The organism is Kribbella sp. NPDC023855 (assembly GCF_040639475.1).
GTDB lineage: Bacteria > Actinomycetota > Actinomycetes > Propionibacteriales > Kribbellaceae > Kribbella.
Genome location: NZ_JBFAAA010000005.1, coordinates 112,714 through 342,538, shown reverse-complemented (window position 1 = coordinate 342,538; position 229,825 = coordinate 112,714). Strand labels below are relative to the sequence as shown.

At 67.7% G+C, this 229,825-nt stretch carries 201 protein-coding genes, 3 tRNA genes and 2 pseudogenes (2 of these 206 running past the window's edge); 73 read left to right on the top strand and 133 right to left on the bottom strand.

Annotated features, from left to right (window positions below; genetic code table 11):
• Positions 1-127 carry the final stretch of an RNA polymerase sigma factor SigJ gene (gene sigJ / locus AB0F51_RS20610; RefSeq protein WP_360282145.1) on the top strand. The gene continues 773 nt to the left of window position 1, outside the view, so the window shows 127 of its 900 coding nt (coding positions 774-900); its start codon lies beyond the left edge, outside the window; its stop codon occupies positions 125-127.
• A 236-nt stretch (positions 128-363) separates the two neighbouring features.
• Here the strand turns inward: sigJ and AB0F51_RS20605 are convergent, their stop codons facing one another.
• Positions 364-933, bottom strand: coding sequence for a helix-turn-helix domain-containing protein (locus AB0F51_RS20605; RefSeq protein ID WP_360282143.1), 570 nt, complete (start codon positions 931-933; stop codon positions 364-366).
• Between the two features lie 148 nt (positions 934-1,081).
• Between AB0F51_RS20605 and AB0F51_RS20600 the strand changes: the two genes are divergently transcribed.
• A complete protein-coding gene (locus tag AB0F51_RS20600; protein WP_360282141.1) occupies positions 1,082-2,293 on the top strand; it encodes a cytochrome P450 in 1,212 nt (403 codons plus the stop codon).
• Entirely contained in the window at positions 2,290-2,508 is a 219-nt protein-coding gene (locus tag AB0F51_RS20595) for a ferredoxin (RefSeq protein ID WP_360282139.1), read from the top strand. Before AB0F51_RS20600 ends, AB0F51_RS20595 begins: the two co-directional genes overlap by 4 nt.
• Here AB0F51_RS20595 and AB0F51_RS20590 read toward each other — a convergent pair.
• The 6 genes from AB0F51_RS20590 to AB0F51_RS20565 all read right to left on the bottom strand — a co-directional run bounded on the left by AB0F51_RS20590 (position 2,486) and on the right by AB0F51_RS20565 (position 9,132).
• The gene (locus tag AB0F51_RS20590) at positions 2,486-3,079 is read right to left on the bottom strand and encodes a hypothetical protein (protein WP_360282137.1); all 594 of its coding nucleotides are present in this window, start codon (positions 3,077-3,079) and stop codon (positions 2,486-2,488) included. The genes AB0F51_RS20595 and AB0F51_RS20590 overlap by 23 nt on opposite strands.
• Entirely contained in the window at positions 3,069-3,638 is a 570-nt protein-coding gene (locus AB0F51_RS20585) for a TetR/AcrR family transcriptional regulator (protein WP_360282135.1), read from the bottom strand. Before AB0F51_RS20585 ends, AB0F51_RS20590 begins: the two co-directional genes overlap by 11 nt.
• Positions 3,595-4,869 (bottom strand): MFS transporter, encoded by a 1,275-nt coding sequence (locus AB0F51_RS20580; protein WP_360282133.1) that lies wholly within the window; start codon positions 4,867-4,869, stop codon positions 3,595-3,597. The genes AB0F51_RS20585 and AB0F51_RS20580 overlap by 44 nt, the downstream gene beginning before the upstream one ends.
• The gene (locus AB0F51_RS20575) at positions 4,853-6,598 is read right to left on the bottom strand and encodes an ABC transporter ATP-binding protein (RefSeq protein WP_360282131.1); all 1,746 of its coding nucleotides are present in this window, start codon (positions 6,596-6,598) and stop codon (positions 4,853-4,855) included. Before AB0F51_RS20575 ends, AB0F51_RS20580 begins: the two co-directional genes overlap by 17 nt.
• A complete protein-coding gene (locus AB0F51_RS20570) occupies positions 6,595-8,376 on the bottom strand; it encodes an ABC transporter ATP-binding protein (RefSeq protein WP_360282129.1) in 1,782 nt (593 codons plus the stop codon). Before AB0F51_RS20570 ends, AB0F51_RS20575 begins: the two co-directional genes overlap by 4 nt.
• A 108-nt stretch (positions 8,377-8,484) precedes the next feature.
• Positions 8,485-9,132: a TetR/AcrR family transcriptional regulator gene (locus AB0F51_RS20565; RefSeq protein ID WP_360282127.1), complete on the bottom strand. Its 648-nt coding sequence runs from the start codon at positions 9,130-9,132 to the stop codon at positions 8,485-8,487.
• 144 nt (positions 9,133-9,276) lie between these two features.
• On the opposite strand from AB0F51_RS20565, the gene AB0F51_RS20560 reads away from it, so the two are divergent.
• On the top strand, positions 9,277-10,287 hold the full coding sequence (locus AB0F51_RS20560) for an aldo/keto reductase (protein ID WP_360282125.1): 1,011 nt from the start codon (positions 9,277-9,279) through the stop codon (positions 10,285-10,287).
• Between the two features lie 58 nt (positions 10,288-10,345).
• Positions 10,346-11,815, top strand: a complete 1,470-nt coding sequence (locus AB0F51_RS20555; RefSeq protein ID WP_360282123.1) for an alpha/beta hydrolase — start codon at positions 10,346-10,348, stop codon at positions 11,813-11,815.
• Positions 11,816-11,825: 10 nt separating this feature from the next.
• Here the strand turns inward: AB0F51_RS20555 and AB0F51_RS20550 are convergent, their stop codons facing one another.
• Both AB0F51_RS20550 and AB0F51_RS20545 read right to left on the bottom strand, forming a co-directional pair.
• A complete protein-coding gene (locus AB0F51_RS20550) occupies positions 11,826-13,871 on the bottom strand; it encodes a cellulase family glycosylhydrolase (protein WP_360282121.1) in 2,046 nt (681 codons plus the stop codon).
• A gap of 33 nt (positions 13,872-13,904) precedes the next feature.
• Positions 13,905-15,254: a glycoside hydrolase family 6 protein gene (locus tag AB0F51_RS20545; protein WP_360282119.1), complete on the bottom strand. Its 1,350-nt coding sequence runs from the start codon at positions 15,252-15,254 to the stop codon at positions 13,905-13,907.
• Positions 15,255-15,585: 331 nt separating this feature from the next.
• Between AB0F51_RS20545 and AB0F51_RS20540 the strand changes: the two genes are divergently transcribed.
• Entirely contained in the window at positions 15,586-18,222 is a 2,637-nt protein-coding gene (locus AB0F51_RS20540) for a glycoside hydrolase family 9 protein (RefSeq protein WP_360282117.1), read from the top strand.
• Positions 18,223-18,378: 156 nt separating this feature from the next.
• Positions 18,379-21,243 carry a glycoside hydrolase family 48 protein gene (locus AB0F51_RS20535; protein ID WP_360282115.1) on the top strand — a complete coding sequence of 955 codons (2,865 nt, stop codon included), beginning with the start codon at positions 18,379-18,381 and terminating at the stop codon, positions 21,241-21,243.
• Between the two features lie 52 nt (positions 21,244-21,295).
• Here AB0F51_RS20535 and AB0F51_RS20530 read toward each other — a convergent pair whose 3' ends face one another.
• The 3 genes from AB0F51_RS20530 to AB0F51_RS20520 all read right to left on the bottom strand — a co-directional run bounded on the left by AB0F51_RS20530 (position 21,296) and on the right by AB0F51_RS20520 (position 26,155).
• Positions 21,296-23,053, bottom strand: a complete 1,758-nt coding sequence (locus AB0F51_RS20530; protein WP_360282113.1) for a Dyp-type peroxidase — start codon at positions 23,051-23,053, stop codon at positions 21,296-21,298.
• Entirely contained in the window at positions 23,050-23,997 is a 948-nt protein-coding gene (locus AB0F51_RS20525; RefSeq protein ID WP_360282112.1) for a hypothetical protein, read from the bottom strand. Before AB0F51_RS20525 ends, AB0F51_RS20530 begins: the two co-directional genes overlap by 4 nt.
• Before the next feature lie 322 nt (positions 23,998-24,319).
• Positions 24,320-26,155, bottom strand: coding sequence for a long-chain fatty acid--CoA ligase (locus tag AB0F51_RS20520; protein WP_360282111.1), 1,836 nt, complete (start codon positions 26,153-26,155; stop codon positions 24,320-24,322).
• Positions 26,156-26,261: 106 nt separating this feature from the next.
• Between AB0F51_RS20520 and AB0F51_RS20515 the strand changes: the two genes are divergently transcribed.
• The gene (locus AB0F51_RS20515; protein ID WP_360282109.1) at positions 26,262-27,887 is read left to right on the top strand and encodes a peptide-N4-asparagine amidase; all 1,626 of its coding nucleotides are present in this window, start codon (positions 26,262-26,264) and stop codon (positions 27,885-27,887) included.
• Positions 27,888-28,008: 121 nt separating this feature from the next.
• Here AB0F51_RS20515 and AB0F51_RS20510 read toward each other — a convergent pair whose 3' ends face one another.
• The 3 genes from AB0F51_RS20510 to AB0F51_RS20500 all read right to left on the bottom strand — a co-directional run bounded on the left by AB0F51_RS20510 (position 28,009) and on the right by AB0F51_RS20500 (position 30,884).
• Positions 28,009-29,037: an aspartate-semialdehyde dehydrogenase gene (locus AB0F51_RS20510; RefSeq protein WP_360282107.1), complete on the bottom strand. Its 1,029-nt coding sequence runs from the start codon at positions 29,035-29,037 to the stop codon at positions 28,009-28,011.
• Between the two features lie 80 nt (positions 29,038-29,117).
• A complete protein-coding gene (locus AB0F51_RS20505) occupies positions 29,118-29,303 on the bottom strand; it encodes a tautomerase family protein (RefSeq protein WP_145808799.1) in 186 nt (61 codons plus the stop codon).
• A 66-nt stretch (positions 29,304-29,369) separates the two neighbouring features.
• Complete coding sequence (locus AB0F51_RS20500) at positions 29,370-30,884, bottom strand: sodium:solute symporter family protein (protein ID WP_360282105.1); 1,515 nt, start codon at positions 30,882-30,884, stop codon at positions 29,370-29,372.
• Positions 30,885-30,987: 103 nt separating this feature from the next.
• Here AB0F51_RS20500 and kduI point away from each other — a divergent pair, with 103 nt between their 5' ends.
• Genes kduI through AB0F51_RS20485 form a run of 3 tightly spaced genes read left to right on the top strand, consistent with a single transcriptional unit; the run spans position 30,988 to position 33,391 of the window.
• Entirely contained in the window at positions 30,988-31,818 is an 831-nt protein-coding gene (kduI, locus tag AB0F51_RS20495; RefSeq protein ID WP_360282103.1) for a 5-dehydro-4-deoxy-D-glucuronate isomerase, read from the top strand.
• Positions 31,815-32,615, top strand: coding sequence for an SDR family oxidoreductase (locus tag AB0F51_RS20490; protein WP_360282101.1), 801 nt, complete (start codon positions 31,815-31,817; stop codon positions 32,613-32,615). Before kduI ends, AB0F51_RS20490 begins: the two co-directional genes overlap by 4 nt.
• An 11-nt stretch (positions 32,616-32,626) precedes the next feature.
• On the top strand, positions 32,627-33,391 hold the full coding sequence (locus tag AB0F51_RS20485; RefSeq protein ID WP_360282099.1) for an IclR family transcriptional regulator: 765 nt from the start codon (positions 32,627-32,629) through the stop codon (positions 33,389-33,391).
• Between the two features lie 40 nt (positions 33,392-33,431).
• Here AB0F51_RS20485 and AB0F51_RS20480 read toward each other — a convergent pair whose 3' ends face one another.
• On the bottom strand, positions 33,432-34,058 hold the full coding sequence (locus AB0F51_RS20480; RefSeq protein WP_360282097.1) for an MOSC domain-containing protein: 627 nt from the start codon (positions 34,056-34,058) through the stop codon (positions 33,432-33,434).
• Positions 34,009-35,307 (bottom strand): MFS transporter, encoded by a 1,299-nt coding sequence (locus AB0F51_RS20475; protein WP_360282095.1) that lies wholly within the window; start codon positions 35,305-35,307, stop codon positions 34,009-34,011. Before AB0F51_RS20475 ends, AB0F51_RS20480 begins: the two co-directional genes overlap by 50 nt.
• 29 nt (positions 35,308-35,336) lie before the next feature.
• Here AB0F51_RS20475 and AB0F51_RS20470 point away from each other — a divergent pair, with 29 nt between their 5' ends.
• The gene (locus AB0F51_RS20470) at positions 35,337-36,161 is read left to right on the top strand and encodes an AraC family transcriptional regulator (protein WP_360282093.1); all 825 of its coding nucleotides are present in this window, start codon (positions 35,337-35,339) and stop codon (positions 36,159-36,161) included.
• Positions 36,162-36,237: 76 nt separating this feature from the next.
• Here the strand turns inward: AB0F51_RS20470 and AB0F51_RS20465 are convergent, their stop codons facing one another.
• Together AB0F51_RS20465 and lepA are read right to left on the bottom strand one after the other, a co-directional pair.
• Positions 36,238-37,149 carry an aminoglycoside phosphotransferase family protein gene (locus AB0F51_RS20465; protein ID WP_360282091.1) on the bottom strand — a complete coding sequence of 304 codons (912 nt, stop codon included), beginning with the start codon at positions 37,147-37,149 and terminating at the stop codon, positions 36,238-36,240.
• Between the two features lie 5 nt (positions 37,150-37,154).
• Positions 37,155-39,044, bottom strand: a complete 1,890-nt coding sequence (gene lepA / locus AB0F51_RS20460; RefSeq protein WP_360282089.1) for a translation elongation factor 4 — start codon at positions 39,042-39,044, stop codon at positions 37,155-37,157.
• Between the two features lie 208 nt (positions 39,045-39,252).
• On the opposite strand from lepA, the gene AB0F51_RS20455 reads away from it, so the two are divergent.
• Genes AB0F51_RS20455 through AB0F51_RS20445 form a run of 3 tightly spaced genes read left to right on the top strand, consistent with a single transcriptional unit; the run spans position 39,253 to position 41,984 of the window.
• Positions 39,253-39,792, top strand: a complete 540-nt coding sequence (locus tag AB0F51_RS20455; protein WP_360282087.1) for a SigE family RNA polymerase sigma factor — start codon at positions 39,253-39,255, stop codon at positions 39,790-39,792.
• A complete protein-coding gene (locus AB0F51_RS20450; protein ID WP_360282085.1) occupies positions 39,789-41,033 on the top strand; it encodes a hypothetical protein in 1,245 nt (414 codons plus the stop codon). Before AB0F51_RS20455 ends, AB0F51_RS20450 begins: the two co-directional genes overlap by 4 nt.
• A 42-nt stretch (positions 41,034-41,075) precedes the next feature.
• Positions 41,076-41,984 carry a hypothetical protein gene (locus tag AB0F51_RS20445; RefSeq protein WP_360282083.1) on the top strand — a complete coding sequence of 303 codons (909 nt, stop codon included), beginning with the start codon at positions 41,076-41,078 and terminating at the stop codon, positions 41,982-41,984.
• Positions 41,985-42,006: 22 nt separating this feature from the next.
• Here AB0F51_RS20445 and AB0F51_RS20440 read toward each other — a convergent pair whose 3' ends face one another.
• Complete coding sequence (locus tag AB0F51_RS20440; RefSeq protein WP_360282081.1) at positions 42,007-45,030, bottom strand: S8 family serine peptidase; 3,024 nt, start codon at positions 45,028-45,030, stop codon at positions 42,007-42,009.
• Between the two features lie 170 nt (positions 45,031-45,200).
• On the opposite strand from AB0F51_RS20440, the gene AB0F51_RS20435 reads away from it, so the two are divergent.
• Together AB0F51_RS20435 and rpsT are read left to right on the top strand one after the other, a co-directional pair.
• Positions 45,201-45,653, top strand: coding sequence for an SRPBCC family protein (locus tag AB0F51_RS20435; RefSeq protein WP_360282079.1), 453 nt, complete (start codon positions 45,201-45,203; stop codon positions 45,651-45,653).
• 132 nt (positions 45,654-45,785) lie between these two features.
• The gene (gene rpsT / locus AB0F51_RS20430; protein ID WP_360282077.1) at positions 45,786-46,046 is read left to right on the top strand and encodes a 30S ribosomal protein S20; all 261 of its coding nucleotides are present in this window, start codon (positions 45,786-45,788) and stop codon (positions 46,044-46,046) included.
• Positions 46,047-46,195: 149 nt separating this feature from the next.
• On the opposite strand, the gene ngcE is transcribed toward rpsT, so the two are convergent.
• The 3 genes from ngcE to AB0F51_RS20415 all read right to left on the bottom strand — a co-directional run bounded on the left by ngcE (position 46,196) and on the right by AB0F51_RS20415 (position 50,118).
• Entirely contained in the window at positions 46,196-47,620 is a 1,425-nt protein-coding gene (ngcE, locus tag AB0F51_RS20425) for an N-acetylglucosamine/diacetylchitobiose ABC transporter substrate-binding protein (RefSeq protein WP_360282075.1), read from the bottom strand.
• Between the two features lie 543 nt (positions 47,621-48,163).
• Entirely contained in the window at positions 48,164-49,108 is a 945-nt protein-coding gene (holA, locus tag AB0F51_RS20420) for a DNA polymerase III subunit delta (protein ID WP_360282073.1), read from the bottom strand.
• A gap of 434 nt (positions 49,109-49,542) precedes the next feature.
• Complete coding sequence (locus AB0F51_RS20415) at positions 49,543-50,118, bottom strand: hypothetical protein (RefSeq protein ID WP_360282071.1); 576 nt, start codon at positions 50,116-50,118, stop codon at positions 49,543-49,545.
• Between the two features lie 176 nt (positions 50,119-50,294).
• Between AB0F51_RS20415 and AB0F51_RS20410 the strand changes: the two genes are divergently transcribed.
• Entirely contained in the window at positions 50,295-50,810 is a 516-nt protein-coding gene (locus tag AB0F51_RS20410; RefSeq protein WP_360282069.1) for a hypothetical protein, read from the top strand.
• Positions 50,811-50,992: 182 nt separating this feature from the next.
• Here AB0F51_RS20410 and AB0F51_RS20405 read toward each other — a convergent pair whose 3' ends face one another.
• On the bottom strand, positions 50,993-52,273 hold the full coding sequence (locus tag AB0F51_RS20405; RefSeq protein ID WP_360282067.1) for an MFS transporter: 1,281 nt from the start codon (positions 52,271-52,273) through the stop codon (positions 50,993-50,995).
• Positions 52,274-52,359: 86 nt separating this feature from the next.
• Between AB0F51_RS20405 and AB0F51_RS20400 the strand changes: the two genes are divergently transcribed.
• A complete protein-coding gene (locus AB0F51_RS20400) occupies positions 52,360-53,229 on the top strand; it encodes a winged helix-turn-helix transcriptional regulator (protein ID WP_360282065.1) in 870 nt (289 codons plus the stop codon).
• Positions 53,230-53,358: 129 nt separating this feature from the next.
• Here the strand turns inward: AB0F51_RS20400 and AB0F51_RS20395 are convergent, their stop codons facing one another.
• From AB0F51_RS20395 to AB0F51_RS20385, 3 genes are all read right to left on the bottom strand, one after another.
• The gene (locus AB0F51_RS20395; protein ID WP_360282063.1) at positions 53,359-55,809 is read right to left on the bottom strand and encodes a ComEC/Rec2 family competence protein; all 2,451 of its coding nucleotides are present in this window, start codon (positions 55,807-55,809) and stop codon (positions 53,359-53,361) included.
• A complete protein-coding gene (locus tag AB0F51_RS20390; RefSeq protein WP_360282061.1) occupies positions 55,796-56,155 on the bottom strand; it encodes a helix-hairpin-helix domain-containing protein in 360 nt (119 codons plus the stop codon). Before AB0F51_RS20390 ends, AB0F51_RS20395 begins: the two co-directional genes overlap by 14 nt.
• Positions 56,156-56,390: 235 nt before the next feature.
• Positions 56,391-56,792: a hypothetical protein gene (locus AB0F51_RS20385; protein WP_360282059.1), complete on the bottom strand. Its 402-nt coding sequence runs from the start codon at positions 56,790-56,792 to the stop codon at positions 56,391-56,393.
• Positions 56,793-56,957: 165 nt separating this feature from the next.
• On the opposite strand from AB0F51_RS20385, the gene AB0F51_RS20380 reads away from it, so the two are divergent.
• A complete protein-coding gene (locus tag AB0F51_RS20380; RefSeq protein WP_360282057.1) occupies positions 56,958-58,070 on the top strand; it encodes an SMI1/KNR4 family protein in 1,113 nt (370 codons plus the stop codon).
• Positions 58,071-58,580: 510 nt separating this feature from the next.
• On the opposite strand, the gene AB0F51_RS20375 is transcribed toward AB0F51_RS20380, so the two are convergent.
• The 5 genes from AB0F51_RS20375 to AB0F51_RS20355 all read right to left on the bottom strand — a co-directional run bounded on the left by AB0F51_RS20375 (position 58,581) and on the right by AB0F51_RS20355 (position 71,210).
• Complete coding sequence (locus AB0F51_RS20375) at positions 58,581-58,964, bottom strand: hypothetical protein (protein ID WP_360282055.1); 384 nt, start codon at positions 58,962-58,964, stop codon at positions 58,581-58,583.
• Between the two features lie 152 nt (positions 58,965-59,116).
• Entirely contained in the window at positions 59,117-67,783 is an 8,667-nt protein-coding gene (locus AB0F51_RS20370) for a DNRLRE domain-containing protein (RefSeq protein WP_360282053.1), read from the bottom strand.
• A 373-nt stretch (positions 67,784-68,156) separates the two neighbouring features.
• Positions 68,157-68,369, bottom strand: a complete 213-nt coding sequence (locus tag AB0F51_RS20365) for a hypothetical protein (protein WP_360282051.1) — start codon at positions 68,367-68,369, stop codon at positions 68,157-68,159.
• 833 nt (positions 68,370-69,202) lie between these two features.
• Entirely contained in the window at positions 69,203-69,856 is a 654-nt protein-coding gene (locus AB0F51_RS20360) for a ComEA family DNA-binding protein (protein ID WP_360282049.1), read from the bottom strand.
• Between the two features lie 511 nt (positions 69,857-70,367).
• Positions 70,368-71,210 (bottom strand): DegV family protein, encoded by an 843-nt coding sequence (locus AB0F51_RS20355; protein WP_360282047.1) that lies wholly within the window; start codon positions 71,208-71,210, stop codon positions 70,368-70,370.
• A gap of 52 nt (positions 71,211-71,262) precedes the next feature.
• On the opposite strand from AB0F51_RS20355, the gene AB0F51_RS20350 reads away from it, so the two are divergent.
• Positions 71,263-71,775 (top strand): pyridoxamine 5'-phosphate oxidase family protein, encoded by a 513-nt coding sequence (locus AB0F51_RS20350; protein ID WP_360282045.1) that lies wholly within the window; start codon positions 71,263-71,265, stop codon positions 71,773-71,775.
• An 828-nt stretch (positions 71,776-72,603) separates the two neighbouring features.
• Here AB0F51_RS20350 and AB0F51_RS20345 read toward each other — a convergent pair.
• From AB0F51_RS20345 to AB0F51_RS20305, 9 genes are all read right to left on the bottom strand, one after another.
• On the bottom strand, positions 72,604-75,114 hold the full coding sequence (locus AB0F51_RS20345) for a helix-turn-helix domain-containing protein (protein ID WP_360282043.1): 2,511 nt from the start codon (positions 75,112-75,114) through the stop codon (positions 72,604-72,606).
• 175 nt (positions 75,115-75,289) lie between these two features.
• The gene (locus tag AB0F51_RS20340) at positions 75,290-75,496 is read right to left on the bottom strand and encodes a hypothetical protein (RefSeq protein ID WP_360282041.1); all 207 of its coding nucleotides are present in this window, start codon (positions 75,494-75,496) and stop codon (positions 75,290-75,292) included.
• 96 nt (positions 75,497-75,592) lie between these two features.
• Positions 75,593-76,012 carry a YjbQ family protein gene (locus AB0F51_RS20335; RefSeq protein WP_360282039.1) on the bottom strand — a complete coding sequence of 140 codons (420 nt, stop codon included), beginning with the start codon at positions 76,010-76,012 and terminating at the stop codon, positions 75,593-75,595.
• 12 nt (positions 76,013-76,024) lie between these two features.
• Entirely contained in the window at positions 76,025-78,514 is a 2,490-nt protein-coding gene (gene leuS / locus AB0F51_RS20330; protein WP_360282037.1) for a leucine--tRNA ligase, read from the bottom strand.
• Positions 78,515-78,744: 230 nt separating this feature from the next.
• Positions 78,745-79,602: a trypsin-like serine protease gene (locus AB0F51_RS20325; RefSeq protein WP_360282035.1), complete on the bottom strand. Its 858-nt coding sequence runs from the start codon at positions 79,600-79,602 to the stop codon at positions 78,745-78,747.
• Between the two features lie 84 nt (positions 79,603-79,686).
• Entirely contained in the window at positions 79,687-80,595 is a 909-nt protein-coding gene (locus AB0F51_RS20320) for an AraC family transcriptional regulator (RefSeq protein ID WP_360282033.1), read from the bottom strand.
• Positions 80,592-81,365 carry a phytanoyl-CoA dioxygenase family protein gene (locus AB0F51_RS20315; protein ID WP_360282031.1) on the bottom strand — a complete coding sequence of 258 codons (774 nt, stop codon included), beginning with the start codon at positions 81,363-81,365 and terminating at the stop codon, positions 80,592-80,594. Before AB0F51_RS20315 ends, AB0F51_RS20320 begins: the two co-directional genes overlap by 4 nt.
• A 98-nt stretch (positions 81,366-81,463) precedes the next feature.
• A complete protein-coding gene (locus AB0F51_RS20310) occupies positions 81,464-81,709 on the bottom strand; it encodes a hypothetical protein (protein ID WP_360282029.1) in 246 nt (81 codons plus the stop codon).
• 25 nt (positions 81,710-81,734) lie between these two features.
• Positions 81,735-83,417, bottom strand: a complete 1,683-nt coding sequence (locus AB0F51_RS20305; protein ID WP_360282027.1) for a sodium:solute symporter family protein — start codon at positions 83,415-83,417, stop codon at positions 81,735-81,737.
• A gap of 176 nt (positions 83,418-83,593) precedes the next feature.
• Between AB0F51_RS20305 and AB0F51_RS20300 the strand changes: the two genes are divergently transcribed.
• Together AB0F51_RS20300 and AB0F51_RS20295 are read left to right on the top strand one after the other, a co-directional pair.
• Complete coding sequence (locus AB0F51_RS20300) at positions 83,594-84,709, top strand: histidine kinase (RefSeq protein ID WP_360282025.1); 1,116 nt, start codon at positions 83,594-83,596, stop codon at positions 84,707-84,709.
• Positions 84,702-85,346: a response regulator transcription factor gene (locus tag AB0F51_RS20295; protein ID WP_360282023.1), complete on the top strand. Its 645-nt coding sequence runs from the start codon at positions 84,702-84,704 to the stop codon at positions 85,344-85,346. The genes AB0F51_RS20300 and AB0F51_RS20295 overlap by 8 nt, the downstream gene beginning before the upstream one ends.
• 65 nt (positions 85,347-85,411) lie before the next feature.
• On the opposite strand, the gene AB0F51_RS20290 is transcribed toward AB0F51_RS20295, so the two are convergent.
• The gene (locus AB0F51_RS20290) at positions 85,412-86,014 is read right to left on the bottom strand and encodes a hypothetical protein (RefSeq protein WP_360282021.1); all 603 of its coding nucleotides are present in this window, start codon (positions 86,012-86,014) and stop codon (positions 85,412-85,414) included.
• Positions 86,015-86,259: 245 nt separating this feature from the next.
• Positions 86,260-87,273: an endonuclease/exonuclease/phosphatase family protein gene (locus AB0F51_RS20285; protein ID WP_360282019.1), complete on the bottom strand. Its 1,014-nt coding sequence runs from the start codon at positions 87,271-87,273 to the stop codon at positions 86,260-86,262.
• Between the two features lie 309 nt (positions 87,274-87,582).
• Between AB0F51_RS20285 and AB0F51_RS20280 the strand changes: the two genes are divergently transcribed.
• Positions 87,583-88,023, top strand: coding sequence for a carboxymuconolactone decarboxylase family protein (locus AB0F51_RS20280; RefSeq protein ID WP_360282017.1), 441 nt, complete (start codon positions 87,583-87,585; stop codon positions 88,021-88,023).
• 4 nt (positions 88,024-88,027) lie between these two features.
• Here the strand turns inward: AB0F51_RS20280 and AB0F51_RS20275 are convergent, their stop codons facing one another.
• Positions 88,028-89,077: an iron-siderophore ABC transporter substrate-binding protein gene (locus tag AB0F51_RS20275; RefSeq protein ID WP_360282015.1), complete on the bottom strand. Its 1,050-nt coding sequence runs from the start codon at positions 89,075-89,077 to the stop codon at positions 88,028-88,030.
• Positions 89,078-89,180: 103 nt separating this feature from the next.
• Here AB0F51_RS20275 and AB0F51_RS20270 point away from each other — a divergent pair, with 103 nt between their 5' ends.
• Complete coding sequence (locus AB0F51_RS20270) at positions 89,181-89,576, top strand: MerR family transcriptional regulator (protein WP_360282013.1); 396 nt, start codon at positions 89,181-89,183, stop codon at positions 89,574-89,576.
• Between the two features lie 864 nt (positions 89,577-90,440).
• Here AB0F51_RS20270 and AB0F51_RS20265 read toward each other — a convergent pair.
• The 5 genes from AB0F51_RS20265 to AB0F51_RS20245 all read right to left on the bottom strand — a co-directional run bounded on the left by AB0F51_RS20265 (position 90,441) and on the right by AB0F51_RS20245 (position 97,412).
• On the bottom strand, positions 90,441-92,723 hold the full coding sequence (locus tag AB0F51_RS20265; RefSeq protein WP_360282011.1) for a glycoside hydrolase family 95 protein: 2,283 nt from the start codon (positions 92,721-92,723) through the stop codon (positions 90,441-90,443).
• Between the two features lie 79 nt (positions 92,724-92,802).
• Entirely contained in the window at positions 92,803-94,470 is a 1,668-nt protein-coding gene (locus tag AB0F51_RS20260) for an ABC transporter substrate-binding protein (protein WP_360282009.1), read from the bottom strand.
• A gap of 34 nt (positions 94,471-94,504) precedes the next feature.
• Entirely contained in the window at positions 94,505-95,404 is a 900-nt protein-coding gene (locus AB0F51_RS20255; RefSeq protein WP_360282007.1) for a carbohydrate ABC transporter permease, read from the bottom strand.
• Positions 95,401-96,399: an ABC transporter permease subunit gene (locus AB0F51_RS20250; protein ID WP_360282005.1), complete on the bottom strand. Its 999-nt coding sequence runs from the start codon at positions 96,397-96,399 to the stop codon at positions 95,401-95,403. Before AB0F51_RS20250 ends, AB0F51_RS20255 begins: the two co-directional genes overlap by 4 nt.
• A 380-nt stretch (positions 96,400-96,779) precedes the next feature.
• Entirely contained in the window at positions 96,780-97,412 is a 633-nt protein-coding gene (locus AB0F51_RS20245; protein ID WP_360282003.1) for a GNAT family N-acetyltransferase, read from the bottom strand.
• Positions 97,413-97,465: 53 nt separating this feature from the next.
• Here AB0F51_RS20245 and AB0F51_RS20240 point away from each other — a divergent pair, with 53 nt between their 5' ends.
• The gene (locus tag AB0F51_RS20240; protein ID WP_360282001.1) at positions 97,466-98,155 is read left to right on the top strand and encodes a GNAT family N-acetyltransferase; all 690 of its coding nucleotides are present in this window, start codon (positions 97,466-97,468) and stop codon (positions 98,153-98,155) included.
• Between the two features lie 277 nt (positions 98,156-98,432).
• Here AB0F51_RS20240 and AB0F51_RS20235 read toward each other — a convergent pair whose 3' ends face one another.
• A complete protein-coding gene (locus tag AB0F51_RS20235; protein WP_360281999.1) occupies positions 98,433-98,975 on the bottom strand; it encodes a hypothetical protein in 543 nt (180 codons plus the stop codon).
• Between the two features lie 515 nt (positions 98,976-99,490).
• Here AB0F51_RS20235 and AB0F51_RS20230 point away from each other — a divergent pair.
• The 4 genes from AB0F51_RS20230 (at position 99,491) to AB0F51_RS20215 (ending at position 103,674) form a co-directional block, all read left to right on the top strand.
• Positions 99,491-99,724 (top strand): DUF6458 family protein, encoded by a 234-nt coding sequence (locus AB0F51_RS20230; protein ID WP_360281997.1) that lies wholly within the window; start codon positions 99,491-99,493, stop codon positions 99,722-99,724.
• A 48-nt stretch (positions 99,725-99,772) separates the two neighbouring features.
• Positions 99,773-100,795, top strand: a complete 1,023-nt coding sequence (locus tag AB0F51_RS20225; protein ID WP_360281995.1) for an NADPH:quinone reductase — start codon at positions 99,773-99,775, stop codon at positions 100,793-100,795.
• Between the two features lie 144 nt (positions 100,796-100,939).
• Positions 100,940-103,003: a PQQ-dependent sugar dehydrogenase gene (locus AB0F51_RS20220; protein WP_360281993.1), complete on the top strand. Its 2,064-nt coding sequence runs from the start codon at positions 100,940-100,942 to the stop codon at positions 103,001-103,003.
• A 44-nt stretch (positions 103,004-103,047) separates the two neighbouring features.
• Complete coding sequence (locus AB0F51_RS20215) at positions 103,048-103,674, top strand: SUMF1/EgtB/PvdO family nonheme iron enzyme (protein ID WP_360281991.1); 627 nt, start codon at positions 103,048-103,050, stop codon at positions 103,672-103,674.
• Position 103,675: 1 nt separating this feature from the next.
• On the opposite strand, the gene AB0F51_RS20210 is transcribed toward AB0F51_RS20215, so the two are convergent.
• The 6 genes from AB0F51_RS20210 to AB0F51_RS20185 form a co-directional block, all read right to left on the bottom strand.
• Complete coding sequence (locus AB0F51_RS20210) at positions 103,676-105,112, bottom strand: GuaB1 family IMP dehydrogenase-related protein (RefSeq protein WP_360281989.1); 1,437 nt, start codon at positions 105,110-105,112, stop codon at positions 103,676-103,678.
• A 119-nt stretch (positions 105,113-105,231) separates the two neighbouring features.
• Positions 105,232-105,675, bottom strand: coding sequence for an SRPBCC domain-containing protein (locus AB0F51_RS20205; RefSeq protein ID WP_360281987.1), 444 nt, complete (start codon positions 105,673-105,675; stop codon positions 105,232-105,234).
• Positions 105,672-105,803 (bottom strand): hypothetical protein, encoded by a 132-nt coding sequence (locus AB0F51_RS20200; RefSeq protein ID WP_360281986.1) that lies wholly within the window; start codon positions 105,801-105,803, stop codon positions 105,672-105,674. The genes AB0F51_RS20205 and AB0F51_RS20200 overlap by 4 nt, the downstream gene beginning before the upstream one ends.
• A 91-nt stretch (positions 105,804-105,894) precedes the next feature.
• Positions 105,895-106,809, bottom strand: a complete 915-nt coding sequence (locus AB0F51_RS20195; protein ID WP_360281984.1) for a PmoA family protein — start codon at positions 106,807-106,809, stop codon at positions 105,895-105,897.
• A complete protein-coding gene (locus tag AB0F51_RS20190) occupies positions 106,806-107,936 on the bottom strand; it encodes a Gfo/Idh/MocA family oxidoreductase (RefSeq protein WP_360281982.1) in 1,131 nt (376 codons plus the stop codon). Before AB0F51_RS20190 ends, AB0F51_RS20195 begins: the two co-directional genes overlap by 4 nt.
• Positions 107,937-107,962: 26 nt before the next feature.
• Positions 107,963-109,264: an extracellular solute-binding protein gene (locus tag AB0F51_RS20185; RefSeq protein WP_360281980.1), complete on the bottom strand. Its 1,302-nt coding sequence runs from the start codon at positions 109,262-109,264 to the stop codon at positions 107,963-107,965.
• Between the two features lie 174 nt (positions 109,265-109,438).
• Here AB0F51_RS20185 and AB0F51_RS20180 point away from each other — a divergent pair, with 174 nt between their 5' ends.
• Positions 109,439-110,443: a LacI family DNA-binding transcriptional regulator gene (locus AB0F51_RS20180; protein ID WP_360281978.1), complete on the top strand. Its 1,005-nt coding sequence runs from the start codon at positions 109,439-109,441 to the stop codon at positions 110,441-110,443.
• On the opposite strand, the gene AB0F51_RS20175 is transcribed toward AB0F51_RS20180, so the two are convergent.
• Positions 110,440-110,751, bottom strand: coding sequence for a hypothetical protein (locus AB0F51_RS20175; RefSeq protein ID WP_360281976.1), 312 nt, complete (start codon positions 110,749-110,751; stop codon positions 110,440-110,442). The two genes, AB0F51_RS20180 and AB0F51_RS20175, sit on opposite strands and share 4 nt — an antisense overlap.
• A gap of 21 nt (positions 110,752-110,772) precedes the next feature.
• Complete coding sequence (locus AB0F51_RS20170) at positions 110,773-111,396, bottom strand: NAD(P)H-binding protein (RefSeq protein ID WP_360281974.1); 624 nt, start codon at positions 111,394-111,396, stop codon at positions 110,773-110,775.
• Between the two features lie 101 nt (positions 111,397-111,497).
• Between AB0F51_RS20170 and AB0F51_RS20165 the strand changes: the two genes are divergently transcribed.
• On the top strand, positions 111,498-111,899 hold the full coding sequence (locus AB0F51_RS20165; protein ID WP_360281972.1) for a helix-turn-helix domain-containing protein: 402 nt from the start codon (positions 111,498-111,500) through the stop codon (positions 111,897-111,899).
• Here the strand turns inward: AB0F51_RS20165 and AB0F51_RS20160 are convergent.
• Genes AB0F51_RS20160 through AB0F51_RS20150 form a run of 3 tightly spaced genes read right to left on the bottom strand, consistent with a single transcriptional unit; the run spans position 111,873 to position 113,770 of the window.
• A complete protein-coding gene (locus AB0F51_RS20160; RefSeq protein ID WP_360281970.1) occupies positions 111,873-112,790 on the bottom strand; it encodes an alpha/beta hydrolase in 918 nt (305 codons plus the stop codon). The two genes, AB0F51_RS20165 and AB0F51_RS20160, sit on opposite strands and share 27 nt — an antisense overlap.
• Before the next feature lie 20 nt (positions 112,791-112,810).
• Positions 112,811-113,416, bottom strand: a complete 606-nt coding sequence (locus AB0F51_RS20155) for a DinB family protein (protein ID WP_360281968.1) — start codon at positions 113,414-113,416, stop codon at positions 112,811-112,813.
• 30 nt (positions 113,417-113,446) lie between these two features.
• On the bottom strand, positions 113,447-113,770 hold the full coding sequence (locus tag AB0F51_RS20150) for a hypothetical protein (RefSeq protein ID WP_360281966.1): 324 nt from the start codon (positions 113,768-113,770) through the stop codon (positions 113,447-113,449).
• Positions 113,771-113,965: 195 nt separating this feature from the next.
• Here AB0F51_RS20150 and AB0F51_RS20145 point away from each other — a divergent pair, with 195 nt between their 5' ends.
• Positions 113,966-115,345: a cytochrome b N-terminal domain-containing protein gene (locus AB0F51_RS20145; protein ID WP_360281964.1), complete on the top strand. Its 1,380-nt coding sequence runs from the start codon at positions 113,966-113,968 to the stop codon at positions 115,343-115,345.
• Between the two features lie 12 nt (positions 115,346-115,357).
• Here AB0F51_RS20145 and AB0F51_RS20140 read toward each other — a convergent pair whose 3' ends face one another.
• Together AB0F51_RS20140 and AB0F51_RS20135 are read right to left on the bottom strand one after the other, a co-directional pair.
• Positions 115,358-116,053, bottom strand: a complete 696-nt coding sequence (locus AB0F51_RS20140; RefSeq protein WP_360281962.1) for a cyclase family protein — start codon at positions 116,051-116,053, stop codon at positions 115,358-115,360.
• A 277-nt stretch (positions 116,054-116,330) separates the two neighbouring features.
• A pseudogene (locus AB0F51_RS20135) lies at positions 116,331-116,546 on the bottom strand (inositol monophosphatase family protein); the annotation flags it as partial.
• A 75-nt stretch (positions 116,547-116,621) separates the two neighbouring features.
• Here AB0F51_RS20135 and AB0F51_RS20130 point away from each other — a divergent pair.
• A complete protein-coding gene (locus tag AB0F51_RS20130) occupies positions 116,622-117,074 on the top strand; it encodes a hypothetical protein (protein ID WP_360281960.1) in 453 nt (150 codons plus the stop codon).
• Between the two features lie 609 nt (positions 117,075-117,683).
• Complete coding sequence (locus tag AB0F51_RS20125; RefSeq protein ID WP_360281958.1) at positions 117,684-118,052, top strand: hypothetical protein; 369 nt, start codon at positions 117,684-117,686, stop codon at positions 118,050-118,052.
• A 176-nt stretch (positions 118,053-118,228) separates the two neighbouring features.
• Here the strand turns inward: AB0F51_RS20125 and AB0F51_RS20120 are convergent.
• The 6 genes from AB0F51_RS20120 to AB0F51_RS20095 all read right to left on the bottom strand — a co-directional run bounded on the left by AB0F51_RS20120 (position 118,229) and on the right by AB0F51_RS20095 (position 120,848).
• Positions 118,229-118,301, bottom strand: a tRNA-Ala gene (locus AB0F51_RS20120).
• Between the two features lie 377 nt (positions 118,302-118,678).
• Positions 118,679-119,323, bottom strand: coding sequence for a histidine phosphatase family protein (locus AB0F51_RS20115; protein WP_360281956.1), 645 nt, complete (start codon positions 119,321-119,323; stop codon positions 118,679-118,681).
• The gene (gene rsfS, locus AB0F51_RS20110) at positions 119,320-119,814 is read right to left on the bottom strand and encodes a ribosome silencing factor (protein WP_360281954.1); all 495 of its coding nucleotides are present in this window, start codon (positions 119,812-119,814) and stop codon (positions 119,320-119,322) included. Before rsfS ends, AB0F51_RS20115 begins: the two co-directional genes overlap by 4 nt.
• 28 nt (positions 119,815-119,842) lie before the next feature.
• A complete protein-coding gene (nadD, locus tag AB0F51_RS20105; RefSeq protein WP_360281952.1) occupies positions 119,843-120,463 on the bottom strand; it encodes a nicotinate-nucleotide adenylyltransferase in 621 nt (206 codons plus the stop codon).
• A gap of 18 nt (positions 120,464-120,481) precedes the next feature.
• Complete coding sequence (locus AB0F51_RS20100) at positions 120,482-120,640, bottom strand: hypothetical protein (protein WP_360281950.1); 159 nt, start codon at positions 120,638-120,640, stop codon at positions 120,482-120,484.
• A 79-nt stretch (positions 120,641-120,719) separates the two neighbouring features.
• Positions 120,720-120,848 carry a hypothetical protein gene (locus AB0F51_RS20095; RefSeq protein WP_360281948.1) on the bottom strand — a complete coding sequence of 43 codons (129 nt, stop codon included), beginning with the start codon at positions 120,846-120,848 and terminating at the stop codon, positions 120,720-120,722.
• Positions 120,849-120,989: 141 nt separating this feature from the next.
• Here AB0F51_RS20095 and AB0F51_RS20090 point away from each other — a divergent pair, with 141 nt between their 5' ends.
• The gene (locus AB0F51_RS20090; RefSeq protein ID WP_360281946.1) at positions 120,990-121,439 is read left to right on the top strand and encodes an Lrp/AsnC family transcriptional regulator; all 450 of its coding nucleotides are present in this window, start codon (positions 120,990-120,992) and stop codon (positions 121,437-121,439) included.
• A 9-nt stretch (positions 121,440-121,448) separates the two neighbouring features.
• Here the strand turns inward: AB0F51_RS20090 and AB0F51_RS20085 are convergent, their stop codons facing one another.
• The gene (locus tag AB0F51_RS20085; RefSeq protein WP_360281944.1) at positions 121,449-122,681 is read right to left on the bottom strand and encodes an MFS transporter; all 1,233 of its coding nucleotides are present in this window, start codon (positions 122,679-122,681) and stop codon (positions 121,449-121,451) included.
• A gap of 64 nt (positions 122,682-122,745) precedes the next feature.
• On the opposite strand from AB0F51_RS20085, the gene AB0F51_RS20080 reads away from it, so the two are divergent.
• Positions 122,746-123,618, top strand: a complete 873-nt coding sequence (locus tag AB0F51_RS20080; protein WP_360281942.1) for a winged helix-turn-helix transcriptional regulator — start codon at positions 122,746-122,748, stop codon at positions 123,616-123,618.
• Positions 123,615-124,304, top strand: a complete 690-nt coding sequence (locus AB0F51_RS20075) for a 4'-phosphopantetheinyl transferase superfamily protein (RefSeq protein ID WP_360281940.1) — start codon at positions 123,615-123,617, stop codon at positions 124,302-124,304. Before AB0F51_RS20080 ends, AB0F51_RS20075 begins: the two co-directional genes overlap by 4 nt.
• On the opposite strand, the gene AB0F51_RS20070 is transcribed toward AB0F51_RS20075, so the two are convergent.
• The 6 genes from AB0F51_RS20070 to AB0F51_RS20045 are packed head-to-tail and all read right to left on the bottom strand — an operon-like array spanning position 124,294 to position 129,228.
• Complete coding sequence (locus AB0F51_RS20070) at positions 124,294-125,559, bottom strand: glutamate-5-semialdehyde dehydrogenase (protein WP_360281938.1); 1,266 nt, start codon at positions 125,557-125,559, stop codon at positions 124,294-124,296. The two genes, AB0F51_RS20075 and AB0F51_RS20070, sit on opposite strands and share 11 nt — an antisense overlap.
• Complete coding sequence (locus AB0F51_RS20065) at positions 125,556-126,086, bottom strand: HXXEE domain-containing protein (RefSeq protein WP_360281936.1); 531 nt, start codon at positions 126,084-126,086, stop codon at positions 125,556-125,558. The genes AB0F51_RS20070 and AB0F51_RS20065 overlap by 4 nt, the downstream gene beginning before the upstream one ends.
• Positions 126,087-126,096: 10 nt before the next feature.
• A complete protein-coding gene (locus AB0F51_RS20060) occupies positions 126,097-127,464 on the bottom strand; it encodes an aldehyde dehydrogenase family protein (RefSeq protein ID WP_360281934.1) in 1,368 nt (455 codons plus the stop codon).
• Positions 127,461-127,871, bottom strand: coding sequence for a cupin domain-containing protein (locus AB0F51_RS20055; protein ID WP_360281932.1), 411 nt, complete (start codon positions 127,869-127,871; stop codon positions 127,461-127,463). Before AB0F51_RS20055 ends, AB0F51_RS20060 begins: the two co-directional genes overlap by 4 nt.
• The gene (locus AB0F51_RS20050; protein ID WP_360281930.1) at positions 127,868-128,188 is read right to left on the bottom strand and encodes a putative quinol monooxygenase; all 321 of its coding nucleotides are present in this window, start codon (positions 128,186-128,188) and stop codon (positions 127,868-127,870) included. The genes AB0F51_RS20055 and AB0F51_RS20050 overlap by 4 nt, the downstream gene beginning before the upstream one ends.
• Entirely contained in the window at positions 128,185-129,228 is a 1,044-nt protein-coding gene (locus AB0F51_RS20045; RefSeq protein ID WP_360281928.1) for an Ldh family oxidoreductase, read from the bottom strand. Before AB0F51_RS20045 ends, AB0F51_RS20050 begins: the two co-directional genes overlap by 4 nt.
• Before the next feature lie 75 nt (positions 129,229-129,303).
• Here AB0F51_RS20045 and AB0F51_RS20040 point away from each other — a divergent pair, with 75 nt between their 5' ends.
• A complete protein-coding gene (locus tag AB0F51_RS20040) occupies positions 129,304-129,960 on the top strand; it encodes a GntR family transcriptional regulator (RefSeq protein ID WP_360281926.1) in 657 nt (218 codons plus the stop codon).
• 11 nt (positions 129,961-129,971) lie between these two features.
• Here the strand turns inward: AB0F51_RS20040 and AB0F51_RS20035 are convergent, their stop codons facing one another.
• Together AB0F51_RS20035 and AB0F51_RS20030 are read right to left on the bottom strand one after the other, a co-directional pair.
• The gene (locus AB0F51_RS20035; protein ID WP_360281924.1) at positions 129,972-130,649 is read right to left on the bottom strand and encodes a response regulator; all 678 of its coding nucleotides are present in this window, start codon (positions 130,647-130,649) and stop codon (positions 129,972-129,974) included.
• Complete coding sequence (locus AB0F51_RS20030) at positions 130,646-132,253, bottom strand: sensor histidine kinase (RefSeq protein ID WP_360281922.1); 1,608 nt, start codon at positions 132,251-132,253, stop codon at positions 130,646-130,648. Before AB0F51_RS20030 ends, AB0F51_RS20035 begins: the two co-directional genes overlap by 4 nt.
• A 148-nt stretch (positions 132,254-132,401) precedes the next feature.
• On the opposite strand from AB0F51_RS20030, the gene AB0F51_RS20025 reads away from it, so the two are divergent.
• From AB0F51_RS20025 to AB0F51_RS20010, 4 genes are read left to right on the top strand one after another with little or no spacing between them, the layout of a single operon-like run.
• Positions 132,402-133,406 carry a tripartite tricarboxylate transporter substrate binding protein gene (locus AB0F51_RS20025; RefSeq protein WP_360281920.1) on the top strand — a complete coding sequence of 335 codons (1,005 nt, stop codon included), beginning with the start codon at positions 132,402-132,404 and terminating at the stop codon, positions 133,404-133,406.
• Complete coding sequence (locus AB0F51_RS20020; protein WP_360281918.1) at positions 133,406-133,900, top strand: tripartite tricarboxylate transporter TctB family protein; 495 nt, start codon at positions 133,406-133,408, stop codon at positions 133,898-133,900. The genes AB0F51_RS20025 and AB0F51_RS20020 overlap by 1 nt, the downstream gene beginning before the upstream one ends.
• The gene (locus AB0F51_RS20015; RefSeq protein ID WP_360281916.1) at positions 133,900-135,411 is read left to right on the top strand and encodes a tripartite tricarboxylate transporter permease; all 1,512 of its coding nucleotides are present in this window, start codon (positions 133,900-133,902) and stop codon (positions 135,409-135,411) included. The genes AB0F51_RS20020 and AB0F51_RS20015 overlap by 1 nt, the downstream gene beginning before the upstream one ends.
• A gap of 1 nt (position 135,412) precedes the next feature.
• A complete protein-coding gene (locus AB0F51_RS20010) occupies positions 135,413-135,811 on the top strand; it encodes a universal stress protein (RefSeq protein WP_360281914.1) in 399 nt (132 codons plus the stop codon).
• A 2-nt stretch (positions 135,812-135,813) separates the two neighbouring features.
• Here the strand turns inward: AB0F51_RS20010 and proB are convergent, their stop codons facing one another.
• The 7 genes and pseudogenes from proB to AB0F51_RS19975 form a co-directional block, all read right to left on the bottom strand.
• On the bottom strand, positions 135,814-136,935 hold the full coding sequence (gene proB, locus AB0F51_RS20005; RefSeq protein ID WP_360281912.1) for a glutamate 5-kinase: 1,122 nt from the start codon (positions 136,933-136,935) through the stop codon (positions 135,814-135,816).
• Between the two features lie 55 nt (positions 136,936-136,990).
• Entirely contained in the window at positions 136,991-138,634 is a 1,644-nt protein-coding gene (obgE, locus tag AB0F51_RS20000; protein WP_360281910.1) for a GTPase ObgE, read from the bottom strand.
• Positions 138,635-138,785: 151 nt separating this feature from the next.
• Positions 138,786-139,046 carry a 50S ribosomal protein L27 gene (gene rpmA, locus AB0F51_RS19995; protein WP_360281908.1) on the bottom strand — a complete coding sequence of 87 codons (261 nt, stop codon included), beginning with the start codon at positions 139,044-139,046 and terminating at the stop codon, positions 138,786-138,788.
• A 12-nt stretch (positions 139,047-139,058) separates the two neighbouring features.
• On the bottom strand, positions 139,059-139,376 hold the full coding sequence (rplU, locus tag AB0F51_RS19990) for a 50S ribosomal protein L21 (RefSeq protein WP_360282548.1): 318 nt from the start codon (positions 139,374-139,376) through the stop codon (positions 139,059-139,061).
• A gap of 963 nt (positions 139,377-140,339) precedes the next feature.
• Positions 140,340-143,042, bottom strand: a pseudogene (locus AB0F51_RS19985) (Rne/Rng family ribonuclease); the annotation flags it as partial.
• A 144-nt stretch (positions 143,043-143,186) separates the two neighbouring features.
• Positions 143,187-144,014, bottom strand: a complete 828-nt coding sequence (locus tag AB0F51_RS19980) for a TIGR03936 family radical SAM-associated protein (RefSeq protein ID WP_360281906.1) — start codon at positions 144,012-144,014, stop codon at positions 143,187-143,189.
• A gap of 64 nt (positions 144,015-144,078) precedes the next feature.
• Positions 144,079-144,399 (bottom strand): helix-turn-helix domain-containing protein, encoded by a 321-nt coding sequence (locus AB0F51_RS19975; protein ID WP_360281904.1) that lies wholly within the window; start codon positions 144,397-144,399, stop codon positions 144,079-144,081.
• A gap of 71 nt (positions 144,400-144,470) precedes the next feature.
• Between AB0F51_RS19975 and AB0F51_RS19970 the strand changes: the two genes are divergently transcribed.
• A complete protein-coding gene (locus tag AB0F51_RS19970; protein ID WP_360281902.1) occupies positions 144,471-145,454 on the top strand; it encodes a zinc-binding alcohol dehydrogenase family protein in 984 nt (327 codons plus the stop codon).
• Here AB0F51_RS19970 and AB0F51_RS19965 read toward each other — a convergent pair.
• Together AB0F51_RS19965 and AB0F51_RS19960 are read right to left on the bottom strand one after the other, a co-directional pair.
• A complete protein-coding gene (locus AB0F51_RS19965; RefSeq protein ID WP_360281900.1) occupies positions 145,451-145,942 on the bottom strand; it encodes an anthrone oxygenase family protein in 492 nt (163 codons plus the stop codon). The genes AB0F51_RS19970 and AB0F51_RS19965 overlap by 4 nt on opposite strands.
• A 36-nt stretch (positions 145,943-145,978) precedes the next feature.
• The gene (locus AB0F51_RS19960; RefSeq protein ID WP_360281898.1) at positions 145,979-148,417 is read right to left on the bottom strand and encodes a M64 family metallopeptidase; all 2,439 of its coding nucleotides are present in this window, start codon (positions 148,415-148,417) and stop codon (positions 145,979-145,981) included.
• Between the two features lie 185 nt (positions 148,418-148,602).
• On the opposite strand from AB0F51_RS19960, the gene AB0F51_RS19955 reads away from it, so the two are divergent.
• Positions 148,603-149,406, top strand: a complete 804-nt coding sequence (locus AB0F51_RS19955) for a lysophospholipid acyltransferase family protein (protein ID WP_360281896.1) — start codon at positions 148,603-148,605, stop codon at positions 149,404-149,406.
• A gap of 39 nt (positions 149,407-149,445) precedes the next feature.
• On the top strand, positions 149,446-150,324 hold the full coding sequence (locus AB0F51_RS19950) for a prephenate dehydratase (protein ID WP_360281894.1): 879 nt from the start codon (positions 149,446-149,448) through the stop codon (positions 150,322-150,324).
• Between the two features lie 45 nt (positions 150,325-150,369).
• On the opposite strand, the gene AB0F51_RS19945 is transcribed toward AB0F51_RS19950, so the two are convergent.
• Positions 150,370-153,528 (bottom strand): S8 family serine peptidase, encoded by a 3,159-nt coding sequence (locus tag AB0F51_RS19945; protein ID WP_360281892.1) that lies wholly within the window; start codon positions 153,526-153,528, stop codon positions 150,370-150,372.
• Between the two features lie 50 nt (positions 153,529-153,578).
• Between AB0F51_RS19945 and AB0F51_RS19940 the strand changes: the two genes are divergently transcribed.
• Positions 153,579-154,562 (top strand): GNAT family N-acetyltransferase, encoded by a 984-nt coding sequence (locus AB0F51_RS19940; RefSeq protein WP_360281890.1) that lies wholly within the window; start codon positions 153,579-153,581, stop codon positions 154,560-154,562.
• Here the strand turns inward: AB0F51_RS19940 and AB0F51_RS19935 are convergent.
• Positions 154,559-155,104 carry a hypothetical protein gene (locus AB0F51_RS19935; protein ID WP_360281888.1) on the bottom strand — a complete coding sequence of 182 codons (546 nt, stop codon included), beginning with the start codon at positions 155,102-155,104 and terminating at the stop codon, positions 154,559-154,561. The genes AB0F51_RS19940 and AB0F51_RS19935 overlap by 4 nt on opposite strands.
• 256 nt (positions 155,105-155,360) lie before the next feature.
• On the opposite strand from AB0F51_RS19935, the gene AB0F51_RS19930 reads away from it, so the two are divergent.
• The 5 genes from AB0F51_RS19930 to AB0F51_RS19910 all read left to right on the top strand — a co-directional run bounded on the left by AB0F51_RS19930 (position 155,361) and on the right by AB0F51_RS19910 (position 161,110).
• A complete protein-coding gene (locus AB0F51_RS19930) occupies positions 155,361-157,586 on the top strand; it encodes a M43 family zinc metalloprotease (RefSeq protein WP_360281886.1) in 2,226 nt (741 codons plus the stop codon).
• 53 nt (positions 157,587-157,639) lie between these two features.
• The gene (locus tag AB0F51_RS19925; RefSeq protein ID WP_360281884.1) at positions 157,640-157,873 is read left to right on the top strand and encodes a hypothetical protein; all 234 of its coding nucleotides are present in this window, start codon (positions 157,640-157,642) and stop codon (positions 157,871-157,873) included.
• A gap of 1 nt (position 157,874) precedes the next feature.
• Positions 157,875-159,194 (top strand): M20/M25/M40 family metallo-hydrolase, encoded by a 1,320-nt coding sequence (locus AB0F51_RS19920; protein WP_360281882.1) that lies wholly within the window; start codon positions 157,875-157,877, stop codon positions 159,192-159,194.
• A 5-nt stretch (positions 159,195-159,199) separates the two neighbouring features.
• On the top strand, positions 159,200-160,582 hold the full coding sequence (locus AB0F51_RS19915; protein ID WP_360281880.1) for an HAD-IA family hydrolase: 1,383 nt from the start codon (positions 159,200-159,202) through the stop codon (positions 160,580-160,582).
• 81 nt (positions 160,583-160,663) lie between these two features.
• Complete coding sequence (locus AB0F51_RS19910; RefSeq protein WP_360281878.1) at positions 160,664-161,110, top strand: hypothetical protein; 447 nt, start codon at positions 160,664-160,666, stop codon at positions 161,108-161,110.
• 1 nt (position 161,111) lies between these two features.
• On the opposite strand, the gene AB0F51_RS19905 is transcribed toward AB0F51_RS19910, so the two are convergent.
• The 5 genes from AB0F51_RS19905 to AB0F51_RS19885 form a co-directional block, all read right to left on the bottom strand.
• Positions 161,112-163,043, bottom strand: a complete 1,932-nt coding sequence (locus AB0F51_RS19905; protein WP_360281876.1) for a TIGR03960 family B12-binding radical SAM protein — start codon at positions 163,041-163,043, stop codon at positions 161,112-161,114.
• Between the two features lie 103 nt (positions 163,044-163,146).
• Positions 163,147-164,772, bottom strand: coding sequence for a P-loop NTPase fold protein (locus AB0F51_RS19900; RefSeq protein ID WP_360281874.1), 1,626 nt, complete (start codon positions 164,770-164,772; stop codon positions 163,147-163,149).
• Between the two features lie 79 nt (positions 164,773-164,851).
• Complete coding sequence (locus tag AB0F51_RS19895; RefSeq protein WP_360281872.1) at positions 164,852-165,451, bottom strand: hypothetical protein; 600 nt, start codon at positions 165,449-165,451, stop codon at positions 164,852-164,854.
• Positions 165,452-165,485: 34 nt separating this feature from the next.
• Positions 165,486-166,244: a 3-oxoadipate enol-lactonase gene (pcaD, locus tag AB0F51_RS19890; protein WP_360281870.1), complete on the bottom strand. Its 759-nt coding sequence runs from the start codon at positions 166,242-166,244 to the stop codon at positions 165,486-165,488.
• Positions 166,245-166,253: 9 nt separating this feature from the next.
• Positions 166,254-166,664, bottom strand: coding sequence for a tautomerase family protein (locus AB0F51_RS19885; RefSeq protein WP_360281868.1), 411 nt, complete (start codon positions 166,662-166,664; stop codon positions 166,254-166,256).
• A 76-nt stretch (positions 166,665-166,740) separates the two neighbouring features.
• On the opposite strand from AB0F51_RS19885, the gene AB0F51_RS19880 reads away from it, so the two are divergent.
• Together AB0F51_RS19880 and AB0F51_RS19875 are read left to right on the top strand one after the other, a co-directional pair.
• Positions 166,741-167,706 carry an asparaginase gene (locus tag AB0F51_RS19880; protein WP_360281866.1) on the top strand — a complete coding sequence of 322 codons (966 nt, stop codon included), beginning with the start codon at positions 166,741-166,743 and terminating at the stop codon, positions 167,704-167,706.
• 156 nt (positions 167,707-167,862) lie between these two features.
• A complete protein-coding gene (locus AB0F51_RS19875; protein WP_360281864.1) occupies positions 167,863-169,077 on the top strand; it encodes a lytic polysaccharide monooxygenase in 1,215 nt (404 codons plus the stop codon).
• 96 nt (positions 169,078-169,173) lie between these two features.
• Here the strand turns inward: AB0F51_RS19875 and AB0F51_RS19870 are convergent, their stop codons facing one another.
• Positions 169,174-169,584, bottom strand: coding sequence for a DUF2000 domain-containing protein (locus tag AB0F51_RS19870; RefSeq protein WP_360281862.1), 411 nt, complete (start codon positions 169,582-169,584; stop codon positions 169,174-169,176).
• 79 nt (positions 169,585-169,663) lie between these two features.
• On the opposite strand from AB0F51_RS19870, the gene AB0F51_RS19865 reads away from it, so the two are divergent.
• Positions 169,664-170,122: an Lrp/AsnC family transcriptional regulator gene (locus tag AB0F51_RS19865; RefSeq protein WP_360281860.1), complete on the top strand. Its 459-nt coding sequence runs from the start codon at positions 169,664-169,666 to the stop codon at positions 170,120-170,122.
• 50 nt (positions 170,123-170,172) lie between these two features.
• On the opposite strand, the gene AB0F51_RS19860 is transcribed toward AB0F51_RS19865, so the two are convergent.
• The 9 genes from AB0F51_RS19860 to AB0F51_RS19820 form a co-directional block, all read right to left on the bottom strand.
• Positions 170,173-170,913, bottom strand: coding sequence for a hypothetical protein (locus tag AB0F51_RS19860; protein WP_360281858.1), 741 nt, complete (start codon positions 170,911-170,913; stop codon positions 170,173-170,175).
• Positions 170,914-170,961: 48 nt separating this feature from the next.
• Entirely contained in the window at positions 170,962-172,128 is a 1,167-nt protein-coding gene (gene rodA, locus AB0F51_RS19855; RefSeq protein ID WP_360281856.1) for a rod shape-determining protein RodA, read from the bottom strand.
• On the bottom strand, positions 172,125-174,182 hold the full coding sequence (gene mrdA, locus AB0F51_RS19850; protein WP_360281854.1) for a penicillin-binding protein 2: 2,058 nt from the start codon (positions 174,180-174,182) through the stop codon (positions 172,125-172,127). The genes rodA and mrdA overlap by 4 nt, the downstream gene beginning before the upstream one ends.
• A complete protein-coding gene (gene mreD / locus AB0F51_RS19845; protein ID WP_360281852.1) occupies positions 174,179-174,712 on the bottom strand; it encodes a rod shape-determining protein MreD in 534 nt (177 codons plus the stop codon). The genes mrdA and mreD overlap by 4 nt, the downstream gene beginning before the upstream one ends.
• Before the next feature lie 135 nt (positions 174,713-174,847).
• Positions 174,848-175,774: a rod shape-determining protein MreC gene (mreC, locus tag AB0F51_RS19840; RefSeq protein ID WP_360281850.1), complete on the bottom strand. Its 927-nt coding sequence runs from the start codon at positions 175,772-175,774 to the stop codon at positions 174,848-174,850.
• A 4-nt stretch (positions 175,775-175,778) separates the two neighbouring features.
• Positions 175,779-176,804, bottom strand: a complete 1,026-nt coding sequence (locus AB0F51_RS19835) for a rod shape-determining protein (RefSeq protein WP_360281848.1) — start codon at positions 176,802-176,804, stop codon at positions 175,779-175,781.
• Positions 176,805-176,971: 167 nt separating this feature from the next.
• Complete coding sequence (ndk, locus tag AB0F51_RS19830; RefSeq protein WP_360281846.1) at positions 176,972-177,382, bottom strand: nucleoside-diphosphate kinase; 411 nt, start codon at positions 177,380-177,382, stop codon at positions 176,972-176,974.
• A 57-nt stretch (positions 177,383-177,439) separates the two neighbouring features.
• Entirely contained in the window at positions 177,440-177,766 is a 327-nt protein-coding gene (locus tag AB0F51_RS19825) for a DUF4233 domain-containing protein (protein WP_360282546.1), read from the bottom strand.
• Positions 177,767-177,768: 2 nt separating this feature from the next.
• On the bottom strand, positions 177,769-179,133 hold the full coding sequence (locus AB0F51_RS19820) for a folylpolyglutamate synthase/dihydrofolate synthase family protein (RefSeq protein WP_360281844.1): 1,365 nt from the start codon (positions 179,131-179,133) through the stop codon (positions 177,769-177,771).
• Between the two features lie 72 nt (positions 179,134-179,205).
• Here AB0F51_RS19820 and valS point away from each other — a divergent pair, with 72 nt between their 5' ends.
• Entirely contained in the window at positions 179,206-181,746 is a 2,541-nt protein-coding gene (gene valS / locus AB0F51_RS19815; protein ID WP_360281842.1) for a valine--tRNA ligase, read from the top strand.
• A gap of 1,361 nt (positions 181,747-183,107) precedes the next feature.
• Entirely contained in the window at positions 183,108-183,608 is a 501-nt protein-coding gene (locus AB0F51_RS19810) for a hypothetical protein (protein WP_360281840.1), read from the top strand.
• On the opposite strand, the gene AB0F51_RS19805 is transcribed toward AB0F51_RS19810, so the two are convergent.
• On the bottom strand, positions 183,609-184,532 hold the full coding sequence (locus AB0F51_RS19805) for an AEC family transporter (RefSeq protein WP_360281838.1): 924 nt from the start codon (positions 184,530-184,532) through the stop codon (positions 183,609-183,611). It abuts the gene before it with no gap.
• Positions 184,533-184,661: 129 nt separating this feature from the next.
• Between AB0F51_RS19805 and AB0F51_RS19800 the strand changes: the two genes are divergently transcribed.
• Complete coding sequence (locus AB0F51_RS19800) at positions 184,662-186,011, top strand: phosphodiester glycosidase family protein (protein WP_360281836.1); 1,350 nt, start codon at positions 184,662-184,664, stop codon at positions 186,009-186,011.
• 53 nt (positions 186,012-186,064) lie between these two features.
• Here AB0F51_RS19800 and AB0F51_RS19795 read toward each other — a convergent pair whose 3' ends face one another.
• From AB0F51_RS19795 to AB0F51_RS19760, 8 genes are all read right to left on the bottom strand, one after another.
• Entirely contained in the window at positions 186,065-187,327 is a 1,263-nt protein-coding gene (locus AB0F51_RS19795; RefSeq protein ID WP_360281834.1) for a hypothetical protein, read from the bottom strand.
• Positions 187,328-187,338: 11 nt separating this feature from the next.
• Positions 187,339-188,877 (bottom strand): alkaline phosphatase D family protein, encoded by a 1,539-nt coding sequence (locus AB0F51_RS19790; protein WP_360281832.1) that lies wholly within the window; start codon positions 188,875-188,877, stop codon positions 187,339-187,341.
• 137 nt (positions 188,878-189,014) lie between these two features.
• Positions 189,015-190,652 (bottom strand): alpha/beta hydrolase, encoded by a 1,638-nt coding sequence (locus tag AB0F51_RS19785; RefSeq protein ID WP_360281830.1) that lies wholly within the window; start codon positions 190,650-190,652, stop codon positions 189,015-189,017.
• 169 nt (positions 190,653-190,821) lie between these two features.
• Complete coding sequence (gene clpX, locus AB0F51_RS19780; RefSeq protein WP_360281828.1) at positions 190,822-192,117, bottom strand: ATP-dependent Clp protease ATP-binding subunit ClpX; 1,296 nt, start codon at positions 192,115-192,117, stop codon at positions 190,822-190,824.
• 192 nt (positions 192,118-192,309) lie between these two features.
• A complete protein-coding gene (locus AB0F51_RS19775) occupies positions 192,310-192,954 on the bottom strand; it encodes an ATP-dependent Clp protease proteolytic subunit (protein WP_360282544.1) in 645 nt (214 codons plus the stop codon).
• Entirely contained in the window at positions 192,951-193,574 is a 624-nt protein-coding gene (locus AB0F51_RS19770; RefSeq protein ID WP_328321185.1) for an ATP-dependent Clp protease proteolytic subunit, read from the bottom strand. The genes AB0F51_RS19775 and AB0F51_RS19770 overlap by 4 nt, the downstream gene beginning before the upstream one ends.
• Positions 193,575-194,215: 641 nt before the next feature.
• On the bottom strand, positions 194,216-195,607 hold the full coding sequence (gene tig / locus AB0F51_RS19765) for a trigger factor (protein ID WP_360281825.1): 1,392 nt from the start codon (positions 195,605-195,607) through the stop codon (positions 194,216-194,218).
• A 77-nt stretch (positions 195,608-195,684) separates the two neighbouring features.
• Positions 195,685-195,757, bottom strand: a tRNA-Pro gene (locus AB0F51_RS19760).
• Positions 195,758-195,880: 123 nt separating this feature from the next.
• Between AB0F51_RS19760 and AB0F51_RS19755 the strand changes: the two genes are divergently transcribed.
• From AB0F51_RS19755 to AB0F51_RS19720, 8 genes are all read left to right on the top strand, one after another.
• A tRNA-Gly gene (locus AB0F51_RS19755) sits at positions 195,881-195,954 on the top strand.
• Positions 195,955-196,261: 307 nt separating this feature from the next.
• Positions 196,262-196,582, top strand: coding sequence for a hypothetical protein (locus tag AB0F51_RS19750; RefSeq protein ID WP_360281823.1), 321 nt, complete (start codon positions 196,262-196,264; stop codon positions 196,580-196,582).
• A gap of 1,086 nt (positions 196,583-197,668) precedes the next feature.
• Positions 197,669-197,833, top strand: coding sequence for a hypothetical protein (locus AB0F51_RS19745; protein WP_360281821.1), 165 nt, complete (start codon positions 197,669-197,671; stop codon positions 197,831-197,833).
• A gap of 39 nt (positions 197,834-197,872) precedes the next feature.
• Entirely contained in the window at positions 197,873-198,358 is a 486-nt protein-coding gene (locus AB0F51_RS19740; protein WP_360281819.1) for an NUDIX domain-containing protein, read from the top strand.
• 51 nt (positions 198,359-198,409) lie between these two features.
• A complete protein-coding gene (locus tag AB0F51_RS19735) occupies positions 198,410-198,751 on the top strand; it encodes a hypothetical protein (RefSeq protein WP_360281817.1) in 342 nt (113 codons plus the stop codon).
• 819 nt (positions 198,752-199,570) lie between these two features.
• The gene (locus tag AB0F51_RS19730) at positions 199,571-202,336 is read left to right on the top strand and encodes a hypothetical protein (protein WP_360281815.1); all 2,766 of its coding nucleotides are present in this window, start codon (positions 199,571-199,573) and stop codon (positions 202,334-202,336) included.
• A 339-nt stretch (positions 202,337-202,675) separates the two neighbouring features.
• Positions 202,676-204,340, top strand: coding sequence for an ABC transporter ATP-binding protein (locus tag AB0F51_RS19725; RefSeq protein WP_360281813.1), 1,665 nt, complete (start codon positions 202,676-202,678; stop codon positions 204,338-204,340).
• Positions 204,337-206,202 carry an ABC transporter ATP-binding protein gene (locus AB0F51_RS19720; RefSeq protein WP_360281811.1) on the top strand — a complete coding sequence of 622 codons (1,866 nt, stop codon included), beginning with the start codon at positions 204,337-204,339 and terminating at the stop codon, positions 206,200-206,202. Before AB0F51_RS19725 ends, AB0F51_RS19720 begins: the two co-directional genes overlap by 4 nt.
• A gap of 47 nt (positions 206,203-206,249) precedes the next feature.
• On the opposite strand, the gene AB0F51_RS19715 is transcribed toward AB0F51_RS19720, so the two are convergent.
• Positions 206,250-207,188: a quinone oxidoreductase gene (locus AB0F51_RS19715; RefSeq protein ID WP_360281809.1), complete on the bottom strand. Its 939-nt coding sequence runs from the start codon at positions 207,186-207,188 to the stop codon at positions 206,250-206,252.
• Positions 207,185-208,138: a Gfo/Idh/MocA family oxidoreductase gene (locus tag AB0F51_RS19710; protein WP_360281807.1), complete on the bottom strand. Its 954-nt coding sequence runs from the start codon at positions 208,136-208,138 to the stop codon at positions 207,185-207,187. Before AB0F51_RS19710 ends, AB0F51_RS19715 begins: the two co-directional genes overlap by 4 nt.
• A 51-nt stretch (positions 208,139-208,189) precedes the next feature.
• On the opposite strand from AB0F51_RS19710, the gene AB0F51_RS19705 reads away from it, so the two are divergent.
• Both AB0F51_RS19705 and AB0F51_RS19700 read left to right on the top strand, forming a co-directional pair.
• On the top strand, positions 208,190-209,104 hold the full coding sequence (locus tag AB0F51_RS19705; RefSeq protein ID WP_360281805.1) for a LysR family transcriptional regulator: 915 nt from the start codon (positions 208,190-208,192) through the stop codon (positions 209,102-209,104).
• Positions 209,105-209,220: 116 nt separating this feature from the next.
• On the top strand, positions 209,221-210,399 hold the full coding sequence (locus AB0F51_RS19700) for an AAA family ATPase (protein ID WP_360281803.1): 1,179 nt from the start codon (positions 209,221-209,223) through the stop codon (positions 210,397-210,399).
• Here the strand turns inward: AB0F51_RS19700 and AB0F51_RS19695 are convergent.
• The 4 genes from AB0F51_RS19695 to AB0F51_RS19680 all read right to left on the bottom strand — a co-directional run bounded on the left by AB0F51_RS19695 (position 210,344) and on the right by AB0F51_RS19680 (position 212,759).
• Complete coding sequence (locus AB0F51_RS19695) at positions 210,344-211,237, bottom strand: hypothetical protein (RefSeq protein WP_360281801.1); 894 nt, start codon at positions 211,235-211,237, stop codon at positions 210,344-210,346. The two genes, AB0F51_RS19700 and AB0F51_RS19695, sit on opposite strands and share 56 nt — an antisense overlap.
• 2 nt (positions 211,238-211,239) lie before the next feature.
• Positions 211,240-211,968: a CDP-diacylglycerol O-phosphatidyltransferase gene (locus AB0F51_RS19690; protein WP_360281799.1), complete on the bottom strand. Its 729-nt coding sequence runs from the start codon at positions 211,966-211,968 to the stop codon at positions 211,240-211,242.
• 147 nt (positions 211,969-212,115) lie between these two features.
• On the bottom strand, positions 212,116-212,556 hold the full coding sequence (locus AB0F51_RS19685) for a nitroreductase family deazaflavin-dependent oxidoreductase (RefSeq protein ID WP_360281797.1): 441 nt from the start codon (positions 212,554-212,556) through the stop codon (positions 212,116-212,118).
• Between the two features lie 26 nt (positions 212,557-212,582).
• Positions 212,583-212,759 (bottom strand): hypothetical protein, encoded by a 177-nt coding sequence (locus tag AB0F51_RS19680; protein ID WP_360281795.1) that lies wholly within the window; start codon positions 212,757-212,759, stop codon positions 212,583-212,585.
• Positions 212,760-212,820: 61 nt separating this feature from the next.
• Here AB0F51_RS19680 and AB0F51_RS19675 point away from each other — a divergent pair, with 61 nt between their 5' ends.
• Together AB0F51_RS19675 and AB0F51_RS19670 are read left to right on the top strand one after the other, a co-directional pair.
• A complete protein-coding gene (locus tag AB0F51_RS19675; protein WP_360281793.1) occupies positions 212,821-213,264 on the top strand; it encodes a MarR family transcriptional regulator in 444 nt (147 codons plus the stop codon).
• Positions 213,264-213,638 carry a nitrilase-related carbon-nitrogen hydrolase gene (locus tag AB0F51_RS19670; RefSeq protein WP_360281791.1) on the top strand — a complete coding sequence of 125 codons (375 nt, stop codon included), beginning with the start codon at positions 213,264-213,266 and terminating at the stop codon, positions 213,636-213,638. Before AB0F51_RS19675 ends, AB0F51_RS19670 begins: the two co-directional genes overlap by 1 nt.
• On the opposite strand, the gene AB0F51_RS19665 is transcribed toward AB0F51_RS19670, so the two are convergent.
• From AB0F51_RS19665 to AB0F51_RS19630, 8 genes are all read right to left on the bottom strand, one after another.
• The gene (locus tag AB0F51_RS19665) at positions 213,635-214,084 is read right to left on the bottom strand and encodes a hypothetical protein (RefSeq protein WP_360281789.1); all 450 of its coding nucleotides are present in this window, start codon (positions 214,082-214,084) and stop codon (positions 213,635-213,637) included. The genes AB0F51_RS19670 and AB0F51_RS19665 overlap by 4 nt on opposite strands.
• Positions 214,085-214,095: 11 nt before the next feature.
• Positions 214,096-214,818: a class F sortase gene (locus AB0F51_RS19660; RefSeq protein WP_360281787.1), complete on the bottom strand. Its 723-nt coding sequence runs from the start codon at positions 214,816-214,818 to the stop codon at positions 214,096-214,098.
• A 168-nt stretch (positions 214,819-214,986) separates the two neighbouring features.
• Complete coding sequence (locus AB0F51_RS19655; RefSeq protein WP_360281785.1) at positions 214,987-215,832, bottom strand: hypothetical protein; 846 nt, start codon at positions 215,830-215,832, stop codon at positions 214,987-214,989.
• Between the two features lie 152 nt (positions 215,833-215,984).
• Entirely contained in the window at positions 215,985-217,190 is a 1,206-nt protein-coding gene (locus AB0F51_RS19650) for a PP2C family protein-serine/threonine phosphatase (protein ID WP_360281783.1), read from the bottom strand.
• Positions 217,191-217,287: 97 nt separating this feature from the next.
• Positions 217,288-218,133: a DNA-formamidopyrimidine glycosylase family protein gene (locus AB0F51_RS19645; protein WP_360281781.1), complete on the bottom strand. Its 846-nt coding sequence runs from the start codon at positions 218,131-218,133 to the stop codon at positions 217,288-217,290.
• A gap of 153 nt (positions 218,134-218,286) precedes the next feature.
• A complete protein-coding gene (locus AB0F51_RS19640; protein ID WP_360281779.1) occupies positions 218,287-218,763 on the bottom strand; it encodes a ribose-5-phosphate isomerase in 477 nt (158 codons plus the stop codon).
• 20 nt (positions 218,764-218,783) lie between these two features.
• The gene (locus AB0F51_RS19635; protein ID WP_360281777.1) at positions 218,784-219,908 is read right to left on the bottom strand and encodes a hypothetical protein; all 1,125 of its coding nucleotides are present in this window, start codon (positions 219,906-219,908) and stop codon (positions 218,784-218,786) included.
• Positions 219,909-220,001: 93 nt separating this feature from the next.
• On the bottom strand, positions 220,002-220,598 hold the full coding sequence (locus AB0F51_RS19630) for a disulfide bond formation protein DsbA (protein WP_360281775.1): 597 nt from the start codon (positions 220,596-220,598) through the stop codon (positions 220,002-220,004).
• A gap of 213 nt (positions 220,599-220,811) precedes the next feature.
• Between AB0F51_RS19630 and pepN the strand changes: the two genes are divergently transcribed.
• Complete coding sequence (pepN, locus tag AB0F51_RS19625) at positions 220,812-223,385, top strand: aminopeptidase N (protein ID WP_360281773.1); 2,574 nt, start codon at positions 220,812-220,814, stop codon at positions 223,383-223,385.
• On the top strand, positions 223,385-223,927 hold the full coding sequence (locus AB0F51_RS19620; RefSeq protein WP_360281771.1) for a hypothetical protein: 543 nt from the start codon (positions 223,385-223,387) through the stop codon (positions 223,925-223,927). Before pepN ends, AB0F51_RS19620 begins: the two co-directional genes overlap by 1 nt.
• A gap of 5 nt (positions 223,928-223,932) precedes the next feature.
• On the opposite strand, the gene AB0F51_RS19615 is transcribed toward AB0F51_RS19620, so the two are convergent.
• A complete protein-coding gene (locus tag AB0F51_RS19615; RefSeq protein ID WP_360281769.1) occupies positions 223,933-225,075 on the bottom strand; it encodes a serine hydrolase domain-containing protein in 1,143 nt (380 codons plus the stop codon).
• Positions 225,076-225,361: 286 nt separating this feature from the next.
• Between AB0F51_RS19615 and AB0F51_RS19610 the strand changes: the two genes are divergently transcribed.
• Positions 225,362-226,207 carry a hypothetical protein gene (locus AB0F51_RS19610; RefSeq protein WP_360281767.1) on the top strand — a complete coding sequence of 282 codons (846 nt, stop codon included), beginning with the start codon at positions 225,362-225,364 and terminating at the stop codon, positions 226,205-226,207.
• A 46-nt stretch (positions 226,208-226,253) separates the two neighbouring features.
• Here the strand turns inward: AB0F51_RS19610 and AB0F51_RS19605 are convergent, their stop codons facing one another.
• The 5 genes from AB0F51_RS19605 to malQ form a co-directional block, all read right to left on the bottom strand.
• Positions 226,254-226,652 (bottom strand): DUF5130 family protein, encoded by a 399-nt coding sequence (locus AB0F51_RS19605; RefSeq protein WP_360281765.1) that lies wholly within the window; start codon positions 226,650-226,652, stop codon positions 226,254-226,256.
• Positions 226,639-226,935 (bottom strand): hypothetical protein, encoded by a 297-nt coding sequence (locus AB0F51_RS19600; RefSeq protein ID WP_360281763.1) that lies wholly within the window; start codon positions 226,933-226,935, stop codon positions 226,639-226,641. The genes AB0F51_RS19605 and AB0F51_RS19600 overlap by 14 nt, the downstream gene beginning before the upstream one ends.
• Positions 226,936-226,978: 43 nt before the next feature.
• Positions 226,979-227,482, bottom strand: coding sequence for a hypothetical protein (locus AB0F51_RS19595; RefSeq protein ID WP_360281761.1), 504 nt, complete (start codon positions 227,480-227,482; stop codon positions 226,979-226,981).
• Positions 227,483-227,581: 99 nt separating this feature from the next.
• Positions 227,582-228,178, bottom strand: coding sequence for a lytic polysaccharide monooxygenase (locus AB0F51_RS19590; RefSeq protein WP_360281759.1), 597 nt, complete (start codon positions 228,176-228,178; stop codon positions 227,582-227,584).
• Between the two features lie 120 nt (positions 228,179-228,298).
• A protein-coding gene (gene malQ, locus AB0F51_RS19585) for a 4-alpha-glucanotransferase (RefSeq protein WP_360281757.1) crosses the window boundary here: on the bottom strand, positions 228,299-229,825 show its 3' portion. 591 nt of this gene lie beyond the right edge of the window; 1,527 of the gene's 2,118 nt are visible here — the last part of the coding sequence; its start codon lies beyond the right edge, outside the window — the gene reads right to left on this strand; its stop codon occupies positions 228,299-228,301.

The window sequence follows — 229,825 nt, the reverse complement described above, 5'->3', positions numbered from 1 at the left end:
GCCCGGGTTGGTTGTCATGGACAACGACCAGACGGCTGCCGTGCTGGCCTTCGACATCACCGCCAACCACATCACCCACATCTGGGCAATCCGCAACCCCGAAAAACTCCGCCCCTGGCAGGCATAAAAACCCCACACCTGCTCCGACGGCCGCTCCTACGTCGCGTCCTCGTTCGCTAGCTCCCACCCACCCCCGGGCGCGGACTCCTCCGTCGCCCGCTTGGTGAAGGCGTTGCGTGCCAGCGAGCCTGGCTTGGCTACTCGCGTTGCACGCTGGCGTGTGCGTCGCCTGCTCGCGGGCGCGTCGCGTGGCCAGGAGTCCGGTGCGTCTCCTCGTGCATCGACTGCTTGATCGGCCGGCTGTCAGGTGACCAGGCTGATGGCGGTGGTTATGAGTTGGCGGTAGTGGGCGAGGTTTTTGGTGGGGGCTTGGACTAGGTGGTCGGTGGCTACTTTGAGGGCGGCGTTGATGGCTGCGGCTTGGACTTGGATTTCGAGAGAGTCGGGTGGGACGCCGGCTCGGGCGGCTAGGACTTCGGCGAAGGTGGTTTCTGAGCGCTCTCGCAGCATCAGGTAGGTGGCGCGCAGGGCGGGTTCGGTGTGCGTCATCCGGACGACCGCCAGCGCAGCCTTCAGCTCCGCGCCGGATGCGGACTCGAGACGCGGCAGGTACGCGGCCCGGAGGTGTTCGGTCAGGTCGAGTTCGGGCGGCCAGGCGCGTAGTACGGCCTGGAAGCCGTCGACCATCTTCGTGAGCAAAGGCTCGGCGCAGCTTTCCTTGCTGGCGAAGAGGCGCCAGAGGGTGCGTTCGGAGACTCCCGCGGCGCGTGCGATCTGCTCCCCGGAAGTAGCAGCCACGCCCTGTACTGCGAACAGCCGGACCGCGTGGCGCGAGATCTCGAGGAGCTGGAGCCGGCGCTGCTCTTCGCTCACCGGCGGCCGTCCCCGGCGGCTCGCGGTACCGCTGTCTGACCTGAGGTCCTCCACGCGGTGATTTAAGCATGCCGGATCCCCGTTCTTTATTGGCAGCAGCCGCCATCAATTGCTACGGTGAGTGACTCCACGATCACTGGAGGGGACCATGAGCGTTGCCGCCGACCGTCTTCAACTGCCGTTCGAGAGGCCGAACGTCCTCGACCTCGCCCCGCTGTACGACGTACTGCGCCGCGAAATGCCCATCACCCCCGTGACCACGCCCGCCGGAGATCCCGCATGGTTGGTCACCCGGTTCGCGGAGGTCCGCGACCTGCTCGGCGACAAGCGGCTCGGCCGTTCGCACCCCGAGCCGGAGCGAGCGGCACGCGTCACCACCGCCGGGATCCTCGACGGTCCCACCGGCGACTACGACACCGAGGAAGCCGACCACGCGAGGATGCGCCGGCTGCTGACGCCGGCGTTCTCGGCCAAGCGGATGCGGATGCTCACGGACTACATGCAGGAGCTCGTCGACGGGTACGTCGATCGGCTGATCGCCGAGCACGCCGCAGCGCCCGACGGCGTGGTCGATCTGCACTCCGGGCTGGCTCTGCCATTGCCGGTCGCGGTCATCTGCCGGCTCCTCGGAGTACCAGAAGGCGACGGCGAGTTGTTCCGCTCGCTGTCCGAACGGATGGCCGACGTCGCCAGCGGGCCGGACGCCCACCAGGCCCGGGACGAGTTCAACCGCTACATGGCCGGCCTGGTCGAGACCAAACGCCCACAGCTCGGCGAGGACGTGATCTCGGACCTCGTCCGGGCCCACACCGTGGACGAAGGCTTCGACTACGAGCAGATGATCCGGCTCTGCGTCGGACTGCTGTTCGCCGGACATGAGACGACGGTCAATCGCATCGGCCTGGGCACGCTGTTCCTGCTCACCCGCAACGAGCACTGGACCGCACTGACCGCCGACCCGGCCGGGCGAGTCGACGCGACCGTCGAGGAGATCATGCGGCTTGGTGCGCCCGGTGACCTCGGTCTACTCCGCTATGCCCGCACCGACCTCGACGTCGCCGGTGTCACCATCCAGCGGGGCGATGCCGTGATCCTCTCGATCAACGCCGCCAACCGCGACGCGTCCGTCTACAGCGCTGCCGAGACGTTCGACCCGGATCGACCGGAACGGACCCACCTCGGCTTCGGCCACGGCGCCCACTTCTGTATCGGCGCGAGCCTGGCTCGTACCGAACTGCGCGTCGTCTTCGCCACGCTGGCACACCGGCTCCCCGGCCTCCGACTCGCGAAGCCGCTCGATGAACTGGAAGTACGCAGCACGCTCACCGGCGGCGTCACCAGCCTGCCGGTGACCTGGTGAGGACGGAGGAGATCGTGAAGGTGGCCGTCGATCAGGACCTGTGCGTGGGATCAGGCCAGTGCGCGCTGACCGCCGACGACGTCTTCGACCAGAGCGACGAGGACGGGACCGTGGTCCTCCTGAACGCCACTCCCCCCGCCGACCGCAAGCCGGACATCCAGCACGCCGTCGCCCTCTGCCCAGCAGCCGCCATCACCCTGGAGCCGAACGAATAGGGGCCTCTGGCACCAAATAGCAGACGAGGAGCTTGAGGAAGAACAGGACGCTGAACCATTCGAACCCCTCAGGGAGCGGTACGACAGTCAGGTTGACCAGTACTGCGGCCATGTAGGCACCCATGGCGGCGGGGCGCTTCGCTTCGAGCTTGACCCTCTCGATCAGCAGAGCACCAGTCAGCAGAAGTGCCGTGTTGAGCAGAAACCACGCCCAAGCGGCATCCAGTACTACGAAAGCCATCGCCGCCAGGTAAGCGATGTGCGCCGTGACGAACGAGAGCCGCGAGCGGGACGGTTTGCTGTGGTACCAGCGTTTGGCGGCGTTGGTGGCATTGGTCATCACCCCGCCGACGAGATCCAGGCCGATCAGCACCGTGACCACCAACTGCGGCCATCCGGCCTGGACCGGCGCCGCCACCAGATGCCACCCGAGCAACGCCATGCACACCAACGATCCGGCCAGCTCCGTTCGCAGTTCGGTACGGGACTTGCCGGGTCCCATGAATCGCTCGAGCGATCCCTTCCACCCCGGCGGCGTGACCGGAACGGTCCAGTCGATCTCAGCTTTCATCGGGCTGCCTCCACAGTCCCTCCAGCAGACTCCAGACAACCGGAGACGGCTCTGCGCCTTTCTGCAGCTGGGCGGCTGCCCAGAGATCGGCGGCACGCAGTACGGCGGCACTGGTGGTCAGCAGGAGTTCGGGGTCCACGTCCGTCCTGATCACGCCGAGGGCCCGCCCGTTGTCGAGCACGGGCGCCAACCAGGGCGCGGGGTCCTGCGCAGTACTTGCATTGAGCAACGCCACATCCTCCGGATGGGCCAACCCGTGTGCCGTCAACCGCTCGGAGGCCTCGCGCAGCCGGGTCCAGAACTCCGTGGGAGAGTCCGCGTCCTGCCAGGACCCCAGCGCGTCGAGCATCCGCGTGTGGACGTCCTCGATCACTGCCGCGAACAGGTCCTCCTTCCCGTCGAAGTACTGGTAGGCAGAGGTCTTGGAGATCCCGAGCTCGGCGATGATCTGGTTGTAGGAAGCCCGGTCGAGCCCGTCCCGGGCGAAATGCGCACGGGCCACGCGCAGGATCAGCTCACGACGTTCGTCGGCCAGTCGGGAGAACCTCGGAAGTGGCATGTACCGATGGTACACCCCAGCGGTACACCGGGTCCGGTTGGCGAAGGTTGACGGCCGTGGCCACCAGGACCAGGCCGACCGCGACGAGCAGGACCGGCTGGTACCCCGTGTGCTCAGCAATCGCGATGCTCAGTGCGCCGCCGGCCAGGGTCACCAAAGAGGCCAGGCTGGTCAGGATGGTGAAGTCGCTGGCCGCGAACTGGCGCCGGGTGAGGTCCATCAGGATGGTGTTGACGGCGACCGAAGCCGCCGCATACGTCGCCGCGAAGAAGGACAGGACGGCAACCGTCAGAGGCACTGGAGCGAATCCGGCGCCAAGTGGGAGGAAGGCGGCAAGCGCCACTGCTTGACCGCCGCAGGACAAGGCGAGTACCTGGCTGCGGCCGAGCCGCCTGGTGAGGAAGCCGCCGAGGACTGCGCCGGCGACACCGAGGACACTGCCCGCCATCCCCACGACGACAGCGATCCGGTCTGGCGACCAGTCCGCGTCCACCAGCATCGGCGTCACCAGTGAGTAGCCACTTGTCGCGCCGATCCAGCTCAACGGCAGCAGCACGAAGGTCCATCGGCGTACGGCCGGTTCGCGGAAGACGGCGAGTAGGGTCGATATTGACTGGTGCTGGGCTCGCGGCCCTCGCTCCTCTTCGTGGTACGACGCGAGTTGCCACAGCGGCACGAGCGTGATCAGGGCGACGACGAGGACAGCTGCTTGCCATCCCCACCGCGAATACACCAACAGAGAAAGACCTCCACCGACGACATGGCCGAAGTATCCACCGGCCAGTCGCATGCCGCTGCCGAAGCCGCGGTCACCGTGCCGCAGCGTCCGCACAGCCAGGGCGTCGCCGGCAACGTCTTGCATCGCGGCGGTCTGCACGACCAGGAGAACGATGAGCAGGAGCAGGCCGAAGTCGTCCACCGGATCGATGGGCAGCAGCGCTGCGAGCCCCAGGGCCATGACGGGTTGAAGTACCAGGAGCCACGAGCGAAAGTGCCCTCGGCGAGCTCCGTACCGATCCAGCAGTGGGGCCCAGAGGAACTTGACGGCCAGCAGCAGTGCCGCGGCGTTGAGGGCCGCGAGCTGACTCAGTGAGGCGCCACGGTCGCGAAGGATCGCGACCAGGGCGAGGTGGATGAAGTTGATCGGTACGTACTGACTGGCCTGCAGAGTTGCGAGCAGCCGGTAGGTCTTGGCCGGGTTCGCGACTCCTTCGTCAACTGTCTGCGTCACCAGTGACTCCCAGCTGCCAGCTCGCCGCGGTGGAGCGTTCCGCGTAGAAGCGCGCGTACGTTCCTTGCCGGGCGATCAGCTCCTCGTGGCGGCCGACGTCGGTGGCACGGCCCGCCTCGATGACGACGATCTGATCCGCCTGCCGGACCGTGGACAGCCGATGGGCGATGACGATGACGGTGCGGCCGCTGCTGGTCAGAGCGTTCAGGCCGGCTGCCACCGCGGCCTCGTTCTCCGGATCCAATGCCGCGGTCGCCTCATCCAGAAGGACGATCGGTGCGTCCTTCAGCAATGCTCGGGCGACTGCCACGCGTTGCCGCTCACCGCCCGACAGCGCAAGGCCGCCTTCACCGACGCGAGTCTGCCAGCCGGCCGGCATGCGGTCGATGACTTCGTCCAGCCGTGATGCGGCCGCGGCTTCGGCCAGGTCGTCGTCCGTGGCGTCGGGAGCGGCCAGCCGGAGGTTCTCGGCGAGCGTTCCATCGAAGAGGTAGGTGTCCTGGAACACGATGGCGAGCTGACTCATCAAGCTGTCCGTGGTCAAGTCGCGGACATCGACGCCACCCACCCGGACGGTTCCTTCGTCGACGTCCCAGAAGCGGGAGATCAAGCGCAGGACCGTCGTCTTGCCGGCGCCGGACGGGCCGACCAGCGCGGTCATGGTGCCGGCCGGAATCCGCAGTCGGAGGCCGCTCAGGACCGGCTTTCCGTCGTACCCGAAGGTCACGTTGTCGAACTCCACCGCCCCGCCCGCACTGGTCTTCGGCTGCACCGGCTCGGGGAGTGCGGCAGTGTCGAGGACGGCGGCGATCCGGTCGATGGCGACCTCGGCGACGCGGATCGTGCCGAAGAGGTTGCCGATCTGCGCGAGTGGTTCGACGACGCGAGCGGCGAGCACCAGCAAGGCGATGCCTTCGGCAACGGACAGGTCGCCGCCGAGGGTCAGCAAGACGCCGGTGACGAGGACGGCCGTGAATCCCAGCTGGACAACGCCGATGTAGGCGATTTGAGGCAAGGTGTGTCGCGTCAGCGCGGTCCGGAACGCATGGCGCTGTTCGTCCAGCGCGCTTTCCATCGGAGCGAAGCCTTCGTGGGCACGACCGGTCGCACGGAGTACGGGCTGGGCTTGCGCGTACTCGATCGCGCGACTGGCCGCGGCAGAAGACGCCTCGTCCATCACCGCTTGCGTGTCGCGGACGATCGGCGCTGACCAGCGGAGCACCAGCATCGCCGCCGGCACGGCGACCACGAAGGCCAACCCCATCCGCCAATCGATCAGGAACACGCCCGCGACGACCGTCAGGGGCGTGGCGATGGACTGCACCAACTCAGGCCAGACGTGCGAGATGATGCCGGCCGCCGACGGCGTGGACTGCGCGACCGTTCGCGCGGTCCGACCGGATCGGTCGCCGACGAACCATCCCAACGGCAGGGTCAGCAGATGCCGGCCGAGTTGGTGCTGCAGATCGCGCATGATCTCGTGAGCGGTGCGATAACCGAGCGACTTCGCCCACCCCAGTGCGGCGAGATACGCGATGCCCAGGAGAGCCGCGACGCCGGTCCAGCGCAGTACGAGATCCAGATCGGGAGACGATTGGAGCAGAGCCTGCAACAGCGGGATGAGGGCGAGGAGGAGCAAACCCTGCAAGACGCCCAGTACGACGTACCGTGCGGTCAATGTCCGTACCGCGGTGGGGTGCGGCCAGATGGCGAGCAGTCGGTTGATCATCGGACAGCCTCCGCTCGGTGGAGCTGGTACTGCGCGGCCCACATCCGGGAGTACTTGCCGGCGCGGCTGATGAGTTCGTCGTGAGTGCCTTGTTCGACGATGCGTCCGCCGTCCAGAACCACGATCTGGTTGGCCCGCGCGATCGTGTGGAGGCGGTGCGCGACCACCAGCAGCGTGCGGCCGCGGGTCAGTTCGGCTAGCGCCTGCTGGACCGCCGCCTCGTTCTCGGGGTCGACGGACGCAGTCGCCTCGTCCAGCAAGACGATCGGCGCATCCTGCAGAATCGCCCGGGCGATGGTCAGTCGCTGTCTCTCGCCACCCGACAGGACGCCGCCGCGACTGGTGACGACCGTGTCGTAGCCGGCCGGCAACGCCATGATCACTTCATGAATCTGGGCCGCACGGGCGGCCGCCTCCACCTCGCGATCATCGGCGTCCGGCTTGCCGAGCCGGATGTTCTCGCGGATCGTTTCGCGAACCAGGACGACGTCCTGGAAGACGACCGCGACCATCCGCAGCAGTTCGTTGGGCGCGATCTCGCGGACGTCGACCTCGCCGATGCGGACCGTGCCTCCGGTGACGTCGAAGAAGCGTGGGACAAGGCGCATCAGGGTCGTCTTGCCCGAGCCGGACGGTCCGACGATGGCGGTCACTGATCCCACCGGGCAGTGCAGGTCGACCTGCTGCAGCACCTGGTTGTCGCCGTCGTAGCTGAAGTCGACCGCCGAGAACCGGACATCCCACCGCGAGGGAGTCCGCGGCTCGTCGACCGTGGGCAGCGCGGGTTCACGCAGTACTTCGGAGACTCGCCGGGCGGCGACACTGGCCTTGCGGAGTAGCTGCGTCCCCTGCACCAAGGTCATGTACGGCGCGGGAAGCCCGACACCGACCAGGATGAAGGGCAACAACTCCACCGGCTCAAGCCAACCGGCCGAAACCATGCCGGTCCCCGCGCCGACGATGATCACCAGAACCGCCGCGGGCGACAGCAGGGCCATGCTGGCGAACATCGCGCGTCCACTTTCCGCGGTCCACGCCGCCAACGCATCGCAGAACTCGTCGACCGAACTGGAGAAGCGCCGCCACGCCGTACCGGTCAGTCGATAGGCCTTGATCACCTGGATGCCGTCGACGTACTCAACTGTGGCATTGTTGATCGACTGCTGCGCAGCGGTGAGTTGCTTCATCCGGATGGGCATTGTTCGGTGTGCGGCCCGGATGGTGAGTGCGGACAGCGGAAGGATCGCCAGGGTGACGAGCGTCATCCGCCAGTCGACTGCGACGAGGTAGACGATCGCGGCGAGGGGAAGGCCGATCGCGCTCGCCATATCGAGGCCTGCGTGGGCGACCAGGTGATGTAGGTCGTCGATGTCGTCGTCGAGGACCTTCTTCAGCTCGCCCGATCCCTTCTTGCTGAACCATCCCAGCGGGACCGTCGCCAGATGGCGGGTGAGCCCGGCCCGGAGGTGGCGCTGAAGATCCGCGTCGGCGTAGTGCGTCAGCAGGTTGCCGACCACCAGCAGGCCAAGTCGGCATGCGGCGCCTGCCACTCCGACCACGAGCCAGGTCAGCACCGCGCGTCTTGGCTCCGCTTCGGTCAGCAGGGCCGCGGCGATTTCCGCCACTGCGACGTACGGCAGGAGGCCGAGCATCGAGCTGACCAAGGACAGCCCGGCGCCGACCAGTAGTCGCCCTCGTACTGCGTGGAACAACCCGTCCCGCCCGAGAAGGTCCACCTTCGTCGGCGACTTCCTGTCGACATCCCGACCAGATCTCATCAGCTCAGCTCTCCCTGTCTCACGGATGCGTACAACGTACACACAGGGGCAGCTTATTGACAACCGGATTCATGTTCAGTTGGTTAGGTGTGCTGCGGAGGTGGCGCGTCAGGCAGGGCGGAGGAAGCCGTGGACCAGGGCGGCCACGCCTGCAAGGAAGGCGTCTCGAGGAGTCACGGCCGGCGCGGAGGCGGCCACTTTCGCGAGCTCTGTGTATTCGCTGCCGGCCTCAGCGCCCTGGCGTCGGTAGGCCACCAGCGTCAGGTCGTCGAAGTGGCCGAACATCAACTGGCCCCAGACGAAGCGCCACATCGCCGAGTGGGCGAGGACAGCGGCCTCGTCATCCAGGCCGGCTTCGCGCAAGGCGGCGAACACGTGCTCGGAGATCGGCAAGGCGCTTGGCGGAAGCTCGGCCACCGAGAGGACCGCCTGAACACTCCACGGGTTGGCCGCCAGTACGTCGTACGCCTGAACCGCCGTGTCGACAACCCGCTGGGCCGGATCGGGCCCGGCCGGCAACGGCTGCCGAGACACCTGAGCCGCAAGATCCTCGAGCAGGCCGATGAGCAGTGAGCGCTTGTCCGCAACATGCCGATAGAGCGACATCGGCGACGTACCGATCTCCTCCGCCACACCACGCATGGTCAGCCGCTCCACCCCATCCCGCTCGACGAGCCGCAACGCAGCCGCAAGAATCCGCCCCCGACTAAGAGGCCCAGCCTTACCAACCCGCCCAACTCTCCGCTCACTACTCACCACCCCAGTCTGTCCGATCCCCACACCTACTCATGCGGCGGATGCATCAACTGAGCATCTTCTTGCATTGGACGTACCAAAATCTGGGTGCCTACGATCCTGGGGTATTCGTCCGCTGGGCAATGCTGAGGGAGTCGTTGGTCGATGGAGTATCGGTATGTGGGTCGGACTGGGCTGAAGGTCAGTGAGCTTTGTTTGGGGGCTATGACGTTTGGTGGGGATGCGGACGAGCCGGCCAGTCACGCGATGTTGGATGCGTTTGTCGATGCCGGGGGCAACTTCATTGACACCGCTGATGTTTATGGGGCTGGGCGGTCCGAAGAAATTGTTGGTAGTTGGCTCAAGACGAAGGACCGGGACTCGTTGGTCGTTGCCACCAAGGCTTATGGCGACATGGGGCCTGGGCCCAACGACGGGGGTAACGGGCGCAAGCACATCTTGTCGGCCGTGGAAGCGAGTCTGCGGCGGCTGGGCACCGACTACATCGATCTCTATCAGATGCACGTCTTCGACGACGCGACGCCGATGGAGGAAACGCTTTCGACGCTCGACACTCTCGTCCGCAGCGGGAAGGTCCGGTTCATCGGAGCCAGCAACCACACCGGCTGGCAACTGCAGAAAGGCGTCGACCTGGCCCGCCAGCACGGCTTCGAGCCCTATGTTTGCCTGCAGCCCTTGTACAACCTGCTCGACCGCGACGCCGAGTTCGAGCTCGTACCGATCTGCCTCAACGAAGGACTCGGACTGATCGCCTGGAGCCCACTCCGTGGCGGATGGCTGTCCGGCAAGTACCAGCGCGGCATGGACGGCCCACCCGCCGGCACGCGAGTCGACCAATCCGACCGCAACGGCGCCAGCGAGAACTGGAACGCCTACAACACCGACCGCACCTGGAACGTCATCGACGCCGTCACCGACATCGCCAAACAAACGGGGCACTCCCCCGCACAGGTCGCCCTCCGCTGGCTACTCCAACGCCCCGGCGTCACCGCTCCCATCATCGGAGCCCGGTCGATAGAACAATTGAGCGACAACCTCGGCGCAACCGGCTGGAACCTCACCGACGACCAGATGAACAACCTCACCACCGCCAGCCCGCTGCCCACCGTCTACCCGTACCAACTGCTCAACCAGTTCCGCCGCAAGTCCGCCTGATTGCGCAAAATCGGCAAACCACGGAAAGTTCGCAGCATGAACTGCTGCACTGGAACCCATGAACGCACCGACTTCCGAGGTTGTTGACCTGCCCTCGTTCACAGCAGAGACCGACGCGCTGCTGGCCCGGTTCGACGTACCGGCCGGGCCAGTGGACGAGGACCCGTACCAGGCGCTGCTCCGCGACCGGCTCGAACCACCGGATCCCGCGCTGGCCGGCGAATGCGACCCGGCAACCCGGCCGCGGGACCTCAAGATCGATCTCGGCGACCGTGTTCTCGAGGCGCGCGTCTACCTGCCGGCCGGCGACGAGCCTCGACCCGTCCTGCTGTGGCTGCACGGTGGCGGCTTCATCGGGGGCGACCTACGCGACATCGAGTACGCCGCGTCCGGACTCGCCGTCGCAGGCGACGTCGTGGTCGTATCGCTCAACTACCGGCTGGCACCCGAGCACCCCTACCCGGCAGCCCTCCAGGACACCCTCGACACGCTGAGTTGGCTGCGCGAGCACACCGCCGAAGTACAGGGCGACGGCCGCATCGCGGTCGGCGGGCAAAGTGCGGGTGCGGCCCTTGCTGCCGGCGCCTGCTTGGTTGCCCGCGACAACGGAGCGCCGCTGCCAGATCGACAAGTGCTCTGCTATCCCACCCTCGATCTCGGCCATGAAACAGAGTCCTCCCGGCTCTTCGATGGCGTCTTCTTGAGCATCGCGCCCGGCTGGGCCGACGAGCAGTACTTCCCGGCAGGAGAACTTCCGGCCGCTGCTGTGCCACTGCGAGCGAAGAGCCTGGCCGGTCTACCACCAGCGCTGATCCTCGCCGCTGGCCGCGATCCTCTCCGCGACGACGCCCGGATGTACGCCGACCGACTCGCTGCCGACGGAGTGCCCGCGCGCATCGTCGAGTACGCCGACACCATGCACGCCTTCCTCAACTTCCCAGCGGTGCTGTCGGCCGGTCGGCACGCGGTCGACCTGATCGGCGCCGACCTCCGCGACACGTTCCCCACCGCGCGATCAACCCGCACACCGACCACGTCCGCCGCTGAAGCGGTACGCCTCATCCGGGCCGATCGGCAACTGCTGTTCGATGCCTTGGGCAAGGTCACCGACCCGCGCGCACCCTATGCCGTTGCCGACGGCCCCCTCGGCCACTTCTGCCAGTCGCTCCATGACCTTGTCGCGCACATCTTGATGTGGGACGAGATCACCCTCGCCGTACTGCGGGAGGCTGCGGCCGGCCGGATCCATTGGAGCCTGGCCCCTCAGTGGGAGACGGTCGGAGCGGGCCGCGGCCTGAATGCTGGTGGCGTCGACGCGGGTCGGCACCTACCGTCCGAGCTGTTGATCGAGCGGCTGCACAGCGTCGTCGATGCGCTGACAGCCGAGATAGAACGCTACGACGAGCAGGCCTGGACCGACCCCTCCACAGGTGGCGGCTTCGACGGCAGCATCGGCGCGCTTGCCGAATACGCTGCCACTCCGCCCGACGGATCGCCGTACGGGCACGTCGCCCGCCACCTGCGGTAGGCCGTTCAGGTCAGCTCGTCGTGCCGGTGACCGTGGTACCGGTCTTGGTCACGTAGTAGGTGAGTTTGGTGCCGCTCCAGTAGTGGAAGGTCAGCGTGACCCGGGAGTTGTCCTTGACGGCGGCGAAGAAGTCCGGCGTCAGGGTGGTCAGTCCGGCGGTGTAGTTGGGGGCGAAGGCGCGGTCGAACTCCTTGAAGGAGGTCCAGTCGTGCGGACCCGCGTTGGAGCCGTCGGCGTACTTGGCTTCCATCGTGGCCAGCAGGTCGCCGCGGAAGGTCGTCGGGATGGCGAAGGAACTCGTCGTCCCGGTGGCCTCGCTCAGGATCGGCGCGTCGTACGTGATGAGGGTGATCCGCCACGGCACTCCCTTGGAGAAGCGGGCGGACAGTACGGCGTTCGTGCCGTACTCCCGTGAGCCGCTCAGCCTTGTCAAAAGCGGTGCTGTCAACGTGAGCTGGTCACCTTGGACGGTGTAGTCGGTACCACGGACCAGCTCGGTGGAGCCGTGACGCAAACCGATGAACGACGTTCCGTTGAGGTTCAGGGTGATCGTCTTGGCCGTGATGGCACTCGCCCGGGCGTTGAACACCTGGTCGGTGGAGGCAGTCCCCGAGCGGGTCGTCCAGCTCGACTTGATCTGCGCGAAGAGCTCCGGATCGCTCCACTGGAACGAGGTCCGGCCGAGGTGCTGGCCGTTGTCCCACAGCATCGTGGTGATCTTCTTGGTGCGGGCGTAGTAGCCGAGGGCCTCGAAGAACTTCAGCTTCTCACCCTGCTCGATGGTCCCGGTGTGCCGGTCGAAACCGAGCAGGCCGTACTCGCCGAGGATCACCGGGATGCCGCGGGCGACAAAGGTGTTGTAGACCCGGTCGAACGAGTCGGTCAGGTCCTTCTGCGCGGTCGCGTCGAAATGGGTGCCACCGGCAACGTTCACGCTGAACGGCCAGTACCCGTAGTAGTGCACGGTCGCGATCAGGTTGGGATCGTTGTAGCTGCCGATCGAGGTCGCCAGCGCGTCGAGCAGTACCTGGTCGGACGACGTGTGCAGGGTCGGCAGGACGAGCAGCCGGGTGGCGTTGTTGCCGCCGGACCGGCGCACGATGTCACGGAACGAGGTGTTCAACTCGTTGAGCAACTCGATTTCCTGAGCCTGGCCCGAGCTGTTGGCGAACTGCGGCTCGTTGACGCTCTCGAACGTCAGCTTGAGGCCGGCCGTCTTGAAGGCTTCCGCCAGTTGGGTCCAGATCGCGTTGTAGCGGCTGAGCACGCCGGTGCGATCGGCCGGCATGGTGTTGATCCACTGCCACGAATCGTGGTGGATGTTGATCATCACGTAGAGGTCGCGGGCCAGGGCCCAGCCGACAACCTCCTTGACACGGTTCAGGTACGCCGCCTCGATCGCGTGGCCGGGCGCCGGCCCGAGGTGGGCGCTCCACGTGACGGGGATGCGAATGCTCTTGAAGCCCTGCGCTTTCACGTTGTCCAGCAAGGCTTCCGTGATCCGCGGGTTCCCCCACGACGTCTCGTCGCTGCCCGTCGAGTCGAGCGTGTTGCCGACGTTCCACCCCGGCTGCATGGCCGCAACCGCAGCCATCGCATCGCCACCAGGACCAGGACCGGGACCGCCACCGCACAAGACACCGTTCAGCTCGAACGAGGACGGGTCCGTGTTGGATCCCGTCCAGCTGCCGTTGAAGCCGAACGACACCGAGGCGTTCGTCGCGATCTTGGCGTTGTGGTCGGCGTCCTCAGCCGTGACCCGGCTGCCGGACGTCGTGACCGTCGCGTTCCAGGCCTGGGTGACCTGCTGACCGGACGGCCACGTCCAGCCCACACGCCAGCCGTCGATCGGTTCGCCGAGGTTGGTCACCGTGACGTTGGCGGTGAACCCGCCAGGCCACTGGCTCGCCACCTTGTACGAAACGCTGCACCCGCTCGCTGCCGCGGCCGCATCGTCAGTCGCCACCAGGCCGGCACCGGCCACCAAGGTCGCGATGGCGGCCACCAGGACACCGACGCGATGCCGCAATCGTCGCGTTCTGCCTCTTGGGAACATGGAACTCCTCAATCTCACTTAACCGGGACGGCCTCAGGCGCACGAAGCGCCATTCAGGGTTGGAGCGGAGAACGGCGGCGTGCCACCGCCGAAGGTCGCGTTGTAGCCGATCGTGGCGGTACCACCGGTGGCGAGCCTGCCGTTCCAGGAGGCGTTCACGACCCGCACGGTGTCCCCCGTGTCGGTCCAGGTCGCGTTCCAGCCCTGGGTCACGGTCGCCCCCGGCGCGGAGAACGTCAGCGTCCACCCGTCGACAGCAGCCCCGCGATTCTCGATCACGATCTCGGCGGTGTAGCCGGTCTCCCAGGTGTTGACCACTCGATGCGTCACCTTGCACTGACCAGGCTGCGGGGTCGGCGTGGTTGGCGGAGGCGTGGTGGTGGGTGGCGGCGTCCAGTTGGCGGCAGCCGCCAGGTCGTACGCGCGCTGCGGCACAAACTGACCAGCGCTGGCAATGCACCCGTCCGCCTCACCCGGCGGTTTTACCCACAGGAACGCGGCAATCTGCCCGTCACCGGTCTGATCCGTACTCGGCGTACCGACGGCTCGGCCGGCCGGGTCGCACCATTCACTCCCCAACGGCCCATTGCCGTTGCGGCTGGTGTCGATCACCGCACGAAGCCGGGAGTCGCCCACCGAGTTCAGTACCGCCTTGGCGAAGGCGTTCTCGTCGGCGGTCGTCCGGTAGTTCGACACGTTGGTGGAGATGCCGTCGGCGCTGTTCGAGATGTCAGCGGCCCGCAGTCGTGCCGCGGCCTCCCCTGGCGACAACCACGCGGAGTGGCCGATATCGAAGTACACCTTCGTCTGCGCCGACCCGGACTTGAGTTTCTTGCCCGCATAGGCCATCGACGCCTTCGTCTGGTTCTGCTGGTCCGACGACTGGCAGCTCGTCATGATCGGCAGCACGTCCGGTTCCAGGACGATCGCCGCCGGCCGGCCGGCCACACCCGCCGCCACCTGGTCGACCCAGGCCCGGTACGCCTCGTGTGACGGCGCTCCGCCGCTGCTGGCACCACCGCAGTCGCGGTTGGGGATGTTGTAGACGACCAGGATCGGCACCTTGCCGGCCGCCGCGGCGGCGCCGACGTAGGCGTCGACCTCGGCCCGGACCGTGCCGGTGTTCGTGGTGGTGAACCACTTGCCCTGCGGTGTGGCCGCGATCCGGTCCCGGATCATCGGCGTGCGGGAGTCGTTGGGGTTTGCCGCGACCCACTTGGCCGCGCTGGTGCTGGGGTCCACGTAGAAGGGCGAGCCGGCGGCGTGCGCGGTTCGCCCCGTAGCGAGGGCGGCAGCACTCGCGACGAGCGCAACCGCGAGCACAGCGGCAGCAGAAGTCAGGGCGGCGGTCGGTCCGCGGGAAGTCAGAGTTGTCGATCGCATGGCGGGTCCTCGCAGTGTCGGTGGGCGGCCGTGCACTTGGGAGCGCTCCCAGAATGGCTCGAACTGTAACCGGCGGGAAACGGCGAGTAAAGAGTCCACCGGAACTTTCGTGGCCCGCGGCTGCTTGCCGCCGCAACTCGGCAGCCCGGCGGAATCCGAAACGTTTAACCCCTCGACATTCCCTTTCCACCGCGCCGCCCGGGCCTTACGCTGCCGAATCTGGGAGCGCTCCCAGAAGGCATCTCCCCACCGCCCCGGACCTTGCCACGCACGTCCCCCCAGGCCTGGCACGCGTCCCGAACTGCCTTCGGAGGTACTCGTGCGAAGCTGCATGGCGAGAGCGTTGACAGTCACCGTCGTCACCTTGCTCACGGTCCTGATCTGCCCCGTGCCACCCGCCGCGTCGGCGGCACCCGCGTACAACTACGGGGAGGCACTGCAGAAGTCCATCTGGTTCTACGACGCGCAGCGCTCGGGCAAGCTGCCCGCGGACAACCGCGTCAGCTGGCGCGGCGACTCGGCACTGCGCGACGGCAGCGATGCCGGCCTCGACCTGTCCGGTGGCTTCTACGACGCGGGCGACCATGTGAAGTTCGGGCTGCCCTTCGCGGCCGGCCTGTCGATGCTCGCCTGGGGCGCGGTCGAGAACCGGGACGCGTACGTCGGCTCCGGCCAGCTCGAGCACCTGATGGCGAACCTGCGCTGGGGCACCGACTGGATCATCAAGGCACACCCGGCCCCGAACGTGGTCTACGGCCAGGTCGGCGCGGGCGACCCCGACCACGCCTGGTGGGGCTCGGCCGAGGTGATGACGATGGCCCGTCCGTCGTACAAGGTCGACGCATCCTGCCCCGGCTCGGACCTCGCGGGTGAGTACGCCGCGGCGACCGCTTCGGCCGCGATGGTGTTCAAGGAGACTGACCCGGCCTACGCGGCGACGTTGCTGACGCATGCCAAACAGCTCTACAGCTTTGCCGACACGTACCGCGGCAAGTACAGCGACTGCATCACCGACGCCGCCAAGTTCTACAACTCCTGGAGCGGCTACCAGGACGAACTCGTCTGGGGCGCGATCTGGCTGTACCGCGCAACGGGCGACGCGTCGTACCTGGCCAAGGCCAAGGCGGAGTACCTGAAGCTCTCGACCGAGCCGCAAAGCTCCGAGCGGTCCTACCGGTGGACGATCGCCTGGGACGACAAGTCCTACGGCGCCTACGTGTTGCTGGCCAAGCTGACCGGCGAGCAGATGTACGTCGCCGACGCCAACCGTTGGCTGGACTACTGGACCACCGGCTACAACGGCAACCGGATCCGCTACTCCCCCGGTGGCCAGGCAGTACTCGATACCTGGGGCTCTCTGCGCTACGCAGCCAATACCGCGTTCGTCGCTCTGGTGTACTCCGACTGGCTGGCCACTCGGGACAGTGCCCGGGCCAGGACCTATCACGACTTCGGTGCGCGGCAGATCAACTACGCGCTCGGCGACAACCCGCGCAACTCCAGCTATGTCGTGGGCTTCGGTGCCAACCCGCCCCGTAACCCCCACCACCGGACGGCGCACGGTTCCTGGAGCGACAGCATTCAGGAACCCGCGATCAGCAGGCACACCCTGTCCGGAGCCCTGGTCGGCGGTCCCAAGAGCAACGACGACGCGTACACCGACAGCCGCAGCGACTACGTGATGAACGAGGTCGCGCTGGACTACAACGCCGGCTTCACCGGTGCGCTCGCCCGGCTGTACAAGGAGTACGGCGGTACTCCGCTGGCGAACTTCCCAGTTGCGGAGACCCCTGACGGCCCCGAGCTGACCGTGCAGGCGTCGGTGAACCAGGCAAGCACCCAGTTCACCGAGATCAAGGCCTTCGTGCTCAACAAGAGCGCCTGGCCCGCGCGGACCTTCAACGGCACCATGCGCTACTACTTCACGCTCGATGGCGCCACGACGCCCGGCCAGCTCACTGTCACCACCAACTACAACCAGTGCGGCACGGCAAGCGGCCCGGTCCAGCACAGCGGCTCGGTGTACTACGTGGAGATCCGCTGTACCGGCGTCGCCCCGGCCGGGCAGTCGGCGTACCGCAAGGAAGTCCAGTTCCGTATTGCCAGCTCCGGGACCTGGGACCCGGCCAACGACTGGTCCTACGCGGGTCTGAGCACCGGCAACACGGTCACTCAGACCGACCGGATCGTTCTGCACCAAGACGGCAAGCTGGTCTGGGGCGCCGAGCCGAACGGTACGGTCGACCGCGAGCCACCCGGCGCGCCCACCCTGCTGAAGGCCTCGACCGTGACCGGCAGCAGCGTCACCCTGAGCTGGGCCGCGTCCACCGACAACGTTGGCGTGACCGGCTACGAGGTCCTCAACGGCACGACAGTGATCGGCTCCACCGCCACCACCAGCCTGCAGATCACCGGCCTGGCACCGGACACTTCCTACCCGCTTTCCGTGCGAGCCAAGGATGCCGCAGGCAACGTTTCTGACCCGGCTCTCATCACCGTGCGGACCACAACCGCACCAGCGAGCACGCTGACCGTGCAGCACAAGGGGTCCTCGCCCGCGACTACGAACCAGATCGGCGCCACTCTCCAGGCATCCAACCGCGGCACGGCGAGCATCGGCCTGACCACGGTGACGCTGCGGTACTGGTTCACCGGCGATGCGTCCTCCCCCACCTACCAGGTGTGGTGCGACTGGGCCCAGGCAGGTTGCGCCAACGTCCGGGCACGAGTCGTCAGGCCGGCTTCGGCCCGGCCCGGCGCGGACGCCTACCTGGAGGTCAGCTTCACCGCCGGCAGTCTCGCGCCCGGCGCGAGTACCGGCGAGATCCAGCTGCGCGTGGCGAAGTCCGACTGGTCCGGCTTCAACCAGGCCGACGACCACAGCTACCGGGTGAGCAGTTCGCTCACCGACTTCGATCGGGTCACCGGCTACTCCGGCGGTGTCCTCTCCTGGGGCGTCGAGCCCTGACCAGCCTCGGTGGCGGGAGGTTCCGCGTACCGGGGCGTCCCGCATCGATCGCAAGCCCATGGGTCACCGGCTGACCCCTGACGAGGAGGATGGATGACACATCACACCAGAGGGCGATGGTTACGTACCAGACCGCTCGCCCTGGCAATAGCAGTAGTGACAGCTGCGGGGCTGATACCGCTGGTCGCGCCCCCGGCACACGCCGCGGTGGCCTGCTCGGTGAACTACAACGTGGTGAACGAGTGGGCCAACGGGTTCGTCGCCGACGTGACGATCAAGAACGAAGGCGATCCGATCAACGGGTGGACCCTCACCTGGACCTTCCCGAACGGCCAGCAGGTGACGAACCTGTGGAACGGCAGCCACACGCAGTCCGGCGCCAAGGTCACCGTCACACCGGTGGACTGGAACCGGAACATCGCCACCGGCGGTACCGCGACCGTCGGCTTCCAGGGCACGAAGGGAGCAACGAACGGCAAACCGACCGACTTCGCGGTCAACGGCGTCTCGTGCACCGGCGGCAACAAGGCCCCGACGGTGGCGGTGACCTCTCCGACAGCTGGGCAGTCGTTCCAGAACGGGCAGGCAATCCCGCTCGAGGCCACCGCGGCCGACAGCGACGGCACTGTGTCGAAGGTCGAGTTCCTGGCTGACGGGGTCGTGGTCGCCACCGACACGACCGCTCCCTACCAGGGCTCGTGGCCGGGCGCGTCCGTCGGTGACCACGCCGTCGCGGCCCGCGCGACCGACAACCTCGGCCTGGTCACCACGACGGCACCCGTGCCGATCAAGGTCATCGCCGGGGCGACGATCGTGGCCACGCCGGCGACGCTCAACGTCAAGCAGGGCGGCACGGCACAGTTCGGCGTGACGCTGGCGAGTCAGCCGTCGTCCTCGGTGACCGTGGCAGTAGCCCGCTCGTCCGGCAGTACGGATCTCACCGCGGCACCAACCTCGCTGACGTTCACCACGGCGAACTGGAACACGCCGCAGAACGTGACGGTCAGCTCAGCGGCAAACGGCGGCGCCCTGGTGACAGCCGTCTTCTCCGCGACCGCCACGGGCTACGCGGCGGCCTCGGTGACCGCCAAGGAGATCTCGGCGACCATTCCTCCGTTCCAGGAAGCGTTCCTCGCGCAGTACAACAAGATCAAGGACCCGGCGAGCGGGTACTTCCGCAAGTTCGGCGACTTGCTGGTGCCGTACCACGCGGTGGAGACGCTGATGGTCGAGGCGCCGGACCACGGGCACCAGACGACGTCGGAGGCGTTCAGCTACTACCTGTGGCTGGAGGCGAGCTACGGCAAGATCAGCGGTGACTGGGCTCCGTTCAAGGCGGCGTGGGCCTCGATGGAGAAGTACATCATTCCGGCCAAGGCCGATCAGCCGACCAACGACAAGTACAACCCCAGCAAGCCCGCCACCTACGCGCCCGAGCACAACAGGATGGACAAGTACCCCTCCGTGCTGGACTCGAGCGTCTCGGTGGGCCAGGACCCGATCGCCGCCGAGCTGAAGTCGGCGTACGGCACCGACGACATCTACGGCATGCACTGGCTGCTGGACGTCGACAACACCCTCGGCTTCGGCCGGTGCGGTGACGGTACGACGGCGCCGTCGTACATCAACACCTATCAGCGCGGCTCGTCGGAGTCGGTCTGGGAGACCATCCCGCAGCCGTCCTGCGACACGTTCAAGCACGGTGGCCCCAACGGCTACCTGGACCTGTTCACCAAGGACGCGTCGTACGCCAAGCAGTGGAAGTACACCAACGCGCCGGACGCGGATGCGCGTGCGGTCCAGGTGGCGCTGTTCGCCGAGCAGTGGGCGACCGCGCAGGGCAAGCAGGGCGAGATCGCGCCGGAGCTGGCCAAGGCCGCGAAGATGGGCGACTACCTGCGGTACGCGATGTTCGACAAGTACTTCAAGAAGATCGGCAACTGCGTAGGACCCGCGGCCTGCGCGGCTGGTACCGGCAAGGACAGCTCGCACTACCTGATGTCCTGGTACTACGCCTGGGGTGGCGCGACGGACACTTCGGCAGGCTGGGCCTGGCGCATCGGTGACGGTGCCTCGCACCAGGGGTACCAAAACCCGCTGGCGGCGTACGCGCTCGCACAGGTTCCCTCGCTGAAGCCGAAGTCGGCCACAGGTCAGCAGGACTGGGCCAAGAGCATGGACCGGCAACTGGAGGTCCTGCAGTGGCTGCAGTCGGCCGACGGCGGCATTGCCGGCGGTGTCACGAACAGCTGGGAAGGCAACTACGGCACACCTCCCGCGGGTACGCCGACGTTCTACGGCATGTTCTACGACGCGCACCCGGTCTGGCGCGACCCGCCGTCGAACCGGTGGTTCGGCTTCCAGGTCTGGCAGATGGAGCGGACGGCCGCGCTGTACCGGATGACCGGTGACGCCCGGGCGAAGAAGATCCTGGACAAGTGGGTGCCCTGGGCAATCGCCAACACCACCATCGGTACCGGCGGCAACTTCCAGATCCCGTCGGACCTGCAGTGGACCGGCGCACCTGACACGTGGAACCCCGTCACGCCGGGCGCGAACGCGAGCCTTCGGGTCAGCGTGCTCAACCACAGCAAGGATGTCGGCGTGGCGGCGTCGCTCGCCAAGACCTTGCTGAACTACGCAGCCAAGTCGGGCACCGCCCCGGCAAAGACCGCAGGCGAGGGCCTGCTGACAGCACTGCTGTCGAACCAGACCGCCAAGGGCATCGCGGTGCCGGAGACCCGGACCGACTACGGCCGCTTCGACGACAAGTACAACGCAACAACCGGCGAAGGCACCTACGTGCCGCCGGGCTGGACCGGCAAGATGCCCAACGGAGACGCGATCGGCCAGGACTCCACCTTCCTGTCGATCAGGTCCTTCTACCGCAATGACCCCGACTGGCCCAAGGTCCAAGCCCACCTCGACGGCGGGCCGGCCCCAACCTTCACCTACCACCGCTTCTGGGCCCAAGCAGAGATCGCCACGGCGTTCTCCCTCCACGCGGAGCTGTTCGGCTAACTCCGTCAAGCACTGACGCGCGCCCCCGGTTTCACCTGGCCGGGGGCGCGTTTCATGCGCCGGAGAGCGGGCCGCGGAGGGCTGAGATCGGTGGGGCGAAGAAGTAGCCGCCGCCGGTGGGAGTGACCAGGTCCTCGGGGAGCTCGATCGTGGTGGTCGACCCGTCGGCGGCCGGGAGGTCGACGGTCCGGCGGCGGTCGCCGCGCAGGTCGCGCTGGCCGATGATCGGATCGACGCCGCCGACATGAGGTTGCACGGGCGAGTTGGCCCACCGGCGGGTGACGAACTCGAACTGGTCCTCGATGGAGGCCATGTACGCCGCGAACAGCAGACCGCGTTCGGCCGACTCGAGTTCGGGCGGCGGATCGGCGACGCCGGCGAGCGGTTCGCCGTACGGGATGCCACGGCGCAGCATCAGCCGCAGGAACGTGTCCGCGGGCGCGCCGAAGTCGGTGCCGCTGTCGCGCGGGTTGACCTTGCGGATGTGCCCGGCGAACGGGCACACCTGGCCGAGCAGGTCCTCGGTCGCGGGCCGGTGCGTGTCGCCGGGGTACCCGGGGAGATCAACCAGCACGGACGAGCGAGTGTCGTCATCGAACAGGAAGTGGTTGTTGGCGAACTCGTCACCGGCCAGCGCGGCGTCATCAGCCGCCGGCGACCGCAGCAGCGGAGCCCCACTCGGCCAGCGACCGACGAGCATCGACGCGAGTCTGACCGGGGTCGTCCCCACCGCCGCGGCGGCCGTCGTCGCCAGCTCCCAGAAGCCGGCCACATCCTGGTCGAGACGCCGGCACACCAGGTAGGAACCGCGCCGGGCCCAGTCGGGGAAGGCCGTGGACGCCGGCGCCGGCGTCTTCGGGTCCTGATGGTGCTGGCGGGGCTCGCCGAGGAGGAACTGCCCAGGCCACACCAACGGCTGGCCGGGCTTGGCGAAGAGCTCGGCGTGCGGGTCGCCGGCATCGAGGAAGCGGGGAGTGAGGTGATCGCTCGGCGAGGTTGACCGCCGGCCGCGGACGCCGGGCTGGGAGATGCCGTCCTTGAACCCGAAGTGCTCGTGCCCCTGGAGGTTTCCCGGCAGTGTGTCGCCGCGCTGACCGTGCAGCAGAGTGATGCCCTGGGCAACGGCCTCGTCGAGGATCTCCTCGACCGCGGCAGCCAGGCCCTTCGGGTCATCGGCGGCAACGATCACCAACGCGTCGGCTTCGTTGTCCGGGCCGCCCACCAGCCAGTTCGCCCGATGCCCACGCTGAGCGGGGTCGGTCGGGTCGCCCAGGTAGGTGGACCGTTCGGCCAGGCCCTGCCGGAAGCTCTGGTCACCGAAGGCCTGCGCGTCAGCGTCGCCGGCCAGCGCCGCGATGCCTGGGAAAGAGAACGCGACCGCGGTCCAGGTGGCGGTGAGCCCTGGTTCGCGGACTCCAAACCACAGGCGCAGCGCGCGGAACTCACGCCGGAAGTCCAGTACCTCGTCCATGGCGGTGATCCGGGGCGCCATCCAGCCGACCCACTCGCGGGCATCGTCGAGGTCCCCGAAGCGCAGGAACAGGAACTCCTGATGGTCTTTGTTGAACCCAGGGACGATGTTGCCCTGGATGTCGGCGGCAGCCTCGGCGTCGTACACAGGCTCATCGGGCAGCGCCTGCGGAACCGGGGCGCGACGCGCACTGGTCGCCTCCCGGATCAAGTCCGGTTGACCGGTCCCGGAGGCCTCGAGGACGGAACCGTCGACCGGTGACGGCAGCTCGATGCCGGACAGCAGGGCGGTCCGGGTTTCCGCGAGGGCGGCCAGTGCGGCGGCCGCGTCGGCTCTCACCGCGGGTCCTGGTCGATGATGCCGTGCGCCGCCATGATCACGTGTTCGGCGAGCTGGCCGCCAAACTCCACGGGGCGGCCGCCGATGCGGATGTCGCCCACCCGGTAACCGGCTGCCGCCGGCACCTCGTAGACGACCCGTAGCGCCGCACCCCGCCGGCCGCGGACAACGGTCCAGTGGTCCGCCACCGGCTCACCGTCTGGATCGGTCCACCCTGAATCGTCCCAGTCGATCATCACCGGGCCGGGTGGGTTCTGGGTGGCCACGGCGTACCCCTTCCGGCTGATCGACCACAGGTCGAGGTTGATCCGGGCATCGGCGCCGGTCTGCCGGCCGTACGGCAGCGCGTCGTACCCGTCGAGTGCCGTGCCGGTCTGCTCGACCTCCTGGGAGACGCCGAGCAGGTCCTTCATCGAGTTGATCGGCATCACGTAGTGCACGATGCCGTCCTTCGTGTTCCACCGGTTCATCGGCTTGTAGTTGCCCTTGGCATCGAACAGGTGAGCACGCCGGACCGCGGGATCCACCAGCTCCCGGTACAGCGCCAGGACCCGGTCAGGGTCGACCGCGGCCAGCAACTTCCAGTACTCCGGTGTCTCCGTCGTGAACGTGACGCGCACGATGACGCCGTCGGGATCACGGTCCACGTGCCACTCGAGGTACTCGATCTGGGTCGATCGCTGCTCCCCCGCGGCGAACGCGGCGACGCGATCGTCGCGATGCTCCATCAACAACGGTCGGGAGAATCCGGTCCAGGTGTAGGCACGGGTCGCGGTCACCTCGAGTTTGCGCTGGCTGGGATCCACATAGGCACCGGACCCACTGAGCGCCGTCGACGGCGCGATCAGGCGGTTGATCAGAGTGTGCCACCGATCGAACAGCTCAGAGCCGGCCGGCACGTCCCGGATCGACCCCGGCGTCCCGAACTTCCGCACCAAGCCCATGAGCCAGCACCCTATGCCACCCCGGTCACTCCCGGTAGGCACGCCAACGGACAACCACCTGCAACTTGCTGCAACCAGTCACACGGCGGAACTGCAGTGACGCAGGGGCCGGCGCACGACCCAACAACACCGGCACCGCGACACCGGCTGAGGCCGCCAGTCTTCACAAGCGGGCGACGCAGGAGCCCGCGCCCCGGGCGGGTGGGAGCTAGCGAACGCGGACGCGACGTAGGAGCGGACGGCGGAGCCGGCGTGGGGCTTGCACCAGCCACGCCAGAGCCGCTCGCCACCCCACGCCGTCACCCAGCGGGTGCCGGGAACTTCAGTCGTACATCTTGTCCAGCAGGTCGCCGTATGTCGTCTCGACGTGCTTGCGCTTCAGCTTCAGGCTCGGGGTCATCTCGCCGCCCTCGACGGTCAGGTCGCGGTCGAGGATGGTGAACTTCTTGATGGTTTCCCAGCGGTTGAGGCCGGCGTTCAGTTCGTCGACGTAGCCCTGGACCATCTTCTGGGCGGCGTCCGAGGTGACGATCTCGGCGTACGACTTGCCCGCCAGGCCGTTCTGCTCGGCCCACGGCACGATCGCGTCCGGGTCGAGCGTCACCAGCGCGCTGACGAAGTTGCGCTGGTTGCCGTGGACAAGGAACTGGCTGGCGTACGGGCAGATCATCTTGAACCGGCCCTCGATCACCTGCGGTGCGACGTACTTGCCACCGGAGGTCTTGAAGAGGTCCTTCTTCCGGTCGGTGATGAAGAGGAACTCGTCCTCGAAGTGCCCGATGTCCCCGGTGTGGAACCAGCCGTCGGCGTCGATCACCTCAGCAGTCTGCTCCGGCAGGTTGTGGTACCCGCTCATCACGCCGGGACCCTTGATCAGGATCTCGCCGTCCTCGGCGATCTTGAACTGCGCCGCCGGGAACGCCGGGCCCACGCTGCCGAGCCGGTACTGATCCGGCCGGTTCAGCGTCGAGCCGGCGGCGGTCTCGGACAACCCGTAGCCCTCGAGAATCAGCAGGCCGGCCGCGTGGAACCACTCCGACAGCTTCTTGTCCAGCGCCGCGGACCCCGACACGAAGAAGCGGATCCGCCCACCGAAGCGAGCCCGGATCTTGGAGAGCACGAGCTTGTCGGCCAGCGAGTACTGCGCGGCCAGGACGCCGCCCGGCTCCTTCCCCTGCTGCCGGAGCTCCGACACCCGCGCGCCGACGCCGAAGGCCCAGTGGAAGAGCTTCGCCTTGACCCCGCCCTCGGCCTCCATCATCGTGACGATCCGGCCGTGGGCCTTCTCGAAGACGCGCGGCGCGGCCGCCATGAACGTCGGCTGGACCACGGCGGCGTTCTCGACGATCTTGTCCACCCGGCCGTCGATCGCGGTCGCGAACCCGATCTGGAACTGCACGGCCAGCAGCACCTGCCCGAACACGTGCGACAGCGGCAGCCACAGCAGTTGCAGGTCGTCCGGGCTGAGCACCCTGATGCCCTCGACCGCGGCGCCCTCGTACGTCCAGACCGAGTGCGGCAGCCGGACACCCTTCGGCCGGCCGGTCGTCCCCGAGGTGTAGACGAGCGTGCAGAGGTGCTCCGGCTTGACCTGCGCGACCCGCGAATCGACCGAGTCCGGCTGGTCGTCGAGCTGCTTGGCGCCGAGGTCGTCGAGGGTGGCGAGGCTGATCACCCAGTCGCCGTCACGCTCCTCGGGTTCACCGTCGATCAGCACCACCTTGTGCACCGACGGCAGCTCCGCCTTGTGCTCGCGCAGCTTGTCGACCTGGCTGGCGTCCTCGGCGAAGATGACCTGCACTTCGGCGTCGGCGGCGATGTACGCGACATCGGCGGCCATCGTCGTCGGGTAGATCGTGGTGGTGGCGGCCGCCGCGAGCACCGCGGACAGATAGCACTGCACCCATTCGAGCCGGGTGCTGGCGGCGATGCCGACCCGCTGCTCGGGCTGGACACCCAAGGCGACCAGCCCCGCCGCGCGGCGGCGTACCAGGGCGTCGGTCTCTGCCCAGGTCACGGAACGCCAGCCGTCCGCGGCTGGAGCACGGAACGCCTCGCGATCCGGCGTCGCGGCGACGCGGTCAAGGAACATCTGCGCCATGTGTTCCTTGCGGTTGCTGAGCAACGCGAGCTGGGGACCGTCGGCAACGGGCTTCATGTCTGGCCTCCACGGGAGTCAAGTAACCGAACAGTAATAGCCGCAGCCACCGCTGACCATGGTGATCGCTTGCCCGTGGGCACCATCTCGATTACGTTTCCGCAACATGCGCGCACGGTCTGTGGCACTGATCTCACTGTCCGTCTTTTTCCTCGGCAACCTCTCGCCGGCGACTGCGGTCACTCCGCCGCCGGAGTTCGGCAGTGACTACTCCGATCCTCGCACGCCGGCCCCACCCGTCGCAGTGCCGAACACCCGGCACTGCTCGGTGGAGATCGTCCGGCACGGATTCCGCAACTTCGATCCCTATACCTCCACCTACACACCACCGGCCGCCTGCCGCGGTCCCTGGTCGAAGGTGGTGCTGCGGCTGAAGGGCTCGGTCAAGGGCGTTCAGTACGACCGCCTGGGCCACATCACCATCGGCGGTGTCGGCGTCTTCCGGACCTCGACCCCGGAGCCGAGCACCGACGGCATCAGTTGGCAGGTCGAGAAGGACGTCACCTCCTACAGCCCGCTGCTGCGCACCCCGCAGCCGGTGGTGATGGAGCTCGGCAACGTCGTCAACGAGACCTACACCGGCGTCCTCGACATCGTTGTCTCGCTCGACTTCTACACTGTCGGCCACGGCGCCCCACCCGCCCGTACTGCGTCCGCCGTCCTCCCCTTGCAGGACCAGCGCCGCGAGGACTCCGACCTGGTCGGTACTGCGACGCTGCCGCGGAACACGTCCCGCCTGCTCGGCGAGGTCTATGTCACCGGCTCCGGCGGTGGGTGTGAGGAGTTCTGGGACACGTCGGCCCCGGCCTCGACCGGCTACTCCTGCCCGGACGGTTCGCCGTACCGCGAGGTCGAAGTACTGGTCGACGGCAAGGTCGCCGGAATCGCGCTTCCGTATCCGCACATCTACACCGGCGGCTGGTCGAACCCGTACGCCTGGCGGCCCTCCCCCGCGCCGCGCGCGTTCGACATCAAGCCTCTGCTGTATGACCTGACGCCGTTCGCCGGCCTGGTCGCGGACGGCAAACCGCACGAGTTCCGGGTCCACGTCGTCGGCGTACCGGCGGGTCAGACTGGCTGGTTCACCGTCCCCAACCTGCACGTCTGGACCGACCCGATCCTCAAGCAGACCAGCGGCAAACTCACCTCGTACTCCGTTGCCGAGCTGACGAAGTCCGACGACGTTACCGGCTCCGCCGGCACGGCGGGCTCCGTCCGGACCAAGGCATCCCGATCCCTGAAGATCAGCGGCTACGTCGACACCTCGGCCGGGCGGGTCAGCACGACGGTCGAGCGCTCGTTGACCAACGACAGCACCCATGTCTGGGAGGCGGGCGAATCGCGTGACGCTCTCGACGCGACCTGGCGCGACCTCTCCGTCGTGACCACCGGGCCGCGAGTGGATCGCACCGAGCTGACCTACAGCAAGAACGGCTACATCAGCTTCTTGCCCCATGCAACGATCCCGGACGCGTACGACGTGATCACCGACCTCGACCTGGCCGACCGCAGCCACACCACCAGCCGACTCGGTCCGCTGACCCTGGCGGACCGGCGTACGGAGGACTCGTACGACGGGCGCGCCGCGTGGATCTACAACGTTCCCCGCGACCAGCGCCACGCGACCGGCACCCAGACAGTCCGCTACCGCGCAACCGGCACCGGCGGCTGCTACGACCACACTCTTACAGCGGTCAACGGCATCTACACGGAGGATGCCTACGGCTGCTGACCGGCCGCAGCAGGCGTGCGGACGTGCCGGGGCCGGCCTCGACCGGCCCGAGGACGCGAAACCGCAGCTCGGCAGGCTGGATAGTGGGGCGGCTCAACACTCAGAGTTTCCGCCCAGGGGCCTACCGTCGCTGCTGAAGGAGCTCCGCGATCTGCACTGCGTTGAGCGCCGCGCCCTTGCGGAGGTTGTCGTTGGAGATGAACAGGACCAGGCCCCGGTTGTCCGGCACCGACTGGTCCTGGCGGATCCGGCCGACGTACGACGGATCGTTGCCCGCGGCATGCAAGGGGGTGGGCAGGTCGGTGAGCTCGACACCCGGCGCATCGGCCAGCAGCTCGGTGGCGCGGCCGGGCGTGATCGGGTCGGCGAACTCGGCGTGGATGCTGAGCGAGTGACCCGTGAAGACCGGAACGCGGACGCAGGTACCCGCGACCAGCAGGTCCGGGATGTGCAGGATCTTGCGGCTCTCGTTGCGGAGCTTCTGCTCCTCGTCGGTCTCACCGGTGCCGTCGGCAACGATCGAGCCGGCCAGCGGGAGCACGTTGAACGCGATCGGCCCGGCGTACACCTGCGGTTGCGGGAGCGTCACGCCCTCCGTGCCGGTGGCAAGCCGGCCGGCGCCGTCGACCAGCGCCTGGGTCTGCTCCTCGAGCTCCCGGACGCCGACGCCGCCGGAGCCCGAGACCGCCTGGTACGTCGAGACGACCAGCCGGGTGAGGCGGGCTTCACGGTGCAAGGGTGCCAGCACCGGCATCGCGGCCATCGTGGTGCAGTTCGGGTTGGCGACGATGCCCTTGGGCAGGTGGTCGAGATCGCCGGGGTTGACCTCGGCAACGACCAGCGGGACCTCGGGGTCCATCCGCCAGCCGGACGAGTTGTCGACCACAACGGCGCCGGCGGCCGCCACCTTCGGGGCGAGCTCCTTCGACGCCGTCTTCCCGTTGGAGAACAGGGCCAGCTCAAGGCCCGTGAAGTCGGCCGTCGCCGAGTCCTCGACGGTGATCTTCTCGTCGCCGAACAACAGCTGACTGCCGGCCGAGCGGGCGGAGGCGAAGTACCGGATCTCGTCGACCGGAAACTTTCGCTCCACCAGCAGTTGCCGCATCACGCCGCCGACCTGACCGGTTGCTCCGAACACTCCTACTCGCATGGAGCACAGCCTAGGTGAGACAGCGCGCCCGCACCCCGGGTTTCTACAGTGCGAGACCAGCGGGGCGCGGGCGGCAGGGGTCAGCTGTCGGAGACGAGGACTCCGCCGTTGGCGACGTCGGACTTCTCGATCTCGGTGAAGACGATCCGGACCGCCTCGCGCTTGGCGCCCAGGATGGCGATCGCGGAGTCGGTGACGGCGGCGACGAACTCGCGACGCTGGTCCAGGGTGCGGCCGGAGAGCAGTTCGACGGTGATGTTCGGCATAAGAAGAGCCCCTCAGAGAGTCGGATGACGTGTTCTACCTTGTGGAACATTGTTCCAGATTGCAACCTAGCCGACTGCTGCCGCCCGCCTGGCGAGCACCTCGTCGGTCTCGTCGGGATCGGCGTTGAGTGAGTCGAGCAGCTCGTCGACCGACTCCCGCCGCTCCGGCAGCAGCAAGCCGAGACCGACGTACACGACCAGGGATGTTGCCAATGGCAACGCGACGACCATGGTCGTGTCGGTCGAACCGACGCCCCACTTTACGATCGACCAGACGATCAGGCCGGCCGCCCAGGACGCGATCGCCGCCCGCGACCCCGACCGCCGGAACCACGGCAGCAACCCGAGCATCAGCGGGATCGAGATCGGCCCCATCGTCGCGGCCACCAGGTCCACGACGATCTTCAGGACGACCCCCTGGCCGTTGGTGATGATCGCGATCAGCATGCTCACCGTGACGAAGGTGAAGGTGGTGATCCGGGCGAACTTCAGGGTGGCCACGTCCGACAGCCTGCGCAGCTTGGGCACCAGGACCGGGCCGATGTCGCGGGTGATCACCGAGGAGATCACGTTCGCGTCGGAGGCGACCATCGCCATCGTGTGCGAGAAGAACCCGGCCAGCACGAGCCCGATCAGGCCGCTCGGGAGCAGCAGTTGCGCCAGTTCGACGTACGACTGCTCGGCCTTGCCGAGGTTCGGGACCAGCAGCGGGGCGGCGCACATCGGGATGAAAAGCACCAGCGGCCAGACCAGCCACAACACCGACGACAGCAACGCCGACTTCTTGGCCGCCGAACCCGACGGCGCGGCCATGTAGCGCTGCGCCAGGTTCCACATGCCGCCGTTGTACTCGAAGGTTTTGATGAACAGGAACGCGATCAGGAAGATCGGTGTGTACGGGCCGGTCAGCGCGTCACCGTGCCCCTCGGGCAGCTGGTCCCACATCTTCCACAGCGTGGGGATGCCGTCCAGATGGGTCAGTACGCCGACGAACATCGCGATCCCGGCCGCGGCCTGGATGATGAACTGACCGAAGTCGGTGAGTACGTCGGCCCAGAGTCCGCCCAGCGTCGCGTAGAGCATCGTCACCACACCGGTGAGCAGGATGCCCCAGCGCATCGGTACGCCGGTGAAGCCGTTCAGCAGGACGGCGATCGCGACCCACTTCGCCGCGATGTCGACCACCTTGAGCGCGGCACCGGAGTACGCGAGCACCTGCTGGGTCGGCAGGTTGTAACGCCTGGCCAGGTACTCCAGCGGTGAGACCACACCGTGTTTCGCGCGCAGCCGGTTCCAGCGTGCGGCGAAGAGGAACGCGCCGATGCCGACGCCCACGCCGATCGACACGGCCCACCACACGTACACGGTGATGCCGTAGTTGTAGGCAACCGCCGCGAAGGCGACGAACATGACCGCGCTGTAGCCGGACATGTGATGCGAGATGCCGGACAGCCACCAGGGAATCCGGCCACCGGTGGTGAAGTAGTCCACCACGGTTTTGATCTTGGTGCGCGACCACAGTCCGATCAGCACCATCAGCACGAAATAGCCGGCCAACACCGTCCAGTCGAGCGCTGTCATGTGAAGCCTCCAAGGGGCGGAACTTGGTATCACGAGACGGAACTTCTGTCAGGACAGCATTTGTACTCTTGACTTGTAGTTCTGTCTAGTAGAACTTAGTTCCATGATTTCGCCTCTCCAGGTCCGCCATGCCACCCACCCCGACCAGGTGCCGGGGTTCGACACCGCCGCTCTGCGCCGGACGTACCTGGTCGATGACCTCTTCACCGCCGATACGGTCACCGCCGTGCTCACCCACCACGACCGGATCGTGCTGGCCGGTGCCCGCCCGGTCAGCGGCCCGCTCACGCTGGGCACCTGGCCGCAGCTGCGCAGCGAGTTCTTCCTCGAGCGCCGCGAGGCCGGCATCGTGAACGTCGGCGGCCCGGGCACGGTGACGGTCGACGGCACCAAGTTCGAACTCACCACCGGCGCCTGCCTGTACGCCGGCCGCGGCGCGCGCGACGTCGTCTTCGAAGGCACCGACGCCGCGTTCTACCTGTTCTCGGCGGCCGCGCACACCGACTTCCCCACGACTCTGGTGCAGCCGGGCGAGGGCAACCGGCTCGAGCTAGGCGACCAGCAGACCGCGAACCGCCGCACGATCGACCAGTACATCCACGCCGGCGGCGTACAGAGCTGCCAGATCGTGCTCGGCGTGACGACCCTGCACGCCGGCAGCACCTGGAACACGATGCCCGCCCACACCCACGACCGGCGTACCGAGTGCTACCTGTACTTCGGCCTGCCGGAGTCGGACCGAATCGTCCACCTGCTGGGCGAACCCGACGAGACCCGGCATCTGCTCGTTGCCGATCGCCAGGCCGTGATCTCCCCGAGCTGGTCGATCCACTCGGGAGTCGGCACCTCGTCGTACAGCTTCGTCTGGGCGATGGCCGGCGAGAACCAGGCCTTCACCGACATGGACGGCGTCGACGTGAAGGATCTGCGGTGACAGCTGTCACCCAAGGCCGGCCAGCACTGGACGCTTTCAGCCTGAAGGGCCGTACTGCGCTGGTCACCGGCGCGCGTCGAGGGATCGGTGCCGCAATCGCTGCTGGGCTCGCCGCGGCCGGCGCGGACCTCATCCTGATGGCGCGTGACGCCGCGCTCGAAGACACGCTGGAGGCGATCAAGCAGAACGGTGGCGGCCAGGCCACTGTCGTCACGGCCGACTTCGCCGACCCGGCAGCGGTCGAGGCTGCCGCTGGCGAAGCAGTCGCGGCAGCAGACGCAGCGGGTCGCCCGATCGACATCCTGGTCAACAACGCCGGCACCATTCGCCGGGCTCCGGCTGCTGACACGACGGCGGCCGACTGGCAGTACGTGATCGACGTGAACCTCAACTCGACCTGGGCGGTGACCCGGCCGGTCGGCGCCGCGATGGTTCGGCGGGGCGGTGGCAAGATCATCACGATCGCTTCCCTGCTGAGCTTCCAGGGCGGCATCACCGTACCGGCGTACACGGCGAGCAAGCACGCGGTCGCCGGGCTCACGAAGGCTCTCGCCAACGAGTGGGGGCCGGCCGGAGTACAGGTGAACGCGATAGCGCCTGGGTACATCAGTACCGACAACACCACCGACCTGCGCGCCGACACCGACCGCGAAGCGGCCATCCGCGACCGGATTCCGGCGGGCCGATGGGGGCAGCCCGAAGACCTGGTCGGAGCCGCGGTCTTCCTCGCCTCCCCCGCGTCCGACTACGTCAACGGGCACGTGCTCGCCGTCGACGGTGGCTGGCTGGCGAGATGAGAGGTGACAGGATGAGCGACATGAGTTCGCCCTCGGCCATCGACAAGACGCTGATGGTGCTCGACGCCGTCCTCGAGCACTCCCGTTTCACCGACGTGGTGACGGCCACCGGCCTGGCCAAATCGACCGTGCACCGGATCATGGCGTCCCTGGTCGAGCACGAGTTCGTCGCGCAGGCCGAGGACGGTTCGTACCACCCGGGCCCGAAGGCGCTGCGGCTCGCAGGTCACGCCCTCACCAACGTGGATCTGGCGACGGTGGCCCGGCCGGTTCTGGCTGACCTGGTCGCCCAGACTCGCTGCACGGTCCATGTCGGCCTGCTCAACGGCGACGAGGCGATCTACGTCGCGCGTCTCGACGGACCGAAGCCGTACCGGATGCCTTCGCGCGTGGGCAAGGCCTTCTGGCTGCACTGCACGGGGATCGGCAAAGCGTTGCTGGCCGAGAAGGACGATGAAGAGCTTGACGCGCTCGTTACTCGCACCGGCCTGCCGGCCCGCACTCCCCTGACCCACACGACCGCAGCGGCTTTGAAGGCCGACCTCGCCCAGGTCCGCGCCCGCGGGTACGCGCTGGACGACGAGGAGAACGAACCCGGTATCCGCTGCGTCGCCGCCGTCATCCACGACCACACCGGCAGCGCGATCGGAGCGGTCAGCATCTCGACCTTGTCCCTGGAGCAGTCCATCGCCCAGGTCGCCCTGATGGCCCCCGCCGCCATCGAAGCAGCCCGCAAAATCTCCGCCGCCCTCGGCTATCTGGAGCCCTCGCAGTAGCCCTTGCTGTTCAGGCTCTTGCGGTTCAGGCTCTTGCTGTTCAGGCTCTTGCTGCGATGCGCTGGGCTGCTTCGCGGAGTTCGTCCACCAGGTCGACGCCGGACTCGAGCATCCCGCGCATCTTGGCGGAGTCCTGGCCGGCGAACATCTCGGCGACGGTGACCTCGTGGTCCGGCCGGCTGAGAATCTCGATCGGATCGCCGGCGCCGATCGTGCCCGTCTTCAGCACCTTGAGATAGGCGCCCGGCCGGCCGCCCTGGTGGAACTGCTTGACCCACCCCTTGAGCTGCATCCGGTCCTGGAACGTGACGCACGGAATCCGCGGCGCCCGAACCATCACCTCGACCTCGCCACCGATCCGCCACACCTCACCGATCAAGGCGTTGTTGACGTCGAGCCCCTCGGTCCGGAGATTCTCACCGAAGAGCCCACTCGGGATGGCGAGGTCGAGTTGCTCACTCCACCAATGGGCGTCCTCCTCGGCGTACGCGTAGACCGCCTGATCCGGCCCGCCATGGTTCTTGGTGTCACAGACCCGATCCCCAACAAGCCCAAGCTCCCCCACCGCGACCCGCCCACTCTGCGGCCGCTTGTCGATCGCCGTCAGCCCGGTGTCCTTAGGCCCCGGGATCAGTTCCTCCACCACATTCACCGTCAGCAGCCGCATACCGCCCATCCTCTCCCGGGCGATGACCGGCGGCCACCGAGTTTCCATCGTTGGGAAGCGCGGCCGCGGACAGCGAAGGAGCGGTCAGACCGGCAGCTCCCGGCGCCCCGAGCCAGAACCCCGCCAACGCCGTAGCCAACCCGACGCCACCAGCAACAGCGGCACCACCCACCGCGCCACCGACCGGAGCACCGGCCTGCATCGACGTCCGCAGCATGGCAAAGACGTGGCCGCGGAGGGCTGGTGGGACAAGCCTCATGCGGAGTGTTTGGGCCCAGATTGTCATCGGCGCACTGAAGACTCCGACCAAGGCGAGGCAGACGCAAGCGCCGACGAGTGAAGGCCGGAACAGGAGCCCGCAGGCAGCCAAGCCGGTGGCGAGCTGGGTGGCGGCGATGAACCGGCCGAGGCTACGCCGTACGGGCAGGATGCCTGCCAGGGCAGCGCCGGCGAGTTCGCCTGCTGCGAGCGCCGCACTCATCGCGCCGTACGCGGCTGCCCCTGAATCCAGCACGGTGACCGCGTAGACGGGGATAAGAACCGTTAGTACTCCGAGGCCGATGTTGCAGGCGGCAAACATCAGGGTCGTGGTCCGGATCGGGCCGCAGCGCAGGATGAAGCGGACTGCTCCGGCCACGCTGATCCCAGCAGTGTCGGCCGGCCCCGCGGTCCGCCGCTTCATCAGCTTGAGGCAGACCGCGAAGATCAGGAAGCTGGCCGCGTCAACCGCCAACACGTCGCCCGGCGCGACGACCGCCAGCGCGGCTCCGGCGAGCGCAGGGCCGGCCACCGAGCCGACGCCGTACGACAGCATTTCCAACGCGTTGGCCGCGTTGAGCTGCTCGCTGCCGACAAGTTCCGGGATCAGCGTGGGGACGCCGGCCAGCGGGATCATCTTCGCCAGCCCGTACGTCGCCGCGACGGCGTACGGCAGCCAGTGCGGTACCCCGCCGGTCAGCTCGGCGATCGGCACGGACGCGACCACGGCGGCCCGGACCACGCTGTCCACGAGCAGCGTCCGGACCACGCCGTACCGGGCGAGGATCCGGCCGGTCAGCAGTCCGCCGATGACGACGGGCGCACCGAAGGCGAACACCAGCCAGCCGACACCGGACGGCCCGGACCGGGTGAGGACCAGCCAGGTCAGCGCGACCAGCGTCATCGAGTCGCCGAGCGTCGACACCGTCGAACCGACCCAGAGCAGGCGGTACTCGCGGTGCCTCAGCGCCGCGAGGTATCCCCCGGTCACCGGCGGTCCTCGAGAGCTATTCTCGACAAGTGGAGTCGACGCCGATCGGGATGCTCAGGCCGCTGGCCCGGACCCGGATGTGCGAGGTCACTGCGTTTCAGCACCACCACGGTCGGGTGCATCGCGACCCCGCGGTGGAGCAGACCGGCGCGCCGGAGCTGATCCTCACCACCCGCGGCGAGTGGCAGATCGGGACGTCCGCTTCGAGCGGAGGCGTGACTGTCGACTGCCTGGTCGCACTCGACGGCGAGCAGGAGCTCCAGATCAGGCACGAGGACGCCGAGCCGCGCGACGCCCAGGTAATGATCACGCTGCGACCGACGATGGTCGGCGCTCTGACCGAGTTCCATCAGCGCGACGGCAGGCTGTTCGACCTGTCCCACTGTGGGATGAACGCGCGGATCGACTCCACTCGCCGGCTGTTGCTGGACGAGCTCGCCCACGACCGGCCCGGGCGGGACCTCGCCATCGACAGCTACGTGTCCGCACTCGCGGTCGAGGCGATCAGGGCCAAGCGCGCCGATGTTCCGATCCACGGCGGCCGGCTCCGGGAAGCGCGCGACTACCTCGAGACGCATCTGGCCGACGACATCGACCTCGCCGTACTGGCCGGTCACGCCCATCTGAGTCCAGGTCATTTCGCCCGACTGTTCCGGGCGCAGTACGGGTTGTCGCCGCGGGACTACCTGCTCCGGGCGCGGATGCGCCGGGCCGCGGAGCTGATCGACGCCGGCGCCGACCTGCAGGCCGCGGCGGCCCAGGTGGGAATACATTCGCCCTCACATTTCCGGGCCGGATTCCGCCGGTACCTCGGAATGGCACCGAGCCAGTGGCAGGCCCGGCAGCGACGCTAGAACCCAGCCGCACCAAACGGTTGCCGCGAGCCCCGATCTGCCGGAACACCGGCGGAAGCTGCCGATCGAGCGGCGGTCAGTCCTGGATGGCTTTGACGATGGCTATGTTTCGGGTCAGCCAGTCTTGGGGGAGGGTGTTGTCGGTATCGGTGGTCTGGAGGGTCCAGAGGACGTTGAGCATCTGGCGGACGATGACCCAGTCGCGGGTGCGGTCCTCGTCGAGGTTGGCGGTGTCGACGGCGGTGTAGAAGCGTTGCCGGACTCGGAAGCGGAGGTCGCCGGACGCCACCACCTCGTCCCAGCGGTTCCACAGCAATGGGGCCACCTCGTAGGCCGGATCGCCGGACAGTGGCTTCGGGTCGATGACCAGCCACGGCTCCCGCTCCCCCGCCAGCATGTTGAAGTAGTGCAGGTCGGTGTGGATCAGCTTGCCGTCGCAATCCGGGTCCGCGATGAAGTCGGAGGCCAGCGAGATCGCCTGTTCGACGTACCGGTGAGGCACCGGGGCCGAGGCAGGTAGTTGCCGGAAGCCCTCGATCCAGCGCTTCAGCTCGCCGGACAGCGTCCGGTACTGCGGCCCCGCGGCGACATGCAGCCGTTTGTAGCTGGCGGCAACAATCTCGCAGGCCTCGAGGTCGTCGACCGTGGTCAGATCCCGCGGCTGCAAACGCTCCAGCAGCAAGGCGAACCGGCGCGGATCGGCCCGCAGCAACTTGACCGCGCCGTTGCCGTCCCAGGCCCGCAACGCGAGATGCTCGGTCTCAGCCTCCCAGTGCGGGAACTGCACCTTCAGCACACCCGGCGTACCGTCCTTGGCCAGCACGGGCACCACCAACGCACAGTTCCCGTACGCCGGTACGCCGTCCTCGCGCAACTCCCACTCGGCCAGCAACTCAGCCGTCAGCCGAGGCAGCCGGTCCAGCCACGCGACCCACTCAGGACCGCGTGACCCGACGTCGAGGAACTTCGCAGGGATCTCGACCGGCACTACTACTACTTCTTGGTCTTGTCGCCCGGGGACTCACTGGTCTTCAGGGCAGCGATGAAGGCTTCCTGGGGGACCTCGACCCGGCCCACCATCTTCATCCGCTTCTTGCCCTCCTTCTGCTTCTCCAGCAGCTTGCGCTTCCGGGTGATGTCACCGCCGTAGCACTTGGCCAGCACGTCCTTGCGGATCGCCCGGATCGACTCGCGGGCGATGATCCGGGACCCGATCGCGGCCTGGATCGGTACCTCGAACTGCTGCCGCGGGATGAGCTCCTTGAGCTTGCCGGCCAGCGCGACGCCGTACGAGTAGGCGTTGTCGCGGTGCACGATCGCCGAGAACGCGTCCACCGTCTCGCCCTGCAGCAGGATGTCGACCTTGACCAGCGCGGCGGCCTGCTCGCCGGTCGGTTCGTAGTCCAGTGACGCGTAGCCCTTGGTCTTCGACTTCAGCTGGTCGAAGAAGTCGAAGACGATCTCGGCCAGCGGCAGCGTGTAGCGCAGCTCGACCCGGTCCTCGGACAGGTACTCCATCCCCTGCAGGTTGCCCCGCTTGGTCTGGCACAGGTCCATGATGACGCCGATGAAGTCCTTCGGGCTGAGGATCGTCGCCCGCACCACCGGCTCGAAGATCTCGTCGATCTTGCCCTCGGGGAACTCGCTCGGGTTGGTGACGACATGCTCCTTGCCGTCCTCCATCTGGACCCGGTAGACCACGTTCGGCGCGGTCGAGATCAGGTCGAGGTCGAACTCCCGCTCGAGCCGCTCACGGACGATCTCCATGTGCAGCAGGCCCAGGAAGCCGCAGCGGAACCCGAAGCCGAGCGCGCCCGAGCTCTCCGGCTCGTACTGCAGGGCGGCGTCGTTGAGCTGCAGCCGCTCCAGCGCGTCGCGCAGCGTCGGGTAGTCGTCGCCGTCGATGGGGAACAGCCCGGAGTACACCATCGGCTGCGGATGCTTGTAGCCGCCGAGTGCTTCGGTCGCGCCGCGGATCGCCGAGGTGACGGTGTCACCGACCCGGGACTGGCGGACGTCCTTCACCCCGGTGATCAGGTAGCCGACCTCGCCGACACCGATACTCGGCGACTTCATCGGCTCCGGTGAGATGACCCCGACCTCGAGCATCTCGTGCACCGCGCCGGTCGACATCATCTTGATCTTGTCCCGGTGGGTCAGTTCACCGTCGACCACCCGTACGTAGGTGACCACGCCGCGGTAGGTGTCGTAGACCGAGTCGAAGATCAGCGCCCGCGGCGGAGCGTCCTTGACCCCCTTGGGCGGCTCGACCTGGGCGACGATCTCGCTGAGCAGCTCCTCGACGCCTTCGCCGGTCTTCGCCGAGACCCGCAGTACGTCGGACTCCTTGCAGCCGATGATGTGCGCCAGCTCGGCGGCGTACTTCTCCGGCATCGCGCCGGGCAGGTCGATCTTGTTCAGCACCGGGATGATGTGCAGGTCCGCGTTCAGCGCGAGGTACAGGTTGGCCAGCGTCTGCGCCTCGATGCCCTGCGCCGCGTCGACCAGCAGCACCGCGCCCTCACACGCCTCCAGCGACCGGGACACCTCGTAGGTGAAGTCCACGTGGCCGGGGGTGTCGATCATGTTCAGGATGTACGTCGTACCGTCCGGGGCGAGCAGTCCACCGGGGGTGTCCGGCTTCGGCGCGAACGGCAGCCGGACGGCCTGCGACTTGATCGTGATCCCGCGCTCGCGCTCGATGTCCATCCGGTCCAGGTACTGCGCCCGCATCGCGCGGCCGTCGACCACTCCGGTGATCTGCAGCATCCGGTCGGCCAGCGTCGACTTGCCGTGGTCGATGTGGGCGATGATGCAGAAGTTCCGGATCAGCGACGGGTCGGTACGACCGGGCTGCGGAACGGACGTGGGGCCAGCGGGCACGGAAGATTCCAGTTCGTCTCGGGTGGTCGATCCAAGCGCGCGGCAGGGTCCGCGGCAGTCCACCAATCATCCCATGCCGCCCCACCGGTTTTCGACCGGCACTTCGTCACCGTGGGTAACCTTTGATCTCGATCCGTGACCGGCGGCCCGCTCGTCAGCTCGGCGTGCAACAAATGCCCTGAGCCGGTGTCTCTCTACTGTGAGCGACATGATGCTGAGCGGGGGCGGCCGGACCGGGGTGCCGCCCGCGCCGGAGCTGGACCGGGAGGCGGCGATCACCCGGTTGTACCGGGAGAAGTGGGCCGGCATGGTCCGGCTGTCCTTGCTGATGCTCGGCGACCGGCCGTCGGCCGAGGACGCCGTCCAGGAGGCCTTCGCCGCGATGTACCGGCGCTGGGACAAGATCAAGGACGGCACCCGGGTCGAGGCCTACCTGCGCTCCGCGGTGCTGAACACCAGCCGGTCCGTCCTCCGGCGCCGCAAGCTCGCTCTGCTGCACCGGAGCCAGCCCGAGCCGGCGGTCTGGTCCGCGGAGAGCGCGGCCATGATCGGCGAGGACCGCCGGGAGGTGCTCGCGGCACTCGCGACGCTGCCGGCCCGGCGGCGCGAAGTACTGGTGATGCGGTTCTATCTGCATCTGTCCGATGCGGACATCGCGCAGACACTCGGCATCAGCGAGGTCTCCGTCCGGTCGACCGCGTCCCGTGCGTTGAAGAGTCTGGGCCACAAGCTGAAGGAGGACCGATGACGAAGCATCTCGAAGAGCGGTTGTCAGAGGCCCTCGACGCCGCTGCCGGGACCGTGCCGGACAACGCGGTCCCACCGGACCTGTTCCCCGCGAAGCCGGCCACCCAGCGGCGGTGGACGCCGGTCCTGGCGATCGGACTCGCGATGGGAGCGGTGGTGGTCGCCGTGGCCATCCCGATCGCGATCTCCCGGAACCGGTCGGCGCCACCACCGGCCGCGAGCGTTTGCCCGGAGCCGCCGGCCGTCGAGGCGCTGAACTACGAGCAGCGGAACTCCGCAGGTTCGCAGTACGGCGAGCTGAACAAGTTGCCGTTCGGCCCGCCGCCGAAGGTGCCGTTCGTGATGGCGAAGAACGGGCCGGTGACCGTCAGCTATCTGGAGGACCTCGGCGTCCGGGTCGCGCTGCCGGACCGGCGGCTGATCACCAGCATCGGCCGGGTCGGCTGTGGCTGGGTGGTGTCCCGGAGTACCGGCATCGAAGGCGAGCTGCCGGAGATCGGCGTCCTGGAGAGGGACGGAAAGTTCCGCTCGTTCGGGCGGATGACCGACGAGGGCGCCTCGTTGTCGCCGGATGGCAGCCGGCTGGCGTACGTCGCCCCGGTGGCGGGCGGCAAAGCCTCGGTCGTCACCGTTTCCGTTGCCTCCGGCAAGCGATTGGCGGCGACTCCGGCGTCCACGAGCACCGAGGTGGCGGGCTGGAACAGCCATGGCGTGTGGTTCGTGTCGGACGGGGCGAAGTCCGTAACCAAGGTGTGGGAGCCGGGCTCGGCGCCGGTGACCGTGGATGCCGGCAAGCACCGGCTGACGGCGTACCGGGGAACGGACCGGATGCTGCTGACCGACCCGGAGCCGGTCTTCACCAAAGATGGCACCGACTCGTGCGTGCTGGTCGTCACGCTCGACACCGCGAACAAGCTGCAGACCGTGGTGAAGAAATGCGGCGGCGCGGGCGCCACCTTGTCACCTGACGGTCGCCTGCTGGTCGCCGAGGCAGGCACCACCGCCCAGGGCTATCTGGTCGACACGGGGGCCAAGACCAGCCTCAACGTCCTGGCCACGATCGTCACGCCCGACTACGACGCGATCTGGGAGGATCCGGAGCACGTTCTCAGCGCCGCCTCCCTGGGCTCCTCCGACCGCGTGTTCACCACCCGCTGCAACGTCCTGACCGGCGCCTGCGAGCGAATCCAGGACGGCCCGGAATCGGCCGCCGTCGTCGGCCCCGATCTCGGCCATCCCTAAATCGGAGGCTTTACGGCCGCCCGGGTCTTACCCTCGGTAGGCATGGCACACGCAAGCGGAGTCCGCCTGCCGTACGAGGAATCCCCGGCGGCCGTCCGGGCCTGGGTGGACCGCGCGCTGGGCTCGTCGGTCGTCTCCGCGGCGACCCAGCAGGGCGGCTTCTCCCCCGGCGTCGCTGCCCGACTGGTGACCACCACAGGCCGCCGAGCCTTCCTCAAAGCCGTCGGCCCGTCGCTGAACCTCGACACGCCCACCCTGTTCCGCAACGAGATCGCTGCCATGCAAGGGCTTGCAGCCCACTCGTTGCCGCACACACCTTTCCTGTACGACGTGTACGACGACGGCGACTGGGTCGGCCTGCTGATGGAGGACATCGACGGCTACCTCCCACCCCACCCCTGGCGCCCGCAGGACGCGAACCGGGTGCTCGACGCACTCGAGGAGCTGACCGCTGCGTTGCAGCCATCCCCGTGGCTGGAGGCGCCGGTTTCCGCGGTACGCAGCGAGGCGTTCCTGAGCCGGTGGGACCTGGTGATCGCCGACGGGCTCGACGTACCGGAGTGGATGGCTGGGCGCGAGCAGGAGTTCGCAGTACTCGCCAGGACTGGGCTGGATGCCTTGGCCGACGGCAACGGGTTGGCGCACTGGGATCTGCGGGCGGACAACATCCTGATGACCGAGGAACGGGTTGTCTTCGTCGACTGGGCTCACGCGTCCACTGCAGCGTCCTGGGCCGACACAGTCATCCTGTACGGCGACATGCAGGGCTCGGTGGACCTCCCGGCGCTACCTGACGATGTCGGCATCACCGGCTTCATCGCAGGTATCGCGGGAGGCCTGTGGTGGGGCAGCCACCAGCAGTCGCCTGCGGGGCTGCCCACCATTCGGGCTTGGCAGCGTGAGTCGGCTCTTCAGTACCTTGACTTGCTGCGTGCGCGACTCAGCTGTTGATACGGCGATCTGTTGATACGGCTCAGCTGTTGATGCGGATGATGGTCGAGCCGGAGCCGTCGGCACCGTCCGTGAAGGCGAGGCGGCCCAGGTAGCGGCTGCCTGCGGTCAGGCCGGTCCAGCTGGCTGTCACTGATGCCTGGGCGGCCGTGGTGACCGGCTGGGAGGCCGGGGTAGCCGTCAGGTTCCCTGCGGGCTCGTTGAGCTCCCAGTGGTTGAGCTTCACGAGCTGCTCGTCCGCGCCGGCGAACAGGTCGACGTACACGTCGTACGAGCCGCCTGCGGGTGCAGGGAGGTTGACCTCTTCTTCGGCTGTCCCGCCCGTGCTGCTGCCGAGCACAGTCGACGTACCGGCCTTGTAGACGAAGACGTCGAGGTCGGTGCCCGCCGGGTAGTCAGCGTCGAAGGTGGAGAACCTCGCATGCTTGGTACCGGCCGGGACCGTCACCGTGTACTTCGCCACGTGGCTGTTGGCCGCCGGGTTGGTGGTCGGGAAGGAGACGCCACCCGGGTTCGTCAGAGTCGCCTCGGCGACGGTGGCAGCGGTCAGCCCGCTCACAGAGGTCTGCAGCGTGCCGGTGTAGCCAGCAGTGAACGGGACCTCGACCGAACCGCTGGTGCCCGTGCCAGTGACCTGGACCGGCGCCTTGAGCGTCAGCGGCCGGACGGCCAGCGTGCTGCTGACCACGTGCCGGCTGGAGGTCCAGTTGAGCTTGCCGAACGAGTACTGCTCCAGCGGAGCCCCGTTGTGCTTGAAGCTCACCGTGTACGACGCGGTGCGCCCGGGCAGGACCACCAGGAGCTTCGGCGAGACCGTGACCTGAAACCCGGTCATGCCCTCGACCGTCGGGCGGTAGATCTCGGGGAGCAGACCAACGTTGCGCACGGTCCGCTTGACCGTCTGCTGGCCGGCCAGGTCGCCGATCGCGATGGTCGGGTAGTTCAGGTCGCTCGGGTCGATCTTGCCCTTGGCGCACAGCTCGTGCGTCTGCCCGACCTGACCCGTTCCACACACGAACTTCGCCCAGTCGTCGTACGACGAGTCGTAGACCAGTCCGGGGTCCATCGCCTTCTTCGGCTGCATCATGCCGGCGCCGTACCCGAACGGGTTGCCGGCCGAGCCGGAGTCGTTCTTGATCGGGTCGCCGTTGGTGTCGAGCGAGTTGCCGGTGGTCAGCAGCGCCGACTTGATCGCCATCGGCGACCAGCTCGGGTACCGACTCTTGAGCACCGCGGCCGCGCCGGCGATGTGCGGCGACGCCATCGACGTACCGCTGAGGAAGGCGTACTCACCACCCGCGGCGCTGAAGGCGCTGGTGGCGGCCAGCACGTTGGTGCCCGGCGCCATGATGTCGGGCTTGAGCAGGTCACCGTTGCCGGCCGGGGACGGGCCGCGGCTCGACGTACTGGCGACCTTCGGCGCGTTCACCCGGACGGTCTTGGCAGCGGCGATCTGGGCGGTCGGGTTGGCGGTGCCGGAGACGTAGGCCTTGATCTCCGGGTTGGCCACGTGGTCGAGGTGCACCGAGGGGACGGAGTGCAGGTCGGAGTCGAGCGTGCTCGCGGTCGGGTTGACCAGGATCATGCCGATACCGCCGGCGTTCTTCACCTGCAGGCTCTTGTCCACCCGGGCGCTCACGCCGCGGTCACAGACGACGATCTTGCCGGTCACCTTGGCCGGGTCGAGCGTGCCGGGCATGCAGAGCACCAGGTTGGTGGGGTTGGCGCCCGCCAGACCGGCGTCCTTGGCCAGGATCACCGGCGCGCTCGGCGTACCGGCGCCGATGCCCGCACCCGTGTACGACTTGCCGTTGCCCAGGGTGACAGTGGTCTGCACATCGCGGTCATGGGTGCCGTTGGCAACCGTCGTCACCCACGGGTAGGTCTTGCCGACGGTGCCGACGCCCGGACCCGTGTTGCCTGCGCTGGTCGCGACGAAGACGCCGGCCTTGGCCGCACGGAGGAAGGCGAGCCCGGTGGCGTTCACGTAGGTCGAACCGGAACCGGAGATCGAGTAGTTGATCACGTCGACGCCGTCAGCGACCGCGGCGTCGATGCCCGCGACGATGTCCGCGTCCGTACCGCTGCCGCCGCCGGCCGCGTCGACGGTCCAGAGCACCTTGTAGATGGCCAGCCGGGCGTGCGGGGCGATGCCCGAGCCCTTGCCGTAGTCCCGGCCGAGGACGCTCATGTCGACGCCGTAGTTGCCGGCCGCAGTACTGGCCGTGTGGGTGCCGTGGCCGCCGTAGTCACGAGGCGACCGGAACTCGGCCGGGATCGGGCGGTCGCCGATGCCTGCGTCGAAGTACCGGGCTCCGATGACCTTGTTGTTGCAGGTGACCGGGGCCTCCGTGCCGGCCTGGCAGGTGCCCTTCCACTTCTTGGCGACCAGGGCGTCCGACTGCTTGGTCGTCTTGATCGGCGCGAAGCTCGGGCGCTCGGGGACGAAGCCGGTGTCGATGACGCCGACGATCACGCCGTCGCCGGCCTTGTCGATTCCGCCGGCCTGCTGCCAGGCGCCGCCTCGGCCCGACAGGCCGAGGTACCGGGGCGTGTCGACCGTGTCCTGGTGCTGCAGCTCGCTCGCCTCCACGCTCTTCACGCCGGAGGTCTTGGCCAGCTTGACGGCCTCGTCGTGCGACATGCGCGCGGAGAAACCGGCGTACGTGAAGTTGTAGTCGTACAGCTTCTTCGCGGCCGGCACCTGGCGGAGGATCTCGCTGCGCTCGCGGGCAAGATGCCGCACGTACGACGTGACCTGGGCGGCACCGGTCAGCAGCTTGCCGCCGGGAAGCGCCCGAGTCGCGGGCAGGCCGGCGATGTCGCCGTCGTACTCGGCTACCGGGGAGTCGTCGAGCTGGACGATGTACGCGCCGGTCGGGGACTCCTTGACCGGGACGCTGCTCGTCTCACTGGTGGCAGCCGGGCTGGTGTCCGGAGAGGTGAGGACTGCGGTGGCTTGGGCGCCGGTGGCGATCACCAGAGCGGCGGCAGAAGCCGAGGCCACCAAGAGCAGGCGGGTACGACGACGGGCGGGTGCGGGCACGGGCGGGCCTCCAGGCAGGGTGGAACTGATTCACTGGTGACGGCCGCAGACACCACCCCCGCGGCAACTGGCGTCACTGAGGGGGCTGAGTATGCCGTTCACTCGCAGTGATGTCACGCTCCCTCTGGCCCGTGTCACCAGAATCGCCGTCGTTCCGAGGAGGACACTGAATGCCGGATTTCAGCGAGTCGATCACGATCGCCGCGTCACCGGCAGAGGTCTACGAGCAGGTGAGTGCGCTCTCACGGATGGCGGAGTGGAGTCCGGAGTGCAGCCGGGTGAGCTGGCGGACGGCGGACGGGCCCCGGGTCGGCGCGCGGTTCATCGGGCACAACCGGGCGGGGGCGATCCGGTGGTTCACGCAGGGCGAGGTGGTCGAGGCGGTGCCGGGGTCGCGCTTCTCCTTCCGGATCGACTTCGGACCGGTGCCGATCGCGCTGTGGACCTATGAGTTCGCTGCGGTCTCTGGAGGCTGCACTGTTACCGAGTCCTGGACGGATCGGCGGCCGGCGGCGCTGCGGACCGCGTTCGGCTGGATCTTCGGCGACCGGGCCGAACGGAACCGCCACGGCATCCACACCACCCTCACCAGACTGAAAGCCAGCCTGGAACCAGCCGCCTGAGCGATGGCTCGGTTTGGTGGTGGCGGTGGCTTCTTGCTAATCTGTCTCTTCGCGCGTGTGCGTTGGTACTCACCCGTGCACGCACCACCCTTTCCTGTACTGATCCCAAACACTGATCGAGGCTCTGCATCCGTGGCGAACATCAAGTCCCAGATCAAGCGCAACCGCCAGAACGAGGCTGCGCGGCTTCGCAACAAGTCGGTGAAGTCGACGCTCAAGACGGCTGTTCGCCGGTTCCGCGAGGCTGCTGACAACGGCGACACCGCGAAGGCGCAGGAGCAGGCCCGCGTTGCTGCCCGCCTGCTCGACAAGGCCGCCAGCAAGGGCGTCATCCACGCCAACCAGGCAGCGAACCGGAAGTCGTCCATCTTCAAGAAGGCCGCTTCCCTCTGACAGCGCGCTGACGATCGGCCCCTCCGGAACCCGGAACGCGGCCGATCGTTTTTGCGTGCCCGCACGCGCGCGATCGGCGTACGGAATCAGCTCTCGAACGCGCACAGTGCCCGCAGCCGTTGTGGCCGCGGGCACTGTCAGGTCAACGACTAGCTGCGGACCTGCTTTTTCGTCTTCGGGTCCTTCGCCGTGTCGTCGGCCAGCTTCTGCGCCCGCTTCTGGAACTCGTCGGCGCTCAACCGGCCCGCCGCCAGTTCGGCGTACACGGCGCGCATCGGCTTGTCCATCGTCGCGTACCAAGCCGGCCAGTACTGCGTCCAGTTGTTCTCCCCGCCCGACTTCAGCAGGGCACTCGACGACTCGGCGCCCGGGCTCAGCTTGAGCCCCTCGCCCGCACCCTTCACGACTGTCGGTGAGCCGGTCAGCTCGGTGAACTTGCCGGCGCCCTCCTTCGACAGCATCAGCCGCAGGTACTCCATCCCGCCCGCCTTGTTCTTCGCCTTCGCCGGGACGATGAAGTTCTCGCCCGCGTTGATGCCGGTGCAGTCGACCGGCAACTTGGCGCCGTCGAGGAGCGGCGTGAACGTCGCGGTGGTGAGGAAGTCCGGCGGCGCGACCGGCTTCTGCTCGTTCTCCAGCCAGGAACCACTGGGGATGAAGGCCGCCTGACCCTTGTTCCAGGCGGTCTGCGACTGGACGTGGTCGAGGCCGTCGGTCCCGTTCATGATGAAGCCCTTGCCCCGGAGTTCGAGCAGCGCCTCGGCGGCGAGCTTGATCGACGGATGCATCCAGGCGTTCGGCTCGAGCGAGTCGATCTTCTTGATGACGTCGTGGCCGCCGTGCTTCACGGCCATGTCCATCACGACCTGGCCGATGTAGTTGCCGTGCTTGCCCTGGTACGCCAGCGGCGCGATCCCGGCCTTCTTGATTTCCCCGCACAACGCGATGAACTCCGCCCAGGTCTTGGCCGGCTTCCAGCCGTGCTGGTCGAAGAGTTTCTTGTTGTACCAGATTGCATAGACGGTGAGCACGTACTCGAGCACGAGCGGCTTGCCGTCGAGCACGGCCGCCTTCAGCGCGATCGGCTCGAGCGTGTCGCGCACCTTGACGTCCGGGTTGTCGACCGAGGGCGCGTCGAACAACTCGGTCAAGTCGGCCAGTTGGCCGGTGCTGGCCAGCGTCGACATCGGCAGCAGCGACGCACCGGAGTTGTCGATCACGTCCGGCGGCGTACCGCCGTTGAACCGCGGCTGCAACTGCGGCGTGATGTCGGTGATGCCCTTGTGCTTGACCTCCGCCTTGGCGAACTTCTTCTTGTAGAGCGACTCGTGAAACTTCGCGTAGTCGTCGCCGTACCCGCCCTTGAAGATCACGACATCCAGCGCGTCGCCCTCCTGAACCCCGAACGGGTTGGACGACGTCTTCTCCGCCCCACCCCCGCCGCTACCGCCGTCCCCGTCATCCCCACCACTGGCACACCCCGCCAGCAACGCACTCCCCCCACTGGCCAGCAAGGTCCCCACCGCCGCCCGCTGCAAAAACAACCGCCGCGACAGGCTATTGGGAGTCGTCATCAATCCCACCCTCCGACAAGTTCTTACCTAAGCAATCTGCTGGAAAGAATTTTTCCTACCACCCACCCGAAGTCAAGGTTAAAAACCGCCTCCAGCGCCGGAGTGATCCGTCCGCGCCCCGCGAGCTGCGCCCCACGCGACCCAGCCGCACCCGCGCCACGCTTCCGGATCGCGTCGCACGCTCCAGCCGTGGCCTGCGCCCGACCCCTCGCGCTCGCACAGTCGCCCCGGCCCGGACGATCCGGCGGAGCCCCTGCATCCGACTCGCGCAACCCAACCGCCCCCACGCCCCACTCGCGCTCGGGCGATCCAGCCGTGCTCTGCACCTCGCACCCTTGCGCCCGCACAATCGCCCTGCGCCGCACGATCCAGCCGGCCCTGCGCCCCACGCCTCTGCACCCCGGCCCGCATGATCCGGCTGCCCGCTCCGCGGATGCTGGTGGCACCGAGGCTGTGGCTCGATGGTTAGCGGCGTACGGGCTCTTCGGGGAGGGCTGGGGACAGCGGCGGCCGCGGGAGCGGGCTCGGTAGCGAGGGCTGTGGTTAGCGGCGGCCGTGGGAGCGGCTGACGGTTATGACCATGCGTTCGAGGGCGTAGCCGGCGTCGCCGGAGGCGCCTTTTACGTCGGCGTCGGCCTGGGCGACCGCCTTGATCGCGGTGGCGAGCCCACCGGGCGTCCAGCCTCGCGCCTGCTGCTTGAGCGTCTTCAACTTCCACGGCGGTACGCCGACCTCGCGCGCCAGATCCGCCTCGCGCAACCCACTCGGAGCACTCGTGTACTTCGCCAGCCCTCGCAGGCCACCCGCCATCGCGCTCGTCACGAGCACTGCGGCGACACCACAGTCGAGCGCCCAGCGCAGTTGCTCGAGCGCCGGCTCGGTCCGCCCGTTGATCGCCGCGTCCGCGACCGCGAAACTCGTCACCTCGGCGCGACCACCGAAGTACTGGCCGATCAGTTCCGGATCCACCGGCTGACCACCCGAGTCCGAAACAAGCTGCGAACACGCTCCAGCCAAAGCCCGTAGATCGTGGCCAACGGCATCCACCAGCGCGGTAGCCGCCCGCTCGTCGATGCTCCCGCCGAGCAACCTGATCTCGCCAAGCACGAACTGCGGCAGCTCCCACGTCTTCGGCGCAGTCGCAACCACCTCGTTGACCGACGCCTTGCGCAACTTGTCGAGAACCGCCTTGCCCTTCTGCCCACCGGAGTGGACCAGCACGACAAGCACATCCTCCGACGGCGCCGCGGCGTACTCGAGCAGGTGCGGGACCATCTCGGCCGGCAGGTTCTCCAAGGTCCGGAGCACCATCACCCGCTCCGCCGCGAACAGCGACGGCCCGGTGAGTTCGGCGAACACCCCGACATCGAGGTCGGCGCCACCGAGCTCGGTCACCTCAACCTCGACACCACCCTTCGACACGGCAGCAATCGCGGAACGAACAGCCCGGTCAGCAAGAAACGCTTCCGGACCGGTGACGAGCAGCACGTCACCCAACTTGGGCGCAGAATTCCTTCGAGCAGCCATAACCCCGCCAGCATCCCACGCCCGTCCGACAATCTCGTCACCCACCAGCCAAGACGCCGCCTGCACCCCCCGAGCCTCCGGCAGAAGGCGCACCCCTCGTCACCGGCCCAGGTCTGGTTGACGCCACAGAGATGCCGCTTCGCTCCCACTTCGTTTGGCGACCTCCGGTCCGAGCACAACAAGAGCGGAATTCACGCGAGGGCGGTCTACCACAAGGATGGCCGGGCAGCCGGTTCCCGACCGAGCTGAGCCGGGCCAAGCCGTCCGGCATCCCCTTCAACCCCAACGACTGAGCCATCCCCGCGCGGCGGCGGGATGGTTCCGCCACCGCGCGCGGTTGTTCGGCTGAGCGCTTCGGGAGGGTCGGAGCTCCAAGGCGGGAACGTCCTGGTAGGTCAGCAGTTGCTTGTACGGAAGGGACGTGCGCGGTCGGTCAGGAGTAGCGTCCTGGTGTTGAAGGTTGACCGGTGGCTGCAGCCGTCGGCGGTGACCTCGACAGAGTGCGCGTCGACGAACCGGAACGTTGGGACGACGGTTCCGCTGTCGAGGCCGTTGGGGTTGCTCCAGTCGTCGTACCAGACAACGGTTTCCTGCGACAGTAGGCCGCGGTCGCGCCGCAGGCGTACCTCGGGTCCCATGACGCCTCTCACGCTGACGAGTTCGTAGCGGCCGTCCGGTGACGCTACTCGGTCTCCATCCGGGCGCGGCGACAACTCGGCTGACAGCCACGCCGTACCCGCGGCGAACAAGACCCCGACAGCCCCTAGCGCCACAGCGGTGATCCTGATGGAGCGGCGACGCCAGGCAAGGACTGCCGCGGCGGCGGCGGCCACTGCCACCAGGCCGGTTGACGCGGCCTCCAGGAAACCTTGGTACCGAAGGTTGAACGGATCCCACCAAGTCAGCACGCACACCGGCACGAGGATCGCAACGATCACCGCCAACACCACGATCACCCGTCCACGGGACACGAGTCACTCCTTCGAGCAGCGGTCAACGCGGAAGATCCGCGAAGCGCCGACAGTAGCCAGCATGCGTGTCACGTGCGGAGCTCCTCCCTGCGTGTCGACAGCGGAGGTGGCTGGACTGGCCCCCGGATCAGCGATGATCAGCGGACTTCTAGTACGGGCGACCAACCGGGGAGAGCATGAATGCGCCGCTGACAGCCTTTCTCGGCTGGGCCTGCCTGGTGATCGCTCTGGCCGGGTGCGGTCCGGCGGGCGAGCCGGAATCCCAACAGCGGGGCGCGTCGCCGAGCCACAGTGAAACGTCCGCTCACGTTCGATCCAGCGAAGCGGTTCGTACCGATCCTGCTCCGATCAAGCGACGTTTCGTTGCTCTGGGCAACCCGTTGCGGTTGTCGTGGCAGGCTGGCGTTCTGGGCGATCAGCGCGTGCCCGGACCGTCGTCGTACTGGATCGATGCGGTCGTGACTCTTCAGCCCGAGGTCGCGCGCAAGCTGCGGAACACCGGTGCTTTGGCGGAGGCTACTGCCCCACCGACTGTCGCCGTGGATCTGCGGGGCGCCCTGCCAGCAGGCCCGTGGCTGACCGGAGCCGACCTCGATCGCGTCGTCTCCGGCAAGTCGAACTACAGCTGCCGCGCCTACCTCGCCAAGGACACCGACGTGATCGTCGTGATCGCCGAAGGAAGCAACGGGTAACCCTCGCAGCCGGCGACGACCGCGAGTACCGGTCGAGCAGGGTGAGGCCAAGCCCGGTGAGCTCGTACTCGACTTGAGGCGGGATCGTTGGATAGACGGTGCCGGTCGCCGATCCGCGAGAGGACCTGCAGGACGTGACGGCACCCGGCCTCGTCCGGCGTGGTGCCCTCAAGCTCCAAGGCTCAGACCCGCGTGTCCTCCGGTCCGGCCGAAGCGCTCGCTGCGGTCGCAGGCGCCGGCTCAGTCCCGTAGTCCTCGAGATTTCGCAGGTTGCGAATCGGGCTGGCCCAAACCAGCACGGGCCCGAGCAACATCAAGGGCGCGGCGAGCAGCAACGTCGTCCGTACGCCGACCACCTCTGCCAGCGCGCCGGCGGCCAACCCGCCGGCCGGGATCGATCCCCAGGACACGAACCGTACGGTTGCCATCACCCGCGACAGTAGTTCCGGCGGGCTGGCCAGCTGGCGGTAGGTGCGGGTCACCACGCTGCCCGGCACCACCGACCCGGCGAACAAGCAGTTGCCGACGGCAAAGAAGATCCAGCCGGTCGAACCGTGCCCCCACGGGATGATCGTGGCTGCTACCGCGCCAAGAACTCCCTCGGCGAGCAATACGCGAGCAGAGCCGAACCGCCGAACCAGCCAGGGCGTGAGTGAGGCGAAAATCAGCGCGCCCACGCCTTCGGTTGCCAGCAAGAGCCCGACCACGCCCGGCGGAGCTTCGAGATTCCGCACCAGGTAGACGGCGAACAGCGCCATCTGCGCGCCGCACACGAAATTGACGACGCAGGCCCACCAGGTCGCGGGAGCCATCACCGGGTGGTGGGCCACGAACCGCCAGCCGTCGGCGATCATGACCCGCATACTCGTCCGCGCTTCGCCGGAGTCCACCGGATTGCGTTCAGGGAGCCGCCGAAGCAGCACCGCGGACGCGACGTACGACACGGCGTCGACGAACAACGCCGGCACCGCGCCCATCAGCTGCACGAGCAAACCGCCGAGCGACGGCCCGCCCAGTTGGGTGACCGCGTGTGTACCCGACATCAGGCTGTTGCGGGCGTTGAGCTCGTCCTTCGGAACCACCGAGACCATGAACGTCGAACTGGCGGCGAAGAACAGCACCTCGGCGAAGTTGATCACCAGGGCGGTCGCAACAAGCTGGCCGATGGACAGATAGCCGAGCCACCACACGAGCGGAACCGACGCGATCGCAAGGGCACGCACCAGGTCGCAGGCGATCTGCGTACGACGGAGGGGGAGCCGCTGGGTGATGACCCCGGCAGGCAGGCCGATCAGCGCCCACGCGAGGTACGACGCGGCCGCGACCATGCCGAGCTGGAACGGCGTCGCGTCGAGCACCGTGACCGCGGTCAGCGGCAACGCGACGGCGGTCACCGCCGTACCGGTGCTGCTCAGCGTGCTCGCGCCCCAGTAGTTCCAGAAAGCCCCGCCGTCGCGCCTCATCCCGCCCCCTTCGAAGTAAGTTCCGAATTGGAACCCTATGCGAGAATGGCGGTCACCGCCACGCCGATTCCCCAGGAGCTGACTCCGTGCGCCACGATGACCTCGCCGAGACCGACTGCGGTATCGCGCAGGCGCTGAGCGTGGTCGGCGATTGGCAAACCTTGCTGGTGGTCCGGGAGTCCGCCGCCGGGGTGACCCGGTTCGACGCCCTGCAACGCGAACTCGGTATCAGCCGGCGTGCGCTTGCAGAGAAGCTGGCCCGCCTTGTCGAGCAGGGGATTCTGCAGCGGCGCGCGTACTCGGATCGGCCGCCGCGATACGACTACGTCTTGACCTCGATGGGTGAAGGACTGCTGCCGGTGCTGCTCGCGCTGCAGGACTTCGGCACGCGGCATGTGATGGGCGACGGTTCGGCCAGCGCCGCGCCGGCGGGCCTCGAGGTTCAGCGCCTGGAGCGACTTGTCGGCACCCGCTTGCCGTCACTGGAACTGGCTGGTCACGACGGGGAATCCGTGGCACTGCCAGGGGACCAGCCGACGGTGTTGTTCTTCTTCCCGGCGGCATGGCCGCCGCACGCGAACGGCTATCCGCCGGGATGGGGCGATATCCCGGGCGCCCGCGGCTGCACGTTGGAGTGCCTGTCGTTCGCCAAGGCCCACGACGACTTCGTGGCCGCAGGCGTTCGCGTGGTCGGCGTGAGCAGCCAGCGCCCCGACCAGCAGGCGGCCTTCGCGGCGCACGCCGTGCTGCCCTACCAGCTCGCCTCGGACCAAGACGGCCGCGCCGCAACCGCGTTGAGGCTGCCGGTGTTCCGCGCCAGCGGCGGCGAATGGCTCAAGCGCGTCACCATCCTCACCAACCACGACGGCGTCGTACAGCATCTGCAAGCCCCTATCACCGACCCCCGAGGCTCCGTCCAGGAACTGCTCGCCCTCGTCCGCCCCGGCACCCGCTGACCAACGCGCCGGAACTAACTGAGTGGATGGCGGTCGAGTCGCTCGAGCAAACACGTCTGAACCTGCCGGGACCGTCCAGCGTCCCGTGGTCGATGATCGGCCGTGGATTGGCGGCCAAAGGGGTCGTGGTCACGGGTGGGTGGGGTTGGTGGACAGGGATAGTTGATCGTCGGAGGTGGTGAGGGCTATTGAGCCGGCGGTGTCGGTGCGGGTGATCTTCATTCCTTGGTGGGTGAGGAGGTCGAGGGTTCGAGGGGCTGGGTGGCCGTAGTCGTTGTCGATGCCGGCCGAGATGATGGCGAGGCGAGCCTGGGTGGCCGCGATGAAGGCAGGGTCCTGCCGGCCGGAGCCGTGGTGCGGAACCTTCAGGACATCGGCGCGGAGGTCGACCCCCGTGGCGAGGATCGATCGCTGGGACTGGGGCTCGAGGTCACCGGTGAGCAGGAGACGCAGGCCCGCGACCTCGGTCATCATCGCGATGCTGGCGTTGTTCTCGGGCGAGCCTTCGCCAGTGGAGGTTGAGGGGGTTCCAGCAGCGAGCGCGGGCACGCGGGCCGGCCACAGCGAGGTCCAACTGACCGGGCCTACTGTGCGCTTCTCCTGGTAGGTGACCGTCCGGATGGGTATTCGGTGTTGCGCCGCCAGATCGACGACGCGCTTGTACTCCGCTGGTGGTGAGAGGTAGGGCGTCACCTCGATCTCCCCGACCGTCCTGTCTCGCAGTACACCCGCCAAGCCGCCCGCATGGTCGGCGTGGAAGTGGGTGAGCACCACGACAGGCACGTACTTCACGTCGAGCTCCCGCAGGCACCGATTGATGGCTGCCGGATCGGGACCGGTATCCACGACGACCGCCGTACCGCGACCGGCATGCAGAACCAGACCGTCGCCCTGCCCCACGTCACAAGCAACCAGATGCCAGTCCGCCGGCGGCCAGCCCAGCGAACGGACTGGACGCAGTACTGCGATGGCCAAGACCGCGAGCGCGAGCAGCATCACCAGCGGGCGCGCGAGTATGCGGTGGAGGGCGAGCACGAGTCCGAGGCAGAGCAGCGTTAGTACCGCGACGCCGACCACTGTCGCGGGCCAGGCACTTGAGGCGCCTGGCAGGTCGGCACCTTTCTCCGCGATGAGGATGATCCATCGCGCGGGCCAGCCTGCCAGCCAGCCGACGAGTCGGGCCAGATCCGCACTCAGTAAGGCGATTCCGGCTGCACCGAAGCCGAGGATCGTGGCTGGACCTACTGCAGGCCCTGCGAGGAGGTTCGCCGCGACCGCCACCAGCGAGACCTGGCCGGAGAGCCACGCGACCACCGGCGTACAGGCGATTTGGGCTGCTAGTGGGCAGGCGAGGGCCTCGGCGAAGCGCATGGGCAACCATCGGGCTAGGGCGTCGCGCCAGCTCGGGCCGAGCAGGACGATGCCTGCGGTTGCCAGTACGGACAACGCAAATCCGGCCGATCTGGCGAGCGACGTGTCCAGCAGGAGCAACGCGATCACCGCAACCGACAGGCTCCGCACCGCACGCCGCGACCCGCCACCACCAGTCAACGCGGCCAATGCAACCAGGCCCATCGCTGCTGCCCGAAGAACACTCGGTTGCGGCCGAGCAAGCACCACGAACACCACCACCATGGCAAGCCCGACAACAGTCAGACCTCGCGCCCGGACGCCGATGAGCCGGGCGAGTGGGAGCACGAATGCCAGCAGGAGCGTGAGATTCGTACCCGAAACCGCCGACAAATGTGTGAGGCCAGTCGTCTTGAAGTCCTCAACCAACTCTGGTGGCAACCCCGACTCATCCCCCATCACCAGGGCCGGCACCAGACCGCGCACCGCCTCCCGCTCTCCAGTAACTGATTGCCTCAGCCCAGCACGCACTCGCTCGGCGGCCCGCAACCACCAAGCGGGGTCATCGAGCACACGCGGTTCGACACGCGACGACAACATCGCCGCGACGTCGCCACCCTTGTCGACCGACTGAAGTCGCCCCGTCGCCTCCACCCGCTGCCCAAACCTCACCTCCTTCCAGCCCACAGACCCGACCACCACCACCGGCGTACGAACCCGCGTCGCCACACCCCTACCAACCACCTCCTCCACCGTCGCCCGCACCACCACGTACGGCGGACGCCGACCCCCCGCAGCACTCCGGACAGCCGGATCGCCCACCACCTTCAGCCGAACCGTCACCGCCGCCCCCGACTCGGCCAACCCGGCCACCGGCCCGGCCTGCAACCGCACCACCTGCAGCCCGGCAGCCACCGCCATCCCGACCACAACAACGCCAACCCCAAACCCCGTCACCACCACCGCAGGCACCCGCACCAAGCCCCGTCGCCCGAACCCCACCGGTTGTCCCTGTCGCACAGGACGACCCAGTCCGATCCATCCGCGCAACCGAAGCATCAGCACGCCGACGCCCATCAGAAGCCCCACCACCACCGCCACCCACACAGCAGTCGATGCGCTCGCGCCCAGCAGCATGACGGCGGTCAGCCAACCAGCGGCCGCCGGGACGAGCAGACGCAGGTCAGCCGCGCGGCCCTTTTCACCTTCCTCAGCATCAAGCCTGGACATGCGGCCTCAGCGATGCGAACTCTTCGGGGTCCACTCCGGGGACCTCCTGGAGTTCGTCGGTGCTGGTGAATCGGTCGTGCTCGTTACGCCAGTCGACGATTCGCTGAGCGAGGACGGGTCCACCCCCCGGCAGCTCGTCGCGAGTCCAATCGCCTCCGACTTCTTCGGGATCTCCTCCTTCGGAGCGTTGACGATGGCTTGCAGAGTGGAGTCGGGAGAGGAACTTCCGGCGGGTTTCCGGATCCGGAGGTGCGGTCGGTGGGAAAGCTTCACACCAGGGAAAGTACGAGCCTTTCCGCCGCCCACCGCAACGAGTAGTCAGGCTGTGGACAACCGGCGTCACCATGGATCGGCTCGCCGACATCGAGGTGGACGGTCTGGTCCTGTACGACATCGACGACGAGAGCGACCCGAACCAGGCGGAACGCCCTTTTCCGTACCTGCCGACCATGGACCCCGCCGAGTTCGAGACCACGCATCTCGCGGCCTTGCCGTACTCGATCGTCATATACCGCGCGGTCGGGAAGTACACCGAACCCGACCTGCGATCGTGGCTGGAGACCAGCAGACGCGAACCGGATTCAGGCTTCGTCGGTGCCTCGCCGAGGCGGGAGAGTGTCCAGCCACCATTCTTGACGTGCGGCGCGGCCAGAACCGCACCGGCGACCACGACGACCGCCACCCCGATATGGCCGCGCCGATCGTCTGGGCGATCTCCTCCTCGGCTTCTTCTCGACCTGCGAAGCAACCAGGCCGTCGAGGTAGTAGTCGAAGTCCACCGTGTTGCCGTCGGCCTTAGTCTCCACGTCCGTTTCGCCGCGGGCCGTATGTGTGAAGCGGGAGATCTTCGGTGAGGTGTCCGTGGCGGTCTTGCCGTTCTTCACCTGCTCGACCAGGTCGCGGACGTCGCAACTGTACGACGAGAACTGGTCGTCCTCGGTCCTGTTCGCGCGTCGAACCCGCGGCGGCTGGCAGCGCTCCATCAGCGCATCGTCGACGACTTCCGGGCAGCCAACTACCCGTCTGGCCTGTGCTGAGACCGTGCCGCCAGGCGATATAGAGCCTTTCGTGGAATCATGCGATGTCATGGACGTACCATTCATACAGTCGAACGGTGCGACCACACGATACCGATTGACTGGGATGCGGTGGAGTCCTGGCTGGGTCTGCACCTGCCGGCCGACTACAAGGCGCTGGCTACCGACCACGGGCCGCTGCTCATCGGTGAATGGCTTTGGCTTCACACGCCATGTGCCAAGCCTGGCCGCTTCGACTACGGAGAATGGCTGAAGGAAACCCACAAGCTGTGCCGGGCACGGTCGAAGGACGCTCCGCCACACACACCGCCGCCGTTCCACCCAAAGCGAGGTGGACTACTCGCCTGGGGAGAGACCCGTTCAGCCAGCTACCTGTTCTGGGACACAGCAGCATCCGCCGACCCCGACCAATGGCCGGTGGTCGTCATGGACAGCGATGCCGTCAACAACGGGTTGAACCCCTGGCACAACTACCACATGACAGTCTCAGAACTGATCGCCGCCGCAGTAAGCACCGGCGTCCCCCTGCCCAGCAACCAGCAACTCGGTCCGCTGCCACCCACAGCGCAGCGCACCTCGTATCTGGTCGACGCCGGTCCATGGACCCCGCCGCCACCGGCACGGCGTGCGGCCACCCCGAAGAAGACCCGGCTCACCGCGCTCAAGCAAGGCACTGGCCTGGCCACGCTCCGGCTACTCGTCGCATCACCGGCCACGCCGTACCTGGGAGACGGCAGCTGGGATCAGCTCTTCGAGGAGCTCGGCACCCGGCTCCCCACCGACTACATCGAACTGATGGACACCTACGGGGCCGGTTGCTGGTCGGAGTGGCTCAACTTCGTCCCCCCGCTGCGCACCAACGGCCGCGGATTCGTCTACCACGCCAAGGAAGTACTTGACAGCTACGCCGATCTGCAGGCGCAGTATCCGGAATTCCAGCCACTTGCGGTCTGGCCGGAGCCCGGTGGATTCCTGCCGTTCGCCAACGCGGTCGAGGGCGACGTACTGGGCTGGCTCACCCAAGGAGCGCCCGATGAATGGCCACTGATCGTCTACCCACGCCACGCCAAACAGGGCCCGCCATTGCAGGACACTCTCGTCGACACACTGCTCGCCTGGCTCCGCGGCAGCCTTGACACCGCCGGATTCCCCAGTCAAGACGACGACGCGGTCGATCCGCTGGAGCGCATCCGATTCGAGCCAGGCAACGATGAATCACCCTAGTGACGCCATCCCTAGCCTTCACATCGCCCCCGCGATGGGAGCCGCCTCCTCGGTCCACGCTGGCCCGAGTCCTGCCTCAAATTCTTTGGATTGGTGGCGCCAGGCTGGGTGATCCGGCGGCGCAGTTGCGGTATCGCCAGCGTGCGGGACCTTGATTCCGCGCGCTGGTTCGTTGAAATCGTATAAGGTCCTGCCGCGGTGTAACTGATCAGATCTTCGGCGTGGTTCGTCGCCGCAGGGCAGCAACAGTTGCTGCATAGCCTCGTCTCGATCGATATTCGTCCTCTGACGATCTGGCCGCTTGTGGCGCGGCGTAGGTCTGGATGTACCCCGCCGCCGCAGTACCGATCGCTGTTATCTGCACGCGTCAAGTACGACTCGTTGTCTCTCCATCCTCGGCAGGGATTGAGAACCTGCGACAAAGGGCTGCCGCCGTTCGACTCCCTCAGCTTCCGGACGAGCGCCACTCTGCCCTGGCGAGGCATTGACTTCGGCGATCGCTTTTGTCGCCTAGGGCAGCTGTGGATACACCGTGAGCCACTTCCCAACCTCATCGGCAAGACGATCTTCTTTGAGGTAGGGCAGAAGGTGCGTGAGCGGAGTCAGAAGGTTCTTCACTCGACGCAGTTCGCGCATTTCCTCCACGGTCAGCGGTTGCTCATGACCGACCACAAGCTCGTAGCGCACACCCTCAATTGCTAGAACCTCCAGGCATCGACGCGCAGCGACATCCGGACACAGATCCGATGGCTCTGTCAAACTTTGCCCTGCGCCCGCGATCAGTCCTGCTAGGTTGGCCAGCCGAATCGCGCGGTCTGCATGACCGACCGTCCCGATTTCCGTAGCGATGTTGATTGCCTCCACCGCAGTCCCGAGAGCAGTGTCGTCGGGCATGTCTCCTCGTACGACTACCGACTGGATGCTCTCTGTCGCAATCAGCGCAACCGCGAGCCACCAATTGGCAGCGTCCTCACCTTCCGGCTGAGCACCCCTGAGCCACTGCCGAAGATCAGACCGGTGAGCTAGCAGCTCATTCCACTCCATACTCAGAACCCGATCCCGAACGATTTGAAAGCATCAATGCCGATCCGCAGACTCTCCTGAGATGGCCTAAAATGGCCGCTGTTGTTGTTGATCTCGAGGCCGATGTAGCGGCCGCCACCGCCAGCGATATCGGCCTCACCAGCAGCACGCACCGGACGGCCCCCGCTCAGCACCGAGTGCTTCAGTTCGACTCCGCCGGCATTCTTCGGCATCACCACAAGACTTCCATCCTCGAGGACAGCCCACTTCACTGTGCCGGCGTTGATCGCTTCGTCAAAGTTGCCAGAACTGGGATTGATTGGCTTCACACCAGCCCGCTCTGCCTGGGCAACTTCCCCCATCAAGCTACCCGGCATCTGGTTTGGAAAGAGTTTAGTGCTGCTCGAGCTGGTGCCCGAACCCGTGCCCCCGCTCTCATTGAAGAGACGGCCGAAGTCTTTGCTGAAACGCTGGCCGCCTACTGTGCTGACCGCCGCACCTGTGGCGCTGATCGCTACACCGCCCACGACGGCGACAGCGCCGACAGGACACAGCACACCCGTTCCGCAGACGAGAGCGCCGCCGCCGGTGAGGGAGCCACCGGCAGCGCTCACGACGGCGCCAAGCCCCATGATCCCGATATCCTTCAAGACGTTGCCTAGCGCCTCACGATTGATCTCGACGTCGACGCCCGCCCCTGGGTTCGCGCGTAGCCAGTCGGCTGGCGACTCCCCCGGCCCGTCCCCCGACATCGGTTCCTGCACGGTCGTCTGCTGTACCGGGTTGGAATCCACCCGGTTGCCTTCGTCGTCGATGTTGTAGTGGCCGTCGACTTCTACGCGGCTGATCGGGTTGCCGCCGGCGAAGGCGTAGCGGTTGGCGTTCCAGGGGTCGGTGCCGAGGCTCATGTCGGTGAGGGCGCCGTTGTAGGAGTCTCGGGTTAGGAAGCGGTTTAGGCCCGGGGAGTAGTTGCGGAAGCCCATGTCGTAGGACTGGGAGGACTGGTCCCAGCGTTTGGCGTTGAAGCGGTAGACGTTGTAGGGCTCTTTGCCTGGGTTTTGGGCTTCGGGTTTGTCTGCGCCGGTGAAGCGGTCGTCGTCGTTCTTTCCGTAGGCGGTGTAGCCGTACGTCGAGCGGGTGTCGCCGGCGTCCGAAGTCAAGGTCTCGACGTCGGTGTGGGGGTTGTAGCCGTAGTACGAGTCTTCCGAGGTCCCGTCCGCCTTGAACTTCACCTGGGAGAGGCGGGAGCCCCATGGCGAGTACTGGTACGACGCGGTGATCTCACCGGCTACCTCTTCGGAGAGGACCTCGCCGGACAGACCTAGGTAGGAGTAGTTGGTGGTTTTGGTGCCTTCGACCTTGGAGCTGGTGCGGTCCAGGGCGTCGAAGGCCGTCGTAGTGGTCTTGGTCGTACCGTCTTCCTGCAGTTGGCGGTGCTTGATGATGCGGTCGTAGCCGTCGTAGGTGTTGCGCTGAATCACCTTGCCCGCGGACGACACCTGCGACAAGCGACCGAACGGGTCATACGTGTACGACGCTGTGGCGCCGCCGGTTGTCGCGGTCAGGAGCCGGTTGCGGTCATAGGAGTAAGTCGTCGCGACATCCTTGACGGTCTGGGCGACGACGTTGCCGGCTGGGTCGTGGGTGTAGGACTCCGTCGACAGGACGGCCGAGCTGGCGGCGTCTTTCTTCTCCACCTTGGCGATTCGGTCGAGGGGGTCGAAGGTGTAGGCGAAGACGTTGTCCAGGTACGCCGCGTGGTTGTCGGCGTTCTGGATCTTCGCGGTGTCCTTGACCCGGTGCCCGTTGGCGGAGTACTCCATCGCGTGCTGCGAAACGAGTGTGCCGTTGGACTTCTTCTCGATCTGCGAAGCGACCAGGCCGTCGAGGTAGTAGTCGAAGTCGACCGTGTTGCCGTTGGCCTTGGTCTGCACGTCGGTTTCGCCGCGGGACGTGTAGGTGTAGCCCGAGATCTTCGGTGAGGTGTCCGTGGCGGTCGTGCCGTTCTTGACCTGCTCGACCATGTCGCGGGCGTCGTACGTGTAGGACGAGAACTGGTCGTCTTTGTTCGCCGCGTCGTCGAACGTCCGGGTGACCGGAGCGCCGTTCTCGTTGTAGGTGTACGTGGTGGTCTTGAGGAGCGCGGTGCCCTTCTTCTCCTCGACCTTTGCGACCTGATTCAGCCCGTTGTAGCTGACGAGGTAGTCGCTGACCTTGGCGCCCGGCTGAGTGTCGGTGATTTGCAGCAGGTTGCCGTTGGTGTCGTAGGTGTAGGTGAAGTCCTTCTTCTCCGCGTCGGTCTCGCCGGTGTTGTCGCGAACCACCTTCACCGCGTCAGCAGAAACCGTTCCGGTGGTAGCCGGAGCCAGGGAGACCGAGCCAGTGGTCGCCTCGGCGAAGGTGAACTCTCCGAGGCTGACCCAGGTGCCGGCACCGGCGGTCTGGTTGACCGGCTTGCTCACCGGCGTGGACCCGGCCGCACCAGTACTGACCGCGTACGGCGCTGCCGTCGACGCGCCCGCCACCGCGGGATAGCGGACGTAAACGGTGTACTTGCCATCCGCCGGCACATTCAGCTTCCAGGTGTGCTTGTCCGTGCTCCCGGTCGCCGCCGCATGCGTGCGGTAGTTCGTGCCCTGGAACCCGGTGCCAGTCGACGCCAACGGCCAGGTCCCGGCGGCCTCGACGTCACCGGTGTCGGAGTTGTCCACCAGGGAGACATGCAGACCGACCGGTACGCCGTCGTCGCTGCGCGACTTGAGCTTGCCGTCGGGGAAGAAGTCCCACGACATCGTGCGGGACGACGAACCACCCGCGCTGGTCAGCGTCCGCGCGGTCTGCTGACCCAGCTCGTTGTATCCGTACGCCGCGACGATGTCCCACGGATCCGTGCTGGACTTCACCCAGCCGTTGTCGAAGTAGCTGTAGGACATGTCGTTGCGGACGGTCTGCCCCTCCGAGGCCGGCGCGCTGACCTTGGTCACGTTGCCGATCTCGTCGTAGCTCATCACCGTCTTGTCCGGCGTGTTGTACCGCGTGTCGTCCTTGTCGTAGGGCGACAGCTTCTCCTTCGGCCGGTTCAGCGCGTCGTACACGGTGACCTGGGCGAAGTCGTCCGGGTCGTCCCCGGTCTCGACGCCGCGCGGAGTGATCACCTTCGTCTGGTTGCCGACCTGGTCGTACTCCACCTGGGTGGTCCGGTACGTGATGTTGCCGGCGGCATCCTTGCTGTGCGGAGCCTTGACCTGCACGGTCTTGCCACGCTCGTCCAGCGTCACCGCCGTTTTGTTGCCATCAGCATCGGTCGTGCTGATCACGTTGCCGTCGCGGTCGTACTCGGTCGACGTGGTCTTGCCCGCGGCATCGGTGGCCGTCTTCGGGCGGTGGGCCTTGTCGTAGGTCGACTTCGAGGTGTAGTCCGCCGGGTCGGCCGACTTGGACTTGCGCGGGTCCACCACGGTCACGACATTGCCGACGTTGTCGTACTCGTAGCTGATCTTGTCGGTCTGCGCGTTCGTGACCGACAGCAGCTGGTACACCGGGTCGTACTGGTACGACGTCACGAAGTCCGTCGTGTCCGGAGTGAGCACGCCCTTCGGTTCGGTCTGCCGGAGCAGATTGCCGACCACGTCGTACTCGTACTTCGTCTCCCGGTCCGGGGCCGTCGCCGAGTCCTTCGGCGCCTTCGACGAGATCAGCTGGTCCGCGTCGTCGTAGGCGTTGGTGCTGATCGCGCCGTTCGGAGCGGTCGCCTGCGTCACGTTGTCGTTCGCGTCATAGACCGGCGCCGGCGTGGTGATGAAGAGATTGGCGGCCTGGTCCTTCGGCACCTTCGACGTCAGCGGCCGGCCGAAGAGGTCATAGGTGTAGGTGCTCGTCTTGAGCTTGGCGTCGGTGACGGTCAGCACGTTGCCGCGGCTGTCATACCCGAAGTCGGTCGACTTCGTCAGCGCATCGGTGATCTTCTTCGGGTAGCCGGTGGCGTCGTAGAGCGAGTAGGTGGTCGTGTTGTTGTTGGCGTCGGTCGAGGTCTTCAGCTGACCGAGTGGGTCGTAGGCGTACTTCGTGGTGTAGTCGTCGGCGGTCGCGGTGGCGTTGCCCTTGGGGTCGGTCACCGACGTGAGGTTGCCGAGCGGGTCGTACCCAAAGGTCCAAGTCCGGCCCTCGGGGCTGACCTTGCGGATGAGTTCGCCGTAGAAGCCGTTACCGCCCACGTTGTAGCTCAGCACCGTGGCGGGGGTTCCGTTGGCGTTGGCCTCGGCGTCCTTGATGGTCAGCGGGAAGCCGGTCTTCGGGTCATAGGTCCAGGTACTGCGCGCTTCGTTGGCCTCTTCCAGCTGGGTGACGTTGTGATCGGTGTCCCAGCTCAGCTTCGTGATCTCATTCTTGGCGTTGGTCGTCTGGATAGGCCGTCCGAAATTGTCGGTCACGTACTTCGTGGCCCGCGGCGTCGCATCCGTGACGGTCGTCTCCACCGTTCCCGTACCGGGCACGTAGCCGAACGTCGTGGTCTTGCCCAACCGGTCCGTCAGCTTCTCGAGCTTCCACTTGTCCTTGGGATCGGTCGTCGCCGCGAAGTACGACAGGTTGGTCGACTTGCCACGCGGGTCGGTGACCCGGACCAGCTTGGTGTTCTTGTTGGTGTTGGTGGCGTCGTAAACGAACTTGAACGTCTTCGCCGCGGTGGAGCCGGCACCGTCCACCAACTCGGCCATCAAGCCCTTGTCCGAGTAGGTGAAGGTCACCTTCCGGCCCGAGATGTCGGTGATGGACTCGACCTGGTCGATGATCTTCGGATTGGTCAGGTTGGTCGCGGCCGTCTTCACGCCGGCGTCGTTGATGTAGCTGTACGCCTGGCCCTTCTCGAAGTACTCCAGCGAGAGCGTCCGGCGTCCGGCGGCGTCGGTGATGTAGTCGAGGAACTTGACCGGCTTGTTGGCGCTCTTGCGCTCGGAGTACGTGTAAAGCGTCTCGTTGCCGTTCTTGTCCCGGATGACCGACTGGAACCCCTGGTCGTCGAAGAAGAACTGGGTGCGGTCCGGCCGGGTCAGCACCCAGGCCCGGTTCACCGAGGTCTTGTTGTTCGGCGGATCAGCGAGCTTCTGCAGGTAGAGATGAACGCCCTTCGGATGGTCGTAGTCCCACTTGGTCTCGTCCGTCGTGCCGTGCTTGTTCAGCGCGAAGGTGTGGCTGGTGCCGTCCCCGTCGGTCAGGGTGATCGTGGTCGGCCACTTCTGGCCGCGCGGATGGAAGTCCAGCGCCGAGCCCAGCCGGTTCAGCGTCGAGGTCGACAGCGACCAGCCGTAGCCCATCGACGAGGCCGACGTGTCCAGGCTGTTGTACGTCATCCGCACGAAAGTGGACGCGCCACGACTTGGGTTGGTCAACGCGTTGTAGCCGAAGGCAACATTTCCGGTCGCGAGGTTGACCATCGCCGACGACCCGGCCCCGGTGTTCTTCCCGGCGTACTGGTAGAACTTCTCCAGCCCGAGCTGGTCCGAGGTGGGATCCTCGACCGCGGCGTTCTGGTTCAGGGTTCCGACTCCGCCGGAGGTCTTGGAAAGCCAGGCTCCGGTCGTCTTGTTGCGCAGGTCCCACTGGAGAACGAAGTCCTCCCGCTTGTTGCTGGGAGCGGCGGCGACCGGGCTCTTCACCTGTGCGCTCACCTTGACCGCTGCGCCCGGCGCCAGGTCCGCGGGCAGCACCGTGTCCAGGCGGTTCGCGTCCGAGGTCACCTCGGTGCCGTCCGGCAACGTCCAGTGATACGACAGCGCGTACTCCGCGGACTTCAGCGCGAAGGCCTGCGTGTTGGTGATCGTCACGTCGACCGGGTACTGCGCCCCCGGCGTCTGCCGCTGCGGCGTCTTCGGCGCGTGATACGCCGACTCCGGTGTCTTGCTGAGATAAGTGACCTTCAGCAGAGGACGCAGCAGCGGTTCAGCCGCCTCCGCACTGAGGAACAGCCCATGACCGGTCACTGTCTCTGTCGACTGCTTCAGCAAGAAGCCGTGCTCGGTCGCGGGAGTGTTCACCCAACCCTGAACAGCGGTCTTGGCCTGCCACCAATGCCAAGTCGGATCCGGTACGCCGATGTTGCCGGCCGGCACGTAGTCCAGAGCCGCCCCGAAGTCGCCACCCGCCGTGGTCCACGAGGTGGTCGAGTTGGCCTTCTGCCAGGTGGTCGCCGCCTCGACGAACGTCTTGCTCAACGCATGGGCATTGACCTGCGCGGCGCCGCCCTCGTAGTGCGCCTTCCACAGGCCGAGCTTCGCGTCCAGGATGGTCGAACCCGCCGGGATGGCGCCGGTGACTGTTCCGAAGTTCACCACGGCGCGGGTTTTGCCGTAGGTCGCGTTGTTGCCGACCTCGAGCCATGCCTTGCCCTCGACCTTGTCGAGGTTCGTCCCGGACAGCACGCTCGACAGCGTCGAGTCGGCAGCGGCCTGGAAGTACTTGACCACCTGACCCGCCTTGGGCAGCCGAGCGAGTTGGGTCGCCGACGGGGTCAGGCCACCGTCCTTGGTCTTGACGGCGACCATGTAGTAGTAGCCGTCCCCCTCGTCCGACGTGTCGTCGGCCGGCGTCGGCTCCGCACTGGTGTCGACATAGGTCGTCGTCCCCGTCGCCACCGGTGACACCAAAGTGTCGGCGGTCGGCATGAAGTTCTGGAAGATGCTGCGGTGGACCTGGTACTCGACGATGTCGTCGGCGGTGCTGGTGCTCGGGTCGACGTACCCGCTCCAGTTCAGCGTCGCGCCGGTCGCGGCGATCGTCGTCGGCGTGCTGACGACGACGCCAGGCCGGCCGTAGGTGACGATCAGCTTGGGCCGGTTGGCGTGCCTGTGCACATCAGAGCCGTTGTACGCGTACTCACTGGCCTGGTAGACCGGTCCCCCGCGACCGAGCGTCTCGTCGGTCGCCTTGACGATCATGCCGTTGTTCGGCGCGCCGCCGAGCCAGCTCTGCAGCATCGACCGGACGCTGAACGTGTGCCACACGCTGGTCTCCCCGGCGTCCTTCGTGTCGTACGCCCGCTTCAGGAGCCACACGGCGTCCGCGGTGGTCGCCTTACCCGCCACGTCGCCCATCGTGATCCGGTAACCACCACCCGCGTTGAACGGCAGCGACCCGACGCCCTTCAGAACATTGCCGCTACCAAGCGTCTGGTTGACCGTGTAGTTGGTGGTGCCTCCACCGTGCAGCACGCTGTACGGCGTAGCAGTGGCGCGGTCGGCGCCCTGGATGTAACCGACCGAGACGTCGTAGTTGCCGGTCTCCGTGATGTCGGGCATCCAGGTGAACGTCGACCCTGTCGCCGCGTCGTTCTGGTACCGGTAGCCGCCGCCATCGGCCACTGCCGACGCAGCCTGCGGCCACGCACCGAGCATGGACGTGTTCGCGGTATCGCTGTCGTCGACGTACGCCTTGTTGAAGGCGAGGCTGCCCAGCGTGGTGTTGACCGACGAGTTCCAGTTGACCGTCGATTCACTCCAGGCGGACGCCGCCTGACGCGCTTCCAGCTGGACCGCGTTCGCGTTGGTCTCGAACGACTGGTCGAAGTAGAGCTTCAGCTGGGCGGAGTCGACCGTGGCTCCCGCCGGGATGCTGGAGATGTCGAACTTGAGCAGGCTGCGACGCTTGGCCGAGCCGGTCGTCCCGGCGTACAGGCCGGTGATGCCACCGTAGTTGGTGGTCGGCGCGCCGGAGTCGACCATCGCGTCCTGCGCCTGGTCCGGAGCGGGCTCGATGGCGATCGTCGGGTCGATCACCACCGGGTACTGCCGATCGGCGCTCTTCAGCCACTCCGCGTCCGCCCGCACCGTGATCTCGATGTTCGCCCCGCGCTGCGTGACAGTCTGCGTCACCTTGTTGCTGAAGGCCTTCCCGTACGGCGACGCCGCATCGTCACGGGCGTCCGTCATGAACGGCCGCGGCATCGTGAACAACGGCCGGCCGACCCCACTGGCCGGGTGGAACGCGATCGAGCCGTCCGACTGCTGCACCGCCTTGACGCCGGCCAGCTTCAGGCTGAACCGGTACGTCGGATCGGCCGGCGCCGACTCCAGAACGATGCTCTCCTTCAGCTGATCCGGCCCGACCTGATAGACCAGATCCGCATCACCGAACACATCCGGATAGGTGACCGTGTCGCCGGCGGCCGTCGGCGTCAGCGCCTTCGTGGCCGCCGTGCCCAGGGTCATCCCGTGACCGACCAGGTCGAACTTCACCAGTTCGTCGGCCCGCGTGCCGAAGAAGCTGCGAAAGCTGTTGGACTCGTTGCCGAGGCTGAATCCCGCCGCCCGGCTGGCCTTCACCGTGGTGTCGATCGGTTGCAGCGTGCCGTCGGAGCTCTGGTAGTGAATCGGCTCGCTGGACAGCTCGGCCTCGGTCCGGCCGTCCGCCAACTGGAACACCTTGCTCGTCGGTGTCCGGCGGCCGGGCAACTCCTTAACCCGCCGGCCGTCGCGCTTGATCGGCGACGGAACCTGCTCGTTGCTGGCCACGCCGGCCGGCAGAACGGCGTTCAGCTCTGGATTCGGCTGGGTCGCCTGACTGCGCCAGCCCTGAAGATCGGCAGCAGCAGCCACCGAGGGGCCAGCCGGACCGGCGAACGCCTGGGTCTGCAGACCGGACGCGAGCAAGGCGATCGAGACGGAGACAGGGACGAGCACACGGCGGACTCGGGTCATGGGCGGAGGACTCCTTCGTCTGCCCGGGGTGCCTCACGGTGAGTCACCGAACCCCGGATGCCAGGCGGTTACGCCCAGCTGTGGCCGGGCCGGAGGAGAATCCCTGAGGCGGCAGCGCTGCGCAAGTGCTACTCCGCGGTTATGGGACAACCTGCAAACCTGTAACGTTCCGCCGAATTTTCCCGATCGTGCGCGAGACACAATTCCATCGATAGAAGCGCCAGCCCATCCACGATGCGGACCACCAACTGGAGCGGTGCCGGCAGACGGCGTTCCTACCTATGGTGTGGACTGATTCACGTGGCGTAACGGACTGCGCGGTAGCCCTGCAACCCGAGCAAAATCCCGCGTTCGTGAAACCGTCCCGCCAGGGTCACCCGCGGTCCGGGCGGCGCCAGCGTCTCGATCCGGCCGTCCCCTGGTGGTGAACGAGATACTCTCGCCTCCACAATGCGCTGGACCGTCTCGGCCGGGCCCGGGCGATCACCCGGAGCGTCTCCTCGAGCTCCATCGGCGCTTGCAGCGAAGCAGCCACCTCGGCGATCACAGCGGCGATCTCGAGATGCAGGTCCGCCTGTTCGGTCATCGGTCTCCGGGATGAACGCAACGCTAGATCTGGCGCTCGGCGGCGAGGTGGACCTTGCGGGTTTGCTGCCCGCTGGTCCGCAGCGCCACCAAAGTTAAGCCAGGTGGGTCAAGACTGGCCAATACGAGCACCAACGTTCACCTCGCAGGGGGTCAGCAAACCAGCCTCTGACCTGCACCTCTCGCCGGCAATCTTCAACCGAACCTTCACCGCCCGCCCCCGCCTGCGCCAACTCCCCCACCGGCCCAGCCTGCAACCTCTGCACCTGCAACCCGGCCGCTAATGCCATCCCCACCACAACAGCCCCAACCCCGACCGCAGTAACCACCACCCGTCCTGCCTGCAGCCGCGAGAGTCGCCGGCTCACCCAATGGCCTCCGCGAAGCCGCGACCATCCGAGCAGGTGGAGCGCCAGCAACAGAAGCGCCAGGACGAACGCAGTCACCACGGCGACCCACACCGCGGTCGCCGCACTCGTGCCCAGGAGCAGGACTGCGGTCAGCCATCCCGCACCCGCCGGAACCAGCAACCGCAGATCAACCCCGCGATCCTCAGCAGTATCCGCAGGCCCTCCGCGCTCCACCGAGTCATCCGCAGGACCGGACTCCCTCGGACCATCCGCGGGGCCGGCCTTCCTCGGATAATCCGCAGGGCGGTGCTCCATCGGATAATCCGCAGGGCGGTGCTCCATCGGATCACCCGCAGGGCGGGGCTCCGTCAAGTCATCCGCAAGTCCACCGGGCTGAGCCGGGCTGTCGTCATGCCAACCGCGCTCCGACTCATCGGCTTCGGTGAGGTCGGCGTCGGAACGGTTGGGTTGTGGGTGGCGGGCTTCAGACTCGGACATGGGGTTTCAGGGATTCGAATTTCTTGGGGCCTACGCCGGGGACCTCCTGGAGTTCGTCGGGGCTGGTGAAACGGCCGTGCTCTGTGCGCCAGTCGAGGATTCGCTGGGCTAGGACCGGGCCCACGCCTGGCAGGGCGTCCAGTTGGGCGAGGGTTGCGGTGTTGAGGTCGAGTGGGGTGCCGGGTGGCGCGCCCGGAGTACTTGTCGGGTTTCCCGCGGCGGGACTGCTCGGCGGCGCGGCGCCTGGAACGCCTACGACGATCTGCTCGCCGTCGGTGACTGGTCGGGCGAGGTTGAGGGTCGTCAGGTCTACGCCGGGCAGGGCTCCGCCAGCGGCGGCCAGTACGTCGGCGACGCGCGATCCCGTCGACGCACGGACCAGCCCGGGGCGACGGACTTTGCCGGCGACATGCACCACGACGGTCGCCGGCTTCCCGGGCGAACCGGCGCCGCCAGGAGAGCCCGGGCCGCCAGTAGCGCTGCCAGGGCCGGCCGGTGTCGTACCTGGGGTGGGGACGGCTACTGGTGAGCCTGAGGTGAGGGTGGTTGGTGGATTGGGGATCGGCTCGGGGTTGCTGCGGAGCAGAGCGTAGGCCGCCCATGCCAGTCCTACGAGCAGGACGAGGGCGAGCACGACCACGTGGCGTGGCGACAGTGTCCATAGCGGTCCTTTCAGGCGATCGGGCAAGACCGGCGACGGTGTCCAGCCGCCCCTGACCTCGTCGGGATCGGGAGGATGGCTGGCAGCACGGAGTCGGGACAGGGCTTGCTGGCGGGCATCCGGGTCCGGGGGTGGGGGTCGGCGGGAGAGCTTCACACCAGGAAAAGTACGAGCGTTTCCGCCAACGGCCCGGGCGAGTTCGCAGCCTGTGGACAATCGGCGGGCGCTCACGTTCGACCCGGTGGATCGCGCTTCTGGGGTCGGGTCCGGTCTTCGGCAGTCACCAAGGAACGAACGAAAGTCCAACGTGCCGAGCGAGGCGCCAGCGTGGGCGAGCACCCCGCGATCGGGAGAACCCTGCCGACCACCCCGCTTTCACTCAAGCGGGCGACGCAGGAGCCCGCGCCCGGGGTGGGTGGGAGCCAGCGCCGTAGTGAGCGACGAAGGAGCGAGCGAAGGCGCCAGCGTGGGCGGGTGAGGTGCTTGGTGGTTAGCGGGGGGCGATTACTACGGCGAGCATGCCGGGGCCTACGTGGGCTCCGATTACGGCACCAACCTCGCGGAGGACTATTTCTTCGGCTTGCGGGAGGCGCTCGGCGAGGCCGTCCGCGAGGGTGTGGGCCTTGTCGAGGTTGGAGAGATGGTGGACGGCGACCTGCACCGGGCCGTCGCCGGCGCGTTGGACGGCGATGTCGGCTAGGCGGGCGATTGCGCGGCTCGACGTACGGACCTTCTCGAGCGGCACGATCCGGCCGCCGCTGATGGTGAGCAGCGGCTTGACCGCCAGCGCAGTACCGAGGAGGGCTTGAGCCGCGCCGATTCGGCCCCCTCGGCGGAGGTACTCCAGGGTGTCCACGTAGAAGTACGACGAGACGGCCGCCATCCGTGCTCGGGCGGCGGACTCGACGCCCGCCTGGTCGGCGCCGTCAGCCGCAGCGGCTGCCGCGGCCAGTACCGGGAAGCCCAGCCCCATACCCAGTGAGCGCGAGTCGACCACGCGGACCGGGATCGGTGACTCCTTCGCCCCGATCATGGCGGCCTCGAACGTCCCCGACATATCCCCGGACAGGTGGATCGACACGATCGACTCGGCTCCCGCGGCGGCGATCGCGGCGTACGTGTCGGCGAACGACTGCGGAGCGGGCCGGCTGGTCGACACCGGAGTGAACGTCTTGAGCGCCTCGGCGACGGCGGCCGAGCTGGTCGAGCCGTCGTCGTACGACGTCCCGCCGATCACTACCTGCAACGGTACGACGGTCAGCGGGAACCGGAGTACCTCGAGCGCCGACAGACCCGCGGTGGAGTCGGTGACGACGTGCACGCGGGCTGACATGCAGCGAGGTTACCGGACAGTTTTCGTCGGCGCCTGGTGTCAGACTCGGTGAATGAGGGAGACGAGCGAGGAAGTCGAGGAACTGCAACGGCTGCTCGATGCGGCCTACGAGCGCTCCACGGAGCATCTGCGCAGCATCATCTCCGGCGAGCGGCAGCTGACGGCGGCGGAGCTGGCCGAGGCGCTGCAGGGCATGTGCACGCTCAATCTGGCGACTGTCACGGCGAAGGGCGAGCCGCGGATCAGCGCGGTCGACGGGCACTTCCTGCACGCGCGATGGGTGTTCACGACCTCGGGACAGGCGGCCAAGGCGCGGCATCTGAGAGCTAGATCCGCGGCGAGCATCTCGTACGTCGATGGTGAGCGGATCGGCGTGTTCAGCCACGGGCAGGTCGAGTTCCTGGGCACTGACCATCCGGACTTCGCCGAGATCGAGGATCACCTGGTCGCGCACTACGGCAGCTCGCCGTCGACCTGGGCGGACGACATCGTCTACTGCCGGCTCCAGCCGCACTGGATGGTCGGCTATGCCTTCGACAAGAGCGCTGTGCTCGGCAGGAGCTGATCACAGCCACCGGTACTGCGATCCGCCTCGGCGAGGTGGGGGCCATCCCCTGTGTGGCCCACCACCTCGCCGCTGAGCTGACTCCCCCTCGGTGTCAGCTCACTAGGCTTGGTACCGGCTGTGCCGAGAACCGTCCCATTACGGCTCTCGACGGTCCCCCCGGGGAGCCCCAGCGGTCGACCCACCGGCGGGTGACCAAACCCACCGGCTTTCCCGTATCGACCGGACCGGCACTCGTCCCCTGTGTCGTGTGCCTGGTCTCTGCTGGGACCCCGCCCCGGGTCGCGTGCCCTGACGGTGCACGGCCCCCGGTGTGAGGTAGGACAGCTCCGCGCGACGCAGCACCCCGGAGATTGCGGCAGTAGATCGGCGCCCCCACCGTCTGGCTGCCGGATGCTCTCCGTGTCGCCCGCTCCGGATTCGAAGTACCTCCCGGCAGTACGGCGCACCATGTTTGCCTCGTCATGGTCACCGCCCCCATTCCTGCCCGTCTGGCTCGAATCCGGTTCGGAACTCTGTGTCGTCGAACCGCCCTACGGCAGTCATTCTGGTTCCGCTGAGTAGTCACGGGCGAGGCAGAACCACCGGCAGTTGCCCGGCAGCTTCCCCCTTCCCCCGTCACAAACCAGCCCTCCACTCGTCTGCCGACCCAGACGCGAGGTGCAGGCGCTGGCACGCGCTGACGCGAGGTTGCGGCGCATGACGAGAGGGCGCGGCGCGGGGCAGGAGCACGCGGCGAGCGGCGGGGACGCGATGTGTGGCGGGAGGGCGCGGCAGAAGTGCGCACGCGGGCTGGTGCCTGGGTGTGGGCGTGGTGCGGGCGGGGGGTTAGGAGAGGGCTGTTAGGAGGGTGTCGGCTAGGTGTTGGGCGGCTGTGGCTGGGTCTGGGTGGGGCCAGCCTTCGGCGGGGGTGGTGGTGGCGCAGGATTCCTGGAGGACTGCCCAGGCGGTGGGGAGCATGGGTGGGTCCATGGTGCGTTGCCAGGAGAGGAGTTGGCCGCAGAGGTGGTCGGCTTGGTCGTGCTGGCCGAGCGCATGCAGGACAGCAACCGCCTCCGGCATGACGTCGAGTAGGTAGACGACGCGTCCCTCCACCAACAGACGGCTGACCGCGTCGCGGATCGACACCCGCGCCTGCTCCAGGTCACCCGTACGCCGGGCCAACCGACTCCGGTAGAGCATCACCAAATAGTCGAAGTACCCGCGATGCCCGCGAATGTCCGCGTCTGCCTCATCAAGCAGAGCCTGCGCCAGGTCGTACCGCCCGGCCTGGAACTCCACCATCGCCAGGCACCCGGCCACCTTCGTCCGCTCAGGGTCGTCAGAGGCCTGGCTGCCCCGAGCGAGCTCCGCCCACCGGCGAGCCTCCTCCAGGTTGCCCAGCTCCAACTCGACCCGACTGAGCGCCATGTAGGCGATCTCGTCCGGGTAGACGCCAGGGTTGACCAGTGCCGCCTCCCAAGCGAGCAGCAGCTCCTTGGCCTCAGGCAACCGCCCCCAGCGCGCCAACGCCAACCCGCAGATCGCCTGGACAGTCGCCGACCGCTGTACGTCGCCGTGCTTACGCGCGTCAGCCACCAACGCCGGGATCTCCGCCAAGCTCAACGTGTCCAGCAGCAACGACCCGGACGACACCCACCCGCCGCGGGCCATCAGCCCCATCTCCGACTCCGGCGAGATCAGAGTCCGCGCCTCCCCGTAGTACCGGCGGGCTGCTCGGACGTCGCCGGTCAGGTTGGAGAGTCGGCCGGCGATGGCGAGCAGCCGGCCGCTGGTCTCCTTGTCCTGGACGTTCTCGGCGCACACGCTCGCCCACTGGATCCCGCTCTCGGCCACACTCGCCTGGTACTGCCACGCGATCCGGAAGCCGAGCACGATTGCAGCAGCCGTGTCCCAGTCCCCCAGCGCCGACGCCCGTTCCAAGGCGATCTCGAAGGTCGCCGAGTTGGCGTTGGCGGCCCGGTAGCGCCGTTCCCGGTCCGGACTCGACCAGGCGCCATCCAGTCCTTCGACGTACGTCGCACACCAGGCGACAGCGCGATCCTTGAACTCGACCAGGTCATCGCCCTGCGACGACAGCCCCGCATAGGCGTGCTCGCGGATCGTCTCCAGCATCTTGTACCGCGCGCCGTACAGCTGCTCGAACTCCAGCACCGGCTGCAACAGCGACTTGTCGACCAGCTCGGCCAGCAGCATCGGGACGTCGAGCGGGTCGATCGGCTCGCCCGTGCAGACCCCGACCACAGCGTCCAGCGTGAACGGCGACCCCAGCATCGAGGCGCGGTACAAAAGCTGGCGAGCAGGATCGGACAAAGCGTCGACGCTCCACGCGATCGTGTCGGCCAGCGTCCGCTGATGCGGGGCACCGAACCGTCGCGGCCCCGACAACAACCGGAACCGGTCGTCCAGCGCCGCCAGGATCGTCTCCACCGACAGCGACCCAGCCCGCGCCGCCGCGAGCTCCAACGCCAGCGGCAGCCCGTCGAGTCGCTGACAGAGCCGCGCCACCATCGCCGCGTTCTCGGGGGTCAGCGAGAAGTCGGGCCGGACCCGCGCCGCCCGCCGGCAGAACATCTCCACCGCCGGCGAAGCCGCGATCTCGTCGAAATCCTTGTCATTGCGCGGTACGCCGAGCACCTGCACCCGCCGTACAACCTCATCCGGCAACCCAAGCGGAATCCGCGACGTCACCAGTACGCCGATCCCCGGGAAGCTGCGCACCATCCGGTTGGCCACGGTGGCGACCCCGTCGAGAACGTGCTCGGCGTTGTCCTCCACGATCACCAGGTCGCCCGGCTTGCGCCCGGACAGCACGTCATCGAGATCCGAAGTACCGGGAGCTGTCCCAAAAGCATCGAGGATCGCCGACGGTACTGCGGCATCGCGCTGCACCGTCGTGAGGTCGACGACCACCACGGTGGTGTCCACCGACGAGACCCGGTCGGCGGCGGCCAGCGCGAGTTCGGTCTTGCCGACGCCACCCGGCCCGACCAGCGTGACCAGCCGGTTCTGGCGGAGCAGCTTCTCGATCTCGGCCAATTCGGTGTCGCGACCGACGAGGCCGTCCGGAATTGGTCTGGTCCCCCGCCAGCGCAGGCCCGTCGGCGCGGGGTCGGCAACAGCGATCACCGGTCGCACCGTCGCGTGACCGGCGGCGGCCAGGAACCGGCCGGCGTCACCGTCGCGCAGTCCGAGACCCGCGGCAAGCAGCCGGACGGAGTCCTTGCGCGGCCGGGCCACCCGGCCCGCTTCGAGCTCGCGAATCGTCCGCACGCTGAGCTTTGCGCGGTCGGCCAGCTCCTCCTGGGACAGTCCTGCCTGGACCCTCAAGTCAAGCAAGAGATCGGCAAAACCCCGCCGTCCCTCAGCCCGGCCATCCGCGTCCGACAAAGCCCGTCACCCCTTCAGAGCCTCACAGTCCCCCCACAACATAGCGTGACAGGGGTGTCGGGGCTTTATGCACCCGTAGACCACAGTGCGGGACAGCGGAACCGCAAGGCCAGTGTTCGGCCCGTCAGGCGCTGACGCGAACTGAATCCGTTTCATCGACCGGGGCATACAAAGAGAGCACGTCGGACCATTCTTCGATCCGTGCTCTGGTGTCCGCGCGGCCCGAATCCGCATTCAGCAGACTGCCGTCGCAAATACCTTGGGTGACCCGGACCAGCAGGTCACTTCCCACCACGAGCCAACGCTCACGCAGGTTCTCCAGGGCCGCCATAGGGTGTATTCAAGCCCAACCGTGTTTCACATGCGTAACGCACTCGGCAACATCGCGATAAGTCGCCGACAAAAATCAAAACAATTGAAAAAACAGTTAACTCGGCAACCAGGAAAGGCGCACCTGGCGTTGCGGGTTGTCCACATTGGTGTCGACCAGACAGATCGACTGCCAGGTCCCGAGCATCATCCGGCCGCCGATCACCGGAATCGACGCGTACGGCGGGATCAGCGCGGGCAGCACGTGATCGCGCCCGTGGCCCGGCGTACCGTGCCGGTGCTGCCAGCTGAAGTCGCGGGGCAGCAACTGTTCGAGCACCGCGAGCAGGTCGGTGTCGCTGCCCGCTCCGGTCTCCAGGATCGCGATCCCGGCGGTCGCGTGCGGGACGAACACGTGCAGCAGTCCGTCGCCCCGGGCCTGGTGGGCCCCAGCGGCGACGAACTGCTCGCACTTGCTCGTCAGGTCGAAGACGACCTCGCGGCCGCCCGTTCCGACATCGATCAGCTCTGAACGCATCCGTGCAGCGTCTCAGGCGGGGACGATGTTGACCAACTTCGGCGCGCGGACGATGACCTTGCGGGTGCCGCGGCCGTCCAGCGCCTTCTGCACTGCCTCGGACGCCAGCGCCAGCTGCTCCAGCTCGGCGTCGGAGATGTCGGGTGACACCTCCAGCCGGTCCTTCACCTTGCCGGCGATCTGGACGATCGCGATGACCGAGTCCTGGACCAGCAGGCCCGGGTCGACCTTCGGCCAGCCGGCCTTGGCGACCGTGGGCTCGTGGCCCAGGTTCTCCCACATGTCCTCGGCCGTGTACGGCGCGACCAGGCTCAGCAGGATCGCCACCGTCTCGACCGCCTCACGGACGGCCGGGTCGGCCGCACCCGGGCCGGAGTCGATCGCCTTGCGGGTGGCGTTCACCAGCTCCATCACCCGGGCGATCATCACGTTGAACCGGTACGACTCGATCAGCTCGGTCGCGTCGGCCACCGTGCGGTGGGTCAGCTTGCGCAGCGCCAGGTCACCGGTGCTGAAGTCCACTCCGACCGGGGACTCGACCGACCCGCTCAGCCGCCAGGCCCGCTGCAGGAACTTCAGCGAACCGCCCGGCGACATGTCGGCCCAGTCGATGTCGTCGTCCGGCGGACCGGCGAAGACCATCGTCAGCCGGACCGCGTCGACCCCGAAGGCGTCCAGCTGGTCGCCCAGGTTCACCCCGTTGCCCAGCGACTTGCTCATCGCCTTGCCCTCGTTGATCACCTGGCCCTGGTTCAGCAGCCGGGTGAAGGGCTCGGTCGCCTCCAGCAGGCCCATGTCGTTCAGCGCCTTGACGAAGAAGCGGGCGTACAGCAGGTGCAGTACGGCGTGCTCCTTGCCACCGACGTACTGGAACGTCGGCATCCAGCGGCGCGCGGCCTCCGGGTCGAACGCACCCTCGGTGTAGTCCGGCGACAGGTAGCGCAGGAAGTACCAGGACGAGTCCACGAAGGTGTCCATCGTGTCGGTGTCCCGCTCGGCGTCGCCGCCACACTTCGGGCAGGCCACCTCGACCCAGTCGCGAGCCGAGGCCAGCGGCGAGACGCCCTTGGGGGCCAGTGCCTCGCCCCGCAGGTCAGGCAGCTCCACCGGCAGCTGGTCGTCCGGAACCGGTACTTCGCCGCAAGCGGGGCAGTGGATCATCGGGATCGGCGCACCCCAGTACCGCTGACGGCTCAGCAGCCAGTCGCGCAGCCGGTAGTTGATCGTGCGCTCGCCCAGGCCCTTGTCCTCCAGCCAGTCGATGATCGTCGACTTGGCCTCGGCGACGCCCAGCCCGTCCAGGCTGATCTCGTCGTTGGCGCTGTTGATCGCCGGACCCTCACCGGTGTACGCCTTGCCGTCGAAACCCTCTTCCGGCTGCACGGTCCGCACGATCGGCAGGCCGAACTTCTCGGCGAACTCCCAGTCGCGCGAGTCCTGTCCGGGCACGGCCATGATCGCACCGGTGCCGTAGTCGGACAGCACGTAGTCCGCGGCCCAGATCGGGATCCGCTCACCGGTCACCGGGTTGGTCGCGTAGGAGCCCAGGAAGACGCCGGTCTTCTCCCGGTCGGTGCTCAGCCGCTCGATCTCGGTCGACGCCTTGACCGCGGTCAGGTACGCGTCGAAGGCCTCGCGCTGCTCGGGCGTGACCAGCTCCTCGGCCAGCTTGGAGTCCGGCGCGACAACCAGGAAGGTGGCACCGAACAGCGTGTCCGGCCGCGTCGTGAAGACCTTGATCGGCTCCTCGCGGCCCTCGACCACGAACCCGGTGAAGGCACCCTCGGAGCGGCCGATCCAGTTCCGCTGCTGCAGCAGGATCTCTTCCGGCCACTGCAGCTGGTCCATGTCGTCCAGCAGCCGCTGGGCGTAGGCAGTGGTCTTGAAGTACCACTGGGTCAGCTCGCGCTTGGTCACCTCGAAGCCGCAGCGCTCACAGCGGCCCTGGACGACCTGCTCGTTGGCCAGCACGGTCTGGTCGTTCGGGCACCAGTTCACGTACGACGCCTTGCGGTAGGCCAGCCCACGCTCGTAGAAGCGCAGGAACAGCCACTGCGTCCAGCGGTAGTACTCCGGGTCGGAGGTGTGCAGCCGGCGCGACCAGTCGAAGCTCAGCGCGTACCGCCGGATCGACTCCGCCTGGGTCTCGATGTTGGCGTACGTGTACGTCGCCGGGTGCTCGTTGCGCTTGATCGCCGCGTTCTCGGCGGGCAGCCCGAAGGAGTCCCAGCCGATCGGGTTCAGTACGTCGTACCCCTGCTGGAACCAGAACCGGGCCAGTACGTCGTGCAGCGCGAACACCTCGCCGTGACCCATGTGCAGGTCACCCGACGGGTAGGAGAACATCGTCAGCGCGTACCGGCGCTCCGCGGAGCCGTCGTCCTTCGCCTTGAACGGGTCGAGCTTCTCCCACACCGGCCGCCACTTGGCCTGCATGGTGTTGAAGTCGTAGCCGCCGCGGTCGATCGCGTCGTCCGCCTCGTGCTCCACCTGCTCGCTCACCGTCGTACTCCCGCGTTCTCGAGATGTCATGGACCCTGGAAATGAAAAAACCCCTCGCACAGGAGGGGACGCCGTACTGGCCGGCGCTCAGAAGGCGCCCAGTACGGCTAACTAAGGAGCAGGGTCACTCGCATATCACCAGATTAGCGCATCACGCCGCCCATCCGTGACCGGGTAACTCCGGACCGGCGCCCGCCACAGAGGACGGGCGCCGGAGCCTGGAGCAGGGCTCAGCCGAAGGTCACGCCGAAGGTCGCGAGCCACTGCTGGACGACCGGGATGTCGACCCGCTGCAGTCCGCCGAGGTAGCGGCAGTTGTCGGTGTAGCCGTAGCTGGTCACCGTCACCACGTAGCCGCCGTGGAAGGTCGGCCCGCCGGAGTCACCGAAGCAGGTGCCACCGGTACCGCGGTTGTCGTTGATGTTGCCGTTCACCTGCAGGATCTGGTCGGTCAGCTTCTGGCCGGGCTGCTCGGCGAACCGGCGCAGCAGCGGGTACGACATCGGCGTCGGCTTCTGCGGCCCCGAGTCGGGCTTGCGGACCTCGGTGCCGTAGCCGACCGACGTGAAGATGGTCTTGTTCAGCGTGGGCTGCCCGAAGGCGTTCAGGTAGTTGGTCGGCGCGATCCTGGCCGGGGTGATCGTCGTCAGCGGCCGGTCGAGCACGATCACGCCGACGTCGTTCCAGTTGTTCAGGTCGGTGAAGTCCGAGTACGCCGGGTGCGTGTACGCCGTACCGGACAGGTACCCGGCCGCTTCGAGCTCGGCCTGGGTGTAGCCGGCAGCGGGGTTGGCCGCGACCGGTAGCGGTGACGGCGGCTGCAGGGCGATCACCGACTTGAAGGTGACCAGTGTCTTGCCGAGTGTGCCGTCGGTGCAGTGTGCTGCGGTCAGGACGACGGTCGGCGAGACCAGGGTCGCGCTGCAGCGGAACCGCCCGTCCGGGGTGTAGAAAGCGATCAGCCCGACGTTGGGGTGCCGGTTGCCGTCTGGTTCACCACCGGTGATCGCGCTGGCCGGCAGGGCCGGCAGCAACGCCGCCACGAGTGCCAGCAGAGCAACGCCAATAGTGCGGCTAAGTCGACTCATGTCATCTCCAGGGGAATGTGGTGCAGTAAACCGCATTGCAGCACCAAGGAGGAGGACCGTCTAGAGGTTCTCCTAATGCAAGGGTCAACCTTCGGAGCCCAGGTGGTGGGTGCCGCCGGAGGCCCTGTACTGCGTTGGCGACTTGCCGTAACTGCTCCGGAACGCTGTGCTGAACGGCCGTACGTCGGAGTACCCGCAAGCACGTGCTACCTCGGTCACTGTGACGGCCGAGTCGAGCAGTAGCTGGGCTGCCAACTCGAGTCGCATCCGGCGCAGGGTCGCCATCATCGAAGTACCGACGTACTGCCGGAAGAGTCGCTCCGCATGGCGTTCCGACAGGTGTACTGCGGCCGCCACCTCCCGTACGGTGACCGGACGAGCCAGGTTGTCCAGCAGGTGCCTCTGCATCGCCTCGACCACTACTGGGCCCCTGTCGCGTACTACGGGCGCAACCGACAAGTCCTGGTCGAGCGCAAACGCCCGTGCCGTGTCGAGCACGAGTGCAGCTCCTAGCGCGGCCAGTGCCTCGTCATAGCCGGATTGCGGTTGCGCGGCCTCCCCTGCCAACGCAGTGATCACCCCAGCCAGCCCACCGACCCGGCGCGACACCACTGGACCGTCCGCTCGAGTCAACCCCGACCACCAGCCACTGCCGGAGACACTGGCCAGTGGACGGAAGGTGAAGCCCCAGAAGGCGATCCCCAGCGGCGACGACCGGCTCGACTCGATCTCGTGGATGTCCCCCGGCCGGGCCAGGAACACATCCCCTTCACTGACCCCGTACTCCGTCGTACCGGAGTTGAAGCGCCCCTCGCCGGAGTACGCCAGGCAGATCTCGTGGAACGAGTGGCTGTGCCAGTAGTTCCGCCAGTACTCCGGCCGGTAGTGCCCCCAGCTCACAAAGTCAGCCCGGAACCCGCCGACCTCACAGGACTCCAGTAGCCCCGCGAGGTCGACGAACCGGCCGGCCGACTCAACGGCTGCCAGGCTCAAACGCCCACCGAGCCGCGGCCGGTCGGGTCGATGCCGCGGAGGATCATGCCCTGGCCGAGGGAGTGTTCGTGGGTCTTCACGGTGGGCGGGTCGGACGGGTCGCGGTACTGGACGAGCCAGGTGGTCCGGGGTTCGCTGCTGACGTTCACCCCTGAGCCGTGGACGGTGAGGTAGGTGAAGAACAGCACGTCGCCGGCTTCGGCGGGCTGCGGCACCGCGTCCTCGAACGGCACGTCCGGCAAGTGGAAGGAGCCTTCCGCGTCGTGCTCGCGCGGCCCGGACAGGTGGCTGCCCGGGATGACCCGGACGCAACCCTTCTCCTCCGGCGCGTCGTCGAAGTGGAAGATCGCGGCGCCGACCCGGTGGTACTTGTGCGGGAAGAACGGGTAGTCCTGGTGCAGCGGGAACGGCGAACCGTTCTCCGGCGGCTTCACGAACAGCTTGGTGTGGTGCAGCTGGACGTTCTCCACCCCCATCACCGCGGCGGCCACATCGGTGAACCTCGGGTCCACCAGCAGCTTGCTGAACGCCGCATCGTAGAACTGCGCGTCGTGCAGGTGCTGCAGCCGCGTCTTGGTGTCCGTCATCCCCATCGCGGACTGCCAGGTGGGGTCGTCGTCGCGGTTCAGCCGGGCCAGCAGGGCATGACTGGTCTCCCGGTACGCCGCTGCTTCTGCCTTGCTGAGCAGGCCTTTCACCAGTACGAACCCCTGCTCGGCGTACTGCGTGGCCAGTGCCGGCAGGTCCGGCCGGCTCTGCATGATCGTCATCTCGGATTCCTCCTGGTCGGGTACCACCGAGCCTAGGAACAACAACGTCCGGACAGCCATGTTCTGCCCGGACGCCGATGTTCGCCAAACGGACATGCCTACTCGTCGCGGGGGCGTTCCACCGGTACGACGATCGGCCGCAGCCGCGCCCAGAGCACGAACAGGGCGGCGAAGGCGAGCATCGCGAGGCCTCCCCACAGGTTGATGTTGATCCCGTCGGCCTTGGCCACCTCCTGCGGGTCGGCGATCAGGCCGAGGATCGTCAGCACCAGGCCGTAGATCCCGATCAGCGCCGCGATCACCACCCGGATGTCGAACGCGCCGGCCTTCTTCTTCTCTGCCATCTCGAGTTGCTCCTTTCCGGGTGGGTCAGCCGAAGATGATGTTGAGCCCGATCACGAGCACCAGGGAGATGCCCGCCAGCAGGGTCGGTTTGCGGTACCAGCCGTGGTCGCCTTCCTGGGCTTCCTCGGTCCGGTCGGCCTTCGGGGTCAGCGAGTACACCAGGCCCTTGAGCTCCTCGTCCGACTTCGGCGTGGTGCGCAGGCTGATCAGCACGCTGAGCAGGATGTCCACGACGAACGCCGCGCCGGCGCCGACGAAGCTCGCCCCCTGGCCGGGCAGGTTGATCACGCCGGTCTCGGAGAGCACGAACACCGCGATCGCAGTCGCCGTACCGCTGACCAGGCCGACCCAGCCGGCCGTCGCGGTCATCCGCTTCCAGAACATACCCAGGATGAAGGTGGCGAACAGCGGCGCGTTGAAGAACGAGAACAGCTGCTGCAGATAGTCCATCAGGTTGCTGTAGCCGGAGGCGATCGCGGCGGTGCCGATCGCGACCACCGTGCCGCCGACCGTCACCCAGCGGCCGGTCCGCAGGTAGAAGTCGTCGTCGCGGTCCTTGATCAGGTACCGCTCGATCAGGTCGTACGTCATCACCGTGTTGAACGAGCTCAGGTTCGCCGCCATACCGGCCATGAAGGAGGCCAGCAGACCGGTGATCGCCAGCCCGAGCATGCCGTTCGGCAGCAGGTCCCGCATCAGCAGCAGCAACGCGTCGTTGTAGGTCACCGAGCCGCTGCCGTCGGCCTTGAACTTCTGCAGCTCCGGGACGGCGACCGCGGCGATCATGCCGGGGATGATCACGATGAACGGGACGAACATCTTCGGGAACGAGCCGATGATCGGGGTGCGCCGGGCGGCCGACATGTTCTTGCTGGCCATCGCCCGCTGGACCTCGACGAAGTTCGTCGTCCAGTAGCCGAACGACAGCACGAAACCGAGGCCGAAGACCAGGCCGATCACCGACAGGAAGCTGCTGTCGAAGCCGCTCAGCTGGTTACCCGGCCAGGCGCTCAGCTGTTCGGAGCCGCCGTTCGGCGCGGCAGTGATCTTGTCGACCAGGCCCTGCCAGCCACCGACCTTGTGCAGGCCGACCAGCGTCAACGGCAGCAGCGCGGCCACGATCACGAAGAACTGCAGCACCTCGTTGTAGATCGCCGCCGACAGGCCACCGAGGGTGATGTAGCTCAGCACGATCACCGCGGCGACCACCACCGAGACCCAGATCGGCCAGCCGAGCAGCACGTTCACGATCGTGGCCAGCAGGAACAGGTTCACCCCGGCGATCAGCACCTGGGCGACGGCGAAGCTGATCGCGTTCACCAGGTGCGCGGTCTTGCCGAACCGGCGCAGCATGAACTCGGGCACGCTGCGGACCTTGGAACCGTAGTAGAACGGCATCATCACGACGCCGAGGAACAGCATCGCCGGGATCGCGCCGATCCAGAAGTAGTGCACGGTCGGCATCCCGTACTGCGCGCCGTTGGCCGACATGCCCATGATCTCGATCGCGCCCAGGTTGGCCGAGATGAACGCGAGCCCGGTCACCCAGGCCGGTAGCGACCGGCCGGACAAGAAAAAGTCCAGGCTGTTCGAGACCGCGCGTTTGGCGAGGTAACCGATGCCGAGGACGAAGGTGAAGTACAACGCGATGATGATGTAGTCGATCGCTGTGGCGTCCAGCCGCAGAATCGATTCTTGCGTTAGCACAAGCCGGTCCTCCGCATCGTCGTTGTCATGACGCAAGGTGACGCTACCGGTGAGAAACGTTACCCTCCCCCACCACTCCGGCGGCAGTGGGCCGCGCCCGACCGCCGGAATTCTCCATCCCGATCTCCACCCGGGGATGGTCCGAAACGTGGCGGCGTTCTCCTACCCTCGGGCAGGTGAACACGAAGGCGATCTTCGGCGAGACCGGATGGCTCGGCCGGGCGATGACCTCGGCCGTCGCGATCGGCGTACTGGCCACGGCTCGGCCGACTGAGCCGTGGGTGTGGGCTGTGCTTGGAGCCGGGTTGCTGGCCTTCCTGGCCGGAACCTTCCTGATGACACTGCGCCCGTACTGGGCCCTTGGGCTACTCGCGTACGCCGCGGTCAGCTCCGCGCTGGTCACCGGAGTCTCCGACTCGAACGCCCTCGTCCTGGTGCTCGTGTCGATCACCGACATCGCCGTGATGGCGCAGCCCTGGCGGAACCGGCCGATCATTGCCGTCGGCATCAGCTGTGCCGTTGCCTATGGCATCTCCGCTTGGTGGTGGGACCGAAGCGACACCTGGTACCTGAGTCAGCTGATGTGGACGGCCATCCTGATCGCCTTCGGGCTGAACCGGCGTCAGTACGAAGTACAGGCTCGGCAGACCGCGCAGTTGCTCGAGCAGACACAACTGGCTCAGCAGGAGCACGCTCGGGCTGCGGCGCTCGACGAACGCGGGCGGATCGCGCGTGAGCTGCATGACGTGCTGGCCCACTCGCTCGGCGCACTGACCGTGCAACTCGAGGTCGCCGAGGCATTGCTTGCCGAGCGCAACGACACGGCCGGCGCTCTCGACCGGGTACGCCGGTCGCGACGGCTGGCCGGCCAGGGATTGGTCGAGGCCCGCAATGCTGTTGCCGCGTTGCGTTCCGACGAAGCACCGGCGCTTCCTTCAGCGCTTGCCGCGTTGGCCGAGCAGCATGAGAAGGACCACGAGACGAAGGTGACCGTGACGAACTCTGGTACGCCGCGGCCTCTCGCCTCTGGAATCACTGTGGCGTTGCTCGGTGCTGCACGCGAGGCGTTGACCAATGCGGGCCGGCATGCGCCTGGCCGACCGGTCGAGGTGCAACTCGACTATTGCGATGGATTGCGGCTGGCGGTCCGCAACGCTTGTGCGGCGGCGCCTGTTGGTGAGGGGTTCGGTCTTCCGGGGATGCGGGAGCGGCTCGCCCTCGTCGGTGGGAAGCTGGAGGCCGGACCGGATGGGGACGGCTGGCTGGTCGTCGCGGAGGTGAAGGATGCCTGAAGCGCCTGTGCGCGTGGTGGTCGCGGACGATCAGCAGGTCGTGCGCGAAGGACTGGTCGCGCTGCTCGGCCTGATCGATGGCATCGAGGTGGTCGGCTCGGCCGGCGATGGTGCCGAGGCGCTCGAACTCGTCGCGGCCGGCGCGGTGGATGTCGTGCTGATGGATCTTCGGATGCCGGTGATGGACGGGGTCCAGGCGACGGCCCGGATCGCGGCGCAGTACCCGGAGGTCGCAGTACTGGTGCTGACGACGTACGCCGACGACGAGTCGATCGCGTTGGCGCTGCGGGCCGGCGCTCGCGGGTATCTGACCAAGGACGCCGGGCGGGTGGAGATCGGCGCGGCGTTGCGGGCGACGGCTGCTGGGCAGTCCACGTTCGATGCCGAGGTGTCGCGGAAGCTGATCGCGGGACTGGCGTCGACTCCAGTGCCGCGCAACGACGGGTTGACGGCGCGGGAGAGCGAAGTACTGAAGCTGATCGCTCGTGGGTTGAGCAACGCCGAGATCGCCGAGCTGCTGTTCATCGGCGAGGCGACGGTGAAGACCCACATCAACAACACCTTCGCCAAGATCGGCGCCCGCCACCGCGCCGAAGCCGTCCGCTACGCCTACCGCCACGGCCTCGCCGAAGCCTGACAGCTCGGTGGAGTCCGGCCGACTCGGTGCAGCTCTTTGTCGCGGTGGCGGCGGTCAGCTGCGGTTCAGTCATTGTTGTTCGCGGCCTCGTGCAGTCGGCTTCGCACGAAGGTCACGTCTGGGTCGTCACCACCGACCCTGTTCTCGAAGAACTCGATGCGCCTCCGGGCCTCCTCGAGGTTTCCTTCGGCGATGTCCATCAGGGTGCGCACCCAACCTCTGCCGATACCAACAGGGCAGGCATCGACGGCACGGCGCAGCCCATCGTCGTCGAGGCTGGCAGCGACCCTTGGGATGGCCTGCGTTTCCACGATCGTCCAGACGAACCTGCCGACGTCCAGCGGATCATCCTCGCTGGTGATCGTAAAGCTCGCGACCTCGTCGAACCAGTCGTGGTCCAGCGCATACGAGGGGCGCTTCGTCATCGGCTTTCGCCCGGTGCCTTCCCGAAATTCCTGCAGATACCGTGAGACCACGCCAATGTGCACATGGAAGGTGCGCACCTGCGCTGTCGACCGCGCATGGTGTCCAGACAGAATGAGGCTTCCCACATGGCCGGCCGTTCCGTGCAAGTAATACTGTCCGGATCCACCGCGCCAGCCTCGTTCGCGCAAAGCTGGCGTCATGCATTCCTTGAGCATGCGTCGGTACTGTTCCTGGGCGGTCACTGCCGGAGTCTAGGAGCTTCCGTGCCGCAGCCCCAAGCACGCGAGCAGTTCGAAGAACGAATCCTCGACGAACAGCCCCTCGTGGTCGAAGCGCGCAGCCGGCTCTGACGCTGGGCACGGCGCCGCGAGGCCTGCATCGGTAGCCCACGAAAGCGCACGCTCGGCGGCGGCCAGACCAGTCGGCACCGCAGCGCGCAAGCGAGCGCACTCGGCCTCGAACTCGCGCTCGTACCCGGCGTTCAGCTTCAGATGCGGAGTTCGGCGACGACGGGGCGGTGGTCGCTGCCGGTGGACTTCATCACCCAGGCCTTGGTCGGGGTGACGCCGCGGACCAGGATGTGGTCGATCCGCGCCATCGGGAAGTCGGACGGCCAGGTGAAACCGAAGCCGTAGCCCGCGACGCCCTGGGCCGACCGGAGGCCGACGGTCAACGGAGCCAGGCTGCGGTCGTTGGCCGTCCCGTTGAAGTCACCCATCACGATCACGCCGGCCAGCTTCTCGCCGGCGATCTGCTGGCCGAGCTGCTTGATCGTGTCGTTGCGCTGGTTCGAGGTGAACCCACTGGTGCCGATCCGGACCGACGCCAGGTGCGCGACGTACACGGCGACCTTGCCCTCCGGCGTGGCCACCTCGGCCCGCAGCGCCCGCGTCCAGGTGAAGCCGACGTCGACCGATCTGCTCTCCTCGACCGGGAACTTCGACCACAGCGCGACGGTGCCGCGCGCGACGACGTGCGGGTACACCTTGGCGAACTGGGCCTTGTAGACCTTCAGGTCCGCCGGCGTGATCTCCTCCAGCGCGACGATGTCCGCGTCGGCGGCGATCAGGTCCCGCGCGGTCCGCTCCGGATCCTTGTTCGCCGCGTCCACGTTGTGCGACAGCACCCGGAGGTCGTGGGAGCCGCCGCCCTTGCCCGGGACCAGCAGGTTCCCGTACATGAATCCCCAGACCAGGATCGGGACCAGCAGCGCGACGCCGGCGGTGGCGGACCGGCGGAGGATCGCCGCGAGGGCCAGCACCGGGATGGCGACGCCGACCCAGGGCAGGAAGGTGTCGAGCAGACTGCCGAGGTTGCCGATCGAGTTCGGGACGTGCCGGTGGAACAGCAGCGGCACGGCGACCAGGATCGCCAGCACCGCGATGAACCACCCACGGCGCCACTTGCCGCCCTTGCGATCCCGGCGCGCGGCAGCACGGCCGGTACTGGGTTTACGGCGGCCGGGGTCCCGGCGGCTGACAGCAGTCTGGCGGTCGGACATGCAGTGATTCTTGCCCACCCGGGGGCCGGACCAAAGTCTGGGACCGTCCGATCATCCCGACGACGATCCGAAATCATCCGTTGGTACCACCCAGCCGTCCGAACGTAGGGGCCCGCGGCCTCGCCAATCAGTTGCCGCAAGCAACAGAACCCGCCCGGCCCCGACCGGCCTCCGGCATCGCGCAGCCGGCCCGAACTCGACGATTCGATCCGCGACCCGCACTGCGCACACCGTCCGCCAGTACTCACCCGGCCAGTATTCACAAAGACGCCATGCTGGTTGAACCGTCGGCCGCATAGCGTGCCGGACATGACTCAACCTCCCACCTTCGAGCCGCCGCGCAGCATCGACAGCCCCGAGGAACGGGCCCGGTACGAGCGCGGCGCCGCAGTACTGAACGCCGTCGACGGCGGATCGGCGCCGGCCGTCATGGAGGCGCTCAGCGACATCGCGCCGGCACTCGCGCACCACATCGTCGCCTTCGGGTTCGGCGACATCTACTCCCGGCCCGGCCTCGATCCGCAGCAGCGGCAACTCGTGACGCTGGGCATCCTGACCGCGCTCGGCGGCTGCGAGCCGCAGCTGGAGGTCCACATCCGGACCTCGCTCAACGTCGGGCTGACCCCGACCGAGATCGTCGAGGCGCTCACGCACGCCGCCGGCTACTGCGGCTTCCCGAAGGCCCTGAACGCGATCTTCACCGCCAAGCGCGTCTTCGCCGAGCGCGGCCTGCTCCCGGTCGCGGACTGATCAATCAGCTTTTGCCCGCGAGGAGTTTCTCCAGGTCGTCGAGCGTGGCCATCGCGCCGATCGGCCCGAGCCCGAGGAACCACACCTCGTCGTCGACCCGGGCCACCTTGCCGGCCTTGACCGCGGGCAGCGCCTTCCAGATCTTGCCGTTGACGACCGTGTTCTCCGCAGTGGCATCGGGCTTGCCGTAGCTGGAGTAGAAGATCCAGTCACCGTTCGCCTGGCCGATGTTCTCCTCGGAGACCTCGAGCGCCAGCTCCTTGATGTCCTGCACCTTCGGCCGGGGCAGCCCGACGTCCTTCAGGATCACGCCGATGAACGACAGGTTGCCGTACAGCCGGATGTCGCCCGGCCGGAACCGGACCAGCGAGATCGTCGGCGACCCGGTGACCTTGCCCTTCACCTCGGTCGCGCGCTTCTGGTAGTCGTTCAGCAGCTGGGTCGCCTTCGTCTCCTCGCCGAGCGAGTCGGCCAGCAGCAGGAAGTCTTCCTTCCACGGAAAGCCCGGCCGGATGCTGAACACGGTCGGCGCGATCGCGCTCAGCTTCGGGTACAGGTCGTTGGCGCGCAGCTTGCTGCCGATGATCAGGTCCGGCTTGAGCGCGGCGATCGCCTCGAGGTTCAGCTCGCTGACGCCGCCGACCGTCTTGATGCCCTGCGCCTTGTCCGCGAGATAACTCGGTACGCCGGACTGCCCCGCGTTGGTCGCCATCCCGACCGGGGTGATGCCGAGCGCCAGTACGCCGTCCAGCTCACCGCTGTCGAGCACCACCACCCGCTCCGGCTTCTTCTCCAGCTTGGTCTCACCCAGCGCGTGCTTCACCGTCCGCGGAAACACCCCAGCCGCCGCGTCCGACCCGAGCTTCGCGGTCGCCTCGTCAGCCGTCGAGAACAGCCGGCCCCCGGTGGCGACCTCGGAGTCTCCGACCCCGGTGTCCGCCTTCTTGTCGTCGTTGCTTCCACAACCCGTCAGCACAACGGCCATCATCACCACACCGGCCACCAACCGCCGAGCCGTTCCCATCACCAGCAGTCCCATCTGTCCATCAGTCATCAGTCATCAGTCCGATTCGAAGGTTGAGGCTACAACAACTTTGGTTAGGCAGTCCTAAGCAGGCTGGAATCCGGTACTGGGGTACGGGTTTACCGTGGGAACCATGAGAAGCGGACAACTTGCCGCCGCGGCAGGCGTCAACCTGCAAACCCTCCGGTACTACGAACGCCGCGGCCTGCTCCCCGAGCCGGCCCGCACCCTGGGCGGCCATCGCACCTACCCCGAAGACGCCGTCACCCGCCTCCGCGTCATCAAGGTCGCCCAACGCCTCGGCTTCACCCTCACCGAAATAGCGGACCTATTGGCCGTCAGCAGTCACCGCGGCATGCACTCCCATGCCGGCCTCCAAGCGCAGGCAGCCACGAAGCTCGCCGCCATCGAAGCCCGCATCGCGGACCTGACCGAAATCGCGAACACCCTCCGAGAAGCAATCACCTACGGCTGCAACGACCTAACCCACTGCGCCGACTACCCGAACTGCCCCATCCCCTTCGACTAGCCCCACGCCAGAACGAACCCCACGCCGGCGCCACGCTCGCTCCTCCGTCGCTCACACGGCGCTGGCTCCCACCCACCCGACACGCGGCTCCTACGTCGCCAAACGAAACCGAGCGGTGGTCCAGGTGAGCTGTTGGGTACTCCCTTTGCGGCTCCCACGTCGCGGCCCCACCCGCTGGGCGGCTCCTTCGTTGCAGCCGCGCAAAATGCGGCACGCCCGCCGGTGAGCAGTGCCCAGTGGGCTGCGCCGGAGCGGGCGCGTAGCTCGCAACGGCTGTGCGCGGTTTGAGTGTCCCTAAGAACAGGAGGTAGTCCGCAGCAGGAGCCGTCCGCACGCTCAGCGATGAGGCCCAGCGCCGTTATCTGGGGACTACCTCCTGTCGCTCGGCACACTGGCGAGCAACTGGCCGTCGCCAAGCGGGCGACGCAGGAGCCCGCGCCCTGGGTGGGTGGGAGCTGGCGCCGTGTGAGCGACGCAGGAGCGAGCGTGGCGCAGGCGTGGGGTCCACACGCACAGGAGCAACCCAGCGCATTGGCCCTCCCAAACCACAGTCACCTCGCGACGCCCGGCGACACACAACCGGTGTCACCAAGCGGGCGACGCAGGAGCCCGCGCCCCGGGTGGGTGGGAGCTGGCGCCGTGTGAGCGACGCAGGAGCGAGCGTGGCGCAGGCGTGGGGTCCACACATGCGAGCACTCCCCAGCGCAGGTGTGCTCCCAAACCACAGTCACCTCGCGACAGCCGGCGACACACAACCGGTTTCACCAAGCGGGCGACGCAGGAGCCCGCGCCCCGGGTGGGTGGGAGCTGGCGCCGTGTGAGCGACGAAGGAGCGAGCGTGGCGCAGGCGTGGGGAAACCGCAGTCACCGCAGTATGTCCTCCTGCTGCCCGGCCGTGAGCGTGACGGTGATCGGCTCGCCGCCAGCAATCCGGACCTTGTAGGTCCCCGTCACGTCCGCTCGAATGACCACCTTCACCGGCCGACCCTCCGACCACTCGACGTCGAAAGCCAGCCCGCCTCGGGCTCGTAAACCTCGGTAGGAGCCACTGGGCCAGTCAGACGGAAGGGCTGGGAGGAGGTGGATGGTGTCTGTGTGGCTTTGGATGAGGAGTTCGGCGATGGCGGCGGTGAGGCCGAAGTTGGCGTCGATCTGGAAGATGTCGCCGTCGCGGTGCAGGAGGTTGTCCGAGACGAGCCGGCTCGTGTAGTCCCGCAGTACGGCCTCCGCCTTCTCCGGCTCGAAAAGCCGCGCCCACAAAGCGATCAGCCAAGCGCTCGTCCACCCACCCGATGGCCGGCCAGACGTCCGTACTGCGAGCGACGCCCGCACCGCATCGGCCAGCTCCGGCATAGTCTCCGGATCGATCTGCGCGCCAGGAAACAGCCCGTACAGATGCGACTGATGCCGATGGTCGAACTCCGACGGCGGCCAGTCCGTCTGCCACTCCATCATCCGACCGTCGTCCGCGACCGGGATCTCCGGCAGCCTCGGCAGCGCCGCCTGAGCGCGCACCGAGACCTCACTCGACAACCCGAGCTCAGCCTCCGCCTCGGCCAGGTTGCCGAACAGTTCCCGCAGCAACCAGATGTCGTATGCGGTGGTCAGGTCGACCGAGGCCTTCTGGCCGGAAGGCACGATGAAGTGATGCTCCGGCGCCGTCGACGGAATGAACTGCAACTGCCCGGAGCGATCCTCCACCAGCATCGACAGCACGAACTCCGTCGCGCCGAGCAGCACCGGATACGCCTTCTCCCGCAGGAAGTCCAGGTCCGGATGGAACCGGTGGTGCTCCATCAGATGCGCGGACAGCCACACTCCACAAGTCGGCGCCATCGACCACACTGGATCGTCGCCGCCGTCACCCACCGGCCAGCTGGCCATCCAGATGTCGGAGTTGTGGTGCGAGACCCAGCCGGGTGCGTCGTACAGGATGCGGGCCGTCTCGGCGCCCGACTCCGCCAGCTGTGTCAGCAGGTCCGCCAGCGGGTCGAAGCATTCGCGGAGGCCGGTCACGTCGGCGGGCCAGTAGTTCATCTGGGTGTTGATGTTGTTGGTCCAGTCGCTCGCCCACATCGGGCGGCGGTCCTGGTTCCAGATGCCCTGCAGGTTCGCAGCCTGCGTGCCCGGCCGGGAAGATGCCATCAGCAAGTACCGACCAAAAGCGAAGATCAACGCGCTCAACCCAGGATCCGTACCACCCAAAACGACCGCGCGAATCCGTTCGTCGGTCGGCAGGTCCACCGGCTCCCCGAGAGTCAGCTCAGCCCGGTCGTACAAAGCAATATGGTCGTCGAGATGCCGCTGCTTGAGCTTGCCGAGATCAACGGAATCGAGCAAAGTGGTTGCCTCCCGCAACGCGACAGCAGGATCGGAGCCGGGAGCAACAGACCAGCCCGCGAAGGTGCTTGCCGCTGACAACAACACGGTCACACTGTCCGCACCACGAACAAGCAGACCAGCATCGCCGGCCCGCACCGTCCCGCCCGCCGCAACAACCCGCAGAGCGACACCGAAGCCGATCCCCTGCCCCTCGCGGTACCGGATCGGATCCGGGCTCCTCCGGTACTCGATAGTGAGGTCCGATGGCGCGTGCCCGACCATCGTCACCAGCTCGCCGTCCACGTCACCACTAACTGGGTGAGGACTGGTCAGCGCCAGGTCGAGATCGATCGCACCCGCCGAGCTCGCCTCGACAGTCCACACCATCACCTGGTCCGGCGCCGAGACATAGGTCTCGCGATGAAAGCGCACTCCCCTACGCGTGTAGTCGACGGACACAATTCCGGTCCGAAGATCAAGCGCCCGCCTGTACTCCGTTGCCCCATCGCCGGGAAACCCAAGAAACAAATCGCCCAGTGGCTGGTACGACTCGACCAGTGGACCCTGGAGAGCCCGCGCGCGTTCCGACGCGGCGTACTGGTCGCCCTCTTCGAGCAGGAGCCGGCGGATGTCGGCCAGCACCTCCGGACCGTCGGTCACCGCGAGCTTGCGCGGACCCGCGCCTGACCACACGTCGTCGAGGTTCAGCGCGATCCGCTCGTCCTCGACCCGGCCGAACACCTTCGCACCGAGATGGCCGTTGCCGACCGGCAGTGCCTCGAACCAGTCCGGCGCCGGCGTACGAAACCACAGTTCCTGCGACATACAGAGAGTTTCCTTTCACACAGAGGGCCGGCCGCGCCGGGAGCTAGGACGGTAGCTCCCGGCACGGCCGGTGGACGAACTACTTGTTGCCGGACTTGTACTTGTCGTAGGCCTGCTGCTCCAGCTCGAGGTACCGCTTCATCCCCGTGCTGTCGAGCCCCTTCACGTAGGCGTCCCAGCCGGAGTCGATGTCCTTCGTCCCGGTGATGAAGGCCAGCTGGTTCTGCGTCACGTAGCTGTTGAGGTTGGTCTGCAAGGTCGCCAGCTCACCGCTGAGGCTCGGGTCCACCCAGACGGAGGCCAGCGGGAACCACTGCGCCTTGTCCTCGTGTCCCTCGTACAGCTTGGTCGCCTGGAAGAGCCGGCGCTCGAGACCGGCGTCCGAGTAGATGTCGGCCGGTACCGCCTGCTCGTTGCGGTAGGCAAGAGTGATGTTGTACTGCGCCATCGAGTCCCAGGAGATGTTCTTCTTCTTTTCGGCCTCACCGAACCGGTAGTAGCCGACCTTCGTCTTGTCGTCGAGGGCGATGTCACCCGGCCGCGGCTTGGACCAGCCGACGCCCTCCGGACCCATCACGCTGACCTTGCGGCCCTCGTCGCTGTAGATGTAGTCGAGCATCTTGATCGCGGCGACCTGAGCCTCCTTGCTGGCCTTGTTGGTCAGCATGAAGGTGTAGCCGGTCGAGCTCGGGTAGTTGTAGCCGGTGTAGCTCTTGCCCGCGGGACCGGTCAGCGGCGGTACGGCGTCGTACTGCTTGTCGCGGCCGTCCTTCGAGCCGAGCTGGACGAAGATGCCCGGCCACAGCACCGGTACGGACCCGACGACAACCGCCTTCGGGTTGTTGCCGGTGGCCTTGAGCGCCTCCGCGTTCTGGGTGAAGGAGGCCTTGTCGATCAGGCCCTCCTTGTAGAGGGAGTTGATGTACTTCAGGCCCTCCTTCCAGGCATCGGAGTTGACCGGCGTGACCACCTTGTCGCCGTCCAGCGCGAGCAGCGAACGGTTGCTGTTGCCGCCGACCGGGTTGTACGCGAACGGGTTCATCAGGAAGCCCATCAGGCTGCTGTCCTGGACGTCCGTGGTCATCGGGATCTCGTCGGCCTTGCCGTTGCCGTTGGGATCCTGGGTCTTGAAGGCGCGCAGTACGGTCCGCAGGTCCTCGGTCGTCTTCGGCATCTGCAGGCCGAGCTTCTTCAGCCAGGCGGAGTTGATCCACAGCTTGTCCGGGTAGGTGCAGTGGAAACAGTCCGACCACTGCGGCAGCGCGTAGATGTGCCCGTCCGGCGCGGTGGACATTTCCTTCAGCGTCTTGTTGGAGTCCAGCTGCTTCTGGATATTCGGCGCGTGCTCCTTGATCAGGTCCTCGATCGGTACTGCGACGCCCTGCGTACCGAGCTTCTGTACTTCGGCCTGCGTGATGCCGTCGACCCACGGGATGAGCATGAACAGGTCCGGGTAGTCGCCGCTGGCCAGCGCGATCTGGCGCTTCTCTTTGGCAGCTCCCGCGTCGAGGGTGGTGGTCTGCCAGCGGAACTGGATCTTGAACTTGTCGCTGATCAGCTTGGTGACCAGGTTGGTCTCGAGGTTGTCGTCGGGTCCCTGCGGCGCGAAGGTGTCGATGACGACCTTGCCGTCGGCACTCACCTCGTTCTTGGCCGCGTCGCCGGACTTGTCGGAGCTGCAGCCGCCGACGGCCAGCGCGATGGCAGCCACCAGGCCGGCCACCACCTTGCTCTTGTTTGAGCGCATTTTCCTTTGTTTCCCTTCTGGAACAGAACGACTACTAGCCCTTGACGGCGCCGACCATCACGCCCTTGGTGAAGTGGCGGGCGATGAACGGGTAGATGAGCAGTACGGGCAGGCTCGAGATGACGATCAGCGCGTACTTGAGGACGTTCGCGAGTTGCTGGCGTTCGAGCGTGGCCGAGATGTCGGCGGCGGCGCCCGTGGTGGAGTTGAGGATCAGGATGTTGCGCAGCACGATCTGCAACGGGTAGAGACCGGGGTCCTTGAGGTAGACCAACGCATCGAAGTACGTGTTCCACTGGAAGATCGCGTACATCAGGGCGATCACCGCGATCACCGGCTTGGACAGCGGCAGGACCACCGACCAGAGGAAGCGCAGGTCGCTGGCGCCGTCGAGGACCGCGGCCTCGTACAGGTCGTCGGGGATCGTACTGCGGAAGAACGTCCGCGCAATGATGACCTGCCAGACCCCGATCGCGCTCGGGATCACCATCGCCCAGCGGGTGTTGAGCATGCCGAGGTCCTGGACCACCAGGTACGTCGGGATCAGTCCGCCGGAGAACAGCATCGTGAACAGCAGCAGGCTCATGATCACGTTGCGGCCGAAGAACGTCTTGCGGGACAACGGGTACGCGATGGCGATGGTCAGCGTGACGCTGATGAAGGTGCCGCCGACCGCGTAGACCAGGGAGTTGTAGTAGCCCTTGAGGATCTGCGGATCGCTGAGCGCCTCCTGGTACGCGCGCAGGCTCGGCTCGACCGGCCAGAGGAACACCTGCCCGGAGCTGACCGCCCCCGCGCTGCTGAACGAGTTGGCGACGACGTAGATCAGCGGCACCAGTACTGCGACCAGCGCGACGGTCAGCATCACCTTGACGCCGATCAGGAAGATCCGGTCGGACCGGGTCTCGGCGATGGTGGACTTGTTCTCGCTCATGACCACAGTCCGTTCCCCGTGATCCGCTTGGCGGCGAAGTTCACACCGACCAGCAGGAGCAGGTTGATCACCGAGTTGAACAGGCCGACCGCGGTCGCCATGCTGAAGTCGGCGTTGAGCAGGCCGGTCTTGTAGACGTAGGTGGCGATGATCTCCGACTGCGCCAGGTTCAGCGGGTTCTGGAACAGGAACGCCTTCTCGAACCCGATCGACATGATGTTGCCGACGCCGAGCACCAGGATGATCACCGCGGTCGGCATGATGCCGGGCAGGTCGACGTGCAGGATCCGCTTGATCCGGCTCGCGCCGTCGATCTTGGCCGACTCGTGCAGCGCCGGGTCGATTCCGGACAGCGCGGCCAGGTAGATGACCGCGGAGTACCCGGTGGTCTGCCAGACGTCGGACCAGACGTAGATGTGGCGGAAGTAGTTGGGATCACCGAGGAAGTCGATCGCCGGTACGCCGAAGAGGCCGATCGCGTCGTCGACGAAGCCGATCCGCGGCGAGAGCACCAGGATCGTCATCGAGACCACCACGACGGTCGAGATGAAGTACGGCGCGTAGGTGACCAGCTGCACGGTCTTCTTGAAGAAGCCGGCCCGGATCTCGTTCAGCGCGATCGCCAGGATGATCGGGATCGGGAAGCTGGCCAGCACGGTGTAGGCGGCCAGCAGGAAGGTGTTCTTGACCAGGGTCCAGAACACCGGGTTGTGGAAGAACAGCTCGAAGTTCCGGAAGCCGACCCAGTCACTGCCCCACGGGCCCTTGATCGGGCTGTAGTCCTTGAACGCGATCACCGCGTTGGAGATCGGGATGTACTTGAAGATGACGAAGTACGCGAGCGGCGCGAGGATCAGCAGGTAGAGCTGCCAGTGCCGGCGGAAGCTGCGCCGGGCCTCCGTCCAGCGGCCCGGCCGCTTGATCCGGGCGGTCGTCACCGCCTGCTTCCGCAACGGCGCGGGTGGCGCCGGTTTCATCTCGATCGTTCCGCTCACACCCGCGTCCCTTCGGTGTTCTGGCCATGCCGATGACAAGTCGTGACTGGGAGACAACCCGATATCCGATAGGATTTTTGTGTCTCAACCGGGAGGATGACACAGAACCCGGGACAGCGGAAGAGCCACCGGGACTCTCGATACCGGACCTTGACCAGATCGCGTTTGCCCTTTGCTGCAAGGGCTTTCCGGTCACCGTCACCAGTCGGCGAAAATGTTGCCAACAGCAAATAACACCGCCAGGCCCCGTGGCTCCCCACGAGACCTGGACGGTCGCCAACGGCGGCCCGGAGTCACCCTGAGCCGAGACCCCGAACCGCTGGCACGAATTTATTTCCTACGTGAACTATATCCCAGTCAACTGGGCGTCGGGGCTTATGTCAAGACGTGAACTCACCCGGCACCGGCGATGACGAAACCCTCTGCGAGATCTGACGGTCGGTGCGGATCCGCCCGTGAACATGCCAGTCATGCCACCCATCGGCATGCCGGATCGCCTGCCGCAGGGTCCCCTCCAACGCGAACCCGCTCTGACCAGCCACTTTGCAGGAAGCGCGGTTGCCGACCGAGTGCTGGATGTCCAGCCGATGGAAGCCGATCTCGTCAAAGGCCCAGCGACAGACGGCCTCAACCGACCGCGCGGCGATCCGTCGACCACGCGCGGCAGGCAGGACCCAGTAAGAAAGACCGGCAGAGCCTTCCGTCAGCGAGATGCTGCGCAGCCCGACCTGCCCCAACGGGTTGTCATCGCCATCCACCACGGCCCAGCTCACCGCCTCTTCAGCGGCCCACCGCGCCTCCCACTGCGCGGTCCACTCAACCGCCTCGTCGAGAGCATCGAGACGCCGTACGTGCCAGCGCTGAATGTGCTCGCACCCGAAGGCGGCCTGCACCATCGCCGCATCGCCCCCACACCACGGCCGAAGCCGCAGCTCCTCGTCAACCCCCAGCGACGGCTGTGAAAGCCCCCGCAAAGTCCCCACGGACAAGGCCGGCTCAACAAGCAGAGGCATGCCCCTCATTATCCGGGTGCGGGGTACAGGTCGCGCGGTGATAATCGGGGCGCATGGAGCTGGTGTGGTGGGACGAGGCTGATGGCACTCGGTTGTACTTGTTGACGGCTGGGGCTGAGCTCGAGCTTCAGGAGGAACGAGCGCGCGAGCACGCGGCAGCCAATCCACCCGCCGGAACTGCGATGTTCGGGGTGAACGCTGATGATGCGGAGACTCAGGCGGCCGTGGTTGCGGCTGGGTATGCGGTGGCGTTCACGAGGGTGCGGATGACCAAGGAACTGCACGAGCCGGGCCCGCTGGAACTGCCGGAGGGGATCGAGATTCGGCCGGCGAGTGCGGCGGATCATCGGGTGGTGTACGACGACATCGCGGTGGTCTTCGGGGGAAGCCGGCTGGGATATGTGCAGGACACGTTCGAGGAGTTCGAGCGAGACGCCGCTGAGGAATTCCCCGATCATTCGCTGTGGACGCTGGGCTGGGCGGGCGACAGGCTCGCCGGGTGGGTGATCAGCGGCGCCGCGGACACCCCGTGGGTCGGAGTACGGGCCGCGTGGCGACGGCGAGGGCTGGCGTCGGCCTTGTTGCGCGCGAATCATCGGCAGTTGTGGGAGCACGGCGTACGGACCGCGTCGTTGTGGACTCTCGCGGAGAATCCGACCGGCAGCGTCGCGCTGTACGAGCGCCTGGGGTATCGGGTGGTCGAGCGGCAGCCGCGGTATCGCAAGGCCTTGCAGCCCGCTTGACCTGACATGGTGGACCCGACCCGACCATCACGGGGGAACGGCCGGGCCGGGCTAGTTCGATGGTACCCAGGTGAAGGGTTGTCAATCGGTCTGGGAGGGCCGCGGAAGGTAACAAAAAGAACAGGCGCGTGAGCAGGCGGTGCTCTACCATCGCCGACATGCAAACCCCTTCCTGAAAGCGCACCACCGCCGTCAGTGAGCCCCCTGGGCCGCTGACCTGTGCCGTCGTGCGTCACGCCCGGCGCGCTGACCGTCGTCTACGACCGGTCGCGCCCCGTCATGCCCGCACACGCGCTGCTTTCAGGAGTGAGTCGGCCTCAGCCCACTGCAACTCGTCCTGGTCGGAACGACGCTCGAAGTCGCCTGCTTCCTGTTCGAGATCCCGACCGGCATCGTCGCCGACCTCTACAGCCGGCGGTTGTCCGTCATCATCGGCTTCACCTTCATCGGCGCGGGTTTCCTGCTGCAGGGGCTGGTGCCGACGTTCCTCGCGATTCTCGCCGCGCAGGTGCTGTGGGGTCTCGGCTTCACCTTCACCTCCGGCGCCGACCAGGCCTGAATCACCGACGAGGTCGGCGAGGAGAAGGTCGCGCCGGTCTTCGTCCGGACCCAGCAGGTCGAGCTCGCCTGCCGGATCGTCGGCATCGTCTCCGCCGGCGCGCTCGGCCTGCTGAGTCTGAGCCTGCCGATGCTGCTGTCCGGTGCCGGGATGATGCTGACCGCGTTGGCGCTGTTCGTCTTCATGCGGGAGCAGAACTTCCACCGCACGCCGAAGTCCGAACGCCAGACCTTCCGCCAAATGGGCGATACCTTCAAACACGGCCCTGGCGGTCGCCCGGCGTCGTCCGGTAGTTCGCATGCTGCTGCTGATCAGCCTGGTCTCGGGGCTGTCCAGCGAGGCCTTCGACCGGCTCTGGTCGGTACGGGTGCTGTCGGACTTCAGCTTCCCCGATCTCTCGGAACGACCGATCCAGCTGTCTGGTTCGCCGTCTTCTCACTCGTCGGCACACTCCTGGCGCTGGGTGCCTCACTCGTGGTCAACAGGGTCTCGCCGGACCGCGTCAACTCGCTGCATCCGAGCGGCTTGCTCGCCTTCCGCCTGGCTCAACCGCAACCTCCGTACTGCGCTGACGGCGTCCGGGCTGATCCTGTCTTCGATCCCACTCCTCTACCTGCGACTGCGGCCGGACACACACCGCGCAGTACCGGGCTACAGAAGCGCAAGCGGAGGCCACCAGCTAACCGGCGACCGTTTGCTCGCGGGAGCCGTCGGGTACGCGAAGGAGGCGCCGCTCGCCGTCCGGGCAGTACGGCGTACGAAACTGGAGGTGTCTGATGGGTATCGGCGCAGGAATCTTTCTGCTGGCCCTCGGCGGTGTGTTGGCTTTCGCCGTCTCGGACCGGATCAGCGGCGTCGACCTGACCATGGTCGGCTACATCCTGATGGGAGCCGGCGCACTCGGACTTGTCCTGGTGCTCCTCCTCAACGGCCAGCGCACCCGCGAAACCCGCGCTTCCCGCACCACCGTCGTCGAGGACGACCCCACCTACCGCGACCCGCGGATCTGACTTCGGAGCGAGTGGAATAAGGCGGCCGGGGCCGCGGCTATACGCAGTATGAAGTCAATCGTGCACGACCAGCTCGGCCCCGCCGACTCCGTACTCCGCCTTGCCGATCGCGAGATCCCCCAGCCGGGGCAAGGCGAAGTACGGATCCGTGTGGCCGTTTCAGGCGTCAACCCGACCGACTGGAAGTCCCGCACCGGCCTGTACGGCGGCGAGGCGGTCGAGTCCGTCCCGAACCAGGACGGCTCGGGCGTTGTCGACGCTGTCGGCACGGGAGTCGAGGGAATCGCGGTCGGCGATCGGGTCTGGGTCTCGCTGGCGGCGTACCAGCGGCCTTTGAGTGGGACCGCGCAGGAGTACACGGTCGTCCCGGCCGAGCGCGTGTTTCCGCTTGCGGACGACGCTTCGTTCGAGCTCGGCGCGAGTATCGGCATTCCCGGAATTACTGCACACCGCGCATTGACGGTCGCCGAGGGTGGACCGACGCGGCTGTCGCCCGGAGCCCTTGAGGGCAAGGTGATTCTCGTTGCGGGTGGTGCCGGCGCAGTGGGTCACGCAGCAATCCAGCTGGCCCGCTGGGCGGGTGCGACCGTCATCGCAACGACCAGCCCCACGAAGACGGAGTACGCCGTGGCCGCGGGCGCTCATCACGTCGTGAACTACCGCGATGACGACGCTGCGGCTCAGATCCGCAAGTTCGCGCCTGACGGTGTGGACGTGATCGTCGAGGTCGCCGCGGGCGCCAACAACGAACTCGATCTCGCGGTACTACGTCCGCGCGGCACCATCGCGATCTACGCCAACGACGGCGACAAGCCGTTCGCGATCGACATCCGCTCCAACATGGGCCTGAACTCGCGCTACCAGTTCGTGCTGCTCTACAGCGTGGGCTGGGAATTCATCACCGCCGCGGCCGAGGACCTCAACGCAGCCATCGCCGACGGCGCTGTCCCGGTCGGCGAAGAGGCGGGTCTGCCGCTGCACCACTTCCCTCTCACCGAGACCTCCGACGCCCACCAGGCTGTCGAGGCCGGCGCCACCGGCAAGGTCCTGATCGACGTCGCGAAGCTCTGACCCCGGTAAGCGCATCCCGAAGGGGTTGACAGTCTTCGACGCAGGGTGGTGTGATCCGATCGGACAGTAAGGATAGGAAACTTTCCTAATTATCCGATTGGCTCCCCTGCAGCTCCTTCCGCCCCGGAACATCAGGAGACCTCGATGACTCGTCGATCCCTTCGGCGTGCGCTGCTGAGCGCTCTGACGGCCGTCGCCGTCACGCTGACCCTCGCACCCCTGACCCCGTCCGCCACCGCGGCACCCACCGACTACCAGGCCGAGGACGCGACCATCTCGCAAGGTGCGGTCGAGTCGAACCATGCGGGCTTCACCGGTCGCGGTTTCGTCAACTACGACAACGTCGTCGGCAGCTCTGTCGAATGGACGGTGACGGCACCCGCCGGACCGGCCGACGTGACTCTTCGCTACGCCAACGGAACGACGGCCGCCCGGCCACTGGACTTCACCGTGAACGGTGTCGCCGGCGCGGTCGGCATCACCTTCCCCGGCACCGGCGCCTGGAGCACCTGGGCGACCAAAACGGTCCGGCTGACACTCGCCGCGGGGACGAACAAGATCCGCGCCCGCGCCGCGACCGCCGACGGCGGCCCGAACGCCGACGTACTGACCGTCAATCCGACCAGCGACGACACCCAGCCGCCGTCCGCTCCAGGGAACCTTGCCGTGAGCAACATCAAGTCGAACGCCGCGACCTTCACCTGGACGGCTGCCACCGACAACGTCGGTGTGGTCCGGTACGAGATCAACCGCGGTGGCAACGTGCTGAAGGTCGTTGACGGGAGCACCTTGTCCGCCACGGTCGACACGCTGACCGCCAATACGGCGTACGACGTGTCGGTCGGTGCCTTCGATGCCGCGGGCAACGCTTCGCAACAGAGCAACGTGGTCGCCTTCACCACCCCGCCGAGTGGTGACACCCAACCACCGACGCCGCCGGGCAACCTGCGTAGTACGGCGACCAGTTCGAACAGCGTCTCGCTTGCCTGGAACGCATCGACCGACAACAGCGGCAGCATCGCCGGGTACGACGTCTACCAGGGCGCGACCAAGGTGTCGACGACGAACTCCCTGACCGCGACGATCACGAACCTCGCGCCGAGTACGCAGTACACGTTCACCGTCAAGGCGCGCGATCCCGACGGCAACGCGTCGGCGGCCAGCAACGCGGTGACGGTGCGGACGGCCGGAACCGGCGCCGGGGGCATTCCGGCGTACGACCGGGACATCGCGAAGGTCGACCTGGGCTGGAGCGTCGCGTTCCTGCCGGACAGCTCGGGGTCGGCGCTGGTCACCGAGCGGGACCGGTTCGAAGTACTGCTGGTGACGGCGACCGGGCAGAAGACCACGCTGGGCAAGGTCCCTGGCACTGTCACCACGACTGGTGAGGGCGGCCTGCTGGGCTTGGCGCTGTCGCCGAACTTCAGCACCGACCGCTGGGTGTACTTCTACCAAACGGCCGCGAACGACAACCGGATCGTGCGGATGAAGTACGAGAACGGCGCCCTCGGCACGACGGCGGAGCCGGTGCTGACCGGGCTGGCGAAGAACCGGTACCACAACGGCGGGCGGCTGCGGTTCGGTCCGGACGGCAAGCTCTACGCGACCGTCGGCGACGCCAAGAACAGTAGCAACTCGCAGAACCGGAACTCGCTGAACGGCAAGATCCTGCGGATCAATCCGGACGGTACGCCGCCCAGCGACAACCCGTTCTTCAGCACCGGCGGCAATGCGCGGTATGTGTGGGGGCTGGGATTCCGCAACCCGCAGGGCCTGGCGTGGGACTCGCGTGGACAGCTGTGGGCCAGTGAGTTCGGTGACAACAGCCAGGACGAACTCAACCTGGTGCAGAAGGGCGGCAACTACGGCTGGCCCGCCTGCGAAGGCACCATCGGCGACTGCGGCGGCTACATCGCCCCGAAGCGCACCTGGTCGACGGCGCAGGCAGGCCCGAGCGGCGTCGAGATCGTCAACGACTGGATCTACATCGCCGGCGTCACCGGCAGCCAGCTCTGGGTCACCCAGATCAACTCCACCGGCACCGGCGTAGGCACCCCGCAAGCCGTCTTCTCCGGCCGCTGGGGCCGCCTCCGCAGCATCACCAAGACCCCCGACGGTGCCCTCTGGCTCACCTCCACCAACAACGACAAGAACGGCGGCACCCCCACCGTCCTCGACAACGACATCGTGCGCCTGAAGTTCCCCTAAAAACTTCGGTTGAGATCAAGGGCGCTGATAGCGTCCGGGATCTGATGATCGATCTTCCGGGTGGCAAGGTTGCGTTGCGCGACGAGGGGACAGGCGCCTCTTGGGTTGCCGAGGTGCGGCCGTTTCGGTTGGCGGCTTGTGCGGTGACGCGGGAGCAGTACTCCGGTTCAGGGGGCGCCTTGCCGGCTACTGATGTCTCGTGGCTCGACGCGATCCGGTATTGCAACGCGTTGTCGCGAGCGGAGGGGCTCGTACCGGCGTACGGGCTGGTCGACGGGGACCGGGATGCGGAGCGCGTCACCTGCGACTGGACGGTGGACGGATATCGGCTGCCGTCGGAGGCCGAGTGGGAGTATGCGTGCCGTGCGGGCAGCCGCGAGGCCCGGTACGGCGAGTTGGACGAGATCGCCTGGTATCGCGACAACTCGGACGGCCGGGTGCACGAGGTCGGCGGGAAGGCCCCGAACCGCTGGGGTTTCCACGATCTGCTCGGCAACGTGTGGGAGTGGACCTGGGATCTCCACTCAGTTGCTTACGGCCCCTATCGGGTGTTCCGTGGCGGTGGCGCCTACGATCCGCCGAACGCTTGCCGGGCCTCCAGCCGTCGCAAGAGCCACCCCACGTTCGCGATCGACGATCTGGGCTTCCGCCTCGCCCAGACCGTCCGCTGACTCACCAACTGGTGTTGAGAGGTTTGCCCTCGGAGTAGCCGGCGGCGCTCTGGATGCCGACGACCGCCCGCTCGTGGAACTCCTCCAGGTCGGTCGCGCCGACGTACGTGCAGGAGCTGCGGATACCGGAGACGATCGAGTCCAGAACGTCTTCCACACTGGGGCGTTCGGGGTCGAGGTACATCCGCGCGGTCGAGATGCCTTCGCCGAAGAAGCTCTTGCGGGCGCGCTGGAAGGGGGTGTCGTCCGCCGTACGGAGCCGCACCGCGCGGGCCGACGCCATCCCGAAACTCTCCTTGTAGATCCGGCCGTCGCTGTCGCGATGCGGGTCACCCGGGGACTCGTAGGTGCCGGCGAACCACGAGCCGATCATCACGCTGGATGCTCCCGCGGCCAGCGCGAGCGCGACATCCCGCGGATGCCGTACGCCGCCGTCCGCCCACACATGCTTGCCGAGCTCACGGGCCCTGGTCGCACACTCCAGTACTGCGGAGAACTGCGGCCGGCCGACAGCCGTCTGCATCCGGGTCGTGCACATCGCGCCCGGACCGACTCCGACCTTGATGATGTCGGCACCAGCCTCGACCAGATCCTCGACACCAGCCGCGGTGACGACGTTGCCCGCGACAACCGGTACTGCGGGCTCGAGGGCACGGACGGTTCGCAGTACTTCGAGCATGCGCTCCTGGTGCCCGTGCGCCGTGTCGATCACCAGCAGGTCGATGCCGGCATCGAGCAGGGCCTTCGCCTTCTGCTCCGCATCGCCGTTGATGCCGATCGCGGCCGCGACCCGCAACTTGCCTTGGGCATCGAGAGCCGGGTCGTAAAGCGTGGCGCGCAGTGCGCGGTTGCGGGTGAGGATGCCGACGATCCGGTCCTCGGCATCGACCACCGGAGCGAGTCGGTGGTGACCGTCGTGCAACTGGTTGAAGGCTTCCTCCGCCGCGATCCCGGCCGGCAGGGTCAGCGGCTCGCGCGACATGATGCCGCGCAGCTGGGTGTAACGGTCGACGCCCTCACAGTCGGCATCGGTCACCACGCCGACCGCACGACCGTTCTCGACCACGATCACCGCGCCGTGCCCGCGCTTGGGGAGCAGGTTGAGGGCTTCCCCGACGGTGCCGCTGGGCGCCATCACGAGCGGCGTGTCATAGATGGTGTGCCGCTGCTTGATCCACGCGACCACCTCGGTCACCACCTCGACCGGGATGTCCTGCGGGATCACCGCCAGCCCACCGCAGCGCGCGATCGTCTCGGCCATCCGCCGCCCGGAGACGGCGGTCATGTTCGCGGCGACGATCGGGATCGAGGCACCGCTCCCGTCCCGGGTGGTGAGGTCCACGTCCAGCCGCGACTGGACCGCGGACCTGTTCGGCACCAGGAACACGTCGTTGAAGGTCAGATCCTGCTCGGGCAGCTGCCCCCGGACGAACCGCACAGCACTCACCTCACCAGCCAGACTCCAGATGTTCGGAGCCTACGTCACCAGTGCAGAACCGCCGCGCTGCAGCCGCCGCGAGGGCCTCGCGGAGCCCGCTGCCAGCTGCCTCGTGGCGCTCAATGCCAGTTGCTGATGGAAACGTCGTCCGGGGACGGCTGGCCCTTGCCGGTCTCGATCAGGGCCTTGAGGCTCAGCAGGAAGGTCGCCCACTTGGTGCTGCAGTGGTGCATGAACTCGACCGGCTCCTTCCAGCCTTCGTGGCTGAAGTTCACGATGGCCCACTCGTCGACCTGGGACAGCTCCCACCGGACGTGTGTGCCGATCCATTCGTCGGGCCCGCTGACGACCTCCCAGAGCACCCGCTGGTCCGGCTCGAGCTCGACCACCGACATGTCGAAACCGCCCGGCGGGAACCTGAACTCCAGGACGCCGCCGATGTCGTTGCCCTTGCCAACCGTGTCGGTGGTCCACCAGGCCGCCAGCCCTTCGACCGTGGTCAAGGCCTGGTAGACCTGCGCGACCGATCCCTTGGCGCCGACTCTGTGCAGGATGTCATTCATGGCGATTCTTCTTTCCTGTCCTGGTTCTTCCGTTGCCGGGCGCGCCGGATCGTCTCGGCGATCCGCTTGATCCGCCGCAGCCGGCCCTCCCAGGCCGCCTCCCCGGCGGGATCCCTCGGATCACCCATCACGCCTCCACATGCAACCTTTCGTTGCACATGACTGTAACGGACCGGGACAGGATTACGCAACCATTGGTTGCTTGTTGTGTGAGGAGTGTCAGGAGTTGAGCGTGGCGGTGCCGAGGGCTGCCAAGCTGGTCGCACGGTTGAGGTCGACCTCGCCGTCCGCGATGACTACGGCGTACCGGTTGGTCATCCGGGTGCCGTCGGCGAAGCGGACCTCGGCGCTGAAGAACGGGGCCGGGCCGAGGCAGCCGAAGGGTTCGGAGCGGGCGAACCACTGCGGCGGGTGCTGCGCGTTGGTCGGGGCGTCGACCATGACGATCGAGGAGGCGCCTTCGACCTCGTCGTGCTGACCGGTGAACGCCATCCACGATGCGTGGCGTCCGCGCAACGCCTCGCCGGTCGCGCCGTCCGGGCCGAGCACGGTGCCACCGGTGAACGACCGCGGGCCGCGCCAGAACAGACCGCCGTACCCCGCGTCCGGCCGCCCCTCCGTGGTGGGCGAGCCGATCATGATGTCCGCGCCACTGACGTTCTCCATCGACGTCTCGAAGGTCAGCACCCAGGCGTCGCGCTCGGCCTCGACCCGCGCGGTCAGGCGCCGGGTCTCGGTGACGACGTGAGTCCCGTCGAAGCGGTACCAGTCGAGGTCGTGAACGAAGGTGAAGACGTCATCGGTGACCTCGACCACCCCGGTACGCCGGTGTCGCGTCGCGCCGTTGTTGTCGAGCGACACGTAGCCACGATCGGCCCGGAAGCTCGGCCCGCCCCAGAAGTTGTCGGCGCCGAAGTGTGGCAACGACCAGGCGAGCCCGACGTGCCACAGATGGTCGTGTGGCCGATAGATGCTGACGACCCGGCCGCCGAGAGTCCGCAGCGGATGAACGTACGGCCGCGGCGACTCGTACTGCGCCGCGGCCGACTGGTAGACGTACGTGAACAGCTCGGTATCGGCAACGGCCACCGACACGCTGGCGGTCTCGTCGTCGCGGTAGGTCAGGTCGCTCATGCGCCGGTCTCCTCGTTCCACGGTTCGGCGAAGCCGTCCATGCGCTCCTCGAACGCCCCGCCCTGCTGGATTTCCTCGCGACTGACCGACTGCTTGGTGATCGCGGATTGATAGATCGCGGCAACCAGTTCCATCGTCACCAGCGCGTCCGCCAGCCCGACAGGCGGCGGCGTACCTTCGGTGCGCGCTCGCACCCAGGCCTCGTACTGCGACCGGTGGCTGCTGCGCTCGCCCTCGACCGACGACCACTCCAGATCGTCCGCGCCCGGCGCCGGCGTGAAGCGCCAGTCGTCGCCTGTGTACCCGTAGAGGTGTTCGAGCTCGACGGTCGCCCGCTCGTAGTCGAGCCGGAGATAGGAGGACTCCCGCGGTGACACCAGTGAGTTGGTGATGGTCGCGACCGCGCCGGACTCGAACCGCACGATCGCGCACGAGACGTCTTCGGTGGCAGTCCGTCGCGCCAGCTTGCCGGCGTACGCGGTGACGTCGGTCCACCGCCCCCACAGGTCGAGCAGCAGGTCGAACTGGTGAATGCCGTGACCCATCGTCGGCCCACCACCCTCGACGTCCCACTTGCCGCGCCACGGTACGTCGAAGTACGGCTGGTCGCGGAACCACAACGTGTTGCAGACCCCCACCAGCGGCCGCCCGAGCGACCCGTCACCGTGCAGCCGCCGCAACTGCTCGGCCCCCGGACCGAACCTGTGCTGGAAGATGCAGCTGACCGTGCCCGTCGAGCGCTCTTCCGCCTCAGCGAGCTCACGCATCTGCTTCAGCGACAGCGTCGGCGGCTTCTCGATCACCACGTTCACGCCGGCCTCGAGCGCCTCGATCGCGAGTGGCCCGTGGCTGGCCGGCGGCGTACAGATGACGACGGTGTCGACGTCGCCGCCCGCCAGCGCGTCCTGCAGCGACGAAGCGGTCCGGCCCACCGCCCACCGCTCGGCGAACTCCTTGGCCCGATCGGCGTCGAGGTCGACCCCCGCGACCAAGCGAACCTGGTCCGGAAAGGCCGACAGCGCCTCGGCGTGGGCGTTCGCGATCCCGCCGGTGCCGACGATCGCGACGCCGTACACCGGAGCCGGGGTGACCGCCGCGGACGCGCCGGCGTTTGCTGTGGAGTGCATGCACGCTCTCTTCTCAGAAGTGTCGGCTACTTGGTGACGGAGGTCTTCATTTCCTTGATCGCGGCCTCGGCCGCTTGTTCAGGCGTCGCGCGACCGAACAGCACCTCACTGGCTTGCCGGGGCAGGATCTTGGAGATCGCGCTGCCGCCGACCGGAGTGACGGGTGGTGGCGGGGCCGCGGTCTTCGCGACCAGGTCGAGGAACTCCACCGCCTGCTTGTCGGTACTGGTCAGCTTGCCGGTGATTGCCGTGCGCAACTTGTTGTTCGCCGGGACGCCGCGCTCGGTCAGCAGCAGGTCGGCGGCCTTCGGCGAGTTCGCCAGGTAGTCCAGGAACTTGGCGGCTTCCTTCGGGTGCTTGGTCCGCGACGACACCGACCAGTACATCGACGGCTTCAGGTAGGAACCCGCGTAGTTGCTCTGCTTCTGCCCGGGCACCCGCAACAGCTTGAGGCCGCTCTTGCTGGCCTTCTCCAACGCCGTCAGCTGGGTGTTGAACATCGACCCGATGGCGAGCTTGTTGGTGGCCAGCGGGGTCTCTTCGAGACCGACCGTCGCGAACTCCTGCTGAGCCGCCGCCGACGGACTCGCGCCGTTCTTGGTCAGCTCGGCGGTGAGGTGCCACCAGGACGCGAGGGTCTCCGGCTTGATGACGATCTCGCCCTTGTCGTTGAACAACTGGTCGCCGTGCTGCCGCGCCCACAGATGCGCCTCGGTATCACCCGTGGCCAGCATCGTGCCGCTGACACCGTCCTTGCGGCCCTTGTCCGCAAGGCGTTTGGCCAGCGCGGCGAACTCTTCCCAGCTCCAGGTCGCGTCGTTCGGCAGCGGTTCGCCGTACTTCTTGAACAGCACCGGGTTCGCGGCGAAGGCGAAGACGGCAGCTCCGACCGGCAGGCCGACGAGCTTGTCCTCGACCTTGCCGGTGTCGAGCAGCTTCTGGTCGAAGTCGGCGGTGTTGACCTCCTGCTTGCCGAGATCGAGCAGCGCGCCACGTCCGCCGTACTCCGCGATGTACTTCTCGTCCATCTGGATGATGTCGGGTGAGTCGTTGGCCGCGGTCTGGGTGGCCAGCTTGTCCCAGTAGCCGCCCCACTCGCCGAACTCGCCCTTGATCTTGATGTTCGGGTTCTCCGCCTCGAAGGCGTCGATCACCTTCTGGGTGAGCGCGTGCCGGGCATCCGATCCCCACCAGGTGAAGCGCAGCGTGACCGGGCCGCCGGCGCTGTCCCCGGAGTCGTTCGCGCCGCAGGCGGCCAGCGGCAGAACGAGGGCGAGGGCCGCCGCGCCCACTGCCGCCAGGTGCCCGATCGAGCGTGGTCGGTTCATTGCTGCTTCCTTTCGTGGCACCTGCTGGGCTGCTGGGCCGGGCAGAGTGGTATGCGCTTTCCAGCGCTGGTGCCATGTCAAATTAGTGATCGATCACTTTCGTGTCAATGGCGGGTGAACGGGTAGTTTTGAGGTGCCGATGGTGAACGATCTTGTTTTCTCGAGGAGGCGGCTGTGAGCCAGGCGGACGCGCCGCGGCGCGCGACCATCCACCAGGTGGCGCGGCTGGCCGGCGTCTCCCACCAGACCGTCTCGCGCTATCTGCGGCAGGACGGCGGGATGAAGCCGGCCACCCGGCTGCAGATCGACTCCGCGGTCAAGGCGCTCGACTACCGGCCGAACCTGATGGCCCGGTCGATGCGAACCCGGCGGACCAACCGGCTGGCCGTCATCCTGTCCTCGACGCAGTACTTCCCGCACCGGCTCGTGCTGGCCGCGTCGGCCACCGCGCACGAGCGCGGGTACCAGCTCGACATCGTCAGCGCGGAAGGCGGTGCCGAGCAACGGGCGCAACGGATCGCCGACCTGGCCGACTCCGGTCAGGTGGACGGCATCCTGTCACTGGCGCCGGCCGACGTACCGGCTGGTGGACGCGTGCCCGTGCTGGTCAGCGGCACCTACGACGAGGAGATGCACAGCCTCGGCGAACTGGCCGACGGGTCGGCCGTGAGCGAGATCATCGAGCACCTGGCCGGTCTGGGTCACCGGACCTTCTTCCATCTGGCCGGTCCGCAGACGTTCGCGTCAGCCCGCAATCGCAAGATCGTCTATCTGGAAGCGATCGCGCGACTCGGGCTGCGCTCGTACGGCGTGGTCGACACGGACTGGTCCGCGCAGTCCGGGTACGACGCCGTGGTCGGTCTGCCCGACGATTGCGGCGTGACCGCGGTGATCGCGGCCAACGACGTCCTGGCGATGGGCGCCATCCGGGGCGCGTTCTCGCGCGGCTGGCGCGTGCCCGACGACCTCAGCGTCTTCGGCTGGGACGACGACGAGATCGCCCGCTTCGCCACCCCGTCGCTGTCCACCGTCATCGTCGACCGCGAAGCCCAAGGCCGCGACGCCATCCTCCACCTGATCGCCGCCGTCCGCGGCGAACCCGCCCCACCCACCACCACCCACAACCTCAACCAGGTAGTCCACCGAGAATCAGTAGCCCCACCCCCATACCAGCCTTAAACGAACTGCCGCAACACCCACTCCCACTCGAATGCCTCGGACACCCGATAACCGGTGCCCGAGGCAACGGGTTCGAGCGTCGAGGTCGAACCGTCCTGAGGATCGACGACCTTCACCCCCGCGCCGCGCAGTACGGCAAGTGAACCGGGCCAGGCCGGATGGCCAGCGAGGTCGTGGTTGGCGAATGGGACGGCGACAGACGGCGTACGGGCTCCGAGGGCTGCACACAACGTGGTGATCGGATAGGTGCCGGCGAGCCCGTGTGCCCACGCATTGAGGGTGTTGAAGGTCAACGGCGCCACGACCACCGCATCCGCCGGTGGAGTCCGTCAGGTCACCGCGAGGTGGTTGTGGTGGTGTTGGGGGGTTTCGGATTCGTCGAGGAGGGCGATGGCGAAGTCGGAGTAGGAGATGCGGAGCGTCATGTCGCCGTGGTCGCGGATCTCGTAGCGGCCGGTTCGCTCGCCGTCGTGGTCGAAGTCGCCGGCCGGGCTGATGTAGACCCAGTCCAGCGCGCCGCCGTCAGTTCGCAGTACCTCCAACCCTGCCGCATGCCCAAGACAGAACGGCCGGAACTCGGCCGGGAAGTCAGGCGCGTCGAGCAGCCGGATCCCGTCGGCGCCAGGCAGCAGCGAAGCGAGGCCGACCGCGACGAGCCGGTTCACCCCGGCCTGCTGCAGGCCTTTGACGAGTGCGTGCGCCGCGCTGGTGAAGAACGTGTCCGGCGTGATCACCGCCGCCGCATTGATCGCAACATCGTGGCCGGCCGCCAAAGCCGCAACGTCTGCCGCATCGGTGACATCCCCCGCAACAACCTGTACTCCGTCGGTCGCACCGCTGTAGCGAGACGGATCCCGCACCACCGCGGTCACCTCATGACCACGTCGGCGCGCTTCCGCAACCGCCTGCCGCCCGGCCCGGCCGCCGGCTCCGAAAATCACGTACTTGCCCATCGCTGGAATGCCTTTCTCTCGTCCGGTGTTGCCGGAAAGGTATCCGCGAGGGCGGTATCCACCGGGATACCAAGACCCGCCCAGGGCGACGAGGAGACACCATGACGCACCGGCAGCCGCTGCCTCCCGACATGTTCGACGAACTGTGCCCGTCCACGCTGCTGCCGTTCCGCTTCGGCGACAAGTGGGCAGCCCTCGTACTGCGCTGCCTCGAAACCGGCCCTCGCCGCTTCTCCGAACTCCGGGTCCCCCTCCACCGCGTCACCCCGAAGGTGCTCACCCACACCCTTCGCACTCTCGAGCGAGACGGCTTCGTAGTACGGACAACACACGATCAGCGAGTAGTCGAGTACGCCCTCACGCCGCTAGGCCGAACCCTCCTAGACCCGCTGAACGCCGCCTGCGACTGGGCCGCCACCCACTGGGACGAGCTACTGGACGCTCAAGAACGACACCCTGAGATCAGTCGCATGGGGTCAGCTCAGCAAGTCGCCGCAGAATGAGCGGATGGCTCGGTTGACGAGCTCCGGCCGCTCCCAGGGCATGAAGTGCCCGGCGCCTTTGACCCAGAACGGCCCGACAGCTTCAGGAAATGCGAGCGCGCACCGCTCCTCCACGTGATCCCCCAAGGTCACCTGGTCGGCGCCGATCAGTACGAGCGCCCGCTGCTGGACCGGCCGATCGAGCATCTCCGGAGCAGACAACGGCCGGGTGCCCATGACCACCTCGTAGTCGGCAAAGGAGGCGCGCAACCGGGCCGCGTCGCCGTAGGGCTCCGTCAGGAACGCAAGGTCCGCCTCGTCGAAGGCATCGGGCGGACACCACATGCGATGCCCGTAGAACTCACCGACATAGCGCCTCCGTTGTTCCGGCGTACTCAGCTCGGCAACCAGAGCATCGGCGTGGTGCCCCTGGAGTCGCTGATAGTCGTAGACCGCCGGCTTAGGCCGGGTCGGCGGAATCCCGGCCGCTGCGAAAGCCTCCAACAGATCAGGCATCGAGTCGTCCAGAATCACCAGTCGATCGACCCGATCAGGGTGGCGATTGGCCAGGTCCACAGAAATCATCGCGCCCAGGTCGTGCCCGGCGACTACCGCCCGCTGCCACCCGAGCTGGTCGAACAGACCGATCAGGTCGGAGTTGAACGCATTGAGGTCGTAGAAGTCATCCGGGGCGAAGTCGGAATCGCCGTACCCACGAAGATCCGGCGCGACAACGTCGAAGCCCTGATCGGCCAGCGGACCGAGGTTGTGCGACCAGATGCGGCTCGTGCACGGAAACCCATGAAGCAACAGCAGCGGCACGCCCCCTTCCCCACGCCGCCGAACCGCCAGCCGGTGCCCAGCCCGAACCTCGACCATCACCGGCGCCACAACCTCGACAGGAAGAACCATCCACTAGGTCTACATGACCATCAGTCCACCAAGCCACGCCGAGCCTCTGCAGCAACCTGAGCGGCTTGCTCGATCGCCGTGCGCCGATCCGCCCAGTACCCCGCATCTTCCCCGTGCAGCACCTGGCCGTCCGTACCGGTCCCCACAACCCCATCGAGCTGCTCCCGCAGGATGTCGGCGTGCCCAGCGTGCCTGTTGGTCTCAGCGACCAGATGAACCATGACGTTGAACAACTTCACGTTCGGCCGCGGCCACCACGGCACATGGCCGGCCGCGTCGATCGAGAGCGCCTCAACCGTCGCGTCGGTGAACTGCCCCGCAAGCTCGTAACGCTCCAAGATCTCCACCCGAGTCTCGGACTCCGCGGCCCACATATCTGCCCCGCTCCACGCTTCGTCGCTGTCCCAGCGAGGTAGCGGCCACGGCGACGGCCGGTCGAAAACCTCACTGAAATACCGCGCCTCCGTCACCGACAAGTGCTTGACCAGCCCGAGAAGGTTCGTCCCCGTGGCGGTCAGCGGCCGCCGGACGTCGTACTCCGACAGCCCGTCGAGTTTCGAGAGCAGCCCCTCCCGAACCCATCTCAGCGAATCGTGCAGGTACTCCTTGGCGAAGTCATCAATCACCCGACGCAGCCTGCCACGAACTCCCGGTCGTCAGTCAGTCGGCGGTACTGCGGGATTCCGCTCGGCTCGCTCGACGCGTTCCTCGAGTGCTCGGATTCGGTCGTACAGGTCGACCAGCGTCACCCCGTCGGCAACCACGCCGGGCCGTTGCCAGTGCCTTCTCACGAACTCCTCGCGGCTCTCATCTGGTGACTGCTCGAAACCGGTCGACACCGCGGCACGTAGTACCGGCCCAGAGCCCATCTGCCCCTGCGCCCGCAAGACCTTCTTCTGCAGCCTCACCACACCAATCGCACCGAACACGAACAGCACCACAGCGGCGATCGGTATCAGGAACAGCCAGTTGTCATCCATCGGGACCTCCACGCTGGTTCGTGCTGCAGTCGGCGGAGCCGGGAGCTTAGCCGATTCCGGCTTTCAGCACGGCGTCCGGCCAGGCCCCGGCGCGAGCGTGATGTGCGACACGAGACGTCACAAGCGCGACGGCTGCGGGGTCGTATGGATGACCGCGAAGTGCGGCCGCGTGAAGCTGACCGAGGAGGGGCCGTCATGCACCGTCCATGGAGCAACCTGCGAGCAAGGGTCTTCCCCGACCATTGGTCCCTGCTGTTCGGCCAGATCGCCTTCTACAGCTTCATCATGATCGTGCTCAGCGGCGTAGTACTGACCGCGTACTACGAACCGTCGGTCGACGCCGTCGTGTACGACGGACCGTACACACCGCTGCGCGGGGTGGAGATGTCGCGGGCACTCGATTCGACGATGGCGATCTCGTTCGAGGTCCGCGGCGGCCTGCTGATGCGGCAGCTCCACCACTGGTCCACGCTGATCATGATGGCAGCGATCACACTGCACTTGTTGCGGCTGTTCTTCACCGCCGGATTCCGTCGGCCGCGCCGCCTGAACTGGCTCGTCGTCTTCGGACTGCTCGTCGTCATGCTCGGCGCGGCTCTCACCGGCACCTCACTTCCGGACGACATGGCATCCGGTACGAGCCTCGCCGTACTCGACGGTGTCCTCCAGGCCACCCCACTCGTCGGCCCGGAAATCTCGGCCCTACTCTTCGGCGGGGAGTTCCCCGGCAACGTGATCGCATGGTTCTACCCGTTGCACGTCATCGTCCTGCCTCTTGTTCTGGTCATCCTTTTCGCTGTCGGCGCCGTCCTGGCGCTCAGGCAAAAGCCCGCGCAGTACGCCGGTCCCGGGCGCACGGAAAGCAACGTGGTTGGCCGGTCGGCGACTGTTGCCGCGGTCAAGAGTGTCGGTCTGTTCTGCTTCGTCGCGGGGGTCTCGATCCTCATGGCCGCGACGGCAACCATCAACCCGGTATGGCTGTACGGCCCCGCGGATCCGGCGAACGCCTCGGCGGGTGTCGGCCCGGCGTGGTACCTCGCCTTCCTCGACGGTGCGCTCCGCCTGGCGCCTGGCTGGGAGTTCGTCTTGTGGGGCAGGACGTTCAGCCTCGCAATCCTGCTGCCGGTCGCTGCCTGCACGCTGTTCCTCGGGTTGGTTGCCGTCTACCCGTTCCTCGAGGAGCGGGTGACCCGCGACCGGCGCGACCACCACCTGCTCGAGCGCCCGCGCAAGAACCCGACCCGAACCGGCATCGGAGTAGCCGGCATCACCTTCTACGGCACCCTCTGGGCCGCCGCCGGCGCCGACACCATGGCCATCCTCTTCAACCTCTCGGTCAACGCGCTCCTCCACGTCTTCCAGGTCGTCCTGATCGTCGGTCCACCGATCGCGCTGTTCGTGACCCGCCGCATCTGCATCGGCCTGCAAGAGCGCGCCACGGAGATCGCACTACACGGCATCGAAACCGGCCAGGTACTCCGCCTCCCCGACGGCGGGTACGTCGAACAACACCGCCCAGTGGACGCATACCGTCGCCGGCAACTAGTCCCGGCGGCCGCCAAAGACACTGAGTGATGGGCTCGTCGATCAAAAGGTCGCGATCGGGTTGACCGGGCTGCCCGACGTACCGGCAAACCGGACCGGCGCGACCGCAAGCTGAAAGTCCCACTGGCCAAGCTCATCAGCCGTCGCCGCGCACAACTCAAGGTCGCAGTTGTCGAGCATCCACAGGCCCATCGCCACAAGGCTGACAGCGTGGACCGGCATCAAGATGTCGTCGTACCCCGACGGCTGGACGTCCTGAGGCGTGTCAGCGCCAATCAGCGCGACCTCCCGCTCATGCAGCCACGGCAGACAGGACGCATGCCAGCCGGCCTGCGTGAACCCGCCGGCATCACCCGCCTCATGCCGAGCGCGACCATAACCAGTCCGCAGCAGTACCGCGTCCCCCGACTGCACCCGGACCCCCTGCCGACGCTCGGCCTCCTTAAGATCCTCGGGAAACACCCCCTCCCCCGGCTCCAACCAAGGCACATCGCGAACCTTCGCAATATCCAGCAGCACCCCACGCGTGACAATCCCATTAGCCGCCGCCGTCACAGCCGCCCACGCTGATCCCGTCGTGGCATCAACCACCGAATGCGACCGCCCGTTGTACGTCTTCCCGTCCCAGAAAACATGGCAGGGCGAATCGAGGTGGGTGATCGTGTTCCCGTGAAACATGATCCCGAGCCGCTCGTGCGAAAACCCCCACCGCCGGTCAGCACGAAACGGCGCCGGCATGTTCTCCCCACCCGGCATATCAACAGCCCGCGGACACACAGTCGTCGCCCGCTCCATCTCCCCCGGCACGGCAACCTCCCACCCACACGACACACTCCGCCCATGCCGCACAGCCCGCGCCCCCGCCAACCGCACCTCATCACTGACAAAATTCAACGTCCCAAGCTCGTCATCCCCACCCCACCGCCCCCAGTTCGAAAGCACCTCGAAGTACCCCAGCACCTCGTCCTGCGTCGGCACCGATCGCCCTGTCGTCATCCCACCACCAGCTCCTCATCTACCGCGCTTCTCGAATGAGATCTATCAGAGCCGCCGCAAGAGGCGATGCCACAGCCACGGTGCCGGTTGAATTGAAGTTGTGCTGCGACCCATCAACATCAAGCACCTCGACTCCCGCCTCACGAGCAATCAGTACGCCGGCACTGGTATCCCACGGCTTGTTACTGAACATCACCGAGGCATCTAATTTGCCCTCAGCCACCCACGCGAGGTCAGTCGCCGCACCTTGTCCGCGTGTAGTGTCGAGCTCCGTTGCCCAGGCCGCAGTCGAATTAGCAGGGAGTCGTGTATGGGTGCGTCAGAGTGGAGATACTTCGTTCCTTACCAAGAAGATCTCAACCAAGCTCTGCAGGACCTGCGGCAGCAGGTGTTCTCCGCCGGCAAGTACTGGTGGTACGGGGACAGCGAGTATTTCTCGCCTAACCACCTACCCCGACCGGCGCGACTGGAGGACCTGTTCGACGACGAGTACGTTCGCGAGGCGGGGACGCACTCCATCCTCGATGTCTTCCGAGTGGTCGACCCTGACCGGCCACGGGACTGGTACGACCAGGGCACGATCGTCCCGGCCACCGCCGACGAGGTTCGAGCAGCAATCGGCACGGATCGACCAACCCGAACTGACACCGCCGAGCTCGATGACAAACTCCCTCGAGCCCGCTGGGTAGGTCGCTGCGCCGCCCTGTACGACGACCACGGCAACCCCACCGAGCTCACCTTCTGGGGCCACTCCGGCGACTAACCTGCACCCGAACCCTTTCAGGCTATCCGTCGTACCCCACGCGGCCTCCGCCGCTCGCTCCTACGTCGCTCCCAGCTCCGGCCGCTCCCACCCACCCCTCCGGGCGCTCCTCGTCGCGCTGGGTGCCCACGCCCGCCTCGCCGCCTGCCGAAGGCGCCTCGCCGCCGTTGGCATCTCCCTAGTGCAATCCGTGCTCTTGAAGAAGAACGTCCAGGAGTCATCTGACAAGTTTCTCTACGTCTTCAAGTTTCTCTACGTCTTCAAGACGGGAAGGCCGGACTCCGGGGGAGACCGGCCTCGACACTTTGGTGGAGCTTAGGGATTCGAACCCCTGACCTCTTCCCGCCTTTCACGGGTGGTCCCCAAGCTCTCGTGTGACGGGCCCGGGGATGTCCATGGGAGTCCACGGGCGTGCACGCCAGAGCGAGGCTGTTGTCACTCAGTTAGACACTCACCTGTCGGCTTCCGCAGCAGCCGATCACCTAACACTGGCTCGCATCTCAACGTAGACCCATCGGTCCACAGATTCCGTACCTCCCGAGTCGCGGGGCGCCTATCGTGCCTACATGACCCCGCCCTACCCGAGCGACCGGTGGGACCCGCGACAGCATGCTGGTGGTCGATTACCCGACTCCGGCCATCGACCTGCAGGCTCAGTTGATCGGAACACTAGAGGTCGACGCCTCGACCCACTGCTTGGTAGTTCGCATGGAAGTCAGCACCCCAGTCGTCGACGGCCAGCACAGGGTGCGCTTTGAGACCAGCTACCAGCTCGTCGACGTCGCTTGGCCGACAGGCTGGAGCATCGCGATCCGTGACGGCGAGGTTGCCTTGATTGATGCCATGGGGCAGACAGCCGCCCGGTTGGGCGACGAGGTGTACGTCGGGGGAGGTTTTGTGACCCCCAAGCAGGCCGATGCCATCCCATGCACAGGTCACGAGTGGGTATTCCGGGCGAGCGGGCTCTCAGGTCCTTGAACCAGCTCGCTTGCGTGTGGTCAGGAAGTCACCTTGGCGTCCCGTCGCACGGTGTTCACTGAGGGAGCCGAAGCGATGGACGGACTGTCGCCTCAGAATCGGTAGTCACTCAGTTAGACACTCAGGTCATGAAAAGAGGCTCCTTCCCTAGCTGGGAAAGAGCCTCTGACCTGCGGTGGAGCTTAGGGGATTCGAACCCCTGACCTCTTCCATGCCATGGAAGCGCGCTACCAACTGCGCCAAAGCCCCGCGGTGTCTTGCGGACTCCGGAAGTTTAGCGGATGGAGGGCTGCAAAGAAAAATCGGGTGGGGTGGGGGTGGAGGTGAGGAAGAGCACGCTTGAGATTGGTGGGTTGGAGGCTGGTGGGGGCCGCTTCGGGTGGTAGGTCCGCGGCGGCGCGAAGGCTGCCCGGGGAGGTGATCCGGGCGGCCTTTGGAAGGCGCTGTTGAGTGGAAGGCCTGGCCGGTGGACGGCGTCTCGGCCCCCACCAACCACCCGGCAGGAAGCAAGCTGCACCCTGGCAACCAGCGCGACGGAGGAGCGCCCACACGGGTGGGTGGGAGCGATCGGAGCTGCTCGCGACGTAGGAGCGAGGGGCGGAGATCGCGTGGGGTACGTCCGGTGGTCAGCGTTGGGGGTCGTCGCTCATGACCGGTTCGGGGAGGGAGCCGGCGTTCCATTCCTCTATGCGCCAGCCCTGGCGGCCTGGGAGGAGGGAGACCCAGTTGCAGTTGGAGATGCCGCCGAAGGCGGGCCAGTGGGGCTTGGGGATGCCTAGGAAGAGGCAGATGCCTACTCGGGCGGCTAGGCCGTGAGTGGCTACTACGACGGTGTCCGAGGGTTCGCCGTGTTCCACCGCTCTTGCCAGCGCCGGGGCGAAGCGTTCGGCTACCTCTTCGACTGTTTCGCCGGCGGTGCCTCGGCGTTGGGGTTCGCCGGCGCGGATGCGGGCGGCCGCTTCTGGGTGGATGGAGGCCAGTTCGTCCATCGTCATGCCGGCCCAGTCGTCCACGTGGATCTCGCGCAGCGCTTCGTCGTACTCGACCTTGAGGCCGGTGACCGCGGCGAGTTCACCCGCTGTCGCCGCGGCGCGCTGGAGGTCGCTGGAGAACAGGCGGGTGGGGGCCAGCGAGGCCAGCCTGAGGGCGGCGGCGCGGGCCTGGGCGACGCCGACGGAGTCGAGCGGGATGTCGGCCTGGCCCTGGATCTTGTCCTGCAAGTTCCACTCGGTCCGGCCGTGGCGCCAGACGATCAGCCGGCCCGCGGTCATTCGGCCGCGGAGGACAACTCGGAGGCGGCGGACCCGGCAGCAGGCGTCGAGGCGGAGGATCCGGCGGCGGGCGTCGGGTCAATGTCGGCGGACCGGTCGGCGACGGGGGCCTGTACTGCGATGGTGCCGTCCGCACCCGGGAGCGGGATCATCGGGCAGTCGCGCCAGAGCCGCTCGAGGGAGTAGAAGTTGCGCTCCTCGTCGTGCTGGACGTGGACCACGATCTCCAGGTAGTCGAGCAGCACCCAGCGGCCCTCGCGCGCGCCTTCGCGGCGCACCGGCTTGGCGTCGAAGTCGACCCGGAGCTTCTCCTCGATCGCGTCCACGATCGCGCGGACCTGGCGGTCGTTGGAGGCGGAGGCGACCAGGAACGCGTCGGTGATGGCCAGCTGCTCGGAGACGTCGAACGCGAGAACGTTCTCGGCCTTCTTGTCGTGGGCCGCCTCGGCGGCCGCGGTGAGCAGCTCGATGGCGCGTTCGGTGGCAGGCATTGCGGTCCTTTGCTAGTGGTGCAGGCTTCTAACGATTGGTGTAGAGGTCGCGCTTGGCGATGTACTGGACGATCCCGTCGGGCACCAGGTACCAGGTCGGGTTGCCTTTGGCGACGCGTTGGCGGCACTCGGTCGACGAGATCGCCAGCGCCGGTACTTCGAGCAACGTGATCCGTTCCATCGGGAGCCGGTCGATGGGCAGCTCCTGGGAGGAGTACCCCGGCCGGGTACAGCCGACGAACTGGGCCAGTTTGAACATCTCGTCGACGTCGCGCCAGGTCAGGATCTGGGCCAGCGCGTCCGCACCGGTGATGAAGAACAGCTCCGCGTCCGGGTAGAGGCCGGCCAGGTCGCGCAGGGTGTCGATCGTGTACGTCGGCCCGGGCCGGTCGATGTCGACCCGGCTGACCGAGAACCGGGGGTTCGAGGCGGTCGCGATGACCGTCATCAGGTAGCGGTCCTCGGGCGGCGACACGGCCCGTTCGATCTTCTGCCAGGGCTGCCCGGTCGGCACGAAGATCACCTCGTCGAGGTCGAAGTACGACTGTACTTCGCTGGCCGCGACGAGGTGGCCGTGGTGGATCGGGTCGAAGGTACCGCCCATCACACCGAGGCGGCGGCCAGGTCGCACCCTCTCCGGGGAATCCACGTCAGCTCGATCCGCCGCTCAGCTGTGCGGCCGGCCCTTGCCGAAGACCATGGTGATGACCAGGAGTGCGACCAGGGCGAACAGGGAGAACCCGCCGTACCACCAGGGCGAGATGTGCGCAGCCTCGGCGGCGGCGTCTTCGGCAACCGCGAACTGCGGCAGAAGGAGGGAAACCATGCCTGAAGCCTATCTCTTGCCGGCCCGCGCGAGCGCGACCGGTGGGCCCGGAGCCCTGCCGGTCGCGCGGGAGGTGGGGTCAGCTGTGCCGGATGTAGCGGGTCAGCAGCCGGCGCCAGGCAGACGGGCCGCTGTGGTCGCGATGGTGGATCGCGGCGACACGGCGCAGTTCGTCGATGTGGGCACGGGCGACGTCGGGGGTGATCATGATTCCTTTACGAGGTTGTAGCGGATGGTGGAGCGGGTGGCTCCGATAGTTGAAATTGTAGCGGGAAATCTGCTACGACTCAAACGAATTGAAGGCAGATCAGCGGATCTCCCTACGAATCTGCGGTAAACGGAGGATGGCATGGACGCGATCGATCGGCAGCTGGTCGAAGCACTGCGCGCCAACGGGCGGTCGAGCTGGGCCGAGCTCGGCCGGGTGGTGGGGCTGTCGGGTCCGAGCGTCCAGGAGCGGGTGAAGCGGCTGGAGGAGCGTGGAGTGCTGCTCGGCTACCGGGCGGTGGTCGCGCCGGACCAGGTCGGGTTGGGGACGAGCGCGCTGGTGGGGTTGTTCCAGCGCGACGACGTCGAGACGGATGACGTGGTCGCCGGCGTGCGGGAGATCCCGGCGGTGGAGGACTGCTGGTTCGTGGCGGGCGACCAGGAGCTGGTGGTGAAGGTGCGGGTGGCGGACGTTACCCAACTAGAGGCAGTGGTCGGCAGTCTGCGGAGGGTCAACGGCGTGGTGCGCACCCGAACCACCGTGGTGCTCTCCACCCGCTGGGAGGCGCGGCCGGCGCCGCTGCCGGAGTAGCTGCCGGTACTACGGGGCGCTGGCTGGCGTTGGCTCGGGCGTGAGCGACGCGCGGTGGGTCAGGTACGTGACGGTGGCGACCACTAGGGCCAGGGCGGCTGCGGCTGGGTAGAGCAGGCGCGGGTGGTGTTGGTAGGTGACGCCACCCAAGGCGGGCGCCAGGAACATGCCGGAGATGGAGGCGGCGGCGTACAGGCTGGAGAAGCGGCCGGTCATGCCTTCTGGAGCCGCGTCGGCCACATGCGCAGTAGCAGTCGGTTTGTACAGCATCTCGCCGCCGGTGATCACTGCTACCGCGACAGCGGCTCCCGCCAGCGCCGGCCAGACGCCCAGGACCGCTAGACCGCACCCGACCAACGCGAAGCCGGTGGCGATCACGCGGGACGAGTGGTGATTGCGGAGGCGGATGGCCAGCGGGGCTTCGAGTAGGACGATGACTACTGAGCTGGCGCCGATCAGTAGGCCGTATGCGACCGCGGGTGAGCCGGCATCGCGCAGCAGGAGCGGCAGGGTCGCGAAGAGTTGGCGGTAGACGGTATCGACGACCACGATCGCCAGTAGCAGGACCAGGATCGACCTGTCTCGCCGCAGCGCCCGCCACACACCAGTGGCCTGTGCGGCGACTACTCGCGTCGCAGGCGGGACCCAGCGCCAGACGACCAGTGCCAGCACCACGCTGGTCACTGCGTCGACGATGAAGACCAGGGAGAAGTTGTAGGCGGCGAGGAGACCGCCAAGCGGCGGGCCGATGGTGAAGCCGGCGTTGCTCGCTGAGCGGGAGAGGGCGATGCCTTCGCGGCGACGGTCGGCGGGTAGGGCGGTAGCGACCAGTGCGCTCAGGTTAGGCCGAGTTGCGCCCCCGCAAAGGCCCGCGATCGCAGCCACCAACGCCAGCAGAGTGCCGGCCGGTACGCCGTGCAGCGCCTCGGGCGACGCCGGTGTGACCGGCATGGCGAGACAGGCAACGGCCCAAGTGAGCTGGCTGACCACTGCAGCCCGGCGCAGGCCGAAGCGGTCACCGATCCAGCCGCCACCCAGGTTCCCGAGCAGTAGGCCCACGCCGTAGGCCGCTGCCGCGAACCCGGCTTGCTGCGGCGACATCCCGCGATCCTCGACCAGGTAGAGCGTGAGGTAGATCCACGCGAGAGAACCGGCCGCACTGACCAGTTGGCCGAGCATCACGGCTTTGAGCCAGCCTGGCAGTTCCGCCACCCGACGCCAGTACATCGTCCACCCCGTCATCCTGTAAGTTCCCAAGAGGAACTTACAGAGCCGGATAGCGTGGACGCAAGCAGAGGAGGCAGTCGTGCGGCGTAGCAGCTTCTCCCCCGAGCCCGACTGTGCGATCGCCCAGTCGCTCGGGGTGGTCGGTGACGGATGGGAGTTCCTGATCATCCGTGACCTCGCGCGCGGGCTCGACCGGTTCGAGCTGCTGGCCGAGTCGCTGCACATCTCCCGCAAGGTGCTGACCGAGCGGCTGAACGGCCTGCTCGACAACGGGATCGCGGAGCGTACGGCGTACCAGGACCGCCCGACCCGCTACTCCTACCAGCTCACCCCTCGCGGCCGCGCGCTCCTCCCCGTGCTGGTCGCCTTGCAGGACTGGGGTGACCGCTGGCTGCTCGGCGACGGCGACCTGACGGGCACCAACGCCCCCGAGGAGCCCACAGCCCACCGCATCCATCAGCTCGTCGGCCGCCGCATCCCCGACGGGCTGGCCCTGCCTGCAGGCGCAGTACTGCGAGACGTGGTCGACGCCGGCGCCAAAGCGACCGTGCTCTTCGGGTACCCGGCGACCGGGCGGCCGAGCAAGCTCCCGGACGGATGGGCCGACATCGCGGGCACAGCGGGCTGCACCTTGGAGAACAAGCTCTTCGCCGAGAAGGCCGCGGAGTTCACGGCGGCCGGCATCGCCGTCCACGGTGTGAGCACGCAACGGCCGGATGAGCAGAGCGCGTTCGCCGAACTCGAGGGCATCCCCCACGTGCTGCTGTCGGATACCGACCTGACGCTGACCGCCGCGCTCCGGCTGCCCACGTTCCGGGCGGGCGGGTACGAGCGGCTCAAGCGGCTGATCCTGATCGTGGCGCCGACCCGCGAGATCAAGGCCGTCCTCTACCCGATCATCGACATCCCGGCAGCCATCGACTGGGCCTACCAGACGGCTCGTGAGCTGTGACAGCAGTCGAAGTCTGGTGGGCCCGTACTACGGACGCGCGGCCGGGCCTGGTCGGTGAGCTGAACGCGGTCGAGCGCGAGCGGTTGGCCGCCTACGCGCGCGACGAGGACAAGAACCGCTTCCTGGTCGGGTGCTCGATCGTCCGGCGAGTGCTCGCGACGAAGCTGGAGGTGTCACCGGCCGACGTCGTCCTCGACCGGACCTGCCCCGACTGTGGTCGCCACCATGGGAAGGTCAGCGTCGACGGGATGCAGCTGTCGGTGTCGCATTCGGGCGACCGCATCGTGGTCGCCTTCCACCCCTCGGCGGCTGTCGGCGTCGATGTCGAACAGATCAACCCCGCGATCGACGCCGACTCGCTCGCCTCGGTGAGCCTGTCCGACGTGGAGGCCGCCGAACTCGCCGGCTTCGCACTGTCGGCTCGCGCGCGAGCGTTCACGCAGTACTGGACTCGCAAGGAAGCTGTGGTGAAGGCGACCGGCGACGGGATCCGCGCGGACCTGCGCAAGGTCATCGTCAGCGCGCCCGACCGGCCGCCGGTACTGCGGGAGTGGGCCGGGCACGACGGACCGGTGCGGCTTGTGGATCTGCAGGCAGGAGTCGAGTACGCCGCCGCGCTCGCGATCCTCTCGGGTCAGTTGCCCGAAGTGCGCTCCTTCGACGCGGCGCCGCTGCTCAGGTCCTGATCTGGCCTTCGCCGATGACGACGTACTTCGTCGAGGTCATCTCCGGCAGCCCCATCGGGCCGCGTGCGTGCAGCTTCTGCGTCGAGATCCCGATCTCCGCACCGAACCCGTACTCGCCACCGTCGGTGAACCGCGTGCTCGCGTTCACCACCACCGCGGCGGAGTCGACCGCCTGCACGAAACGCCGGGCCGCGGCCTGCGAACGGGTGATGATCGCATCGGTGTGCGCCGAGCTGTACTTGCGGATGTGCTCGACCGCACCCTCCAGATCGGGCACGACAGCGGCCGACAGATCCAGCGAGTTGTACTCCGCGCCAAAGTCCTCGTTGGTCGCGGCAACAATATTCTTGCCCTCAGCAACAACATCGGCGCCAGCAGCAACGATTGCCGGATCGCCGTGCACGGTAACGCCGGCTTCCACCAGCGCAGGCAGCGCTTTCGCGAGGAACTCGTCCGCCACGTCGGCATGCACGAGCAGCGACTCGGCCGCGTTGCAGACGCTGGGGCGCTGGGTCTTGGAGTTGAGCAGGATCTCGAGGGCAAGGTCCAGGTCGGCCTCCGCGTCGACGTACACGTGGCAGTTGCCGACGCCGGTCTCGATCACGGGCACGGTGGACTCGGACACGACGGTCTGGATCAGGCCGGCGCCACCCCGCGGGATCAGTACGTCGACCAGGCCGCGCGCCTGCATGAGTTCCTTGACGGCTGCCCGGTCGCCCGGCACACCCTGGATCACGTCGGCGGGCAGACCGGCCTCGACCACGGCGGAGCGCAGTACGTCGACGATCGCCGCGTTGGACTGAGCTGCCGACGAGGAACCCCGGAGGAGCACCGCGTTGCCGGACTTCAGGCAGATGCCGGCCGCGTCGGCGGTCACGTTCGGGCGGGCCTCGTAGATGATGCCGACGACACCGAACGGGACCCGCACCTGGCGAAGCTCGAGACCGTTCGGGAGCGTGTAGCCGCGAACCACTTCACCGACGGGATCGACCAGGCCGGCGAGCTCCTCGAGCCCGGCGGCCATCGCATCCACCCGCGACGGGTTCAGCGCCAGGCGATCGACGGTCGACTCCGGCGTACCGGCTTCTCGCGCGGCCGCGACATCATTCGCATTCGCCTCGACGATCTGCTCGGTGTTATCTCGCAACGCCGCCGCCATGGCGTGCAGCGCCGCATCCTTGGTCCCCCGGGACGCCGCAGCCAACGCGTAGGAAGCCTCGCGGGCCCGCCGGCAAATCTCGATGATCTCGCTCACAGCTCCATCGTAGGACGACCGCTCGCCCCCCTGCGCAGCCGTCTCAACCGGGCGACGGCGTGCGCTGCGGGCACCACTGCCGCGAGCAGGACGTTCAGGCGAGCGTCGCTCGGGTGAATCGGTACTCCGCTGCGCTTGAGCCGACGCCAGGCCCAGACGGAGTACGGGATGACCACTAGTGGAGTGGTGACGAGACCTGGGGTGTAGCGGCGCAGTACCGCGGACTGGGCCAGATGCGTGCCCGCGTGGAGTCCGAAGCCGGCCAGGGATGCCTGGAAGAACTTGCTGGCTCCCCCGGTCCGCGCACCGGAAGCGGACGCGGCCGCAATCGCCAGACCGGTCAACCCGATCGCAGTAGCGGCCTCCGCGCGGGACATGGGCAACTGGTTGAGGACACCATCCGGGACTTGCGGGAGCACCGCCCGCACTTGCTCCGGCGCCTCCTGCGACCAGGACGGCATCGTCAGCAACTCCTCCAGGTCATGCACGATCCAAGCTGCCAACAGACCCCAAGTGATCCCTCGCACCCGCCCAACTCTAAGCGACCCAGTAGGTCCTGGTGTTGGTGAATTCGCGGATGCCGGCGACGGACAGTTCCCGGCCGTAGCCGCTGTTCTTGGTACCGCCGAACGGCACCCGGGGATCGGAAGCGACGACGGCGTTGACGAAGGCGGCGCCCGAGGTGATCCGGCGGGCCACCTCGACGCCGCGCTCCCGCGACCAGACGCTCAGCCCCAGCCCGTACTGCGTGGCGCCGGCCAAAGTGACCGCTTCCTCCACATCCGCCGCGACGGCGACCGCTGCGACCGGGCCGAAGGTTTCCTCGTCGAACGCGGGCATCCCCGGACCGGTGCCGGTCAGAATCGTCGGCTCGAAGTAGTAGCCGGGTCCGTCGACGGCGCTTCCGCCGGTGACGAGCTTCGCGCCGGCGGCGACCGACTCCTCCACCTGCCGCTGCAGGACCGTGCGGAGATCGTCGCGGGCCAGCGGGCCGAGAGTCACCGCGCGATCTGCCGGATCGCCGAGTTTCAGTGCTTCCACACCGGCAATGAAGCGGTCCAGGAACTCGTCGGCGACAGCAGCTTCGACGATGAAGCGTTTGGCGCAGACACAACTCTGACCGGAGTTCGTGAAGCGGGCTCTGACGGCAGCGGCCGCGGCGGCCTCGACGTCCGCATCCGCCAGAACGACGAAGGCATCCGACCCGCCGAGTTCCAGTACCGACCGCTTCGCGGCGCGCCCGGCGGCCGCCCCCACCGCGGCACCTGCGCGGTTGCTTCCGGTGAGCGTGACTGCCGCGATCCGCTCGTCGGCGATCAGCCCTTCGATCGTCGACGGCACGTCCGCCTCGTCGACCACCAGCGTCGTGACCAGTCCGGCGGAAAAACCCGCGTCGACGAAGAGCTGTTGCAGGGCGAGCGCCGCCCCGGTCACGTTCGGCGAATGCTTCAGCAGTACTCCGTTGCCGGCGGCAAGCGTCGGTACAGCGAACCGAAGGACCTGCCAGACCGGGAAGTTCCAGGGCATCACGGCCAGCACCAGGCCGATCGGTTCGTAGCTGATCCAGGCTCGGGCGGATCCGACGTCGACCGGCTCGTCGGCGAGGATGGCCGGCGCCTGCGCCGCGTAGTACTCGGCGGTGACGGCGGACTTCTCGATCTCGCCTTCGGCTTCGGCGATCGGCTTGCCCATCTCGGCGGTGATGAGCCCGGCGAGGCTGGGCGACCGCTGGCGCAGGAGCGCGGCCAGCCGGGTCAACGCTTCGAGCCTGCTTTCCAGGGCTGTCCGTCCCCAGTTGGCAGCGACGATGGAGCCGCGGTGGACCGCTTCCTCGACTGCTGCGGGAGTCATCGGCTCGTACGACGCCAGCGGCTGCCCGGTGGCTGGGTTCGTCGTGGTGATCATGTGGTCAGCCCGCCCCGGTCGTTGTCGGACAGGTGCTCGAAGGTCTCGCCGGTTGCGGTGATGGTGCGGGTCACGTCGCGGCCGCCGTACACCCAGTAGATGCGCAGTTGGCCTTCGCCGCGATTGAGGAAGCGGTGTGGGGTGCCGGCCGGCACCCAGGTCGCCTCGCCGACCAGCAGGTCGAAGCGTTCGCCGTCGATTTCGGCGATGGCTTCTCCTTCGAGGATCAGGACCGACTCCTCGACGTTGTGGCTGTGCACGGGCAGCCCGGTGCCGGGCGCGAAGATGGTTTGGCCGGTGGTGATCACGTTGTCGTCGGCGTTCCAGCGGCCGACGTACGGGATCGTGACGACGCCGTTGCCGCGGTCGAAGGGCGTGACGCGGTCGGGGTTGATCAGCAGGCTCATCGGTCGGCCTCCGGGCTGTGGTGGTGGAAGAGACGGCGGGCCAGGATGTTCTCTTGGCTGCCCGGTACTACGTGCTCCGCGACGGCGGCGCGCCATTGCTTGAAGTGCGGTGCCGATCGGTGGGCGTCGACCGCTGCTTCGTCGGTGTAGGTCTCGTGGAGGACGAAGTGGTGGTCGTCGGTGAGGTCCTGGCTCACGTCGAAGGACAGGCAGCCGGGCTCCTCGGTGAACGAGCGCTCGGCGTTGGTCCGGATCGCTTCGATGAACGGGCCCAGATGGTCGGGGAGGACTTGGAGCGAGACGGTGAGGGTGATCATGCTTCCTCCAGTACGACATGGGTCTCGGCGGCGAGGGCTTTGAGGCTTTGCCAGGTCGTCTCGGTCAGGTCGATGCCTTCGGCACTGAGTTGGGCGGCGCGGTCCTCGAGCTCGCCGGGGACGAGGATCTCGTCGGCCCAGGCGGCTTGAGGGCCTGACTTTGTTGCATCGATCAACGCTTCGATGCGCGCGTCGTACTCGGCCGGGTCGGTCATCGCGGCGACGTCGATCGTGAGCAGGAGATGGCCTGCGCCGCTTCGGCGGTCAGGCTCGTACGGGCCTGCGACCTGGTCGCCGAACGCGCTGCCGGTCAGCACGCCGGCCAGGATGTCGAACATGAAGGAGATGACGTACCCCTTGGGGCCCGCCATCGGGAGGAGCAGGCCCTCGATCGCGGCTCGCGGATCGGTGGTGGGGTTGCCTTCGGCATCGGCTGCCCAGTCGGGCGGGATCGGCGTACCGCGTTCGGCGGCGAGGTAGATCTTGCCTCGGGCAACGGCTGTGTTGGCCAGGTCCATCACCACTACGCCGCGCCGGCCGCCGGGTGCTGCGATGGACCAGGGGTTGGTACCGATGCTTTTTTGTTTGCCGCCCCACGGTGCCATCGCGGGGCTGGCATTCGTACAGAGGATGGCGACGCAGCCTTGCTCGGCGGCTTGGCGGGTGAAGTACGCGGCGGTGCCGAAGTGACCGGAGTTGCGGATGCCGACGGCGCTCACGCCGTGGGCCTTGGCTCGCTCGACGCCTTGAGCGACCGCGTAGTCGGTGACGACCTGCCCGATGCCGTTGCCGCCGTCCAGGAGCAAGAGCGCGCCGGTGTCTCGCTCGGTGGTGACCCGGGTGACTCGCTGGGTCACGCCGCTGCGAAGGCGGGCGACATACCAAGGCAACCGGAGCATGCCGTGCGACGCGTGACCCCACAGCTCGGCCATGACGAGGGTGTCGGCCAGCAGCTCGGCATCGGGGCCGGGGACGCCTTCGGACCGGAGTACGGCGGAAGCAAACGCACGGAGCGCGCCGGGCCGGGAACGATGAGCCATCCTTGCTCCGATCTTCATGGAACACTGGTGACCAGAGAAGCATACTTGTATACAAGTACGCAAAGGAGAGGTCGAATGACGGACAGAGTGCGACGCGCCTCCGGCGGTCAGGTCGTGTACGCCGAGCTGAAACAGCGCATCTTGTCGCTCGACCTCCCGCCCGGGCGCCGACTCTTCGAGCCGGAGCTCTCCCAGCAGCTGCAGGTGAGCCGCACGCCGCTGCGCGAGGCGCTCCGCCTACTGCTCGCGGAGGATCTGCTGGAGCAACTCCCGACGGGCGGCATGGTGGTGCGCTCGCTGTCGGCGGAGGAGATCGAGGAGCTGTACTCCGTCCGCGCGGTGCTGGAAGGCTTGCTGGCAGCCGAAGCCGCCACCCGCATCACGGACGAGTCGGCCGAGGCCCTGAAACTCCTGGTCGCCCGCAACCAACGCCTGGTCGAATTCGCCGACGACGCCATGAACGCCGGCCACGACTTCCACCTGAAAATCGCCGAAATCGCCGACCACACCTGGGCCGCCCGCCTCCACCACCAAATCGACGGCCAAATGGCCCGCTACCGAGCCTTCACCAACCAAACCCAATCCCGCCGAACAGCAGCCCTCCAAGAACACGAAGCCATCCTCGAAGCCCTACTAACCGGCAACCCCACCCAAGCCCGCGCCTTAGCCGAAGCCCACGTCCAAGCAGCCCGAACCACAGCCCTGAACACAATCGCCGACCGCCTGCCCTAAAAGCAGAGTAGTTATTTGGTTAGTAGGCGGTAGCGGCGTTCTGGGCGGCCGGCTACGCCGTAGCGGGGGCGCATTTCGGCTTTTCCTATGGTTACTAGGTGTTCCAGGTAGCGGCGGGTGCTGCTGCGGGAGAGGCCGGTTACCTCGGCGCATTCTGTGGCTGAGAGGTCGGGTTGGGGTGCTTCGCCTAAGGCGCGGAGTACTAGGTCGGTGGTTTCTGGGCTGATGCCCTTCGGGGGTGCTGTTCGGCTGCTGGTGGTGCGGAAGACTCGGTCTACCTCTTCCTGGTGGGCTTCGGTGAGGTCGTGGAGTTCGGCTTGGTGGCCGGCGTAGTCACGGAGACGGGCTCTGAGCGACTCGATCTCGAAGGGCTTCACCAAATACTGGAAGACGCCGCCGCGCAGCGCAGTACGGAGGGTGTCGAGGTCGCGGGCGGCGCTGATGACGATGACGTCGACCGGGTAGTCGGACGACGATTCGCGGAAGCGGCGCAGGACCTCCAGGCCGCTCATGTCCGGCAAGTAGATGTCCAGCAGCACCAGGTCAGGACGCAGGGTCCGTACTGCGGCCAGCGCGTCCGCTCCTGTCCGCGCTGCGCCGATGACCTCGAAGCCTGGTTGGGATGCGACCACGCTCGAGTGCAGCCGCGCCACCATGAAGTCGTCGTCCACGACGAGGACCTGGATCATGCCCGTGCCTCCGCGAGCATCGGCAGTGTCGCCACGAACACCGCGCCGTTCTCGTTGTGCACCGTCACGTCCCCGCCCCGCTTCCGGCAGATCACCTGAACCAGCGCCAGCCCGATCCCCCGGTCCTCGGCACCGTCCTTCGTGCTGAACCCTCGTGTGAACACCCGCTGCTGCATCGCCCCATCCACACCCGGCCCGGAATCCCGCACCTCGATCCGTACTGCGCCGCCCGCCTCCAGCACCTCGACGGCAACGAACGGGTCCCGAGAGCCCGTCGCGGCATCCAGCGCGTTGTCCACCAGATTGCCGAGCACCGTCGACACATCTGTCGCGAGCCGCTCCTCCAACCGAGGCAACCAAGTGGCTTGGTCGACAACAAAACTGACTCCGCGCTCGGCCGCTTGGCTGGACTTGGCGATCAGCAAGGCAGCGACCGCCGGATCGGCCACCCGGGCGGTGATTCCCGCCGTCAACTCGGTCTGGTCGGCCGCGACGCGCTGGATGTAGCGGCGGACGTCGTCGTACTCCCCCAGCTCGATCAGTCCGCTGACGATGTGCATCCGGTTGCTGAACTCGTGCGCCTGCGCCCGCAGCGTGTCGGTGGTGTTCCGGGTCAGGTCCAGCTCGCGTTGCAGTTCGAGCAGCTCGGTCCGGTCGCGGAAGGTCGCGACCCAGCCGATGTGCCGGCCGTGACTGCGGACCGGCATCCGGTTCAGCGTCAGCACCCGTCCGTGCAGCGGCAGGATCCGGTCGGTCGCCGTGTCGGTGCCGTCGAAGATCTCCACCAACCGACCGGTGTCGTCCACCTCGGACAACGCCAGACCAGCAGAGGCCAGCGGTACGCCGAGCAGGATCGCCGCCTCGTCGTTGACCATCGTGATCCGCCGATCCAGGTCGACCGCGAGCACACCCTCCTTGATCCCGTGCAGCAACGCCTCGCGCTGCTCGACCAGACCGGTGATCTCGCGCGGCTCCAGCCCGAGCGTCTGCCGTTTCACTGTTCTTGCCAATAGCAACGACCCGATCACTCCCAGCAAGCTGGCGATGCCCAGGTAGGTCATCAGGTTGGGCATCGCCGCGGTCAGGTTGTCCAGCACAGAGGGGTACTGCCGGCCGACGGCGACCACGCCTTCGGTCGCGCCGGACTTCTCGTTGAGGATCGGCGCCATCGCGAGCGCGGCGCCGGTGGCTTCGTCGCGCCCGACCCAGGACCGGCCGAGGAACGCGTCGGTCTCCTGCAGCAAGGGCTTGCCGGTCATCGGCAGCGGGTCGGTCGAGGCAATGATCTGACGGTTGCGCAGGGCCACCACCACGTACGTCGAACCGGAGAAGGTCCGTCCGGACTCGACCACGGACTGCGCCTGGGCGACATCATCGGGCCACCGGCTGGCGGCATCCCGTACGCCGGCGGTCACCGCGAGGCGTTCGGCCACCGCGAGGGCCCGGTTGCCCTCGGTCTCGCGGTAGCGCGCACTCAACTGCGCCACCGACACCGCCGCGACGCCGATCAGGACGACCAGCACGATCAGCAGCTGAACGGCCAGCATCCGGCCGGCCAGGGTCCACCGCCGTGGCCGTAGTACCACTCGCCGTCTGGTCTTCACGCCCTGATTGTGCGCGGAAGGGCCCGATCACGCCAACGCCTGCGTGAGCACAATGAACACAACTGAGTTTGCGGTAGTAACGGTGACACCCTCGACGAGCCGCGCCACGCTGACGAGCAACCGCACCACCGAAAGCAAGGAGACTGCCGTGCGAGCACGGACGTGGTTCACCACAATCAGCGCCGTCGCGGCGTTCGCCGTCGTGGCGAGCGGCTGCGGCGTGAGCGCCGACGACAACGCCTCGGGCGGTGCCAGCACCGGCCCGCTGAAGGGCCTGCGCATCCTCGTCCCCAACTCCCCCGGCAGCGGGTACGACACCACCGCCCGGGCCGCGGCCAAGGCGATGCAGGACGCCAAGCTGACCGACACGGTCGAGGTCTTCAACACGGCCGGCGCCGGTGGCACGGTCGGTCTGCAGCGGCTGGCCAACGAGAAGGGCAAAGAAGACATCCTGATGCAGATGGGTCTCGGTGTCGTCGGGGCCGTCTTCACCAACAAGTCCAAGGCGACCCTGCAGGACACCGTCCCGATCGCGAAGCTGATCGCGGAGGCCGAGGCGATCGTCGTACCGAAGGATTCGCCGTACACGAGCCTGGACCAGTTGGTGGCGGCCTGGAAGGCGGACCCGCGCAAGGTACCGGTCGGCGGCGCCTCCAACAGCGGTGGCCCCGACCACCTGACGCCGATGCTGCTGGCCAAGGCCGTCGGCGTCCAGCCGAAGGAAGTCACCTACGTGCCGTACGACGGTGGCGGTGAGCTGCTGACCGCGATCCTCGGCAAGAAGGTCGCGTTCGCGGCCACCGGGATCGGTGAGGTCGCCGAGCAGGCCAAGTCGGGTGACGTGAAGATCCTCGCGGTCACCAGCGAGAAGCCGGTGGAAGGCGTCGACGCGCCCACGCTGAAGAGCCTGAACGTCGACCTGGTCTTCACCAACTGGCGGGGCATCGTCGCGCCGCCCGGGCTGCCGGACGAGAAGAAGAAGCAGTTCGTCGAGCTGCTCACCAAGATGCACGAGTCCGAGCAGTGGAAGACCACGCTGACCAAGCAGGGCTGGACGGACGCGTTCCAGACCGGTGACGAGTTCAAGAGTTTCCTCACCTCGGAGAACGACCGGGTCGCCGGCGTGCTGCGAGAGCTGGGTCTCGTCGCCTGATGAACGCCGTGAAGCAGGGCCGCTCCGAACTCGGAGTGGCCCTCCTCCTCCTGGTCCTCGGCGCCTGGGCGCTGATCGACACGTCGCAGCTGTCCGTGGTGGAGGGCGGCCGCGGACCGGTCGGCCCGAAGACGGTGCCGATGGCGGTCGGCATCCTGCTCATCGTCACCGCGGTCCTGCTCGCGATCGACATCCTCCGCGGCGGTCGCGGCGAGCAGGAATCCGGTGAGGACGTCGATCTCGGCCACGGCAGTGACTGGAAGACGCTCGGTCTGCTGGTCGTCGCCTTCGTCGCCAACATCCTGCTGATCGACCGGCTCGGCTGGCCGGTGTCCGGCGCCGTGCTGTTCTTCGGTACGACGTTCGCGCTCGGCAGCCGGCACCTGATCCGCAACGCGATCATCTCGATCGCGTTGTCGGTCGGCACCTGGTACCTGTTCAACCTCGGCCTCGGCATCGCCCTGCCGGTCGGGATCCTCAAGGGAATCCTCTGATGGACGCGCTCAACGAACTGCTGAACGGCTTCGCCACCGCGGCCCATCCGACCAACCTGCTCTACGCCTTCGTCGGTGTCCTGCTCGGTACTGCGATCGGTGTGCTGCCGGGGATCGGCCCGGCCATGACGATCGCGCTGCTCCTGCCCCTCACCTACGCGCTCGAACCGACCCAGGCGTTCATCATGTTCGCCGGCATCTACTACGGCGGCATGTACGGCGGCTCGACCACGTCGATCCTGCTCAACACGCCAGGTGAGAGCGCCTCGGTGGTGACCGCGATCGAAGGCAACAAGATGGCCCGGAAAGGCAGAGCCGCCGCCGCTCTGGCCACCGCGGCGATCGGATCGTTCATCGCCGGCACGATCGGTACTCTCGCCCTGGCGCTGGTCGCACCGGGCGTGGTCAAGCTGGCGATCAAGATGGGTGCACCCGACTACTTCGCCGTGATGGTGCTCGCCTTCGTCGCGGTCACCACCGTGCTCGGCTCGTCCAAGATCCGCGGTCTGGCCGCGCTCGCGATCGGGCTGCTGGTCGGCACGATCGGGATCGACCCGACGTCGGGCCAGCAGCGGCTCACGCTCGGCCTGCCGGAACTTGCCGACGGCATCGATGTCGTGGTGGTCGCCGTCGGGTTGTTCGCGGTCGGCGAGGCTCTGTGGATCGCGGCGCATCTGCGTCGTACGCCGGCCGACATCATCACCGTCGGGGCCGCCCGGATGAGCCGCGAGGACTGGCGCCGCTCGTGGAAACCGTGGCTACGCGGTACGGCGATCGGCTTCCCGTTCGGCGCGATCCCGGCCGGTGGCGCCGAGATCCCGACCTTCCTGTCCTACGTCACCGAGAAGAAGCTGAGCAAGCACCCCGAGGAGTTCGGTCAGGGTGCAATCGAGGGCGTCGCCGGTCCCGAGGCGACGAACAACGCGTCGGCCGCTGGTGGTCTGGTTCCCCTGCTGACGTTGGGGATCCCGACCACCGCGACCGCCGCGGTGATGCTCGGCGCCTTCCAGGGGTACGGCATCCAGCCGGGTCCCCGGCTGCTGCAGACCCAGCCCGAGCTGGTCTGGGGCCTGGTGGCCAGCCTCTTCATCGGCAACGTGATCCTGCTCGCGCTGAACCTGCCGCTGGCACCGCTCTGGGCCAAGCTGCTGCGAATCCCCAGGCCCTACCTGTACGCCGGGATCCTGTTCTTCGCCAGCATCGGGGCGTACGCGGCCAACCTGTCCACCTTCGACCTGTGGCTGCTGCTCATCCTGGGTGCGCTCGGCTTCGGGATGCGGCGGTTCGGGCTGCCCGTCGTACCGGCGATCATCGGCATCATCCTCGGCCCGACCGCGGAGGAGCAGTTGCGGCGCGCACTGCAGATCAGCGACGGGCACGTCAGCGGGCTGGTCGACACCTGGTTCGCGAAGATCGTGTACGTCGTGATCCTGCTGGTCCTCGTCGTTCCACCCATCGTGTCGCGGCTGCGGACTCGCGAGCCCGCCGAGCCCGTCAAAACAGGAGACTGACATGGCGATCATCGTCGGGTATGTGCCAACCCCTGAAGGCGTCGCCGCTCTGGAGGGCGCGATCGAAGAGGGCAGACTGCGCGGTCAGCGGCTGGTCGTGGTGAACTCCTCGCGCGGCGAGGCCCTGGTGGACAAGCGTTTCGCGTCCGGGCCGCAGTGGGAGTCGGTCGAGCAACGGCTAGCCGAGTCCGGCGTCGATCATGAACTGACCCAGCTGGTGGCAAGCAAGGACGCCGCCGACCAGATCCTCCGCCTCGCCTATGAACTGAACGCCGAGCTCATCGTCATCGGCCTCCGCCGCCGTACTCCGGTCGGCAAACTGATCCTCGGCAGCCAGGCCCAAACCATCCTGCTGGAAGCCGAATGCCCAGTCCTGGCAGTCAAGTCACCGCACGCGTGAACTCACAGCAGTACCAGGTCGTCGCGGTGGACTACTTCGCGCTCGTACGTCGGGCCGAGGTCGCGGGCGAGGTCTCGGGTGGAGCGGCCCAGGAGGCCGGGGAGTTCGGTGGCGTCGTAGTTGACCAGGCCTCGGGCGATCACCAGGCCGGCGGGTGAGAGCAGGTCGACCGGGTCGCCGGCGGAGAAGTTGCCTTCGACGGCGGTGATTCCGGCCGGGAGGAGTGAGGAGCGGCGTTCGGTGAGGGCTCGGACGGCGCCGTCGTCGAGGATGAGGCGGCCCTGGCCCGAGGTGGCGTGGGCGAGCCAGAGCAGGCGGGTCTTGCGGCGGCGGCCGGTCGGGTGGAAGAGCGTGCCGACCGGGTCGCCGCGCAGTGCTTCGCCGACGCGGGCGGCCGAGGTGAGAACGACCGGAATCCCTGCCTCGGTAGCGATTCCGGCTGCTTCGACCTTAGTCTGCATGCCGCCCGTGCCGACGCCGGAGCTGCCGGTTCGGCCGATCTGCAGCGGCTCGAGGTCGGCGGGTCCGCGGACGTCGGTGATCATCGTCGTACCGGGTTTGCGCGGGTCTCCGTCGTACAGGCCGTCGACGTCCGACAGCAGGACCAGCAGGTCGGTGTGGACCAGGTGGCTGGTCAGCGCGGCGAGACGGTCGTTGTCGCCGAAACGGATCTCGGTCGTCGCGACGGTGTCGTTCTCGTTGACGATCGGGACGACGCCGAGCTCGAGGAGCCGGGCGAAGGTCCGGTAGGCGTTGCGGTAGTGGCTCCGCCGGGTGACGTCGTCGACGGTCAGCAGCACCTGGCCGACGCGGAGCCCGTGCGCGGCGAAGGCGTCGCTGTAGCGGGCCATCAGGAGGCCCTGGCCGACCGACGCGGCCGCTTGCTGGGTGGCGAGGTCGCGGGGGCGCGAGCGCAGCCCCATCGGCGCCAGTCCGGCCGCGATCGCGCCGGAGGAGACCAGCACGACCTCGCTGCCCTCGACGCGCCGCGCGGCGATCGCGTCGACCAGCAGCCGCAGCCGTTCGAGGTCGATCCGGCCGCGCTGGGTGAGCGACGACGAACCGACCTTCACCACGATCCGCCCGGCCTTGACGACCTCGGCCCGTTGCTTCCTGTCCCGCATCAGTTTTCCTGACTCAGTCCGAGCTGGCGAGGCCGGCGTCGTCGACGGCCTCAGGTCATGCGTCCTGGTTGTTGCTTTCGGCATCGATGTCGATGTCGATGCCTGCAGCATAAGCGCGTTCGGCTTCCAGTTCCTCGGCGGCGGCCAGCTCGCGGGCTTGTTTGCGCGCGGCCTTCTCGGCGGCCTTCTGGGCTGCCTTCGCCTCTGCCGGGGTCAGGTCGACGTCGTCCTCGACCCAGCCCTTGCCGTACTCCGACAGATCCGCCGGTCGCTCGATCTCGCCCGCCCTGAGGGCGTGGTACTGCTCGTCCTTCTCCTTGCGACGCTGAGCCGCCGGGCGGTCCTCGTCCAGCCGCTGGTCCTCACCACGCCGCGACAGCAGCTCCGCGCCGGCCTGGATCTCGGGAGCGAAGTCGAAGACGACAGCGTTCGGGCCGTCGCCGATCTGTACGCCGTCGCCGGCCTGCGCACCCAGCTCGAGCAGCTGGCGCTCGACGCCGAGCCGGTTCAGCCGGTCGGCCAGGTAGCCGGTCGCCTCGGCGTTGGTGAAGTCGGTCTGCCGGATCCAGCGCTCGGGCTTCTCGCCCTGCACCAGCCACAGGCCGTCCGGGGTCTTCTTGACCTTGAACTCCGGGCCGCCGGACGCGCGCGGCCGGAGGATGATCCGGGTGGTGTCCGGCTTCTCCTCCTCGGCGCGACGCTTGGCGACGATCTCGGCCATCGCGAACTTCAGCGCGTCCAGGCCTTCGTGGCTCGCGGTCGAGATCGAGAACACCTTGTGGCCGCGCTGCTCGAGCTCGGCCGTCACCATCTCGGCGATCTCCTTGGCGTCCGGTACGTCGATCTTGTTCAGGGCGATCAGCCGGGGCCGGTCCTCCAGCCCGCCATGGGCCTTCAGCTCCGCCTCGATCGTGTCCAGATCGCTCAGCGGGTCACGGCCCGGCTCGTACGTCGCGCAGTCGATCACGTGGACCAATGCGGCACACCGCTCGACGTGACGCAGGAAGTCGTGGCCGAGACCGCGCCCCTCGCTGGCCCCCTCGATCAGCCCCGGCACATCGGCCACGGTGAAGACGTGCTCACCGGCGACGACAACGCCCAGGTTGGGGATCAAGGTGGTGAAGGGATAGTCCGCGATCTTCGGCCGGGCCCGGCTGATCGAGGCGATCAGCGAGGACTTGCCGGCGCTGGGGAAGCCGACCAGGCCGATGTCCGCGACGACCTTGAGCTCGAGCACGATCGTGCGTGCTTCACCCTCTTCGCCGAGCAGCGCGAAACCGGGCGCCTTGCGGCTGGAGCTGGCCAGGGCCGCGTTCCCGAGGCCACCCTTGCCACCGGCGGCCGCGACGTACTCGGAGCCGTGGCCGACCAGGTCGGCGAGCACTTCGCCTTCCGGCGTACTGACGACTGTGCCGTCGGGGACGGGCAGGATGATGTCCGCGCCCTTGCTGCCCGCCTGGTGGTCGCCCCGACCCTGCTGGCCGTTCGTCGCGGAGCGGTGGGAGGAACGGTGGTAGTCGACCAGCGTGGTCTGGTCGAGGTCGACCCGCAGGATGATGCTGCCGCCGTCGCCGCCGTTGCCGCCGTCGGGACCGCCGAGGGGCTTGAACTTCTCGCTGTGCACCGAGGCGCAGCCGTTTCCGCCGTTGCCACCGGCGACGTGCACCGTGACCCGGTCGACAAAGCTGGGGATCGCCATCGGTATTCAACTTCCTGCTGGGAGAACTGACTTCTGGGGTGCTGCTGCCTTCGGGGAAGGCATCTTCTTCTACACATAGCCGAAGGGCGGGCCGCGCTATTCCGCGGACCCGCCCTTCGACAAGGCTTTGTGACTCGACCGGGTGGCGGTGTTACTCCGCCGGGGCCGGGACGATGTTGACGACGCGACGCCCGCGGCGGGTGCCGAACTCGACCTTGCCCTCAGCCAGCGCGAACAGCGTGTCGTCGCCGCCACGGCCGACGAGCGTGCCCGGGTGGAAGTGGGTGCCCCGCTGGCGGACGATGATCTCGCCGGCGTTGACCAGCTGACCACCGAAGCGCTTCACGCCGAGCCGCTGCGCGTTGGAGTCGCGACCGTTACGGGTCGACGCTGCTCCCTTTTTGTGTGCCATGTCTGTATCAGCTCACTTCTTCTTGGCGTCGATCGCGGTGACCTTGACCTGGGTGTAGTGCTGGCGGTGCCCCTGGCGCTTGCGGTAACCGGTCTTGTTCTTGTACTTGAGGATGTTGATCTTCGGGCCCTTGGTGCGGCCGAGGACCTCGGCCGAAACGGCCACCTTGGACAAAGCGGCGGCATCGGTCGTCACGGTGTCGCCATCGACGACAAGGACTGCGGGCAGCGAAACAGTGTCGCCGACCTGGTCCGTCAGGCTGTCGATCTCGATGACATCGCCGACGGCGACCTTCTGCTGGGTGCCGCCACTGCGCACGATCGCGTACACCGTGGATCTCACTCTCTGTTTGTTCGGAAGTCTTACCGGGCTGCGGTCTCACACACGTTCACGCGGCCCACATAAAGGAGGCACGCGAGACGCGCGCCGAATGACAAGAATACGGCGCGCGTCACGAGTGGGTCAAACCGGGGTGGACGCCAGCTCCGGAGCGGTCGCTCCGGCGTCGGATCCGTTGTTACCTGCATCACTGTCATTACCGTCGCCGGCCTTGCCCCGCCCACGGCTGCTCCGCCGGCGCCGGGCACTGCCGTTCCGCCCAGAACCGTTGCTCTGAGCCTTCTCACCGTCATCGGAGCCCGACTCATCCTGAGCCTGCTCACCCCGCGCCTGCTCGCCCTGAGAGCCACCCTGCGCCTGCTCGCCCTGGGAGCCCGCCTGCGGCTGCTCGCCGCTGGCCTGCTCCTGAGCCTGCTCGGCCGCCTGGTCACCCTGCGAGCGACCACCCTGCGACCGCCGCCCACGAGAACGCCGACGGCTGGTGCCCTCGGACTTCTCCTCAGCCGGTACGTCGCCGCCTTCGGCGGTTGCCTGCGAGCCGCTGTGAGCGCCGTCGGCGCCAACCTGCGACTCCTGCTCGGTGCGAGCGCCTCCGCGAGAGCCCCGCGAGCTGCCGGCGGCCTCGTGGTCACCTTCAGCGGACCGGGCGTCCCGCTCTGAGGGCGTGCCCTCCGAGGACTCCGTGGCCGAGTCTGCGTGCGAAGTAGCCGGCGGCTCGGCGTGCGGAGCCTCGCCCTCGGTGTGTGCGGCGGCTGCGGCGCTGGCGGCGGCTATCTGGGCCAGGCGCTGGGCTGCGTCACCGTTGGTGGTCGGTTCCGGCTGGTCGTCCTCGCCTCGGCCGCGTCCCTTGCCGCGGCTGCGGCTGCGGGAGGTCTTCTTGGCGGCCTCGCCGTCGGACTTCTGGTCGTGCGAGTGCTGCTGCTGCCCGCGACCGCGTCCGTCGTCCTGCCGGCGGCGGGACTCCTTCGGCTCGTCGTGCAGGATCAGCCCGCGCCCACCACAGTGGTCGCAGTTCTCGCTGAACGCCTCCAGCAGGCCCGTACCGATCCGCTTCCGGGTCATCTGGACCAGTCCGAGCGAGGTCACCTCGGCGACCTGGTGCTTGGTCCGGTCCCGGCCCAGGCACTCGACCAGCCGGCGCAGTACGAGGTCGCGGTTGAGCTCCAGCACCATGTCGATGAAGTCGATCACGATGATGCCGCCGATGTCGCGCAGCCGGAGCTGGCGGACGATCTCCTCGGCCGCTTCCAGGTTGTTCTTGGTGACCGTCTCCTCGAGGTTGCCCCCGGAGCCGGTGAACTTGCCGGTGTTGACGTCGACGACCGTCATCGCCTCGGTCCGGTCGATGATCAGCGAACCACCCGACGGCAGCCAGACCTTGCGGTCCAGCGCCTTCTTGATCTGCTCGTCGATCCGGTAGTTCGAGAAGACGTCACCAGACGTCGCGTCGTCCCACTTCTCCACCCGGTCGGCCAGGTGCGGAGCGACGGTGGAGACGTACTCCTTGACCTGGTCGTAGGCCTCGTCGCCGGAGATGACCAGCTTGGAGAAGTCCTCGGTGAACAGGTCGCGGACGACCCGGATCAGCAGGTCGGGCTCGCCGTGCAGCAACTGCGGCGCCTGGCCCGACTTCGACAGCTTGTCGATCTCGGTCCAGTACGACTGCAGGCGGCTGACGTCGGCGGTCAGCTCCTCCTCGGTCGCACCCTCGGCCGCGGTCCGGACGATCACGCCCGCCTCGTCGGGGACGATGTCCTTGAGGATGCCCTTCAGGCGGTTCCGCTCGGTGTCGGGCAGCTTGCGGCTGATGCCGCCGTTGCCGCCGCGCGGGACGTAGACGACGTACCGGCCGGGCAGGCTGATCTGGTTGGTGAGCCGGGCGCCCTTGTGGCCGATCGGGTCCTTGGTCACCTGGACCAGGACCGCCTGGCCGGACTTGAGCACCGACTCGATCTTGCGCGGGCCGTTGCCCCCGCCGAGGGTCGCCCAGTCCACCTCACCGGCGTACAGGACGGCGTTGCGGCCCTTGCCGATGTCGATGAACGCGGCCTCCATGCTGGGCAGCACGTTCTGCACCCGGCCGAGGTACACGTTGCCGATCAGCGAGACCTGCTCCTCCTGGGCGACGTAGTGCTCGACCAGGACGTTGTCCTCGGAGACGGCGATCTGGGTCAGGTCGCCGCGGGTGCGGATCACCATCGTCCGCTCGACCGACTCCCGGCGGGCCAGGAACTCGGCCTCGGTGACGATCGGCGCGCGGCGGCGGCCGGCGGCGCGGCCCTCGCGGCGGCGCTGCTTCTTCGCCTCCAGGCGGGTCGAGCCCTCGACCGCGGTGATCTCGTTGTTCACGGTCTTGCTGCGCGGCTCGCGAACCCGCACGACGATCTCGTCCGGGTCGTCGGGCGCCGTACCGGGGTCCTCGCCCTTGCGGCGACGACGACGGCGACGGCGGCGCGACGACGTACCGGAGCCGTCCGTCTCGTCGTCGGCCTCGGCGGACTGGTCGTTGTCGTCGGACTCGTCGTCCTGCTGGTCGTCGTCCGAGTCGTCCTCGTCGGCGCTGTCCTCGGCGCCGTCGGCGTCACCGGCCTTGCGGCGGCGACGGCCACCCCGGCGACGGCGGCGCCGGCGGTTGCCTTCGCCACCTTCCTCGCCGTCGTTGTCGTCGGCCTCGGCCGACTGGTCGGTGTCGTCCTCGTCGTCTTCGGGCTCGGTCTCGCGGGCCTGCTCGAGCACGGGCTCGGCGCGGTCGGCTGCTACCTCTTCGGGGTCGCGGCCGCGACGGCTGCGACGACGGCGCGTGGTCGGCTGCTCGTCGGCAACCTCGGCGGTCTCTTCGGCCTCGACCTCGGGTGCGGCTGCCTCGGCCGCGCGCTCGGCGGCGGTCGAACGGCGGCGGGTACGACGCCCGGTGGGCGCCGGCTCCTCGGTGCTCTCGTCAGGCGTCGCCTCAACCGGGCTGGTCGCTGCTGCCTGAGCAGGCACCTCGACGGGCGCCTGGAACAGCACAGCCGCGGCGGCCGGCGCACGGCGGCGCGTACGACGTACCGGAGCCTCGGCGGCGGCTTCAGCTGCGGCGGCTTCGGCTGCGGCGTCAGCTGCTGCCTTCTCGGCTGCTGCAGCTTCAGCGGTGGCGGCTTCGGCTGCTGCCAGTTCTTCCTCGGTCAACTGCTCTTCGGGGAGCTCCGCGGCGGCCAGAGGGCCGTCGGTGGTCGGGGCGTCCTCGGAGAGGAGGTTCGGCTGCGCGGCGGCCTTCTTGGTGGTGCGCTTGCGCGTGGTCTTCTTGGCAGGTGCCGGGGCGTCCGTGGGCTCCTCGGCGGGAGCGGCAGGCCCGTCGTCGTCGCCCAGGAGGCTGTCCTGACCGGCAGCGGCGCGACTGGCGGCGGTCTTCTTGGCGGGGCGCTTGGCGGCCGCCTTCTTGACCGTGCGCTTGGCCGCAGCCTTCTTGGCCGGCGCGGGCGCCGGGTCGGCCGACTCGGCGTCGGACTGGGTGCTGACCGCCTCCGCCTCGGCGGGAACGGCCGCGGCGGCCTTCTTGGTCGTGCGTTTGCGGGTCGCCGTCTTCTTGGCGGCCGGCTGTTTGGCAGCGCGCTTGGCTGCGGGGGCGGTGGCGGCCTGGTCGGCTGCTTCGGTGGTGTTCGGCTCGTTGTCGAGCATGCGGTGCGGGTCTCCTCAGGCCTTCCGGCGCACCCTGCGACCCCTGTCACGGGTCCGGTGCCGCCAGAAAGCGGTCACGGTTCGCCACTCCCGGGGTGCAAATCCGGCGCGGCGGAAGCCTTCTGGATCCGCCCCCGCCAGCGCCTAGGGCGCAGCTGGAGCGGCGGCGTCGCTCTCCGCTACTTGCGTCTGGTGGTCGACCGCCTGGCCGGTCGCGGTCGCCTGGGTGGCGTCGCGGTCACGAGCGAGCGGATCGTCCACAGTGCCGGTGGCCGCGAGAAGCGGGCCCTGGGCGAGCCTGGTCAGAAGAGCCGGGCCCGTCACCGGAAGCGTCGCTACTTCGAGCACGCCGGCGAGAACGTCGTCGGGTCTCACGGCCGGGGTTCCGTGCCGTAACACCACTTGCAGTATCGCACACGTCTCAACCCGCGCCGGCTCACTCCCGACGGTGAGTCGGAGAACGGCGTCCCGACAGTCGAACGAGCGAAGGCCCCGTTTGGTCATGCGCTCGACCAGAATTTCCTCCCGGGCAAGGAACGCCGCGACGGCCTGTTCGGCGTCGGCGGGATCCACCCCAGGCAACGCGATCAGCCACTCGCTGGCCTCCAGCTGGTCGGCCAGCGACCCGGGGGTGGCCACCACCACCTCGAGGATGTCCAGGCCGGTCGGCAGCGCCTCGTCGAGGTCGACCCGCACCTGCTCGGGATCCCGCTCGTGTGTGAGCGAAATCTCCAGGTACTCCGCCTCCGAGGCTGCCCCGGTCGGTGCGGCGCCGGCGTACGAGATCTTGGGGTGCGGGCTGAAGCCGTGCGAGAACGCGACCGGGAGCTCGGCCCGCCGTACGGCTCGCTCGAACGCGCGCTGGAAGTCGCGGTGTGAGGTGAACCTCAGCCGCCCGCGCTTGGCGAAGCGGATCCGCAGCTTCTGGACCGCGGGAAGCTGCTGGGACGGCGGAGCCTGTACTGGTGCCACGGCGCCATTCTCGCAGCTTCCGGGCACCACGCGGACATCACCGCTCCCCCGGCCCCGGGTGAGCTCAGGCAGGCGCCGCCCGCAGGACGGTGTCGATGACGCCGGGGAAGCGCGCTTCCAGCTCGTCGTAGCGCAGCGTGGTCCAGCGGCGATTGCCCTCTTCGCGCTGATGGATCACACCGGCTTCCCGGAGTACGCGGAAATGATGGGTGAGCGTGGACGGCGCGACCGAGACCGGGAACGTCCCGCAGGCTCGCTCGAGGTCGTTCCTGAGCGTGCGCACGATGATCAGCCGGGTCGGATCGGCCAGCGCGTGCAGGACGGCGTACAGGGTCAGATCCGCCGCTTCGGGGTGGACCAGGGCCGGCCTGCGGGGATGCGCCATGACTTTCCTTTCGATGATCGTCGTACGAGTGTATCGTCTTTCGACATACGACGAACGTCGAAAGGAATCCGATGCGCGCTCTGCTCTTCGACCGGCCGGCCGGCGACACCAGTACGACGAGGGTCGGCGACGTCCCCGCTGCCGTGCCCGGGCCAGGTGAGGTGGCTATCGACGTCCGGGCGGCCGGGGTGAACTTCATCGACGTGATGGCCCGGCGCGGGGACCCTGGATACGCCACCGGTTGGCCGTTCGTGCCCGGACTGGAGGTCGCTGGGGCGGTACGGGCGCTGGGGCCTGGGGTCAGCGGGCCTGCGATCGGTACGCCGGTTGCGGCGTTCACCGGGACTGGTGGGCTCGCCGAGATCGCCGTAGTACGGGCTGAGTTGGCTGTGGAGATCCCTGCTGGGGTGTCGATCGAGGAGGCTGCTGCAGCTCCGGGGACGCTGACTACTGCCGCGCTGCTGCTGGGACCGACTGGGCGACTCCGTCCCGGCGACAGCGTGCTCGTGCACTCGGCCGCTGGTGGCGTAGGGCAAGCATTGGCCTCCCTCGCTCGCCTGTACGGCGCTGGGTTGTTGCTGGGGACAGTGGGTAGCGCTCAGAGGGTCGCGCTGGCGGAAAAGGCCGGGTACGACGCTGTGGCCGTCCGTGGTGAAGGGCTGGTCGCCCGGGTCCGGGAACTGACCAGCGGACGGGGAGTTGATCTGGTGCTGGACCCGCAAGGGACCGACTGGATCGACAGCGACCTGGAGTTGGTCGCCCCTGGCGGACGGGTGGTGCTGTTCGGCAACGCGGGTGGGGCGCCGCTGGCCGCGCTACCGCCGGCGGGAAAGCTGTTCGGCGGGAACGCGGCCATTGGTGGGTTCAGCATCAGGGGGTATGCGGCCAAGGCGCCGGGGATGGTGGCTGAGGCACTGCGGGAGGTGCTGGACAGGCTCAGCCGGGGTGAACTGGAGGTGGTGCTGACTGTTCGTGACGGGCTCGAGTACGCCGCTGCGGCTCAGCAGGCGTTGGCGGAAGGGCGCGGCGAGGGCAAGTACGTCATCCGCCTCTAGTTGGACTTGCCGGTCAGGACGAGTGCCCAGGTGAGGAGACCGAACGCGACGGTGCTGAGCACCACCCGGACCAGGTTGAATGCGCGCCACTTCGACTCGTCGAAGGCTGCCCGGACCGCCGCGACGTCGATCGTGTTCGGATCGCCGGCCGCCTTGATCGCGTCGTTCAGCGGCACGTTCACAGTCACGGTGATGATCACGACGGCCAGGTACAGCACGAACGCGACCGCGATCCAGGGCAGCGACTTCTCCTTCAGGTTCAGCGCCCCGGCGACCGCGGTGAAGATCAGCGCGCCGAAGAAGCCGATCCCGAGGAAGGCCGGGTTGATGATCGCCCGGTCGACCGCCTGGAACGCGGTCACGAAGGTCTTGTCGTCGGTCTTGGCCAGGCCGGGCATGAAGGCGTTCGCGTAGATCCCGAAGACGCCGGCGACCAGGCCGGTCAGCATCGTGGCCACCATCAACGACGCAACTCGCAGTCCATTCATGGCGGCAAACTATCCGACCGGCCGGCCGGCTAACTGTCAAAGGGCACGGCACTGACCGGAGCGAGGTCCGGCGACCTGGTTGGGGGCTTGGAGGTTGGTCGGGGTGGCCGCGTTCGAGGTGCAAGCGAGCGGGCCGTTGATGGTGTTGCCTGCCAGTACTACGGGCTCTGTCGTCTGGGCGTTGAGCACGGTGACAGGGCCGGCGATGGTGCTTCCGACCAGTACTGCGCTACGGCTGGTGCTGGCGAGGTTGACCGGGCCGCTGACCGTAGTACGGAGGAGGTGGACGTCTGCTGCTCCGGAGGCGTCGACCGGTCCTTGGATCTTGGTGTCGGTGGCAACTAGCGATGCGCCTGGGCGGACCGTGACCGGGCCGTTGACTGTGGCATCGGTCAGGCAGGTGACGCCGGATGTCAATGTGAGCGGGCGGTTCTGGATGCCGGTGAGGGTCGTGGTGCAGGTCGGTGCCGGGCGCAACAAGGTGACGGCGAAGCGCTCCGGGGCCGCGATGTTGCCGGGGGCATCGATGGCGCGGTACTCGATCTGGTGCCGGCCATAACCGGACGGGACGTCGTCCCACGGCACGACGCGCGGGACGCCGAGCTTGCCGTAGACAAGTTGGTCGATCTCGGTGCCTTCGGCGGTGAACCGGAACGGCAGGTCCGCGTCGGTGGGCCAGCCGTAGTAGTTGTACCAACCATCACCGTTCACCCGGAACTCCGGTACGACGTACCCGGCGCTGTTGTCCGTCGCTTTGAGGGACATCGTGAAGGCGTCGTTGTAGATGTACTCCGGTCCGCTGGGTTTGGTGATCTTGAGGAGCGGCTTGGACAGGGTGGCGGTGGTTGTCGGGGTGGTCCCGTCGACCTGCCAGGTACGTGTGTCGGAGCCGACGGTCGCGGTGAGCGTGTGCGTGCCGGTCAGGTTGAGCGGCGCGAGCGGGAGATCCCGGTCGTTCCCCGGGTTAGCCACCACACTCCCGTCAAGCCGCCAGGTAACCACCGGCTGCTCAGAATCAGACTGCGTCGTCTCCACATAAACCACCTCCCCCGCATTAACCGGCTGCTCCGTCGCCGTCGACGCGGTGAAGGTCGCCTGACTCGCGGCGGGCACCGCCGCGCTGGCTGAGCGCCGCTGCGCCGCAGAAGTTTCCGCAAGCCCGGCTCCCCCGGCCAGGGTCGCCGCCTGCTCGCCTTCGGCTCGCGCGGCTTGCGTGGTCGCCGCGGCCTGCGCCTTGGCTTGCGTGGGTGCGGGTGGGTTGATGGTCCAGGTGCGGGTTGTGGTTATTGAGGCTCGGACGGCGGGGTCTCGGATGAAGGGGGTGGGGTCGGTGATGGTGGCGGTGAGGGTGTGAGGGGTGGTGGAGGGTAGGGAGAGGGTGGATAGGTCTATGAAGCGTTGGTTGTTGGTGGGGAGCGGGGTGCCGTTGAGGGTCCAGGTGACTGTCAGTTCGTGGCTGGCGGGGTGGAGGGTTTGGAGCCAGACGACCTGGGTGGGGGCTACTGGGCCGGGTGGGGTGCTGGCTTGGATGAGGTTGGCTCGGGAGGAGATTCGCTGGGTCATCCGTTCGCGGGAGACCTGGTCGAAGTAGTAGCCGAGGACCTTCATCATCGAGTGCCGGCTCGGCCGCCAGACGCCCGAACCGGCGTACATGCCGGCCTCGTAGCGCCCGATCCGGCCGCCGGACTCCGACTGCTCGCCCAGCCAGCGGAACCACTTCTTCTGCTCGGCGAGCATCTGCTGCTCGGTCAGCAGCGTGTGGTGGATCGAGCTCGGCTCCGGACCCTCGTACGCCGCGCCGCGGGCGCCGCGGGCGTAGTAGTCGTACTCGTCCTGCAGCCCGCCCAGCGAGTGGCCGAGCTCGTGGGGTGTGATCAGAGCGGACAGTGCGTTGCCGCCCGAGGCGGTCGCGTAGGTGCCGCCGGCGCCGCCGTAAGTGTCGCTGTTGCCGATAGCAAGAATCTGGCGGTTGGACGGGGTGGTGCCGGGGACCAGGTCGGCGTACTGCGCGGCGGCGGTCGCGCTGACTGTGAGTAGTCGCTGGACCGAGGCGGGGTTGCAGCCGCCCCAGAATCCCATCTGGAGTGGGGTGTCGACCTTGGGGGAAGTCAGGTTGGGGTCGCAGTCGACGCCGCTCTCGGGTGAGGGGATCTCGACGGCGTACACGTTGATGTAGTTGCGGTAGCTCTTGAACGGCTCGATGCTCCAGAGCACGTTCAGGTGCTTGTCCACCTGCTGCCGGAACTTCGGCAGGTCGGCTGCTGTGTACCCGTCACCCATCACCACCAGGTTGAACCGCGAAGCCGCCGGTCCTGTCACCTGCAGAGGCACAACAGTCCCGGCTGGCGTTGCCTGAACCGCGGCGGGCACCGCCGCGGTGGCTGCTGAGCTTGCGGTGGCGGCTAAGGGGAGGCCGATCAGGGCTGCTGTGGCTACTGCTAGGGCTGCGGTCAGGCGGGTTGTTCTGGGTGTCACCGGGCGGTCCTCCCCCACGTCTGGCGCCCCGGTGTGGCTCGTGGTGAGCCCGCCGGGGAAAGCCTACGAAGGGGGGCGTGTTCTTGTCAGCGGTTCACGGCGCGGCGACTTACGCGCTGACAGGGGCGGGCGCGGGCGTCGTACGGCATCATGAGGGCTCGGGGAAACGTGAGGAAAGGACATCGATGACGGAACCGGCACAGTCGCCGCGGCCCGAACCGGACCGGGAGGTCCCGGTCGGGGACGTGGGTGACGGCGACGGCAAGGGCATCTACTGGATGCTGAAGCATGTCGTGGTCGGCCCGCCGGTCAAACGCATCTTCCGGCCGAAGGTCGAGGGCGCCGAGCACATCCCGGATGTCGGGCCGGCGATCATCGCGAGCAACCACCTGTCCTACGCGGACTGGATCTTCATGCCGCTGGTACTGCGCCGCCGGGTCACCTTCGTCGCCAAGTCGGACTACTTCACCGGCGCCGGGATCAAGGGCCGGTTCCAGCGCGGCTTCTTCAAGGGCACCGGCCAGGTCCCGATCGACCGCTCCGGCGGCTCGGCCTCCGAGGGCGCCATCAAGGCCGGCCTGAAGGTGCTCGAGCGCGGCGACCTGTTCGGCATCTACCCCGAGGGCACCCGCTCGCACGACGGCCGGCTGTACAAGGGCCGGACCGGCGTCGCCCGGCTCGCGCTGGAGGCCAAGGTCCCGGTCATCCCGTGCGGCGTGATCGGTACCGACGTGGTCGCCCCGCCCGGCAAGGTGGTCGCCTCGTTCGCGTCCCCGACGGTCAAGTTCGGTGAGCCGCTGGACTTCTCGCGGTACGAGGGGATGGAAGGCGACCGGCTGATCCTGCGGGCCGTGACCGACGAGATCATGTACAGGATCATGGAGTTGTCGGGCCAGGAGTACATCGACATGTACGCCACCAAGGCCAAGTTGCTGGAGGGCCGGGCGCCCACCGGCGCACCCAAGAAGGTCCGCAAGACGGACACCTGATCCAGAGGGTGAGATGGCATGGCGCTAGGCTGGGAAACCGTGGACGGACCGATCGCATACCAGGGTGAGCCAGGGGCCAATTCGGCGATGGCGTGCACCGAGATGTTCCCGGACCGGGAGCAGTTGCCCTGTACGACGTTCGAGGACGCCCTCGAAGCGGTCAGCACCGGTCGCGCCGGACTCGCGATGATCCCGGTGGACAACTCGATCGCCGGCCGGGTGGCGGACATCCACCACCTGCTGCCGGACTCCGGGCTGCACATCATCGGCGAGTTCTTCCTGCCGATCCACTTCCAGCTGATGGCAGTGCCGGGCGCCTCGATCGAGTCGATCCGGACCGTGCGCAGCCACGTGCACGCGCTCGGCCAGTGCCGCAAGATCATCCGCGAGCACGGCTGGTCGACCGTCGTCGCCGACGACACGGCCGGGTCGGCCCGCGAGGTCTCCGAGCTCGCGGATCCGACCGTCGCCGCGCTCTCACCGGTCGCGGCGGCCGAGCTCTACGGGCTGGAGATCCTGGCCGAGGACGTCGAGGACGAGCACCACAACACCACCCGCTTCCTGGTGCTGTCGCGCGAACCGCACGTCCCCGCGGTCGGCTCGGGCCCGACGATCACCAGCTTCGTGTACCGCGTCCGCAACGTCCCCGCCGCGCTGTACAAGGCGATGGGCGGGTTCGCCACCAACGGCGTCAACATGACCAAGCTGGAGAGCTACCAGCTCGACACCACCTTCTTCGCGACCCAGTTCTACGCCGACGTCGAAGGGCATCCGGAGGATCCGCCGGTCGCCCTCGCCCTGGAGGAGCTTGCCTTCTTCTCCGTCGAGGTCCGCCTGCTCGGCGTCTATCCGGCCCATCCCTTCCGAGCCCAGATCGCCGAATCAGCCGCCAGCCGCGCCCTCCGCCCCCACCACTAGCCACCGCCTGCGGAACTCTCCCGCCTAGTGCACGGAGGCAGTCGGCTATCTGAGCTTGAGGGCGTCGAGGGTTGTTTGGGTTGTGGTGTCGCCGGCGACGTCGGTGACGGTTGCGCGGAGGGAAAGCTGGGTGGCCCTCGGCGGCGTGGAGAAGATTGCTCGGGCTCTGGCGGTTGAGGCGCGCTTCCAGGTCTGGCCGTCGGGTGAGTATTCGATGACGAGGTTCTTGAGCGGTGGGGTGCCGGGCTGGGTGTCGTAGGTGAAGGGCAGGACGGTGGTTGGTTTGCGGGGTAGCTGGTTGTAACGGTCGACGGCTGGGTGGAAGCGGACGAAGCGGAGCGGGAGGGGGCCGTCTGTGGTTGAGCGGAAGGTGGCGGTGACGGAGGTCGTTCCTGTCGAGGTCTCCAGGCGGTACTGCGCCGGCGGCTGACCCGTCACTTCCAGCTTGCCGAATTCGGGTGACTCGGCGACTAGCTCGCCGGCGCGCGACAGCTTGGTGACTGCGGTGCCCTCCGTCGTACCGGCGTGGCCGTCGGGGTCGTTGTGCGAGAAGAGGTGGATCTTGAGCGCGTCACCGGTCCGTACTGCGCTTCCTTGGCCGGCGAAGCCGGGAGTGTGGACGGCGGCGTTCCAGCGCTGGTGGGTCGTGCCGGCGCGAAAACGCTGGGCCGGTGATGACAGGTTGATCGACTCGTCTTGGTAGATCCGCGTCCATTCGGTCGCGCCCGGTTCGTAGTACTGGTCGACCTTGGCGGGGAGCGTCATGCGGAAGCCGACGCCGAGGGGCGGGCGGACGTTCGGCTGGGAGACGACCTGGATCGCGGCGGCGTCGGGCGTCGCCAGGTTGCCGTGGAACGTCGACGCGACGTGTGCCAGCGAGCGATCGGAGACCCTTCTGGTCAGGCCGTCGAAGGGTGAGCCGCGCCGGGTGTCGAGCAGGTTGTAGGTGTACGGCGAATTGACGAACTCGCCGTCCGCACCGGGCGCCCCGATGCTCGTCATCACGAACGAGGTCAGCTGGTCCTCCGGGACCGGATCGCCGAGGCGGCCGAGGAAGAGGGCGTTGCCGGGGAGGAAGAGCTGGCCGAGGCTGAGCCAAGGGCCGTCGGGAGTACTTCGGTGGAAGCCGGATTGGGTCAGGTACGGCTTCGCACCCTTCCGCGACACGGTGATGTCGACCGGCTTGGCCTGGCGTGCGTCGGCGACCAGGGTTTGGTGACCGTCGATCTCCAGCTTCGGCTGGACCAGTTGACTGGTTGCCGCCGCGCCACCGATGGTTGCCTGCAGCAAATAGGATCCGCGCGGCAGCCGGACGGTTTCCTTGCCGTTGACATCGACTGGGCTGTCGTAGAAGTCTCCGGTGGCGAGGTTCCAGAGCCAGGATCCGCTGGAGGGCGTCGGCTTTCCGTCGCGGGCGAGGTGCGTGATGGTGAGGTTGTAGCTCTCGACTTCCTTGTCCACGACGATGGGCGTGACGAGTTGCTGCTGTCCGGCGGTGGCGACGATCCTGCCGTCGTACAGGCCGTCCGGGCCGTTGTGAGAGGTGTCCGACGTGACCTGGAGCGACGCCTTGCCGCCGGCTGGGATGGCGAGCTTGTGGGTGCTCAGGGTCAAGGCTTGCGTGGGCGCCGGCTGGTCGGCCGTGGCGGTTTCGGTGCGGAGGTCGAGGGTGACCGCGGTGGTGCCGAGGTTGCGGTAGACGAGTTGTTTGGCGACGGGCTTGTCGTCGGCGTGCGGCCAGAGCGCAGTACCGAAGGAGATGCTGAGGGTTTCGGCGATGACGGATTGAGTAACGGCGCGGGCGGCGTCGACTCGTCCAGCGCCTTGCTTGTACGCCGTGAGGTCCGCGGCGGGCTTGGCGGCTGCCATCAGTGCGCTTTTGAGCTCCGGGGCCTTCCAGTCAGCATGTTGCTGGGCGACGAGGGCCGCGGTACCGGTGACGTGCGGGGTGGCCATCGACGTACCGGACATGCGGGTGTACTTGTCGCCGACCGGGTCCTCGGGGTGGGAGGCGGCGGATCGGGCGGCGACGATGCCGACTCCGGGGGCGGTGAGGTCGGGCTTGATTGCGCCACCAGGGCCGGGGCCCTGGCTGGAGAAGTCGGCCAACTGTTCCTGCGCGTTGACGGCGCCGACGGTGAGGGCGGACTCGGCCGAGCCGGGGCTGTTGATTCTGGCCTTGCCGGGCTCGTTGCCTGCGGCAACCACGAAGAGGGTGCCGGTCTGTCGGGTGAGGCGGTCGACGGCTTCCTCGAGTGGGTCGAGGCCTTCCGAACCAGGACCGCCGAGGCTGAGGTTGACCACGTTCGCGTGCTGGGCGACGGCCCACTCGAGTCCGGCCAGGATGGCTGACTCCGGGCAGTAGCCGTGGGCGTCGCAGACCTTGCCGTTCAGGAGCTTCGCGTCGGGGGCGACACCGCGGTAGCCGTCGACGCCCTTGCCGGCGATGGTCGATGCGACGTGGGTGCCGTGACCGGCTGCGTCGTCGAGGGGTTCGTCGGTGAAGTTGGCGGAGGCCGTGACTTGGCCGGCGAGGTCGGGGTGGGTGGAGTCGATACCGCTGTCGAGGACGGCGATCTTCACGCCCTTGCCGGTGTAGCCGGACTGCCAGGCGGCGGGGGCGCCGATCTGCGGGACGCTGTGGTCGAGGGTGGTGCGGAGCTTGCCGTCGAGCCAGATCTTCTGGTTCGGGTTGGCTTTGAGGAAAGCGGTCGCCTTGGACTTAGGGACGCGGACGGCCAGGCCGTTGAGGGCGGGGAGGGTGGCGGTGATGGTGGCGTTGGCGGGTTTGGCGCGGGTGGTGCGGTGGGTGATGAGGAGCGGGATGTCGGTGCGGGTGGTGTCGTCGTAGCCGTCGCGGAGGAGGCCGTTGAGTTCGAACAGACGGGGGTCGAGGGTGCCGCGATTGATGGCGTCGCGGACGTCGGAGGGGACGACTGTCCACTTGTTGGCTGTGCGGCGGGACTCGAAGCTGACGTGGGCCCGACCGGGCGCGGGGCGGACAACTGCGTGGTTTGGGTTGCCGTTGAGGAGTACTACCTGGTCGCCGGTGATGAGGGTGACTGCTCGGTTTTTGGGTGGCGTGGTTGAGGTTGTCTGGATCGCGGCGGGCACCACCGCGGCGGCTGAGGCACGCTGCGCCGCGGAGTTCGGAAGTAGTGCGGAGGCGGCCAATGCTGCGGTGAGTACGAGGGCTGCTTTCACGACCTCTTTATTTCCGGGAAGTGGTTGAGCATTTCGCCTAAGGTCCTCGGGTGGACATCGTGAGCGTGGATGGTCGGGACAGGGCGGTTTTTGAGCGGTTTTTTGCGGTTCGGGATGGGGTGCGGCGGGAGGACGAGTTTCCGGTTGGGCTTGGGCTGGAAGAGGCTCGGGTGTTGATGGCCGGTGAGCACTCCGATGTGCGGGCCGATGGGATCGGGCTGGTCGATGGGGACGAGTGGCTGGGGATTGCCTGGCTCGACTGGTGGCTGCAGGAGAACACGCATCTCGTCGAGGTCGAGCTCGCGGTTGCCGCGCCGTACCGGCGTACGGGCGTCGGCAGCAAGTTGCTGGAGGTCGTCATCGACCGGGCGCGGCAGGACGGCCGGCGGTTGCTGTCCAGCTCGTTGCTGGGTGATGCGGAGACCGGAGAGAGCGCCGGTACTGCGTTCGCTGCCGCGCACGGGTTCGTCCGCAAACATGTCGAGCTGCACCAAGTGCTCGAACTGCCGCTGTCGGAGGCGAGACTCGCCGAGCTGGAACAACTGGCTCCCGGGTACACGATCGTCCAGTGGCGCGGTCCGCACCCCGAAGAGTGGATCGAGCAGTTCGCCGAGGCGCTGACCGCGATGGCCGAGGACGTGCCGACCGGCGAGCTGGACCACGAGCCGTCCCGCTGGACGCCCGAGCGGATCCGCGAGGCCGACGCGCGCCTGGCCAAGCAAGGCCGCTTCTGTTACACCACGATCGCGATCGATGCCGACGGACAGTTGGCGGCGTACACGGAGATGGGTGGCGCGGCCGCCAATCCAGAGCGCCTGTACCAATGGGGCACCTTCGTACGCCGCGAGCACCGTGGCCGGCGGCTGGGGATGGCCGTGAAGGTCCCGAACCTCCGCGCGCTACAGGCCGACCTCGACCACCCGGCCGTCGTACACACCTGGAACGCCACCACCAACGCACCGATGATCGCCGTCAACGACCACCTCGGCTTCCGCCGCGTCGCGCTGCGCACCAACTGGGAACGCGAGCTCTAGGCGAACACCCAATCCGGATACGACTTGGTCAGTACTGCGCGGTGGTCGCTCCAGTCCGCGGTACGGCGGGCCGGGTCGAGCGGGTCCGCGTAGCCACCGGTCAGCCGATAGCCCCAGGTGAAGGCGGCGACCGGTTCGAGGACGCGGGTGTGGATGACGTCCGGCACGATCACCAGGAACGTGTCCGCGCGCCACACCCCGTCCGGATCGCCGGGGTTCGCCGGTGCGTCGAAGAAGGTCGGCAGGTACCCGTAGGCATACAGCGGCCCGCCGTCGGCCAGGAACGGCAACGTGTCCACCAGAGCCTCGCCGTCAAACGAACGCGTGATGACCTGCACCCAGCCCATCACCGCGTTGAGGCCCTGCCCGTGGTACCGCAGCGTCGCAGTACAGATCGGGAAACCGCGGAACGCCTCCGCATCCAGGTCCGGTACGACGAGCTGATGCCCGGACGCCCACGGGTCGTGGTTGGCCAGCACCCGGATGTTGATCAGCCCGCGATGACCACGAACCTCGAACGGTACGGACAGCTCTCGTCTCATCCACCCCTCCTGACGCCATTCTCCAACGTGCACAAAGGAAACGGCGAACCCGGAGCCGAAGCCTTGCGCACCGGTGGTGACGAGAGGACGCTGGAAACGAGCAGCGTCTTGGGGGCAGCCTGTTCGGTGGGGGAAGACGGCGCCTGCCGTCTTCGGCCGGTGAGGTCTGGGGGATCTGGAATCGTTCCGGTCCGGAGCCTGTACTGCGTAGTGCGTTCCGTCCTTCTCGTGTCGCCCCCGCGTGCAAGGGGGAGAAATGCCGAGGAAGGCGAACGGAAGAGCGGACAAGACGGGGCGCGGCGCCGGGAACGAGATGCCCGGTGGAGCGATGCCGACCGGCACGAGCCGATCGGCGAACGGAATGCCGGGGATGAACGGCGGCGGATCCACGCCCGGGATGACCGGCGGCGGATCGGCAGCACCGGGGATGACCAGCGGCGGCGAACCTGCCCCGGGGATGACCGGCGGTGGCGGGCCTGCGCCGGGGATGTCTGGTGGTGGCGGCGGTGCGGGGGGCGGCGGGCAGGAGCATCCTCAGCGGCGGCAGTGTGGCGTGATGGAGGTGCATCGGCGGCTGCTGTCCACCTCACCGGAGTACGTCGCGGCCCGGTCCGCCCTGGAGAACGCGACCACGCAGTACGTCGCCGGTGAGCAGCGGTTCAGCGGCGTCGCGCAGATCCAGGTCGTGGTGCACGTGGTCTGGAACACCGCCGCGCAGAACATCTCGCAGGCTCAGATCGACAGCCAGCTCGAGGTGCTGAACCGCGACTTCCGCGCCACCAACTCCGATCTCGGCTTCGTGCCCGCGCCGTTCACCGGCCTGGTCGCCGACCCACGGATCGAGTTCCGGTTGGCCACGACCGACCCCGGCGGCAACCCGACGACCGGCGTCACCCGGACCCAGACGTCGCGCACGTCGTTCAGTACCGACGACGCGATCAAGTCGGCGGCGACAGGTGGCGCCGATCGTTGGCCGGCCGACCGGTACCTGAACATCTGGGTGGGGCAGCTCGGTGGCGGACTGCTCGGCTATGCGCAGTTCCCGGGCGGCCCGGCGGAGACCGATGGCGTGGTCATCCTGCACAGCGGGTTCGGGACGAACGGGACGGCCGCGGCGCCGTTCGATCTCGGCCGGACCACGACGCACGAGATCGGTCACTACCTGAACCTGTTCCACATCTGGGGCGACGACGGCACCGGCTGCAGCGGGAGCGACGAGGTCGCCGACACCCCCAACCAGGGCGGACCAAACTTCGGCGTACCGACGTTCCCGAAGCTGTCCTGCAGCAACGGGCCGGACGGCGACCTGTTCGTGAACTACATGGACTACACCGACGACCGCGGCATGGTGATGTTCACGGCCGGTCAGGTCGCGCGGATGGAGGCCTGTCTGGACACCGTGCGCACGGAGCTCAACCAGGGCTCGGACGCCGGTACTGCGCTGCCGACGCCGGCGGGCCCGGTGGTGTCGTGGGACGAGAACCGGGTCGACGCGTTCGTGCTCGGCACCGACCGCGCGATGTACCACAAGTGGTGGGACGGCACGGTCTGGAACGGTTACGAAAACCTGGGTGGTGTTGGTATGAGTGCTCCTGAAGTCGCGTCCTGGGGACCGAACCGGCTCGACGCGTTCGTGCTCGGAACCGACCACGGGCTCTATCACAAGTGGTGGGACGGCACCGCGTGGAACGGTTACGAGGCGCTCGGCGGTATCTGCATGAGTCCGCCCCGGGCCGCGGCCTGGGCGGAGAATCGGCTCGATGTCTTCGTGCTCGGGACCGACCGCGCGCTCTACCACAAGTGGTGGGACGGCACCGCGTGGAACGGCTTCGAGTACTTGGGTGGCATCTGCATGAGCCCGCCCGAAGTAGTTGCCTGGGGCCCCGATCGGCTGGACGTCTTCGTGCTCGGCACGGACAACGCGGTCTATCACAAGTGGTGGGATGGGACCGCCTGGAACGATTTCGAGTACCTCGGCGGTGTCTGCGCCAGTCCCCCGACCGCCGTGGCCTGGGGCCCGAACCGGCTCGACCTCTTCGTCATCGGGACCGACTCCGCGCTCTACCACAAGTGGTACGACGGTACTTCGTGGTCGGCCGACTGGGAGAACCTCGGCGGCATCTGCTCCAGCGCGCCGACTGCCGTGTCGTGGGCCGAGAACCGGCTGGACGTCTTCGTGGTGGGCACGGACTCCGCGCTGTACCACCAGTGGTGGGACGGTACGTCGTGGTCCGGGTTCGAGTCGCTCGGCGGCATTTGCGTCGACGAGCCGCGGGTGACCTCGTGGGGCGCTGATCGGTTGGACGTCTTCGTGGTCGGCACAGACGGCGGCCTGTATCACAAGTGGTGGGATGGAACTGCCTGGGGACCGTCGATCACCGGGTACGAGGCGCTCGGCGGGGTAGTCAGCGATTTTCGGCTGGACCGGCCGGTGGCGGACCAGATGCCGATGACCACAAGCGAGCAGGCGGTGCTGAACTGAACAGCCAGCTCGTTGGGCGGTGGTCGCACTCCTTCGAGGAGGACCACGACGGGGTGACCGTCTACCGCCGGGACGACTTCGCTTTCCCTCCGGCTCGTGGCCGGCGGGGAGTGGAGTTCCACGCCGACGGCACGTTCACCGGCTGGCTGATCGGCCGCGGCGATGCGCCGGAGGCCGCCGGTGCCGGGCGGTGGTCCGCGGGCGGTCAGATCAGTAGCGGTTCCGGCCCTACCGCGTCGATCGTCTCGGTGGCGGCGGATCGGTTGGAGATTCGGTGGGAGGGATGAGATGTCCGTTCGGTACTTGGTGGTGCCGACCGTGGATGCCGGTGACGGCGCCAGGTCGGCGCGTTGTGGAGACAAGACGATCTTGTGGGGACCCGCCGACCAGAAGCTAGGGCGCGCGTCCCGGACGGCGCCCGGCCTGCTGCTGGTGACGCAGGTCGGGCGGAGCTTCCAGGACGAGTACCCAGACGTCACACCGCTGCTCGATCACGGCCGGCATCTCGTGATCTCGGCTGCTGACAAACCACGGCGGTGTTCGAACCACTGCTGGCGAGTGGAGGCCCTCAAGCCCGGCTCCACCGTCGTCGACGTACCGGCGCGGGTTGCCCGGCGTGCCGATCCCGCGGTCAGCCAGCTGCTCGGCGAGCTGGCGCCGGCGTCGTACCAGGCTGATCTGACCTGGTTCGCGAGTCTGCCGACGCGGCATTCGCTCAGCCCGTCGTTCACCACCGCGGTGGACTTCGCCGCAGCCCGGATGGTTGCCCTCGGCTACCACGTCACCCGGATGCCGATCACCGTCGGCGCCGGCCGGTCGGAGAACCTGATCGGCGACCGTCCGGGCAGCGGTCCGGGTGCGCGTGGGCTCGTGGTGATCACCGCGCACCTCGACTCGATCAACCTCGCCGGCGGTGCCGGCGGCAATGCACCTGGTGCTGACGACAACGCGAGCGGCGCGGCCGGAGTACTGGAACTCGGTCGGCTGATCGCGAGCCGGCAGTGGCAACACGACGTACGGCTGATCCTCTTTGGTGGCGAGGAACAGGGCTTGTTCGGAAGCAAGCAGTACGTCGCCGCGCTGCCGGCTTCCGAGCGGGCGCGGATTCACGCGGTGCTCAACATGGACATGATCGCTGCGAAGAACACACCCGTTCCGACCGTGCTGCTGGAAGGCGCCCCGGTGTCCTCGGGGCAGCTCGACGACCTCGCCGCGGCGGCCGCGACGTACACAGGTCTGAAGGTGGAGACCTCGCTGCATCCCTTCGCCAGCGACCACGTGCCGTTCATCAACGCAGGAATGCCGGCGGTGCTCACGATCGAAGGCGCCGACAGCGCGAACGGACACATCCACTCGGCCGAGGACAAACTCGAGTTCCTCGACTGGCCGTTGGCGGCGGAGATCCTGCGCATGAACGCTGCAGCACTGGCCGGCTGGCTGAGATCCCTCAACGCGCCTGCTCGTCCCCAACCGGCAGGCTCGGCGGTTTCCTGGGGTCCCGGCCGTCTCGACATCTTTGTCATCGGCACCGATTCGGCTTTGCACCACAAGTACTGGGACGGCAGCAGCTGGCACGACTACGAGTCGCTCGGGGGTGTCATAGGCTAAGCAGGGTGAGGGATTTGGAGTGGAGTGGTTGCCTGAACACCCGTGAGCTCGGCGGTTTCCGGACCCGGTACGGCGGGGTGACGCGGCCGGGCACGATGATCCGGACCGACTCCCCCGACCAACTGGATGCCGACGGGCTGGCCACGTTGGCCGGACTCGACGCCGGGTTGGTCCTGGACCTGCGCTCCGACTCGGAGCTGGAGCGACCACATCCGCTGCATGACGCACCGGCGTACCGGCGGATTCCGTGGATCGACCCGGTCCGGGACAAGGACCGGGTGCCGGCCGACGAACCGTTGATGACCGACATCTATCGCGGCAGCCTCGATCGCAACAAGGGTCAGATCGTGCAGGCTCTGCGCGCGATCGTGGACGCACCGGATGAGCGGCCGGTCGTGGTGCACTGTCGAGCAGGCAAGGATCGGACCGGCCTGCTCGTCGCGCTGCTGCTCGAACTGGTCGGCGTGCCGCGGGAGGAGATCGCGGCTGATTACGCGATCAGTGAGCAGCGGTTGGGGGTTCTCGCACGGCTGGCCGCACTTCCGGCCGAGGAACGCGCCGCTGCGGAGCGGATCTGCCGGACCTTGCCCGAGACCATCCTCGACTCGCTGGAGTACCTCGATACGCAGTACGGCGGAGTCCGGGGCTACCTGACCGCTTGCGGTCTGACGTCCCTCGAGATCCACCGGCTGGCGACGCGTTTGGTCGACGTGCCGATCGAGGCGGTGGTCTTCGATTTCGACGGCCTGCTGATGGACACCGAGACGACCTTGGTGGAGAGCTGGCGGGCCGAGTGGGAGTATCACGGTCTCGAGCTCGATCTGGAGGACGATTTCTGGCCCGGACACGGCGGTGACACCAAGGAACTCCGCTACGGGCAGCTCGCGGCGCTGGTGCCGGGCTTCGATCGCGACGCCAGCCATGCGCGGCGGACGGCGCACCGCGAGCGGCTGCACGAGTCGATGGACTTCCGGCCGGGGATCCGCGAATGGTTGCACGAGGCCCGTGACCTGGGGATGAAGGTCGCCATCGCGAGTAGTTCCGAGCGCTCGTGGGTGGTCGGCCACCTGGAGCGGGTGCAGGCTCTCGAGCTGTTCGACCTCGTCGTGACCGGCGACGAGGTGGCGATGCACAAGCCTGATCCAGCGGTCTACCTGCTCGCTTTGGAGCGCCTGGGACTCCCCGGTACTGCGACCGTCGCGGTCGAGGACACCGCGCATGGCATCGCTGCCGCGGCCGCGGCCGGTATGGCCACCGTGGCGATCCCCAACCCGTACGTCGAGCCGGCTGCGGTCCGCGCGGCCGACCTGGTTCTGAGCAGCGCTGAGCAGCTCCCGCTCAGCGACGCTCTGCTGGCGCTTTCGCCTCCGGCTGCGCCTCAACCATAGGCCTGAAGGCCACGAGTCGGTTACGGTGAGCTGAAGTGGGACCGCTGGGGGGCGGCGCGGGCCTGGGGAGAGGATCCTGCGATGACACTGTTCGTGTTCGCTGCCGCGGCCGGATTCAGTCTGGCCGGGGTGCTCACCGACAACTCGGCGATGCTCGAGGTCGGGCTGGGACTGTGGGTGCTCTGCGTGCTGACCCCGATCTGGAGCTGGTTCCGCTCCCGCCGCCGCGATTTCCGTACGCCGGAAGCCGCCCGCGCGGCCGCCGAGGCGGGCGACCCCCGCGGGTTGCTGGCCCTCGCGCTGATCGCGAAGGACGCCGACGACCACAACGAGGCCGAACGCCTGCTGCTGCTCGCGATCGACCGCGGTGACGTCGACTCGATGTGGGAACTGGCCTGCCTGGTCGAGGAACGCGATGGAATCGATGCCGCGGAACCGTGGTACCGGATGGCCGCCGACAACAACCATGTCGCGGCCCGGCGCCTGCTGAGGCGCCGCGACCACGTCAACGGCGAGTCGCCGTCCTGACTCAGACCACCGAGAGCGGGAGCAGCTTCTTGCCGGTCGGGCCGATCTGGATCTCGGTCCCCATCTGCGGGCAGACACCGCAGTCGAAGCACGGCGTCCAGCGGCAGTCCTCGACCTCGATCGCGCCGTCCTCCTCGAGCGCGTCCTGCCAGTCCTCCCACAGCCACTCGCGGTCCAGCCCCGAATCCAGGTGGTCCCACGGCAGCACCTCGGCGTACTCGCGCTCGCGCGTCGTGTACCAGTCGAGGTCGACCGGCTCGTCAGCCAGCGCCTTCTCGGCGGAGGCGATCCAGCGCTCGTAGGAGAAGTGCTCGCTCCAGCCGTCGAAACGGCCGCCGTCGCGCCAGACCTGCTCGATGATCCGGCCGACCCGGCGGTCGCCGCGGGACAGCAGGCCTTCGATGATGCCCGGCTTGCCGTCGTGGTACCGGAAACCGATCGCCTTCGCGTACTTCTTGTCCGACCGGATCGCCGCGTTCAGCTTGGCCAGCCGGGCGTCGGTCTCCTCGACGCCGAGCTGCGAGGCCCACTGGAACGGGGTGTGCGGCTTCGGCACGAACCCGCCGATCGACACCGTGCACCGGATGTCGTTGCGGCCGGACACCTCGCGGCCGGTCGCGATCACCCGCTTGGCCAGGTCCGCGATCGCCAGCACGTCCTCGTCGGTCTCGGTCGGCAGACCGCACATGAAGTACAGCTTCACCTGCCGCCAGCCATGGCTGTACGCCGCGGCGACGGTGCGGATCAGGTCCTCCTCGCTGACCATCTTGTTGATCACCTTGCGCATCCGGTCCGACCCGCCCTCCGGGGCGAAGGTCAGACCGCTGCGCCGGCCGTTGCGGGAGAACTCGTTGGCCAGCGTGATGTTGAACGCGTCGACCCTTGTCGAAGGCAACGACAGTGAGACGTTGCTGCCCTCGTACCGGTCGCCGAGACCCTTCGCGACCTCGGCGATCTCGCTGTGGTCGGCCGAGGACAGGCTGAGCAGCCCGACCTCCTCGAACCCGGACTGCTTCAGCCCGTTCTCGACCATGTCGCCGATCGTGGTGATGCTGCGCTCCCGGACCGGCCGGGTGATCATCCCGGCCTGGCAGAACCGGCAGCCCCGGGTGCAGCCGCGGAAGATCTCCACGGAGTACCGCTCGTGCACGGTCTCGGCCAGCGGCACCAGCGGCTTCTTCGGGTACGGCCAGGCGTCCAGGTCCATCACGGTGTGCTTGGCGGTCCGCCACGGTACGCCGGGCCGGTTCGGCGCGACCCGCTTGATCCGGCCGTCGTCGAGGTAGTCGACGGTGAAGAACTTGGGGATGTAGACCCCGCCGGTGGAGGCGAGCCGGTGCAGCACCCCGTCGCGGCCGCCCGGGCTGCCCTCGTCCTTCCACTCCCGGATCAGCTCGGAGATGGCCAGCACGATCTCCTCGCCGTCACCGAGCACGGCCGCGTCGATGAAGTCCGCGATCGGTTCAGGGTTGAACGCGGCGTGGCCGCCGGCCAGCACGATCGGGTCCTCGTCGGTGCGGTCGACGGCGTACAGCGGGATGCCGGCCAGGTCGAGCGCGGTCAGCATGTTGGTGTAACCGAGCTCGGTGGAGAACGACAGCCCGAAGACGTCGAACGCCCGCACCGGCCGGTGGCTGTCCAGGGTGAACTGCGGGATCTGGTGCTCCCGCATGACCTTCTCCATGTCCGGCCAGACCGAGTAGGTCCGCTCCGCCAGGGTGTGCTCGCGCTCGTTCAGCACCTCGTACAGGATCTGCACGCCCTGGTTGGGCAGGGCGACCTCGTAGGCGTCCGGGTACATCAGCGCCCAGCGCACGCTCACCGAGTCCCAGTCCTTGCTGACCGAGTTGAGCTCACCGCCCACATACTGGATCGGCTTCTGCACAGTCGGCAGCAGCGCTTCCAGCCGCGGAAACAACGATTCAACAGTCATCACAGAACTTCCCACTCGACGCATACCTGTCCGCCCACCAGCCTAACGCCGCTGACCGCGAGCGCCCGCATCGGAGCCGCTCACCCGGCCGCTCACCTGGCGCTCAGCGCAGGGGTGACTTCTCCAGGAACTCGGCGGTGAGAGTCGCATCGACGCCCTCACCCCGTACCACGGCGACGACTTCGGGGTCGGCGAAGAGGGGGCGCAGCTCGGCAGGGATGGCGGCAGGCACCTCGTTCGGCGTGGCGGCCGCGGGGTCCGTTGGCGTGGTGGCGGGCGGGGCCGTAGTACCGACGTACTGGAGGTGTTCGGGGTAGCGGCCGAGGTGGCCGGCGAGTTTGGGCCAGCGCAGCATCAGGATGGTCCAGAGAGCGGTTTCCTGCTCGTGCAGGTGTTCAACCGTCAGGTTCACCCTGTGCAGGATTTCGATGCCGCGCGCAATGCCGTAGGCGTTCACCAGACGTTTCATCGCGCGCGGATTCGGGTCGCGCCCGAGTAGATCGCTGAACGGTTCCAGTGTGTGACTGAGCTGTTGCTGTGCGCGTTCGCTCACCATCTCGACCGCGACCGTCTCCAACCGTGCCTGTTGCTCGGCGGGCGTGTTGCCCGGCTTAGCGATCACCTCGTCGCGGAGCGCCTTCCCCGACTTACCCTGGAGCGCCCGGCTGCTGTCGGCGCGCGCCTTCTTCAGCGCTTCCGCGTCCGGCACGCTCGACGAGTGCAGCAATCGGTTCCAGTACGTGGTGATCGAGGCCCCCGAGCGCGGCAGGCCGGTCGAGATCTGGAAGGTCTTCTCCAGGAACAGGTAGCCGACCGGCCGGCCCGCATCCCCACCCGCGCTGACGAACCCCGAGTACTCCGCCGCGTAACTGTCCGCCAGCCAGTCGCGATCGGCGGCGATCACGTACGTCACCGGTACGTCGCGGAACAGCGTCTGGATGCCCTCCAGCAACTCCACGACGTACGGGCCCTTGCAGCGATCCAGATCGTCGATCATCACCACGACGTCGTGGCCGATCCACCTGGTCAGGTGGTCGACGTGATCCTGCACGGTCCGCATCGGATCGCTGGTGTTCGCCATGAATCGTCTGGCGCCCCGCGCGGACGTCGTGAAGACCCAGCGGCCCATCGCGTGCAGCAGACCCCAGATGGTGAGCACTGGCGTGACGATGGCGGCCGCGGCCGCGAGGTAGCCCTTGGCCGTGTCCGGCGAGAACAGGTTTTCCTTGCCGACGGCACCGAACCAGCCTGCCTGCCAGGCCCAGACGACGCCTCCCGCGACGAGCAGCAGCGCCAGATAGCCGGGCCAGCCCGCCTTCGAGCGCCACAGCCGCTCGCGAAACCACAGCCAGGCGGCGCGCGGCTTGTCGTCTCGCCAGAGCTCACGGACCGCACCGGAGTACAGAGTGGTCATCAGCCACCACCAGGGCGGCACGATGCGCTGGTGCCGCCAGGCGTTGAACTCGACCACGACGCAGCCCTTCTCCTCTTCACTGGACCGGCGCAGGTCGGCGGCGAGGAAGTTGAGGACGGACGTCTTACCGGCGCCCCAGGGCGCGTGCAGGTGGAGGATGAACGCGCCACCCCGCGGAGATCGCGAATCGCGAGCACGGCGGCTGTTCCTGGTCTCTTCCTTGCGAGCATCCCAAATCCGCTGCGCCAACACCCGCGCAAACCCCTCCCGCCCCAACTCATCGAAGTAAGCCGGCCCATCCGTATGAGTAGGCACCGCCTGCTGCTTGATCCCATCAGCACCCCCAGAAGAGCCCGCCTGGGCGACGTCGCTGGTATCGGCCGAGGAGGCGGGCTCAGCGGAGGAGCTGGGATCGGCGGCCGAGGTGCGTTTCGAGGAGGGAGACGACGGGTCGGGTCGACGCGCGTTGGGCGCGCGTGCCGGCTTGCTTGCCGGCTCGCTTGCCGACGAAGTCGATCAGGCTCTCGAAGACGTCGCGGTCGAGAACGTGAACGCTGAGTGGGCCAGGGCGGTCGCCGTAGCCAGTGGCTATCGCTGTCAGCGAGACCTCCGGCCTCAGCTGGTCGGTGGGGCCGGTGCCGAGGAGCGGGAACGCGACGGATACGCCGCTGCCCGTGATGTCGCCAACCCTGCGCGCGGCAGTCCGTACGTCTTGTTCGGCAGACTCCGGCGACGTCACCACTGCTGCGAGCATCACGCCCTGCGCCCCGTCAGCACTCGTCCTGATCAGCATGGCCCCGCCAGGCTCCATGCGAGTGGTCGACGCGTCGATCCCGCGCTCGGCCAGACTCCGGGTGAACCCGGGCGACGAGCGACCCGCCGTGTTGCAGGGCACCACCAGGAAAGCCGCGTCGCTTTCGAAGAGGTCGCCGAGGACGAGGTCTAGCTGACGCCCCTCGACAACCACCGACACCTGTTGCTGCTGTGTGGCCATGCACCCCTCCCCCGTGCAGGTTAGCGGTGATTGGTCAGGTGAGGTGGGACAGGAGGAGGTGGTTGACGAGGTCGGGGTGGGAGTAGGTGACTAGGTGGGCGGCGCCTTCGATGAATTCGAGGTGGGCGCCGGGGATCTGGGCGGAGAGTTCGACCACGGTTTCGGGTGGGACCGACTGGTCTGAGTCGGTTGTCACGAGGAGGACGGGGGCGGTGATGTCTCCCAGCGCAGGACGGAGATCCATGGCTCCGAGGGCTTCGCAGCAGGACGCGTAGCCCTCGTCCGAGGTGGCGAGCAACTGCTGACGGAGGACGTCGACCTCCGCGGCATGCGCATCGGCGTACTCGGGGAGGAACCAGCGGCTAAGTGTCGGCTCGGTGATCGCCTTGGTGCCCTCGGCACGCACCTGCGCAGCCCGGTCGGTCCACATCTGCGCCCCCGCAGCCGGGTACGCCGGCGGGCACAGCAGCGCGAAGCGGTGGAACCGGTCCGGTGCGTTCTCGGCCAGCCACAGCCCGACGGCGCCGCCGATCGAGATCCCGGCGTACGACGCCCGCTCCACCAGCAGTTCGTTGAGCAGCTCGACGACGTCCCCGCCGAGATCGTCGATCGTGTACGGCCCGTCCGGCGCCTCCGAGTCGCCGTGGCCGCGATGGTCGAACGCGATCACCCGGAACCGCTGCGCCAGCGTTTCTAGCTGCGGTGCCCACATCGCGTGCGTCGTACCGAGTGACGAGCCGAGCAGCAGCACGGGCGCATCCTCGGGCCCGGTGGTCTCATAGTTGAGTCGCATGCCCCCACCTTACGAAGCATCGCCCTCCGACGGGGCGACGTACTGCGCGAGTCCGTGACCGAGCGACCAGTCGGCCGACTGGTTCTCCGTCACGGTGATGAACACGTTCCGCGGCTCGGTGCCGGCGTACTCCTGCGCGAGCTCCGCCGTACGCCGGTACAGGGCCTGTTTCTGCGCGGGCGTGCGGCCCGCGCGCATCGTGATCGCGATGAACACGATGCCGTCGTCGCGAGGGATGCCGAAGTAGTCGTCGTAGCGAAGCGTGCTGGTGGTGCCGTCATGGCCGGTCAGGACCTGGAACCAGTCGTCCGGCGGGATGCCGATGGTTTCGACCATCGCGTCGCGGACGGCTCGGCCCAGCGCGTCCAGCTGGTCAGGCGTGGTGGCCGAGTTCATTGCGTCAATGCGGACGAACGGCATCCTTGGGTTCTCCTCTGCGGTGGTTTGTACCTACTAGTATGCGCAGTCCTGCACTACCGAGTTGAGGAGTTGCTTGATGATGGACGGCGTACCCGGGCCGGCCGCGGTGGCCGAACTGGCGGAAGTGGTGCGGAGCGGGTTCGTTGAGAGTCGGCATTTCGGGTTGGCGGTGGCGCTGGATCCGGATGGCAAGCAGCTGTTCGCGGCGGGCGAGGTGGATGCCGTCGTACTGCCGCGGTCGACCGCCAAGCCGTTGCAGGCGGTGGGATGTATCGAGTCCGGCGCCGAGCTCGACGCCGAGCAGGCCGCGATCGCTGCCGGGAGTCATACCGGTGAGGATCGGCATGTCGCGCTGGTGGACCGGATCCTCGCGTCGGCCGGGCTCGAGCGCGATGCTCTGCGGTGCCCGCCGGACCGACCGGAGGACGAGCCGACCCGCTTCCGCTTGATTGCCGAGGGCATCGAACCGCAAAGGGTCCGGATGAACTGCTCGGGCAAGCACGCCGCGATGCTCAAGGCAACTGTTGCCCAAGGCCACGACCCGGCCCGGTATCTCGACGCCGACTCCGCAGTCCAGAGGACGATCGCGGCAGCCGTGGAGCGGCTGACCGAGGCCTCGACCGGCATCGTGACCGTCGACGGCTGCGGCGCTGCCCTGCTCGGCATGCCGTTGTCCGGCCTCGCACACGCCTTCGGCCGCCTCGCCACAGCACCAGCCGGTACTGCGGCCGGCCGGGTGGCTCGTGCCATGCGCGAGCACCCAGAACTCGTTGGTGGCAACGGACATCAGAACAGCGAGGTCATGCGGCTGCTCCCCGGTGTCGTCGCCAAGGGCGGCGCGGAAGGCGTGATCGCGATGGCCACTCCGGACGGCCACGCTGTCGCGGTGAAGGTCATCGACGGCAACCCGCGAGCCACCACCGCGCTGGCCCTCACCCTCCTGCAGAAATGCGGCGTCGACGTCACGCCCGCCAGGGCGCTGATCGAGTTGCCAGTCCTCGGCGGCGGCCGTTCCGTGGGCGAGATCCGCCCGACGATCTAGCGCTTTTGTCAGGTCCCGGAAACGTTTAAGTCCCTACCCACCCCGCGGCGGCGCCACTACCGTCACTTGGGAGCGCTCCCGATCCGGGACGCCAACCAGGCTGCCCGCCCGCGGCGCTTGCCCGTGCCAAAGGTGGGCCATCGAGGAGGGATTGACGTGAGGCTCTTCCGAAACACTGCGCTGGCGTGCGCACTCGCCGGCGTCACCGGCGCGCTTCTGGTGGCGCTGCCGGCACCGGTAGCCCACGCCCATGGTGCCTTTACCTTTCCCGGCAGCCGGACCTACCTGTGCTACGTCGACGGCAAGGAAGGCGGCAACGGCGGCGACCTCAAACCGACCAACCCGGCGTGTGCGGACGCGTGGAACACCGGCGACCACTATCCGTTCTGGAACTGGTTCGGCAACCTGATCAGCAACGCCGGCGGCCGGCACCGCGAGATCATCCCGGACGGCAACCTGTGCGGGCCCGATGCGCGGTTCGCCAAGTTCCGGGCAGCGCGATCGGACTGGCCGACCACCACCATCCGGCCCGGTGCGACGATCAATATCCGCTACAACGCGTGGGCGCCACATCCGGGCACGTGGACGCAGTACATCACCCGGGACGGCTGGGACGTCAACCAGCCTCTGCGCTGGTCGGACCTGGAACCAGCGCCGTGGAACCAGGTGACCAACCCGCCTCTGAACGGCAATGGCCCGTACGGTCCGGAATGGACCTGGCCGGCCACGCTGCCGGCGAACAAGACCGGCCGCCACATCATCTACTCCATCTGGCAGCGCAGCGACAGTCCCGAGGCGTTCTACCAGTGCGCGGACGTCAACCTGACCACCGATCCGGGCGAGCCCACGCCTACACCGACGCCGACGCCGACGACTCCCCCACCGCCAACCACCTGTTCGGTGTCCTACTCCACGCCAAGCCAGTGGAACAACGGCTTCACGGCCAGCGTGCGGGTGACCAACACCGGCCAGAACGCGGTCAATGGCTGGACCGTGCGGTGGACCTGGCCAAGTGGTCAACGAGTGGTGGGCGAAGGGTGGGACGCCACTGTGGTGAACAACGGCGCTACCGGGGCGATCGCCTCCAATGCCTCCTGGAACTCGGTCATCCGGCCGGGCGAGTCGGTGACGTTCGGTTTCAACGGCTCGCACACCGGCACGAATCCACCACCAACCGACCTGGTCGCCTGCCAGCCCGCGACACCAGCCAAATCGGCGCCGGCCCCGGCACCAGCCAAGGCGGCGCCGACCCAGACCGATCAAGGCGACGGCGTCCTGATGCGAATCCTGGCAACCTTCCAGGCCTTCGAAGATCTCCAGCACAACCACTCGAACCACCACGGAAGCAACCACTCACACGCCCCACGGTGATCCCGCAGTCGCCCATGATCCGTCCGATCCGCTCCAACGGATCGGACGGATTGCGAACGGCGCCGAGGCGGTCGAGCTGGCCGGGCGACTGATCGCCTAGCGGTAAAGCGCCAAGGCGCCGGTTAGGGAGTCGACTGTTTGGCGGGGGCCGTGGATGGCAAGGGCTGTGTAGACGAGGTCTTCGGCTTTGGTGCCGCTCATCGTGGCCAGGTACTCCGCGTAGGTCCGCGACATCCGGGCGACCTGGTTGATGTCGTGGACCACGACGCCTTCGCGGGCTGCCGCGGCCTCGCGGAGTTCGACCAGTCGCGCTGCATCCGCCTTCAGCACCGGGATCGGGTGGATGCAGATTCCGGGATGTGCATAGCCCGAGCCGTCCCGCGAGTCCTCGCCGACCATGTCCGGGAGCTCCGCGCCGAGTCCGACCCCGACCAGAGCTGCCGCGTTGACCGCCACTCCGGCGGGTGCGTCCATATCAATGATGACAACTACCTTGTTCGCCTCCACAGCGAGAACGCTAGCCGCCTGGACGGGCTGAAGGCTTTCGAACCGAACGATGTTCGGCAGATCTGCCAAACTGGGCCGCATGGACGAACTTGATACGGCGCTCCTGCGGATGCTCCAGAACGACGCTCGCCGCACCAACCGCGAAATGGCGGCCGAACTCGGGATCGCGCCGTCCACCTGCCTGGAACGCGTCCGTGGTCTCCGCGAGCGCGGCGTGATCAGCGGGTTCCACGCCGAGGTGGACCTGGCCGCGATCGACCGCTCCACCCAGGCGATCATCTCGATCAAGCTCCGGCCGCAGGCGATGGCGGTGGCGACCACGTTCCAGTCGTACGTCCAGGGCCTGCCGGAGACGCTGGCGATGTTCATGGTCTCCGGCGGCTCGGACTTCCTGGCTCACGTCGCGGTCCGCGACACCCAGGCACTGCGCGACTTCGTCCTCGGCTTGGCCAAACGCCAGGAGATCGCCGACATCCGCAGCTCAGTAGTCTTCGAACACCACCGCCGCACCACAGTCCTACCCCTCCCACCCCGCTGACCGCGCCACGGTTCTGACCCCGCCGGCCGCGGTACCCGGCAGGCGCGGGTTCAGCCGGCGGGCTTTTCCAGGACGATGCGGGCCTTCTCGACGGCTGCTTCGGTGGCGCTGTCGAGTTCGCCCGGCTGGCCCGCCAGGATGGCGACCGTGAGGGCGACGTCGCCGATGCCGCTGACCGCGGTGGCGAACTCGAGGCCCTTCTTCGGTCCGCTGACCCCGGTCAGCTTGAAGGCGAACGGGGTGTCACCGAACTCCGGGGCCTGGAGCTCGACCACGTCCATCGAGGTGGAGCCCTGACCGTTGAAGCGCAGCGTCACCTTCTTGCACGAGGCAACGGCTTCCCGGTACGACGTCAGCAGCTTGCCGACGGCCTTCGAGGTGTTCATCGAGTCGAGGCGGAAGTCGAGGTACGGGCCTTCCTGGCCGGCCGTGAAAGAGCTGTTCGCACTGGCCTTGGAGTCCTGAGCCTCGTCGGCGTTCAGGTGCTTCACCAGCGTCTTGCACTTGCTCGTCGGCGCCGAGAACGCCAAGGTGTGGCCGTCGGTCTCGGTGGAGAAGCCGCTCGGCAGGTCCTTCAGGTTGAGCAGCGCCTTGGTCAGTTCGGTCTTCGTGCGCTTGACCGGTCCGGTCTCGGTCGGCGTTTCGGTCGGCGTACTGTCAGCAGGCGTCGCGATCACCGACGGTGTCGACGAGGGACTGGCTGAACTGCCGGGACTGTCCCCGCCGCAGGCGGTCAGCGTCAGCGAGACGGCGGCAGCAAGGACGAACGGGAACGATGACGCGAGCTTCATGACCCATCCAGAACCGTCGAGGGGCGCAGGGAAGCTGAAGCGTACCCCTTACACCTGATGCGATCGCAGGTGGATGTTCTGCAGCAGTCCGACCGCGAGCAGGCCGGCGAACATCGACGAGCCGCCGTAGGAGACGAACGGCAGCGGCAGGCCGGTGACCGGCATGATGCCGAGCGTCATCCCGATGTTCTCGAAGGCCTGGAAGGCGAACCAGCAGACCACGCCGGTGGCGATCAGCCGGCCGAACGCGTCCCGGGCGTTGACCGCGATCCGCAGCCCGCGCCACAGGATCAGGACGAACAGGCAGATGATCGCCCCGGCCCCGATCAGGCCGAGCTCCTCCCCCGCGACGGTGAAGACGAAGTCGGTGTGCTGCTCGGGGACGAACGCGTTCTGGGTCTGTGAGCCGTGGAACAGGCCTTGCCCGAAGACGCCGCCGTTGCCGATCGCGATCCGGGCCTGGTTCACGTTGTAGCCGATGCCCTGCGGGTCCTGGGACGGATCGGCGAAGGCCGTGAACCGGGCCAGCTGGTACTTCTTCAGCACGTTGAACTGGATCGCGAGCACCGCGATCACGGTCGCCGCCGTGACGATGCCGAGCAGCCACCGCTTCGGTACGCCGGACACCGCGATGATCCCGAAGACGATCGAGCCGAGCACCATCACTGTGCCCAGGTCGGGTTGCAGCATCACCAGCATCACCGGGATCGCGGCGACCGCGATGGCCTGCGCGATGTCGATCGTTCGCGCCTCGCGATGATTCGTCTCGCCCTTCTCCGCGATCAGCAGGGCCATCCCGACGATCACCGCGAGCTTGGCGAACTCACTGGGCTGGATCGACATCCACGGCAGCTGGATCCAGGACCGTGAACCGTTGATCGACGCGCCCACCCCCGGCACCAGGACGAGGATCAGCCCGACCACCGACGCGGCGTACAGGACTGGGGCGAGGATGCGGACGCGGCGGTGGTCGGTGACCGCGGCGAGCACGGCGAGGACCAGCCCGATCGCGAAGTTGAGCGCGTGCCGGACCAAGAACGCGTACTGGTTGCCGTCGGTCAGTGAGGTGCGCTGGTGCGTGGCTGACCAGATCAGCAGTGCGCCGATGGCCGAGAGGGCCAGCACTCCGATGACCAGCACCCAGTCGACCTGCCAGAGCGCGGAGCGCCGATCGGCTCGGGGCCGGGACTGCCGGATCGGCGTGAGCAGACTCATCGCGTGGCCTTCTTGGCGGGCGGAACCACCGGCGGCTTGATGTTGTAGAGCGTCTCGTAGATGTGGCGGACCGCAGTACCGGAGGCGCCCGAACCTGTACCGGCTTGGCTGATCATCATCACGACCGAGTAGCGGTCCGTGTAGGTGGCCATCCAGGAGGTGGTCTGCTTGCCGTAGACCTCGGCCGTCCCGGTCTTGGCCCGGATCGGCACCTGGTCGAGCGGGAAGCCGGTGAACTTCCAGGCCGCCGTACCGGTTTTGGCCGTCTGTGCCAGCGACCTGTCGATGAGGCGCAGCGTCGAGGCCGGCACCGGGAGCCTGGAGGCGAGCTTCGATGGGACCGGCCGGACCTTGCCGTTGGGGCCGATCCACGCCTTCGCCACCCGCGGCTCCCAGAGCTTGCCGCCGTTCGCGAGCGCCGCGTAGACCGTTGCGATCTGCAACGGCGTGACAGTGGTGTCGCCCTGACCGATGGAGAAGTTGACCGCGTCACCGGCGCGGTAGCGGTAGCCGTCGACGCAGAACTCGCGGGAGAACTGCTTCAGGAACGGCGAGGTGCCGGCCGGCGGGTTCTCGGCGAGCTTGCAGTAGTAGTCCTTCTGCGCGTCGTAGTACTCCTTCTTCCACTTCCGGTCGGCGATCCGGCCGGACACCTCGCCGGGCAGGTCGATACCGGTCGGCTTGCCGAGGCCGAAGCTCTGCGCCATCCGGACCAGCGGGTCGGTCGCGTCGAGGTCGCCGGAGTTGCCACCCGCCTTCAGCCACAGGGCATAGGCGATCCGGTAGAAGAAGGTGTCGCAGGACAGCGCGAGGGCCTGGTCGAAGCCGATCATCCCGTACGAGGACGACTCGTAGTTCTTGAACCGGCGGTCGCCGACCTCGAAGTACGACGAACAGTCCAGCCGGGTCTTCGGTCCGTACCCGTTGGCCAGCGCGGCCGCGGTGGTGATCGGCTTGAAGGTCGAAGCGGGCGCCAGCTGACCCTGCAGCGCGCGGGAGACCAGCGGGGTCCCGGCCTTGGTCGAGTAGAGCGCGTCGAGCTCGCGTTGCGAGATGCCGCCGACCCAGACACCCGGGTCGTAGCTCGGGTAGCTGGCCATCGCGACGATCTGGCCGGTCTTGGTGTCCATCACCACGGCCGCGCCGGAGTCGGCGACGTACTTCTTCTTGGTGATCTTGTCGTACTGCTTGCGCGCCGTCATGATCGCGCCGCGCAGCTCGGCCTCCACCGAGGCCTGGATGCGGGCGTCGATGCTGGTCATCAGCGTCGAGCCCGGCACCGGCGCGGTCTGCTTCTCGATGCCGGTGGTGTAACCGACCGCGTCGACGATGACGCTCTTGACGCCCGGCGTCCCGCGCAGCAACTGGTCGTATGTGCGCTCGACACCGGCCCGGCCGACCAGGTCCGAGCGGTGTGGCACCGAGTCCTGCCCGGCTTTGTCGAGATCGTCCAGCTCGCCGGTGGTGATCGGCGAGAGATAGCCGAGGATGTGCGCGGCGTTCATCTTGAACGGCGCCGGGTAGGCGCGCAGGGTCTGCGACTCGGCCGCCACCCCGGGGAAGTCCTCGCGGCGCTCCATCACCTCGATCGCGACCTGCTCGCTGACATCCTTCGCGACCGGGATCGGCTGGTACGGCGTACCGTTCCAGCAGGCCGGCGGTTTGGAGGCACCGGGCTCGCCACAGAGCATCGTCCGCGCGGCCAGGTCCTTCGGCTTCTGGCCCAGCACCTTCGCCAGCCTGGCCAGCACTGCCTGTTGCTCACCGTCCGACAGCTTCGCGAGCACGGAGCGGTCCACGGTGATGACCAGCGACACCCGGTTGCCGACCAGCGTCCGCCCGGCCGCATCAACGATCGTGCCGCGGGGCGCCGGGACGAGCACCTGGCGGGTGTGGTTCTGCGTGGCGGCCTGGGAATAGTCGTCGGACGACATCACCTGCATGTACCAGAGCCGCGCGAGCAAGGTGAACATCAGCGAGAAGACGAGCACCTGGATCACGAACAGGCGCAACCGCGGCTTCAGCGGCGCCGGGTTGAAGCTGTCGAAACTCATGACAGCACCCGCCGCCGCTCCCGCGCCGGTACGACGCGTCCCAGCACCCACATCACCAACGGGATCACCACGATCGCGGCGACCACGTCGTACCCGGCGGCGATGCCGAGCCGGACCCCGAACTCACCCCAGTCGACGGCAGGATCGTGCAGCAGAGACCCAGTCGCGGAGTACACAGTCAAAGACAGCGCCGCACCCAGTACTACGGTCAGCGCGACCGCGAGCGGGCCCACCGGGGCAGCCGACGTCTCGCGACGGACCAGACCCGCGACGTACCCGGACAGAGCGAGTGCGAGCGCCCACCGGCCGGCCGTGTGATCGGCGGGCGGCACCACGTCGAGCATCAGGCCGCCCAGGAAGCCGGCGATCGCTCCCCACTCCGCACCCCGGGAGAGCGCGAGCGCGACGACCACAATCATCACCAGGTCGCAACTCACCCCGGCGACCGCGATGTGCGGCAGCAGCGAGGTCTGCACGGTGACCGCGACGATCAGGAACAGAGTCGCCAGCGCAATCCGAACAGCCGGCATCTCAGCGTCCCTCCGCCCATCGCGCCCCGGACGCTGGAAGACCCGATCGTGCTGATCCCGCTGCTGCTGACCAGCTACGCGGGGACGGAGTCCGGGATCCCCTGGCCGCCCGGCTCTCCGCCGGCCCGGAGCCGGTCATCGCGCACCATCCGGCGGGACCGTGGTGCGTGGTGCCCGCGCGGGTGGGCCGGTGACGATCCCTACCAGATCGAGCCGGCTCGGGTCGACGAACGGCTTCACCAGCGCGGTCGAACCGAGCGCGCCCCGGACCGCGGTCACCGAGGTGACCGTGCCGATCGGCACACCCGGCACGTACGGCGCGTTGCCGCTGGAGCCCCAGGTGACGATCCGGTCGCCCACCCGCGGCCGCGCCTTCAGGTCCACCAGCTTGTAGTCGAGCGCCGCCGACGAGCCGATCTCGCCCCGCCCGGAGACGAAGCCGAGCGCCATCGTGGCGTTCAGCCGGCCACCGACGGTGGAGTTCCGGTCGCCGATCAGCAGCACCGTGGCGGTGGCCTCGGTGGTCCGCACGACGCGGCCCACCAGCCCGTCGCCGTTCAGTACTGTCATGTCCGGTCGCACCCCGTCCGCCGTGCCGGCATCGATGGTCACTGTGTGGTTGAAGCTCTGCGCACTGCCCAGCCCGATCACCCGCGCCGGGGTCACCGTGTACTTCGGTGCCACCTTCAGCAGCCGGTCCAGCTCGATGGCCCGGTTGCGCGCGTAGTCCGTCGTCCTCAGCTCACTCACGAGTTTCTCGTTGTCAGCTTTGAGTTTTTCGTTCTCTGCTTTCAATCTATCCATTTCGGCGAACCGGTCCCGCAGGTTGTCCACAGGCTGCCGGGCGCTGGTCGCGGTCGACTCCAGCGGGCCGAAAACCACCGCCGCCGCATGCCGCAGCGGCTCGACCGGTGAGCCGGCCGAGCGTCGCGCGTCCAGCACGATCAGCGTGAACGAGGCCAGGATGACCAGCACCAGGACGGTCCGCCGACGGCGGATCTCGCGGGGCAGCCCGGCCGAACGCACCAGCCCCCGCGCCGGCGTACCGAGATCTTTCAGCATGGGGTCAGCGGCGGTCGGTGACGAGGATGCGGTTCAGCGTCTCGATGTTGTCGACGCACTTGCCGGCGCCGAGTACGACGGCGTCCAGCGGGTTCTCGGCGACGTGGATCGGGATGCCGGTCTCGTGCCGCAGCCGCTCGTCCATGCCCTTCAGCAGCGCGCCGCCGCCGGTCAGCACGATGCCCCTGTCGACGATGTCGCCGGCCAGTTCGGGCGGGGTCTTGTCCAGGGTGGCCTTGACCGCGTCGACGATCGCGGTGATCGGCTCCTCGATCGCCTGCCGGATGCTGGCCGAGGAGACCTTCACCGTCCGCGGCAACCCGGAGATCATGTCCCGGCCGCGGATCTCGGAGTCCGGCCCGTCCGAGCTCGGGAAGGCCGAGCCGATGGTCATCTTGATCTGCTCGGAGGTGGCCTCGCCGAGCATCAGCGAGTACTCCTTCTTGCAGTAGTTCACCACCGCCTTGTCGATCGCGTCACCGGCCACCCGGATCGACTGGCTGGTGACGATCCCGCCGAACGAGATCACCGCCACCTCGGTGGTGCCACCACCGATGTCGACCACCATGTTGCCGGTCGCGTCCCGGACCTCGAGGTTCGAGCCGAGCGCGGCGGCCATCGGCTCCTCGATGATGTAGACCTTGCGCGCGCCGGCCATGTACCCGGCGTCGCGGACCGCCCGCTGCTCCACCGCGGTGATGCCCGACGGTACGCAGACCACGATCCGCGGCTTGGCGAAGTACCGGCGCCGGTGCACCCGCTGGATGAAGTAGCGCAGCATCTGCTCGGCGGCGTCGAAGTCGGCGATCACGCCGTCCTTGAGCGGCCGGATCGCGGTGATGTTGCCCGGCGTCCGGCCGATCATCTTCTTCGCCTCGGCCCCGAACGCCACCGCCTCCCGCGGCTCGTCGGTCCGGATCGCCACCACCGACGGCTCGTTCAGGACCACACCGCGGCCGCGCACGTAGACCAGTGTGTTGGCCGTGCCGAGGTCGACCGCCATGTCGCGGCCGAGCATGCTGTTCGCCATCTCGGACGCCCTCCCGCTGCTCGAGTCCCGGGAATCTCAGGCTAAGCGCGGACCCATCGCCACCCGGGGACCGACACGACCCGTCCGCCCACGACGCATCGTATCGGTCCTTTCACCGCTCGCTTCCAGCCGGCCCCACCGCCAGTACTACGGCAGGCCGGGCGGTACTACGGCAGGTCGGGGAACCAGATCTTGATCTCGCGCTCGGCGGATTCCGGGGAGTCGGAGCCGTGGACGAGGTTCTCCCGGTTGGACAGGGACAGGTCGCCGCGGATCGTGCCGGGAGCTGCCTTCCGGCCGTCGGTGGCGCCGTTCAGGCCGCGGACGACCTCGACCGCCTCGTCGCCCTCAAGCACCAGCGCGACCAGCGGGCCGCTGGTGACGAACTCGCGCAGCGGCGGGTAGAAGTCCCGCTCGACGTGCTCGGCGTAGTGCTGGTCGGCCAGGTCGCCGTCGATCGTGCGCAGGTCCATCGCGACGATGGTCAGGCCCTTGGCCTCGAACCGGCCGAGAACCTCCCCGACCAGGCCACGGCGTACCGTGTCGGGCTTGAGCAGGACGAGGGTGCGCTGCGACATGTCTGTTCTCTCTCCGATGCTGTTCAAGGCGGTCTGCTGCCGCCGAGCCTAGTGCGGTCAGCCGGCAGAGGCCTGGGCGGCCTTGGCCTCATCGATCCTGCGGCCGAGCACGATCGCGGCCACCCAGAACCCGGCGAAGGCCACCCCGAGCACGAACATGGCCGGTACGACGAAGCCGAGTCCGATCGCGGCCACCTGGATGACCGAGCCGAGGATCACGCCGACCTGGTTGCGCAGCAGGCCCGCAGCGATCAGGGCCAGGACCGCGAGCCCCAGGCACAGCGGGAGCGCAGTACTGGGCTCGACGTCGGCGACGGAGATCATCACCGGTGTGACCAGAGCGAGGATCAGGAACTCGAAACCGAGCACGATCCCGCCGAGCATTCTCACCGCTGCTCCCCGGCCGGCTTGCGGACCAGCAGCGTGCGGGCCTCGCCCGCGGTGATCACCGAGCCGGTGATCAGGACGCCGCCGGTACCCATCGCGAGCGCGTTCTCCTCGGCCAGCCGGATCGCGTCGTCGATCGCGTCCAGCAGCTTCGGCCGGACCAGCACCCGGTCCTCGCCGAAGATCTCGGCCGCGAGCTCGCCCAGCTCCTCGGCCGGCATCGACCGCTCGGTGAAGGAGTTCCGGGTGCAGACCACGGTCTCCATGATCGGCTCGTAGGCCTCCAGTACGCCGTACACGTCCTTGTCCTTCATGCAGCCCAGGACGCCAATCAGCGGGTTGAAGGCGAACGCCTCGGTGACAGTGGCAGCGGTCGCCTCGGCACCGTGCGGGTTGTGGGCCGCGTCGACGATGACCGTCGGGCTGGTTCGCACGACCTCCATCCGGCCGGGGCTGGTGATCTCGGCGAAACCGGCTTCGACCAGTTCGCGGGTCATCCGCTGGCCGATGTTCTGCGCGCTGGCGCCGAGCAGCGCCTCGACGGCCGCCAACGCGGTGGCCGCGTTGTGGGCCTGGTACTCACCGTGCAGCGGCAGGAAGATGTCGTCGTACTCGCCGCCGAGTCCCTGGAACGAGACCAGCTGGCCGCCGACCGCGACCGAGCGGCTGACCACGCCGAACTCGAGGCCCTCACGGGCGACCTGGGCACCGACCTGGGCGGCTCGGCGCAGGAGCACCTCGGCGACCTCGGGGCTCTGCTGCGACAGCACCGCAGTACCGCCGGGCTTGATGATTCCGGACTTGTCACCGGCGATCGTGACCGGATCCGCGCCCAGGATGTGCGCGTGGTCGACGGCAATCGGGGTGATCACCGAGACGGTGCCGTCGGCGACGTTGGTGGAGTCCCAGGTGCCGCCCAGGCCGACCTCGATGACCGCGACGTCGACCGGCGCGTCCGCGAAGGCGGCGAAGGCCATCGCGGTGATCACCTCGAAGAACGACAGCGGGTGCTCGTTCTCGGAGTCGACCACGTTCACGTACGGCTCGATCTCGGTGTAGACCTCGACGAACCGCTGCTCGTCGATCGGCTCGCCGTTGAGCGTGATCCGCTCGCGGACGGTCTCCAGGTGCGGGCTGGTGAACCGCCCGGTCCGCAACCCGGCCTCCTGCAGCAGCGCGTCGACCATCCGCGCGGTGGAGGTTTTGCCGTTGGTCCCGGTCAGGTGCACCACCGGGTAGGTCTTCTGCGGGTCGCCGAGCAGCTCGACCAGCCGCCGGACCCGGTCCAGGGTGGGATCGATCTTGTTCTCCGGCCAACGGGCCTGGAGCTTCGCCGACACTTCGGCGTACGAGAGGTCACTCATCAGGGCTTCAGTCTAGGAGGGGGTGTGGATAACCGGTCGGAAGCACCCCTTGACAACCACTAGGATTGCCGTATGACCGAGACGTCCCGTGTTCCTGACAAGCCCACCCTCGAAGGCCTCGAGGAGAAGTGGGCTGCGGTATGGAAGGAACAGCAGACCTACGCGTTCGACCGTACCGCCGAGCGCGCGGACGTCTACTCGATCGACACCCCGCCGCCGACCGTGTCGGGCAAGCTGCACGTCGGGCACATCTTCAGCTACACCCACACCGACCTGATCGCGCGCTTCCAGCGGATGCGCGGCAAGAAGGTGTTCTACCCGATCGGCTGGGACGACAACGGCCTGCCGACCGAGCGCCGGGTGCAGAACTACTACGGCGTCCGGTGCGACCCGACGCTGCCCTATGACCCGGATTTCACGCCGCCGGAGAAGCCGGACCCGAAGAAGCAGATCCCGGTCAGCCGGCAGAACTTCGTCGAGCTGTGCGGTGAGCTGACCCACATCGACGAGCAGGCGTTCGAGCGGATGTGGCGCCAGGTCGGCCTCAGCGTCGACTGGAGCTACCTCTACACGACGATCTCGGACGAGTCCCGGCGTACGTCCCAGCGCGCCTTCCTGCGCAACTACGCCCGCGGCGAGGCCTACCTGTCCGAGGCTCCGACGCTGTGGGACGTCACCTTCCAGACCGCGGTTGCTCAGGCCGAGCTGGAGGCCCGGGAGTACGCGGGCGCCTTCCACAAGATCGCCTTCCACGGCGCCGACGGCCCGATCTACATCGAGACCACCCGGCCCGAGCTGATCCCGGCCTGCGTCGCGCTGATCGCGCACCCGTCCGACGACCGCTACAAAGACCTCTTCGGTACTACGGTCCGCTCGCCGCTGTTCGGGATCGAGGTGCCGGTCCTCGCGCACGAGGCCGCCGAGCCCGACAAGGGCGCGGGCATCGCGATGTGCTGCACCTTCGGTGACCTCACCGACGTTCAGTGGTGGCGTGAGCTGCAGCTGCCGGTCCGCACGGTGATCGGCCGCGACGGCCGGCTGCTGCGCGACACTCCGGAATGGCTCGAGGGCTCGGAGCTCTACGCCGAGCTGGCCGGCAAGACGGTCTTCAGCGCGCGTGAGCTGGTCGTTGCCAAGCTGCGCGAGAGCGGCGACCTGGACGGCGAGCCGAAGCCGACCCAGCGGATGGCGAACTTCTTCGAGAAGGGCGACAAGCCGCTGGAGATCGTCTCCACCCGGCAGTGGTACATCGCCAACGGCGGCCGCAGCGAGGACCTGCGGGCCGAGTTCGTCGAGCTCGGTCAGCGCGAGGAGTGGGTGCCGGAGCACATGCGGCACCGCTACCAGAACTGGGTCGAAGGCCTGAACGGTGACTGGCTGATCTCCCGCCAGCGCTTCTTCGGCGTCCCGTTCCCGGTCTGGTACCCGATCGGCCAGGACGGCGAGCCGGACTACGACCACCCGCTGATGCCGCGCGAGGAGGACCTGCCGATCGACCCGACCTCGCAGGCCCCGGCCGGCTTCGACGAGTCGCAGCGCGGCAAGCCCGGCGGCTTCCAGGCCGACCCGGACGTGATGGACACCTGGGCCACCTCGTCCCTGACCCCGCAGATCGTCTGCGGCTGGGAGCGCGACCCGGACCTGTTCGCCCGGACCTTCCCGATGGACCTGAACACGCATGCGCACGACATCATCCGGACCTGGCTGTTCTCCCGGGTGGTCCGCGCGCAGTTCGAGAACGGCACGCTGCCGTGGAAGCGCTCGATGATCTCCGGTTTCGTCGTCGACCCGGACCGGAAGAAGTTCAGCAAGTCCAAGGGCAACGCCGCGCTGCCCGACGACATCCTGAACAAGTTCGGCTCGGACGCCGTCCGCTGGCGGGCCGCGATGGCCCGGCCGGGGCTGGACTCGCCGTTCGACGAGTCGCAGATGAAGGTCGGCCGCCGGCTGGCGATCAAGGTCCTGAACGCGTCGAAGTTCGTGCTCGGCTTCGGTGCCACCTCGGTGGACGCCGGCGCCGTCACCGAGCCGGTCGACCTGGCGATGCTGGCTCAGTTGCGCAAGGTGATCGACGACGCCACCGCTGCCTTCGAGCGGTACGACTACACCGGCGCGCTCGAGGTCACCGAGCGGTTCTTCTGGACCTTCTGCGACGACTACGTCGAGCTGGTCAAGGAGCGCGCGTACGGCGGGCACGGTGAGGCGGGCGCCACCTCGGCGAAGGCGGCGCTGGCTGTCGCGTTGTCGGTTCAGTTGCGGCTGCTCGCGCCGTACCTGCCGTTCGCGACCGAAGAGGTCTGGTCGTGGTGGCAGGAAGGCTCGATCCACCAGACGTCCTGGCCGGTCGCATCGGTTGATGTCGCTGCTGCTGAGCAGGACCCGGCGGTCCTCGATGCTGTCGCGGAGGTGCTCGCGGGTATCCGGGGCGCCAAGTCGACCGCGCAGGTGTCGATGAAGACCGAGGTCTCCAAGGCCGAGGTCAGCGGACCTGCGGCGCGACTGACCCTGGCGGAGCAAGCCGAGGTCGACCTCCGAGCCGCCGGCCGCATCACCGGCGAAATCCTCTGGAGCCCCGACGACTCGGACGCAGTCTCAGTCATCGCAACCCTCTGAGCCGCCCGCCCCACGCCTGACTCAGCCCTGCACCGTTCCCTGGGGGACATCGCGGAGTTGGAGCCGGGTGGTGGTCCGAGTTCACGTAGTTGGTGGCGCCCGCTTCCCCGGAGGCGGGCGCTACTGCTTTCACCGGACCGACTACCCTGCGGCATCACCTTGTCCTGATATGAAACGATCGGCGTAGCCCAAGCCCGACCCCCCGGCGACCCCGTCCGAGCGCCCGCGAGGAGCACCACATGCCCACTCCCCCCACCCCCGCCCCGGACGACCGCCCCACCCACCCAAACACCCCCACAACCCCCAATTCTCCTAAGCAACCACCCACCAAGAAGTCCGCATCCCGAAAGCAGCCGGCCTCCCCGAAGACCGCATCCCCCAAGCAGCCGACTTCCGCGAAGCCCTCCTCACCCAAGCAGCCAGTTACCCCGAAGTCCGCCTCACCCGAGCAGCCGGCCCACCCCACGCCTACACCCCCAGCAACCGCCGCGGCCCCACCCGCAACCGCGAGCACCCCCAGCGCGAGCACCCCTCCCCCGACCTCCACACCACCCAAGCAGCCGGCGACCCTGAAGTCCGCCTCACCCGAGCAGCCGGCCCACCCCACGCCTGCACCCCCAGCAACCGCCGCGGCCCCTCCCGCAACCGCGAACACCCCCAGCGCGAGCACCCCTCCCACGACCTCCACACCACCCAAGCAGCCAGCTACCCCGAAGACCGCCCCACCCGAGCAGCCGGCCAACCCCACGCCTGCACCTCCGGCAACCGCCGCGGCCCCTCCCGCAACCGCGGACACCCCCAGTGCGAGCACCCCTCCCGCGAGCTCCGCACCACCCAAGCAGCCGGCTACCCCGAAGGCCGCCGCACCCGAGCAGCCGGCCAGCCCCACGCCTGCACCTCCGGCAACCGCCGCGGCCCCACCCGCAACCGCGAACACCCCCAGTGCGAGCACCCCTCCCCCGAAGGCCGCGCCGGGTCAGCAGTCGGCTGTGACCGCGCCGACGCTCGCGGGAGGCTCGGCGGCTCCCGTGGCTAGCTCGGGCTCAGCCGGGCAGGGCGACGGTCCCGTGAAGCCGTCTACACTCACCCCCTCCGCCCCCTCCAGCTCCGGCAAGACGGGCGGATCTGCGCCCTCTGGCTCCGGCAAGGCAGATGGATCTGCGGCCTCCAGCGCAGGCAAAGCGGACGGATCTGCGGCCTCTGGCGCAGGCAAGGCGGGCGGCTCGGGGGCCTCCGGCTCGGCGGGTGGTGTGGATGGGGCGTCTGTTGCTGAGACGAAGGTGGAGAAGGGTGCCACGGGTGTGTGGTGGAAGGCGCCGTGGCGGCAGGTTAAAAAGGTGCAGTGGCGGCGGAATCCGTGGGTGACTGTTGGTGGGATTGTGCTGGCTTTGCTCGTGGTGGCAGCTGTCGGGTACTTCGCCGGGCTCGGTCCGATGAGCCGATTGAACACCGCCCGCGGAATCGAGCCGCCCGCGAAGCTGGCCGGGCTCGACCGGGTGACCGACCCGCAGATTCGTGAGCAGCTGAAGCTGGACCAGACCCGCGACGCGCTGAGCCGGATCAACGACGGCAAGCAGGCGACCGTCGAGGCGTACGGGAATCTCGACGGCCAGCGGCTGTTCGTGATGATCGCTCTGCGCGGCAAGGTCGACATCGACAAGACGATCAAGGACTCCGGCGCGACCCCCGACCTGGTCAAGCAGGTCGGCCAGGCCACCTGCGTCGAGTCCAACGCCAGGCTGCCAACCCAGTGCTACCGCGGCTCCAACACCCTCACCGTGATCGCCCAAGCCGCCAACGAGGGCGTCAGCGCCACCGAAGTCGGCCCGCTCGCCGACGAGGCGTTCGCGGCGCTGAAGTAGTCAGCCGAGCAATCCGCTGATCAGGATCATCACCGGGATCGAGACCAACGTGCTCAGCAGTACCGCACTCCGGGCCAGCCGCCGCGCGGTGCGGTACTGGACGGCGTACACGTAGACGTTCTGGGCGGTCGGTAGCGCGGCGAGCAGCACGGGTGCGAGCAACGCGGCGCCTTCGAGGCCGAGCGCCCACCGCCCGATGACGAAGGCCACCACCGGTTGCACGAACGTCTTCAGCACAACAGCCAGTACGGCGTCCCGGTCAAGGCTGATCGAGTCCTTCGCCCCACTGAGGCTCAACCCGTACGCCACCAGCGCGACCGGCACCGCAGCCGCGGCCACCAGGTCAATCGGCCGCATCAGCAACGCCGGCAGGTCGACCCCGACGGCCGCGATGAGCAACCCGAGCAGCGACGCGACGGTCAACGGGTTCCGCAGCGGCCGGGTCAGCAGCGTCCGCAACGGCACACGTCGCCCGCTCCCCTGCCGGTCCCCATCCAGTACTGCGAACGCGACCGGCGCCATCACCAGCAACTGGAACAGCACGATCGGTGCCACCAACGCGCCATCGCCGAGCACGTACACGGCAACCGGCACGCCCAGGTTTCCGGCGTTCACGTACGAAGCAGCCAGTACTCCGATCGTTGCCTCGGCGCGGCTCCGTCGCCAGATCAGCACCGCGATACCGAGATACAAGAGCTGAACCACGAAGATGCCGGCCAGGTTGGTGAGCAGGACCGGCGAGAAGATCGCATGCAGATCGGCCCGGGCGACCGTGGTGAAGAGCAACGCCGGAGTCGCCACGTAGAACGCCAGCCGCGACAGGACCAGCTCGTCCTCGGAGCGCAGTACGCCGAACAACCCGACCAGGTAGCCCAGGATGGCGACCGAGACCAAGGCGACAAAAGCGGCGACGACACCAGACATCGGAGCGGGTCAGACCTTCGGCGGCTTCGTCACTCCGGCGATCGTATCCGAAACCATTCACCCGCAGGTTACTGACGAGCCAGCCGTTCAAGTGGAAAGATTCCACCAAAACCTCACAGGATGGCCGCCATGACACCTCCCGCCAGCCCCACCAGCTCTGCCGCCTCCGTACGCCGTACCCGCGGCGCCCTCGCGCGCCGTACTCGCACCGCACTCTCCGGAGTCACGGCCCTCGTCGCGGTCACCGCGCTGACCGCCGCCCCGGCCACTCCAGCCGTAGCCGAACCCATCCAGAATCCCGCGCAACCGTCGTCCGCCACGCTCCCGCTCGGTGACGCGGATCTGCTCGAGACTCGCACCACCACGACGCTCGCCACGGGCGTCACGCTGACCCGCATCGTCCGCGGCACCGACCCGGCCCCGGCGGACCAGATCAACACCACGACGCGCGGCCCGTGGGTCGTCAACGTGCTCACCATCGACCCGCGCAAGGCGAAGGGCGAGCTCAAGGCGACCTACGGTCCCGACCTCGCCAAGGTCGAGAAGACGACCGACCTGGTCCGCGCCGCGGGTGCCGTCGCCGGCGTGAACGCGTCGTTCTTCACCTTCACCGCCAGCGCGCTCTACCCCGGCGACCCGGTCGGGCTCGGCATCTTCGACGGCAAGCTGCTCAGCGAGCCGCTCACCGACCCGAACGAGGCCAACCTGGTGATCGATGCCAAGCGCAACAAAGCGGTGATGGGTCACCTCCGCTGGACCGGCGCCGTCCGGAACCCGAAGACCGGCGCGACCCTGCCCCTCGAATTCGTCAACCACCCACCGGTGATCCCCGCCGCCTGCGCCACCCTGCCCGAGCAGACGTCCTGCACCGTGCCTGGCGACATCACCCTCTTCACGCCAGAGTTCGCCGCAACCACCCCAGCCGGCGCAGGCATCGAGGTCGTCCTCGACAAGCGTGGCTGCATCGAGCGAGTCGCCGCGACCCGCGGTACCGCCCTCACAGCGGGCCAGACCTCACTGCAGGCAACCGGCAGCGACGCGAACGCCCTGCTCGCCATGGTGTCCCACACCTGCCTGCGCACCGACCTCGCGGTCTCTGACGAATCCGGCGAAAAGGTTGCCCTCCGCAAGGGCCTGTACGGCGTGACCGGCCGCTACCGCCTCACCGCCAACGGCGAGATCGTCGTACCGGCGGGCACCGGCAGCTTCTTCGCCCGCAACCCACGCACGATCGCCGGCACCTCGCGCGACGGCAAGATCACGCTCGCCACCATCGACGGTCGCCAGACCACCAGCGTCGGTACGACGATGGACGAGACGGCCGCGGTCGCCAAGGCACTCGGCCTGCACAACGCGATCAACCTGGACGGCGGCGGCTCGACCGCGATGGCGGTCAACGGCGCCCTGGTCAGCCACCCGAGCGGCGCGGGCGGCGCCGAACGAGCCGTCGGCGACGCAATCGTCTACGTCGACCGCTGACAAACAGAAGCCCAGGCGGCCGGCTACCCGGTCCGCCTGGGCTTCTCCCCAGCTCAGAAGTTGTTGTTGGAGATGTCCTGCCCCAGAGCCACCTGGTCGTAGGTGTTTCCGTCGTTGTCATCCGTGTAGGCGACAGCGACCTCAGCCCACGGCGACACGGCAACCACCATCTGCTCCTGCCGCCCCGCAGTCAGCTGGCTCAACTGCTGGGCCGACAGCTGCGGCGCGTCCGTAGTACCGGTGGAGTTGAATCCGCGGACCCACACGTCGAGGTCGGCAGCCTGCGCTGTCCAGCCGACCACCGTGCGCGCCTGGTCGTCGATGCCCACCGACGGACTCTTGCCCCCGGCAACCACTTCCACCTCCGCGTAGCGAGCCGCTCCCGTCCCGGTGAAGCCGCGGGTCCACGCCCCGGCAGTAGCGGTGTGGTTCGACTCCCACGCGACAGCGAAGTCACCGTTGAAGTTGGCGGCTACTGACGCGTTCGTCTGTGCGCCCGTCACGCTGGCATTCGCCGTACGCCGGGACAGCGTGACCGCGCCGGTCGTCCGGGCCAGACCAACCAGCCCGACGTTGTACGACGTATCGGTGCTGCCGTCATCCCATACGACGATCGCGTCGCCGGAGGCTGACACGGCAACATCCGGGTTGTGGTGCTGGCCCGTCGCCGTCGAGGCAGTCACTTCGTAGGCGCGAGTCGTCGGACCAGTGAACCCCGCGGCCTTGACCGTCGGCTGCGCGCCCGTCTGGATGTCCTCCCAGACCACAGTGAAGGCGACAGCACCGCCGACGGGAGCGCCATCCGGGTCGACTGCCACCCGTGGGTTGATCTGCTGACCATCGGAGCTGGTGTTGGCACTACCGGAGGCAGTGACAGTCCCAGCGGTGTTCACGACGCGGTACGGGACGTTGTAGTAGCCGTTGCCGTCCGGGTCGTCGGCCCACACCACGACGGCGTTGCCCTTGTCGTCCAGTCCGACGTCCGGGTGTAGGTGGCGCCAGTTGGTGACGCCGCTGCCACCGGCCGCGGACAGCTTCGTCTCGTAGAGCGCAGTTCCGTTGCGATACAGCCGCAGAAAGACTTCGCTGTGCGCGTTGTCGGTCGCCGCGGTCGTGTCGCGATCGTCCTCCCACACGACGGCGACGTACCCGTTGCGGTTGGTCGCGATGGCGGGAGCATCCTGGTCGCCGGTCGAGACGCTGTTGGCAGTCGTCCAGACAGGCGTGGCGACAGCGGCATGGGCGGGCGTGGCGATGGTGGCGGTCGCGGCGGTGAACAGCACCCCGAGCGCGGCGGTGAAGAGCTTCTTCTTCATGGCTGGTCCCCTCACACGGCCTGAAGGCCGGGCCGGCCCTCTTCGATCACGAACGACTTCACGGTGCTCACCGCGGCGTCGTGCTCCGACACCTTCGCCACCGCACGGAAGTCCGCGCGCATCTGGGTCGGGCTCACCGTCGTCCGGACGTAGCCGCGGCGGTTGTTGAAGAACTTGAGCCACGGGTTGGTCCCCACATCGGGGATGGTGGTGGCGCCGTCCCCGTCCCCACCAGAGGTGACCGAGCTCGTCACCAGCTCACTGCCGATCACGGCCGAGTTCGCGTTGTTGTAGTCGGCCATCAGGTTGCTCGCCCACGCGCGGTGGACATCTCCAGTGAGCACCACCGGGTTCCGCGTACCGCGACTGACCCAGCCCTGCTGGATCCGGGCCCGTGAGGCGCGGTAGCCGTCCCACGAGTCCATGCTCGCCCCAGACGCGTTGAAGCGCCTGGCGAAGAACACCTGCTGCCCGATGATGTCCCAGGTGCCAGTGTGCTCGGCCAGACCGTTCAGCAGCCAGGTCTCCTGGGTGTTGCCGGGCAGACTGCGAGTGGCGAGGTCGGCGTCCGAGCAGACCTTCCAGCCGTCGCCACAGGCCTGGTCGTTGCGGTACTGCCTGGTGTCGAGCATGTGGAAGGTAGCCAGGTTCCCCCACTGCAGACGCCGGTACAGCGGGATGGAGGCACCGTTGTTGGCCTGCGCCGGCCGCAGCGGCATGTTCTCGTAGTACGCCTTGTAGGCGGCGCTACGCCGAGCAGTCCACTCTGCCGCCGTCAGTACCGGCGTGCTGTCCGCACGGATGTTGCCCGCGTGGTTGTTCTCCACCTCGTGGTCGTCCGGCACCACAATCCACGGCGCTGCCGCGTGCGCCGCCTGCAGATCCGGGTCCGATTTGTACTGCGCATAGCGGCGGCGGTAGTCGGCCAGCGTGGTGATCTCCGTACTGCCCAGGTGCAGTCGCGTCCGGCCCGCAGTGGCCGGGTACTCGTAGATGTAGTCGCCCAGGAACAGGATGACGCCCGGGTTGTCCTCAGCCATCCGGCGGTATGCCGTGTAGTAGCCCTCCTCGTAGTGCGCGCAGGAGGCGAAGGCCATGACCAGGTCGCGGCCGTTGGTACCCGTCGCGGGCGCAGTACGGGTTCGGCCTACGGGTGAGACGTGGCCTTGGGCGCGGAAACGGTAGAAGTAGTCCGAGTCGGGGTTGAGGCCGCTGGCCACCACGTGCACCGAGTGCGCCGCGGCGTACGTCGCAGTGACGGTGCCCGAGGCGACCAGAGTGCTGAAGAGCTCGTTGGTCGACACCTGCCAGTCCACAGCGACATTGGTGTTGGCCATACCGCCCTGACCGTCCGCGTTCAGCGGGGAGGGGGCCAGGCGAGTCCACAGCACGACGCTGCCGGAGTCAGGTTCGCCGGAGGCGACTCCCAGCTGGAACGGGTACGGGACGGCGGCAGTGGCGGTGATGATGCTCGAGCGGGCCGGCAGTGCGGTGGCACCGGCCGCCGCGAGTCCGCCGAGGACAAGAGTTCGACGACTGATGGGTTTCATGGGCCTCACCTTCCGAGGTGCGCATGGCGCGCGGCCCTCCGGACGGATGAAGCAGGCGTTGCCGTCCGGAGAACCTCACGATTGGGGCGGTTCATGCCCATGGTCCCCATAATTTGGTAAATTTCCTACCACTTGTCCTACTGAACAACGGCCCCCTGGACCTGCTTCTTGGCGGCCGGGACCGGATCGAAGGGCTTGCGGTCCTGCTGACACGTGCTGCCGTCAGCGGGGGCTTCGAGCTGCGTCAGGTACGCCGTGATCTTGGCATCGGCGCAGGCGCTCTTGCCGAGCGTGGTGTGTCCCCAGCCCTCGACAGTGACCATCCGCGCGTCGGGGTACAGGTCGGAGTACGGGCGGGTGGCCTGGTACGGCGTGGCCGGGTCGTAGCGGGTGCCGATGACGAGGACCGGTGACTTCACCTTGGTCTGCCACGGGCCAAGGAAGGCGTCGGCGTCGCGGATCGGCAGGAACTCACAGGTCTGGCCGACCCACGCACGCATCCGCCCGAAGTGGGGAGCTGCCTTGTCCGCCGCGTCGGCGTACACCGGGTAGGCGAACGGCCGGCCACTCTGCTTCGCCTCGATGCACGGCTGCAGGACCTCACCGATGGACGTGTACTCCTCCTTGCGCCGGTTCCACTCGACGAGGGCCTCGGGTGCCTTGGCAGCGAGGGCCTTGGCATGCGCCTGCCCACTGGTGGCCAGGTCGGCGTAGAAGTCGGCAAGCGACGGCCAGGCGGCCGGCTCGTACAGGTACTGGAAGGTCAGCGCGACCGCGACCTGGTACGTCACAGTCACCGTGGTTCCGTCCGGCAACGGTACGACGATCGGCTTCGTCTTGAGCTTCTGCAAGGTGCTCTCGACAACAGTCGCCGGGTCACCGAGCTTCGCGAGCGAGCACTGAGCAGCGCCGGCCTTCTTGCACTCCGCCTTGAACTGGGCAAACGTCTCCGCGGCGCCGTCCCCCTGCCGGAGCCGTACGCCGATAGGCCGCCGGTCGCCGTCAGAGCCGGAGTACCAGCCGGTCTCGAGCGTGCCGTCAAGCACGAGCGCGCGGACCTTGGTCGGGAACAGCTTCGCGTAGGTGGCGCCGAGGTACGTGCCGTAGGAGTAGCCGACGTAGCTGAGCTTCTGGTCGCCGACGGCCTGGCGGAGCAGGTCCATGTCCCGGGCAACGTTCGCCGTCGAGAAGTGTGCGAGCCGGTCCGGTGAGGTGGTCAGGCAGCTCAGGGCCAGCTTCAGGTTGGCGCGGGTGAACGACCGCTCCTCGGCCGGCGTGACCGGGTACGGCGGTTGGCCGGCCAGTAGAGCGGCCTCCTCGGCAGCGGTCGGGGCACAGGTCACCGGGTCCGACTTGCCGACGCCGCGCGGGTCGAACCCGAGGATGTCGAACTGCGCGCGCACCTGCGGCGTGTAGGCGACCTGCGCGAACTGCTGGACGAACGGGACGCCAGGACCGCCTGGACCGCCCGGGTTGGTGAACAGCGTGCCGATCCGGCGAGCCGGGTCGCTGGCGGGCAACCGGGTCAGCGCGATCGTGGTGGTGGACCCGCGCGGGCGGTCGTAGTCGGTCGGGACCTCTACAGTCGCGCACTGGAAGGGTTTCAAGGCAGGGTCGTTGCCACAGCTCCCCCAGTTGATCTTCGGTACGACCAGCGTGGCTGCTGCGGCTGTAGTTGTTGCACTTGCTGTTGCTGTTGCTGTTGCTGTTGCCGGTACTACGAGTGCGACGGCCCCCAGGACGGCTGAGACCCGTTTGATGCTTCTGGCACTCACGGCGGCTCTCCTCACATCGACGATTGGACGTCATCGACGCTAGGCGCGGGCGCCCTCGGCCCACGTCCACCACGAGAAGGAGGCCGGCGGTCCGCCTCGCAGCGGATGCCGGCCCCCATCAGGAGTGAGCCCGGCGAGCTGGGCTCGCCGCAGTACGTAGTACAGGGTGTCAGGCGGTCTTCTCGCGGCGCTCGCGCTTGCGCTCGATCTGGTCGCGCGGGATCAGCGTCGGGTTGACGTTCTCCAGCACGACCTCGCCGGTGACGACGACCTTGGCGACGTCCTCGCGGCTCGGCACCTCGTACATGACGTTGAGCAGGACTTCTTCCATGATCGCCCGCAGTCCACGAGCACCGGTGCCGCGCAGCAGCGCCTGGTCCGCGATCGCCTCGACCGCGTCCTCGCTGAACTCCAGCTCGACGTTGTCGATCTCGAACAGCCGCCGGTACTGCTTGACCAGCGCGTTCTTCGGCTCGGACAGGATCTTGATCAGCGCGTCGCGGTCCAGCGGGGAGACCGTGGTGATGACCGGGAGCCGGCCGATGAACTCGGGGATCAGGCCGAACTTGAGCAGGTCCTCCGGCATGACGTCGGAGTACCCGCTGAGCTCCTTGGGCTTCTCCGGTTCGCGCTTGGCGTTGAAGCCGAGCGTCTTCTTGCCGACCCGCTGCTCCACCATGTGGTCCAGCCCGGCGAACGCGCCGCCGACGATGAACAGCACGTTGGTGGTGTCGATCTGGATGAACTCCTGGTGCGGATGCTTGCGGCCACCCTGCGGCGGAACGCTGGCCGTGGTCCCTTCCAGGATCTTCAGCAGCGCCTGCTGGACGCCCTCACCGGACACGTCGCGGGTGATCGACGGGTTCTCGCTCTTGCGGGCGATCTTGTCGACCTCGTCGATGTAGATGATGCCCGTCTCGGCCTTCTTGACGTCGTAGTCGGCCGCCTGGATCAGCTTCAGCAGGATGTTCTCGACGTCCTCGCCGACATACCCCGCCTCGGTCAGTGCGGTGGCGTCGGCGATCGCGAACGGGACGTTCAGCATCCGGGCGAGCGTCTGGGCCAGGTACGTCTTGCCGCAGCCCGTCGGGCCGATCAGCAGGATGTTCGACTTGGCCAGCTCGACCGCCTCGTCCTTCGCGTGCCGGCCGGCGCTCGACGAGCCCTGACCGTCGCGGACCCGCTTGTAGTGGTTGTAGACCGCCACCGCGAGCGCCTTCTTCGCCACGTCCTGTCCGACGACGTAGGCATTGAGGAAGTCGTAGATCTCACGGGGCTTCGGCAGCTCCGTCAGACCGACCTCGGAGCCCTCGTTCAGCTCCTCCTCGATGATCTCGTTGCAGAGATCGATGCACTCGTCGCAGATGTAGACGCCGGGACCGGCGATGAGCTTCTTGACCTGCTTCTGGCTCTTGCCGCAGAACGAGCATTTGAGCAGGTCACCGCCGTCACCTATGCGTGCCACCGGGACAGATCCCTTCTCTGAGCAGTCGAACCGGGCGAGGACTGACCGACCCGGAACTCGCTTCGACGGTACCGCGCCAGGGGCCGAAACGCCGCGCGTACCGCCGCGTTGTGTCTACGCCGGTGGCGAACGCACGGTAGCCCGGCGTTTTCCGGCCCCACTGACAGCACCGCCGAAGCGAAACGGTCCTGGTCAGACGCCGGCCGGAACCGGGGTCTTGAGCGTCTGCAGGATGTCGTCGATCAGGCCGTACTCGATCGCCTGGTCGGCGGTGAGGAACTTGTCCCGCTCGATGTCTCGCGAAACCTCCTCGTGCGACTTGCCGCTGGCCTCGGCGAGCATCTTCTCCAGCAGCGAGCGCAGCCGCAGGATCTCGTTGGCCTGGATCTCGATGTCGCTGGACTGCCCGTAGGTGCCCTCGGTGGCCGGCTGGTGGATGATGATCCGGCTGTTCGGCAGCGCGAGCCGCTTGCCCGGCGTACCGGCGGCCAGCAGCACCGCGGCGGCCGAGGCGGCCTGGCCCAGGCAGACCGTCTGCACGTCCGGCTTGATGTAGCGGATCGTGTCGTAGATCGCGGTCAGCGCCGTGAACGAACCACCGGGCGAGTTGATGTAGATGCTGATGTCACGGTCGGAGTCCATCGCCTGCAGGCACAGCAGCTGCGCCATCACGGCGTTGGCGATCTCGTCGCTGATCGGCGTACCGAGGAAGATGATCCGGTCCTCGAACAGCTTCGTGTACGGATCGATCCGGCGCATGCCGTACGACGTGCGCTCCTCCCACTGCGGGATGAAGTAGTTCATGCTCGTGTCCTTACTTGTCGCGGGGGAGGTCAGGAGTTCGGGCTGCCGCTGCTCAGCTGAGCGGCGCTGGCCACGACGTGGTCGATGAAGCCGTACTCCTTCGCCTGGTCCGCGGTGAACCAGCGGTCCCGGTCGGCGTCGGTCTCGACCTGCTCGAGCGGCTGGCCGGTGTGCTCGGCGATCAGCTTGAACAGCTGCGCCTTGATGTGCAGCGACTGCTGGGCCTGGATCTTGATGTCGGAGGCCGTACCACCCATGCCACCCGACGGCTGGTGCATCATGATCCGCGCGTGCGGCAGGGCGAACCGCTTGTCCTTCGCGCCGGCGCAGAGCAGGAACTGGCCCATCGAGGCGGCCAGGCCCATCCCGACCGTGGCGACGTCGTTGGAGATCCACTGCATGGTGTCGTAGATCGCCATGCCGGAGTCCACCGAGCCACCCGGTGAGTTGATGTACAGCCAGATGTCCTTGTTGGGGTCCTCGGCGTTGAGGAGCAGCATCTGAGCGCAGATCGCGTTCGCGTTGTCGTCGCGAACCTCCGAGCCCAGGAAGATGATCCGGTTGCTCAGCAGGCGCTGGTAGATGTGGTCGTCGAGTCCGCCGGATCCGTTGCCGCCCGCGGCGGTGGGGCTGGCTGCAAATGTCTCGTTCACGAAGCCGACATTACTGGTCCCCGACGACAGACCTAAGGCTGGTAGGCACCTGTTCGCTCACGGCGCACGCCATCTGCCCTCAGCTAACTCAGGAATGGAGGTCTTGAGGCCGGCCGCGGGGTGATGTATCGGCCCCCACCCGTACTCACTCGACGGGCCGGCGCGTCGCGCCCACCCGAACCACTCGGCGGCGGCGCAGCTTGGCGAGGTGAACCCGCGTGGGTCGCGCGGTGATGTATTAGCGCCCACCCGTGGCCAGCGTGCTTGCCGCAGGGACCGCGTCGAGGCTAGGCCGGGCCCGTGCGCCGTGCAGACCAGAACCAGGCGAGCACCAGCAGCGCGGCCGCCACACCCATGACGCCCGCCCGCCCGTTCGCAGTACCGGCCCGACGCCCCAACACTCTGACGTTGGCGGGCCGAGCGACAGGAGGTGTCCGCCCTCGCGGCGGCTCGCGGCGGCTCGCCAAGCGTGCGCGGTGCCGCCGAGGCGGGATACCTCCTGTCGCTCGGCACAGAATCAGCCGCCAACCCACGCATCGGAGGGGTCAAGCGAGACAGCACGCGCTTCGTAGTACCGGGGACAACGACGACGGCCCCGGATCCGGGGGGATCTGGGGCCGTCGGGAGTGGCTGGGGTGGGGTCAGGCCTTGGCGGGCTCTTCCTCGGCCGGGGTGTCGGTGTCGGCTTCGGCGGCCTCCGGGTCGGCGTACGTGCCGTCCGGCTGCAGGGTCTTCAGCTCGACCACGTTGCCGGAGGCGTCGGTGATCTTGGCGTTCTCGACCAGGTGGGCCAGCGCCTTGCCGCGGACGACCTCGGAGACCAGGCTCGGTACCAGGTTGTTCTCGACGGCGTGCTGGGCGAACTGGTCCGGGCTGACGCCGGAGCGCTGCGCGTGCCGGACGATGTGCTCGGTGAGCTCCTGGTCGTTGACGCTCAGCTCCTGCTGCTCGGCAACCAGGTCGAGCACGAACTGGGCCTTGATCGCGTCCTCGGAACGCTTCTTCAGGTCCTCGTCGAACTCTTCCTCGGTCTGCTCCTCACCCTCGAGGAACTGCGCGAACGTCATCCCGGAGTACCCGAGCTGCTGCTCCAGGTTCTCCTTGCGCGCCGCCAGCTCGTCGGTCAGCAGGCCCTCGGGGACCGGCACGTCGACCAGGGTCAGGATCTTCTCGAGTACTGCGTCGCGCGCGTCGCCGGCCTGCTCGAGACGCTTGCCGCGCTCCAGGCGCGCCCGCACGTCCGCCTTCAGCTCCTCGGCGGTGTCGAACTCGGACGCGGTCTGCGCGAAGTCGTCGTCGAACTCCGGCAGCTCCTGCTCCTTGACCGCGGTCACGGTGACCTCGACGTCGACGTCCTCGCCCTTGAGCTCACCGCCGACCAGCTGGGTCACGAAGGTCTTCGACTCGCCGGCGTTCAGGCCGATCACGGCCTCGTCCAGGCCGTCGAGCAGCTGACCGCTGCCGACCTGGTACGACAGGCCGGTGGCCTGCGCCTCCTCGATCTTCTCGCCGTCCTTGGTGGCCGACAGGTCGATCGTGATGAAGTCCTTGTCGGCGACCGCGCGCTCGACCGGGTTCAGCGAACCGAACCGCTGGCGCAGCGCCTCGATCTGCTCGTTCACCTCGTCGTCGCTGATCGCGATGTCCTCGACACCGGCCTCGAGACCCTCCAGGTCCGGCAGGGTGATCTCCGGGCGGACCTCGACCTCGGCGGAGAACTGCAGGCTCTCCTTGTCGTTGAACTCGGTCACGTCGACCTCGGGCCGGCCGATCGCCTTGACCTGGTTGTCCTGAACGGCCTGCGAGTACAGCTTCGGCAGCGCGTCGTTGATCGCCTCTTCGAGCACCGGCCCGCGACCGACCCGCTGGTCGATGACCTGCGGCGGGATCTTGCCCTTGCGGAAGCCCGGTACGACGATCTGGCTGCCAATGCTCTTGTACGCCGCGTCGAGGCTCGGCTTGAGCTCCTCGAACGGCACCTCGACGATGAGCCGGACCTTAGTCGGGCTCACGGACTCGACGGTGCTCTTCACGGTGGCGGTTCTCCTTGGTCGGTGACGTTCACAGCCGTGGCCGGACAGGCCACGCTGCACGGTGCTGCAGGGGTTTGTCGGGGCGACAGGACTCGAACCTGCGGTCTCCTGCTCCCAAAGCAGGCGCGCTAGCCACTACGCTACGCCCCGCAGTGACCGCACGAGTCTAGTGGACGCGGACCAGTGCTCGCGCCCCCACCCCCTCCCGGCATCCAGTTTGAGACCTGGCCCGGCGGTGTGGAATCATGTCCCCGCCCACCCAAACAGGGCACCGCGGGTGTAGCTCAATGGTAGAGCCCCAGTCTTCCAAACTGGCTACGCGAGTTCGATTCTCGTCACCCGCTCCAACGGCAAAGGCCCAGGTCAGAGGCAACATCCTCCAGCCTGGGCCTTTCGCTTGCGTGAACCGCTCCCCCGCCCCGGGCAATTAGCCGGTCACCCCCGGCCGCATCATCGTCGTCATCGGGCTTACTCGCCCGTGCGACCACCTCGTTCCCCCCGGCCCGCGATCTCCCGAGCCCGCTCGTCAGCGTTGTGCCAATAGCTGAGAGCTGCCCGCATTGTCGACTGCCCATCCGCTGAATCAGGTCCTTGGTCGAGCGCCACTCATCGCAGCAGGGTGGCTACCCTCTCCGCTTTGAATAGCATCTGGCTATGTCGCGTGGGAATGAGCGGACCTCGGAAGATCGTCAGTCACTCGACGGCTTCTCTGCGCGTCTCGACGCCATGGTTGAAGAGCGCCTCGCCGAGTATCGGCGTACCAACGTCTACGTCTTCGACATGTTCATCGACGCCGACGACGATTCGACAGATGAGCCGCCCAACCTGTGGGTTGCACGCGACCACTACACCGGTGAACTGATCCAGCGGCTGACAGGGCCCGAGCTGGACGTCTTCTACGCCGAGCACAACGATTGGGTCGAATACAGCGGACTGGTCGACGAATTGCAGGACCGACTCAAAGAAGAGCCGTAGCAAAACGTCAAGGCACCGGGCTGACGAACGAAGCGCGCACCATGCGGCGGGCTCTCTGCGACTTGGCTCCTGTGGATCAAGATCGCGCCCTCGGCGCGCCACCACCCGCATCAAGAGCGCCTCAGGTGCCCTATCAGGCACTGACCATCAGCGCGAGGTGGTGAAGCCCTCGGACAGATCCAGGGGAAAGGGCGAGCCGGGGCAGTCTGGAGTCCATCCGTGTTCAAGGCCTAGCCGAATGGCGCGAGCAACGTCGGACGGCAGGACTGCTTTGGGCATCGCACACACCCAATTGCTGGGATGCGGGTGGTTCGTCTTGACGACCAGCACCGATCCTGGCTGATCGGCCCGCTCGACCGCATAAGTGCAGGGTGACCAGGCGAGGCCCTGGCCGTAGGTTGGCCGCCTGCGCAGCCGCCAGCGGTACGCAGCACCGTCGACCACGATCTCCCGGGAACCTTTCCGGCCCAACGCCATACGCCCCTCCGCACCGCCTGATCTACACGTCCATCGTCTCAGCTGTCCCCGGAACCTTCAGGACGTGTGCCCTCCACGTGCCCCTAACGGTCGGTCGATCCTGGTCACTCACGGGGTCCAGCGCGCATGAACTTCACGCGTCGAGATCTCGTCCGAGCACGCCGTCGGCCGCCCTTCCAAACTGCCCGCTGGACATTCGGGTTCGTAGGGCGCTGGTTCTCGTTCTGGTGACTCGTGCCTGTGCCGCACGTCCACGGGCCACCGCAAAGTGAGTGGAAAGCGAGTGGAAAGTGGGGGTGGTTAGCGTCGGGGGGTCTGGATGGCGGCTTGGCGGAGGGAGATTTGGTGCGGCTCATCGGGAGCAGGTTGAAGTCGGTGTTCGGGGTGTTGGTGCTGGCGGCCGCGTTGCTGGTGACTGTGGGGATCACTCAGTGCGAGTAGCTACTAGGGTGCTGCAGGGTGTGGGGTGCGGGCGGGGAGCGGCAGAGCGTAGGCAGAGTGGTTGTCGGCGGGCTTTGTCTTGCTGCGGCTGGACTGCTCGTGTTTGTGGGGTTCTTTCTTCCTACGCATGACTATGCGGGGCTCGGGGATCCTGTTCTCGACAGGATCGTGTCTGACGATGCGCGTGATGCGACGGCGGTGCTGGCGGTGGCGTCGGTGGTTTTCGCCGGTACTGCGATGACGGTGATCAGGTCGTGCAAGTCCGCCATCGCGTGTGCTGTGGTTCTTGCGCTCGGCGTGCTCAATCTTGTCCGGGTCGCGCAGTACTACTGACGAACCGCGCTCACGCCTTCGGGCAGATAGCCTCCGGGGATGACGTTGAGGGCCAGCCGGCTGATGACATCAACGTTCCTGGTCCGCGACGGACAGGTCCTACTGCTCTACCGGAAGGGTTCGCGCGCGATCGACGACTCTTGGGTGGGTGTTGGTGGCCACCTCGCAGGCGCCGAGATCGAGGACCCCACGGCCGGAGTCCTTCGGGAACTGGAGGAGGAGATCGGTGTGGTCCCTAACCAGTTCTCTGACCTTGCCCTGCGGTACGTGGCTCTGCGAGACACCGGGACCGAGCTTCGCCAGACCTACTACTTCACCGCCACCCTTCGGCCCGACGTACTGGTTCCAGCAGAGTGCGCCGAGGGTGATCTCCGGTGGTTCGATCTGACGTTGGACCCCACGGACCTGGAGATGCCGCCGACCGCCCGCCTCGCTTTCGCCCACTGGCTGAGGGACGGCCGCCATGACGCAGTACTGCGGTTCATCCTGCTCGCCGCAGATGGTCAGCGGATCGGCCCGTCCTGACGACCGACCGCGGGGCTTCCCATGACCTGGGCGGCTGCGAGCATCGGGGATATGAGTTTCAGGTCGCCGGTCCTGCGCGCAATCACCGAGGACGGCGGGCGGTGGGACGATCCGTCCGAGGATCTGCTGTTCGATCTTTTGCTGGACATCGAGAACGGGTCGGGGAGCTTCCTGATCGTCGAGCGGACCAGTGATCCGCATAAGCAGACCTACGCGCAGGCAGCACGGCGCGACGACGGGTCGTACGTCGTCGAACACCGCGAAGGCAGCGCCGAGCGCCACTACGGCACCGAGGTCGCCGACATGCGCACTGCCCACAAACTCCTGACCGGATGGGCATTCGACCTCCCCGCTTGGGACGACGAAGTGCAGTGGACGCCGGTACGCCTCTGACGCGAGAGCTGGAACCCAGACTCATCGAGAGGTGGCCTGAGCTCGCTCGCCAGCTCAGAGACGCGCTCAGTCGCGATGGCGAGGGTCTCTTGGCGAGTCAGGTGGACGAGCTGCGCATTCTCGAGATGTGTACCTGTGGTGGCGACTCCTGTCAGAGCTTCTACACAGCACCAATACCAGCGGGCGGATACCCGCCGGATCAGCACCGGAACTGGTACCCGGGCGACGGCCGACCGGGATGAGACGGCCAACTGATCCTCGATGTTGTCGATGAGCGCATCACCTTCGTCGAGGTCCTTGACCGCCCGCCGCTCGATTGACCCGGCGACGTCCGACTGAAGCGACCCGAAATCGGTGGCGCGCGCTGGGAGACTCGTGGTGTGGCGGACGTGTATGTGTTCGAGATTGAGGACATCGACTCTGACTGGTGGGTGTCCGAGGTCGCTGTGGTGGCTGAGAGTCGCCAGGAGGCGTATCGGCGGCTTCGGGATGCCGGATTGCACAAGAAGCAGGTTGGGAACGCAGGTAGGCCGGTGCGGGTAGAAGCGGTCGGCGGGTGGGCGTTGCTGGCGGACGATTCGGGGGCGGTGGTTCAGCGGCAGGGGGACTGTGACGGCTGGGGGCCGTGGGAGCGGGTGGGGGCGGGGGTGTCGCTCGACTGGCGGGGCAGTGGGGAGGGCCGGTTGGGGCGTTCTCGGCGGTGAGGGGTGGCGTTAGCGGTAGCGCTGGATTTTGGTAAGCGCTTCCGCTACTGGGGGGTCGAGGTTAGAGTGCCGCGCTTAAGGGAAGGCGGTGGTTGGCCGTCTGAGGGGGTTTTGGATGTTGTTGCGGTCGAAGTTGGTTGCTGTTGTTTGTGCGGTGGTCTTGGTGCCGGTGGTTGCGGTGCAGGTGATGGCGGCTGATCCGCCTCCGCACCTGGGTGAGGGGGTGGCGGTCGGCGCCAGGGCTGTGGCTGATCCCGCGGTTCGGATCCGGCAGGCGACCAGCTCGTACTACGTGACGTCGTACGGGCAGCCGGATGAGGTCTCGCCGGAGCCGTGGGAGATCCTCAGCGCCACCAACGGCGCGGTGGTCCGGACGGTTCCGCGGGTGGGGGACGAGGCGCCGGCCTTGGTGGGTAAGTACGTGGTTACGCCAGCGGCTGATCAGGTCGCTTTTCGGGATGTTGCTACCGACGTGGTCAGTCAGGTCGCCGTCCCGGCAGGGGCTACCTACCAAGGCGCCTATGCCGGTGGGATTCTGCTGGCTCGCGCGGGTGACAGTTCGTTTGCGCTGCGGTCTGTCGACAACACCGAGAAGCCGGTGACTGGCGTGGTGTTCGGCGATCCGGTCATTCTTGACAGCACCGCCAGCGCGATTCTGATCGGCGTCGGCGGCCACCTCTACGTGGTGGACACAGCGACCGGTACTGCGGCCGCGGTGGCGACGCTGACCGCGAACCCGGGCTGGGCGGCACTCACGCCCAACCGAGTGCTTTGGCAGACCGGTGCGACCACCGACTCCAGGACGGTTGGCTGGAAGCAAGGGGCGACGACCGGGTCGGTGGTGGTGCCCTCTGGGCAGCCGCTGCTCACGGTTGGCGACGACCTCGCAGTACGCGTGCCTGAGTCCAAGCAGTTGACCAAGATCGCGGTCAACGGCGGTGCTGTCACCCCCAACTTCGTCACGGGCGTCCATGACGCAGCGGACCTCGGCAACGGGCGTCTGCTGGTCAGTGCGCAGAGCAAGATCGCCAGTGTCGGTGCGGACGGCGTACTGACGACGGTCAAGGCCACGCCCGCCTTCGCGGCTCAGGTCAGCGGTGTAGGGATGTCAGGCGCCCGTGTGGTGACGGCGGACTACCAGCCCGACCACGGCGTCTACGAGACAACCACCAACGGCACAACCTGGTCCTCACTGAGCGCCAGCAACTCCACCAAGCCGCTGCAAGTGGAAGGAACCACCCTGGTGACCTACCAGGGCGGCACTGCCCGAGTGCGCGGCTCTGGAGGCGACCTGACCTTCCCAGCGACCGACGAGGTGGTCCTGGGCAAGGGCGGCAAGCTGGTCTCGCACCGTACGCCGGATGCCGCCACCGCCGCGGTGTACGACGTCGCAACCAAGACGAAGCTGGCCGACTACGCAGTGCCCTTCGCCCTGGCCGACAGCTCGGTCTGGAAGGTCACTGAGCTCGGGGTGCTCACCGGCAAGGACCTCAGCACTCAAGCGACCAAGACGATCGCAGTGGCCAGCGGCTGCACGGTCGCCAACGACAGGGTCAACGGTCGCTGGGCTCTCCTCACTGGCTGCGCCGGCGGCAACCAGGTAGTCGACATCAAGGGTCCCGAGGCGCCCCGCAACCTGGCAGTCGGTGCAGACGCCCAACTGGGCAACGGATTCGTTGTACAGAGCGCAGTAGGTGAGAACGGCGTCAAGGAGCTGCTGGTCACGGACCTCAACGACCAGGGCTTCGGTCAGCGCCGCTACGGACCGATCGACGGCCGGCTGCAGGCCGCCGGCTTCAGAACAGACGGCGCTGGTGGCGCCAAACTCATCTACGCCGACACGGACGCCCGCCCGCGCATCGTCAGCCTCACCTGGCTGGCAGCCGACCCGCAGCAGCGGCCCGACACCACTGCGCCTGTGCTGACCAGTGCGAGTGCCGGCGAGCGGCTGCGGGACAACACGAGCCTGTCGTTCGAGTGGGCGTTCACGGACCCGCAGGACCCCAACGCTCCGGCGACCGGGGTGCAGTCCTACGACCTCCGCATCCAGCAGCGGCCGAACCGCACTTCGCCGTACGGCGCCTGGAACGAGGTGCCGGGCTGGCAGGGAATCAGGACGACAGGCGCCAGCTACTCGGCGGCCCCCGGCACCGACACCTGCTGGCAGGTTCGCGCTCGCGACTACGCCGGCAACCTGAGCACCTGGAGTACGTCGTACTGCAGCGAGGTCGACGGTGTCGCACCGGTGGCCGTCACGCTGAGGATCAGCGACCGGGTCTTCCTCGGTACGCCGGCCTCGGTCCGCTGGGCGTACAAGGACGAGACCTCGGTCGCGACGTACGACGTCGTCTACAAGATCGCGCCGGCCGGATCTGCTTTCGGCAAGTGGATGTACCCAGAGGCCTGGCAGAACACCCAGCTCACGTCCATCTCGTGGGCGCCACGGCTGGGCCTGGACGAGTGCTTCATGATCCGCGCCCGCGACGTCCTGGGGAACGTGTCCGCCTGGTCGCCACAGCTGTGCTCAATGGCGCCGCAGGACGACCGGGCCCTGGTGTCCGCCGGCACGGTCACCCGGGCGACCAGCACGCTCGCGTTCCAGGGCACCACCTCGGTCCTCAAGGCGAGCGGCGCCTACCTGACCAAGACCGGTGAGGCGGGCCTGCGGATCGCGCTCGTCACGATCAACGGCCCCGGCCAGGGCAAGGTCGACGTCTACCACGCCAACATCAAGATCGGCACGGTCTCGCTGGCGGCGACCACTACCGCGCGCAAGGTGACCTACCTGCCGATCACCCCGTTCCGCTCCGGCGCCGTCAAGATCGTCTCGACCTCCACGGCCCCGGCCGTCATCGACGGTGTGGCGTTCCTGAGGATCTGATCTATAACGGAACGTAATCAGAGTGAGCCCCGTCACCGCCCGGTGGCGGGGCTTGCTCATTGCAACAAGTGGTAATTCGGCACCGCGGGCCGGAATTGCCAGGACAAGCGCTTACCGCCTAGGCGATACTGGAAAGTGCGCCGTTTTCCGGTCGCGCAGACACGTCCTGACCATTCCGTGCCGAGCATGTTGGGAAGTGCGCCCCTCCAGATGCCCTCCGAGCAACCTGTCCAAGCGCCGTCCATCGCAGCCCCTTCCACCCGTCTCACTCCCCGGCGGAGCCAGAATCTCTGGCGACTCCGCCCCTACCTCCGCCCCCACAAGTGGCGCCTGCTGCTGATGTTCAGCACGGCGATCCTGGGCGTAGGCGTCAGCCTCTCCGTCCCGCTGGTCACCCGGGCGATCATCGACGGCCCGGTCACCCGCCGCGAGATCGACCTCCTCCTCCCCCTCGGCCTGCTGGCCCTCGGCCTGAGCATCGGCGAGGTCCTGCTGGTCTGGGTCCGCCGGTGGGCCCAGTCCCGCACCGTCAGCGACCTCGAGGCCGCGCTCCGCAACGACCTGTACATCCGGCTGCAGTCCCTCCCGGCGGAGTTCCACAGCCGCTGGCAGAGCGGCCAACTCCTGTCCCGGGTCACCACTGACCTGTCCACCATCCGCCGGTTCATGGGCTTCGGCCTGTTGTTCCTGGTGATCAACACCCTGCAACTGGTGGTCGTCACGTTCCTGCTGCTGCGGCTGTACTGGCCGCTCGGCATCGTCGTCCTGGTCGCCGCCGCGCCGATCATCGTCGTGTCGCTGAAGTTCGAGAAGAAGTACCTGGCGATCTCCCGCCGGGTGCAGGACCAGCAGGGCGACCTGGCCACCCGGATCGAGGAGTCGGCCGTCGGCTTCCGGGTGATCAAGGCGTTCGGCCGCCGTGAGCACGTCAAGAAGCAGTTCGACGACGGCGCCGTCAAGCTCTACGAGACGTCGGTCGACAAGGTCCGGCTGGCGTCGCGGTTCTGGACCTTCCTGGAGGTGATCCCGAACCTGACGCTGGTGATCGTGCTGCTGCTCGGCGCGCTCGCCGTCGGCCGGGACGCCATCACGCTGGGCACCCTGGTCGCCTTCATCACCTTGATGCTGTCGCTGATCTGGCCGGTCGAGTCGCTCGGCACCATCCTGGCGATGGCGCAGGAGGCGATGACGTCGGCGGACCGGATCAGCGAGATCCTGGACACCCGGTCCACCATCACCGACGGTCCCGACGAGCTGGTGAACCCGCGCGGCCACCTGGTCTTCGAGAACGTCAGCTTCCGGTACGGTCCGGACTCCGCCGACGTCCTGCACGACATCAACCTCGACCTGGCCCCCGGTACGACGCTCGCCCTGGTCGGCGCCACCGGTTCGGGCAAGACCACCCTGACCGCCCTGGTCCCCCGCCTGTACGACGTCACCGGCGGCCGGATCCTGATCGACGGGCACGACGTCCGCGACCTCACCCTGCGGTCACTGCGCAGCGCGGTCGCGTCGGCGTTCGACGACCCGACCCTGTTCTCGATGAGCGCCCGCGAGAACATCACCCTCGGCCGGCCCGACGCGACCGACGCCGACGTCCAGCAGGCCCTGGAGATCGCCCAGGCGACCTTCGCCAACGACCTGCCCTGGGGTCTGGAGACCCGGGTCGGCGAGCAAGGCATGTCGCTAAGTGGTGGCCAACGGCAACGACTCGCGCTGGCCCGCGCAGTACTGGCCAGGCCTGCGGTGCTGGTGCTCGACGACACGTTGTCGGCGCTCGACGTACACACCGAGGCGCTGGTCGAGGAGGCGTTGCGGAACGTGCTCGCGGCAACGACCGGCATCGTCGTCGCCCACCGCGCTTCGACGGTGATGCTGGCCGACCAGGTCGCGCTGCTCGAGGGCGGCACGATCACGCACGTCGGTACGCATGCCGAGTTGCTGGCGAACGTACCGGCGTACCGGACGTTGCTGGCGGCGGAAGAGGAGGAGGTGCACGCATGACGACCACTCAGCACACACCTCAACCTGCGGAACAGCCGCCGGCCGAGGAGTCCTGGCGCGGTTACGCGGAGGACGATCCGGACAGGGAGTTGTCGAAGGCAACCACCCTGCGGCTCAAGACGCAGTCGCGCAAACTGCTCGGCGAGCTGCTCCGGCCGTACAAGAAGATGATCTGGCTGCTGGTCGCAATCGTCGTGGTCGAGAACGGCGCCCGGCTCGCGGTGCCGTACCTGGTCCACCTCGGCATCGACAAGGGCATCCCGCCGATCCTGGCCGGGAAGGGCACCTCGACGCTGGTCGAGATCGTCCTGGTGGTGTTCGCGATGGCGATCCTGCAGGCCGTCATGCGGCAGATCTTCCTGATGCGGTCCGGGCGGCTCGGCCAGACCATCCTGCTCGGCCTGCGCCGGCGGGTGTTCGACCACTTCCAGCGACTCAGCCCGTCGTTCCACGACAAGTACACCTCGGGCCGGGTGATCTCCCGGCTGACCTCCGACGTGGACGTCATCGACGAGATGCTGGAGACCGGGTTCGACGGTCTGGTGACCGCGATCCTGACCCTCGTCGGTACTGCGATCCTGCTGCTCACCCTCGACGTCCGGCTCGGCCTGCTCGCCCTGCTGTCGTTCCCGGCGCTGTTCCTGCTGACGGCCTGGTTCCGGAAGCGCTCGTCGATCGTCTACCGGCGGACCCGCGAGGCCGTCGTCCTGGTGATCGTCCACTTCGTCGAGTCGATGACCGGTATCCGCGCCGTCCAGGCGTTCCGCCGGGAGCCGCGCAACGAGGAGATCTTCTACGGCGTCAACGACAAGTACCGCGAGGCGAACCTCGAGGCGTTCCGGATCAACGCGATCTTCATGCCGTCGATCAAGGGCGTCGGCAACATCACCATCGTCGCGATCCTCGCCTACGGCGGGTACCAGGCGTACCACGGCCACGTCACGGTCGGGGTGCTGACCGCGTTCCTGCTCTACCTGCGGCAGTTCTTCGAGCCGCTGCAGGACATCTCGCAGTTCTACAACACCTTCCTGTCCGCGAGTGCCGCGTTGGAGAAGCTGTCCGGCGTACTCAACGAGAAGCCCGACGTCGCCGAGCCGGTGAAGCCTGCCAAGCCGCCGGCTCACACCCGTGGGCATCTGGAACTGCGCGATGTGCGGTTCCAGTACGTCGACGGGGTGCCGGTGCTGCCCGGGCTCGATCTCGACGTACCGGCCGGGCAGACGCTCGCGCTGGTCGGTACGACGGGTGCGGGCAAGACCACGATCGCCAAGCTGGTGGCGAGGTTCTACGACCCGACCGGCGGACACGTGCTGCTGGACGGGATAGATCTGCGCGACCTGACCGAGGACGATCTGCGCGAGCGGGTGGTGATGGTGACCCAGGAGAACTTCCTGTTCACCGGCTCGGTCGCCGACAACATCCGGTTCGGCAAGCCGGGCGCGACGATGGACGAGATCGTCGAGGCGGCCAAGGTGATCGGCGCGCACGACTTCATCACGGCGCTGCCCGAGGGCTACGAGACACCGGTCGCCAAGCGCGGCAGCCGGCTGTCGGCGGGCCAGCGGCAACTGGTCGCGTTCGCCCGGGCGTTCCTGGCGGATCCGGCGGTACTGATCCTGGACGAGGCGACCTCCAGCCTCGACATCCCCAGCGAGCGGCTGATCCAGCGCGCGCTGCGCACCATCCTCGACGACCGCACCGCGATCGTCATCGCCCACCGGCTGTCCACGGTGGAAACCGCCGACCGAGTCATCGTCCTCGAACACGGCCGCATCATCGAGGACGGCGCGCCCTCCACCCTCATCACCACCGGCGGCAACTACGCCAACCTCCACCAAGCCTGGGAAGACTCCCTCGCCTGATTCGTCCCACAACCGCCCCGCACCTGCCTCAGGTGCGGGGCGGTTTCTCATGGGATGAGGAGGACTTTGCCGGTGGTGGTTCGGGATTGGAGGGCGGTGTGGGCGGCTAAGGCTTCGGCTAGGGGGTAGGTGGCGCCTAGGTGGGGTTTTAGGGTGCCGGTGGTTACGGCGGTGAAGAGGGTGGTGGCTCGGGTGTGGAGGTCTTTGGGGGTGGCTACGAAGTGGCGGAGGGTGGGGCGGGTGATGGTCAGGGAGCCGGCTGGGCCTAGGCGGGAGAGGTCGAAGGGTGGGACTGGGCCGCTGGATTGGCCGTAGAGGACCAGGGTGCCGCGAGGTCTTAACGAACGCAGGGAATCTTCGAAGGTGGCGCGGCCTACGCTGTCGTAGACGGCTGCGGCTCGTCCGGCTGCCAGGTCGGCGAAGTCTTTGTAGCCGACTGCGTGGTCGGCGCCGGCGTCCAACGACAGCGCGGCCTTCGCGGGGCTGGAGACCGTGGTGATGACCTCGGCTCCGGCGGCCTTCGCCAGTTGGGTCAGGAGCAAGCCGACTCCGCCCGCTCCAGCATGGATGACGACCAGGTCGCCAGGCTGTACGGCGTACGAGTCAGTGATCAGGTACTGCGCGGTCAGCCCCTGCAGCAGGATCGTGGCGGCCAGTTCGTGGCTGACCGAATCCGGGATCGGGATCACCTTCCAGGCCGGCGCGACCACCTCATCGGCGTACGACGACTGCACGCCCTGCCAGCAGACGCGTTGACCGATGCGCAGCTCGGTGACATCCGGGGCGACCTCCGTGATCCTCCCGCTACCCTCACCGCCAGGCACGTACGGGAACTCCCGCGGATACACACCAGTCCGCTCCTGGATGTCGAGATAGTTCACCCCGATCGCCGCCACCTCGATCCGCACTTCCCCTTGCTGCAAAGGGATCGATGGCAGTTCGACCAGCCGCAGAATATCCCGGTCGACCGCCTTGACGACCCTCACCGGTGGAACTCCTCGACAACTCGCCGGACCCGCTCCCCCGCCGCGAAGTCGGCGAGGTCATGCGGATGCTCGCCCCGAACAGCCTCAGCAAACAGCGACAACCGCGTCACCTCGGAGCCCTGCTCCCCAGTCTGCTCGACCAGCCGCCAATCGTTGCCCTCGGCCACAAAGAGATCGCGCCAGGCCGACAACCGACAAGACTGCCTGGACCCGCGCAGGATCCACTCATAGGTCTCCGGCCCCGCAGCACCGACGATCCCGGTCAACTGCACCGGTACGTCGCCCGCCTTCAGCAACCCGTACGCCGCCGCCTCGCTCGCCGCACCGCGATGCAGCAACTCGACGTGCTGAGCCTCCAGCGGCCCAACCAGCCGATCGGTCAGGTAGGCGAAGTGCGAGAACACCTCCCGCACAAAACCACCCTGCTCCCGCCCAGCCACCCAGGTCGCGTCAGCCTGAAAGCCCCGCGGCCAGACCGGGAAGGCCAGCCGGATCTCCACCCCGAGCACGTCACCGACACGCCCGTCCGCGATCGCCTCCTCGACGTACCGCGTCGACAGCCGGTCCGACAACGAGAAGTTCACCGCCGCGGCCCGACCTGACGAGGCGGCAGCCGCCAGCATCGCCGCCGCGTCAGCATCGGACACAGCCAGCGGCTTCTCACAGAACACCGCCTGCCCCGCCTCGAACGCCGGTACTGCGAACGCCGCGTGCGTGGCCGGCGGCGTCGCGATGTAGACCGCGTCGACGTCCTCGGCGCCGATCACGTCGCTCGCCGTCGTACTGAACGCGACCTCGGGGTGCTGGGCCTGCAGCTCGTTCACCGTGCTGGGCGCGAGGTCGACCGCGTGAGTGACGGTGAAGTCGGGGTGCTCCAAGGCGGTGGTGAGCAGGTGCCGGCCCATGGCGCCGAGACCGACGATGCCCAGGCGGATCGGTGGTGTGGTCATGGCCACCAGTCTGGCGTGGCCAACATCATCCAGTCCATCTACTCTTTACGCATGAAACCGTTAAGCCATGACTTCATGGACGACCTGCGCAGACTCCGCGTCCTGCGCGAGTTCCGCGAGCGTGGCACGGTGACTGCCACAGCGGAGGCGCTGCACCTGACGCCCTCCGCGGTGTCCCAGCAACTCGCGGGCCTCGCACACGACCTCGGCTTCCCCATCACCCGCAAGGACGGCCGCCGGATCGTGCTGACGCCGCGTGGCGAGGCGCTGCTCAGCCATGCGGATGCGGTCTTCGCCCAGCTCGAGCACGCGCGGCACGACCTGCAGACATTCGACGAGACCCTGCGCGGGACGGTCCGCATCGGCGCCTTCTCGACAGCTTTGGCGGGTTTGTTGCCCACGGCCCTGGACAGGCTGACCGCTGACTACCCCGACCTGGTCGTCTCTATCCGCCAGAGCGAGCCGCCAGAACTCTTCGACCAACTGGATGCCGGCCGTCTGGACATCGCGATTGCAGTGGCGTTCGGCGGCTCTCCGACGGTTGGCGATCCGCGCTATCACCGGGTCGAACTGGGGGCCGACGTATTGGACGTCGCAGTACCGGCTGGTCATCCACACGCCGCTGACGCGAGCATCGACCTCCGGGACCTTGCGACAGACTCATGGATCACCGGCTCCCCCGGCGGTTGCTGTGCTTCCATCACGGCTACCGCTTGCGCCGCCGCCGGCTTCACCCCCGACATCCGGCATCACGTCGACGACTGGCTGGCCGTCACCCAACTAGTTGCCCACGGCCACGGAGTGGCTCTCCTCCCCCGGCTGGCGCAGCAAAACCTCCCAGCCGGCCTCATCGTCCGCCCGGTAGCCAACCAACAACCGTGCCGCCACCTCTTCGCCGCAGTACAGGAAGGCGCCCAAGGTTCACCACTTCTTCAGGCGGTCCTCACTCACTTGCAAACAAGGTAGACCCGTCCGCCCCGGTGAGGAGCTGAGCGACGCGGCCGACGGGTTCGTGATCGCCGACGCGGTCCGGTTCCGCCGCCAGCTGTAGAACTGTCGGCGGCCATCGCTACCTTGACTTCATGTTGACTGCGTTGGCTATCGAGAACTATCGGTCGTTGTTGCGGCTGGTGGTGCCGTTGCGGCGGCTCAATGTGGTGACCGGGGCCAACGGGACTGGGAAGTCGAGCTTGTACCGCGCTCTGCGGTTGCTGGCTGATGCCTCGCGCAACGGGGCTGTGGCCGCCTTGGCCCGGGAGGGTGGGTTGCCGTCGACCTTGTGGGCCGGGCCGGAGAACGTGTCGAAAGCCGTACGGCGGGGCGAGCAGCCGATCCAGGGGACGGTGCGGACGAAGGCGGTCAGCCTGCGGATGGGGTTCGCGTCCGACGACTACGGCTACGCGATGGACTTCGGGCTGCCACAACCGCCAGCGGGGGCGTTCGCGCTCGACCCGGAGATCAAGCGGGAAGTGTTGTGGGCCGGGCCGTTCTTCCGGCCGGCCGCGTTGCTGATGGACCGTCGGGCGGGCGGCGTGCGGATTCGCGGCGACGACGGCGAGTGGGAAGACGGCGGCCATGCGCTGCAGCCCTTCGACAGCATGCTCAGCGAGTTCGCCGACCCACGCCGTGCGCCGGAGTTGCTCAGTGTGCGTGAGCGGATCCGATCATGGCGGTTCTACGATCACCTGCGCACCGATGCCGACGCGCCCGCGCGCCAGGTCCAGGTCGGCACTCGGACGACCGTGCTGGACCCCGACGGCGCCTCGGTGGCCGCTGCCCTACAGACGATCCGTGAGATCGGTCCGCGCGGCGGGCTCGACGAAGCCATCGACAACGCGTTCCCCGGGAGTCGGCTGGAGGTGCGGAGCGAGGCCGGGCGGTTCGAGCTGGCATTCCATCAGCACGGCCTGCTGCGCCCGCTGTCGGGGGCGGAGCTCTCCGACGGGACGCTCCGCTACCTGCTCTGGGTGGCCGCGCTGCTGACGCCGAGGCCGCCGACACTTCTCGTCCTCAACGAGCCCGAGACCAGCCTCCACCCCGACCTGTTGCCCGCCTTGGCGAATCTCGTCGTCACCGCGGCCCGCAGTACTCAGGTCATCGTCGTCACGCACTCCCGCCCGTTCCTCGCCGCCCTGCAAGCCGGATCGGACGAGACCAAGGTGGACCTGCAGACCCTCGAACTGGTGAAGGAGTTCGGCCAGACGACTATCGCGGGTCAGGGCCCTCTGGACGAGCCGGCGTGGAAGTGGCCGTCGCGCTGACCTCGTCCTTGACGCTTTCGAACCGGACCAGGACCAGCGCGCCGATCGCGGTCAGCACGAAGCCACCCAGCGCACCGGCGTACCAGCCGGAGCGGACGGCGTCGTCGAGGACCAGTACGCCGACCGCGGCCGGCGTGATGGTCTGCAGAGCGATCATCGGAGTCGTTGCCAGCGTCACCGAACCGCGTTGCAGAGCGAGTGAGTAGAGGACGAACGCGAGCGCGCCCGAGATGGGCAGCGTGTACGTCGTCGGGCTGGCGAGCAGTTCGCCGATCGAGCCGTCCTCGAGCAACCTGGCCGAGATCGCGACACCGGCGTACCCGAGTCCGGCGAGCAGACCGAGAAGAGCGGTCGCCGTGCCATGTTGTGAACGGCTCGCGAGACCACCCAGTACTGCGATGCAGACCAGCCCGACGATCAGGCCGACCGTCAGTCCGTGATGACGTGCGCTTTCGCCCGCGTGACCGGCCGATACCGCGAGCAGGCCGAGCCCGACGCAGACGCCGACTACGGCCGACCACTCGATGGCACTCAGTTGGTCGCTCATCAGCCGCGTCGCGAGCAACGCGGTGACGACCAGACTCGCCGCGATCCCCGCCTGGGCCAGGTAGAGCGGCAGGAGTCGCAAGGCGACGAAGTGCAGCCCGAAGCCGACCAGGTTGAGCACCAGCGCGCCCAGGAAAGCGGGCTGCCGCAACAAGGCGACGACGAAACCGGCGAGCCGGCGCGGGTCGAGCTCCGAACTGGTCGGCACCTTGCGCGAGCCGACCGCCTGCAGGATCGCGGCGATACCGAACAGGACGGCTGCCCCCAGGGCGGCGGCCAGACCAAGAACCACTGTCAGGCGGCCTTGCGTCTAGGAGCCCAGAACGTGAGGTAGAGGCTGAGCCCGCCGTAGTACACGAGATAGGCCAGCGAGATGGCGACCACGATCGGGCTCGGGTTCGGCATCTGGGCCAGCAGGACGGCGTACGCGGCGAGCCAGATCACGGTAGTGATCAGGTTCATCGACCGGAACACCTTGGTCCGCGACGGGTAGACGTACTTGACCGGGACGAAGACCAGGATCGAGCAGGTCAACAGGATCACACCGGTCGCGGTCGGGCCGAGGCCGAGCACCACGACGTAGAACGCGACGACGTTCCAGTAGCTGGGGAAGCCGAGGAAGAAGTGGTCGTCGGTCTTCGCGTCGGTCCGGCAGAACTGGTAGCTGGAGGCAAGCAGCGGCAGGGCGGCCAGGGCCGCGCCGATGAAGCCGTTCGGCAGGTAGCCGCCGGTCCACAGCAGCACGATCGGCGCGAACGCGTACGTCAGGTAGTCGACGATGTTGTCGAGCATCGCGCCGTCGAACCACGGGATGGTCTCCTTCACCCGGAGCCGGCGGGCGATCATCCCGTCGGTGCCGTCGATCCAGAGAGCGGCCAGCCCGAGCCACAGGGCCCGGACGGCGTCACCGTCGATCGCCGCGATGACGATCAGCAACGCGAGCACCGTTCCGCTCGCGGTATAGGCGTGCAGTGCAAGTCCGGCCAGACGCAACCGCGTCGACCCGACGAACGGTTCCCGCACCGCGTCGTGTGTGGTCAGCAGAACTCCCAGAACTCGGGCCAGGCCGGCGCCGCGCGCCGGGTTACCGCGGTCAGCGTCTCACAACGCGGGTGCTCGGTCCGCGACCGCATACCATTCCGCGGCGAGCGGCCCGGTGACCGGCTCGTCCTAGCTCACCGGCTCCAGCAGGAAGAGCGGGATCAGTCGCTCGGTCTTGCGCTGGTACTCGCCGTAGTTCGGGAACACCTCGACGGCCCGTTCCCACCAGACGCCGCGCTCGTCACCGGTGAGCTCGCGGGCCGTCATCTCGCGCGTTTCGGTGCCGTCCTGGACGGTGAGCTTGGGGTCGGCCTTCAGGTTGTAGTACCAGACCGGGTGCTTCGCGGCGCCGCCGTCCGAGCCGACCGCGACGTACCGGCCGTCGTGCTCGACGCGCATCAGCGGCACCTTGCGGATCTTGCCGGTCTTCGCGCCGCGCATGGTCAGCAGGATGATCTCCTGGTGCTTGCTGAACTGACCGGCCCTGGTGTCGCCGGCCGCCTCGATCTTGCTGACGGCGTTCCGGACCCACCCGGTCGGGCTGGGCGCGTAGTCCTCAGAGGTTGACATATCACCATCCTGCCACCCCGAGGGTCTCAGCGGTGGCGGGCGAGCTGGGCGCGGGCGACTCGGGTGGCGCGTTCGCGTTCCATCCGGCGGCGCGGGTCGAGGTGGTCCGGGAGGGTCGCGGGGCCGGCGACGTGGAGCAGCAGCCAGGTCAGGCGCCAGCGGATCCGGTAGACCAGGCTCAGGCCGGCGTTCTTGTCGTTCATCGAACCCCTTCGCGATGGTTGGTGTGGCAATAGTTTGTACACCAATTGATAGTGTAGCGGCATGGCTCAGGAATCCGAAGAGGTGGACCTGCTGAAGCTCGACCGTCAGGTCTGCTTCGCGCTTGCGGTCGCGTCCCGCAGCGTGATCGCGCTGTACCGTCCACTGCTGGAGCCGATGGGGCTCACCCATCCGCAGTACCTGGTGATGCTCGCCCTGTGGGAGGAGTCGCCGCTGTCGGTCAAGCAGCTCAGCAACCTGCTCCAGCTCGACCCGGGCACCCTCTCCCCGCTACTCAAGCGTCTTGAGGCCGCGGGCTACCTCACCCGCCAGCGCGACCCGCGCGACGAACGCTCCCTGGCCGTCCGCCTCACCGACTCCGGCCAGGCACTCCGCACCGAGGCCCTGAAGATCCCGCCCGCGATCATCGACCGCCTCTCCATGCCCCTCAAAGACCTCGAAGCCCTCCACAAATCCCTAACCCGAGTAATCACCGCCGCCACCTGATGCGCGTCGCCGCCTACCAGGTCCCGGAGTACCGGCTCGACGTCGACTCGGCCCTCCGCGCAATGGACATCTGCTTCGACCTGCAAGTTCCCCGACGGGATCGCGGAGCTGACGCGGCAGGGTGCGACGTGGTGCTCTGCCCGTGCAACAACATGATGCGGCGAGCTGTCGCGGCGCAGTACAGGGAGCTTCATCACCCGATCCGGCAGCTCCGCGCGCGGGAGAGCGGCGTGTGGATCGTGAGTGCCGATGTCACCGGGCCTGCGGACGCCGAGCGGGTTTGCTACGGGCCGACCTCGGTGATTGATCCGGCTGGGACGGTGGTCGCGCAGGTCCCGCTGCTGACGGAAGGCCGAGTCGTGGTCGAGCTCTAGGCGGTGCATTCCTGGAGTTGGGTGGCGGTGGCTATTTTGCCTTCTATCCAGCGGCGGCGGAGGAAGTGGGCCTTGAGGAGGCGGTGGACGCCGTCCAGGACGACCAGGCGGCCGCGGTAGGCGACCAGGTGGATCGGGAAGTCGAGGTCGGCGTCCATCACGCGTTCGTAGTGCGGGCGGAAGTTCATCGGGGTGGCGGCGACCTGGTTCGGGGTGACCTTGAAGCGTTCGCCGTTCAGCTGCCACAGCGGCAGGTCGAACATCCACAGCAGGTCGGCGACCTCGATCGGTTCGACCCGCAGGTCGAGGGCCCACAGCTTGCCCAGTTGCCAGTGGGTCTGCGGGAAGACCTCCCGCAGCGGCTCCGGCGTCATCGCCAGCAGTTCGTCGAACGACACGTCCGGCGCGCTTCGGTCGGCGCCGCTGTCCACCCCATCGATCGTCACGACCGAGCAGGCTACGCCATCAAGCGGGCGACCACGACGACGTTGCTCAGGTAGGTCCGGCCGTTCCAGTCCTCGCAGGTCACGAGCACGAGCCGGCCCGGCCCGCTCTGGTCGAACAGCTCCGCCGCACTCCGGGCCAGCGCCTGCTTCCGGTACGTCGAAACGCCGGCGACGCGGTAGTTCAGCACCCCTCGCGAGGTACTCACCTCGATCCGGTCGCCGGCCCGGAGCCGCTCCAGCTCGTCGAACGCGCCACCTCCGGCGTGCACGGTGTGACCCGTGATCACCGCCGTCCCGCGGAGCGCTCCTGGCCGTACCCCTCCGGACCACCAGCCCACGTTCTGCGGATTCGACGGCGGCGTCAGCGCACCCCCTTCCACCCCAATAGCCACCACCGGCGCAACCACGCCCAGTCGCGCGATCACCACCTGATTCGGCCGCCCCGGCGAAACCGCCCTCCGCCCCGCAGCAGAAGATGCAGCCGGTACTACGCCTGCCGCCTGCGCCGCCTCGGGCACGGCATCCGATCGCCCCGGCGCGGCGCCGACATCGCCGCCAGCGCTGCGGCCGCTGGCACCAGAGCCGGTGCCCACGCCATCTCCGAAGCCGGCGCCGTTGCCGATCTCGGCACCAAAGCCGGTGCCATTGCCAGTGCCGCGGCCTGCGCCGGCGTCCGTGCCGGGGTTGGACAGTTGGAGCCAGGTGCCTCCGATTGCCAGAACGAGTCCGGTCATCACCAGCAACCCGCTCCAGCGAATCGGTGCACCCCTCCCACGGTGGCGCCCGCTGCTCACCGGGACTCTCCTGAGCGCGGCCACCCGGCGCGGGCGCCGGAGGAACTCGGCTCTCTCGAGCTCCGTTCTCCGGCGCGGGCGCCGGCTGTGCTCGTCACGGCCGTCGGCTCACAGGCTGTGCTTGCCGCGGCGTCTGAGGAGTAGGACCGCGCCGGCTGCGAGCAACAGGCCGCCGGTTGTCAGCAGGGCTCCTCCCACGGCCTTCATCGGTCCGGAGGAGCGTTCGGTCGACGGATCACCGGCGAGGCCGGCTTCCACCTCGGTCGGGACCGCTGTGGCGTGGGTCGGCTCGGCGGTCGTCTCGTGCGTAGCGGTGGTCTCCGGTACGCGAGTCGTCGGACGCGTCACCGGCGGCTTCGTCGGCTTGGTCGTCGGCGGCTTGGTCGTCGGTGGCTTCGTTGTCGGCGGCTTTGTCGTCGGCGGCTTGGTCGTCGGCGGTTTCGTCGTCGGCGGCTTCGTCGTCGTGCAGCCCTCCACCCAGAAGACCTTGAACTTCTTGTCCGCGCCGATCGAGCCGTCCGCCTCGATGCTGAGCTTCACGTGGTAGCCCTGCTGAGGATGCGGCGGGCCGGTGAACTTCAGCGTGTAGGTCACCCGCGCGTCGAGATCGTTGCCGCCACCCGCGGCGTCCTCGCCGATGAACGGCGTCAGGTCCCCCGACACGACCTGCAGGCCGCCGTCACTCGTCGGCGCCTGGTCCTCGAAGCTGACCTTCGCCGTGTAGTCGGGGTTCTGGTCGTAGTTGTAGAACTCGACCAGGAACGTGCAGCCCTGATGTGGCTTGTTGTTCGGCATGTCGTCGATGTCGACGCCCTCGACCTTGATCACGCCGTTGTTGCCCGGTGGATCGGCGGCGCGTGCGTTGCTGGGGGCAACATTCGCGGCCGCGCCTGGCGGCAGCACCAGCGCCGCGCTGCCCAGCATCAACGTGAAGACTCCGGTGGCGGCTGCCACGCCTGCCAACCGACTGCGACTACCCGACAAAGCGATCATGACGATGCCTCGGATCACGAGAAGGACAAGGAGTTCCTCTCAGCAGTATGCTCCGATCGTTGCCTGAGTCAACTACTGGGCGTAACGATTCGGTTCTTGATCGTCAGCCGGTCTTACGCTGTGTACGCCTTCAACTGGCGCAGTACGGCGGAGCGGCGGCGGCGCGACGGCTTCTGCTGACCGGTGCGATCCGCCTGCATCTCGGTGATGACCAGGTCGGCCGGATTCATCTGCCGGTGGATCACGACGATCGCCGAATCGTCCCCCGGGCCGCCGATCTCGGTCACCAGCTCGGCGGCGGCGCCTTTGAAGCCGTGGGCAACGAGTCGTTCCGCGTGACCCGCCAACCGGTCCGTGCCCTGGCCGATGTCGCGGCGCGGAGTCTCCACCATGCCGTCGCTGTAGAGGAACAGCGCGTCGCCCAGCTTCAGCTGACCGCGGTTCACGGTGAAGTCCGGATGCTCGACCAGTCCGAGCAACGGCCCATCGGCGTCCCGGGTCAGCCATCGTCCCGACCACGCGTCGAACTGAATGGCCGGCGGATGACCAGCAGTCCGTACTTCGAACTCGCCCGTGCGCAGGTCGACCGCGACGTGCACGACGGTGGCGAAGTCGTCGTTCCAGTCCTGCCTGCGCAGATAGTGGTTCGCGGCCGGCAGGAAGTCCTCCACCGGTACGACGCCGAGCAGCCCGCCGAACGCGCCGGACAGCAGCAGCGCGCGCGTCCCGGCATCGATTCCCTTGCCCGAGACATCGACCAGTGCGATCTCGAGCACCTCGTCGCCGCGCGTCGTGGAGACCACGAAGTCGCCGGAGAACGATGCGCCGCCGGCCGACCGGATCGCCTGCTCGGCCCGCCAGCCGGCCGGCAACGCGGGCAGCTCCCCCTGGGCCGTCAGCGTGTCCCGCAGTTCCATCAGCATCGTCTCGCCGCGGGTGCCCTGGACGCCGAGCCGGCTGCGCACCTTCGCGCCGGTCAGCACGATCCAGCCGATCAGGCCGAGCACGATCACGAAGCCGGCCTTGGGCAGGTTCGCGGCGCGCTCGGACACGACGTACGAGCCGATGGCCAGGGTGCAGAAGGTCAGCAGGACCAGTGCTCGGAACCGCAGCAGCAGGCCGCCGAGCAGCAGAGGTATGACGAGGATCGAAGTGGGTATGAAACCCGGCATCGCCAGTGCGGCGGAACTGACCGTGGCCGTCAAAGCCAGCAGACCGACGAAGGCCAGCTGGTGTGACTGGCGCGCGCGCCGAAGCAACGACTCGGCTCGCCGGCCGACCCGTCGTAGAACAGCGTTGCCGCCACCGCCGCCACTCATGGTGAGAAGAAGATAACGGCACCAACCGGTCCGCGCATCACATTGTCACAACTTGATTGCAGCCTTTTCTCGATTGAGACCGTAGCGCTCGACGTCATCATGGCCGGGGGCGCCGGGTCAGGCCGGTCCGCTGGCACTTGGGGCACCAGAAAAGGTTGCGTCCGGCCAGCAGTTCGGTCCGGATCACCGAGTCGCAGACGTGGCAGTGCTGGCCGTGCCGGCGGTACACGTAGACCTCACCGCCGTGGTCGTCGCGGCGTGGGTCGCGGCCCATTGCCTCGGGCGTGTGGTCGTCGGCGACGGTGTCGATCCGGCCGGTCTCGACGCCGTACTTCATCAGGTCGAGCAGGTCGGTCCACATCCCCTGCCACTCCTTCTTGCGGAGCAGGTGACCAGGTGTCATCGGGTGCAGCTTGGCGCGGAACAGCACCTCGGCGCGGTAGGCGTTGCCGACCCCGCTGAGCACCTCCTGGTCCATCAGCAACTGGCCGATCGGCAGCTTGCTGCGGTGGATCCGTTTCCAGGCCCGCTCGGGATCGGCGTCGTCGCGCAACGGGTCGGGACCGAGCCGCTTGATCAGCGCCTCGCGTTCGCCGTCGGTCAGGACTTCGCAGACGGTCGCGCCGCGCAGGTCGGCGTACGCGGTGGCGTTCTGCAGGCGGAGCCGGACCTGGCCGACCGGGAGCGGCGCCGGGTCGCCGGCCTCGATCCGGCCGAAGTCGACCTTGCCGATCAGGCCGAGGTGGATGTGCAGCCAGCCGGCTCCCTCGAAGTCGGCGAGGAAGTGCTTGCCGTGCGCCTCGGTCCCGCGCAGGACGTGCCCGTCGAGCCGGGCGGCGCCCTCGACGAAGCGGCCCTGGGGGCTGCTGGCCCGGACGACGCGGCCGCCGAAGTCGTCCCAGACATCATTTGCCAGCCGGTGCAGGGTGTGGCCTTCGGGCATGATTCCTCTTATGGGTCTGACGTCAGCAGGTAAGGGCCGCGGCGGGGGTACGCCGGCGACGGTGGGGACCGGGCGGTCGATGCGGGCCCGGGATGTCTCCAGGCCCCGCACCGAGCAGCCGGCCCGCAAGCAGGAAGAGTCGAAGGAGAAGGGTCAGGAGGAGGAGGGCAGCGGCGGAAGCTCGCCGGTCTCCTCGTAGGCGGACAGCATGTCGATCCGGCGGGTGTGCCGCTCCTCGCCGGAGTACTCGGTGGCCAGGAAGGTCTCCACGAACGCGGTCGCGTCCTGCTCGGAGTGCATCCGGGCGCCGACGCTGACGACGTTCGCGTTGTTGTGCAGCCGGCCGAGCTCGGCGGTCTCGGTGCTCCAGGCCAGCGCGGCCCGGACGCCCTTCACCTTGTTCGCGGCGATCTGCTCGCCGTTGCCCGAGCCGCCGACCACGATGCCGAGGCTGCTCTCGTCGGCGGCGACGGCCTCGGCTGCCCGCAGGCAGAACGGCGGGTAGTCGTCGGCGGCGTCGTAGCCGGCCGGGCCGTGGTCGACGACGTCGTGTCCCGCACTCTTGAGGTGCTGGACCAGGTGGTTCTTCAGGTCGAAGCCGGCGTGATCAGAGCCGATGTGCACTCGCATGGCCCGCAGTCTTCCAGGTCCTACTGGCAGTCCGGGACCCCGGGCAGCTTCGGGCCGCCGGTACCGACGTACACGTTGGTGACATAGCCGTTGTACTTCGGCAGGTAGGCCCACCAGTCGCTACTGCGCGGCGGAGCGTCGATCAACTGGCCCTGCTTCTGGCAGCTCACCAGTACGTCGACCCCGGACGGCAGGGTGCCGAGGATGCCGCCGGAGGTGCTCGGTGCGGTCCGCACCCGGAGGCCGGAACCTGTGGTCGTCAGCCAGCTCCCCGGCGTCTTCACCCCGCCGGGGACGTTCAGCGTCCGGGTCAGCCGGGTCACGTCCGTGTAGGCCTTCCCGTACCCCGTGCCGTTCGGGTGCAGCGTGTAGACCGCGACGATGGTCCGGTCCGCCGTCCCCACGGTCCCAGTGGTGTGCAGGGCCGCGCTGACGAGGTCCACTCCGGCGTTCACCGGCTTGTCCTTGTCCTTCCCGAAGCCGCTGGAGGACGGGAACCCGGACCAGCCCTGCTTGATCGCGAAGGCGGGATCGAAGACCGCCGAGATTCCGAAGTACTGGTCGAAGCCGTCGGTGCCGTAGCGGGTCGCCTGATGCAGGTTGCCCATCACGAAGTCCCGCACGGTCACCGGAGCCTGGTCGAGCAGGTAACGGTAGATGCGCACGGTGTCGGCGGCGGTGAAGGCGCTGTACCCCCAGAAGCCTGGGTGGGTGGCAGGCGGCCCGGCCGTGTGGGTCAGACCGAGCCGCGTCACCATCCGGTCGATGATCGCCGAGCCGCCGAGGGAGTCCCAGTAGTAGCTCGCCGCGTCGTCGTCACTGCTGCGCAGCATGACTTCGAGCCGGGCCCGGTCCGCGGCCGGCACGTCGTACTCCGGGCCGCGGTTCCACAGGTACTCCAGTGCCAGCATCAGCTTGACCACGGACGCCGACCGGAACCGCAGATCCGGGTTGACCAGCTCGGTGAACTGGCCGGTCTGCCGGTCGAACACCGCGATGCCCGCCGTCACGCCGGGCGGGACCACGGCCGAGGCCGATCTGCTGGCCGACGAGGTAGTCGCCCACGACGGAGTCACCGAGGCGGTCAGCCAGATCACGCCCGACCCGGCCAGCGCCATGGACAGGCCACTCCGCAGAAGCAACACCAGGGAACCTACTCACCGTCGAACGATTGACTTGGTGAGTAACCTTCGCGCGGACCGGTCGAACGTTCAACCCTTCTCAGCCAGTTCGAAGTCTTATTCGAAGCTGGGACTCCGGTCCCGGGTCCGCTTCAACTCGAAGAAGCCGTCGGTCGACGCGACCAGCCGGACGCCGTCCCAGAGCTTGCCGGCCGCCTCCCCCTTGGGTGCCGGGGTGACGACCGGACCGAAGAAGGCGGTGCCCTCGACGGAGATGACCGGCGTACCGACCTCCATGCCGACCAGGTCCATGCCCTCGAGGTGGGACTTGCGCAGCGCCTCGTCGTACCGGTCGGTGCCGGCGGCCTCCAGGAGCGAGGCCGGCAGACCGGCCTCGGTCAGCGACTCCTCGAGCACTCCCTCGCCGTTGATGCCACGGCCCTCCAGGTGGATCCGGTTGCCGAGTGCGGTGTAGAGCGGGAGGAGGACCTCGTTGCCGTGGGCCTGCTCGGCGGCGATCAGGATCCGGACGATGCCGAGCTTGCGCTGCCAGTTGGCGTCGTGCTCGTCGCGGTCCTCGTTCAGGATCGCCAGGCTCATCACGTGCCAGGACGTCTTCACGTCCCGGACCTGCTCGACCTCGAGCATCCAGCGAGACGTCATCCAGGCCCAGGGACAGGCGGGATCGAACCAGAAATCAGCGGTGGAGGTCATGCCTTCGATCGTACAAACCGAAATCATCTCGTACGCCGGACCGCGTGGCGTCTCGCCCGCCGGACGGACCCGGACCGATCCGGTCACCGCCGGGCACCAGCCGGTCACGCTGCGGCAGCACCGGATCAAGCTCCGGCAACGCTTTGACGGAGGTTGTGCAAGTCGGGGGGAAACCCTCGGCGCGGCCGGCATCCAGGTGCATAGGATGCCGACATGCCTGGAACCAACCTGACGCGCAACGAAGCGCGCACCCGCGCCGGCCTGGTCAGTGACGTGAGCTACGCGATCGAGCTCGACCTGACCACTGCCACCAGCGGCGCCGCGACGTTCGCGTCGACGACCACCCTCACCTTCGCCGCCACTGCCGGCGCAAGCACCTTCGCCGACCTGATCGCGGCGACCGTGCGGGAGGTGACGCTGAACGGCCGCTCGCTCGACCCGGACAGCGTGTACGACGGCGCGCGGCTGCAGCTGGACGGGCTGGCCGAGCGCAACGAGCTCGTCGTGGTCGCGGACTGCACCTACTCGCGGACCGGTGAAGGGCTGCACCGCTCGGTCGACCCGGCCGACAAGGAGACCTACCTCTACACCCAGTTCGAGGTGCCGGACGCGCGCCGCGTGTTCACCACCTTCGAGCAGCCCGACCTGAAGGCCTCGTTCACCTTCACGATCTCCGCCCCGGCCCGCTGGGTCGTCATCTCCAACGCGCCGACGCCCGAGCCGACGCCGTACAAGGGTCCGAACGGCGAGGAGTTCGCCACCTGGCGGTTCGCGCCGACCGAGCGGATGTCCACCTACATCACCGCCGTCGTGGCCGGCCCGTACCACGTGGTCACCGACGCCTACGAGGGCGTGCACGGCACCTACCCGATGTCGCTGCTGTGCCGCCCGTCGCTGGCCGGCTCGCTCGACGTGGACGACCTGTTCGAGGTGACCAAGCAGGGCTTCGAGCTGTTCGAGCGCGCCTTCGGTACTCCGTACCCGTTCCACAAGTACGACCAGGCGTTCGTGCCGGAGTACAACATGGGCGCGATGGAGAACGCCGGCTGCGTGACGATCCGGGACGAGTACATCTACCGCAGCCGTACCACGCACGCCGAGCTGGAGAGCCGCGCGAACACCGTGCTGCACGAGCTCGCGCACATGTGGTTCGGCGACCTGGTGACGATGACGTGGTGGGACGACCTGTGGCTGAACGAGTCGTTCGCCGAGTGGGCTTCGCACTGGGCGCAGGCGACCGCGACGACGAAGTACGCCGGCGCCTGGACGACCTTCTGCAACGCCCGGAAGAACTGGGCCTACCGGCAGGACCAGCTGCCCTCGACGCACCCGATCGCCGCGGACATGGTCGACTTCCACGCGGTCGAGGTGAACTTCGACGGCATCACCTACGCCAAGGGCGCCTCGACGCTGCGGCAGCTGGTCGCGTTCGTCGGTGAGGACACCTTCATCACCGCGCTGAAGGAGTACTTCGCGGACCACGCTTTCGGCAACACCGAGCTGGCCGACCTCCTCAAGCCGCTGGAGAAGGCCTCCGGGCGCGACCTGGACGACTGGACCGAGCGGTGGCTGCGGACCGCGGGCGTGAACACCCTGCGCGCAGACTTCACGGTGGACGCCGAGGGCGCCTTCCAGACCTTCGCGATCGAGCAGACCGCGGCAGCCGACCACCCGACCCTGCGGCCGCACCGGCTCGCGGTCGGCCTGTACCGGCTGACCGACGAGGGCCTGGTCCGGACCGAGCGGTTCGAGGTCGACATCGACGGCCCGCGGACCGAGCTGGCCGAGCTGGTCGGCGCGACCCAGCCCGACCTGGTGCTACTCAACGACGACGACCTGACCTACGCCAAGATCCGGCTGGACGAGCGCTCGCGCGCCACGCTGGTCGAGTCGATCGACCGGCTGGACAGCTCACTGGCCCGCGCACTGGCCTGGGGCGCCGCGTGGGACATGACCCGCGACGCAGAGATGCCCGCCAGCCAGTACGTCGGGATCGTGCTCAAGGGTGTCCGCGCCGAGACGGACCTGACCGGCGTACGGTCTCTGCTCGCGCAGGCGACCTCGGCGATCAACAGCTACGCGGCACCGGAGAACCGTGCGGAGCTGCGGGCGCAGTTCGAGCAGACGCTGGCCGAGCTGCTGGCCGGTGCTGAGGCGGGCAGCGATCACCAGCTCGCCTTCGCGCGGGCCTACGTCGGTGGAGTCTTCTCGGAGGACGGCGCCGACCGGCTGGTCAACTGGCTGGACGGCACCGACCTGCCGGACGGGCTGGTGGTCGACAACGACCTGCGCTGGACGCTGATCGTGGCGCTGGCCAGGCTCGGCCGGGTCGACGCCGAGCAGATCGACGACGAGCTCACCCGCGACACCACGATGACCGGCCAGGAGCGAGCCGCCCAGGCCCGCGCCGCCCGACCGACTGCCGAGGCCAAGGCGGAGGCCTGGCGGATCGCGGTCGAGTCCGAGGACACGCCGAACGAGACGCAGTTCCGGACCATCGTGGGCTTCCAGCAGCCGGGACAGGAAGAGCTGCTGCGGCCGTACATCGACAAGTACCTGACCGCCGCCAAGGACGTCTACACCCGGCTCGGCTCGTCCATGGGCGAGAACGTCCTGGTCTACCTGTCACCGCGCGGCCTGGCCGAACAGGCCACTCTCGACGCACTGAGCGGCTGGCTCGACTCCGAGGCCGAGTCGCTCGACGCACCCACCCTCCGGTACGTCGGAGAGGCTCGGGCCGATCTGGTTCGTGCGCTGGAGGCCCAGCGACGCGACGCGCTCGGCTGATGCCGGACCGCGGTGGGCTGGGCGACCCCTCGTTAGCCGGTGCCTCGGCCGTGGCCCTCACGGGTCTGGCCGAGGCCTACCGGCCACGGCCGGTCACGCCGTTGATGCCCTGGCGGTTCACCGGGCGGCTGGTCAAGCCGTACGTGATCACCGCGCGCGGCCGGTCGTGGGACGACCAGATGGTGGCCGTGGCGCGGACCACGGCCGTCAAGCAACTGGAGTTCGACGACGCGATGGGCGCCGTCGGGCTGGCCGTGGTGATCCTGCATCTCGGCGACGACGGCAGCTACCTGGTGGTGCAGAGCTGGGCGAAGGACTTCCAGTCGCGGCTGAGCATCTTCCGCGGCATGGACGTCGACGACCTCCGCCCGGCTCCGATCGGCGCCGGCACCTGCGTCTGGGAGCAGGAAGTGCTCAGCCACGAGCGGGCCTCGTACGTGAACCACATCCTGAACGCCGAGGTCGACGTCGAGAGCTGGCTGGACGACTGCCTGGACACCCGGCCCTCCCCCAAGGCCGGCGGGATCCCCTCCGGGACCTAGTGCGCCTAGTGGCCGTGGCGTCGGCAGAGCGCGTTGTCGATCAGTTTCGTCGCCGCGCCTTCCTGGGCGTAGATGACCTCGAGCGAGTCGTACAGCTGGGTGGACATCGAGACCACAGCGCTGCGCCTGCCGTCGCCGGTGACGCCGAGCCTGGTCCGGTACCCGATCTGGTCGCCGCCCGGGATCCACACCCGGCCGCCGCAGGCCAGTTCGCGGGAGAAGATGCCGAGGCCGTAGCGCGCGTCCTTCCAGATCTCGGTGGCCGATCCTTCGACTGGCCTCGCCTGGGTCATCTCGGCCAGTTGCGCCTTGCGGAGCAGCCGCCCGCCGAACAGCGCGCGCTGGAAGGTGTCCAGGTCAGCCAGGGTGGAGATGAACCCGCCGGACGCGTCGGCGTCGACCAGTTCGGTGGTGTCGATGAGCGGCTCCCCCGCCGCGAACCGGGTATAGCCGTTGGCATGCGCTGCCCGGATCCGCGGGTCGGCACCCGGCCAGTACGTGTGGCTCAGGCTGAGTGGCCGAATGATCCGGCGCTCCACCTCGGCGTACCAGGGTCGTCCGGTGACGGCTTTGATCACCAGGCCGACCAGGTTGTAGCCCGTGTTCGAGTACTTCCAGCCGCCACCCGGCTGGAAGTCGGGCGGGTGGCTCAGCCCGGCCTTGACCACTTCTACCTCGGAACGAGCGTCGTACCGCTGCTCGTAGTACTGGTCGGCGGTCTCGATGACCGGGAAGTTGCCGTCGTAGATTCCGGCGGTGTGCTGGAGCAGATGCCGGACGGTGATCCGGTTGCTGTCGTAGCCGTTGCCCCGGACGAATCCCGGCAGCCATTTCTCCACCGGGTCATCCAGTCGCATCCGGCGCTCGCCGACCAGTTGCAGGACGACGGTCGCCACCAGCGTCTTGTTGGTACTCCCGATCCGGAAGTAGCCGTCCGGCCGAACCGGCTGACCGGTCGCGAGGTCAGCCACTCCGCTGACGGCGGTCCGCGTCCCAGCCGGTGTGGTCGCCCGCGCCAGTACGCCGGTCACGCCGACCGCACGGATCGTGTCGGCATCGTGCTGCAGCGTCGTTCCGCGGCCGGCCACCGCGGGCGCCGCCGGAAGCAGCGCCAAGGTCAATGCGGCGATCAGCACCTTTGTTCGCATGGGTATTTTTCCTCCCGATTGGTAAAGCATTCACTGCCATGCAAACGAATGAAGGAAGTCGGCACCATCGCGCGCACACCCGGACAGTGGTAGCCCATGCGCTACCTGTGACATTCAAACAGTTGATTGTCAGCGGACCGTCGTATTCCGGTCGCTGCCCGCGATCACGGTGTCCAGAACGAGATTCTCGCCACGTGAACGCACCTCACTTTTCCCCCGGACCGGTTTAAGCTGACCCGGAATCATTCACTCGAAGGACTTGGGGAGGGCCTTTGCCGTGACGCACGTGGATGACCGGACTGGACCGACCCGGGCCAGGCGCCCGGCCGGACGCGCGGCGGGTCGCGCCAACGCGCGGTCTCTGAACTACGGCGGTGACAGCCGGGTAGCTGCCCGTGCCGGTCGCGCCGTACCGACCAGAGACCTGTCCGCAGCTCAGCTGGAGAGCGAAGCCGAGCGCGCCGAGCGAATGGCTGCCGGCCGCCGAGCCGCACCCCGCTCCGCGGGACGTTCCGGCCGGAAGAAGTCGAAGGGATCCCGCACCGCCGCCGGCGCCGCGATCGTCGCCGGTGCCGCCGTGGTCGCGACCGTTGCGTTCGTGCTCACCAACGGCAACTCCTCGCCACCGCAGACCGCCGGCGATCCGCCGCCTGTCGTGGCGCCGCAGAGCTCGGCCCCGACCACGTCGAAGAGCTCAGAAGGCAACCCGGCGCCCGCGGCGGCCAAGACGGCGAAGGCGGACCGCAAGCCGCCCCCGCCGACCCAGACCACGGCAGCGACCAGTGCGACGCCGAACACCGGCCTTGCCTCGCCTGTCTTCAAGCGGGGCCAGTGGATCGCAGTGATCGACAAGTACCCGACCGACGCCGGGATGGAAGCCGACCAGCTCGCAAAGCAGCTCGCGGGCAAGCTGATCGCGGCCGGCGTACCGGCCAAGGCGATGCTGCTGCAAGGTCAGTACCCGGGTGTGGCGGACAGCAGCCTGCAGCCGGAGTCGGACGCGTGGGTGGTCTACCTCGGCCCGGTGGCGACCTCAGCGGCCGCGCTGGACGTCTGCCAGGCACCGAAGACGCAGGCGGTCTACCCCAGCCTCGCGTGCCCCACGTACGAACCGGCAGTCAGGCCCGGCTGAGTCTGCTTCGGGCCTGACTGCTCTGGGCCTGACTGCTTTGGCCTGACTACTGCTTGTGCGGCTCGTTGACGTGCACCATCGGCGCCTGGTGCGCGTGGTCACCGAGCTGCTGGACGCCGGTGACGAGGCCGCCGGTCAGGTCACCGGTGGCGAAGGACGTCTGCATCGTCAGCGCAGCCAGACCGGCTGAGGTGTCGGACAGCTGGCGCCGGGCGTTCGGTCCGGTGACGATCTCCAGCCGGCGCCCGGCGGGGTCGACGTACACCAGGACGCTGTTGTCCGGGTCGTCCAGCTCGTTCAGCAGCTCCAGGGCGAACGGGCGCGTCTCGGAGTCGGCGCCACCGACGTACACCGAGAAGTGCAGGCCCGAGGCGGCTTCCGCGTTGCGGACGGCGCGCTCGATGTCGTAGAGCTGCTCCGGGGTGAATGCGTCACCAGCTGGCACTTGCGCCTCCGGTCGTACGGGCGACGCCGGTGCCGGCGCTCGCGGAAGTGGAACCGGCGGCCGCGGAGGTTCCGGCGGGGAGCTCGGGCAGGCTGGCCGGGTCGGGCTTGGTCGCGGTCGGGCCGCCGATCCAGACCGGCGGGGCCCACCAGGACAGCCCCGGGCGGTAACGGGGGCCCTTGGCGATCGAGGGGGCGAAGACGAGCAGCGCCAGCACCGCCACCACCAGCGCCGGGATACCGACGAACACCAGCAAGGTGTGGCCGGAGAGCAGAGTGATCACGAACTGCAGCCTAGTACGCGCCACCTGCGCCCCGGCCGGGGCCTCAGCAGCCGCCGCAGTTGTAGTACAGGATGTCCCAGTGGTTGCCTTCGTTCGCGTAGATGTTGCCCGCGCCTGAGCGCCACTGCTGGGCGCCGTCACCGCGGTCGGCGATCCGCGTGAAGGTGTTGCGGATGTAGTTGCTCACGCACGTGTAGACGGAGATGTCGACCTTGTAGCCGTTGCGGTGGCTGTAGGTGCCACTCGCATGCCCGGTCTCCGTACCGCCGGTGATGTTCACCGCGCAACCACTGGACTGCTTCAGCGTGCGCACGCCGTAAACGGTGGTGTCGTTGATGTTCGTGAACGAGGTGCAGGTCGAGTTGTTCCAGTCGGAGCAGTTGCCACTGGACGACCAGGTGATACCGGCCGCACGGAAGATCGCGGCGGCTTGTGAGTGGGTCATCTTGGTGACGGCCGACGCCTGCTCGACCACCAGTACCCCGGGCAACAAACCGGCGAGTACGGCGACCAAGGGCACGATCACGCGACGGAGAAGGGATTTCATGGGGCGGCTCTCCTCGAAACTTGGGGCGGAAGGTTTCAAGGAGAGCCTTTCCCACGAAAACCATTTACGAAACGTGAACAGCCGGCTACCGCGAAGCGATCAGAACTCCACGTCCGAGCATTGGTAGAACGCATTGCCGGTGTCCGCGATCGTCCAGACGGCGAGAATCATGTGCCGCCCGGTGCGATTCGGCACCGTGCCGGTGTGGAAGGAGTCGGCCGGCGGACGCGCGCCGCCCAGCGACTTGGTCAGGAACGGCGTCAGGTCGAGCGCCGCCCGGGTCAGCGGCGCGCTCTGATTCCAGCCCTGCTTGGTGATGTAGTACTTGAAGTCCGTGGTGGCGTGCGCGGCGGTCAGCCGCCACCTGAACGTGTAGCTCTGGCCCGAGACCAGCCTGGTGGCCGGCCAGGCGCCACCGCGCTGGTCGTTGAGTTGGTCGAACTGCGAGAGGCCGGCCGAGCAGAGCTTGCCGTCGGCGGGACCGCGGGACGGGAAGCCCTTCGGTCCCTCGACGCTTTGCGGCTCCCACTGGATCGGGCCGCAGTTCTGGACCGTGCCGTTCTGGCAGTGCTTGGCGCGACTGATCGGCGCGTTCGTGTACCCGTGACCGTAGGCCAGCGGGACGGAGGTGGAGACCGTCAGAGCCAGGGCTCCGACGGCGACTCCAGCGACACTGAGTTTGCGTGCTCGCAACATGCGGACACTCCTTCTGATTCCCTGAAGATGGGGGCGGTGGGGAATGAAGGAAGGCGCCTTCGTTGACAATAGATAACAACCGTTCAAATCTATTGTCAACAGTTCGTAGCCGGTCGCGTACTAACTGTGCAGTACGCCGATCAGCCGGCGAAGTCGTTGGTTGTTCGGCAGATCCTCGATCAGCACGGGCACCCCGTCGGGACCGCCCAGCGGGACCCGCCAGTTCGGGTACTCGTCGGTCGTGCCCGGCTGGTTCTGGGTACGCCGTTCGCCGACCGCGTCGGTCAGGGCCACCCCGACCAGCTTGGCCGGTGTGTGGGCGACGTACCGGTGCAGTGCCTCGACGATGCGCTCGACGTCGCCATCCGCGTTGCCCAGCAGGTGCCGCTCGCGCAGTGCGTTGAGCCAGGAGTCCCGCTCCGCCTCATCGACGGCCAACTCCTCTGCGACTGGACGCGTCAGCAGGCCGAGCCGGTCACGCAGCTCCACGTGGTCTCCCGCGAGATAGCCGGCCGTCGGTGGCAGGTCGTGGGTCGTCACCGTGGCCAGGCAGAGTTCGCGCCAGCGTTCGGGCGGCAGCGGGTTGCCGTTCGCATCGCGCTCGAACCACAGGACAGACGTACCGAGGACTCCGCGTTCGGTGAGGTAGTCGCGCACCCACGGCTCGACCGTACCGAGGTCCTCCCCCACCACGACTACGCCGGCGCGCGACGCCTCGAGGACGAGGATGCCGATCAGTGCCTCGTGGTCGTAGCGAACATAGGTACCTTCGGTCGGCCGGTCCGGCGAGGTGACCCACCAGAGCCGGAACAGCCCGAGAATGTGGTCGATTCGCAGTCCACCACCGTGCCGGATCACCGCCCGGACGAGATCCCGCCACGGCGCATACCCGGTCTCGGCGAGCGCGTCCGGTCGCCACGGCGGCTGCGACCAGTCCTGGCCCTGCTGGTTGAACGCGTCCGGCGGCGCGCCCACGTGGATGCCCTCCGCGAGCACGCGCTTGAGCGCCCACGCGTCGGCGCCGTCCGGATGAACACCCACAGCGAGGTCGTGCAGGACACCGAGCGACATGCCGGCAGACTTCGCCCGCGCCTGGGTCCGGGCGAGCTGCTCGTCGAGCTGCCACTGCAGCCAGCAGTGGAACTCCACGGCGTCGGGATTCTCGTTGCGGAAGGCAACAACTTCGGCGCTGGCCGGGTCCCGCAGCTCCTCGGGCCACTTGCTCCACTCCGGCCCGTGCACGTCCGCGAGCGCGGCCCAGGTGGCGAAGTCGATCAGCCCTTTCCCCTCGCGGTCGCAGTACGCGCCGTACTCCGCGATGCGGCCGATCGAGGGCCGTACTCCGAAGAGCAGTTGCAGGGCTTCGCGCTTGGCGGCCCAGACGGTGTCCCGGTCCAGCGCGGTCGCGTCCTCGCTCAGTGCTCGCGTCTGCAAGGCCAAGGTGCGGACCCGATCGCGTTCAGCCGGGGCCAGGTCGCCGTACTCCTCGATGTCCTCGATCCGCAGGTAGAGCGGGTTCGCGAACCGCCGCGAGGCCGGCAGGTACGGCGAGGGCTCCATCCGGCCGGACGTCTCGGCTGCGTGCAGCGGGTTGACCAGCACGAAGCCGGCGCCGAGGTCATTGGCGGACCAGGCGGCCAGGTCGGC

What these genes read in the sequence shown, in the direction of transcription:
- pcaD (WP_360281870.1), bottom strand. Translation starts at nt 166,244, where the DNA reads ATGCGACTCAACTATGAGACCACCGGGCCCGAGGATGCGCCCGTGCTG.
- AB0F51_RS20540 (WP_360282117.1), top strand. Translation starts at nt 15,586, where the DNA reads ATGGCGAGAGCGTTGACAGTCACCGTCGTCACCTTGCTCACGGTCCTG.
- proB (WP_360281912.1), bottom strand. Translation starts at nt 136,935, where the DNA reads ATGCGGGACAGGAAGCAACGGGCCGAGGTCGTCAAGGCCGGGCGGATC.
- AB0F51_RS20220 (WP_360281993.1), top strand. Translation starts at nt 100,940, where the DNA reads ATGACTCGTCGATCCCTTCGGCGTGCGCTGCTGAGCGCTCTGACGGCC.
- AB0F51_RS19895 (WP_360281872.1), bottom strand. Translation starts at nt 165,451, where the DNA reads ATGGCCACACAGCAGCAACAGGTGTCGGTGGTTGTCGAGGGGCGTCAG.
- AB0F51_RS20510 (WP_360282107.1), bottom strand. Translation starts at nt 29,037, where the DNA reads ATGCGAGTAGGAGTGTTCGGAGCAACCGGTCAGGTCGGCGGCGTGATG.
- AB0F51_RS20170 (WP_360281974.1), bottom strand. Translation starts at nt 111,396, where the DNA reads ATGGGCAAGTACGTGATTTTCGGAGCCGGCGGCCGGGCCGGGCGGCAG.
- AB0F51_RS19650 (WP_360281783.1), bottom strand. Translation starts at nt 217,190, where the DNA reads ATGAGTGGCGGCGGTGGCGGCAACGCTGTTCTACGACGGGTCGGCCGG.
- AB0F51_RS19675 (WP_360281793.1), top strand. Translation starts at nt 212,821, where the DNA reads ATGGCTCAGGAATCCGAAGAGGTGGACCTGCTGAAGCTCGACCGTCAG.
- AB0F51_RS19685 (WP_360281797.1), bottom strand. Translation starts at nt 212,556, where the DNA reads ATGTCAACCTCTGAGGACTACGCGCCCAGCCCGACCGGGTGGGTCCGG.
- AB0F51_RS20245 (WP_360282003.1), bottom strand. Translation starts at nt 97,412, where the DNA reads ATGCCTCTGCTTGTTGAGCCGGCCTTGTCCGTGGGGACTTTGCGGGGG.
- AB0F51_RS20035 (WP_360281924.1), bottom strand. Translation starts at nt 130,649, where the DNA reads ATGATCCAGGTCCTCGTCGTGGACGACGACTTCATGGTGGCGCGGCTG.
- AB0F51_RS19955 (WP_360281896.1), top strand. Translation starts at nt 148,603, where the DNA reads ATGACGGAACCGGCACAGTCGCCGCGGCCCGAACCGGACCGGGAGGTC.
- AB0F51_RS19645 (WP_360281781.1), bottom strand. Translation starts at nt 218,133, where the DNA reads ATGCCCGAAGGCCACACCCTGCACCGGCTGGCAAATGATGTCTGGGAC.
- AB0F51_RS19865 (WP_360281860.1), top strand. Translation starts at nt 169,664, where the DNA reads ATGGACGAACTTGATACGGCGCTCCTGCGGATGCTCCAGAACGACGCT.
- AB0F51_RS20190 (WP_360281982.1), bottom strand. Translation starts at nt 107,936, where the DNA reads ATGCACTCCACAGCAAACGCCGGCGCGTCCGCGGCGGTCACCCCGGCT.
- AB0F51_RS20090 (WP_360281946.1), top strand. Translation starts at nt 120,990, where the DNA reads ATGGACGCGATCGATCGGCAGCTGGTCGAAGCACTGCGCGCCAACGGG.
- AB0F51_RS20325 (WP_360282035.1), bottom strand. Translation starts at nt 79,602, where the DNA reads ATGAGTCGACTTAGCCGCACTATTGGCGTTGCTCTGCTGGCACTCGTG.
- AB0F51_RS19595 (WP_360281761.1), bottom strand. Translation starts at nt 227,482, where the DNA reads ATGAAATCCCTTCTCCGTCGCGTGATCGTGCCCTTGGTCGCCGTACTC.
- AB0F51_RS20150 (WP_360281966.1), bottom strand. Translation starts at nt 113,770, where the DNA reads ATGGATGACAACTGGCTGTTCCTGATACCGATCGCCGCTGTGGTGCTG.
- AB0F51_RS20455 (WP_360282087.1), top strand. Translation starts at nt 39,253, where the DNA reads ATGATGCTGAGCGGGGGCGGCCGGACCGGGGTGCCGCCCGCGCCGGAG.
- AB0F51_RS20240 (WP_360282001.1), top strand. Translation starts at nt 97,466, where the DNA reads ATGGAGCTGGTGTGGTGGGACGAGGCTGATGGCACTCGGTTGTACTTG.
- AB0F51_RS19670 (WP_360281791.1), top strand. Translation starts at nt 213,264, where the DNA reads ATGCGCGTCGCCGCCTACCAGGTCCCGGAGTACCGGCTCGACGTCGAC.
- AB0F51_RS20375 (WP_360282055.1), bottom strand. Translation starts at nt 58,964, where the DNA reads ATGCCCGACGACACTGCTCTCGGGACTGCGGTGGAGGCAATCAACATC.
- AB0F51_RS19835 (WP_360281848.1), bottom strand. Translation starts at nt 176,804, where the DNA reads ATGGCGAACAGCATGCTCGGCCGCGACATGGCGGTCGACCTCGGCACG.
- mrdA (WP_360281854.1), bottom strand. Translation starts at nt 174,182, where the DNA reads ATGAGTTTCGACAGCTTCAACCCGGCGCCGCTGAAGCCGCGGTTGCGC.
- AB0F51_RS20405 (WP_360282067.1), bottom strand. Translation starts at nt 52,273, where the DNA reads ATGAGGCGCGACGGCGGGGCTTTCTGGAACTACTGGGGCGCGAGCACG.
- AB0F51_RS20165 (WP_360281972.1), top strand. Translation starts at nt 111,498, where the DNA reads ATGACGCACCGGCAGCCGCTGCCTCCCGACATGTTCGACGAACTGTGC.
- AB0F51_RS19615 (WP_360281769.1), bottom strand. Translation starts at nt 225,075, where the DNA reads ATGCGAACAAAGGTGCTGATCGCCGCATTGACCTTGGCGCTGCTTCCG.
- AB0F51_RS19930 (WP_360281886.1), top strand. Translation starts at nt 155,361, where the DNA reads ATGCCGAGGAAGGCGAACGGAAGAGCGGACAAGACGGGGCGCGGCGCC.
- AB0F51_RS19705 (WP_360281805.1), top strand. Translation starts at nt 208,190, where the DNA reads ATGAAACCGTTAAGCCATGACTTCATGGACGACCTGCGCAGACTCCGC.
- AB0F51_RS20555 (WP_360282123.1), top strand. Translation starts at nt 10,346, where the DNA reads ATGAACGCACCGACTTCCGAGGTTGTTGACCTGCCCTCGTTCACAGCA.
- AB0F51_RS20045 (WP_360281928.1), bottom strand. Translation starts at nt 129,228, where the DNA reads ATGGCTCATCGTTCCCGGCCCGGCGCGCTCCGTGCGTTTGCTTCCGCC.
- mreD (WP_360281852.1), bottom strand. Translation starts at nt 174,712, where the DNA reads ATGCCGGCTGTTCGGATTGCGCTGGCGACTCTGTTCCTGATCGTCGCG.
- AB0F51_RS19720 (WP_360281811.1), top strand. Translation starts at nt 204,337, where the DNA reads ATGACGACCACTCAGCACACACCTCAACCTGCGGAACAGCCGCCGGCC.
- AB0F51_RS19970 (WP_360281902.1), top strand. Translation starts at nt 144,471, where the DNA reads ATGCGCGCTCTGCTCTTCGACCGGCCGGCCGGCGACACCAGTACGACG.
- AB0F51_RS20140 (WP_360281962.1), bottom strand. Translation starts at nt 116,053, where the DNA reads ATGCCGGCGCCGTTTCGTGCTGACCGGCGGTGGGGGTTTTCGCACGAG.
- mreC (WP_360281850.1), bottom strand. Translation starts at nt 175,774, where the DNA reads ATGCTGAAAGATCTCGGTACGCCGGCGCGGGGGCTGGTGCGTTCGGCC.
- AB0F51_RS20260 (WP_360282009.1), bottom strand. Translation starts at nt 94,470, where the DNA reads ATGCGCTCAAACAAGAGCAAGGTGGTGGCCGGCCTGGTGGCTGCCATC.
- AB0F51_RS19825 (WP_360282546.1), bottom strand. Translation starts at nt 177,766, where the DNA reads ATGCTCGGCGGGATCGTGCTCGGTTTCGAGTTCCTGATCCTCGCTCTG.
- AB0F51_RS19860 (WP_360281858.1), bottom strand. Translation starts at nt 170,913, where the DNA reads ATGAAGCTCGCGTCATCGTTCCCGTTCGTCCTTGCTGCCGCCGTCTCG.
- pepN (WP_360281773.1), top strand. Translation starts at nt 220,812, where the DNA reads ATGCCTGGAACCAACCTGACGCGCAACGAAGCGCGCACCCGCGCCGGC.
- AB0F51_RS20285 (WP_360282019.1), bottom strand. Translation starts at nt 87,273, where the DNA reads ATGTCCGACCGCCAGACTGCTGTCAGCCGCCGGGACCCCGGCCGCCGT.
- AB0F51_RS20355 (WP_360282047.1), bottom strand. Translation starts at nt 71,210, where the DNA reads ATGTCAGCCCGCGTGCACGTCGTCACCGACTCCACCGCGGGTCTGTCG.
- valS (WP_360281842.1), top strand. Translation starts at nt 179,206, where the DNA reads ATGACCGAGACGTCCCGTGTTCCTGACAAGCCCACCCTCGAAGGCCTC.
- AB0F51_RS20060 (WP_360281934.1), bottom strand. Translation starts at nt 127,464, where the DNA reads ATGATCACCACGACGAACCCAGCCACCGGGCAGCCGCTGGCGTCGTAC.
- AB0F51_RS20575 (WP_360282131.1), bottom strand. Translation starts at nt 6,598, where the DNA reads ATGATCAACCGACTGCTCGCCATCTGGCCGCACCCCACCGCGGTACGG.
- AB0F51_RS20315 (WP_360282031.1), bottom strand. Translation starts at nt 81,365, where the DNA reads ATGACGATCATGCAGAGCCGGCCGGACCTGCCGGCACTGGCCACGCAG.
- AB0F51_RS20270 (WP_360282013.1), top strand. Translation starts at nt 89,181, where the DNA reads ATGAGAAGCGGACAACTTGCCGCCGCGGCAGGCGTCAACCTGCAAACC.
- AB0F51_RS20095 (WP_360281948.1), bottom strand. Translation starts at nt 120,848, where the DNA reads ATGATCACCCCCGACGTCGCCCGTGCCCACATCGACGAACTGCGCCGT.
- AB0F51_RS20145 (WP_360281964.1), top strand. Translation starts at nt 113,966, where the DNA reads ATGCACCGTCCATGGAGCAACCTGCGAGCAAGGGTCTTCCCCGACCAT.
- AB0F51_RS19730 (WP_360281815.1), top strand. Translation starts at nt 199,571, where the DNA reads ATGTTGTTGCGGTCGAAGTTGGTTGCTGTTGTTTGTGCGGTGGTCTTG.
- AB0F51_RS19935 (WP_360281888.1), bottom strand. Translation starts at nt 155,104, where the DNA reads ATGAGACGAGAGCTGTCCGTACCGTTCGAGGTTCGTGGTCATCGCGGG.
- AB0F51_RS20225 (WP_360281995.1), top strand. Translation starts at nt 99,773, where the DNA reads ATGAAGTCAATCGTGCACGACCAGCTCGGCCCCGCCGACTCCGTACTC.
- AB0F51_RS20195 (WP_360281984.1), bottom strand. Translation starts at nt 106,809, where the DNA reads ATGAGCGACCTGACCTACCGCGACGACGAGACCGCCAGCGTGTCGGTG.
- AB0F51_RS20485 (WP_360282099.1), top strand. Translation starts at nt 32,627, where the DNA reads ATGAGCGACATGAGTTCGCCCTCGGCCATCGACAAGACGCTGATGGTG.
- AB0F51_RS20395 (WP_360282063.1), bottom strand. Translation starts at nt 55,809, where the DNA reads ATGTCCAGGCTTGATGCTGAGGAAGGTGAAAAGGGCCGCGCGGCTGAC.
- AB0F51_RS20585 (WP_360282135.1), bottom strand. Translation starts at nt 3,638, where the DNA reads ATGCCACTTCCGAGGTTCTCCCGACTGGCCGACGAACGTCGTGAGCTG.
- AB0F51_RS20055 (WP_360281932.1), bottom strand. Translation starts at nt 127,871, where the DNA reads ATGAGCCTGCTGATCAACCCCGACCGCGTCACGCCCTTCGACCGCGGC.
- AB0F51_RS20350 (WP_360282045.1), top strand. Translation starts at nt 71,263, where the DNA reads ATGAGGGAGACGAGCGAGGAAGTCGAGGAACTGCAACGGCTGCTCGAT.
- AB0F51_RS20295 (WP_360282023.1), top strand. Translation starts at nt 84,702, where the DNA reads ATGCCTGAAGCGCCTGTGCGCGTGGTGGTCGCGGACGATCAGCAGGTC.
- AB0F51_RS20050 (WP_360281930.1), bottom strand. Translation starts at nt 128,188, where the DNA reads ATGATCACCCTCACCGTCTCGCTCCAAGTCCTCCCCGACCATCTGGGC.
- AB0F51_RS19750 (WP_360281823.1), top strand. Translation starts at nt 196,262, where the DNA reads ATGTCGCGTGGGAATGAGCGGACCTCGGAAGATCGTCAGTCACTCGAC.
- AB0F51_RS20385 (WP_360282059.1), bottom strand. Translation starts at nt 56,792, where the DNA reads ATGGAGCGCTGCCAGCCGCCGCGGGTTCGACGCGCGAACAGGACCGAG.
- AB0F51_RS20515 (WP_360282109.1), top strand. Translation starts at nt 26,262, where the DNA reads ATGCGCGCACGGTCTGTGGCACTGATCTCACTGTCCGTCTTTTTCCTC.
- AB0F51_RS19630 (WP_360281775.1), bottom strand. Translation starts at nt 220,598, where the DNA reads ATGACCTCCACCGCTGATTTCTGGTTCGATCCCGCCTGTCCCTGGGCC.
- AB0F51_RS20310 (WP_360282029.1), bottom strand. Translation starts at nt 81,709, where the DNA reads ATGGCAGAGAAGAAGAAGGCCGGCGCGTTCGACATCCGGGTGGTGATC.
- AB0F51_RS20505 (WP_145808799.1), bottom strand. Translation starts at nt 29,303, where the DNA reads ATGCCGAACATCACCGTCGAACTGCTCTCCGGCCGCACCCTGGACCAG.
- AB0F51_RS20085 (WP_360281944.1), bottom strand. Translation starts at nt 122,681, where the DNA reads ATGACGGGGTGGACGATGTACTGGCGTCGGGTGGCGGAACTGCCAGGC.
- AB0F51_RS19910 (WP_360281878.1), top strand. Translation starts at nt 160,664, where the DNA reads ATGACACTGTTCGTGTTCGCTGCCGCGGCCGGATTCAGTCTGGCCGGG.
- AB0F51_RS20560 (WP_360282125.1), top strand. Translation starts at nt 9,277, where the DNA reads ATGGAGTATCGGTATGTGGGTCGGACTGGGCTGAAGGTCAGTGAGCTT.
- AB0F51_RS20185 (WP_360281980.1), bottom strand. Translation starts at nt 109,264, where the DNA reads ATGAACCGACCACGCTCGATCGGGCACCTGGCGGCAGTGGGCGCGGCG.
- AB0F51_RS20230 (WP_360281997.1), top strand. Translation starts at nt 99,491, where the DNA reads ATGGGTATCGGCGCAGGAATCTTTCTGCTGGCCCTCGGCGGTGTGTTG.
- AB0F51_RS19590 (WP_360281759.1), bottom strand. Translation starts at nt 228,178, where the DNA reads ATGTTGCGAGCACGCAAACTCAGTGTCGCTGGAGTCGCCGTCGGAGCC.
- AB0F51_RS20435 (WP_360282079.1), top strand. Translation starts at nt 45,201, where the DNA reads ATGCCGGATTTCAGCGAGTCGATCACGATCGCCGCGTCACCGGCAGAG.
- AB0F51_RS20020 (WP_360281918.1), top strand. Translation starts at nt 133,406, where the DNA reads ATGAACGCCGTGAAGCAGGGCCGCTCCGAACTCGGAGTGGCCCTCCTC.
- AB0F51_RS20340 (WP_360282041.1), bottom strand. Translation starts at nt 75,496, where the DNA reads ATGGCGGCCCTGGAGAACCTGCGTGAGCGTTGGCTCGTGGTGGGAAGT.
- AB0F51_RS19660 (WP_360281787.1), bottom strand. Translation starts at nt 214,818, where the DNA reads ATGACCGGACTCGTTCTGGCAATCGGAGGCACCTGGCTCCAACTGTCC.
- AB0F51_RS20445 (WP_360282083.1), top strand. Translation starts at nt 41,076, where the DNA reads ATGGCACACGCAAGCGGAGTCCGCCTGCCGTACGAGGAATCCCCGGCG.
- AB0F51_RS19920 (WP_360281882.1), top strand. Translation starts at nt 157,875, where the DNA reads ATGTCCGTTCGGTACTTGGTGGTGCCGACCGTGGATGCCGGTGACGGC.
- AB0F51_RS20130 (WP_360281960.1), top strand. Translation starts at nt 116,622, where the DNA reads ATGGGTGCGTCAGAGTGGAGATACTTCGTTCCTTACCAAGAAGATCTC.
- AB0F51_RS20480 (WP_360282097.1), bottom strand. Translation starts at nt 34,058, where the DNA reads ATGCGGCTGCTGACGGTGAATGTGGTGGAGGAACTGATCCCGGGGCCT.
- kduI (WP_360282103.1), top strand. Translation starts at nt 30,988, where the DNA reads ATGATTTCGCCTCTCCAGGTCCGCCATGCCACCCACCCCGACCAGGTG.
- AB0F51_RS20570 (WP_360282129.1), bottom strand. Translation starts at nt 8,376, where the DNA reads ATGAGATCTGGTCGGGATGTCGACAGGAAGTCGCCGACGAAGGTGGAC.
- AB0F51_RS20525 (WP_360282112.1), bottom strand. Translation starts at nt 23,997, where the DNA reads ATGGGCTTGGTGCGGAAGTTCGGGACGCCGGGGTCGATCCGGGACGTG.
- AB0F51_RS20520 (WP_360282111.1), bottom strand. Translation starts at nt 26,155, where the DNA reads ATGAAGCCCGTTGCCGACGGTCCCCAGCTCGCGTTGCTCAGCAACCGC.
- AB0F51_RS20365 (WP_360282051.1), bottom strand. Translation starts at nt 68,369, where the DNA reads ATGACCGAACAGGCGGACCTGCATCTCGAGATCGCCGCTGTGATCGCC.
- AB0F51_RS19880 (WP_360281866.1), top strand. Translation starts at nt 166,741, where the DNA reads ATGATGGACGGCGTACCCGGGCCGGCCGCGGTGGCCGAACTGGCGGAA.
- AB0F51_RS20390 (WP_360282061.1), bottom strand. Translation starts at nt 56,155, where the DNA reads ATGGTGACGCCGGTTGTCCACAGCCTGACTACTCGTTGCGGTGGGCGG.
- AB0F51_RS20160 (WP_360281970.1), bottom strand. Translation starts at nt 112,790, where the DNA reads ATGGTTCTTCCTGTCGAGGTTGTGGCGCCGGTGATGGTCGAGGTTCGG.
- AB0F51_RS20010 (WP_360281914.1), top strand. Translation starts at nt 135,413, where the DNA reads ATGGCGATCATCGTCGGGTATGTGCCAACCCCTGAAGGCGTCGCCGCT.
- rodA (WP_360281856.1), bottom strand. Translation starts at nt 172,128, where the DNA reads ATGAGTCTGCTCACGCCGATCCGGCAGTCCCGGCCCCGAGCCGATCGG.
- AB0F51_RS19740 (WP_360281819.1), top strand. Translation starts at nt 197,873, where the DNA reads ATGACGTTGAGGGCCAGCCGGCTGATGACATCAACGTTCCTGGTCCGC.
- rsfS (WP_360281954.1), bottom strand. Translation starts at nt 119,814, where the DNA reads ATGCCTGCCACCGAACGCGCCATCGAGCTGCTCACCGCGGCCGCCGAG.
- AB0F51_RS19885 (WP_360281868.1), bottom strand. Translation starts at nt 166,664, where the DNA reads ATGCCGTTCGTCCGCATTGACGCAATGAACTCGGCCACCACGCCTGAC.
- AB0F51_RS20600 (WP_360282141.1), top strand. Translation starts at nt 1,082, where the DNA reads ATGAGCGTTGCCGCCGACCGTCTTCAACTGCCGTTCGAGAGGCCGAAC.
- AB0F51_RS20125 (WP_360281958.1), top strand. Translation starts at nt 117,684, where the DNA reads ATGCTGGTGGTCGATTACCCGACTCCGGCCATCGACCTGCAGGCTCAG.
- AB0F51_RS20550 (WP_360282121.1), bottom strand. Translation starts at nt 13,871, where the DNA reads ATGTTCCCAAGAGGCAGAACGCGACGATTGCGGCATCGCGTCGGTGTC.
- AB0F51_RS20370 (WP_360282053.1), bottom strand. Translation starts at nt 67,783, where the DNA reads ATGACCCGAGTCCGCCGTGTGCTCGTCCCTGTCTCCGTCTCGATCGCC.
- AB0F51_RS20200 (WP_360281986.1), bottom strand. Translation starts at nt 105,803, where the DNA reads ATGGGTGATCCGAGGGATCCCGCCGGGGAGGCGGCCTGGGAGGGCCGG.
- AB0F51_RS19800 (WP_360281836.1), top strand. Translation starts at nt 184,662, where the DNA reads ATGACACCTCCCGCCAGCCCCACCAGCTCTGCCGCCTCCGTACGCCGT.
- AB0F51_RS20500 (WP_360282105.1), bottom strand. Translation starts at nt 30,884, where the DNA reads ATGACAGCGCTCGACTGGACGGTGTTGGCCGGCTATTTCGTGCTGATG.
- AB0F51_RS20100 (WP_360281950.1), bottom strand. Translation starts at nt 120,640, where the DNA reads ATGGTTTCCCTCCTTCTGCCGCAGTTCGCGGTTGCCGAAGACGCCGCC.
- AB0F51_RS20255 (WP_360282007.1), bottom strand. Translation starts at nt 95,404, where the DNA reads ATGAGCGAGAACAAGTCCACCATCGCCGAGACCCGGTCCGACCGGATC.
- AB0F51_RS20265 (WP_360282011.1), bottom strand. Translation starts at nt 92,723, where the DNA reads ATGTCGCAGGAACTGTGGTTTCGTACGCCGGCGCCGGACTGGTTCGAG.
- AB0F51_RS20015 (WP_360281916.1), top strand. Translation starts at nt 133,900, where the DNA reads ATGGACGCGCTCAACGAACTGCTGAACGGCTTCGCCACCGCGGCCCAT.
- AB0F51_RS20215 (WP_360281991.1), top strand. Translation starts at nt 103,048, where the DNA reads ATGATCGATCTTCCGGGTGGCAAGGTTGCGTTGCGCGACGAGGGGACA.
- AB0F51_RS19735 (WP_360281817.1), top strand. Translation starts at nt 198,410, where the DNA reads ATGAGTTTCAGGTCGCCGGTCCTGCGCGCAATCACCGAGGACGGCGGG.
- AB0F51_RS19905 (WP_360281876.1), bottom strand. Translation starts at nt 163,043, where the DNA reads ATGACTGTTGAATCGTTGTTTCCGCGGCTGGAAGCGCTGCTGCCGACT.
- obgE (WP_360281910.1), bottom strand. Translation starts at nt 138,634, where the DNA reads ATGGCGATCCCCAGCTTTGTCGACCGGGTCACGGTGCACGTCGCCGGT.
- AB0F51_RS20280 (WP_360282017.1), top strand. Translation starts at nt 87,583, where the DNA reads ATGACTCAACCTCCCACCTTCGAGCCGCCGCGCAGCATCGACAGCCCC.
- AB0F51_RS20275 (WP_360282015.1), bottom strand. Translation starts at nt 89,077, where the DNA reads ATGACTGATGGACAGATGGGACTGCTGGTGATGGGAACGGCTCGGCGG.
- AB0F51_RS20450 (WP_360282085.1), top strand. Translation starts at nt 39,789, where the DNA reads ATGACGAAGCATCTCGAAGAGCGGTTGTCAGAGGCCCTCGACGCCGCT.
- ndk (WP_360281846.1), bottom strand. Translation starts at nt 177,382, where the DNA reads ATGTCGCAGCGCACCCTCGTCCTGCTCAAGCCCGACACGGTACGCCGT.
- rpmA (WP_360281908.1), bottom strand. Translation starts at nt 139,046, where the DNA reads ATGGCACACAAAAAGGGAGCAGCGTCGACCCGTAACGGTCGCGACTCC.
- AB0F51_RS19820 (WP_360281844.1), bottom strand. Translation starts at nt 179,133, where the DNA reads ATGAGTGACCTCTCGTACGCCGAAGTGTCGGCGAAGCTCCAGGCCCGT.
- AB0F51_RS20205 (WP_360281987.1), bottom strand. Translation starts at nt 105,675, where the DNA reads ATGAATGACATCCTGCACAGAGTCGGCGCCAAGGGATCGGTCGCGCAG.
- AB0F51_RS19710 (WP_360281807.1), bottom strand. Translation starts at nt 208,138, where the DNA reads ATGACCACACCACCGATCCGCCTGGGCATCGTCGGTCTCGGCGCCATG.
- AB0F51_RS20410 (WP_360282069.1), top strand. Translation starts at nt 50,295, where the DNA reads ATGAATGCGCCGCTGACAGCCTTTCTCGGCTGGGCCTGCCTGGTGATC.
- AB0F51_RS19965 (WP_360281900.1), bottom strand. Translation starts at nt 145,942, where the DNA reads ATGAATGGACTGCGAGTTGCGTCGTTGATGGTGGCCACGATGCTGACC.
- AB0F51_RS19795 (WP_360281834.1), bottom strand. Translation starts at nt 187,327, where the DNA reads ATGAAGAAGAAGCTCTTCACCGCCGCGCTCGGGGTGCTGTTCACCGCC.
- AB0F51_RS19640 (WP_360281779.1), bottom strand. Translation starts at nt 218,763, where the DNA reads ATGCGAGTGCACATCGGCTCTGATCACGCCGGCTTCGACCTGAAGAAC.
- AB0F51_RS20590 (WP_360282137.1), bottom strand. Translation starts at nt 3,079, where the DNA reads ATGAAAGCTGAGATCGACTGGACCGTTCCGGTCACGCCGCCGGGGTGG.
- AB0F51_RS19805 (WP_360281838.1), bottom strand. Translation starts at nt 184,532, where the DNA reads ATGTCTGGTGTCGTCGCCGCTTTTGTCGCCTTGGTCTCGGTCGCCATC.
- AB0F51_RS19975 (WP_360281904.1), bottom strand. Translation starts at nt 144,399, where the DNA reads ATGGCGCATCCCCGCAGGCCGGCCCTGGTCCACCCCGAAGCGGCGGAT.
- AB0F51_RS20335 (WP_360282039.1), bottom strand. Translation starts at nt 76,012, where the DNA reads ATGCGTTCAGAGCTGATCGATGTCGGAACGGGCGGCCGCGAGGTCGTC.
- ngcE (WP_360282075.1), bottom strand. Translation starts at nt 47,620, where the DNA reads ATGACGACTCCCAATAGCCTGTCGCGGCGGTTGTTTTTGCAGCGGGCG.
- AB0F51_RS20545 (WP_360282119.1), bottom strand. Translation starts at nt 15,254, where the DNA reads ATGCGATCGACAACTCTGACTTCCCGCGGACCGACCGCCGCCCTGACT.
- AB0F51_RS20115 (WP_360281956.1), bottom strand. Translation starts at nt 119,323, where the DNA reads ATGACCGCGGGCCGGCTGATCGTCTGGCGCCACGGCCGGACCGAGTGG.
- AB0F51_RS19620 (WP_360281771.1), top strand. Translation starts at nt 223,385, where the DNA reads ATGCCGGACCGCGGTGGGCTGGGCGACCCCTCGTTAGCCGGTGCCTCG.
- AB0F51_RS19680 (WP_360281795.1), bottom strand. Translation starts at nt 212,759, where the DNA reads ATGAACGACAAGAACGCCGGCCTGAGCCTGGTCTACCGGATCCGCTGG.
- AB0F51_RS19725 (WP_360281813.1), top strand. Translation starts at nt 202,676, where the DNA reads ATGTTCAGCACGGCGATCCTGGGCGTAGGCGTCAGCCTCTCCGTCCCG.
- AB0F51_RS19700 (WP_360281803.1), top strand. Translation starts at nt 209,221, where the DNA reads ATGTTGACTGCGTTGGCTATCGAGAACTATCGGTCGTTGTTGCGGCTG.
- AB0F51_RS20040 (WP_360281926.1), top strand. Translation starts at nt 129,304, where the DNA reads ATGACGGACAGAGTGCGACGCGCCTCCGGCGGTCAGGTCGTGTACGCC.
- AB0F51_RS19790 (WP_360281832.1), bottom strand. Translation starts at nt 188,877, where the DNA reads ATGAAACCCATCAGTCGTCGAACTCTTGTCCTCGGCGGACTCGCGGCG.